180 protein-coding genes and 10 pseudogenes (1 of these 190 only partly in view) are annotated in these 230,686 nt (G+C 60.9%); 116 read left to right on the top strand and 74 right to left on the bottom strand.

The genetic code is table 11. The features are described from left to right. Positions 1 to 447: 447 nt before the first annotated feature. Positions 448 to 651 (bottom strand): DUF7660 family protein, encoded by a 204-nt coding sequence (locus M1D99_RS12775; protein ID WP_434575667.1) that lies wholly within the window; start codon positions 649 to 651, stop codon positions 448 to 450. Positions 652 to 907: 256 nt separating this feature from the next. Between M1D99_RS12775 and M1D99_RS12780 the strand changes: the two are divergent. Next, a pseudogene (locus tag M1D99_RS12780) lies at positions 908 to 1,233 on the top strand (transposase); the annotation flags it as partial. Between the two features lie 112 nt (positions 1,234 to 1,345). Further along, a pseudogene (locus M1D99_RS12785) lies at positions 1,346 to 1,567 on the top strand (hypothetical protein); the annotation flags it as partial. Between the two features lie 70 nt (positions 1,568 to 1,637). Here M1D99_RS12785 and M1D99_RS12790 read toward each other — a convergent pair. Then, positions 1,638 to 2,191, bottom strand: a pseudogene (locus M1D99_RS12790) (oxidoreductase). 197 nt (positions 2,192 to 2,388) lie between these two features. Here M1D99_RS12790 and M1D99_RS12795 point away from each other — a divergent pair. Together M1D99_RS12795 and M1D99_RS12800 are read left to right on the top strand one after the other, a co-directional pair. Beyond that, positions 2,389 to 2,508: pseudogene (locus tag M1D99_RS12795) on the top strand (transposase); the annotation flags it as partial. 127 nt (positions 2,509 to 2,635) lie between these two features. Beyond that, a complete protein-coding gene (locus tag M1D99_RS12800; RefSeq protein ID WP_434575669.1) occupies positions 2,636 to 2,938 on the top strand; it encodes a transposase in 303 nt (100 codons plus the stop codon). A gap of 40 nt (positions 2,939 to 2,978) precedes the next feature. Here the strand turns inward: M1D99_RS12800 and M1D99_RS12805 are convergent, their stop codons facing one another. Then, a complete protein-coding gene (locus M1D99_RS12805) occupies positions 2,979 to 3,596 on the bottom strand; it encodes a LysE family translocator (protein ID WP_186706180.1) in 618 nt (205 codons plus the stop codon). Positions 3,597 to 3,635: 39 nt separating this feature from the next. After that, on the bottom strand, positions 3,636 to 4,454 hold the full coding sequence (locus tag M1D99_RS12810) for an autoinducer binding domain-containing protein (protein WP_434575671.1): 819 nt from the start codon (positions 4,452 to 4,454) through the stop codon (positions 3,636 to 3,638). 159 nt (positions 4,455 to 4,613) lie between these two features. Here M1D99_RS12810 and trpC point away from each other — a divergent pair, with 159 nt between their 5' ends. From trpC to M1D99_RS12885, 15 genes and pseudogenes are all read left to right on the top strand, one after another. Further along, complete coding sequence (gene trpC, locus M1D99_RS12815) at positions 4,614 to 5,402, top strand: indole-3-glycerol phosphate synthase TrpC (protein WP_434575673.1); 789 nt, start codon at positions 4,614 to 4,616, stop codon at positions 5,400 to 5,402. After that, positions 5,399 to 6,454, top strand: coding sequence for a Gfo/Idh/MocA family oxidoreductase (locus M1D99_RS12820; RefSeq protein WP_434575675.1), 1,056 nt, complete (start codon positions 5,399 to 5,401; stop codon positions 6,452 to 6,454). Before trpC ends, M1D99_RS12820 begins: the two co-directional genes overlap by 4 nt. Next, on the top strand, positions 6,451 to 7,584 hold the full coding sequence (locus tag M1D99_RS12825; RefSeq protein ID WP_434575677.1) for a DegT/DnrJ/EryC1/StrS family aminotransferase: 1,134 nt from the start codon (positions 6,451 to 6,453) through the stop codon (positions 7,582 to 7,584). The genes M1D99_RS12820 and M1D99_RS12825 overlap by 4 nt, the downstream gene beginning before the upstream one ends. Further along, entirely contained in the window at positions 7,581 to 8,696 is a 1,116-nt protein-coding gene (locus tag M1D99_RS12830) for a DegT/DnrJ/EryC1/StrS family aminotransferase (protein WP_186706185.1), read from the top strand. The genes M1D99_RS12825 and M1D99_RS12830 overlap by 4 nt, the downstream gene beginning before the upstream one ends. Next, a complete protein-coding gene (locus M1D99_RS12835) occupies positions 8,680 to 9,549 on the top strand; it encodes a sugar phosphate isomerase/epimerase family protein (RefSeq protein ID WP_186706186.1) in 870 nt (289 codons plus the stop codon). The genes M1D99_RS12830 and M1D99_RS12835 overlap by 17 nt, the downstream gene beginning before the upstream one ends. Beyond that, positions 9,533 to 10,807 (top strand): M20/M25/M40 family metallo-hydrolase, encoded by a 1,275-nt coding sequence (locus M1D99_RS12840; protein ID WP_186706187.1) that lies wholly within the window; start codon positions 9,533 to 9,535, stop codon positions 10,805 to 10,807. Before M1D99_RS12835 ends, M1D99_RS12840 begins: the two co-directional genes overlap by 17 nt. A 6-nt stretch (positions 10,808 to 10,813) precedes the next feature. Then, positions 10,814 to 11,899 carry an Ldh family oxidoreductase gene (locus tag M1D99_RS12845; RefSeq protein WP_186729384.1) on the top strand — a complete coding sequence of 362 codons (1,086 nt, stop codon included), beginning with the start codon at positions 10,814 to 10,816 and terminating at the stop codon, positions 11,897 to 11,899. Further along, the gene (locus tag M1D99_RS12850) at positions 11,896 to 12,813 is read left to right on the top strand and encodes a Gfo/Idh/MocA family protein (RefSeq protein WP_458131974.1); all 918 of its coding nucleotides are present in this window, start codon (positions 11,896 to 11,898) and stop codon (positions 12,811 to 12,813) included. The genes M1D99_RS12845 and M1D99_RS12850 overlap by 4 nt, the downstream gene beginning before the upstream one ends. Continuing rightward, a complete protein-coding gene (locus tag M1D99_RS12855; RefSeq protein ID WP_434575682.1) occupies positions 12,803 to 13,219 on the top strand; it encodes a DUF6917 domain-containing protein in 417 nt (138 codons plus the stop codon). The genes M1D99_RS12850 and M1D99_RS12855 overlap by 11 nt, the downstream gene beginning before the upstream one ends. A gap of 68 nt (positions 13,220 to 13,287) precedes the next feature. Then, positions 13,288 to 13,788 (top strand): annotated as a pseudogene (locus tag M1D99_RS12860) (phenylalanine--tRNA ligase beta subunit-related protein); the annotation flags it as partial. An 84-nt stretch (positions 13,789 to 13,872) separates the two neighbouring features. Then, positions 13,873 to 15,084 carry a tryptophan synthase subunit beta gene (gene trpB, locus M1D99_RS12865; protein ID WP_434576432.1) on the top strand — a complete coding sequence of 404 codons (1,212 nt, stop codon included), beginning with the start codon at positions 13,873 to 13,875 and terminating at the stop codon, positions 15,082 to 15,084. Beyond that, positions 15,081 to 15,869, top strand: a complete 789-nt coding sequence (gene trpA / locus M1D99_RS12870; protein WP_434575683.1) for a tryptophan synthase subunit alpha — start codon at positions 15,081 to 15,083, stop codon at positions 15,867 to 15,869. Before trpB ends, trpA begins: the two co-directional genes overlap by 4 nt. Next, a complete protein-coding gene (locus tag M1D99_RS12875; protein ID WP_186706193.1) occupies positions 15,866 to 16,492 on the top strand; it encodes a phosphoribosylanthranilate isomerase in 627 nt (208 codons plus the stop codon). The genes trpA and M1D99_RS12875 overlap by 4 nt, the downstream gene beginning before the upstream one ends. A 64-nt stretch (positions 16,493 to 16,556) precedes the next feature. Continuing rightward, complete coding sequence (gene trpD / locus M1D99_RS12880; RefSeq protein ID WP_186706194.1) at positions 16,557 to 17,588, top strand: anthranilate phosphoribosyltransferase; 1,032 nt, start codon at positions 16,557 to 16,559, stop codon at positions 17,586 to 17,588. A gap of 29 nt (positions 17,589 to 17,617) precedes the next feature. Next, on the top strand, positions 17,618 to 18,910 hold the full coding sequence (locus tag M1D99_RS12885) for a nucleotide sugar dehydrogenase (RefSeq protein ID WP_186706195.1): 1,293 nt from the start codon (positions 17,618 to 17,620) through the stop codon (positions 18,908 to 18,910). On the opposite strand, the gene M1D99_RS12890 is transcribed toward M1D99_RS12885, so the two are convergent. From M1D99_RS12890 to M1D99_RS12900, 3 genes are all read right to left on the bottom strand, one after another. Next, positions 18,892 to 19,692, bottom strand: coding sequence for a helix-turn-helix transcriptional regulator (locus tag M1D99_RS12890; RefSeq protein ID WP_186706196.1), 801 nt, complete (start codon positions 19,690 to 19,692; stop codon positions 18,892 to 18,894). The two genes, M1D99_RS12885 and M1D99_RS12890, sit on opposite strands and share 19 nt — an antisense overlap. 79 nt (positions 19,693 to 19,771) lie before the next feature. Continuing rightward, the gene (locus M1D99_RS12895) at positions 19,772 to 20,356 is read right to left on the bottom strand and encodes an anthranilate synthase component II (RefSeq protein WP_186706197.1); all 585 of its coding nucleotides are present in this window, start codon (positions 20,354 to 20,356) and stop codon (positions 19,772 to 19,774) included. Next, positions 20,353 to 21,822: a chorismate-binding protein gene (locus M1D99_RS12900; RefSeq protein ID WP_186706198.1), complete on the bottom strand. Its 1,470-nt coding sequence runs from the start codon at positions 21,820 to 21,822 to the stop codon at positions 20,353 to 20,355. Before M1D99_RS12900 ends, M1D99_RS12895 begins: the two co-directional genes overlap by 4 nt. Before the next feature lie 658 nt (positions 21,823 to 22,480). Here M1D99_RS12900 and M1D99_RS12905 point away from each other — a divergent pair. Genes M1D99_RS12905 through M1D99_RS12935 form a run of 7 tightly spaced genes read left to right on the top strand, consistent with a single transcriptional unit; the run spans position 22,481 to position 28,092 of the window. Next, positions 22,481 to 23,833: a phenylacetate--CoA ligase family protein gene (locus M1D99_RS12905; protein ID WP_186706199.1), complete on the top strand. Its 1,353-nt coding sequence runs from the start codon at positions 22,481 to 22,483 to the stop codon at positions 23,831 to 23,833. 8 nt (positions 23,834 to 23,841) lie between these two features. Continuing rightward, positions 23,842 to 24,387, top strand: coding sequence for a GNAT family N-acetyltransferase (locus M1D99_RS12910; RefSeq protein WP_186706200.1), 546 nt, complete (start codon positions 23,842 to 23,844; stop codon positions 24,385 to 24,387). 1 nt (position 24,388) lies between these two features. Continuing rightward, positions 24,389 to 25,072, top strand: coding sequence for an iron-containing redox enzyme family protein (locus tag M1D99_RS12915; RefSeq protein ID WP_186706201.1), 684 nt, complete (start codon positions 24,389 to 24,391; stop codon positions 25,070 to 25,072). Positions 25,073 to 25,075: 3 nt separating this feature from the next. After that, positions 25,076 to 25,687, top strand: a complete 612-nt coding sequence (locus M1D99_RS12920; protein ID WP_135845913.1) for a flavodoxin family protein — start codon at positions 25,076 to 25,078, stop codon at positions 25,685 to 25,687. Positions 25,688 to 25,692: 5 nt separating this feature from the next. Next, positions 25,693 to 26,601: a DMT family transporter gene (locus tag M1D99_RS12925; RefSeq protein WP_186729382.1), complete on the top strand. Its 909-nt coding sequence runs from the start codon at positions 25,693 to 25,695 to the stop codon at positions 26,599 to 26,601. After that, entirely contained in the window at positions 26,588 to 27,496 is a 909-nt protein-coding gene (locus M1D99_RS12930; RefSeq protein WP_186706203.1) for an alpha/beta fold hydrolase, read from the top strand. Before M1D99_RS12925 ends, M1D99_RS12930 begins: the two co-directional genes overlap by 14 nt. Next, positions 27,484 to 28,092 (top strand): acyl-homoserine-lactone synthase, encoded by a 609-nt coding sequence (locus M1D99_RS12935; protein ID WP_186706204.1) that lies wholly within the window; start codon positions 27,484 to 27,486, stop codon positions 28,090 to 28,092. The genes M1D99_RS12930 and M1D99_RS12935 overlap by 13 nt, the downstream gene beginning before the upstream one ends. A gap of 47 nt (positions 28,093 to 28,139) precedes the next feature. Here M1D99_RS12935 and M1D99_RS12940 read toward each other — a convergent pair whose 3' ends face one another. Then, positions 28,140 to 28,502 (bottom strand): IclR family transcriptional regulator domain-containing protein, encoded by a 363-nt coding sequence (locus M1D99_RS12940; RefSeq protein ID WP_347709614.1) that lies wholly within the window; start codon positions 28,500 to 28,502, stop codon positions 28,140 to 28,142. Further along, positions 28,417 to 28,815, bottom strand: coding sequence for a hypothetical protein (locus M1D99_RS12945; RefSeq protein WP_458131975.1), 399 nt, complete (start codon positions 28,813 to 28,815; stop codon positions 28,417 to 28,419). Before M1D99_RS12945 ends, M1D99_RS12940 begins: the two co-directional genes overlap by 86 nt. A gap of 414 nt (positions 28,816 to 29,229) precedes the next feature. Here M1D99_RS12945 and M1D99_RS12950 point away from each other — a divergent pair. Continuing rightward, positions 29,230 to 29,427: pseudogene (locus M1D99_RS12950) on the top strand (amidase family protein); the annotation flags it as partial. 356 nt (positions 29,428 to 29,783) lie between these two features. Continuing rightward, positions 29,784 to 30,965: a hypothetical protein gene (locus M1D99_RS12955; RefSeq protein WP_434575696.1), complete on the top strand. Its 1,182-nt coding sequence runs from the start codon at positions 29,784 to 29,786 to the stop codon at positions 30,963 to 30,965. A gap of 116 nt (positions 30,966 to 31,081) precedes the next feature. On the opposite strand, the gene M1D99_RS12960 is transcribed toward M1D99_RS12955, so the two are convergent. Together M1D99_RS12960 and M1D99_RS12965 are read right to left on the bottom strand one after the other, a co-directional pair. Then, entirely contained in the window at positions 31,082 to 32,239 is a 1,158-nt protein-coding gene (locus M1D99_RS12960; protein WP_434575697.1) for an alpha/beta hydrolase family protein, read from the bottom strand. Positions 32,240 to 32,462: 223 nt separating this feature from the next. Further along, complete coding sequence (locus M1D99_RS12965; RefSeq protein ID WP_186706207.1) at positions 32,463 to 33,374, bottom strand: LysR family transcriptional regulator; 912 nt, start codon at positions 33,372 to 33,374, stop codon at positions 32,463 to 32,465. Between the two features lie 326 nt (positions 33,375 to 33,700). On the opposite strand from M1D99_RS12965, the gene M1D99_RS12970 reads away from it, so the two are divergent. The 21 genes from M1D99_RS12970 to M1D99_RS13070 all read left to right on the top strand — a co-directional run bounded on the left by M1D99_RS12970 (position 33,701) and on the right by M1D99_RS13070 (position 57,875). Then, positions 33,701 to 34,639 carry a VOC family protein gene (locus M1D99_RS12970; RefSeq protein ID WP_186729380.1) on the top strand — a complete coding sequence of 313 codons (939 nt, stop codon included), beginning with the start codon at positions 33,701 to 33,703 and terminating at the stop codon, positions 34,637 to 34,639. A gap of 15 nt (positions 34,640 to 34,654) precedes the next feature. Then, entirely contained in the window at positions 34,655 to 35,017 is a 363-nt protein-coding gene (locus M1D99_RS12975; protein WP_186729379.1) for a Rieske (2Fe-2S) protein, read from the top strand. Positions 35,018 to 35,195: 178 nt separating this feature from the next. Continuing rightward, positions 35,196 to 36,320: an FAD-dependent oxidoreductase gene (locus M1D99_RS12980; protein ID WP_434575701.1), complete on the top strand. Its 1,125-nt coding sequence runs from the start codon at positions 35,196 to 35,198 to the stop codon at positions 36,318 to 36,320. Between the two features lie 128 nt (positions 36,321 to 36,448). Next, the gene (locus M1D99_RS12985) at positions 36,449 to 38,128 is read left to right on the top strand and encodes a DUF1302 domain-containing protein (protein ID WP_458131976.1); all 1,680 of its coding nucleotides are present in this window, start codon (positions 36,449 to 36,451) and stop codon (positions 38,126 to 38,128) included. Positions 38,129 to 38,140: 12 nt separating this feature from the next. Further along, positions 38,141 to 39,505: a DUF1329 domain-containing protein gene (locus M1D99_RS12990; protein WP_186706212.1), complete on the top strand. Its 1,365-nt coding sequence runs from the start codon at positions 38,141 to 38,143 to the stop codon at positions 39,503 to 39,505. A gap of 71 nt (positions 39,506 to 39,576) precedes the next feature. Beyond that, positions 39,577 to 40,680: a WD40/YVTN/BNR-like repeat-containing protein gene (locus tag M1D99_RS12995; protein WP_434575706.1), complete on the top strand. Its 1,104-nt coding sequence runs from the start codon at positions 39,577 to 39,579 to the stop codon at positions 40,678 to 40,680. A 4-nt stretch (positions 40,681 to 40,684) separates the two neighbouring features. Then, entirely contained in the window at positions 40,685 to 43,216 is a 2,532-nt protein-coding gene (locus tag M1D99_RS13000) for an efflux RND transporter permease subunit (protein ID WP_434575708.1), read from the top strand. 125 nt (positions 43,217 to 43,341) lie between these two features. Then, positions 43,342 to 44,544, top strand: coding sequence for an MFS transporter (locus tag M1D99_RS13005; RefSeq protein WP_434575710.1), 1,203 nt, complete (start codon positions 43,342 to 43,344; stop codon positions 44,542 to 44,544). Positions 44,545 to 44,592: 48 nt separating this feature from the next. Next, positions 44,593 to 45,666, top strand: coding sequence for a Rieske 2Fe-2S domain-containing protein (locus tag M1D99_RS13010; protein WP_458131977.1), 1,074 nt, complete (start codon positions 44,593 to 44,595; stop codon positions 45,664 to 45,666). Beyond that, a complete protein-coding gene (locus M1D99_RS13015; protein ID WP_434575713.1) occupies positions 45,663 to 46,706 on the top strand; it encodes a Rieske 2Fe-2S domain-containing protein in 1,044 nt (347 codons plus the stop codon). The genes M1D99_RS13010 and M1D99_RS13015 overlap by 4 nt, the downstream gene beginning before the upstream one ends. Beyond that, positions 46,706 to 47,659 carry a PDR/VanB family oxidoreductase gene (locus M1D99_RS13020; RefSeq protein WP_458131978.1) on the top strand — a complete coding sequence of 318 codons (954 nt, stop codon included), beginning with the start codon at positions 46,706 to 46,708 and terminating at the stop codon, positions 47,657 to 47,659. The genes M1D99_RS13015 and M1D99_RS13020 overlap by 1 nt, the downstream gene beginning before the upstream one ends. Before the next feature lie 63 nt (positions 47,660 to 47,722). After that, a complete protein-coding gene (locus M1D99_RS13025) occupies positions 47,723 to 48,295 on the top strand; it encodes a cupin domain-containing protein (protein ID WP_434575716.1) in 573 nt (190 codons plus the stop codon). Beyond that, complete coding sequence (locus M1D99_RS13030) at positions 48,292 to 49,284, top strand: fumarylacetoacetate hydrolase family protein (protein WP_434575718.1); 993 nt, start codon at positions 48,292 to 48,294, stop codon at positions 49,282 to 49,284. The genes M1D99_RS13025 and M1D99_RS13030 overlap by 4 nt, the downstream gene beginning before the upstream one ends. Next, entirely contained in the window at positions 49,275 to 50,282 is a 1,008-nt protein-coding gene (locus M1D99_RS13035; RefSeq protein ID WP_434575720.1) for an NAD-dependent epimerase/dehydratase family protein, read from the top strand. The genes M1D99_RS13030 and M1D99_RS13035 overlap by 10 nt, the downstream gene beginning before the upstream one ends. Beyond that, positions 50,269 to 51,054, top strand: a complete 786-nt coding sequence (locus M1D99_RS13040) for a cyclase family protein (protein ID WP_434575722.1) — start codon at positions 50,269 to 50,271, stop codon at positions 51,052 to 51,054. Before M1D99_RS13035 ends, M1D99_RS13040 begins: the two co-directional genes overlap by 14 nt. After that, positions 51,051 to 51,782, top strand: coding sequence for a FadR/GntR family transcriptional regulator (locus M1D99_RS13045; RefSeq protein WP_434575724.1), 732 nt, complete (start codon positions 51,051 to 51,053; stop codon positions 51,780 to 51,782). Before M1D99_RS13040 ends, M1D99_RS13045 begins: the two co-directional genes overlap by 4 nt. Continuing rightward, on the top strand, positions 51,779 to 52,729 hold the full coding sequence (locus tag M1D99_RS13050; RefSeq protein ID WP_434575726.1) for a LysR family transcriptional regulator: 951 nt from the start codon (positions 51,779 to 51,781) through the stop codon (positions 52,727 to 52,729). The genes M1D99_RS13045 and M1D99_RS13050 overlap by 4 nt, the downstream gene beginning before the upstream one ends. 99 nt (positions 52,730 to 52,828) lie before the next feature. After that, positions 52,829 to 53,839, top strand: coding sequence for an ornithine cyclodeaminase family protein (locus tag M1D99_RS13055; RefSeq protein ID WP_434575728.1), 1,011 nt, complete (start codon positions 52,829 to 52,831; stop codon positions 53,837 to 53,839). A gap of 28 nt (positions 53,840 to 53,867) precedes the next feature. Continuing rightward, a complete protein-coding gene (locus tag M1D99_RS13060; protein WP_116642586.1) occupies positions 53,868 to 54,884 on the top strand; it encodes a dihydrodipicolinate synthase family protein in 1,017 nt (338 codons plus the stop codon). A 16-nt stretch (positions 54,885 to 54,900) separates the two neighbouring features. Further along, positions 54,901 to 56,370: an NAD-dependent succinate-semialdehyde dehydrogenase gene (locus tag M1D99_RS13065; protein WP_458131979.1), complete on the top strand. Its 1,470-nt coding sequence runs from the start codon at positions 54,901 to 54,903 to the stop codon at positions 56,368 to 56,370. 371 nt (positions 56,371 to 56,741) lie between these two features. Next, positions 56,742 to 57,875, top strand: a complete 1,134-nt coding sequence (locus tag M1D99_RS13070; RefSeq protein ID WP_458131980.1) for an FAD-dependent oxidoreductase — start codon at positions 56,742 to 56,744, stop codon at positions 57,873 to 57,875. A gap of 41 nt (positions 57,876 to 57,916) precedes the next feature. On the opposite strand, the gene M1D99_RS13075 is transcribed toward M1D99_RS13070, so the two are convergent. Further along, a complete protein-coding gene (locus tag M1D99_RS13075) occupies positions 57,917 to 58,651 on the bottom strand; it encodes an EthD domain-containing protein (protein ID WP_458131981.1) in 735 nt (244 codons plus the stop codon). A gap of 280 nt (positions 58,652 to 58,931) precedes the next feature. On the opposite strand from M1D99_RS13075, the gene M1D99_RS13080 reads away from it, so the two are divergent. Beyond that, the gene (locus M1D99_RS13080) at positions 58,932 to 59,702 is read left to right on the top strand and encodes an EAL domain-containing protein (RefSeq protein ID WP_434575736.1); all 771 of its coding nucleotides are present in this window, start codon (positions 58,932 to 58,934) and stop codon (positions 59,700 to 59,702) included. Here the strand turns inward: M1D99_RS13080 and M1D99_RS13085 are convergent. After that, positions 59,675 to 60,643, bottom strand: a complete 969-nt coding sequence (locus M1D99_RS13085) for an AraC family transcriptional regulator (protein ID WP_458131982.1) — start codon at positions 60,641 to 60,643, stop codon at positions 59,675 to 59,677. The genes M1D99_RS13080 and M1D99_RS13085 overlap by 28 nt on opposite strands. Positions 60,644 to 60,745: 102 nt before the next feature. Between M1D99_RS13085 and M1D99_RS13090 the strand changes: the two genes are divergently transcribed. Both M1D99_RS13090 and M1D99_RS13095 read left to right on the top strand, forming a co-directional pair. Next, the gene (locus M1D99_RS13090) at positions 60,746 to 61,996 is read left to right on the top strand and encodes an MFS transporter (RefSeq protein ID WP_458131983.1); all 1,251 of its coding nucleotides are present in this window, start codon (positions 60,746 to 60,748) and stop codon (positions 61,994 to 61,996) included. Positions 61,997 to 62,590: 594 nt separating this feature from the next. Beyond that, positions 62,591 to 63,862 carry an OmpP1/FadL family transporter gene (locus tag M1D99_RS13095; RefSeq protein ID WP_458131984.1) on the top strand — a complete coding sequence of 424 codons (1,272 nt, stop codon included), beginning with the start codon at positions 62,591 to 62,593 and terminating at the stop codon, positions 63,860 to 63,862. Between the two features lie 69 nt (positions 63,863 to 63,931). Here M1D99_RS13095 and M1D99_RS13100 read toward each other — a convergent pair whose 3' ends face one another. Further along, the gene (locus M1D99_RS13100) at positions 63,932 to 65,005 is read right to left on the bottom strand and encodes an AraC family transcriptional regulator (protein WP_434575742.1); all 1,074 of its coding nucleotides are present in this window, start codon (positions 65,003 to 65,005) and stop codon (positions 63,932 to 63,934) included. A gap of 93 nt (positions 65,006 to 65,098) precedes the next feature. Between M1D99_RS13100 and M1D99_RS13105 the strand changes: the two genes are divergently transcribed. The 5 genes and pseudogenes from M1D99_RS13105 to M1D99_RS13125 form a co-directional block, all read left to right on the top strand. Continuing rightward, the gene (locus M1D99_RS13105) at positions 65,099 to 65,998 is read left to right on the top strand and encodes a fatty acid desaturase family protein (RefSeq protein WP_434575744.1); all 900 of its coding nucleotides are present in this window, start codon (positions 65,099 to 65,101) and stop codon (positions 65,996 to 65,998) included. A gap of 279 nt (positions 65,999 to 66,277) precedes the next feature. Further along, positions 66,278 to 67,375: a substrate-binding domain-containing protein gene (locus tag M1D99_RS13110; protein ID WP_458131985.1), complete on the top strand. Its 1,098-nt coding sequence runs from the start codon at positions 66,278 to 66,280 to the stop codon at positions 67,373 to 67,375. A 1,289-nt stretch (positions 67,376 to 68,664) separates the two neighbouring features. Further along, positions 68,665 to 69,714: pseudogene (locus M1D99_RS13115) on the top strand (sensor histidine kinase); the annotation flags it as partial. Positions 69,715 to 69,927: 213 nt separating this feature from the next. Next, positions 69,928 to 70,263, top strand: a pseudogene (locus M1D99_RS13120) (response regulator transcription factor); the annotation flags it as partial. A gap of 519 nt (positions 70,264 to 70,782) precedes the next feature. After that, positions 70,783 to 71,175: pseudogene (locus tag M1D99_RS13125) on the top strand (ATP-binding protein); the annotation flags it as partial. A gap of 5 nt (positions 71,176 to 71,180) precedes the next feature. Here M1D99_RS13125 and M1D99_RS13130 read toward each other — a convergent pair. The 3 genes from M1D99_RS13130 to M1D99_RS13140 all read right to left on the bottom strand — a co-directional run bounded on the left by M1D99_RS13130 (position 71,181) and on the right by M1D99_RS13140 (position 73,966). Then, positions 71,181 to 72,248, bottom strand: coding sequence for a hypothetical protein (locus tag M1D99_RS13130; RefSeq protein WP_434575747.1), 1,068 nt, complete (start codon positions 72,246 to 72,248; stop codon positions 71,181 to 71,183). Continuing rightward, positions 72,238 to 73,257 carry an HlyD family secretion protein gene (locus tag M1D99_RS13135; RefSeq protein ID WP_231987749.1) on the bottom strand — a complete coding sequence of 340 codons (1,020 nt, stop codon included), beginning with the start codon at positions 73,255 to 73,257 and terminating at the stop codon, positions 72,238 to 72,240. The genes M1D99_RS13130 and M1D99_RS13135 overlap by 11 nt, the downstream gene beginning before the upstream one ends. 184 nt (positions 73,258 to 73,441) lie before the next feature. Beyond that, the gene (locus M1D99_RS13140) at positions 73,442 to 73,966 is read right to left on the bottom strand and encodes a transporter suffix domain-containing protein (RefSeq protein ID WP_186706237.1); all 525 of its coding nucleotides are present in this window, start codon (positions 73,964 to 73,966) and stop codon (positions 73,442 to 73,444) included. Between the two features lie 301 nt (positions 73,967 to 74,267). On the opposite strand from M1D99_RS13140, the gene M1D99_RS13145 reads away from it, so the two are divergent. Further along, a complete protein-coding gene (locus M1D99_RS13145) occupies positions 74,268 to 74,639 on the top strand; it encodes a carboxymuconolactone decarboxylase family protein (protein ID WP_434576438.1) in 372 nt (123 codons plus the stop codon). Positions 74,640 to 74,684: 45 nt separating this feature from the next. Next, positions 74,685 to 75,074 (top strand): MerR family transcriptional regulator, encoded by a 390-nt coding sequence (locus M1D99_RS13150; protein WP_186729354.1) that lies wholly within the window; start codon positions 74,685 to 74,687, stop codon positions 75,072 to 75,074. 12 nt (positions 75,075 to 75,086) lie between these two features. Here M1D99_RS13150 and M1D99_RS13155 read toward each other — a convergent pair whose 3' ends face one another. Beyond that, positions 75,087 to 75,980, bottom strand: a complete 894-nt coding sequence (locus M1D99_RS13155; protein ID WP_434575750.1) for a LysR family transcriptional regulator — start codon at positions 75,978 to 75,980, stop codon at positions 75,087 to 75,089. A 95-nt stretch (positions 75,981 to 76,075) separates the two neighbouring features. Here M1D99_RS13155 and M1D99_RS13160 point away from each other — a divergent pair, with 95 nt between their 5' ends. From M1D99_RS13160 to arsJ, 4 genes are all read left to right on the top strand, one after another. Beyond that, a complete protein-coding gene (locus tag M1D99_RS13160; protein WP_434575752.1) occupies positions 76,076 to 77,242 on the top strand; it encodes an MFS transporter in 1,167 nt (388 codons plus the stop codon). Between the two features lie 85 nt (positions 77,243 to 77,327). Beyond that, a complete protein-coding gene (locus M1D99_RS13165; protein ID WP_434575754.1) occupies positions 77,328 to 77,957 on the top strand; it encodes a LysE family translocator in 630 nt (209 codons plus the stop codon). A 370-nt stretch (positions 77,958 to 78,327) separates the two neighbouring features. Continuing rightward, complete coding sequence (locus M1D99_RS13170) at positions 78,328 to 79,332, top strand: ArsJ-associated glyceraldehyde-3-phosphate dehydrogenase (RefSeq protein WP_434575756.1); 1,005 nt, start codon at positions 78,328 to 78,330, stop codon at positions 79,330 to 79,332. 9 nt (positions 79,333 to 79,341) lie between these two features. Continuing rightward, a complete protein-coding gene (gene arsJ / locus M1D99_RS13175) occupies positions 79,342 to 80,562 on the top strand; it encodes an organoarsenical effux MFS transporter ArsJ (RefSeq protein WP_434575758.1) in 1,221 nt (406 codons plus the stop codon). A gap of 20 nt (positions 80,563 to 80,582) precedes the next feature. Here arsJ and glcF read toward each other — a convergent pair whose 3' ends face one another. The 3 genes from glcF to glcD are packed head-to-tail and all read right to left on the bottom strand — an operon-like array spanning position 80,583 to position 84,367. Continuing rightward, a complete protein-coding gene (gene glcF / locus M1D99_RS13180; RefSeq protein WP_434575760.1) occupies positions 80,583 to 81,800 on the bottom strand; it encodes a glycolate oxidase subunit GlcF in 1,218 nt (405 codons plus the stop codon). A gap of 3 nt (positions 81,801 to 81,803) precedes the next feature. After that, the gene (glcE, locus tag M1D99_RS13185) at positions 81,804 to 82,868 is read right to left on the bottom strand and encodes a glycolate oxidase subunit GlcE (RefSeq protein WP_458131986.1); all 1,065 of its coding nucleotides are present in this window, start codon (positions 82,866 to 82,868) and stop codon (positions 81,804 to 81,806) included. After that, the gene (gene glcD, locus M1D99_RS13190; protein WP_458131987.1) at positions 82,868 to 84,367 is read right to left on the bottom strand and encodes a glycolate oxidase subunit GlcD; all 1,500 of its coding nucleotides are present in this window, start codon (positions 84,365 to 84,367) and stop codon (positions 82,868 to 82,870) included. Before glcD ends, glcE begins: the two co-directional genes overlap by 1 nt. A gap of 232 nt (positions 84,368 to 84,599) precedes the next feature. Here glcD and glcC point away from each other — a divergent pair, with 232 nt between their 5' ends. Then, positions 84,600 to 85,367 carry a transcriptional regulator GlcC gene (gene glcC / locus M1D99_RS13195; protein WP_434575765.1) on the top strand — a complete coding sequence of 256 codons (768 nt, stop codon included), beginning with the start codon at positions 84,600 to 84,602 and terminating at the stop codon, positions 85,365 to 85,367. A gap of 21 nt (positions 85,368 to 85,388) precedes the next feature. On the opposite strand, the gene M1D99_RS13200 is transcribed toward glcC, so the two are convergent. From M1D99_RS13200 to M1D99_RS13210, 3 genes are all read right to left on the bottom strand, one after another. After that, complete coding sequence (locus M1D99_RS13200; RefSeq protein ID WP_434575767.1) at positions 85,389 to 85,799, bottom strand: ACT domain-containing protein; 411 nt, start codon at positions 85,797 to 85,799, stop codon at positions 85,389 to 85,391. A gap of 149 nt (positions 85,800 to 85,948) precedes the next feature. Next, the gene (locus M1D99_RS13205) at positions 85,949 to 87,205 is read right to left on the bottom strand and encodes an MFS transporter (RefSeq protein WP_434575768.1); all 1,257 of its coding nucleotides are present in this window, start codon (positions 87,203 to 87,205) and stop codon (positions 85,949 to 85,951) included. Positions 87,206 to 87,379: 174 nt separating this feature from the next. Beyond that, positions 87,380 to 87,772, bottom strand: a complete 393-nt coding sequence (locus M1D99_RS13210; RefSeq protein ID WP_434575770.1) for an ester cyclase — start codon at positions 87,770 to 87,772, stop codon at positions 87,380 to 87,382. A gap of 366 nt (positions 87,773 to 88,138) precedes the next feature. Between M1D99_RS13210 and M1D99_RS13215 the strand changes: the two genes are divergently transcribed. The 4 genes from M1D99_RS13215 (at position 88,139) to M1D99_RS13230 (ending at position 92,303) form a co-directional block, all read left to right on the top strand. Beyond that, positions 88,139 to 89,158, top strand: coding sequence for a substrate-binding domain-containing protein (locus M1D99_RS13215; protein WP_186706275.1), 1,020 nt, complete (start codon positions 88,139 to 88,141; stop codon positions 89,156 to 89,158). 128 nt (positions 89,159 to 89,286) lie between these two features. After that, the gene (locus tag M1D99_RS13220; protein ID WP_458131988.1) at positions 89,287 to 89,712 is read left to right on the top strand and encodes a YciI family protein; all 426 of its coding nucleotides are present in this window, start codon (positions 89,287 to 89,289) and stop codon (positions 89,710 to 89,712) included. A gap of 23 nt (positions 89,713 to 89,735) precedes the next feature. Then, the gene (locus M1D99_RS13225; protein ID WP_458131989.1) at positions 89,736 to 90,143 is read left to right on the top strand and encodes a VOC family protein; all 408 of its coding nucleotides are present in this window, start codon (positions 89,736 to 89,738) and stop codon (positions 90,141 to 90,143) included. A gap of 420 nt (positions 90,144 to 90,563) precedes the next feature. Next, complete coding sequence (locus tag M1D99_RS13230; protein WP_458131990.1) at positions 90,564 to 92,303, top strand: OPT family oligopeptide transporter; 1,740 nt, start codon at positions 90,564 to 90,566, stop codon at positions 92,301 to 92,303. 1,107 nt (positions 92,304 to 93,410) lie between these two features. Here the strand turns inward: M1D99_RS13230 and M1D99_RS13235 are convergent. Further along, positions 93,411 to 94,313, bottom strand: coding sequence for a LysR substrate-binding domain-containing protein (locus M1D99_RS13235; protein WP_434575777.1), 903 nt, complete (start codon positions 94,311 to 94,313; stop codon positions 93,411 to 93,413). A 157-nt stretch (positions 94,314 to 94,470) separates the two neighbouring features. Between M1D99_RS13235 and ydiJ the strand changes: the two genes are divergently transcribed. From ydiJ to leuD, 3 genes are all read left to right on the top strand, one after another. Then, a complete protein-coding gene (gene ydiJ, locus M1D99_RS13240) occupies positions 94,471 to 97,533 on the top strand; it encodes a D-2-hydroxyglutarate dehydrogenase YdiJ (RefSeq protein WP_434575778.1) in 3,063 nt (1,020 codons plus the stop codon). A 297-nt stretch (positions 97,534 to 97,830) separates the two neighbouring features. Beyond that, complete coding sequence (gene leuC, locus M1D99_RS13245) at positions 97,831 to 99,252, top strand: 3-isopropylmalate dehydratase large subunit (protein WP_434575780.1); 1,422 nt, start codon at positions 97,831 to 97,833, stop codon at positions 99,250 to 99,252. Positions 99,253 to 99,255: 3 nt separating this feature from the next. Continuing rightward, positions 99,256 to 99,864: a 3-isopropylmalate dehydratase small subunit gene (leuD, locus tag M1D99_RS13250; protein WP_434575782.1), complete on the top strand. Its 609-nt coding sequence runs from the start codon at positions 99,256 to 99,258 to the stop codon at positions 99,862 to 99,864. Between the two features lie 38 nt (positions 99,865 to 99,902). On the opposite strand, the gene M1D99_RS13255 is transcribed toward leuD, so the two are convergent. Then, positions 99,903 to 100,829: a LysR substrate-binding domain-containing protein gene (locus M1D99_RS13255; protein ID WP_434576440.1), complete on the bottom strand. Its 927-nt coding sequence runs from the start codon at positions 100,827 to 100,829 to the stop codon at positions 99,903 to 99,905. A gap of 291 nt (positions 100,830 to 101,120) precedes the next feature. On the opposite strand from M1D99_RS13255, the gene M1D99_RS13260 reads away from it, so the two are divergent. The 3 genes from M1D99_RS13260 (at position 101,121) to M1D99_RS13270 (ending at position 104,293) form a co-directional block, all read left to right on the top strand. Continuing rightward, on the top strand, positions 101,121 to 102,536 hold the full coding sequence (locus M1D99_RS13260) for an acyclic terpene utilization AtuA family protein (RefSeq protein ID WP_458131991.1): 1,416 nt from the start codon (positions 101,121 to 101,123) through the stop codon (positions 102,534 to 102,536). Further along, complete coding sequence (locus tag M1D99_RS13265; protein ID WP_458131992.1) at positions 102,533 to 102,841, top strand: DUF4387 domain-containing protein; 309 nt, start codon at positions 102,533 to 102,535, stop codon at positions 102,839 to 102,841. Before M1D99_RS13260 ends, M1D99_RS13265 begins: the two co-directional genes overlap by 4 nt. Positions 102,842 to 102,919: 78 nt before the next feature. Then, a complete protein-coding gene (locus tag M1D99_RS13270; RefSeq protein WP_186706263.1) occupies positions 102,920 to 104,293 on the top strand; it encodes an MmgE/PrpD family protein in 1,374 nt (457 codons plus the stop codon). Between the two features lie 50 nt (positions 104,294 to 104,343). Here M1D99_RS13270 and M1D99_RS13275 read toward each other — a convergent pair whose 3' ends face one another. After that, on the bottom strand, positions 104,344 to 105,549 hold the full coding sequence (locus tag M1D99_RS13275; RefSeq protein WP_434575786.1) for a citrate/2-methylcitrate synthase: 1,206 nt from the start codon (positions 105,547 to 105,549) through the stop codon (positions 104,344 to 104,346). A gap of 260 nt (positions 105,550 to 105,809) precedes the next feature. On the opposite strand from M1D99_RS13275, the gene M1D99_RS13280 reads away from it, so the two are divergent. The 7 genes from M1D99_RS13280 (at position 105,810) to M1D99_RS13310 (ending at position 113,572) form a co-directional block, all read left to right on the top strand. Then, complete coding sequence (locus M1D99_RS13280) at positions 105,810 to 107,099, top strand: CitMHS family transporter (protein ID WP_207965799.1); 1,290 nt, start codon at positions 105,810 to 105,812, stop codon at positions 107,097 to 107,099. An 84-nt stretch (positions 107,100 to 107,183) separates the two neighbouring features. Continuing rightward, positions 107,184 to 108,578 (top strand): OprD family outer membrane porin, encoded by a 1,395-nt coding sequence (locus M1D99_RS13285; RefSeq protein ID WP_434575788.1) that lies wholly within the window; start codon positions 107,184 to 107,186, stop codon positions 108,576 to 108,578. A gap of 28 nt (positions 108,579 to 108,606) precedes the next feature. Continuing rightward, positions 108,607 to 109,635 carry a phosphoglycerate dehydrogenase gene (locus M1D99_RS13290; protein ID WP_434575790.1) on the top strand — a complete coding sequence of 343 codons (1,029 nt, stop codon included), beginning with the start codon at positions 108,607 to 108,609 and terminating at the stop codon, positions 109,633 to 109,635. Then, entirely contained in the window at positions 109,632 to 110,999 is a 1,368-nt protein-coding gene (locus tag M1D99_RS13295) for an acyclic terpene utilization AtuA family protein (RefSeq protein WP_458131993.1), read from the top strand. The genes M1D99_RS13290 and M1D99_RS13295 overlap by 4 nt, the downstream gene beginning before the upstream one ends. A 1-nt stretch (position 111,000) precedes the next feature. Then, the gene (locus M1D99_RS13300) at positions 111,001 to 111,327 is read left to right on the top strand and encodes a DUF4387 family protein (protein WP_186729333.1); all 327 of its coding nucleotides are present in this window, start codon (positions 111,001 to 111,003) and stop codon (positions 111,325 to 111,327) included. Beyond that, positions 111,324 to 112,307 carry an alpha/beta hydrolase fold domain-containing protein gene (locus M1D99_RS13305; protein ID WP_458131994.1) on the top strand — a complete coding sequence of 328 codons (984 nt, stop codon included), beginning with the start codon at positions 111,324 to 111,326 and terminating at the stop codon, positions 112,305 to 112,307. Before M1D99_RS13300 ends, M1D99_RS13305 begins: the two co-directional genes overlap by 4 nt. 53 nt (positions 112,308 to 112,360) lie before the next feature. Then, the gene (locus M1D99_RS13310; RefSeq protein ID WP_458131995.1) at positions 112,361 to 113,572 is read left to right on the top strand and encodes a lipase family protein; all 1,212 of its coding nucleotides are present in this window, start codon (positions 112,361 to 112,363) and stop codon (positions 113,570 to 113,572) included. A 549-nt stretch (positions 113,573 to 114,121) separates the two neighbouring features. On the opposite strand, the gene M1D99_RS13315 is transcribed toward M1D99_RS13310, so the two are convergent. Beyond that, complete coding sequence (locus M1D99_RS13315) at positions 114,122 to 114,610, bottom strand: hypothetical protein (protein WP_434575797.1); 489 nt, start codon at positions 114,608 to 114,610, stop codon at positions 114,122 to 114,124. Between the two features lie 400 nt (positions 114,611 to 115,010). Between M1D99_RS13315 and M1D99_RS13320 the strand changes: the two genes are divergently transcribed. Then, a complete protein-coding gene (locus M1D99_RS13320; RefSeq protein WP_458132139.1) occupies positions 115,011 to 116,216 on the top strand; it encodes a DSD1 family PLP-dependent enzyme in 1,206 nt (401 codons plus the stop codon). Positions 116,217 to 116,244: 28 nt separating this feature from the next. Here M1D99_RS13320 and M1D99_RS13325 read toward each other — a convergent pair whose 3' ends face one another. The 4 genes from M1D99_RS13325 to M1D99_RS13340 form a co-directional block, all read right to left on the bottom strand. Beyond that, complete coding sequence (locus tag M1D99_RS13325; RefSeq protein WP_458131996.1) at positions 116,245 to 117,462, bottom strand: multidrug effflux MFS transporter; 1,218 nt, start codon at positions 117,460 to 117,462, stop codon at positions 116,245 to 116,247. A gap of 398 nt (positions 117,463 to 117,860) precedes the next feature. Continuing rightward, positions 117,861 to 118,787, bottom strand: a complete 927-nt coding sequence (locus tag M1D99_RS13330) for a sugar ABC transporter substrate-binding protein (protein WP_446533557.1) — start codon at positions 118,785 to 118,787, stop codon at positions 117,861 to 117,863. Between the two features lie 81 nt (positions 118,788 to 118,868). Next, positions 118,869 to 119,660 carry a TIM barrel protein gene (locus M1D99_RS13335; RefSeq protein WP_458131997.1) on the bottom strand — a complete coding sequence of 264 codons (792 nt, stop codon included), beginning with the start codon at positions 119,658 to 119,660 and terminating at the stop codon, positions 118,869 to 118,871. Continuing rightward, a complete protein-coding gene (locus M1D99_RS13340; protein WP_458131998.1) occupies positions 119,657 to 120,679 on the bottom strand; it encodes a Gfo/Idh/MocA family oxidoreductase in 1,023 nt (340 codons plus the stop codon). The genes M1D99_RS13335 and M1D99_RS13340 overlap by 4 nt, the downstream gene beginning before the upstream one ends. Positions 120,680 to 120,863: 184 nt before the next feature. On the opposite strand from M1D99_RS13340, the gene M1D99_RS13345 reads away from it, so the two are divergent. Together M1D99_RS13345 and M1D99_RS13350 are read left to right on the top strand one after the other, a co-directional pair. Further along, positions 120,864 to 122,864, top strand: a complete 2,001-nt coding sequence (locus M1D99_RS13345; protein ID WP_186704761.1) for a sigma-54 interaction domain-containing protein — start codon at positions 120,864 to 120,866, stop codon at positions 122,862 to 122,864. 97 nt (positions 122,865 to 122,961) lie between these two features. Further along, the gene (locus M1D99_RS13350) at positions 122,962 to 124,014 is read left to right on the top strand and encodes a M28 family peptidase (RefSeq protein WP_458131999.1); all 1,053 of its coding nucleotides are present in this window, start codon (positions 122,962 to 122,964) and stop codon (positions 124,012 to 124,014) included. Here the strand turns inward: M1D99_RS13350 and M1D99_RS13355 are convergent. The 3 genes from M1D99_RS13355 to M1D99_RS13365 all read right to left on the bottom strand — a co-directional run bounded on the left by M1D99_RS13355 (position 123,983) and on the right by M1D99_RS13365 (position 126,435). Continuing rightward, positions 123,983 to 124,246, bottom strand: coding sequence for a hypothetical protein (locus tag M1D99_RS13355; protein ID WP_458132000.1), 264 nt, complete (start codon positions 124,244 to 124,246; stop codon positions 123,983 to 123,985). The two genes, M1D99_RS13350 and M1D99_RS13355, sit on opposite strands and share 32 nt — an antisense overlap. 299 nt (positions 124,247 to 124,545) lie before the next feature. Beyond that, on the bottom strand, positions 124,546 to 125,427 hold the full coding sequence (locus M1D99_RS13360; protein ID WP_458132001.1) for an AraC family transcriptional regulator: 882 nt from the start codon (positions 125,425 to 125,427) through the stop codon (positions 124,546 to 124,548). Between the two features lie 63 nt (positions 125,428 to 125,490). Then, positions 125,491 to 126,435: a DMT family transporter gene (locus M1D99_RS13365; protein ID WP_186704764.1), complete on the bottom strand. Its 945-nt coding sequence runs from the start codon at positions 126,433 to 126,435 to the stop codon at positions 125,491 to 125,493. Positions 126,436 to 126,509: 74 nt separating this feature from the next. Between M1D99_RS13365 and M1D99_RS13370 the strand changes: the two genes are divergently transcribed. Beyond that, positions 126,510 to 127,364, top strand: a complete 855-nt coding sequence (locus M1D99_RS13370; RefSeq protein WP_458132002.1) for a LysR family transcriptional regulator — start codon at positions 126,510 to 126,512, stop codon at positions 127,362 to 127,364. A gap of 147 nt (positions 127,365 to 127,511) precedes the next feature. Here the strand turns inward: M1D99_RS13370 and M1D99_RS13375 are convergent, their stop codons facing one another. Further along, positions 127,512 to 129,218 (bottom strand): amidase, encoded by a 1,707-nt coding sequence (locus M1D99_RS13375; protein WP_458132003.1) that lies wholly within the window; start codon positions 129,216 to 129,218, stop codon positions 127,512 to 127,514. 386 nt (positions 129,219 to 129,604) lie between these two features. Between M1D99_RS13375 and M1D99_RS13380 the strand changes: the two genes are divergently transcribed. The 4 genes from M1D99_RS13380 to M1D99_RS13395 all read left to right on the top strand — a co-directional run bounded on the left by M1D99_RS13380 (position 129,605) and on the right by M1D99_RS13395 (position 133,848). Next, positions 129,605 to 130,279 carry a phosphoribosyltransferase gene (locus tag M1D99_RS13380; RefSeq protein WP_434575813.1) on the top strand — a complete coding sequence of 225 codons (675 nt, stop codon included), beginning with the start codon at positions 129,605 to 129,607 and terminating at the stop codon, positions 130,277 to 130,279. Between the two features lie 150 nt (positions 130,280 to 130,429). Then, positions 130,430 to 132,613, top strand: a complete 2,184-nt coding sequence (locus M1D99_RS13385; protein WP_458132004.1) for a PAS domain-containing sensor histidine kinase — start codon at positions 130,430 to 130,432, stop codon at positions 132,611 to 132,613. Beyond that, positions 132,610 to 133,011 carry a response regulator gene (locus M1D99_RS13390; protein WP_458132005.1) on the top strand — a complete coding sequence of 134 codons (402 nt, stop codon included), beginning with the start codon at positions 132,610 to 132,612 and terminating at the stop codon, positions 133,009 to 133,011. Before M1D99_RS13385 ends, M1D99_RS13390 begins: the two co-directional genes overlap by 4 nt. Positions 133,012 to 133,404: 393 nt before the next feature. Further along, positions 133,405 to 133,848, top strand: coding sequence for an HIT family protein (locus M1D99_RS13395; protein WP_186704770.1), 444 nt, complete (start codon positions 133,405 to 133,407; stop codon positions 133,846 to 133,848). A 66-nt stretch (positions 133,849 to 133,914) separates the two neighbouring features. Here M1D99_RS13395 and M1D99_RS13400 read toward each other — a convergent pair whose 3' ends face one another. Continuing rightward, on the bottom strand, positions 133,915 to 134,409 hold the full coding sequence (locus tag M1D99_RS13400; RefSeq protein ID WP_434575819.1) for a MarR family winged helix-turn-helix transcriptional regulator: 495 nt from the start codon (positions 134,407 to 134,409) through the stop codon (positions 133,915 to 133,917). A gap of 50 nt (positions 134,410 to 134,459) precedes the next feature. Between M1D99_RS13400 and M1D99_RS13405 the strand changes: the two genes are divergently transcribed. From M1D99_RS13405 to M1D99_RS13425, 5 genes are all read left to right on the top strand, one after another. Beyond that, positions 134,460 to 135,971, top strand: a complete 1,512-nt coding sequence (locus tag M1D99_RS13405) for an FAD-dependent oxidoreductase (protein WP_458132006.1) — start codon at positions 134,460 to 134,462, stop codon at positions 135,969 to 135,971. 326 nt (positions 135,972 to 136,297) lie between these two features. Next, positions 136,298 to 136,816: a hypothetical protein gene (locus M1D99_RS13410; RefSeq protein ID WP_434575823.1), complete on the top strand. Its 519-nt coding sequence runs from the start codon at positions 136,298 to 136,300 to the stop codon at positions 136,814 to 136,816. A gap of 448 nt (positions 136,817 to 137,264) precedes the next feature. Continuing rightward, positions 137,265 to 137,606, top strand: coding sequence for a DUF6124 family protein (locus M1D99_RS13415; protein ID WP_434575825.1), 342 nt, complete (start codon positions 137,265 to 137,267; stop codon positions 137,604 to 137,606). Between the two features lie 156 nt (positions 137,607 to 137,762). After that, a complete protein-coding gene (locus tag M1D99_RS13420) occupies positions 137,763 to 138,077 on the top strand; it encodes a hypothetical protein (protein WP_434575827.1) in 315 nt (104 codons plus the stop codon). Between the two features lie 231 nt (positions 138,078 to 138,308). Next, positions 138,309 to 138,779 (top strand): hypothetical protein, encoded by a 471-nt coding sequence (locus M1D99_RS13425; protein WP_434575829.1) that lies wholly within the window; start codon positions 138,309 to 138,311, stop codon positions 138,777 to 138,779. A gap of 108 nt (positions 138,780 to 138,887) precedes the next feature. Here the strand turns inward: M1D99_RS13425 and M1D99_RS13430 are convergent, their stop codons facing one another. After that, positions 138,888 to 139,784, bottom strand: coding sequence for a LysR family transcriptional regulator (locus M1D99_RS13430; RefSeq protein ID WP_434575831.1), 897 nt, complete (start codon positions 139,782 to 139,784; stop codon positions 138,888 to 138,890). A gap of 140 nt (positions 139,785 to 139,924) precedes the next feature. On the opposite strand from M1D99_RS13430, the gene M1D99_RS13435 reads away from it, so the two are divergent. Continuing rightward, the gene (locus M1D99_RS13435) at positions 139,925 to 140,914 is read left to right on the top strand and encodes a zinc-dependent alcohol dehydrogenase family protein (protein ID WP_434575832.1); all 990 of its coding nucleotides are present in this window, start codon (positions 139,925 to 139,927) and stop codon (positions 140,912 to 140,914) included. 143 nt (positions 140,915 to 141,057) lie between these two features. Here M1D99_RS13435 and M1D99_RS13440 read toward each other — a convergent pair whose 3' ends face one another. After that, complete coding sequence (locus M1D99_RS13440; RefSeq protein ID WP_446533577.1) at positions 141,058 to 142,917, bottom strand: ABC transporter ATP-binding protein; 1,860 nt, start codon at positions 142,915 to 142,917, stop codon at positions 141,058 to 141,060. 169 nt (positions 142,918 to 143,086) lie between these two features. On the opposite strand from M1D99_RS13440, the gene M1D99_RS13445 reads away from it, so the two are divergent. From M1D99_RS13445 to M1D99_RS13455, 3 genes are all read left to right on the top strand, one after another. Beyond that, positions 143,087 to 143,389 carry an ArsR/SmtB family transcription factor gene (locus M1D99_RS13445; RefSeq protein WP_122565734.1) on the top strand — a complete coding sequence of 101 codons (303 nt, stop codon included), beginning with the start codon at positions 143,087 to 143,089 and terminating at the stop codon, positions 143,387 to 143,389. 64 nt (positions 143,390 to 143,453) lie between these two features. Next, positions 143,454 to 144,428 carry a zinc-dependent alcohol dehydrogenase family protein gene (locus M1D99_RS13450; RefSeq protein WP_458132007.1) on the top strand — a complete coding sequence of 325 codons (975 nt, stop codon included), beginning with the start codon at positions 143,454 to 143,456 and terminating at the stop codon, positions 144,426 to 144,428. Positions 144,429 to 144,469: 41 nt separating this feature from the next. Continuing rightward, entirely contained in the window at positions 144,470 to 144,796 is a 327-nt protein-coding gene (locus M1D99_RS13455) for an antibiotic biosynthesis monooxygenase family protein (RefSeq protein WP_186728680.1), read from the top strand. 6 nt (positions 144,797 to 144,802) lie between these two features. Here the strand turns inward: M1D99_RS13455 and M1D99_RS13460 are convergent, their stop codons facing one another. Both M1D99_RS13460 and M1D99_RS13465 read right to left on the bottom strand, forming a co-directional pair. After that, a complete protein-coding gene (locus M1D99_RS13460; RefSeq protein ID WP_458132008.1) occupies positions 144,803 to 145,762 on the bottom strand; it encodes a hypothetical protein in 960 nt (319 codons plus the stop codon). 125 nt (positions 145,763 to 145,887) lie between these two features. Continuing rightward, a complete protein-coding gene (locus tag M1D99_RS13465) occupies positions 145,888 to 146,679 on the bottom strand; it encodes a response regulator transcription factor (protein ID WP_446533580.1) in 792 nt (263 codons plus the stop codon). Between the two features lie 137 nt (positions 146,680 to 146,816). Here M1D99_RS13465 and M1D99_RS13470 point away from each other — a divergent pair, with 137 nt between their 5' ends. Continuing rightward, on the top strand, positions 146,817 to 147,920 hold the full coding sequence (locus M1D99_RS13470) for a polyamine ABC transporter substrate-binding protein (RefSeq protein WP_434575839.1): 1,104 nt from the start codon (positions 146,817 to 146,819) through the stop codon (positions 147,918 to 147,920). 88 nt (positions 147,921 to 148,008) lie between these two features. Continuing rightward, positions 148,009 to 149,319, top strand: coding sequence for a type VI secretion system tip protein TssI/VgrG (gene tssI, locus M1D99_RS13475; protein ID WP_434575841.1), 1,311 nt, complete (start codon positions 148,009 to 148,011; stop codon positions 149,317 to 149,319). Positions 149,320 to 149,412: 93 nt separating this feature from the next. Here tssI and M1D99_RS13480 read toward each other — a convergent pair whose 3' ends face one another. Continuing rightward, the gene (locus M1D99_RS13480) at positions 149,413 to 150,210 is read right to left on the bottom strand and encodes an alpha/beta fold hydrolase (protein ID WP_458132009.1); all 798 of its coding nucleotides are present in this window, start codon (positions 150,208 to 150,210) and stop codon (positions 149,413 to 149,415) included. Positions 150,211 to 150,435: 225 nt separating this feature from the next. Between M1D99_RS13480 and M1D99_RS13485 the strand changes: the two genes are divergently transcribed. From M1D99_RS13485 to M1D99_RS13515, 7 genes and pseudogenes are all read left to right on the top strand, one after another. After that, positions 150,436 to 151,470, top strand: a complete 1,035-nt coding sequence (locus tag M1D99_RS13485; RefSeq protein WP_458132010.1) for an aldo/keto reductase — start codon at positions 150,436 to 150,438, stop codon at positions 151,468 to 151,470. Between the two features lie 35 nt (positions 151,471 to 151,505). Beyond that, positions 151,506 to 151,835, top strand: a pseudogene (locus tag M1D99_RS13490) (2,4-dienoyl-CoA reductase); the annotation flags it as partial. Between the two features lie 77 nt (positions 151,836 to 151,912). Continuing rightward, entirely contained in the window at positions 151,913 to 152,428 is a 516-nt protein-coding gene (locus M1D99_RS13495) for a sigma-70 family RNA polymerase sigma factor (protein ID WP_186728729.1), read from the top strand. Next, complete coding sequence (locus M1D99_RS13500) at positions 152,415 to 153,395, top strand: FecR domain-containing protein (protein WP_458132011.1); 981 nt, start codon at positions 152,415 to 152,417, stop codon at positions 153,393 to 153,395. The genes M1D99_RS13495 and M1D99_RS13500 overlap by 14 nt, the downstream gene beginning before the upstream one ends. A gap of 118 nt (positions 153,396 to 153,513) precedes the next feature. After that, entirely contained in the window at positions 153,514 to 155,904 is a 2,391-nt protein-coding gene (locus M1D99_RS13505; RefSeq protein WP_458132012.1) for a TonB-dependent siderophore receptor, read from the top strand. 527 nt (positions 155,905 to 156,431) lie between these two features. After that, positions 156,432 to 157,673, top strand: a complete 1,242-nt coding sequence (locus M1D99_RS13510; RefSeq protein WP_458132013.1) for a DUF1835 domain-containing protein — start codon at positions 156,432 to 156,434, stop codon at positions 157,671 to 157,673. Positions 157,674 to 157,729: 56 nt separating this feature from the next. Beyond that, positions 157,730 to 158,266 (top strand): dihydrofolate reductase family protein, encoded by a 537-nt coding sequence (locus tag M1D99_RS13515; RefSeq protein ID WP_186728672.1) that lies wholly within the window; start codon positions 157,730 to 157,732, stop codon positions 158,264 to 158,266. A 9-nt stretch (positions 158,267 to 158,275) separates the two neighbouring features. Here the strand turns inward: M1D99_RS13515 and M1D99_RS13520 are convergent, their stop codons facing one another. From M1D99_RS13520 to M1D99_RS13530, 3 genes are all read right to left on the bottom strand, one after another. Next, the gene (locus M1D99_RS13520; RefSeq protein WP_434575853.1) at positions 158,276 to 160,042 is read right to left on the bottom strand and encodes a S8/S53 family peptidase; all 1,767 of its coding nucleotides are present in this window, start codon (positions 160,040 to 160,042) and stop codon (positions 158,276 to 158,278) included. A gap of 98 nt (positions 160,043 to 160,140) precedes the next feature. Beyond that, entirely contained in the window at positions 160,141 to 160,707 is a 567-nt protein-coding gene (locus M1D99_RS13525; RefSeq protein ID WP_434576446.1) for a DUF6630 family protein, read from the bottom strand. A 43-nt stretch (positions 160,708 to 160,750) separates the two neighbouring features. Then, positions 160,751 to 161,044 (bottom strand): hypothetical protein, encoded by a 294-nt coding sequence (locus M1D99_RS13530; RefSeq protein ID WP_434575854.1) that lies wholly within the window; start codon positions 161,042 to 161,044, stop codon positions 160,751 to 160,753. A gap of 236 nt (positions 161,045 to 161,280) precedes the next feature. On the opposite strand from M1D99_RS13530, the gene M1D99_RS13535 reads away from it, so the two are divergent. Then, positions 161,281 to 161,928 (top strand): DUF998 domain-containing protein, encoded by a 648-nt coding sequence (locus tag M1D99_RS13535; RefSeq protein WP_458132014.1) that lies wholly within the window; start codon positions 161,281 to 161,283, stop codon positions 161,926 to 161,928. A gap of 18 nt (positions 161,929 to 161,946) precedes the next feature. Here M1D99_RS13535 and M1D99_RS13540 read toward each other — a convergent pair whose 3' ends face one another. The 6 genes from M1D99_RS13540 to M1D99_RS13565 all read right to left on the bottom strand — a co-directional run bounded on the left by M1D99_RS13540 (position 161,947) and on the right by M1D99_RS13565 (position 165,724). Further along, positions 161,947 to 162,762, bottom strand: a complete 816-nt coding sequence (locus tag M1D99_RS13540) for a hypothetical protein (protein WP_458132015.1) — start codon at positions 162,760 to 162,762, stop codon at positions 161,947 to 161,949. A 75-nt stretch (positions 162,763 to 162,837) separates the two neighbouring features. Beyond that, positions 162,838 to 162,999 carry a DUF2986 domain-containing protein gene (locus tag M1D99_RS13545; RefSeq protein ID WP_186704800.1) on the bottom strand — a complete coding sequence of 54 codons (162 nt, stop codon included), beginning with the start codon at positions 162,997 to 162,999 and terminating at the stop codon, positions 162,838 to 162,840. 170 nt (positions 163,000 to 163,169) lie between these two features. Continuing rightward, entirely contained in the window at positions 163,170 to 163,805 is a 636-nt protein-coding gene (locus M1D99_RS13550; protein ID WP_186704801.1) for a YopT-type cysteine protease domain-containing protein, read from the bottom strand. A 226-nt stretch (positions 163,806 to 164,031) separates the two neighbouring features. Then, the gene (locus M1D99_RS13555) at positions 164,032 to 164,199 is read right to left on the bottom strand and encodes a hypothetical protein (RefSeq protein WP_225917589.1); all 168 of its coding nucleotides are present in this window, start codon (positions 164,197 to 164,199) and stop codon (positions 164,032 to 164,034) included. A gap of 24 nt (positions 164,200 to 164,223) precedes the next feature. Further along, positions 164,224 to 165,252, bottom strand: a complete 1,029-nt coding sequence (locus tag M1D99_RS13560; protein ID WP_458132016.1) for an alpha/beta hydrolase — start codon at positions 165,250 to 165,252, stop codon at positions 164,224 to 164,226. 25 nt (positions 165,253 to 165,277) lie between these two features. Continuing rightward, a complete protein-coding gene (locus M1D99_RS13565) occupies positions 165,278 to 165,724 on the bottom strand; it encodes a cyclophilin-like fold protein (RefSeq protein ID WP_434576449.1) in 447 nt (148 codons plus the stop codon). A gap of 125 nt (positions 165,725 to 165,849) precedes the next feature. On the opposite strand from M1D99_RS13565, the gene M1D99_RS13570 reads away from it, so the two are divergent. Next, positions 165,850 to 166,743 (top strand): LysR family transcriptional regulator, encoded by an 894-nt coding sequence (locus M1D99_RS13570; RefSeq protein ID WP_434575866.1) that lies wholly within the window; start codon positions 165,850 to 165,852, stop codon positions 166,741 to 166,743. 122 nt (positions 166,744 to 166,865) lie between these two features. Here the strand turns inward: M1D99_RS13570 and M1D99_RS13575 are convergent, their stop codons facing one another. From M1D99_RS13575 to M1D99_RS13605, 7 genes are all read right to left on the bottom strand, one after another. Beyond that, positions 166,866 to 167,396: a hypothetical protein gene (locus M1D99_RS13575; RefSeq protein WP_434575868.1), complete on the bottom strand. Its 531-nt coding sequence runs from the start codon at positions 167,394 to 167,396 to the stop codon at positions 166,866 to 166,868. Between the two features lie 510 nt (positions 167,397 to 167,906). Beyond that, positions 167,907 to 168,098: a hypothetical protein gene (locus tag M1D99_RS13580; protein ID WP_434575870.1), complete on the bottom strand. Its 192-nt coding sequence runs from the start codon at positions 168,096 to 168,098 to the stop codon at positions 167,907 to 167,909. Between the two features lie 447 nt (positions 168,099 to 168,545). Next, on the bottom strand, positions 168,546 to 168,974 hold the full coding sequence (locus M1D99_RS13585; protein WP_458132017.1) for a hypothetical protein: 429 nt from the start codon (positions 168,972 to 168,974) through the stop codon (positions 168,546 to 168,548). A 529-nt stretch (positions 168,975 to 169,503) separates the two neighbouring features. Beyond that, complete coding sequence (locus M1D99_RS13590; RefSeq protein WP_434575874.1) at positions 169,504 to 169,941, bottom strand: hypothetical protein; 438 nt, start codon at positions 169,939 to 169,941, stop codon at positions 169,504 to 169,506. After that, positions 169,941 to 172,760: an RHS repeat-associated core domain-containing protein gene (locus M1D99_RS13595; RefSeq protein WP_458132018.1), complete on the bottom strand. Its 2,820-nt coding sequence runs from the start codon at positions 172,758 to 172,760 to the stop codon at positions 169,941 to 169,943. Before M1D99_RS13595 ends, M1D99_RS13590 begins: the two co-directional genes overlap by 1 nt. A 17-nt stretch (positions 172,761 to 172,777) precedes the next feature. Continuing rightward, complete coding sequence (locus tag M1D99_RS13600; RefSeq protein ID WP_458132019.1) at positions 172,778 to 173,710, bottom strand: RHS repeat domain-containing protein; 933 nt, start codon at positions 173,708 to 173,710, stop codon at positions 172,778 to 172,780. Beyond that, positions 173,707 to 174,261, bottom strand: a complete 555-nt coding sequence (locus M1D99_RS13605) for a DUF6531 domain-containing protein (protein ID WP_458132020.1) — start codon at positions 174,259 to 174,261, stop codon at positions 173,707 to 173,709. Before M1D99_RS13605 ends, M1D99_RS13600 begins: the two co-directional genes overlap by 4 nt. A gap of 451 nt (positions 174,262 to 174,712) precedes the next feature. Here M1D99_RS13605 and M1D99_RS13610 point away from each other — a divergent pair, with 451 nt between their 5' ends. Genes M1D99_RS13610 through M1D99_RS13625 form a run of 4 tightly spaced genes read left to right on the top strand, consistent with a single transcriptional unit; the run spans position 174,713 to position 179,839 of the window. Continuing rightward, positions 174,713 to 175,195 (top strand): formate dehydrogenase subunit gamma, encoded by a 483-nt coding sequence (locus tag M1D99_RS13610; protein ID WP_186704805.1) that lies wholly within the window; start codon positions 174,713 to 174,715, stop codon positions 175,193 to 175,195. Then, entirely contained in the window at positions 175,189 to 176,748 is a 1,560-nt protein-coding gene (locus M1D99_RS13615) for a formate dehydrogenase beta subunit (protein WP_434575878.1), read from the top strand. The genes M1D99_RS13610 and M1D99_RS13615 overlap by 7 nt, the downstream gene beginning before the upstream one ends. Continuing rightward, positions 176,745 to 179,621: a formate dehydrogenase subunit alpha gene (fdhF, locus tag M1D99_RS13620; RefSeq protein WP_458132021.1), complete on the top strand. Its 2,877-nt coding sequence runs from the start codon at positions 176,745 to 176,747 to the stop codon at positions 179,619 to 179,621. The genes M1D99_RS13615 and fdhF overlap by 4 nt, the downstream gene beginning before the upstream one ends. Then, a complete protein-coding gene (locus M1D99_RS13625; protein ID WP_186704808.1) occupies positions 179,618 to 179,839 on the top strand; it encodes a formate dehydrogenase subunit delta in 222 nt (73 codons plus the stop codon). The genes fdhF and M1D99_RS13625 overlap by 4 nt, the downstream gene beginning before the upstream one ends. 98 nt (positions 179,840 to 179,937) lie before the next feature. Here the strand turns inward: M1D99_RS13625 and M1D99_RS13630 are convergent, their stop codons facing one another. From M1D99_RS13630 to M1D99_RS13650, 5 genes are all read right to left on the bottom strand, one after another. After that, positions 179,938 to 180,258 (bottom strand): isochorismate lyase, encoded by a 321-nt coding sequence (locus M1D99_RS13630; RefSeq protein ID WP_434575880.1) that lies wholly within the window; start codon positions 180,256 to 180,258, stop codon positions 179,938 to 179,940. Positions 180,259 to 180,320: 62 nt separating this feature from the next. Then, positions 180,321 to 180,839, bottom strand: a complete 519-nt coding sequence (locus tag M1D99_RS13635; protein ID WP_434575882.1) for a cysteine hydrolase family protein — start codon at positions 180,837 to 180,839, stop codon at positions 180,321 to 180,323. Between the two features lie 775 nt (positions 180,840 to 181,614). Beyond that, positions 181,615 to 182,328 carry a FadR/GntR family transcriptional regulator gene (locus tag M1D99_RS13640; RefSeq protein WP_186728727.1) on the bottom strand — a complete coding sequence of 238 codons (714 nt, stop codon included), beginning with the start codon at positions 182,326 to 182,328 and terminating at the stop codon, positions 181,615 to 181,617. 163 nt (positions 182,329 to 182,491) lie between these two features. Then, a complete protein-coding gene (locus M1D99_RS13645) occupies positions 182,492 to 184,018 on the bottom strand; it encodes a UxaA family hydrolase (protein WP_458132022.1) in 1,527 nt (508 codons plus the stop codon). A 16-nt stretch (positions 184,019 to 184,034) separates the two neighbouring features. Then, the gene (locus tag M1D99_RS13650) at positions 184,035 to 185,045 is read right to left on the bottom strand and encodes a zinc-binding alcohol dehydrogenase family protein (RefSeq protein WP_458132023.1); all 1,011 of its coding nucleotides are present in this window, start codon (positions 185,043 to 185,045) and stop codon (positions 184,035 to 184,037) included. Positions 185,046 to 185,345: 300 nt separating this feature from the next. Between M1D99_RS13650 and treA the strand changes: the two genes are divergently transcribed. Beyond that, a complete protein-coding gene (gene treA / locus M1D99_RS13655) occupies positions 185,346 to 186,974 on the top strand; it encodes an alpha,alpha-trehalase TreA (RefSeq protein ID WP_458132024.1) in 1,629 nt (542 codons plus the stop codon). 384 nt (positions 186,975 to 187,358) lie between these two features. Here the strand turns inward: treA and M1D99_RS13660 are convergent, their stop codons facing one another. Both M1D99_RS13660 and M1D99_RS13665 read right to left on the bottom strand, forming a co-directional pair. Then, positions 187,359 to 188,312, bottom strand: a complete 954-nt coding sequence (locus M1D99_RS13660; protein ID WP_458132025.1) for a diguanylate cyclase — start codon at positions 188,310 to 188,312, stop codon at positions 187,359 to 187,361. 3 nt (positions 188,313 to 188,315) lie between these two features. Then, positions 188,316 to 189,326, bottom strand: a complete 1,011-nt coding sequence (locus M1D99_RS13665) for a response regulator (protein WP_186704815.1) — start codon at positions 189,324 to 189,326, stop codon at positions 188,316 to 188,318. A gap of 299 nt (positions 189,327 to 189,625) precedes the next feature. On the opposite strand from M1D99_RS13665, the gene M1D99_RS13670 reads away from it, so the two are divergent. Continuing rightward, positions 189,626 to 191,998 (top strand): bifunctional diguanylate cyclase/phosphodiesterase, encoded by a 2,373-nt coding sequence (locus M1D99_RS13670; RefSeq protein WP_458132026.1) that lies wholly within the window; start codon positions 189,626 to 189,628, stop codon positions 191,996 to 191,998. 11 nt (positions 191,999 to 192,009) lie between these two features. Here M1D99_RS13670 and M1D99_RS13675 read toward each other — a convergent pair whose 3' ends face one another. The 4 genes from M1D99_RS13675 to M1D99_RS13690 all read right to left on the bottom strand — a co-directional run bounded on the left by M1D99_RS13675 (position 192,010) and on the right by M1D99_RS13690 (position 197,774). Next, a complete protein-coding gene (locus M1D99_RS13675; protein ID WP_186704816.1) occupies positions 192,010 to 192,447 on the bottom strand; it encodes a type 2 periplasmic-binding domain-containing protein in 438 nt (145 codons plus the stop codon). A gap of 11 nt (positions 192,448 to 192,458) precedes the next feature. Next, positions 192,459 to 193,691 carry a porin gene (locus tag M1D99_RS13680; RefSeq protein WP_458132027.1) on the bottom strand — a complete coding sequence of 411 codons (1,233 nt, stop codon included), beginning with the start codon at positions 193,689 to 193,691 and terminating at the stop codon, positions 192,459 to 192,461. 92 nt (positions 193,692 to 193,783) lie between these two features. Then, complete coding sequence (locus M1D99_RS13685; protein WP_458132028.1) at positions 193,784 to 195,646, bottom strand: ATP-binding protein; 1,863 nt, start codon at positions 195,644 to 195,646, stop codon at positions 193,784 to 193,786. A 424-nt stretch (positions 195,647 to 196,070) separates the two neighbouring features. After that, positions 196,071 to 197,774, bottom strand: coding sequence for an ABC transporter ATP-binding protein/permease (locus tag M1D99_RS13690; protein WP_458132029.1), 1,704 nt, complete (start codon positions 197,772 to 197,774; stop codon positions 196,071 to 196,073). Positions 197,775 to 197,973: 199 nt separating this feature from the next. Here M1D99_RS13690 and fhuF point away from each other — a divergent pair, with 199 nt between their 5' ends. Then, positions 197,974 to 198,657: a siderophore-iron reductase FhuF gene (fhuF, locus tag M1D99_RS13695; RefSeq protein WP_186704820.1), complete on the top strand. Its 684-nt coding sequence runs from the start codon at positions 197,974 to 197,976 to the stop codon at positions 198,655 to 198,657. 767 nt (positions 198,658 to 199,424) lie between these two features. Here the strand turns inward: fhuF and M1D99_RS13700 are convergent. The 5 genes from M1D99_RS13700 to M1D99_RS13720 all read right to left on the bottom strand — a co-directional run. Beyond that, the gene (locus tag M1D99_RS13700; RefSeq protein ID WP_434575898.1) at positions 199,425 to 201,071 is read right to left on the bottom strand and encodes a cyclic peptide export ABC transporter; all 1,647 of its coding nucleotides are present in this window, start codon (positions 201,069 to 201,071) and stop codon (positions 199,425 to 199,427) included. Position 201,072: 1 nt separating this feature from the next. Continuing rightward, entirely contained in the window at positions 201,073 to 204,903 is a 3,831-nt protein-coding gene (locus M1D99_RS13705) for a non-ribosomal peptide synthetase (RefSeq protein WP_458132030.1), read from the bottom strand. Next, positions 204,900 to 215,099, bottom strand: coding sequence for an amino acid adenylation domain-containing protein (locus M1D99_RS13710; RefSeq protein WP_458132031.1), 10,200 nt, complete (start codon positions 215,097 to 215,099; stop codon positions 204,900 to 204,902). The genes M1D99_RS13705 and M1D99_RS13710 overlap by 4 nt, the downstream gene beginning before the upstream one ends. Before the next feature lie 93 nt (positions 215,100 to 215,192). Then, positions 215,193 to 229,139 (bottom strand): non-ribosomal peptide synthase/polyketide synthase, encoded by a 13,947-nt coding sequence (locus tag M1D99_RS13715; RefSeq protein ID WP_458132032.1) that lies wholly within the window; start codon positions 229,137 to 229,139, stop codon positions 215,193 to 215,195. Between the two features lie 58 nt (positions 229,140 to 229,197). Next, positions 229,198 to 230,686 carry the end of a non-ribosomal peptide synthetase gene (locus M1D99_RS13720; RefSeq protein WP_434575905.1) on the bottom strand. Its footprint extends 1,574 nt past the window's final position, so only the last 1,489 of its 3,063 coding nucleotides appear in the window; the start codon falls outside the window, past its right edge; its stop codon occupies positions 229,198 to 229,200.

Below are 230,686 nucleotides of genomic sequence, written 5' to 3' on the forward strand. Positions count from 1 at the left end.
AGCCGGATTTCGCCGATGGGTTCTGGATCATTTGACAGGATGATTGTCCAGAGCCAAGGCACCCGTCCTATTGGCTATGGGTCGCATGAGTTGGCGCAGCCCGGCATCACTCCTCTTGGCCTTGATACTCCCCAAAAACAAGTCCAGAATTGAGTCTTTTCCTGCTTCGGCAAGAAAGGAAACCCCTTAGATTTCAATGGGTCGGACATCAGATGCGAGTCTCGTTTCCCGCTCCAAGATTCAAAAAAAGCCACTCATCTGAGTGGCTTTTTTTGTGCCTAAAAAATGTCTGCACTCATGTCGACATGGCTACTTCGGGCCCAGCCTGTGTGAAAACACCGCCGAGCAGTTCAAGACCTGCGGTTTGAAGCAGTATGAGCCGATAGTGGATTTTCACGACCGGCAGCCTTTGTTCGGTCGTAGTCCTTCGAACAGCAATGGCTGGGCTCACTCATAAAATTTACCAGCCAGCAGAATGGCCGCACAGCGTTGCCATACGTTTGATCTACTGGCACTCACAGGGGAACTGCGTGAGCTGGCAGTCGCCCACGCTGCGGCAGCATCAAGAAAGGTATCAATAGAGCCGTTTTCCCATCCAACGCCCCGGTCCATAGGGAGACGACGGAGAGCTCTCTTCCAGCAAACGCTCATCGGCGAAATCCATACCTAGAGCTTCAATGAAGCCGATGAATGACTGTTCGTCGTCTACGGTTTTCAGTAGCTCATCAAGACTTATGGACATGGTGACCTTGGAAGTGCGGGATAGGTGATAGCGAAGGAGTAAATTCTCACTATGCTGCTATGCCACGAGATGAGGAGCAAGCTTACTTTCTCTTTGGGGGAGGCTGTGAGAAAGGGCAAGCAATCGTCTAACCTTTTCATCGTCGAGGTCGTAACAGGGGCGATCATGAAGCGATTCATTGAAGGCGAGGCCCGGACGCAAGTCACCTTGCTGCCGGAGTGTCTGGACGATTACGTAACCGAAGAAAATCCAGTGCGAGTGGTCGACGTTTTCGTCGATGAACTCGACTTGGGCGCACTTGGGTTTGAGGGCGTCGATCCTGCCGCAACCGGTCGGCCAGCCACCACCCAGCGGTCTTGCGGAAGATCTATATCTACGGCTACCTCAATTGGATTCAGTCCAGTCGCCGGCTTGAGCGTGAGGCCGAGCGCAACGTCGAGTTGATGTGGCTAACGGGGCGTTTGGCTCCGGAGTTCAAAAACATGGCCGACTCCGGCTGCCCCATGCGATTTGTCGTATGAACTGCATACGAATCAATCGAGACAATTCTCAGAGAGCATTTCGATAACCATGGCTTCAATTTCTCGCTCGGTTGGACGTGCGCCCGTAGTTCTGCCCAATATCGGTGGGTCTATCCCTAACGATATGTTTGCCCATTCCCTCGGGTTACCGACGCTGTGGATACCTCATTCCTACGCAGCCTGTGCTCAGCATGCGCCAGATGAGCATCTGTTGACCGATATTGTTCAAGAGGGGCTGGGGATAATGGCGGGGCTGTGGAGGGGCTTGGGAACACTGAATTCACATCGCGGACTCACGGAGTAGCCATGTGATGTTTCGCGGCTTCCTGAAGTGCCGCAATCCGTGATCATGTCAGCGTTGGCCTTCTGAGCGTTCACTCTGCGGCAACGATAAACAAAATTCTTGGTATTGGTTGGACGTTATACGGGCGACATACTCGGGGCAGGCTAGTGAGTCTGGCCTCCTGTAACGCTGGTATTTCCGAAAGATCCAGCTCACGGGGCACAGCATATCCTTTTGCAAATGGAATCGGGCTCGGCCCGACAGGCTCCCAGCCTCCTTGCTCCGCGAGCAATGGAAGGTCACCCTCCCAAGGCCTTAGACGACTGGCCTTACGACCCGCATGGGAAAGTTGAATGCCTGGAACACTCCCCTGCGCACTCAAGAATGAAGCAAGTTCCCTGAGTTTTGGCACTGCCGCGTCCGACCAGAGACCAAGATCCTGGGGTGTTACTCGTCCGTCCGCAGTCACAGAGGTGGCCTCGAGGATGATAAGACCTACCCCCCAATTGCCCGAGCACCCAGGTGAACTTTGTGCCAGTCATTCACCAGCGAGTCGTCGGACACGTATTGACACATGGGCGCCATACCAATTCGATTTCGAATAGTAGTTCCGCGCAATGTTAGCGGCGAGAATAGTCGGGACACTGTTTCCTCCTTTAAAAGTGTTGATTAGTCGTCCGGCTAATCAATTGGACTCAAACCATAACAAGGAGGACGGAAATTAGACCTGTCAGAACACACAGTGTTGCCGCTGACCGAAAACTGGTAATGTGAACTAGCCCCATGAAACACGTACTCGTCGGAAGTAGAATTTTCTCCTGATTGGATCAGGGAAATTGTGCGTGAAGACATCGCGTTTTTCCGACAGCCAAATCATTGCCATTCTTAAGTAAACTGAGGTCGGCAGCCCAGTCCCGGAGCTGTGCCGCGAGCACGGCATCAGCTTGGCGATCCTCTATAAGTAGCGCGCCAAGTTCGACGGTATGGACGCGTCGAGGTGATCAGCATGGAAATGATGGGCAAGATTCGGCGTATTCACTTTCGAGATAAGTTGTCGCTGCATGAGATAACCAAGCACGTCGGATTTCCATGCGCCAACGAAGCTCTTACCCGAAGCCCTTCAAAGCCCAGGTTGTTCAGGAATGCCTACAACCGGGGGCAACCCTATCCAGCGTTGCCATCAGCCGCGGCATCAACGCCAACGTTATCCGCAAGTGGATACCGCTTTACCGAGATCAGCCGCCAGCGGCGTTGCCGGCTTTCGTTCCGTTGAGACCTACGCCCAAACGGCAGGCGGAAACGTTGGCGATTATTGGCGAGCAATCGATCACCGTGAAATGGCCAACTTCCGATCCTGACGGCTGCGCCCGCTTTGTCCGTGAACTCCCTTAATGATCCGCATCGACGCCATCTGGCTCACCACCGAACGCAGTTATTTCTGGCTAAGAGCAGCGATGGAAAGTCCTGACACGATGAAGGTCAATCCCGCGCCGAGGTTGAGTCCGTTGGCAAGGCGCGGGCGTCGACAAATGTATTGCGACAGGCGCGTGGCGAAAATCCCCATCAGCGAAAATCCCACGGCCGTCAGCAGAGCGAACCAGAACCCGTAGACCAGCATCTGCACAGTGACCGAGCCGAGTGCAGGATTGATGAATTGAGGGATGAACGCCAGCACGAACAACCCTGGCTTGGGATTGAGCGCCGCGGAAAGGAAACCTGTGAGCAATATGTTTCGAAGGGGCTGCCGCGCGGCGGGTGCGAAGGTCACCAGGCTCCTGGAACGCAGCACCTTTATCCCGAGCCAGAGCAGGTAGGCTGCCCCCACCAACTTGACCACCCAGAAGGCGACGGTCGAGGTCTGGATCAACAACGTGAGCCCCAGCGACGCGGTGGTGACGTGAAACAGGATACCCAGGCCAGACGACAGGCCCGACACGAGGGCAGCCAGGCGACCCTGGCTGAGCCCGCGTCCTATCGCCAGCAAATTGTCAGGGCCTGGAGAGAGGACCAGCAGCACGCAAGCTGTGGTGTAGGTGAACCAGATGTCCATTGGAAACACGGTGACGCTCCCTGTGAGGTAGATGTGGGGTCAACTGATGATGCCCAGGACGGCTGCCCTGACCACCGCTGCGGTTTTGTTAGTGGCGCCGAGCTTGCCCACGGCGTTCTTCACATGGAATTTGACGGTGTCGAAGGAGATGGCCAGGATCTGCGCGATCTCTTCCTGCGTCTTGCCATCGGCCGTCCAACGTAGCACCTCGATTTCCCGTGCGGTCAGCCGGTAATGCTGGGCCTGATGGGACGGGGTGATCAGCAGCCTTTCCATCACTGGCGCGATAGTCTCGGCGAGCCAGCGCATCTTGAGTTCCTTGGCATTGAGTTCGGCCACATCCAGCGTAGAGCTGCCGCGGGCGAGGGTCAGCATGCTCTGGTGGCGCGAGGCATTGGTACGCGAGCAGGCCCAGCCGTATCTCAGGCCTGCGGCGCGAGCTTCTTCCCAGAACTGCGGCATCTTGCGCAGCAGTTCTCCCTGCCACAAAAAGGGTGTGGTGCAGGCGCGCGCGCGCTGTACCGAAGGGTCGACAAGCAGGAAATCGGCGTCGCTGTAGCGGCGCTGCCAGGTGCTCGAGAAATTGCAGCGCATCTGCATGATGGGGTTGGAAAAAGGCAGGGCTGTGCAGACACCGAACGAAAACCATTCGAAATCCAACTCCCAGGCAACACGTTGAACGCCGTTCACCAAGTCCTGCTCATCTTTGACCGAGCTTGTCCATGCCAGCAGGTTTGCGAGCCAAGTACGCATCGAATCTCCATTTCCGGATGCCGTTTCCCGACGTTTGTTATACCCCAGTGAAATCCCCATGGAAAGCCTGCAGGGCCAGTGCCATCGCATGTCGGTGCGGTCCATCGCCGATGGCATCCTGGCGCCTGCCTACCCCATTGGGTAGGTGGTTTTAAACCTTCACGGCCATTAGGTTTGCTCCTCGCCGGCTGACAGAGGAACAGCACTGTTTCTCTGCAGCCTTCTTACCGGCGCTATCCCAAACTCATTGATGGTGGTCGATCCATGCTCGAAGAGATTGTCAGATACAAAGTCCAGGAAACGGCTCAACGCAAGCAGGCGCATGGTATCGATGCCCTGCTCAAGCGGATTCGTGACGCACGAGCGCCCCGTCACTTTGCCGGTGCCTTGGCAGGCGAGGGAATCTCTCTCATTGCCGAAGCCAAGTACCGCTCGCCGTCCAAGGGCGTGCTGCGTGCTGACTATGATCCACTCCAGTTGGCGATGGCGTACCAGGCCGGGGGCGCCAGTGCCCTGTCGGTCATCGCCGACAGTCGGTTCTTTGGTAATGCGCCCCATGTCGTTGGCATGCTGGCCAACCATCCTCAAATCACCTTGCCGGTGATGTACAAGGACTTCATCGTTGATGAGTACCAAGTCTACGAGGCGCGGGCACTGGGCGCCGACGCGGTGTTGATGATCGTCCGCTGCCTGCCGCCCGGCAGCCTTGCGAGGTTGCATACCTTGGCGAACCAGCTGGGGCTGGATGTATTGGTGGAGACTTTTGACGAGGCGGACATCGACCAGGCGCTATCGGTCGACGCGTCGATAGTAGGTATCAACAATCGCGACCTCGATACCTTCAAGGTCGACTTCGACCGCTCCGCCCAATTGTTCGAGTGTCTGCCTGCTTCGGTTATCGCCGTGGCGGAAAGCGGTGTTGCCGGTCATCAGGACATGCAGTTGGTAGAACGCATCGGCTTTACCGCCGCGCTGGTGGGGGAACGTCTGCTAACAGCTGCTGACCCTTGCCTGGAGAGCCGTCGGCTGCTGGGCGCGGATGAGGCTGTATGACGATGCTGCGCTCAATCATCTTCGGCTTCGGTCACTGCGGGAGAAACCTGCATCTGGCCAGCCTGCGCTCATTGCATCGGCAGGGCTGCCTGCCCGATGTCGACACCACCATCACGGTCGTGGACCCTGAGCTGGGCGGTGGGTTGGTCGATGGCCTGGTGATGCTGCACTGTCTACCCGAGGCGTCGGCACTGCAGGGCAGGGTAGGTGTCGTGCACATCTGTACGCCACCGGCCCTGCACTTGCGTCATGTGCACGAGGCGCTTATGGCCGGTTTCCGATACATCATCATTGAGAAACCCATGGTGATGAACCTGGCCGAGGCCCAGGCACTGCGTTCCATGGAGCAACAATATGATGCGCAGATTCTGGTGGTTTCGGTGTGGGGCCACAGTCTGTTGATTCCACGGCTCACCCGGTGGCTGGAAGCCAGTGAACAGCCGCTTCGCAGTGTGCACGTCATCCATGACAAGCCTCGCTTTTCGCGCTCTTTCACCCGCCATGGCGAACACCTGTTCGACATTGAAATGCCGCATCAAGTCTGCCTGGCGTTGCTGTTCGCCGGTGCTCCGGCGTCCGGGTTTCACGCGCACACCGAAGATCTGCGCGTCGAAGGCAAGCTGCGCCAGGCCATGAAGGCGGGCAGCATCGGTTGGCACGATGAGCAAGGCATCGAGGTGCTGCTCGAATCGGATCTTGCCAGTCCGATCCGCCAACGCAGTGTGCGCCTGCAACTGGAAAGTGGCGAATGCTGCGAAGGTTTTTTCCCCGTAGGTGCCGACGACAGCTACGCACAGCTCAGATGCGACACCGAGCACAGTGGCAGTAGCACTCACCAGATCTTCGCTGACGAGCCCCTGACCACCTGTGTGGGCGAGTACTACCGCTATTTCCGGAACCACCTGCAGGGTCACGGCGGCGATATGCCTCGCAGCGGCACGGTGGCCTTCAACCAGCAGGTTGTCGAACTGCTGGAGCAGGCCCGCGGCGTTGCATCTGCCAGCGCATTGGCGTCGATCAATATGCATATGGCCAAGGAGGCCGTTCGATGAGTGTTCCGTTTTTCCAGATCACCGAAGGATTCACCCGCGCCTTGCCGCTGCTGGAGGAGGGGCTGGCGGAGTTTCATCGACAGTCCGGCTGGGTCAATGACCAACAGGTGCGGGCTTTTGAGCAGGCTATCGCCACTTATACCGGCGCGCCCCATGCTATCGCTACCGGCAACGCTACCGATTCGCTGATCATCTGTCTGATGGCGTTGGGCATCGGCCCGGGTGATGAAGTCATCGTGCCTTGCTACAGCTTCTTCGCTTCGGTCTCCTGCATCCTGCAAGTGGGGGCGACGCCGGTGTTCGTCGATATCGAACCTGGCAGCTATGCAATTGACTGCTCCCTGATCGAAGCCTGCATCACCCGGCGTACCCGAGCCATCATGCCAGTCCATCTGTTCAGGCAAATGGCCGAAATGGATGCGTTGATGGACATCGCCTGCCGACATGGGCTGAAGGTTGTCGAGGACAGCGCCGAAGGAATCGGAATGCGCTGGAACGACAGGCATGCCGGGCTGATCGGGGACCTTGGCGTACTGTCGTTCTTCCCCACCAAGACCCTGGGTGCGCTCGGCGATGCCGGAATGGTCCTGACCCGCGATGCGGACCTGGCCAGGCGGGTGCGACAGATCCTCGACAATGGCCGTGATGCCAGCGGCCTGGCGCAGTGCCTGGGCTACAACAGCCGAATGGACGACCTGCAGGCCCTATGGCTGAGGGCGCGCTTGCCCGAGCTGGACCAGGAGATCGAACGACGTGCCGCGCTTCGCGATACCTACGACTTGCACCTGGGGCCCTTGGGTGAATACCTGCAGGTGCCGGTCACGTTGCCTCGGGCAGCGCGCCAGCGATGCGTCGACTATGTCTACCTGATCGAGGCGCAGAACCGTGACGGCCTGGTCGAGCATCTCGCTGCGCGCGGGGTTGGCGTCGAGGCCTACTACCCGCTGCCGCTGCACCTGCAGCCGGTGTGCGCCGGGCCAACCCATGCCGAGGGTCGCTTTCCGGTCGCCGAGCGGGCCGCCACCCGGGCGTTGGGCCTTCCTCTCTATGCCGATCTGAGTGCGTCAGATGTTGCCAGCGTGTGCCAGGCGATCACCGAGTTCTATGCCGCTGCCGGAGCCCAGTCATGATCAAGTACCAGGATTTCCAACGCCGTTATCCCAATGCGCAGACACAGATACTCGAGATTCTCGCTGCCCGGGTCCAACAAGGCGATTTCATTCTCAAGCAGCAGGTTCAGGATTTCGAGCAAGCCCTGGCGGCCAAGGTCGGTGCGCGCCACGCTGTCTGTGTAAGTTCTGCGACCTCCGGCCTGACCCTGTCGCTGATTGCATCCGGTATCGGGCCGGGAGATGAGGTCATAACACCTGCTTTTTGCTACGTATCGGCCGCCTCATCCATTGTGCAGGCGGGTGCTACACCGATATTCGTGGACGTTGCCCCCCACAGCGGCGTGCTCGAAGCCGAGGCCGTCGTCCGCGCCTTGACCCCCCGGACGCGGGCGGTATTGGTCGCCCACCTGTTCAGCGGCCTGGCTGACATCGATGCGTTGCGTGAGGCATTGCCCGAGGATGTCCTGATTCTCGAGGACAGTGCTACCGCATTCGGGGCGCGCCTGCGCGGCCGTCATGCAGGCACACTCGGTGACATTGGCGTGTATTCATTCTTTGCGGCCAAACCCTTGGGCGGTATCGGCGATGGTGGTGCGGTGATTACTGACGACGACCAGGTGGCGGGAGCCCTCCGGATGCTGCGCAATCATGGGCAGGACGGCCGTCGGCGTTTCTACCACCAGCGCTTGGGATACAACAGCCGCATGGATGAGACCAATGCCGCCTGGCTGCAGGCCCGGTTGCGGGAAAACGACTTGCACCTGGCCCGCAAGCAGGCCATTGCAAAGGCCTACGACGAAGCCATCGAAGCCAGCGACGGCGTGTTGCTCGGCCAGCATCGCGGTACCCCGGATTTCTCCCCTCACGCCTATGTCGTGCGCAGTGCAGAGCGTGAGCGGCTAGCCAGGCATCTCACCGCGCGCGGTATCCAGACCCGCGTGCATTTTCCTGTGCCCTTGCCTGAGCAGCCGGCGTTTGTCCAATGGTCCGCAGGGCCGGCGCACTACCCCAATGCGCGTCTGCTGGGCAAGCAATGCCTGGCATTGCCCCTGTGCTCCGGCATGAGCGACGGGCAGGTATCGCGCGTCATCGAGGCGTTGAAGGAGTTCAGCCATGCCGAGGTCATTTAAGCTCACGGGAATCGCCGATGAAGGCTGCGCGTCCTTGGCCGAGCAGTTGGCGTGCCACGCTGAACTGGGCTGGCGACATCTCGAGCTGCGCAGTGTCGACAGCGTGCCGCTGGCCAACCTGTCGGAACGATCACGCGTATCGATGTGCGATTCGCTGCTCGCACAGTCCATGGACGTGGTGGTCCTGGCCTCACAGATCGGCAATTGGGGCAGCAGGATCGATACCGACTGGCAGACTGACCGGGCCGAATTGCAATGCCTGTTACAGATGGCCGGGCGTCTGGGGACGCGGATGATCCGTGTCATGTCCTACCCCAATTGTGGCTGGGACGAGGCCCGCTGGCGGCATGCGGTCATTGAGCGATTCAAGCGTCTGGTGGAAGTGGCCGAAGACGCCGACGTCGTGCTGATACACGAGAACTGTGCCGGGTGGGCCGGCCAGGGCGCCGAGCAGACCCTGCAGTTGCTCGATGCCGTTGGCTCGGATCACTTGAAGCTGCTGTTCGATATCGGCAATGGTCTGAGCTATGGCTATGACGCCCTGGGATTCCTGCGCCAAGTGCTTCCTCATGTGGCGCATGTGCATCTGAAGGATGGTTGCTGGGTATCGGACGAAGTGCACTACACCTTCCCCGGAGAAGGGCAAGTGGGTGCCAGGGACTGCATTGAGCTGTTGATGGGCGAGGGTTACGACGGTTGGTTTTCGATCGAGCCGCACCTGTGCCTGATCCCGCATCTCAAACAGACGGCTACGGACCCGCATCGACAAAGGCAGACCTATCAGGCCTATGCCGAGCATGCGCGGGACTTGCTGCAATCCTGCAGGGAGGCAAGACATGCTGTTCACGGATAAATATGTAGACCGGCTTGAGCAACTGCTGCGCATCGACACCGTGACCCCGATGGAGACCGGACAGCCCTCGTGCATTGCCCAGGCCAATACCCTGTTCGCCCAGTGGGCGCAGACAGTCGGCATGCGCGAGGTGTTCAGCGGTCCAGGCGTCCTGCCCGATGAGGCGCGGGTGCCGGTTTCGGTGCTACGCCGGATGAACGAGGCGCCCGAGTTCCTGGCTTGGCAGCCGCATAGCGTTCTGGAGATCGGCAACGGGCCGCGGGAACGTACGATCATGTTCAATTTCCACATGGACACTGTGTCACCTCATCTGCCGGTGCGGGTGCTCGACGGCGCCGTACAGGGTCGCGGCGCGGTGGATAATAAGGGGCCAGGCTTGGCGGTGCTGGCAGCCCTGGAGGCATTGCAGATGCAAGAGCCGCAGGTGCTGGACGATATCCGCGTGCTGATCCAGGTGGTGGCCGGTGAAGAAGGGGGCGCCATGGGCGTCTATGGCACCCACTACCTGTGCCAGCAGGGTCACCTGGGGTGTTTGAACATCTTTGTGGAACCGACGGGAGCCGGTTACTTCGATGCCTCTACCACCTCCATGACGTATGAAGTACGGATGGACGGCAGGGATTCGACCGACGACTTTCCGCACCAGGGCGACAATGCTTCGCTGGTTCTGGGTTTCATCGCCCAGGCCATGGCTGCCCAGTTGGCAGAGCCGTTGCACGCGCTGCAGGTGAAGATGACCCTGGCCGGTCTGCATACCGGCATGCACCACAACCGGGTTTACGGTAGCGGGCACTGTCTCTTCAATTTTGCCTATCGCAGCGCCGCTCAGGCGCGCGATGCCGAAGTGTTGGTGGAGCAAGCGTTCGACCAGGCGTTGCAGCAGTGCGGCTCACGTTTCGCCCAAAGCCCGCCATTCCTCATGACTGTCGAACGCCTGCGCACCACCTGCAGCGCTCGTTGGCTCAAGCGCGGCTTGCCGGTCCTGAACAACCACCATGTGGCCTTGCAGCGCCTGTTGGGCGAGGCCGGCATCGTGCCGAACCCGGATGCCGAACAGGCCTTCACCTGCGATGCGATGTGGGCTCAGGGCGACGGCGTCTACAGCGTCGTCTGGGGGCCGGGCTCACTGGCCGACAACGGTGCGCACACCTCCCGTGAATACGTTTCGATCAATGACCTGGACACCTTTGCAGTTGCTGTAAAGCGGCTGCTACGCCGCTTTGCCGAGCCGATCGCAAACACTCTCAAGCAAGGATAAAACGCTATGGATTTCTTCTGCATTGCAGCCAACGAGCTGCATGGGTTCACTGTGGCTGCCCTCAAGGCAGCCGGGTTCACCGCATCCCAGGCCCAGAAGGCGGCGCCCGTGTTATTGCATGCCGATCTGAACGGCCACGATACCCATGGCATCGCCAACCTGGTCAATGTCTATATCGCCGGTGCCCGGAGCGGTGAAATCAACCTGGCCGCCACCGGCCAGTGGATCAGCGATCAAGGGGCCTGCGCCACGCTTGATGCCGACGGCGGGCTGGGACTGTTGGCGGGACAGCAGGCCATGGAACGGGCCATCGACAAGGCCCGGGACTTTGGGATTGGCTGTGCGGTGGTGCGCAACAGTTCGCACTTCGGCGCGGCAGGTTTCTACGCCAGCATGGCACTGGAACACGGCATGATCGGCATGGCTATGACCAACCTGGGTCGTGAGCCCGTCGCTCATCCGCTGGGCAGTATGGCGCCCTTGATGGGGACGAACCCGATCAGCCTGGCGGCTCCGGTGGCTGCTATGCCAGCGCCATTTCTGTTGGACATGAGCACGACGGTCTGCGCCAGCGGCAAGATCAAACAGGCCATTCGACGCCAGCAAACCATTCCCACCGGCTGGCTTCACGATGCCGAAGGCCGCGAGGTTAGCGATCCTGGCGCGTACCTGGACGGCAGCGCGATGTTGCCGATGCTCGGCGGGGCTTACGCGGAGCAGGGCGGACACAAGGGCTTGGGCCTTGGGATGATGGTCGAGATCCTGTGTGGGGTGCTCAGTGGTGCCCAGACCGGTGCGGACCTTGGCAACCCGGGGCGCAATAGCATCGGCCACTTCTTCCTGGCCCTGTCCCCCGAAGCCTTTGGTGCTGGCGAAGGTTTCCGCTCGTCGATGGACCGATTGCTCCAGCACATCACGCAGGCGCCTGTGCATCCGGCGTTCGACCCGCTGAGCTATCCCGGCGCGCCTGACCTGAGGGTGCGTACCGAACGCCTGGCACAGGGCATTCCCGTCGATGCCGCACTGTTGGAGCAGCTCGATAGCATCGCGGGACAACTCGGTATTTCACAAATCACGAGGACAGCGGCATGACCATAAGGCTTGGCATCATCGGCATGGGAGTGATCTCCCACTACTACCTCAAGGCGCTGCAAGACAGCACCCTGTGCCAGCTGGTGGCGGTGTGCGACAAGGCGCCCGAACGGCTGGCGCCATTCGCGGCGACGGATGTGCGTTGCCATACCGATTACACCACCTTGCTCGCCGACCCGGACCTCGCCGCGGTGATCATCAACCTGCCCAACCATCTTCATTTCACCGCTTGCATGGCTGCCCTGGAGGCGGGCAAGCATGTGTGCTGCGAGAAGCCATTGACCCTCGAACTGGACCAGGCCGAGCAGTTGCGCGACATGGCCCGCCGCTTGAACTTGACGCTGCTCACGGCCTTTCACCGACGCTACAACACCCACCTGCTCAATGCCGTGAAGCAAGGCCTGTTCAATGGTGCGGTGCATGTTCGGGCGCGTTACCACGAGCGCATCGAGGATCATGCCGGCCATGACACCTGGTATTTGGACAGTGCCTCCTGTGGTGGCGGCTGCATTGCCGACAATGGCCCGAATGTCTACGACACGCTGAGCTTTGTGCTTGGCCGACTCGAGGTCACTGGGGCGCAGGTTCGTCGAAATGCGTTGGGGATCGACATGGGGGCATTGGTCACGCTGACCAACGCGGTCGGGCTTGAGGCGAGCGTTGAACTGAGCTGGGACTATGCCCACGGCGAACAGAAAGACCTGGTGATCGACTACGCCGACGGACGCCAAGTCATCGTCGACCTGCTCAAGGACAGCGTGGGTTTCAAGACGTCCCTCTATCACGAATACGAGGGCGTCATCGCCCATCTAGCCAGGAGCATCCAAGGCATGGTCGAAGACGGTTCGATTGGTGTCGATGCGGTGCGGCTGGTGCGCGCTACCTATGCCATGGAGGCCCGCGATGCTCGCTGAACAGCCCCGTCAGCCGTCCAAGGCCAGGCTCGAGACTAGGCTGGTGAAGCTGCTCTATCACACTCAGCAAGCACGTGGCATGACGTTGATCGAGCACCGCTCCCGTTGTGTGCGGCGCGGCGAGTTGCACGAAGTGGTGACGACCGACCAGTCAGGGGCTAAGCCGGGCGACCGGATTGAGCGGGTCGGCTTCATCGGCTTCGTCGAAATCCAGCAGGCCGGGGTCATCGAGCGCGGTGATCGGGTGTTGCTAGGCGACACCTGCATTGGTCAGGTCATTGGCTTTGACGAATGCCACTTTCCCAACCACTACAACATCCTGATAGCGGCGGACGACCTGCTGACCGGTGGCACCCTCCGGGATTGCGGCTTAGGCAGTTACCTGCACTTCGAGGAAGAGCAATGAACGAGATATTCGAGATCGATGTATCGGCAGCGGCGCGCGTGCAGTTTCCAGGCGCCAGGGTCCTGGCAATGCGCCTGCCTGGCGTGGGAAGCGTCGATGGGGCAGGGCTTGACTGGTCGGCCAACCGCGCAGCATGGACTGGCGTAGACAAGGATGCCTTGCTGACCCACCCATCGATTGCGCCGTATGCGAACTACTACCAACGTGCGGGCATTAATCCGCGCAAGCACCTGCCTTCGGTCGCCAACTTCATCCACCGTGCATTCGGCCGGGCCCAGGCGCGGTTGCCGCGCATAAATGAGGTGGTCGATACGGTCAATTGGGTGGCGGTCTCCACCATGACTTCGCTGGGGGCATTTGATGCCGCAGGAATCGAGGGACCGGTGCTGCTGGACCTCTCTGGTGAGGACGAGTCGTACGAGCCCGTTGGCGGCCAAGGACGCGAGCCGCTGCCGGCTGGCCTGCTGGTGCTGCGTGACTCAAAGAAAGTCTTGTCGCTGTTTTCCATTCGAGACACGGTCCATACCGCTACCCGCGACAGCACCTCTGACCTGCTGTTGCTAGGGTGCGTATTGCCGCCACTCGACAGCACCCCAGTCAGGGCAGCCCTGCAACTTGTCGCGCAACGCCTGGGAGATGGGCGTTCGCCAGCGCTGGAAACCCTGGCGGGGCAAGGTCCTTGGTTCGATGACCATGGTGGGTGTTTCATCGCTGAAACACTCTCGCCTCCGGTCAGCGAACTGACCGAGCGTTATCAGCAAATCATCGCCAGTGCAGCGTTCCAGCAACGTTATCGCAGCTTGCTCAAACACTATGTGGGGCGGGCTACTCCCTTGACGTTGGTGGAGAACTTCTCCCGGGAAATCGGGGTGAAAACCTACCTCAAACGCGAAGACCTGGCCCATACCGGCGCCCACAAGATCAACAATGCCCTGGGTCAGGCGCTGCTGGCGCAGATGATGGGTAAACGCCGCGTGGTCGCAGAAACAGGTGCAGGCCAACATGGCGTGGCGACTGCTGCGGCCTGTGCCTTGCTGGGGATCGAATGCGTGATCTATATGGGCTTGCGTGATATGCAACGCCAGGCGCTGAACGTACAACGCATACGGTTGATGGGCGCGCGGGTAGTGGCGGCCACTGGCGGCACCCAGACCCTCAAGGACGCGATCAACGACGCCCTGCGCGACTGGGTGGCCAATGCCGACACGACCTATTACCTGCTGGGATCGGCGTTGGGCCCGCACCCATACCCGGCCATCGTCCGCTATTTCCAGAGCGTCATCGGCGACGAGGCCAGGCAGCAGTTCGCCGCGCTTGAGGACGGAGCACTCCCGGATGCGCTGGTGGCATGTGTCGGAGGGGGATCGAACGCCATCGGGTTGTTTTCGGCCTTCATCGAGGAACCTGACGTGCAGTTGTTCGGTGTCGAGGCCGCCGGCCAGGGCGAAAGCACTGGCAATCATTCGATCCGTTTCGGCCAGGGCGGACAGAGCCGCTCCGGGGTCTTGCAAGGGTGTCGCTCCTACGTCCTGCAGGACGCCAATGGGCAGATAGGTGAAACCCACAGCATTGCGCCCGGACTGGATTACCCGATGGTCGGGCCTGAGCATGCCCAGTTGCGTGACAGCGGTCGCGCCAATTATCTCTGGGCCAGCGATGACGAGGCGCTGCAAGCACTCCAGCTGCTATCGCGCTGTGAAGGCATCATCCCGGCCCTGGAAAGCGCCCATGCGTTGGCCGGCGCCATCAAGGTCGCGCGGCAACTGCCCCAGGGAGCGCGAATCATCATCAACCTCAGCGGGCGTGGCGACAAGGACATGCAAACCATTGCCCAGCTCACGAGCGCGGAGGAAGTCCCCCAATGAACCGTATCGACAGCTGTTTCGCCGATCTCGCGCAAAGAGGCGAAAAGGCCCTGATGCCTTACCTGACGGTCGGCTATCCGGCACTGGACAGCCTGCCGGAGCTGGTACAGGCCGCACGTAATGCTGGTGCGGATGTCATCGAGCTGGGTGTGCCTTTCTCCGATCCGGTCGCCGATGGTCCGGTGATCCAACAGACCAGCCACGCAGCGATTGCCAATGGCATGACCATGACGTTGGCATTGAAGCAGATCGCCGGACTTCCCCAGGACGACCAGGCGCCCGCGCTGGTGGTGATGACCTATACGAATCTTCTGCTTAACCATGGTTACGAGCGGTTCGCCGCGCAGGCCGCCGAGGCGGGCATCAGTGCAGTGATTGTCCCGGACATGCCGGTCGAGGCCAGTGGTGAGTTGCGTGCCGCCCTGGAGGCCCACGGTTTGTATCAGATCTTTCTGATGACACCGAACCTCAGCGACGAGCGCCTGCGCACGATTGCCGAACACGCCAAGGGCTTCATCTATCTGGTGTCGGTGCTGGGCACGACCGGTGAGCGCGACCAATTGGCCGACATCGGTCCGTTAGTGGCGCGGGTACGGCGATTTACTGACTTGCCTTTGGCGGTTGGTTTCGGCATCGGCACCCCCGAACAGGCCCGAGTCATGTGGCAGCAGGCAGAGGGCGTGATCATTGGCAGCGCTTTGGCACGCCGGCTGGCCGACCCGGTCGAAGCCGCTACGCAGGCCCACCACTATCTCGCTGGTTTCAAGGCCGGGGGCCGGCGATGAATGGCTGGCAGCAGGGAACGATCAAGGTGTGCGGGGTACGGACACCGGAAGATATCCAGGCGTGCCTGCAAGCCCGTGTCGATTTGATCGGCCTGGTACTGGTGCCTGGTTCGAAGCGCGAACTGTCGCCCAAACAGGCAACGGTCTTGCGTGACCTGATCGGTGACCAGGCCAGGGTAGTGGGCGTGTTCATGAATCAGTCGTACAGCCAGGTCTACGAAACCACCCTGGCCCTGGACCTGGATCTGGTGCAGTTGCATGGCCAGGAGCAGGGGCGTTGTTGGGAGCAGCTGGGACGGCCTTTGATTCGTCGTGTGATGCCGTCGGATTACCGTCGCGATCGAAGGGCCTCGGCGCTGCCACTGGTCGATGCAGGGGCAGGCCATGGGGTTGCGCATCCTTGGCCGGCCGCGCGCTACCCGGAGGCGATGATCGCGGGCGGTTTGACGGTCAACAGTGTCGCAGCGTTGATCGAAGCACTCGAGCCCGCGGCCGTGGATGTGTCCTCGGGGGTGGAGTCGTCGCCGGGTTGCAAGTCACCCCGGGCTATTGAGGAGTTCTGTCGAAATGCCCGGCTCGCCTTCGAGCAGGTGCGACGCGTGCAACGCAGCATCAATCAGTAATGACGGCAGCCGCCGTGGCCTGCCAACAGGCGGGATCAGCCCAGCTAACAGGTGAGGGAGAACAATGCCGCAGAATGTGCGTGGAGTGGTTGCACGGTACAGCCAGGGGGAGCCGGTCGAGGCGCATCAGTTGCAAAGCGCCTTTCGAGCATTGATGCAGGGACAGCTGCCGGACTCGTTGATCGCTGCGCTGCTGGTGGCTTTGCAAGTGAAGGGCTTGGAGTTCCAGGCGATCGAGTGTGTCGCCCGCGTGGTACGTGAATTTCTGATTCCGGTCCGGCATTCGGTGGCGGGGCCGCTGGTGGACCTGTGCGGAACAGGAGGGGATGCGCGGGCCACGTTCAACGTGTCGACCACCGCCAGCTTTGTGGTGGCCGCGGCGGGTGTGCGGGTGGCTAAACATGGCAACCGCAGTGTCAGCTCGACCTGTGGCAGCGCCGATGTACTGGAAGCGCTGGGCCTGGATTTGCAATTGACGCCCGCACAGATCGCTACGTGCCTGGAACGAGTGGGGATTGGCTTCATGTTCTCGCCAGTCCATCGACCGGCTCTGCCGGGCTTGACGCGGGTCCGCAGTGAACTGGCCATCCGCACGATTTTCAATGTCATCGGCCCGCTGACCAACCCCGCTGCGGCGAGCAGGCAATTGCTGGGTGTGTTCAGCGCCGAGCTGGTGCCGATCATGGCGCAGGTACTCAGGGCACTGGGCAGCGAGCGCGCGCTGGTGGTCCACGGCGAGGATGGCTTGGACGAGATTTCCCTATCCGGTAGCACGCTGGTCGCTGAGCTCTGGGATGGCGACATACGCCAGTACCACCTCCACCCCAGCGATTTCGGAATGAAGGTGTGTGATCTGGCAAGCCTGCAGGTCAGCAGCATCGACCAGGCCCGGGCGTTATGCCTGGAAGTGCTCGCGGGTCGGGAAGGTGCTCCACGCGACATTGTCCTGCTCAACAGTGCTGCGGCGCTCTACCTGGGCGACAGGGTCGAGAGTATCGCCCAGGGGCTGGAGCTGGCGACCGGCATTCTGGACAGCGGAAAGGCCATGCAAACCTATGAATCGTTGTTGTCATTTACCCGTGGATTGCGAAATTGAAGGCACAGCCGGGTTTCAAGGAGCGAAGGATGGAACAGATTTTTGGGACTGTCGCGGTGGTGGGGCTGGGCTATGTCGGGCTTCCTCTGGCGGTTGAGTTCGGCAAGCGCTTGCCGACCATAGGCTTCGATATCTGCCAGCACAGTATCGATCAATTAGGCGATGCCATAGATCCATCCGGGGAGCTTGGCGAGGAGCAGATGCAGCAGGCGCACTTGCTCACCTATACGAGCGATCCGGCGGCGCTGCGCGGCGCGGACATTATCATCGTCGCGGTCCCCACACCTGTGGATGCGGCGAATCAACCTGATTTGTCACCCTTGATACGAGCCAGTGAAACGGTGGGGCGGAACATGAAGCCCGGGGCATTGGTCATCTACGAGTCGACCGTTTACCCGGGCGCGACCGAGGAACGGTGCATTCCCGCCTTGCAGGAGGCTTCGGGGCTGGTGTGGAAAGAGGGCTTCACTGTCGGCTACTCGCCTGAGCGAATCAATCCCGGCGATCGTACCCACACGCTTTGCGATATTGTCAAAGTCGTGTCCGGCGACAGTCCGCAGAGCTTGCAGACTGTGGCCGCGTTGTACGAGCTGATTGTCCGGCCGGGGGTGCATCGTGCTCCTTCGATCAAGGTGGCCGAAGCGGCCAAGGTCATTGAGAACACCCAGCGCGACCTGAACATCGCCCTGATGAATGAGTTATCGCTGATCTTCTCGGAACTGAAGATCGACACCTGCCAGGTGCTGGAAGCGGCGAACACCAAGTGGAACTTCCTTGATTTCAAGCCAGGGCTGGTAGGCGGTCACTGCATTGGCGTCGATCCCTATTACCTCACCTACAAGGCCGAGTCCCATGGCTACCATCCCCAAGTGATCCTTGCCGGGCGACGGATCAACGATGGCATGGGCAAGTGGATCGTCGAGAAAACCATCAAGCTGCTGATCGCCGCCAACCGTGTGGTGAAGGGCTCGACGATCAATGTGCTGGGAATCACGTTCAAGGAAAATTGCGCAGATGTGCGCAATTCGAAGGTTCACGACATCATCGTCGAATTGCGAGCCTATGGCGTCAACGTCCATGTGCATGACCCACTGGCCGACCCGGCGACGGTCATGCGTCAGTACGACTGCGCATTGAGCAGTTGGGAACAGCTGCCCGCAGGCGATGCGCTGATCGTGGCTGTGCCGCATGAGGCCTATCGGCGCACCTCATTGCAGCAAATGCGCACCAAGTTATTGCCCGGGGCGTGTGTGATTGATGTCAAGGCTGTCCTGGATCGGGAGTCCTACGAGGCCGAGGGTTATCATTTCTGGCGTCTGTAAACCGGTGGGGCAACCGTCGGCATGACCAGCCCGCAGGCCGCTGCAGCACTGACGGCCTGTTGGCGACTCACCGAACCCAGCTTGCGTCGGGCATTGAGCAGGTGGAAGTCGATGGTGCGCTCGGAACAGGTCAGGATGTGGCTAATCTCCCAAGTGGTCTTGCCGACGCTGGCCCAATACAGGCAGTCCAACTCCTTGGGCGTGAGGTCCTGGCAGGGTTGGGCAGGAACCTGCAACTGATGGCGCATTCCGGCGAGCAGGTAGGGGATGAGCATGAACAGTTGATAAACGGCAGGGTTGGAAAAGCCCTCCTGTTCGGTGATCTGGGTGTCATCGAAAGCCACACTCAGTGTTCCCCTGAGCAGCTCGTAGCGCAGCGGGATGCTCAGGCCGCTGCGCAGGCCGTGTTGCTCGCGTTGTTGCCAGAAGTGCCGGGAACGTCCACGGGCGCGCCTGCGCTCGCTGTCCCAGAAAAAAGGTAGCAGTTCGCGTCGACAGTGCCTGAGTATCGGGTCGATCTCGATCAACCCGTCACCGCGATAGTGTTCCAGCCAGCGTTTGGGAAAGGTGGTGATGAGGCCGGCGAGAGGGTCGGTATCCCTCGGTGCTGCCGGTCCCAGGCTGATGAGGTAGCTGCCGAAGCCGAGCTGACGCAGCACTTTGTTCAGCAGGCGCTCCCAATCGCAACGGTTGGCATCTTTGGCGAGACTCATGAAGGCGGTCAGCGGTGCGGTACGCCCGGCCTGGTTCCGGCTGCAGACGGGGGAGTTGTGTTTGTCCATAAACGAGTCGCTCTTGTTATAGCGGGAATGAAACAGCTGGAGCACGGAAAAAGAAGGGGAGTGCGCCCCTTCTGGCGGATCACTGGTGCACGTAACACTTGATGAAACTGCGAAACAGGTCCAGGCCGTTTTCGGTCAGGATGCTCTCAGGGTGAAACTGCACTCCTTCCACTGGCAGGTGGCGATGACGCACACCCATCACATAGCCGTCATCGGTGGATCTCGAGGTGACTTCCAGGCTGTCGGGTAGCTGCTGGTCGCTGACCATCAACGAGTGGTAGCGGGTGGCCTGTATGGCGCGTGCCTGCGTGTGGTCATAGACGCCCTTGCCATCGTTCTCGATCGTGCTCACTTTGCCGTGCATCACGTGCGGGGCGCGGCAAACCTGAGCGCCGAAGGCCAGGCCGATGGCTTGATGACCCAGGCATACGCCCAGTAGCGGCAAACGCCCCTGCAAGTGCCTGATCACTTCGATGTAGCCAACGTCGGCCGGATGCCCAGGCCCAGGGCCCAGCACGCAGAAGTCCGGCGAAAAATCCTCGATGCGTTGGAGGAGGTCTGGCACGTCGTGACGCTCGACGCGGGTTTCCAGCCCCAGTTGTTCCAGGTACTGGCTGATGATAAAGACGAAGCTGTCGTAGGCGTCGATCAGGAATACTTTCACAGTGCGATCTCCTTGCCGGTCACTGCCCGGTATACAGAACCCATCTTGTACAGCGTCTCTTTCCACTCCATCTCGGGAACGGAGTCGGCGACCACCCCGGCGGATGCACGCAAGTGGTAGGTCCCCTCGTCGAAGACGGTCGAGCGAATGCACAGGGCGGTATTTACACTGCCATCAAAACCCACCAGGCCAAGGGCTCCGGCGTAGATGCCCCGGCGGTTGCTCTCCATTCCCTCGATCAGTTCCATTGCCCTGACCTTGGGCGCGCCGGACATGGTTCCTGCGGGGAATGAGGCCTTGATCACGTCGTAGGCATCCAGGCTTGGGCGCAGCAGACCGCGAACGTTCGACACCATGTGGTAGAGGTGCGAGTACTCCTCTACCAGCATGAATTCGTCGACTTCCAGCGAGCCGGCCTGGCAGACGCGACCGATATCATTGCGACACAGATCGATGAGCATCAGGTGCTCGGCGCGTTCCTTCTCCGAGCGGGTCAGCTCCAGCACCAGTTGGGTCGGATCGACGCCAGGCTTCTTGCCGACAGTACCGGCGATCGGACGCATCTCAATCAAATCGTCCTTGATCCTGACGAACAGCTCCGGACTGGCACCGATCAGGTCGATACCGCCCACATGGGCCAGGTACATGTAAGGAGAGGGGTTGCGCAGGCGCAGGTTCTGGTACACATCGAACGGCGCAACCTGCGAGCGAATGCGGATCTCATGGCCGAGTTGGATCTGGTAGACGTCGCCGGCGCGGATGTGCTCCATTGCGACTTCGACACGTTCGCAAAATTGCTCCGGGGTGACCGTGCGGATTTCCTCGAATGTCTCTGGATACGGTGGCAGATCCACTGCCTCGCACGCCGGGGTTGCGCTCAGGAAGGGGTAATCCTCCACTGTACGGGGCGCCCACAGAGGGTGGTTGTTGATCAGGGTTTCGACAATGCCGTTGCTGTGGAAATAAACCAGTGTCTGATAGACCGACAGGGCGATGAGCGGGTAGCTGTAGGTCTGTTCGGCGAGATCGGGAAGACGCTCGATCAGGCGAACGCAGTCGTAGGAGAAATAGCCGAAGAACGCCAGGCTGGACGGGGCATTGGGTGCAGGCTGGAACGTAGCCTGGATGGTCCGGAGCAGGTTCCACCCTGACTCGCTGTCCGGTAGGTGGATCTTGTGCTCGGGATCGACCTGCACCCCCCCTTGTTGCAGGCTGGCGGACAAGTGTTCACACAGCGCAGGACAGCCTCGCAGTTGTGCCTGGCCCTCATCGATACACACTTCGAAAAGGGGATCGAGCCCGACGATCGTCGCCCGGCGATCGCGGCTTGGACCGGACAGTGATTCAAGAATGAAGACAGACTCGCGACCCAGTTGCTCCAGTGCATTTGCATATATGCCAAGTGCATCTGTAGATCGACGTTCTTCGCGGCGAAGAACATTGACGTCAATTAAATGTTTATTCACGGTTATACCATTTTCAAGGTGCAACGATTCAGGCACTCCATTAAGAGAGCACCACGGGAATATAAAGTGCGCAGGCACTTTAAATAGGTGTTGACGGATATCCTGAATGTTCGGGGCGGACGCTGTTCATGTCGCGCGCAATACCAGGCTTGCAACGGATTGCAGCCATCGATGCGCAGGGCACAAGGCGCGAGCACCTTCGAATTTCATTGTGGAGAGAGCAGGACGTTGCTGGCAGGCAGCAGACAGACGCTGGTCTTCGCTAGATTATTAGCGACGCCAGATATTGCTTTTGAAGATGGCCAGAATGGCCCGGGAACAGCTGTCGGGGTAGCTGTGGGAAGAACTGATAGCAGAAAGGTGATAGTACATTTTAGACATCCCAGTCTTGGCTAGGCACTACGGGAACGAGCGGCAGTGCAGCGAAATTACCAGTGTGCCCCGGGGCTGTCAACTGCTGGACGGATATTGATATCTCATTCATTTCTTAGTGTCGACAGGCACAAAAACTATTCCTGCGCATATGTAATCGCGCGTGCTTTTAACAAGAAACTCGTACGCGCACAACTGCGGGATAACGCAGCTGGGTATTTGTAACTTCTGTCACTAACGTAGTGGCCGTTGAGTTCCAGTAACCCATCAAACCTGAGCGGCTGAAATGAAAGAGCATTTAGACACATTCAAGAAGCGGTACGATCCGATTCATCATGCCTATTGGACCGACGTCCTCAGCGACACCGCGTTGGCGGCATGGCATCAGGAACAGTTGCGGGAAGTGATCGGCCACGTGAAGCGTTCTTCGCCGTTCTATGCCAGGCACCTTGCCCAGGTCGACGAGCGTTCGCTGACCTTGGATGAGCTCGTCACCTTGCCATTCACGACCAAGGATGATTTGCGCGAGGCAGGCTTCGACATTCTGTCCGGCCCGCTGGAAGACAGCATCTTCTATTACGAGACGACGGGCACCACCGGGCCTGCTACGCCATGCCCACGGGATCGCAAGGAAAGCTACGCGAGCAATCGCCAACTGGCCATGGCCTACCAGGCGGTGATCGAAAAGCACTTTGCGGGTGAAAAGACCGTGGTCGGCATCATGGGGCCCACCGAGGTCCATTCCTTCGGTGACACCCTGGGCGATGTCTGCACCCAACTCGACCTGTGCAATGCCAAGATCTGGCCGCACTCACCGGTGATCGGTTGGCTCAAGGCGCTGCAACTGCTCAAGGATCTGCGGATCGGCGTGCTCGCGTCGGCGCCGGGGCTCTTGCTGGCCATGGCCAAGGAAGCCGAGCGGCAGGGCTTGAACCCACGCGAGGACTTCGCCCTGCGCGCGTTCATGATGAGCGGCGAGCTGTGCACGCCAGCGTTGAAGAACAACCTCTACAGCCTGTGGGGCGCGCAGGCCTACAACAGCCTGTATGGCTCCCAGGAAGCGATGATCATCGCGGCCTGCAACGCCAATGACCAGTTGGTGCCTCATCGCCTCAACTACATCATCGAGGTGCTCGATCCCAAGTCCGGGGAAAGCCTCGGCTGCACCGGCGACGGTGAGTTGTGCGTGACCATGCTGATCCCTGGCAGCAAGCCGTTGATCCGCTACCGCACGGGTGACCTGGTCTCGATCCAGTCGCGCCCCGGCTATCCGCAATCGATGCGCCAGACCGTCAAGGTTGTCGGTCGGGTGAAGGATGCCGTGCAACTGAACGGTCGCGCCTTCTCGGCTGCGCAGATCGAGCAGGCGTTGCTTGAAGGCGTCGAACAATGCCTTGGTTACCAGATCATCCTCAGTCGCGCCAATGATCGCGACACCGTCATCGCCAAGCTGGAAATGTCGCGCTTCTTCGAGGGTGATCGTGGGCGTCTGGTGCTGCTGATCAAGGAGCGCCTGCGCGAACGGCTGGGGGTCGATGCCACGGTCATGGTGGTGGGCGATCTTGCTGAACATGTGAACCTTGGAAGTTGGTTCAGCTGGAAAGAAGCGCGCATCGTCGATCAGCGTCAAGGCCAGTGAGGTCACCGATGAGCCTGTCTGTTCGCGTGATCGACAACGCAAATGAGCTGTTCGAGTCCGTCAGGCACCTCAGGAGTCGCTATCTGGGGACCAACCCGGCACGGGAGGATGACTTCGAGCGAAGGGAGCAGGTGCGCGACGCCTTGTCCTATCACCTGGTCTACCTGGACAAGGACGAAGTGGTCGGGACGTTGCGCGTCACCCCGCTGGGCCATGGCCTGAGTTTCGTCGAGCGGGCAGTCAATGTGCACGCCTATTTCGAACAATCGACGGACGCCTTCGATGCCAATCGCTTGGTGCTGGACGAGCGATACCGCGGCGGGCGGCACCTGCGCATGTTTCTCCTGCAGGCGGCCATCTGGCTGAAAGCCAACACCCACCTGCGATTCATCTCGGCCCTGTGCCGCGGCCAACTGGCGGCGTTGTATGTCGGCTTGGGAGGGCGCGTGCTGGTGGATGACGTTACCTGGACCGGGGAACAGGTCGAGCGGCGCTACAGCCTCGTGTACCTGGAACTCGAAAGTGTTTACCACAATGTTAAAGGAGCCTATTGAAATGCAAGCATTCTTCAAGGAACTCGACGCTATCGTCGAAGCGGGCTGGGCCCAGATCAAGCAGGGCGCCTACTGGAAGTTCAGCCTGGACAATCACACGCCGCCAGCCCTCTACCAACAGCTCATGCTGCAGGTGTACCACTACACCCGCTACAACTCGGTCAACCAGGCCGCCTGCGCCTTCAGTGCCGATCCGGAAGAGACGACACTGCTGCGCTTCGTCTATAAGCACGCCCTGGAAGAGCTGGGCCACGAGCGCATGGTACTGCGCGATCTCGAGTCGGTCGGGCTGCTGCCACAGGAAATGCCAGCCCCCCTGGCGCCGACCCAGGCGCTGATCGCCTTCCTCAACGATGTGGCTATCCGCAAGGGACCGATCGCACGACTGGGCTACAGCTATTGGGCCGAGGACGTCTACGAGCACATCCAGCCGATCCTGGAAAGGTTCCGCGCAGACCTGGGTTTGAAGGACGAGCAAATGACGTTCTTCGTCGCCCACTCGACCATAGATGAGAAGCACGCCGAAGAAGTGCGCGTGGCCATGCAGCGTGCGGTGAAGACCGAAGACGATCGTCGCCAGATCAAGGAAGTCGCACGCGTCACGTTGTGGCTAACCGGACAGTTGATGGAGGAAGCGCTGCGAGCCTATCTGGCTGGCGAAGAAGGGCTGCGAGAGGCGTCCTGAATCATGAATCTGACCATCATAGTCGGTTCCAGCCGACCTTGTGGTGTCAGTGCACGGGTGGTGGCGCTGGTGCGCCGCCACTTGGGCGAGGAGATCGAGATCGATGACATCTGGCTCAAGGACTACCGGATCGATTACTGCGACGCCGATAACGCCTGTTCAGACCAGGACTGCGCGGTGCAGGACGACGTCGGGCAGTTGGTGGCGCGGCTGGATCGCGCCGATGCGGTGCTCTATCTCCCCGTCATGCACGCCTACGGCACCAACAGTCGCTTCCAGGCGTTTCTGGAGCGGGTCGGCTACGGCTTCATGCGTCCACGCCAACGCCCGCTGCGCGACAAGCTCGCGGCGATTGCGGTCGTCGGCCGGCGCTACGGGCACACGGCCGTTTTCTCCCAGGTCGCGCTGAACGTACTGCTCAACAAAATGATTTTGGTCGGCTCGGGGTTCCCGCCGTGCTTCCAGACACAGCTGGCCCACGATCCTGAAGCGGAACAGGCCTTGTGCGAGACGCTGGACCGGCTCTGTGAGCACTACCGTCGACTTAATCCCACAGGGGTTGCCACGGGCAAGCCGGAAAGAATCCTGCGGCCCATTCAATTTCAGAAGGGATAACTATCATGCCATTGAAAGATTCATTGCTGGCGCTGCTGGTCGCGTTTCTCTGGGGCGCGCAGGTCACCGCCGTGAAGATTGGCGGCGCCGAGCTGCCGCCTATCCTCATGGTCGCCATGCGCTACGCGATCATGGCGCTGTTCCTCATGCCATTGCTCAAGCGTGTCAAACGCGAGCAGTTCGGGCCCATGGTCTTGATCGCTACGATTACCGGCACCTTGCATTTTGGTTTGCTGTATTGCGGTATCGCCCGGGTAGACGCTTCTACCTCGGCAATCATCTATCAGCTGGTGGCACCTTTCACCCTCGTTCTGGCGTTCGCGTTATTGGGTGAAGTCCTGAAAGTGCGCGCGCTGGTGGGCATCCTGCTGGCGTTCGCCGGTATTCTGGTGCTGCTGGCCAAACCGCCGGCGAGCGGGACTTTTGTCGGCATGCTGCTGGTGGCGCTGGCGGCCTTGGCATTCGCGGTCGGATCGGTGTTGGCCAAGCGTCTCGGGCCGCTGGATCCGCTGGCCTTGAGTGCCTGGACGGCTGTCATCGCCGCGCCACAACTGTTGTTGTGGTCCTTCATCCAGGAGGGCGGGCAATGGGCAAGCGTCCACACGGCCAGCGCTCAGGCGTGGTGGGCGGTCATCTATACAGCGCTCAGTGGCGGTCTTCTGGGATTCGGCCTTTGGTTCTGGTTGCTCGGACGCAATTCGATGCAGCAACTGAGCCCGTATCTGCTCCTGGTGCCGCTGTTCGCGATCGCCGTCAGCAAGATCATGCTCGCCGAGGGCATCAGCCAGCGCCTAGTGATCGGCGCCGCGTTGACGCTGTCAGGTGTGGCGCTATGCCAACTGCGCCTGCCCGGGAAATTTTTTCTCAAGGCTGGCGGCAGCAAAGGGCAAGGAGTGGCGGATGAACAGCGTTGATCGACTGTTGCTCGGCACCTTGCGCCTGGTCCACCGATGGCAGTTCGGTTTGAAGCTGCGCTGGCACGCCAGTGCGCAAGGGCGATTGGCCTATCTGGAAAGCACTGCACGTCAGAAGGGGCCGACACTGGTCATCCTTCATGGCTTGGGCGCCAGCAAGGACCAGTGGGGACCTGCGATCCTGGGCATGGCGCGCCATCACCGTTGTGTTTTCGTCGATTTACCGGGGCATGGCCAATCCTTGTACGAGTCGCGTGCAGGCTTCGGACCGCTGGCATTGCTGGCAGAGCTGGAGGGCTTGTTGGAAACGGTAGTCGAGGGCCCCTTCGTTCTGGTCGGCAGTTCTTTGGGCGGTTGCGTGGCCGGACTGTATGCCGCGAAATACCCCCAGCGTGTCAGTCACCTGGTCTTGCTGGCACCTGCAGGTCTTGGCCCGGCGGTACTAGGGCCAGCATTGCAAGCCAGCCTGCAAGGGCAAGGCACAGTCTTCGGCTATCGTACGGTCGAGGAGATGAAGCGCTTCTGGAGCCTGGTGTTCAAGGAGCCACCCCAGGTGCGAGGACGCCTGGCGCAGGCCATGGCCGCAAGCGGCAGGTCGAGGTTTGCTGCTGTGCAGCGGGTGATCGAGGATTTTCGCCGCGAAGGCCTGGACGTGCTTCTCGAACGGCTTCCGCAGATCGCTTCGAGGACGCTGGTGATCTGGGGGCGGCATGACCAGGTGTTCCTGCCTGCTGCCCTGGAGAACCTGCTCCAGCAACTGCCCGACGCCCGTGGCCAGGTCATCGAGGATTCCGGGCATGTGCCCTATCTTGAACGGGGGGGCGAGGTCGCCGCGGCCATCACAGGGTTCATATCAACGTTCTGTGCCGGGGAGGCTGGATCATGCTCGAAGTGATTGCCAGCACCCGCAGTGATATGTCCCCGGCCCTGTTCAAGGCACTGGCTCGCTACCGGTATGAAGTGTTCGTCAAGGGCCTCGGCTGGGCGTTGCCCTGCGCCGAGGGCTTAGAGGTGGATGCCTTCGATCGACCGGATACGGTGTATGTCCTGGCCCGCGACAGCAAGCAGGAAATCGTCGGATGTGCGCGCTTGATTCCTACCGATCGTCCCTTTTTGTTGGGGGAGGTGTTCCCCCAGTTGATGGGCGACACTCCGTTGCCGTCCTCAAGTACCGTCTGGGAGCTATCCCGGTTCGCCAGTCGGCGTCTTTTGTCGCGACGCGCAAAGGTCATTCGGGCCTGGCACGACACAACATGGCTGATGAGCAAGGTCATTGACATCGCGCAGACCCTTGGCGCTCGTCGGTTGATTGCATTCAGCGCGCCGGGAAACGAGCGCCTGCTCAAGCGCATGGGGGTCAGCACTCACAGGATTGCGGGGCCGCAGATGGTCGATGACTTACCAGTGGTGCCTTTCTGGATCAATGTGGCGGGCTACAGTAACCATATAGCGGCAGCGCCGAGAAAGAGCGAAGTGTCCGCCCGAGCCTAGGTCGCGATCCGGTGTTCATGCGCTCTGCGGCGGGACTTGGGAACGACTCAACGCAGGTGCCAGCCCAACTGAGCTGAAATCTGCTGCGTGGCCTCCATCAGGTGCTTGACGTAGTCCTGCTTCAATTCTTCCCTGAAGCCAAAACAGTGGAATGAAACGCTCATGCCGCCGATCACGTGCCCAAAGCGGTCTCGAATCGGCGCCGCCAGGCAGCGCATGTTGTCTTCGAACTCTTCATGGTCTTCTGCATAGCCTTGTCGGCGAACGGTTTGCAGTTCTTCCAGATACGCTTCGACGCTGGTCAGGGTGTTGGCCGTGCGCGCATCAACAAAGTGCTTCAGACTTTGCCGGAACGTACCGGAAATCTGCGAGTCGGTGACCGGACAGAAACGCCTCGATTTCCAGAGCAGTACTTATTGCCGTCCCGGTAACATCGATCAAGGTGGCCGAGGCTGAACCTGCCCAGTCACCATAACCGACCAGCCATAGCTTTCGCTCGGTCATCGAGTGAGTACCTGCGACGTCGATTCGACTCTCCGTATTAAGAGCCTTCAGTGAGCTTAGATGATGGACTGCTGGACGAAATCCGGTGCGCCAGAACGCGATAGCTTGCTTTGGAATTTCTTTTTTTGCTCTTGATAGACCCAAAGAACAAGTCCAGAATTGAGTCTTTTCTTGCTTTCGCAAGAAAAGAAACCCCATAGATTTCAGTGAGTCGGACACCAGATACGAGTCTCGTTTCCCGCTCCAAGATTCAGAAAAAAGCCACTCAGATGAGTGGCTTTTTTTTGTGCCTGAATTTTGTATGCAGAGGCGCGAGTTCGTTGGCCCCTCAAATGGTTCTGGCCGGTGGACGCTCCTGATCAGGCTGAGTTTCCGATACAGAGCTAACACCTTTGGTAACGTGTGGGGGCAACGCCCTGTGCGCTGTTCCGACGGCTACATTCTTGTCGGCGAGATCCGGATCGGCACCGAGAAGCTGCCGGGGATCTTCAGACGATTGATATCGCTGACCCGCACATTGATTATGCGGGTTCAGCTCCGCCGACACCGGACCGAGTAGCTTCCTCGCACCCTGAACCGGCCCAGTTGCTCACCGTCTTCACGCATGATCGACACGATGCTGCGGCTGCCTGCAGCACTGCGTCAGCGATTGCGGTTCAACGGGGCATCGTGTGCGTTGCCATCGGCACTGATACGGCGGGCTCCATTCGCGTGCCCGCGGCGTTCAATGGCCTGACTGGGTTCAAAGGCTCCAGTCATCGATACGACATGAGCGGGATTCATCCGCTGGCAGTCACGTTCGACAGCTTGGGCTGCCTACAGCAATCAGTGCTGGGTATTGGACAGTGAACAGGGCACTTACTCGGCGCGCGGAGTATTTGGCCAGAGTATCTATTGGGATCCGGCTGCTGAAGTGGCGATCGTAAAACTTTCCAGTTGGCCAGACTTTATCAATCCAGAGTGGACGCTGGATGCCTTCCGCGCTTGTGCCGCTGTGGTTGAAGAACTGCAACACCACTGACGCCGAAATTTAAACAACTGCGGCTTCTCAAACACCGTTTAGCCCGCTAGCACCTGGACGCTGTTCCAGCTTCAGTCTCGGCGGGCCATACCTATTTCATCCAGACCGCGCTTTGCCGTGGCCGGGATGGTTGTTGCCAAAAATAAAACCTAAAGATGGAGCGACCATGAACTTGAACACCATCCGGGCCTTGGGCTCGTTGATTCCGCTGGCGCTGTTCGGCGCACTTTCCACACACGCGCAGGCGGTCCAGGTCACCGACAATCTCGATCTCGGCGGCGCCGTCCGGGCGCGTTGGGACTATGACCCGGATCGCGATATCCAGAAGTTCAACTTCGATACCGTGATCCTCTCCGCCAAGTACAACTCCGACACTTGGATCGGCCACGCCAAGTACCGTTTCTACGGCCGAGCCTACCCTTACCAGTACACGGAAAACGTCGGGGACGTCCAGTTCGCCGAGTTCGCCTGGATCGGCTACAAGTTCAACCCTGACCAGCAAATCCAGGTCGGTCTGAACCAGGTGCCGTTCGGTTTGCAGCCGTACTTTGGCAGCACGTTCTATCAAACCCTGGGGAACGTCGTGGGGCTGGAAGACGTGGAAGAACTTGGCGCCAAGTACATCCACCAAAGTGGCGACTGGAACATCCAGGCCGGTTACTACCTTCGCCCGGCCTCGCAGGGAAAAGGCACCAGTAAGGGGGAAACCTACTCCAGCGTTGTCTCCGAAGCGGACAGCTATGTCATCGATGGCAGCAACAACCAGGAGCGCGACACCGTGGTGCTGCGGGTGGCCAAGGCGCTGGACCTGGGGCCATGGAAGTCCGAAGTCGGGATTTCTGACCTGACCTCATCCCTGGAGAACCGCGACACCAACAACGACGGCCGGCGCAATGCCGTGGCGGTGCACTACATCGGTAAAAACGGACCATGGGGCGTGCAACTGCAAGCTGCGCGACAGCAGATGTCCCCGCGCAACCCCGGCACCGATGAACTGGTGACTTTCGGCGGTTACGACGCCACTTACAACGTTGCCAGTCGCGGCAATTTGTACGTGGCCGATGTGAGCTACGACGTTGGCGGCAAGTACCTGTTCGATCAGATCAGCGGCGTGCAGCTATACGCCAACTACAGCGCCTTCGATAAATCCGCAGACGACTTCAAGACCTCGCAACGGATGATTGTCGGCACCTCGTTCTCACTTAGTAAGCTGTGGATCGCCACGGAATGGTTGTACGGCAAGAATGATCCGGTGATCGGTGGCAGCAGCCTCACGCAAAGTCTGGGGGCTGGGGGTAGTGATCAGTGGGAAAACCAGCTGTACATGAATATTGGGTATTACTTCTGATCCGGATTTTTGGGCAACAGCCCTAAAGTTTTGTCGCGAGCATGCTCGCTCCCACAGGCCTGGCGCATAAACTGCGGGAGCGAGCCCAATCGCCAATATCTCCAACTTCACGCCCGTTATGCAGTACGCCCGCCAAGTACCTCAGCCACCCAGTCGGCAATGTATTGACCGGCATTGATACTGTTATCGAAGCTCGAATGCTGCACGCCGCCCTCACGTTCGGTGAAGATTTTCAGTTCGCGTTTTGGGCTGTTGACCAACTGTTCGTAAGTGCGGTGGGCCCACTTCAAGGGAATCTGCGAATCCTTTTCGCCATGGGTGACCAGGAAGGGGACTTTGATGCGGTCGAGGATGCCGTCCAGATGAACATTCTCGGCGATGGCCATGAACGCCTTCGTGTCCTTGGCGCCCCAGACCCATGACACATGCGACCAGTAATGCGGCACCGGAAAACTGCCTTCCTTTTCCATTCGACGTTTCTGCACTTCGCGCCAGTCATGGTTGGCACCCCACACGACGCCGCACGCGAAGCGCGGCTCGAAGGCTACCGCGCGCGGGCAGTAGTAGCCGCCAAGCGAGACGCCTTCCAGGCCAATGCGTTTGGCGTCGACATCGTCGCGGGTTTCCAGCCAGTCCACCACGCGGCTGGCCCAATGTTCGCTGTCGAAGCGCGCGGTCAGGTGGTGCAGGCGAAGTGCTTCGCCGGTGCCGGGTTGGTCGATGATTAAAGAAGAAACGCCACGTTTGGCCAGCCAGGCGGGCAGGCCGACGCGGTATTTCATTTCTTTGGTGGAATCCAGTCCATTGACCTGCACCAGGATCGGCGCTGGGCCGCTGACGCCTTCGGCACGCACCAGCAGACCGGAAAGGTGTTTGCCTTCGTAAGGGATTTCGACGCGCTCGCAATTTTCCCGTGCCAGTTCGATACCGCGTTGGAACGTGTGCAGAAAGCGCTGGTACAGCTCCGTGCGGCCAGGTGCACCGTGGGCCTGTAGGCGTTCGCAGCTCAGGTAATAGGTCGCGGCGCGGTTGTATTTTTCACCGGCGGACAACAGCCGACCCTTGCCTTCGTCTTCTTCCGCCAGGCCGCACAGCTTGTCGGCCATGTTCGCCCAGGTTTCACGGAAGGCCTTGCTGCCGGCGGCGTCCGGTTGCTTGGCGGCTTCTTGCAGCGGCGCGCACATTTCTTCGATTTCGCCGATGCGGGCGCCCATTTCAATGGCCAGGTCGACGGAAAGATTCCACACGTAGTTGGTCGGGAAGTAGCGAAACATGAGGGTTATTGTCCTTGTGCAAGCAAAGGCAGGCGGTCAAATCCGCAGCGGGGAGCGCCAGACCTGACGGTTCGCAGCAGGCTAAGGGGCGGCTGATGGTTTGGCCAATCGCGAGTCGGGATGGGAGGTATTGCGAATGGCGATGGAGCTTCGTGTGCCCCATCGGCAGGAAGCTTGAGGGCGCACTACAAGATCCTGATCCGCCTCAGGGCAGCGGAAGCGATTATTGCTCCAACTCGTTGATGATCTGACTGATTTTCGCCCGCAGCCAACGGTGCATCGGATCCCCCTCCATGGTCCGATGCCAGAGCATGAACTCACGCATCACCGGGATTTTCACCGGTGGTTGCACGATGCGCAGCGGCAGGTAGTTGGCGTAGAGCCTGGCCATGCGCTGGAGCATGGTGGCGATGCGTTGGGTGCCGACGATCAACTGCGGCAGGGTGTTGAAGTCGTGGGTCACCACTTCCATGCGACGGGTGAAACCATACTGGCTCATCAGCCATTCCTCGACGCTCAGTTGCCGGTTGCGGCCAAAAATCACCGAGACGTGGCCCATCTCGATGTACTGATCGAGGGTGATGCTGTCGCCTACCAACGTGTTGCCGTCCCATACGACGCAAACATGCTCCTCTTCAAACAGGAGCTGGGAGGGGTGCCCTTCGATGAGGTAGTGCTCGGGCACGATCATCATGTCGGCCTCGCCGCGCATCAGCATCTCGGTGGACGTATCGCCGGGGCCGAGCAGTTCGAAGGTGATGTGCGGGGCTTCCAGGGAGATCTTCTGGATCACCCGGGCAAACAGGACGCTGATCAGATAGTCCGACGTGATCAGGCGAAAATGACGCTTGCTGGTGGCGGGGTCGAACACCGGTTTGGCGGTGATCGAGGACTGGATCGTCAGCAGCACCTGGCGCACCGGCGCCGCCAGTTCACGGGCATAGGGCGTGGGCTGCATCTTGCGCCCGACCTGTGCCAGCAGTTCATCTTCGAAGTAGAGGCGCAGCCTGCCCAGTACGCCGCTGGTGGCGGATTGAGTCATGTGCAGGCGTTCGGCGGCGCGGGTGATGTTCTGCTCTTCCAGTAACACATCCAGCGCCACCAGGAGATTGAGATCCAGGTGGTTAAAGCGCATGGCGGTCTCGATTCTTGTATTTATTTTGTAAATACCTTCCGGCCTTCCTATCGCGGCGTCAAGTCCCGTGAATGGGGGAATCGAACGATGCCTGTTCGATTTTCCATGCAACTTGCGCTGCGCAGCCAGGTATCGCATTTGCCGATAGGTCGCATCCCGACAAGCGATTAGTCAGCGAGTTTTTGCCCCTTCAGTATCGGCCCACAGTCGGTTGGCCGTGACGCTTGATCGACTCCAAGTCCAGCCTCGGCAGCGCTTCGCCTGGCACGGTTCCCGTAAGTGGGGTGCTGGCCTGCGCTGAATAATTACAATGGAGCGGTAACTCAATGAACATCATTGGCCTTGATGCCTTGATTTTTGGCGTCGACGATATTCAAGCCTGTACCCATTGCCTGCGTGACTACGGCCTGCTTCCTGTCGATGTCGACAGTGAGGGCGGTCGTTTTGAAGCCCTCGACGGCACCGCGGTGATTATCCGACGGGCAGACGATGCCAGTCTGCCGGCGGCCATCGGGCCTGCGCCCTCGATTCGTGAAACCGTCTATGGCGTGGCCAGCGTGGCTGACCTCGAGGCTATCGCCGATGAGTTGGGGCGCGACCGCCCGGTGACCCGCGGTGCCGATGGCTCCGTGCACAGCGTGGACGATATGGGCTTTGCCATTGGTTTCCAGATCAGCGTGCGGCGTGCGTACAGCGCGCCCGCCGACCTGACCAATGCGCCGGGCCATGCGCCTCAACGCCCGGTCAATCAGCCTGGCATCAGTCCCGACATGCAGGCCTTGCCGCGGACCCTGTCCCACGTGGTGTATTTCGTTCCGGATGCAGCCAAGGCCGAAGCTTTCTACAAACGCCTGGGCTTCGTGACCACTGACACCTTTGTCGGTGCGGGCCCGTTCATGCGGCCGGCCGGTTCCGATGACCATCATTGCCTGTTCATGATCCAGACGCCGCCACACATGAAGGGTTGCGAGCACTTCACCTTTCACATGGGCAGCGGCACGGAAGTACTGCTGGCCGGACGTCGCTTCGAACAGCAAGGCTGGACCAGCTTCTGGGGGCCGGGCCGCCACCTCTTCGGTTCCAACTGGTTCTGGTACTTCAACAGCCCGTTGGGTTGCCACATTGAATACGACGCCGACATGGACAAACACGATGACGCCTGGCAAGCGCGCCAAGCGCCGTTGTCTGCGGACAACTCGCAGTTGTTCCTGTTCACCTCCCGGGAAAAATGGTTTCCGAGCGGCCCGCCGCCCAAGCAGGCCTGAATGCGGATTTCGTCCATGAGCCACGACGCAATTGTTCTCTGTCGACTGGATGAATTGGTCGAAGGGCAGGCCCGCGGGTTCGATCCCCTGGGTACGGGCAAGGACAGTGTGTTTGCCCTGCGCCATGACGGCGAGGTGCGTGTCTATCGCAACAGTTGTCCGCACCTGGAGGTGCGGCTGGAGTACCGCAAGGATCGTTTCCTCAGTGTCGATGGCAGCCAGATCGTCTGTTACGCCCATGGTGCCCGGTTCCTTCCCAGCACGGGGCTGTGCGTCTACGGGCCGTGCCTGGGGGAAAGCCTGAGTGCGCTGGGATGGCGAGCCGAGGCCGATTGGCTGGTGCTCGAAGCGGGTCAGTTGGAGGCGTGTGGACCCTAATTAAGGTATCGCGGTAGCTGATACATCGTATCCCTACATGCGATTAGTCAAACGCCTGCTTTGCCGAGAAAGTGGACACAAAGCGGTACCGAATGCGTGCAAACACAGCGAGTTCTGAAGCCTGGGATCGCCCCGGCAGAACGCTCGCGTGCATAACAAGAATAAGAGTGAGACGAGCATGAACGCAGTGAAAAAGGTGCTTATCGTCGGTGGTGGTATCGCTGGTCTATGTGCGGCAATCGCTTTGCGTCGCAAAGGCATTGTCGTCGACCTTGTCGAGCTCAAGACGCAGTGGACAGTCTACGGCGTTGGCATCATCCAGCAGAGCAACGTCGTGCGCGAGATGGCCAAGTTGGGTGTGTTGGACGGCTACCTGGATGCTGCCTACGCGTTCGAGGATGTGACCATCAATACCACCGCCGGTGAACAGCTGGCGCGGATCCCTGGTCAGCGCCTGGCCGGCCCCGACTACCCAGCCAACGTCGGCATCTCGCGCCTGGCCCTGCATCAAGTCCTCAGCGAAACCGTTGCTGCCCTTGGCGTCTCGGTCCGTCTGGGCTTGAGTGTCGAGTCGCTGGAGCAGGTAGGCGAGGGCGTTGATGTGCTGTTCACCGATGCCAGTCGCGGTCGCTACGACCTGGTCGTCGGCGCCGATGGCCTGTATTCCCACCTGCGCGGTCTGCTGTTCGGCGAGCAGTACCTGCCGCGCTTCACCGGCCAAGCGGTGTGGCGCTACACCTTTCCACGCGCCGCCGGGATCGATCATCTGGCTACCTTCCAGGGGCCCGCCGGCAATGCCGGACTGGTGCCGCTGGGGCAGGATCAGATGTACCTGTTCATGACCTCCCACGAGCCCGCCAACCAAAGGCTAGAGCCTGCCACGCTGGCGTCCCAAATGCGCCGGCGCCTGAGTGGTTTCACCGGGCTGATCGGCGAGCTGCGCGAGCAAATTATCGACAGTGACCGAGTCGTCTATAAGCCGCTGGAGGTGGTGTTCGTCAGCGAGCCCTGGTATCGCGGCCGGGTCGTGCTGATTGGCGACGCGGTGCACGCTACGACGCCGCATTTGGGCCAGGGCGCCGGTATGGCCATCGAAGATGCCGTCGTGCTTGGCGAAGAGTTGGTCGCCGGCGGCGGCCTTGAACAGCAGCTCCAACGCTTTATGGAACGCCGTTATGAGCGCTGCAAATTCATCAGCGACAGCTCGGTGTTGGCCGGTGACAAGGAAATGGCCCACGACAGCAGCTTCGACCGGATCGGCCTGGTCAGGCAGATGCTCGAGGTCACGGCAGCGCCTATCTGAGGCACCGGCAAAACCGAATTCGCTTTCCCCTGGATGTTTCATGCCTGTGCAGGCTTGGCCCGGCTCGACTGCGGGCGCCGTTTCACCAGAAGAACTGACATACAACAACAATAAAGAGGGTTACTTCGATGGCTACTCGCAAGATCGCTGCGTCGCGGCGCGTCCCTTTCACCCTGACCCTTGCGGCCAGCCTGGGGCTTGGTGCGTCGGCTGCCCAGGCCTTCCAGATCGACACCGGCAATCCCGATCTCAGCTTGCGCTGGGACAACACGCTGAAGTACAGCGCGGCCTGGCGCCTGAAGGACCCCAGCAGCAAGCTCAGCGAGGGGCAGACGGCGCTGAACCAGAATGACGGCGATCACAACTTCGGCAAGGGGTTGATCTCCAATCGGCTGGATATTCTTTCCGAGCTGGACATCGGCTTTCACAACTTCGGTGCGCGTCTGAGCGGTGCCGCCTGGTACGACACTGTCTACCAGGACCGCAACGACAACAACGACGCGGCCAGTGCCAACCAGCGTTCGGTGGGCTTCGACGAGTTCACAAGCGACACCCGTCAACTGCATGGAGGTGACGGTGAACTGCTGGATGCCTTTGTCTACTGGAACGGTGAGCTGGCCGACCGTACCTTGTCGGTTCGCGCAGGGCGCCACGGCCTGATCTGGGGCGAGAGCCTGTTCTTCGGCGCCAACGGCATTGCCGGGGCCATGGCACCGGTGGACGTGGTCAAGGCGCAGTCGGTGCCCAACACGCAGTTCAAGGAAATCACCCGGCCGGTCAACCAGCTCTCGACCGCCTACCAACTGACCGACGACGTGTCATTAGGCGCCTTCTACCAACTGGAGTGGGAAGCTACCCGCTTGCCGGGCGCCGGTAGCTATTTCTCCACCAGCGATACTATCGGCGACGGCAATGAAAGGCTGATCACCGGCGGGCCGTTCCCGGATTTCCTGGGCGGTAATGCCAACAGCCCGGCCGCGTTTTTCCATGGCAAGGACAAGAAAGCCAGGAGTTCCGGCCAAGGCGGCCTGCAGCTCAAGTACAACACCGGGACGACGGATTACGGCCTGTATGCGCTGCAGTATCACGAGAAGACGCCCTCGTTGTATTTGAAACCGAATGCCACCGGGCCGAACTTCAGTACCGGGCAAGTCGGTGAATACTCCTGGGTCTACCCGGAAGACATCCGTGTCCTGGGCGCCAGCTTCGCGACCTCCGTGGACGAGTACAGCTTTGCCGGCGAGGCATCGATGCGCTGGAACATGCCGCTGGTGTCCAACGCCCAGACCGTCCTGCCGGGCGTCGACGCGGACAACAACGATGACGCCCTCTACGCGGTTGGCCGCACGGCCCACGTCAACCTCAACGTCCTGGCTTCGCTGGGCCCTTCTTTCGTCGCCAATGAAGCCAGCCTGGTAGGTGAGATCGCCTGGAACCGCCTGCTGGCCGTGACCAGGAATCGCGCCGCCCTGGACCCTAACGCCACCGATGACGGCCTGGGCTTGAAGCTGGTGTACACGCCCACCTATCGCCAGTTTTTCCCTGGCGTCGATATCAGCGTGCCGGTGGGCATCAGCTACTTCCCCATGGGCAAGTCGGCGGTGATCGGCGGGTTCGGCCCCGACAGAGGAGGGGACATGAACATCGGCGTCTCCGCCACCTACCTGGACCAAGTGACCGTGGGGCTGACCTACACCCACTTCTACGGTCCCGAGGACACCAGCCTCAACGCCGCCAACCAGTTCAATTACAAGCAGTCGTTGAAGGACCGGGACTACCTGGCTTTCTCCGTCAAGACCACGTTCTAAGAGGATTTGCGCATGACCATTCAGTTCACTCTAAAGGCCTTGTGCTTAACCCTGCTGGCCGCCGCCGCGCCGATGGCCCTGGCCGCCAGCGCCGAACAAGCGGCCGAGCTGGGCAAGACCCTGACGCCCTTCGGTGCCGAGAAGGCTGGTAATGCCGATGGCAGTATTCCGGCCTGGGATGGCGGCTACACCAAGGTCGATCCGGCCTATGTTCCGGGCGGCAAACGTGGCGATCCGTTTGCCGCGGACAAACCCTTGTACAGCATCACTGCCCAGAACCTGGCCAAGTACGCCGACAAGCTCAGCGACGGCACCAAGGAGCTGTTCAAGCGCTTTCCGGAGACCTATCGCATCGATGTCTACCCGACCCGGCGCACGGCGGCCGCGCCGCAATGGGTCTATGACAACACATTCAAGAATGCCACCCGCGCCAAACTGATCAACAGCAGCGCCGGCCTGATTCCCGACGGTGCCTATGGCGGGATCCCGTTTCCGATTCCACGGAACGGCACCGAAGCCATCTGGAACCACGTGCTGAACTGGCGCGGCACCTCGGTGGCGGGGCATTTCCGCCACTATCTGATGACGGCCGACGGCAACCAGGTGATGACGAGCGACGGCCTGTTGACCCAGGAAATGCCCTACTACTTCCAGGAGGGCGGCCCTGAAAACTACTCGGGCGACTACTGGCAGGTGCACTTTGTCAATCTCGGCCCGGCGATTCGTGCCGGCGAGCAGATCCTCGGGCGTGAAAACATCAACGGCGACAAATCCCAGGCCCATGTCTACCTGAGCGGCCAGCGCCGGGTGCGCACGCTGCCCAACGCTTGTTGCGACACGCCGACGCCGTCTACCGCCGGGGTCATGTCCTTCGATGAGTTGAGCGTGTGGGGCGGGCGTACGGACCGGTTCGACTGGAAATTGGTAGGCAAGCAGGAGATCTACGTCCCCTACAACACCAACAAGGTGCAAAACGCTGCCCAACCGCAGGACCTGCTGGGCAAGCACCATCTGAACCCGGATTACGTGCGCTGGGAGTTGCACCGCGTCTGGGTGGTCGAGTCCACGGTGGCCGCCGGTAAGCGCCACCAGTTGCCCAAGGGCCGTTACTACCTCGACGAGGACACCTGGCAAGCCCTGCTCGGCGACCGTTGGGATGCCAGCGGCCAACTGGCCAAGACCCTCTGGTCGCTGCCTTCGGTGCTGCCCGACCTGCCAGGCCTGGTGCAACTGTCTTCCGGTTTCTACGACCTGACCTCCGGTGCGTGGTTTATCCAGAACCTCTATGCCGGGTTGCCGGACCAGTATCGCGCGGTCGATCGCTACAAGGCCTCGGAGTTCTCGCCAGCGGCGATGGCGGGGCGCGGCGTGCGTTGAGTCTGAGCTGAGCGTGAAGGGCAGGCCTGTGGGGCTGCCCTTGGGATACGAGTGTTTGTCCGAGGTAGGTTATGAACAGAATCAGTCAGGCGAGCGCGTTGCTCTTGGCCCTGTATTTGTCCTTCGCCACGAGTAAGTGCCTGGCCGGGTCGGCTGCGGTGGGCGTGCCGCTCAATACCCCGGCCATGGGGGTACCGGCTGCGCAGAACGGCGTATTGATCGATCTGGCGCGGGCTGGCACACGTCTGGTGGCAGTGGGTGAACGCGGCCTGGTGGTCTTTTCCGACGATAACGGGCAGAGCTGGCGCCAGGCTTCGGTGCCGGTATCGGTCAGCCTGACGGCGGTGCAGTTTGTCGATGCGCAACAGGGCTGGGCGGTCGGCCACGCAGGCGTGGTGCTGACGACGCATGATGGCGGCGAGCATTGGACGCTGCAGCTTGACGGCGTACGCGTGGCGCAGCTCGAACTGGATACCGCCAGGGCCGAGCAGGCCACCGCTGCCGACCCGGATGCCGCCCTGATCCGGATACAAAATGCCGAGCGTCTTGCCGCCGATGGTCCAGACAAACCTTTCCTGGCGCTGGAATTCGTCGATGCGCACCGCGGGTTGATCGTCGGTGCCTATGGTTTGGCCCTGCAGACCACCGACGGCGGTGCCACCTGGCACTCGATGATGGGGCATATCGCCAACCCGAACGGCTTGCACTTGTACGCGATCAGTCGCCAGGGCCCGCGTTGGTTCCTGGCGGGCGAGCAGGGTTACCTGGCGCGGTCGGACGACGACGCGACGTCGTTCAGCCAGTTGGACAGTCCTTACGAAGGCAGTTTCTTCACCCTGCAGAGTCGTGCCGATGGCGCGTTGCTCGTCGCCGGCCTGAAGGGCAACGCCTTTGTTTCCAGCGATGCTGGCGCAAGCTTCCAGCGCCTGTCCGTTCCCGTGCCGATTTCCTTCAACGATGCCACTCGCCTGGACGATGGCCAACTGCTGCTGGTCAACCAGGGCGGCATGCTGTTCCGCAACAGCGAGCAGACCGGAGCGGCGCTGCTGCCACTGGGCAAACCCTTGGGCAAGCCTGTTTCAAGTGTGATCGAGGCCGCCGATGGCAGCCTGATCGTTGCCGGTTTCACCGGGCTGCAGCGTCTCGCGCAGCCAGCCACTGCCGCTTCGGAGTGAGGTTATGACGTCCCCTGGTAAGTTTTTCCAGTCCCCTGCGAATACGTTCGATGACTTTGATCCGCGTTCCGGCTCGGTGCTCGAACGTGCATTGTTCAACCATCGTCTGTGGGTGTTGCTACTGTGCCTGGCAACCACGCTGGTGCTGGGTTGGCAGTCCAGTCGTGTCGAGCTCAATGCCAGTTTCGAAAAAATGATCCCCACCCATCACCCCTATATCGCCCACTACCTTGAGCACCAGCAGGAGTTGAGCGGGCTGGGTAATGCGGTGCGCATTGCCGTGGTCAACAAGCAGGGCGATATCTACGACAGCGCTTACCTCAAGACGCTGCAGGCATTGAGCGACACGATCTACCTGCTGCCCGGTGTCGACCGTGCGTACATGAAGTCACTCTGGACGCCGGCCACACGCTGGGTGGCGGTGACAGAAGCGGGCCTGGAGGGTGGGCCGGTCATTCCGGATAACTACGATGGCGGCGCTGCGAGCCTGGCGGCATTGCGGCGCAATGTGCAGCTGTCCAACGAAATCGGTCAGTTGGTGGCGTTCGACCAGGCTTCGAGCATCATCCAGGTACCGCTGCTGCAGCGCACCCCCGATGGCCGACCATTGGACTACACCCAGCTGTCGCAACAACTGGAGTCGTTGCGCAGCCAATACCAGAGCGACAACATCGACATCCGTATCACCGGTTTCGCCAAGAAAGTCGGTGACCTGATTGCCGGCCTGCGGCAGATCCTGATTTTCTTCGCCGTGGCGATCCTGATCACCACGGTGGTGCTTTATTGGTACACCCGCTGCATTCGCAGCACTCTGTTGGTGGTGTTCTGCTCATTGGTGGCGGTGGTCTGGCAGCTCGGCTTGCTGCCGCTGCTGAATTACCAACTGGATCCCTATTCGGTGCTGGTGCCGTTCCTGGTGTTTGCCATTGGCATGAGCCATGGGGCGCAGAAGATGAACGGCATCATGCAGGACATCGGGCGCGGCATGCACCGGGTGGTCGCCGCACGCTTTACCTTCCGCCGCCTGTTCCTTGCCGGTCTCACCGCGCTGCTCTGTGATGCGGTGGGTTTCGCGGTGCTGATGATCATCAAGATCCAGGTGATCCAGGACCTGGCGATGATCGCCAGTATCGGCGTAGCCGTGCTGATCTTCACCAATCTGATCCTGCTGCCGATATTGCTTTCCTATGTCGGGGTCAGCGGTCGCGCGGCGCGACTGAGCCTGAAAAGCGAGCACGCCGAACAAGCGGGCCAGCATCGTCATGGGTTCTGGCGCTTCCTCGACCTGTTCACCCAGCGCCGGTGGGCGGCGTTGTGCATCGCTTTGAGCCTAGTGCTGGCGACTCTCGGCTTCGTGGTCAGCCTGCAATTGAAAGTCGGTGACTTGGATGCGGGCGCGCCCGAGCTGCGGGCCGACTCGCGCTACAACCAGGATGATGCATTCCTGACCCGGCATTACGGCGCCAGCAGCGATCTGTTCGCGGTCATGATCAAGACCCCCGCCAGCGCCTGTTCGCGCTATGACATCCTGAACAAGGTCGATGCCCTCGACTGGCAGTTGCGTACCTTGCCAGGGGTGGATTCGACCAATTCCCTGGCCTTGCTCAATCGCCGGATGCTGGTGGGCCTGAGCGAAGGCAGCCCGAAGTGGTACGAGCTGCAGAACAACCAGGCGATGCTCAACATGGTCACCGCCGGCGCGCCGCGTGGGTTGTACAACGAAGACTGCAGCCTGCTGACCCTGTACACCTACCTTTCCGACCACAAGGCGCAAACCCTCAGCGGCCTGGTGGATCACGTCGAACAATTTGCCGCCGCGAACAATACCGACGAGGTCCAGTTTCTGCTGGCGGCGGGCAATGCCGGGATCGAGGCAGCGACCAACATTGTGGTCAAGCAGGCCAACCGCGAAATGCTGTTCTGGGTCTACGGTGCGGTGATCCTGCTCTGCCTGATCACCTTCCGCTCCTGGCGCGCCACGGTGTGCGCGGTGATTCCGCTGATGCTCACCTCGATCCTCTGTGAAGCGCTGATGGTCTGGCTGAATATCGGCGTCAAGGTCGCGACCCTGCCGGTGATCGCCCTCGGCGTGGGCATCGGCGTCGACTATGCGCTGTACGTGATGAGCATTCTGCTCGGTCACATGCGCCAGGGCACCAGCCTGTCGGAGTCGTATTACCGGGCGCTGCTGTCCACCGGCAAGGTGGTGATGCTGACCGGTGTGACCCTGGCGATCGGCGTGGCCACCTGGATGTTTTCGCCGATCAAGTTCCAGGCCGACATGGGCGTGCTGCTGGCGTTCATGTTCGTCTGGAACATGGTCGGCGCGCTGGTTTTGTTGCCAGCCCTGGCTCACTTCCTGTTGCCGAGCAAGCGTGTGAGCACGGGACCGGCCGAGGCCGAACCCAGCCATCCGACCAGCTTGCCGCTGACGCCTGCCTTAATCGAGGAGGGGGCGTGCGTGAAACATTCGCTGCGCCTGGCTCCGGGGCTCGATCAGACGGCAACGGCGGCCGCTCATCCCGTCGCGTCATAACAACAAGAAAGGACTTCCCATGTCTCGTGTGCATCTGTTCCAGCAGTCTCTATGGCTTGACCTCATCGCCGGCCTGAGCGCCTTCGGCATGGCATTTTGCGCGGCGCAACCTGCGGAGGTGCGCGATGAACGTTGAACGCCAGGCGCGGCTGCCGCAGTCCCTGTTGCTCTTGCTTGGCAGTTGCCTGCCGGTGCTCGGTGCGGTGCTGCTGGCTCCCATCCTGCCGCGCATGCAGGAACACTTCGCCGGCACACCGGGCGTCGCGGTGCTGGTTCCCATCGCCCTGACGCTACCGGCGCTGATGATTGCCCTGTTGGCACCCTTCGCCGGAATCATTGCCGACCGACTCGGGCGCAAGCCGTTGCTGATCGGTGCGATGTGCCTCTACACCGTCTGTGGCGTGCTGCCGTTCTGGCTGGATTCGTTGCAGGCGATCGTTGTCAGCCGCGCCGGCATCGGCGTGGCCGAGGCGGCGATCATGACCTGCTGCACCACGATGATGGGTGATTACTACAGCGGCGCACGACGTGAACGCATGTTCGCCCTGCAAATGGTCGCGACGTCGTTGTCGGCGGCGATCTTCATTGCCGTCGGTGGCGTGCTCGGCGAGCACGGCTGGCGTACCCCGTTTGCCCTGTATGGGCTGGGGCTGGTGTTCCTGCCGCTGATGGCCTGGTTGCTCTGGGAGCCGCGTGGGCATGCGGCCATCGAGAAGAAGCCGATGAGCGGGGCATTCCCCTGGCGCACCTTGGCACCGTTGTATGGCTTGTCTTTCCTGGCAGGCTTGAGCCTATTCATCGTGCCGGTACAAGTGGGTTATCTGCTCAACCTGTTGCATGTCGAAGGCTCGCAACAGATCGGCTTGACCATGGGCGCCAGTCAATTCGGCGTGCTGGTCGGCGCCCTGAGTTTTCGTCTGTTCAGCGGTGTGCCGGCGCACCGGCAGATGCTCCTGGCCTTCGTCGCGGCCGGGATGGGTGGCGGGCTGCTGGCGGTAGCCAACAGTCACGGGCTGGTGGTGATCGCCGTCCTGATCAACGGACTGGGCATCGGCCTGATGATGCCGACCTTGCTCACCTGGATCATGGCCCAGGTCGATTTCCAGCAGCGCGGCCGCGCCGCCGGCGGTTTCACGGCGATGTTCTTTGCCGGTGAGTTCGCCAGCCCGCTGGTGGTGCTGGCGATCACCGGTGGGGTAATCGGTGCCTTGCCCGCTGCACTGGGAATTGTCGCGGGCGTTCAACTCGTAGTGGCCCTGGCCTGTCTTCGGTTGCGGGTCAGCGGGGCTGCTTTTCCCACTGCGGTTACCGCAGACCCTGAGCACTGACTTGCCCATTCGACGTTTCATAACAATAAAAACAATGAGGAGAACACCATGAGTTATTTGCTCAACACCTGGTACATCGCTGGGTGGGCGGACGAGCTGGCGCAAGGTGGCATGCTTGGCAGAACCATCGTCGAGCAACCGATCGTGTTCTTTCGCAATAGCCAGGGTGTCATCCAGGCGCTCGCCGATCGTTGCCCGCACCGTTTTGCCCCGCTGCACATGGGCAAGATTGTCGGCGACAGCGTCCAGTGCCCGTACCACGGTTTGCGTTTCGATGGCAGCGGCCAATGTACGCACAATCCCCATGGCGATGGGAGCATCCCCAAGGCCGCCTGTGTTCGCGCGTTCGCGGTCGTCGAGCGCCATGGGGCGATCTGGGTCTGGCCTGGCGATTCAAGCCTGGCCAACGATGCGCTGATTCCTGATTTTTCCTTTCTCGACGAGGCGCCAACCCACGCCAAGGGGCATGGGTATTTGCCTACGCGCGCGCACTACGAACTGCTGTCCGACAACATCATGGACCTGAGCCACGTTGATTTCCTGCACCCCGATACGCTCGGTGGTGGGGCGTTGTCACGCACCCGCGCCACCATCGAGGAGCTGCCCCATGATCGCGTCCGCATCAGTTGGTGGGCACCGGATGATGTGCCTCCACCGGCGTTCGGCGCTCACCTTGAAGATCCAAGCCGGGCTGACGTCTGGGCCGAAGTCATCTGGCACGCACCTGGCCTGATGCTGCTCGGCAGTGGCGCCACGGCGCCAGGGCGCCCCAGGGACGAGGGACCAGTGACATGGAACCTGCATCTGATGACGCCGCAGGACGTGGCCAACACCCATTATTTCTTTGCCAACACGCGCAGTTTCGAGCAAGACAATGCGCAGTTGAATGCCTTCGTCCAGGAGATGTTGATCGGCATTTTTGCCGGCGAAGACAAACCCATGGTCGAGGCTCAACAGCGCCAGATTGGTGAGGTTGAACTGCTTGGCCTCAGCCCTGTGTTGCTGCCAGTCGATGCAGGGGCCGTGCGCTGTCGACGTCTTCTGCGTCGATTGATTGAAGCCGAACGCGCGCAGACGCAAGCCAGTCCGTCATCAAGTTATGGAAAAGAGGAATCGCGATGAGCTTTCTACGCAACGTCTGGTACGCGGCCGCCTGGGGTAACGAGGTCAAGGCTGGCGAGCTGTTCCAACGAACCTTGCTTAATGAGCCCGTGGTTTTTTTCCGCGACATCCAAGGTAACGCCCAAGCCATTGCCGATCGCTGCCCCCACCGTTTCGCGCCCCTGGGCATGGGAATCCTCAAGGGCGATGCGGTGCGTTGTCCGTACCACGGCCTGGAATTCGATGGCAGTGGCACCTGTGTGCATAACCCCCACGGCGATGGTGCAATTCCCAAGGCGGCAAAGGTCAAGGCCTACCCGCTGGTTGAACGCTACAGCCTGCTGTGGATCTGGATGGGTGATCCACGCTTGGCCGATGCGACGCTGATTCCGGATTTCAGTTGCATGGATGAAGACCACTGGTATGTCGGCAAGCGCTACCTGCACGCGCGGGCCAACTACGTGCTGGAAACCGACAACATCATGGACCTGAGTCATATCGAGTTTCTGCATCCGTCTACGTTGGGTGGCGATGGCGTCAAGAGCGCGTTGACCAGCGTGCAAGAGAAGGGCAACACCGTTTGGTCCAACCGCCAGACGGTTGCGGAAATCATGCCGGAGTTTCTTTACGCCGCCTGGAACATTCCTCAGGGCACACCGGTGGACCGTTGGATCGATGTGCGTTGGGATGCTCCGGCGAATATGTTGCTGTTTTCCGGCGCCGTGGCGACCGGGCTCCCCAGGGATCAGGGCGTTTCCACACCGATTCCGCATCTGTTCACTCCAGAGACCGAGACCACGACTCACTACTGGTTCTCAGTCTGTTTCCCCAAGGCGATGGGCGAATTTGCCGAGAGATTCGCTGATGAGCAGGCGGCCGCCATCAGCCGGCCCTTTGCCGATGAAGACTTGCCAATGCTCGAGGCGCAGCAGCGCATGATGGGCGCTGCATCGTTCTGGGACTTGAAGCCGGTCCTGCTGATCGGTGACGCAGGAGCGGTTCGCGCGCGGCGTGTACTCGATCGCATGATTGCCGCTGAGCAGCCTGCGGGTGCCAAGTGATGATTGAAGTCATCGTCACTGGCAAGCGCCTCGAAGCCGAAGGCATCTACAGCTTCGAACTGGCCCCAGCGGAAAATTCCATGTTGCCTGCCTTCAGCGCCGGCTCGCATATCGACGTGCACCTGCCCAATGGCCTGGTGCGCCAGTACTCGCTGTGCAATCACCCCGAAGAACGCCACCGCTACCTGTTGGGCGTGTTGCTCGACCCGGCGTCTCGCGGCGGTTCGCAGGCCATGCACCAACAGGTGCACGAAGGTAGTCGGCTGCGCATCAGCGAGCCACGCAACCTGTTCCCGCTTGAGCATGGGGCGGGGTACAGCGTGCTGTTCGCCGGCGGTATCGGCATCACGCCGATCCTCTGCATGGCCGAGCGCCTGGCGCGGATCGGCGCGCCTTTCGAACTGCACTATTGCGGTCGCTCGGCCGGGCGCATGGCCTTTATCGAGTACATCCGCCGTTCGACATTCGCCGCTTGCGTGCAGGTTCATATGGACGATGGCGAGGAGGTCCAGCGTCTCGACGCCGGTCGGGTTCTGTCCGGGCCAGCCGCCGACCGTCACCTGTATGTCTGTGGCCCCAACGGTTTCATGGAACACGTTCTCGGCACGGCGCGCGCGCAGGGCTGGGCCGAAGCGCAACTGCACCGTGAGTACTTTACCGCCGCCGCTGCGCCGGCCAGCGAGGCGGGCGGTTTCGAGGTGCAACTGGCCAGCACCGGACAGTGTTTCCAAGTGCCGGCCACGCTCAGCGTCGCCCAGGTGCTGCTGGAGGCCGGCATCGACATCCCGTTGTCTTGCGAACAGGGCATCTGCGGCACCTGCATCACGCGCGTGCTGGAAGGCGAGCCGGAGCATCGCGACATGTTCCTGACCGATGCCGAGCGGGCCCGCAACGACCAGTTCACGCCTTGCTGCTCGCGCGCGAGGAGCGCGCGGCTGGTGCTCGATCTTTAAGGTTTTCTCATGAATTCATCGATACCCGCTGGCGCGTTTCGCCAACTGATTGAGGACTCGAACATGCAACAGCTTCCTGGTTTCAAACGCGTGGTCACCGGGCACGATGCCCAGGGCCAGGCGGTGGTCGCGTTCAGCGGACCAACGCCCAACAGCTTTCCCCTCAAGGCCGTGCCCGGTACGGTCTTCCATGAGATCTGGAACAGTGGTGCCAGCCCGGCCGTGCTGGATAACGGCGACGACCCCACCAACAAGCCGCTTCAACTGAGCCCTGCACCATTGGGCAGCGTCATTCGCGTGGTGGATATCCCGCCCGACAGCGTGCAGAACCAAGTCAGCGCCGAGGAGGCCGCGGCCGCCTTCGCCGAAATTGGCCAGGCTCATGCCGGCACAGGGCAGGCGGACTCCAAGCACAAACTGATGCATCGCACCGAAACGCTGGACTACGGCGTGGTCACCGAGGGCGAGGTCTGGCTGGTGCTCGATGGCGAGGAAGTGCATCTCAAACGTGGTGACATCGTCGTGCAGCGCGGCACCAACCACGCCTGGAGCAATCGCACCGAGCAGATGGCGCGCATGCTGTTTGTGCTGCTCGATGGTCGCTTCGCCCCCGAGCTGCAAGGAGAACCGGCATGAAGCTCAGCACCCTGAACGATCACAGCCGTGACGGTCGCCTGCTGGTGGTGTCGCGGGACCTGGCCTGGGCGGTGGAGGCCAGTGACATCGCCGGGACACTGCAGGAGGCCATCGAGCGTTGGCCGCGCGTTGAAGCCGCTTTGCGCACTCGCTATGACGCCCTGAACGAAGGCTCGCTGGCCGGGGCCTTCGCCTTTGATCCGCAACAAGCCGCCGCACCCTTGCCGCGTGCCTGGCAATGGCTGGATGCCTCATCGTTTCTCAGCCATGGCGAGCGGATGCAGAAAGCGTTTTCGCTGGACCCGATTGAAGGTGTCGAGCACACGCCGCTGATGTACCAGGGCTGCGGCGATGACTTCCTCGGTGCTCGCGATGACATCGTGCTGCCCAGTGAAACCCATGGCATCGACTTCGAAGGTGAATTCGCCGTGGTGGTCGATGAGGTTCCCATGGGTTGCTCGGCACAAGACGCCATCGACCATATTCGGCTCATTGTGCAAGTCAACGACATCAGCTTGCGCGCACTTGCACCCCGAGAGATGAAGACGGGCTTCGGGTTTATCCAGGCCAAATCCTCGTCAAGTTTCGCCCCGGTGGCAATCACCCCCGACGAGTTGGGCGAAGGCTGGCGCGACGGGCGGGTGCACCTGCCGCTGAGGGTCGAGTGGAACGGCCAGTGGTTCGGTCATGCACACGGTGGTGCCATGCATTTCGGCTTTCATCAATTGATTGCCCACGCAGCGCTGACCCGACGTCTCAGGGCTGGCTGCGTGATCGGTTCCGGCACGGTTTCCAATGCCGACCCCACGGTGGGCGCGGCCTGCATCGCCGAACGTCGTGCCGTTGAGATGATCGAGCACGGTGCGCCACGGACGTCCTTCATGCGCTTTGGCGACCGCGTGCGCATGGAGGTCTTCGATCTGCAAGGGCAGTCGGTGTTCGGGGCGATAGACCAGTGTGTCGTGCGCGGAGGCCTCCCATGCGCGTGATGATTACCGGAGCCAATGGTTTTGTTGGCCGGGCGCTGGTGAAACGATTGCTCCAGACCAATGAGTTGCGCGGCCGGCCGATCAGCGCGTTGATCTTGCTGGACAAGGAATTGGTGGGGTTTGCTGAGGATAAACGCCTGCGCCAGCATTGCGGCAGTGTCACCGACGCCGCGCTATTGCGCCGCGCCTTGGCCGATGGCATCGATGTGGTTTTTCACTTGGTCAGCATTCCAGGTGGCGCGGCCGAGCAGCATTATTCACTGGGCTATCAGATCAACCTGTTGGCAAGCCTGGAGTTGCTTGACCAGTTGCGCCAACAGCCTGGCGTGCCGGTGCTGGTGTATGCCAGCAGCGTGGCGGTGTACGGCGGCGACCTGCCGGCCCGCATGGATGAGCGAGCCGTGCCGCACCCGCAGTTGAGTTACGGGGCGCACAAGGCGATGGTGGAAATGGCGATCAACGACCTTGCCCGACGGGGCGAGGTGGACGGTCGGGCCGTACGCCTGCCCGGCATTGTCGCCCGTCCACGTGAACCCAACGGCCTGCGCTCGGCGTTCATGAGCGACCTGCTGCACGCCTTTGCTCAAGGTGAACCGTATTGCTGCCCGGTGTCGCCCCAGGCGCAGGCGTGGTGGATGTCCGTGCGGTGTTGCGTGGATAACCTGCTGCGGGCCGCCGAACTGCCCGCCGTTGAGCTTGGCGAGTCACGTGTCTGGCAATTACCGCTGTTGCACCTGTCCATTGCCCAGGTCATGGATGCCCTGGCCGCCGCCTACGGGCAGGAACGCCGCGGGCTGATCAGCTTCGCACCGGACGCTGGACTGCAAGCATTGTTCGGCAACTTCCCCGCAATGAAAACCCCTCTGGCCCGCGCCCTTGGCTTTCGCCATGACGGCTCGGCTGGCGCCTTGATACGTAACAGTTTGAACGCTGCCACCCCGACGCGTCGTGCGCGTGGGCGGGTGGGACTTGGAGTGAGTGAAAATGCAATCAACTAAACGCCGCCTGGTGGACCTGTCCGTGACCCTGGACAACAATCCCTACACCGATCCGCCGCCATTGCTGCCGAGAATCGACTACATGGACCATCAGCAAGGTTGGCCGGAGATGGCCGCGATGTTTCCCGGCCTGTCCAAGGCGCAACTGCCCGGTGACGAATCCTGGGCGGCCGAGCGCCTGCAGATCACCACGCACAGCGGTACGCACATGGACGCCCCTTGGCACTACGCCTCGACCACGGACGGTGGCAAGCCGGCGTTTGGCATCGACGAGTTGCCGTTGGACTGGTGCCTGCAACCGGGCGTGAAGCTGGACTTTCGTCATTTGCCAGATGGTCATGTGGTCAACGCTGCCCAAGTGCAAGCCGAGTTGGAGCGTATTGGCCATGTTCTACGGCCGCTGGACATTGTCCTGGTCAACACCCGTGCCGGTGCGCTGTTCGGCCAGCCAGGGTACCTGGACGCCGGGGTCGGCATCGGCCGTGAGGCCACGTTGTACTTGTTGGAACGCGGCGTGCGGGTGGTCGGCACCGATGCCTGGAGCTGGGACGCGCCGTTCAAGTACACACGCGAACGCTTCGCCGTCACGGGCGATGCCTCGATCATCTGGGAAGGCCATAAGGCCGGACGCGACATCGGCTACGGCCAGATGGAAAAACTGGCCAACCTGGAATGCCTACCGGCCCATGGTTTCCAGGTGTCCTGCTTTCCCTACAAGATCAGGCACGCTTCGGCCGGCTTCGTCCGCGCCGTCGCGATTTTCGAGGAATGAGCGCGCCAGCGGCCGGTGAAAAAAAGCGCGGTAGCCTGTCCCAGGGGCTTGAGGCGCTGCTGTCGGAGCACATTGTCGAGGGACGGCTGCGTGGCGGTGAACAGTTGCCCACCGAATCGGCCCTCATGCTGGCGCATGGGGTCAGCAGGACCGTGGTGCGCGAGGCCATGTCGCGTCTACAGGCTGCCGGAATGGTTGAGACACGCCACGGTATCGGGACCTTTGTACGCGGTAGCGCCCTGTCGTTGGGGGCCTTCATCGACCCGTCGACGATCGGTCTCATCACCGATTCGCTGGCGATCATGGAGTTTCGGATCGGTCTTGAGGTAGAAGCCGCCGGGCTGGCGGCCCAGCGACGCAACCCGGATCAGTTGACGGGGTTACGGGCTCTTCTCGATCAGCTCGGGCAGCCGGATGTCAGCGTCAATGATCGGGCGGCGTTGGATTTTCAATTCCATTTGGGCATTGCCCAGGCGACCGGCAACCCCTACATCGCCAGCACACTGCTCAACCTGGGCGAGGTCATCATCCCGCGCAGCCGGCTGGATTCCGCGCGTCTGTTTCACGATGAGCCTTTGCATTACGAACAGCGCATGCAAAGCGAGCACGAACAGATTTACCAGGCGATCTTCCATCAGGACGCTGAATGCGCGCGTGCTGCGATGCGCCTGCATCTCCAGGACAGTCGCGAATACTTGCACCAGGCCCGCCAAGAGTTGATGACATGACGGATAACCAGAGCTACCCGGTGCCTAACACGGCCACGCAGCCTACTGCCACGGCGCTCACCATCATCGATCCCCGCTGGACTTTGTTCGTCCGGGTCGTGGCGGCTGGCAGTCTCAGCAAAGCAGCCGTGCTGCTGGACATGCCGCAGTCCATGGTGAGTCGCAATATTGCCCTGCTCGAATCGCAATGTGGCGAACGCCTGTTCCATCGCACCGGGCGCGGGGTGGTGCTGACCGAGTTTGGCGAGCAGCTGCTGCCCTGTATATCGGATCTTCTGGCGAACGCTGAAAGCCTTGCCGATGACATTCGCAACCTGCGTGGCAAACCAGTGGGGGAGGTGGTCGTGGGCATGTTGCCCTCCGCGGTGCGTCGGTTTGCGGGGACGCTTTTTGCGGCGGTGCGCGCCCAGATGCCCGGTGTGAGATTGCACTTGATCGAGGGCGCGAGCGCTCAACTCGAAGAGCAGTTGCACGATGGTCGTCTGGATATGGCGCTGGTGCTGCGTGAGAGCGAGGCCAGCATCGGCCAAGCCCATCTGCTGGCCAGGCTACCGCTGCACCTGGTAGGACCTGCCGCTGATCCTCTGTTCGGAAGTCGAGATATTGCGCTGGAAAATCTATCGGGGCTGCCATTGGTCGTGCCAGGGCGACCGCATTTGCTGAGGGCCAGGCTCGATCATTTGGCCGCCGAGCAAGGCGTGGAGCTGTGCGTGGCCGTGGAAGCCGACTCGGTCCAGCTCCAGTGCGAGGTCGTCGCGGCAGGCGGAGGCTATGCGATTGCCTCTGTGCTGCCGGGCTCGCTGGATCAACGGCTGGTTTCATCGCGCATTATCGAGCCTGTGTTGGAGCGCTTTGTCGTGCTGGTCGAATCGCCCCGGCGCCCCTTGACCCGTGCTTCCCGTGAAGTGCGACGGCTGATTTGCAATCTGTCCATGCCATCGATTTAAGCGATAGCTGCTTTGCATCCCCAGCAGTATTCGGTGGGGGGCGCGCCTCGTAGGGTGTCAGTCAACCAACGACTGATCCCCGATTGCGAGGTTTGCGCCATGCATCACGCCCAAGAACTCCAAGTCATTGCCCCGACGCTTTTTCTCAGTGACGCCGATGTGGCCTCGCTCGCCGACTGGAGCACCGCCGTCGCCGCGCTCGCCGAGGCGTATGCACGCCCTGCATCGGATGCCATGGTGCCGCCTCGCTCCATGGCGCGGGGCGATGGCATCTGGCTGCGCAGCCTGACCGCTGTCCCACCCGCTGGCGGCCACATGGGCTGCAAGTTGATCGCGGCCTCCATGCGGGCGCGCTGTGCCAGCTACCTGATCGCGTTGTTCAATCAGCAAACCATGGCGCTCACTGCCCTGATCGACGGCAATCGGGTCACGGGTTTGCGCACCGCGGCAACCGCTGCGCTGGCAGTCGATTTACTGGCGCCCAAGCGCGCGCTGCGGGTGGGGGTGATTGGCTCGGGGTTTGAGGCCCGTGGCGCATTGGACTGCCTCAAGTCCGTGCGCGATGTGGCGCATGTCCGGGTATTCAGTCCAACGCCCGCTAGCCGCGAGCGCTTTGCCGAAAGCTTCAGGCCTGGGCTGGATATCCAAGCGGTGAACAGCGCGCAAGAGGCCGTGCAGGATTGTGATGTGGTGATTTGTGCCGCCCGCAGCCGTGACGAGTCGCCGGTGTTGCAAGGCGCGTGGCTTTGCCCCGGCACTACGGTCGTGTCGTTGGGTTCCACCTTGCCTGAGCAACGGGAAGTTGACCCGGTCACGATGGAGCGAGCCGTCTGCATTGTCGCCGATATGCCGCAAGAGGTGCTCCACGATACCGGCGATGCCATTGCGGCGATCAGTGCCGGCGTGTATGTCGCCGACAAATTGGTCGCGCTGTCGGACCTCGTCGCGGGTCGTGTCACCCCACGGCAAAACGAAAGCGACATCGTTCTCTACAAGTCTGTTGGCTCGGCGCTGCAGGACGTCGTCATCGCCCAAGCGCTGTACGAGCGCGCCCGGCAACAAGGCCTCGGCATCGAATTGCCCGCCAGCATTGTCCCTGTCTCGAAATAACCCCTCCACTGTTCGAAGGAAAATCATCATGGCCACATACAAGAAAGCAGATGCCCGTGCCTGGGCGCGGGAAAACCTGGTGGGCTGCTCGGCGGTCACCATTCCAAGTTTCAGCGCCGATCTGAAGCGACTCAACGAACGTGGCATTCGCCACGACATTGAACATACGGTCGGCCTGGGCTACAGCGCCACGTTGCTGTGCAGCGAGCTGGCGATCTCTCCCCAGGAGAACGCGCAGTTCACCGCCTGGGCCCGTGAGTCGGGGAAAAACCTGCTCCTGTTCTTCCACGCGGCTTTTGGCACGCTTGCCGAGAACATCGAGGCGGTGAAGCTTGCCGAGAATGCCGGCGCAGACATCGTCCTGCTCTCCTATCCGCCGCAGTTCTGGCCGACCAGCGAGCAGGAAATCTACGACTACACCAAGTCGTTCTGCGATGCCACGGACCTTGCCGTCATGCTCTTCCCGATCCCGCTATGGGGCTTCGAGCGCGTGCATCCAGCGGGGATGTCGTTGGAGTTGGTTCGTCGGCTGTTGGCCGATTGCCCGAATATCGCCGCCATCAAGTCCGAGCAAGGGTTCCCGCTGCCAGCGGGCATTTGTGAGATGTATCACCACTTCCGCGATCAGGTGGTGATCAGTTGCCCGATCGAAGGCGACGCTATCCCCTTGATGAGCCTGATGAAACTGCAATTTTCCGGCACCAGCAACACCGCCTGGATGAGTGACTACTACCCGAAAGCCTTCGAACTGGCCCGCACGGGCCGATTTGAAGAGGCGATGGAACTGTATTGGAAGGTCAATCCGGCCCGCAGTGCCAACGGCGCTGCTGCGCAAAGCTACGCCGGCGGTACCGGTGTGCTCAACCGCACGATGTGGAAATACCAGGACTGGCTCGCCGGCTTCAACGGCGGACCACTGCGTGCCCCGGCGATGCGCGTGCCGGATCGTTTCATGAAGTCGCTGCGCCAAGGCTTGGTCGCGTCGGGGTTGCCGGTGACTTCGGATCCTGACAGCGCCTTCATGATCGGGCGTCATCCGTGCTGATCGGGAGGGTTGCACAATGAAGCATTTACTCAAGGATCCTACGCTGTGGCGCGACGGTGCCTATATCGCCGGTGAGTGGCTGGCCGAGACGCCGCACGGTCACTACACGCTGCGTAATCCGGTGGATCAAACGGTACTGGCCGAGTTGCCGCGCTGCCGTGAAACTGAAGTCCGGCACGCCATCGACGCGGCGCATGAGGCCTTTGGCCCATGGCGGCGCCTGACGGCCAAACGCCGTGGCGAGGTATTGCGCCGCTGGTATGAGTTGATGGTCGAACATCGCGAGGACCTTGCCACGCTGATTACCCTGGAGGAGGGCAAGCCCCTGGAGGAGGCGCGGGGTGAGGTCGATTACGCGGCGTCTTTTGTGCGCTGGTTTGGCGAGGAAGCCACACGGGTGCGCGGTGATCTGATTCCGGGCGTAAAGGACACTCAGCGCATTGTGGTACTGCGCGAACCCATCGGCGTCTGCGCCGCGATCACGCCCTGGAATTTCCCCGCTGCGATGATTACACGCAAGGCCGCTCCAGCCCTCGCGGCCGGTTGCACGATGGTGGTGAAACCGGCCAGCCAGACGCCCCTGACCGCGCTGGCACTCGCCGAACTGGCGCAGCGCGCTGGCGTGCCCGCCGGCGTTTTCAGTGTGATAACGGGTAATGACACGCGCGACATTGCCGGTGAACTCACGGCCAACCCGTTGGTGCGCAAACTCACCTTCACCGGCTCCACCGAAGTGGGCCGGCTGCTGCTGGCGCAAGCGGCACAGACGGTCAAGAAATGCTCCATGGAACTGGGTGGCAACGCCCCGTTCATTGTCTTCGACGATGCTGATCTGGATGCAGCCGCTGACGGGGTGATGTTGGCCAAGTTTCGCAACGGTGGGCAGTCCTGTATCGGCGCGAACCGGGTGCTGGTGCAGTCAGGGGTTTATGACGCATTGGCGGAGCGCATCGTCGAGCGCATGGCACGCTTGAAGGTCGGCAATGGCCTGGAGCCGGGTGTACAGGTCGGGCCGTTGATTGACGAGGCGGCGGTAGGAAAATCCCAGGCCCTTGTCGATGATGCGCTGGCGCAGGGTGCCCGACTGCTGTCCGGCGGCAAGCCCCATGCGCTGGGCGGGTGTTTCTTCGAGCCCACCTTGTTGGCGGATGTGACCCACGGGATGCGGGTCGCTCGTGAAGAGATCTTCGGCCCGGTCATGCCACTGGTGCGTTTCGACACCGATGACGAAGCCATTGCCATGGCCAACGACAGCGAGTTTGGCTTGGCGGCGTATCTGTTCAGCCGTGACGCGGCGCGTATCTGGCGCAACGCCGCGCGCATCGAATCGGGCATGGTGGGCATCAACTGTGGCTTGATTTCAAATGAGGTCGCACCCTTCGGCGGGGTGAAGCAGAGCGGACTCGGGCGAGAGGGATCCCACCTGGGAATCGACGAATTCCTTGAGGTGAAATACCTGTGCTGGGATGGCTTGGAAAGCGTGTGACGTATGGACGCGAGCTTGCTCGCGAAAGTGTTGGCACATCCAACGTCACTGCCAACTGAGCCACCGCTATCGCGAGCAAGCTCGCTCCCACAGGAGAATGGTGGTGTACCTGGATCTCCTATCCAACCCAAAAACCGTGTGGGTGTTCAGCCATCGGACAGGCTGATCCCCCACACCCATCACCTCCTGCGATACCTCTGATTGTGCAAAGCGATTTCAGCGCGGATAGCCAATTCGATAGTCTCGACGTTGATCCGGCATTGTCAGTCGGAACTTCATGAGCCTGTGGCATTGAGTCGATAGCGCTGCAGAACTCGTCGGTGCGCCATGCAATGTCAGCCCGAATGAATAAGTATAATTAGGAGAGCGTGATGATTGCAGCAGTCAGTAAGGTCCTGGTGATCGGGGGAGGATTCTCCGGTATGACCGCGGCTATCCAGCTCGCCCGCCAGGGCGTCGAAGTGGACCTCGTCGAAATCGATCCGTTGTGGTGTCCCTTGGGAGCGGGGATTACGCTCAGTGGGCCCACGCTGCGAGCGCTTGATACGGTTGGGATTCTGGAACGGGTCGCCGGGGAAGGGTATTTGTCGACCAATTTCGATGTGTTTTCACCGGCCGGCGACCTGATCGTGCAATTGGCGCTTCGACCGCCGGTCAGCGATAAACCTATACCCTGTGGTGGCGGCATCCTGCGCCCGGTACTGGCTCGGATATTTGCCGACAGGACGCGGGAAGTGGGGACCCGTGTGCGCCTGGGCATCACCTACGACAGCGTCATCGAGCATGACGATGGCATTGACGTGTCTTTCACCGACGGGACTACTGAACGCTATGACCTGGTCGTCGCCGCTGACGGCGTGCATTCGCGCACGCGAAAGGACTTTTTCCCGCAAGCGCCTTCGCCAAAACCCATTCATCAGAGCGTCTGGCGCGCGGTGCTGAAGCGTCCGCCGGAAATCGTGCGCCCCACTCATTGGCTGGGTCGCACCAAGGTTGGCGTCAATCCAATCTCCGAAACGCACATGTACATGTTCCTCATGGAAAACCGCGCGTTTTCCGAGTGGATCGATCCAGCCAGTTGGCCGGGTGAAATGGCGCGCCTGCTGAGTGAGTTTCCAGCCCCGATCCTGCAAGCGCTGGTGCCACAACTGCACGAGGTGGGCGCCAATATCGACTATCGTCCGCTGTCCAATCTGTTGGTGCCGCTGCCCTGGCACAAGGGCCGTATCGTGCTGATCGGCGACACGGTGCACGCCACCACGCCGCACCTGGCTTCCGGAGCCGGCATCGGTATTGAGAGCGCCATCGTGCTTGCCGAAGAGTTGCTCGCCAGTAGCAATCTACAGACGGCCCTGAGCCGGTTCGAAACGCGGCGCTGGGAGCGTTGCCAACTCGTAGTCGAGAACTCCGCGCGGCTGTGCGAGATAGAGAAAAGTGGTGGGGACAAGGAAGAGCATGCGCAGATCATGCGCGAGTCCACTGCGACGCTGGCTGAGCCTATTTGAGGGATCGCGACCCTTCAGTTGGAGGGTCGCGATGCAGGCCTCTACGAGCAGTGATCGAAAATGACGACCTCTTTGACGTAGGCGAAAAAAGACGCCGACGTCAGCGCCACGCCGTCCTCGGCAAGTTTTTGAAACAGCGCTCGCTGATACTGCCGAAAGGTCGAAAAATCCGCTTCATTTTCAAACCACAGGCTAGAGGCACCTTCGTATACGGCGATGTTTGGCCCGAAATAGGCCGTCACCTTGTCGCCCTCGGGTAGGTACCGGGAGCGAACATACCGGCGTAGGGCGTTCTGGAAGTCGGGCTGTTCCCGGGTAATGCTCTCGTGAGCTGCGTCCCAAGCTTCGAAAAAACGATCGAGCGCCATGGCTGGGTTCTTCTTCAGCAGGATCATCACTTTCCATGGGAGAGGCGCTGTAGCGGTGCTAGCCGTCTCCACTTCATCCGTCAGTTGAGCGAGCTGCTCGGAAAGGTCCGCGAAGTTCTTTGCATCAGGGCCGACGGTTTGCTGGGTATAGGGATCGCTGAAGGTGCGAATCAAACCCGGCACGTCTTCAAAAAACAGCTCTGTAATGGAGTCTTTGTGAAAGGACTGGATGTAGGAACTGTCGGAGTCGATCCCGAAAGCGGCGTCGATGATATGGTTCTGCACGTACCGTTTGACGCCTAACGGTTTGGCTTTAGCGATTGCTCCGTGGGTGTGCTCTACATAGTTTAGAAACTCGGCATGCGTCATTCCGGGTTTTCTGCGTACAGCGGCTAGGATCTTAATCATGAGCGCGTTCTCGTTTTTGGCAGGGCGACAGGTCTTGGACCTTAATTGCAATGTGCGCGGGTGTTATTCATCTAGTTGTTTTCCAACACCAAAATATACGGCCAGGTTTATTCCGCGAACCAATCGGTATTCGTGCTGGTAGGTATCGTGCAATAACATGCTTGAGCAGCCTTGAGTCCGATAGTGCGCCACACACTTCGGCCCGCGCCGACTCAGGTGGTGTCGGCTACAGTTCCTGGTAACCGCAGGAATGTATCTTGACCGCCACGGAATATTGCTCATGACGAAAAGCCTTCCATTCCAATCGCTCGGCTGCGCCGAATGCCGCAACCATGAGGCGCTGGGGTTCGATTTCACCATGGCCTTCCAGCCTATTTTCAACGTCCGGACACACGCTGCGTTTGCTTATGAAGCGTTGGTCAGAGGCGTCAATGGTGAATCGGCTGGCTACATCCTGGGGCTCGTGAACGACAGCAACCGCTACCGATTCGACCAGGCTTGCCGGGTGAAAGCCATCGAGGAATCCGCAAGGCTGGGCCTGCTGGACATTCCCGATTGCTTGCTGAGCATTAACTTCCTCCCGAACGCCGTATACCGGCCGGAGACGTGCATCCGGGCTACCCTGGAAGCGGCGCGCCTGGCCCATTTCCCGCCAGAAAGGCTTATGTTCGAAGTGACCGAAGGCGAGAAGGTGGTCGATCCTGAGCACCTCAAAGCGATTTTCGTGGAGTACGAGCGCCAGGGTTTCACTACCGCCATCGACGATTTTGGCGCGGGGTATTCGGGCCTTAACCTGCTGGCCATGTTCCAGCCGCAGGTGCTGAAGATTGACATGGCACTGACCCGAAGCATTGATCGAGACTTGGCCAAGCAAGCGATCGTCGAAGGCATCATCCTGGTCGCCAGGCGCTTGGATATCCTGGTCATCGCCGAAGGTGTCGAGACCCGTGAAGAAAGCTCGACGCTTCTAGGCATGGGGATCGAGCTGATGCAGGGATATTTGTATGCAAGACCCCAGGTTGGTCATCTTCCGGCGGGATGCTTTGACTGACGACTCAATCCAGGCGTCTTGCCCGTAATGCGCTTGAATGCGCGACTGAAAGCGGCCTGGGAGGTATAGCCCAAGCGCTGCGCCACCTCTTCAATCGGCAGCCTTTCGAGCGTCAGCCACTGGCTTGCCAGCCGCATTCGCAGTTCGGTCACGTAGCGCAACGGGGCCATGCCAATCGTCATCTGGAAACGGTCAGCGAAGACTGAGCGAGAGGTGTTGCATTGCTCCGCCAGCTGCGCAACGGTCCAGTCGCGCCCCGGTTGTTGATGGAGCGCGAGCAGTGCATTGGCCAAGCGTGGATCGCGCAATGCGGCGACCAGGCCAGAGGCATTACCGCAGGCGCACTCCACCCAACCGCGAACGACCATGGCGGCCACCACGTCGGCCAATCGCGCAAGTATGCCCGCGAAGCCGATACGTGCGGCGCTGACCTCGCGTTCCATGGTGGTCAGGATAGGCACCAGCCCGGGGTAACGCTGGCCGCCGGCATCGATCAGCATCAGGCCCGGCATTAGCCTGCCAAGGCCATGGATGCTGCCCAGTTCAAATTCCATGCAGCCACTGAACAAAACGGTGGGCGGCGTGGGGCTGGCATCGGTTCCGGCATCTACCGCGCTCACGGTATCGCCGAGGGGGGCGCCGTCCAGACGGTCGATGTCTTGAACAGGAACATCCGGATGGGAAAGCAATTGGTGGGCCGCACCTTGGGAGATGAATACGGCGTTTCCAGCAGACAGCGCATAGGTTGCCCCGTCTTCCATCCGCAGCACCGCATTGCCGACCGCCAGGAAGTGGAACCAGGCATGCCCGGGTTTGGCAGCGAAGCCCAGGCCGAAGGTTGGACCGGCTTGAATACGCCGGTATTCGACGCCACGCAGGCGCATGCCGCGCAACAGCTCATTGATGAGTTCCGAGGAGAGGGCAAACTGATCGGTAGGCATTATTCAGGTGTTTCAGTCAAAAAATAGAGGTTCTTGATCATAGATCATCCAGATTTGCACGCCTAGACTGCGGGTCGCAATGAGAATTGGGAGACCCGAGCAATGACTGACTGTGTTTGTAATGCCGTATCCGACAGCCATCGCGGCGCCGGGGCGGATGCAGAACCTGTGACACCCGCGTGGATGGCCGTGTTTTCGTTGGCAATGGGCGTGTTTGGATTGCTGACCGCCGAGTACCTTCCGGCCAGCCTGTTGACGCCCATGGCGACCGACCTGGGGGTGTCCGAAGCGTTGGCTGGCCAGGCGGTAACGGTCACTGCCGTGGTCGCACTGTTCGCTGGCCTGCTGGTGCCAGGCCTTACCCAGGGTATCGACCGCCGCTGGGTGCTGCTGGGTTTTTCCACGTTGATGATCGCCTCCAATCTACTGGTCGCCGTTTCCTCCAGTCTCGCGGTGCTGCTGGTCATGCGTATCTTGCTGGGTATCGCCCTTGGCGGGTTCTGGAGCATGGCGGCAGCGGTGGCGATGCGCTTGGTGCCGGGTGCTTTGTTGCCCCGGGCGCTCTCGATCATTTTCAGCGGCATTGCCGTCGGGACGGTGGTTGCGGTCCCATTGGGCAGCTACCTGGGCGGGCTATATGGCTGGCGTAGCGCGTTCTTTGCAGCGGCGGCAGTCGGCGTGGTGACCCTGGCTTTCCAGTCGTTCACGCTGCCACGCCTTGCGCCGCGCCGGCCGGCACGCCTGCGCACTGTACTGCAAGTGCTGCAGCGCCCGGGCATCGCCATGGGCATGTTCGGTTGTGTGCTGGTGCACAGCGGCCACTTCGCGATGTTCACCTATGTCCGGCCGTTCCTCGAAGGGACCACTGGCATCGGCCCCCAAGGGTTGTCGCTGATGCTGCTGGGTTTCGGTGTGGCGAACTTTGGCGGCACGTTGTTAACCGGATGGCTGCTTGAGCGCCGCCCGCTGGCCACCCTGGTGTTGATGCCGACGTTGGTGGGCGTTGCAGCACTGGCGTTGGTTCTGTTGCCGGCCTCGGTGCCGGGGCAGGCGGTGCTGCTGGCGATCTGGGGCTTGGCCTTTGGTGGTGTGCCGGTGGCATGGTCGAACTGGGTCGCGAGCGCGGTACCTGACCAGGCGGAAAGCGCCGGGGGCATGGTGGTGGCATCCGTGCAGTCGGCCATCGCAACAGGCGCCGCTGCTGGCGGTGCGATGTTCAGCCTCGGTGGCAGCACCGGCGTATTCGTGGCGGCGGCTGTGCTGATGCTGTTGGCCGCGTTGCTGATTGCGTTGCGGGTCCGGGTTCCTTCTGCCCATGGCAATGCCCAGGCCAGGCCCGCGCTGCACCTCTGATCCTGCTTCTCAGCCGCGCCGGTTTCTGAGAAGCGGTGTTATAACGGCGACCTAGTTATCCAAGAAATCCGTGAGTATGTCTGTGGATAACCGCGCTGATGCCAGGCAGGCAGCGCGTTTTAACGGGCGTTCAAAAAATGTACAGGCAGTTTGATGTCACCTTCCGCCGTGGGCGATTGAGTTTAAACAGGGCGCTGAAAACCGGGACCACCTTGCATGCATGTTCAAGGGAGCCGCCTTCGCTTTCAGTGCTGTCTTGAGTCGGCAACGCTTCTGAATTGCCTCCGAACCCCTTCTGCGCAGCCTATTCCGAGAAACGCGTACCCTGCCGGCGCGATGCCGCAACAAGCCCTTTATTTGTTCGGGTTGTGACTATTGACACAAATGGTCACATGAATAAATATGACGCGTCTGTCTCGAGGGATCGCCATGAATCAGCGCCGCGGCAGGCCTCCGGTTTTTTCCAGGGCAGGTCTCTACGGGGATCACTGTCAGCCCGTTCAGAGAGCGCTGATATGCCCAGCTTTGCCCAGTTGCTGCAGCAATTCGTCACGAGCTCCATCCACCTCAGCTGCTGTTTCAAGAGTTCAAATAATGAAAAAAATAACGCTCAAGACCCCACTGGGCTTCGCCGCTCTGCTCGCAACTTCTCATGTGCTTGCAAGCGGATTCGCTCTTAATGAACAAAGCATCAGCGGGATGGGTTCGGGGTTTGCCGGTCGTTCGTCCTCTGCTGAAGATGCGAGCACCGTTTTCGGCAATCCGGCAGGCATGTCTCGATTGAAGAGAGAGGAGGTGAGTGTCGGCGCGGCGATGCTTTTCGCGAAGTCCGACATAAGCCAAACCAGCAGCACCTTCGGTGGCCAGGAGGACGGCGATATGGTGCCAGTGACCACTGTGCCAATGGGTTACTACGTCAAGCCCATTGATGAACACTGGGCGTTCGGTGTTGGTTTTTATGTTCCTTTCGGTCTGATGACCGATTACGGCAGCGGTTTTGCCGGGCGTTATTACGCCAACAAAAGCGAGGTCACGACCCTTACGTTCCAGCCCACTGTCAGCTATGCCTTTAACGACAAAGTCTCGATTGGGTTCGGTCCCACCCTCAACCGAATCAGCGGTGAAATATCGGGAATGGTGCCCAATCCCCTGAGCCCTGGTCGCAACGATGGAAAACTCAAAAGCACTGGCGACGACACGGCCCTCGGTTTCAACGCCGGGATCCTGGTACAGGCTACCGACCGAACCCGTTTGGGGATGACCTACCATTCCAAGGTCAGTTACCACTTGGACGCCAAGACCAAGGTCACCGATGGGATTTTCAGCTTGCTGGGCGTCAGTGGCGAGAGCTATGACGCTTCGCTGGATGTGGATACCCCGGAATCGGTGGACTTCTCGGTGACTCATCAGCTCAACGCTGATTGGACCCTGTATGCGGGCAGCACCTGGACGCGTTGGAGTCGCTTCAAGGAACTGACCATCGAGAACTCGGGATTGCCTCCTTTGCTCAGCGGCTCGCTCGGCACCATTACCGAAGAGCAGAATTGGCACGATACCTGGGCTCACGCCATCGGTGCGGCGTATCGGTTGAACAACCAATGGGTGCTTCGCGCAGGTTTGTCGGTCGACCAGTCGCCCGCCAATAACACCAATCGCGGACCGCGTATTCCCACGGGTGACCGCTCGGTGATCAGCTTCGGTGCTGGTTGGACACCGGTGGAAGATGTCACGGTCGACGTCGCTTATTCTTATCTGCAGGAGGAGAGCGTGCAGGTCAACCACACCTCAGCGACCCGGGGTGCCTACCGTTCCAAGTATCAGAACAGCGCCAATGGCCTGGGTGCTTCGGTCAGCTACCGCTTCTGATGGGACTGCCGCGTTACGGGAACTGAACGACTGGGTGGCACCTGTTGCCTCCCGGTCTTTTAGGCGCGCTCACCGCGTTGAGACTTTCCGATACGCGTTCGGCGACTGTCCAAACCAGCGCCGGAACGCGCGCGCGAAGGCTGTAGCATCAGCGTAGCCAAGCTGAAACGCTAGGTCCTCGAGCTTCATCTCGGTATTTCCCAACAGTTGCCCGGCGAGTTGCTTACGCTCCGCCTCGACGAGTTTGCGCAAAGTAGTGCCTTCCTCTGTCAGCCTGCGATGCAGGCTGCGCGGCGCCATCGCCAGCTGATTGGCAACCTCTTCAAGGGACGCTGCCAGTCCCGTTGCCCCCAACAGAAGTTGTCGGACCTGGCCGGTGACGCCGCCGACTTGCCGTCTCTCCAGTTGCGCGCGGCACTGCTCTTCCAATAACCGGACCAGATGTGCGTTGTACATCGGCAGCGGCAACTCCGCATCTTGCCGACGCAGCACGATGGCGTTGCGCGAACAGCCATAGTGCGGCGCAATGCCGCTCAGTGCTTCGATTCGGTCCGCGTGCGCCGGCGGGCGGCCTTGAAATTCGAGCCGTAGCAGGCGCAATCCCGACAACGCGAGCTCGTCGAACAGGCGAATGCTGGTCGCCATGTCTCGTTCCAGCAGAAATTGCCGCAGGTGGTGCGGGATCGCTGAGGCGTCGACGCTCGTGCCGTATTCATGCTGATCGCAGAATATCTCCAACCGGCAATACGCCGTGCTCAGCGGCAGGTAGCGCAGGGCGCACTGAACGGCCTCGCGCACATTGCGGCTGGTTCGCAGCGCAAACCCCCAAAGGCCGAAAGTCGCCACGTTGTACCGCAGGCCAAGCTCGAAGCCCAACGCGGGAACGTCCGGCAAAGCCAGCATCAGGTTTTCGATCAGGCGCATCTCCTGCTCACGTGCGATCAGGGCGTCCGCGTCCCGCAGCTGCGCTTCGATGATGCCGGTGCCCAGCAGGCAGGTCTGCGCATCGACGCCATAGCGCGCAGCGAAATTCACCATCACCTGACTGATGGCCACGGGGTGCTTGAAGATCGCGTGCTTTGGTATGCCCATGCCGAAAACTTCTAAAAACAACGGTGTGATACGGCCTGGCCAGAAATGCATGGCAATAGGCGTCCCAGGTCCTACTGAGGGTACATGACTACCGACTAAGGTTGCGCAACCCACCAACAATAAGAACGTCCCGGGAGGACGACCATGGATCAGGATCTCGACGCGCTGAATAAAAAAGCCGTTGCCACGGCACGCGAATACACCACTGAACTGGCCTGGCCGACGATGGCACTGGTGCTACTGGTGTGGACATCGCTTATGGGCGATTTTTATCTGTTCGCGACAGGTCAGTTGTCCCTGCCAACGGCGACACTGATCTATGCCGTTGTCACCTACATGTCCTATACACCCCTGCATGAGGCTGTGCACGGCAATATTCACGGTGCTCATCATCGACTGCAGTGGCTCAATGATCTTTGTGGGTACCTGGTCGCGCCTTTGATGATGGTGCCGTTCTCTACTCACAAGGTCGAGCATTTCACCCATCATCGTTTCACCAACCAGCCGGACAAGGATCCGGACTACGTCGTTAATGGCATGAGCGGTGGATTTCTCGCTTTCCTGGCGTGCGGATTTCGTTTCCTGTGGGTCCAGAACACCTTCTTGTTCCGCGATTATTGGCCGACCGCTCCACGGCGGGTGAAGGCAGCCTACATTGCAGAGGTGCTGTTCGCGATCGGCTGGCGTGCCGCGCTCATTGCGCTCATTGAGCGAGAACATACCTGGGTGCTACTGGTGTTCGGCTACTTGGCCGGTGGGTACTTCGTCGCGTACTGGTTCGCCTATCGCCCCCACGTGCCCTACCAGGAGTCCACGCGTTACCGGAACACCAACAGCCTGATCATGCCCGGATGGATCAAACCGTTGGAGTGGTTCTGGCTCGGCCAGAACCTGCACTCCGTGCACCACCTGTTCCCACGGGTGCCGTTCTATCGCTACCACGCATTGCACCGCCGTATCGAGCCGATCATGCGTGCTCACGGTACACCGATGATCGGCGCCTTCAATCGACGCAATGTCGAAGCTGCTCGACGTCCTGAATGACAAGGGGTGCGACATCTTCTTCGCCACTGGGTGGCGGGCTGCTGGTAAAGCAATTGCTCCGCGTGGAGCCGGTTGAGATGGAGACCTCCCGGTGCCGTAGCCACTGTGAGCGATGGATCGCTCAGTTGGCTGAAATTCTCCATGGCCGCGCGGAGCGGGCATGTTGAGACTATGCTCATTGCCACTGCAGCAATGTACTGGTTTCAATTATCGGCCGCCCAAGAAAGGAGTCTGTATGTGCCTGTTTTTTCCTGCTCGGTTCTATTCAGGAGTGGCCGAATGAGCGGCTTGGTATCCCATATCGTGTGGCGCCTCGCCGGCTGCGTGGCCGGGCTGGCGATGGTTGCCACCCCTCCAGCCCAAGCGGCCGAGGGCGGTATCGCCGGCGGCCCGACCGCAAGCTATAGCATTGCCTTCAGCAACTCCTACGCGGGAAGCGATTTCCGCAAAGTCATGGTGCGCAACTGGCAGGAGATCGCGGCCCAGGCGCAAAAGGATGGCTTGATCCGGGAGGCTCCGGTGGTCAGCGCCAATAACTCCGCATCGGAACAAGCGGCCCATATCCAGGACTTGATCGTCAAGGGCACCAACGCCATCGTTATCCTGGCCGCGTCCGACACGGCCCTCAATGGGGTGATCCGCGACGCTTGCAACGCCGGCATCGTGGTGGTCGTGATGGCCAGCCTGGTCACCGAAAGCTGTGTCTATACCGTGGACTACAACTGGTCCGCCATGGGCCGCGTGGAAATCGATTACATCGCCGAGCGCCTCAAGGGGAACGGAACGCTGTTGGAGATTCGCGGCATTGCCGGCGATGCCACCGATAAGAATATCAGCGACGGTATTCGCAAGGCCGCTGGCGATTACCCAGGCCTGAAATTCGCCAAGACGGTGTACGGGAACTGGACGGCTTCCGTGGCACGCAAGGAGGTGGCGCTGGCGCTGCCGTCGCTGCCGGGCATTGATGCCGTCGCGACTCAAGGGGGCGACGGTTATGGCGCGGCCATGGCGTTCAAGGCGGCGGGGCGCCCCTTGCCGATCATCGTGATGGGGAACCGCCAGGATGAACTCGCCCTATGGAAACAGGAACGCGATGCCAATGGTTACGAGACCGTCTCTGTCTCCGCTTCTCCGAGCGTCTCCCAGGTGGGTTTCTGGGTGGCCCAGCAGATCCTGGCGGGCAAGCAGGTGCCTAAGTTCGTCGAGGTGCCGTTGGTGCGTATCGATGGGAAAGACCTGGACGCCTGGCTCGCCACGATGCCGGTGGGCGGTGCCGCCAATCCTTTCTACAGCCAGGCTTCCGTCGCGGCGATGATCGACGCGGCCATCGACAATAAGGCCTCGCCCACGCCTTTGCCGGAAATTACCAAACAGTAGTGGCGCGCGGGAAGCGGGGAGGGGCCATGGTGACATTCCAACTCGCCACAGACAGGCCCATTGCCGTCAGGATTGGCCTGGCGGTCGCCGCGCTGGTGTTCCTGATGCTGGCGGTGTCGCTGGTGAACCTCTACGGCCTGCGCGGCATGGTACGTGCGGTGGATTCCGCCAGCCATTCCGCGGAAATCCTGGCCTCGGTCAACGGGGCCACCGGACGGGTGGAAAATTTCATTGCCACCCGCGACCAGGAAAGCCTGTCCCAGGCCGAAGGCATGGTGGCGGCGGCTATCGCCGGTCTTTCCGCCATTCCGGTGGCCGAGGCGCAATCGCTCAAGGGCAGTCTGGAACGGCTCGCCGCGGCGATCGCCGCCTTGCGGGCGGCGAGCCTGGCCATGGAGGGCGAAACGGAAAACATGACAGCCCACTACGGCCGGATGCGAGAGGCGACCCTCCTGGTCGAACAGGGCATCGCCGATGGGTTGAAGGGGGTTGAGTCCCGCGCCGTTGAGCACGCGGCGCGGGCGGGCAATATCGAAAGTGCCCATCGCATCCTGGACACCCTGCGCAACGGCGAACGGATCATCACCGCCAATGTGGCCAGGGTGCTGGTGACCGGTGACGGGGCGGCCGGCACTGCGGCGCGCAGTGCCGGCGCGGCACTCCAGCCCGTGGTCGAACAACTGCGTGAAATGATGGGGGCGCCACAGGAGCGAGAGGCCCTGGGCCAGTTGGCGACGGCACTCGCTGCTGCCAGCCGGGCGGTCGAGCATCTTGGCGAAGCGCCCAAGCTCCGGGGGGACGAGGCTTTGCGGCATCTCGCTGTCGTCGGGGATGTGGTTGAGCGCCTCGAGACAATGCTCGCTGACGTGGAGGGGCAGGTCGCCCATGACGCAAGCGACATTCAGGCAGCCACCGGTTTGCTGCACAATGCCGCCGCATTGTCCAAGCGTTTCGCCGAGCGTGTCGCCACCCTGGAGGCGCAGACCTTGTCGTTTCGCCTGTCACCGTCGACCGAGATCGCCAGTTCGGTCGGTGCCATCCTGGACGAACTTTCCCGCCTCTCTCGGGTGCTCCCTTCGTCCGTGGGGCTGCAAGCCAAGGCTACGCCCTTGACGGTCAGCGATCAGATTGCCGGTTACCGGGCGGCATTCGCCAGGTTCCATCAGGCGAGCAATGCCCTGGGCGGCGCGCGCGATCAGGTTCGCAACGAGGCACGGGGCGCCGGCCTGTTGGTGGCGCGCTTCGCTGGCCAAGCGCGCTCCGACGCCTTGATCCACAATGATCGCAGCATGCTTGCGACGATACTTGCGGGCACCGTTGCCATTCTGCTGGCCGGCGCCATCGCCTGGAGCACGTCGCGATTTGTCGCGCAGCCCATCGTGGCCCTGGCCTCGGTCATGCGCCGGCTTGCCGCCGGTGACCTGAACGCCGAGATCGCCAGCGCCGGACGCGGCGACGAGATTGGCATCATGACCCGCGCCGTACGGGTGTTCCAGGAGAATGCCCTGCGCATCCGCGTGCTGGAGGCCGAGGCCGAGGCCGAACGACAGCAAGTCCAGGCCTCTTTGGAAAGAATGGTCGCCGAACGGACCGACACGCTGCACCAACAAACCGAAGTGCTGGAGGCGCAAGCCGTCGAACTCATTCAGGCGCGCAACCAGGCCGAGACCGCTAACCAGGCAAAGAGTGATTTCGTCGCCACGGTCAGCCACGAACTGCGCACTCCGCTGACCCTCATTCTCGCCCCGCTGGAGCAGCTTTCGGCAGCGACCACCCCGCCAGTGGACTGGCGGGTGCAAATCGAACGCGCCCAACGCAATGCGCTGCGCTTGATGAACCGGGTGAATGACATCCTCGATTTCTCCAAGGCCGAAGCGGGCAAGTTTGAACTGTGCCCAACGCCCATTGACTTGAACACGGTGGTGGGGGTGCTGGCCGAGGATGCCGCCATGGTGGCTGAGGGCAAGGGCTGCACCTTGACCTGCAGCATCGATCCCGCGCTCGGCACGGTGTTCCTGGATCCCCGACACTTCGAGAAAATTCTGCTCAACCTGATCAGCAATGCCATCAAGTTCACGCCCGCTGGCGGCACCGTGCACCTGGCCGTGACGCCAATGGATGGCGAGCGATTCGAACTCGCGGTGCAAGACTCGGGGATTGGCATTGCGCCGGACAAACTGCCGCTGCTGTTCCAGCGGTTTTCCCAGATCGACAATTCCGCCACGCGCCATTACAGCGGCACAGGCATTGGCCTGGCCCTGGTCAAGGACCTGGCCGAACTGATGGGGGGCGAAGTCGGCGTCAACAGCGAGCCCGGACGAGGTTCGTGTTTTTTTGTCCGGCTGCCGCTGGGGGCTGAGCAACACACTGTGCCGACCGAAGCCAGCCCTATGCACGAGCGATCGTCGCCAAGCACAACCAGCACAATAGAGCAGCGCCACCTGCGTTTTGACGACGGCCGCCAGGGCAGTCGCAACGACCGGGCATCGACGCCAGGCACAGACGACGAGCAGCCCCCGGAACATGCCTTGCGATCCAAAGTACTGGTGGTCGACGACAGCCCGGAAATGCTCAGCTATCTCAGCGAACTGTTGCACGACGACTATACGGTCGCCACCGCAACGGATGGAGAGCAGGCCTGGGCACTGCTGCAGCTTCGAGCCATCGATGTCGTGGTTTCGGACGTGATGATGCCGAAGCTTGACGGCTTTGGCCTGACCGCACGGATCAAGGCCAGCGCCGGTTTTGCCCATTTGCCCGTGATCCTGGTGACCGCCCGCGGTGGTAGCGAGGCGTGCGTCTCCGGGCTGGAGAGTGGCGCCGATGACTACATCGCCAAACCCTTTTCGCCGCTGGAGCTCAAGGCCCGAGTGCGCGCGGCGCTACGCATGAGCCAGGTGCAAACCGAACTGCATGCAAAATCCCGCCAGGCGGGCATGGCCGAAATCGCCACGACTGTGCTGCACAACGTCGGCAATGTCCTCAACAGCGTGAACGTATCGGCAGAACTGGTCAGCAGTCAGATGCGTTCCTCCAAGGCCCAGGGGCTGGGCAAGGTGGCTCAACTGATGAGCGAACACGTCCACGACCTGAGCGATTTTCTCACCAACGACCACAAGGGAAAGATGCTGCCCGATTACCTGCTCAAGCTGGCGAAGGTGGTGACGGAAGAGCAAGAGGGCATCATCGAAGAACTCGGGCAACTCACCAAGGGCATTGACCACATCAAAACCATTGTCGCGGCCCAGCAGTCCTATGCCGTCGCCGTCAGTATTGTCGAGACAGTGCCAGTCGCAGCGCTGATCGACGATGCCTTGCGCATGAGTGCGGGATTACTGGCGCGCCGGGAGGTGACGGTGGTCAAGGACCTTGCCGACTTGCCCCTGCTGCCGTTGGACCGGCATCGGGTGCTGCTGATTCTGGTCAACCTGATCAACAATGCCAGGCAGGCGTTGGACAGCGTGGTCGATCGCAGCCCATGCGTCACGTTCAGCGCGTTCCTCGCTGACGGAGCATTGCGCATCACGGTGGCCGACAACGGCAATGGGATTGCGCCTGAGCACCTCAAGCGTATTTTTTCCCATGGCTTCACGACTCGCAAAGACGGTCACGGTTTCGGCCTGCACAGCTGCGCGCTGGCCGCGCAGGAAATGGGTGGCAGCTTGACCGTGCACAGCGACGGGGCGGGACAGGGCGCAACCTTTACCCTCGATATTCCTCTTGATGCTTCGCTGAGCCAGCGAAGCACACCGAACCGGCACATCCAGCCGGTCGACGATATGCCCGCGACCCATGAGTGAAGGTTTTACCCGCCCGACCTGGTGGCTGCGATGGGCTGCTGCACGCGCGCGCTTGGCCACAGCAGCGCGGCCAGGCCAACGGCATAGACAACCGCAAACAGCACGTAGGCGATACGGGTGGAAAACAGCTGGGGCGTTTCTGTCGGCAACGGTGATACACCGAGCCCGAACAAGATGAGGAACGTCATGAGCCCTCCGCCGAATACCTTGCCAGCGGTGTTACCCATGGCGGCGTTGCCGGCAAACAGCAGGCTGACCAGCAGCAGGATCAGCGCCACCAGCCACAAGGTCGGCCGCAGTTCGAACAGCGTAAAGGCCAAGGAAGCCACGACCCCACCCAGCAGATTGACCATCACTAGCCCGAAGGCGCTGCGGCTGCTCATGTCCAGAGAGAGCTGGCTAAGCAACGAGGCCACCGTGATGGGCACGACCATCGCTGTGGCCAATCGTGGATCGCTCAGGCACAGCGCAATCATGGCCAGCAAAATCGCCGCGCTGGCCATGGCCTGGCGAATCACCAGCGTCAGCTCGCGCGGCTGAGCGCGTTGCGGGTCGGCCTGTTCACCCGCAGGGTCGGGCAGCAGCGCATGGGCGCCCCAGGTCAGTAGCAAACCCAGGCTGACCGCCTTGACCAGAACGAGCACGATGGACTCGCCCAGATCGCGCTGCACGGTATCGAGCATCGGCACCACAATGGCAATCACCAGCATCAGCGCCGGTCCCGCGCCGCCCAGTTGTCGGCCTTGGGCGGTAAAGCAGGCGAAATAAAACAGCCACAGCGACGGCAGGAGCACCCAAGGCCGCTCACCGAACATGCCGGTCATACCCACCAGCAGCGCGCCGGTCAGCAGACTCACCAGCAGCGTGATCAACCCCTGGGATAACGCTGGCGCGCGGCGGCTGGCCAAGAGGAACTGGGTGGCAAACAAGGGCGCGAGAAAGGGCAGGATGTCACCCAGGACCAGACCCGTGCACAAGCCTACGGTCACGGCCAGGGCGACGCGCAATCCCTGGCGTTTGATCCGCAGCAGTTCCAGCGCCGCTTGCCCATCGATTGACCCATCAATTGACATAATTCAGCCAGGCGCCCAGGCGTGTCATCAATGCCCCCAGCGCGTTCGTCATGGGGTTGTCATCGGTATAGATCACCACGGTTACCTGCGAGCCGTAACGTGGGCCGATCGGGTGCGGTTCCTCCACAATCAGGCGTACGGGAAAGCGTTGCGGGTCGCGCACCCAACCACTCTGATTGCGCACGGAGGGCAGTGCGGCGTTGCTGCTATCTTGTTGTGCGACACCCCAGCCAACGCTTTCGACATGGCCCTTGAATACCCGGCCCGGCAAGACATCGAACACCAGTTCCGCCGGGTCGTCAGCCTGCACATGCTCCAGGCTGTTTTCCTTGAAGGCCGCAGACACCCATACCGTGCCCCTGTCGATGAAGGTCAGTGCCGGTTGGCCAGCGCTGATGACTTGGCCAATGGCGAGTTGCAGGTTAGTGATCACGCCATCGGCGGGTGCAATGACTTCGGTACGCACCAGATCCAGCCGGGCTTTTTCCAGCGCGGCCAGGGCTTGCTTGAATTGCGGGTTGTCGTTGCCTTTGGGCCCCAGTTGCTGGCGGGCCCGTTCCAGGTCGGCTTGGGCTTTGCTCACGGCCGCTTCGGCGGAGCTCAGCGAGGCTTTGGATTCATCCTGGCGGGCGGGGGCGAACACACCGCGCTCCACCAGTTGATTCACCCGCCGGGCTTGCTCGCGTATGTTGTCGCGCTGCGCCCGCGCCGATACCAGCTGTGCCTGGGCGGCATCCACCGAGGCAGTACTGGCACCCAAGGTTTGGCCGGTTTCCTCCAGTCGCGCTTCAGCCTCGTTGACGACAAGCTTGTAGGGTTGCGGGTCGATACGAAACAGCACCTGGCCGGCCTTCACCCGGGCATTGTCGAGCACCGCGATTTCTGTCACACGGCCCCCCACCTCGGCAGCCATTTCGACCACATAAGCTTGCACCACGGCTTGTGACGTCGAGGGCGTGCGTCGCTCCATGAAAATGGAGAGGGTGAACAGCACGGCAATCAATATCACAACGCCTAGCGCAATGCGTCGCAGAGGATTGGCTGGCGCAGGCTTTTCAGGCGGCGGTTCAGTTTGGCGCTCTGGCTCGAAGGAAACGGGCGGATTCTGTGTTCCGGGCATATCGGCACCTGCAACTCATGGCATTTCAAGAACAACTGACAGCGCGCCGGGGGGAGGCGGTCCGGGCGTTGGCTCAGAGCGGGTCAGCGCTAGTGACCCGTGCGGTGCGGATAAACAGCGCGCGCAATTTCTCCCAGAAATTGCCACCCAGGACGAAGAAGCTGCTCACCAACAGTGCATCGCCAAGCAGTTGCAATGCCCAGCTATTGGGACGCAGGCCGGGTGCGAAAGCGTCGACATAGGGTTCGAGAAAGGAGCACACCAAGGGCAAGCAGAACATCACCAAGCCAATACGGTGGCGGGTAACGCTGACCTCCAGCTCGGCGCTGGGCACAAGGCCCGACACGTAGCCGAACACATGTTGCTTGAGCTCCTGGAAACCCGCCTTGCCCATCACTGCGATGACTAGCAGCAACAGCACCTTGTTGATAATGAACAGTGCGCCGGTGATCGCCGCGATGGTGGAGCGGGGCACATCCGCAGCCGCTGCCAGCGGCACCAACAACCACAGCGAGAGCATCAGACAAAGGATGGCGATGCCTAGCTTGAAGCGCCATTTCGCGGACTTTGACGTTGCCGGGGGCTGAGCCGTGGTCATGCTGCCTTACCTTCGTTTAGAAATTATTGTGGGTATGGTCTGGAGCAAAACTGAGCTTAGCAGCTGGACTGTCGCCGCGTTTTTTTAACAACAGTCCCCTGGCACCAGGCGCTTGACTTAGAGCGCGCTCTAACCAATAGCCTTCTTGTTGCACCGCCAAAACGGCCAGTTCCGTTGTGCGGCTTAAACAAGGAGATAGGCCATGACATTTAAAAAACTTAGCGTTGCAACCGGGCTCGTGCTTTCAGCGTGCGTAACTGTAGCGCCGGCAACTGAGCCGGATAGTCGACGAGCGAAGGGCATGGAGACCCTGGAAAAAATCACCGGAGCCACCGGCAACACCGTGGTGAACTCGCTGAGCGATATTTCGCCCGAGCTGGGTGAGTGGATAGTCGATTTCGCCTACGGTGATGTGTTTTCCAGGTCTGGCGTCGCGCTTTGCACACGCGAGCTGGCAACCATCTCGGCCCTCACCGCGTTGGGGAACGCGCAACCGCAACTCAAGGTGCACATAGAGGGAGCCTTGAATGTCGGTTGTCAACCTGAGGAAATCGTTGAAATCATCATCCAGATGGCGGTGTATGCTGGCTTTCCAAGCGCGTTGAATGGCATTAGCGCAGCGCGGGAAGTGTTCGCCAAACGAGGCATCAAGATCGCCGCGCGTCCCCAGTGAATGGGGCCTCTGCATGACCAACACCGATGGCCAAGGACAGTGCTTATGAACGCCTACCAGACGATTAATCAGGTCGCCAAGCGTACCGGCCTCACGGCGTATACCCTGCGCTATTACGAACGCATCGGTCTGTTGGCACCGGTCGCCCGAGCGGCCGGCGGGCAACGCCTTTATGCACCGACTGATATGGCGTGGCTTGATTTTCTGCTGCGTCTACGCACCACTCACATGACCATCGGCAAAATGCAGATGTTCGCCAAGCTGCGCAGCGCCGGGGATTCCACCGTCGCCCAACGCCGCCAGATGCTGGAGAGCCATTTACAGGAGGTACAAGCCGAAGTGGTTGCCATGCAAAACGCCGTGGCTGCATTGCAAGTCAAGATTGATTATTACCGTGGGCTTGAAACGGGGGAGGATGTTTCGCACCTGTTCTAGGAGGGCGGCTGTTCACATCCGATGATGCTCCAGCAGAAAGTCCACGAACACGCGTACCCGCGCCGGCATCGCCGAGCCACCGACGAACACCGCATGGATCGGCTCCCGGTCTCCGGGGTTCCATTCTTCCAGCAGCGGTATCAGGTCGCCGCGCTGCAGGTCCTCGCTCACGGTGAAATCGCCGATACGCGCGATGCCAGCACCTACCCGTGCGAGTTGTGCCAGTGCCTCACCACTGCTGCATTCGATGTTGCCGCTGACCTTCAAGGAAAACGCTCTGCCGTCGCGGGTGAACGGCCAGTTGGGTTCGGCACGCCGGAAGTTGAAGCGCAGGCAGTTGTGCCGGAGCAACTCTTCCGGTTCCCGGGGTGTGCCATGGCGTTCTAGATACTCGGGCGAAGCCACGACCACCTGACCGGTGTCGCCGATCTTGCGCGCGGTCAGCGGGCTGTCGGGCAAATGGCCAAAGCGTACCGCCACGTCGGCCTGGCCGCCGAGGATGTCGACCACTTCATCGCCGAGGGTGAGGTCGACAACGATATTCGGGTAACGGGCGCTGAAGGCTGCCACCAGAGGAACGATGGTCTGCCGCCCATGACCCAGGGCGGCGCTGACCCGCAAACGGCCCTTGGGCACGCCCTGGTCGGCGACGGCTTCTTCGACCTCGGCCATGTCGGCCAGGATTCGCCGAGCGCCGCGCAGGTAAGCCTCGCCCTCGGCGGTGAAGGTGATCGCTCGCGTGGTGCGCAACAGCAGGCGAGTGCCAAGGCGTTGTTCGGTACGGGCGATGACGCGACTGACCGCCGACGGGGTCAGCCCCAATGCACGTGCGGCGGCCGACAAGCTGCCTTCCTGCGCCACCGTGACGAACATGGCCATTTCACCTGAGCGACCGTTGAAGTCCATTTGTGCTCCTTAAGCAAAGGTGATTGCCAAAAATGCCATCTACCGCCTGGAAAGGCTGGATCGTAGCATTTGCGGCATAGATGAGGAGCCTTCCAATGCGTATCAATCCACCACTTATCGCACTCGCCATGGGTGCCTTTGGCATCGGCGTAACCGAGTTCGCCCCCATGGGCATGTTGCCGGGCATCGCTGCCGATCTCGGCGTTTCCATTCCCGCCGCGGGCCTGTTGGTCAGTGCTTACGCCCTTGGCGTACTGCTCGGCGCGCCGCTGATGACCCTGACCACCGGGCGGATTCCCCGGCGCTATCTGCTCATCGGACTCATGGCGATTTTCACCCTGGGTAACCTGATGTCAGCGCTGGCGACCGATTACTACAGCCTGATGGTCGCCAGGGTGGTGACCTCACTGAACCATGGCGCGTTCTTTGGCGTGGGTTCCATCGTCGCCGCCAGCGTGGTCGCCCCGGACAAGCGTGCCGGCGCGGTCGCGGCCATGTTCATGGGCCTGACCCTGGCGACTATCGGCGGCGTGCCGCTGGCCGCCTGGTTTGGCGAACTGTTCGGCTGGCGCAGCGCATTCTGGGGGATTACTGGCCTGGGTGTAGTGGCGATGGCCGCGTTGAGGTTCGCCCTGCCCAATGTGCCGGCGCCGAAAAGCAACGGTGTGCTAGCCGAAATCCGAGTATTGAGTCGTGGTCCGGTGCTGGGGGCGTTGGCCCTGACCGTCGTTGGCTCAGGTGCGATGTTCACCGTCTTCACTTACATCGCTGCGATCCTGAGCAGCGAGACTCATGCATCCACCCCTTTCATCACCGCCATGCTGGTGCTGTTCGGTGTGGGGCTGACGTTGGGCAATATGTGGGGCGGCAAGGCCGCGGATCGCTCGATAGACCGCACCTTGATCGTTTCGCTGAGCGTGCTGATCCTCGTCTTGCTGGCCTTCACCGTATTGATGCGTTGGCCGCTGCCTGCTGCGGTTGCCATCTTGATCTGGGGTATCGCCAGTTTTGCCCTGGTGCCGCCACTGCAAATGCGCGTGATGGAAGCCGCCAAGGACGCGCCTAACCTGGCCTCGGCCGTGAATATCGGTGCCTTCAACTTCGGCAACGCGATTGGCGCGGCGCTGGGCGGCGCGGTGATCAATGCGGGGTTGGGTTATCCCGCGATTTCCCTGGCCGGAGCGGCAGTGGCCGGCCTGGGGCTGTTGATGGTGTTGGCTTTTGCCTGGCGTTCAAGGGTTGGTGCGGCTGCGGCGGTGTGATGGATACACGGACCGTTTGACCAGACTCCAAGTGGCTCATTAGAGTGGGTAGCCGGACCGGCTGCCGACTGCCATGGACATCCAAATGAGCGACCTACCCCTGCTGCTTGCCTTCATCGCCGCTGCGTCAGTGCTCACGGTGACCCCCGGCGTGGACACCGCCATGGTGCTTCGCGCTACCGCAACTGGCGGTCGACGTTCGGCGGCGATGGCTTCCCTCGGTATCGTGCTCGGCTGCCTGGTGTGGGGCGCCGCGGTGTCACTGGGGCTCGGCGCCCTGTTGCACGCTTCGGAGTGGGCTTACCTTGCGCTGAAAATTGTCGGCGCAGCTTATCTCGTCTGGTTGGGCGTCAAACTGCTGCTGCGGCCCAGGACAACGCTGCAAGGGCAGGGGAGCGAGAGCGTGGCTGCCTCTGCGCGTGACGCCTTTATCCGCGGTTTATTGACGAACCTGCTGAACCCCAAGATAGGTGTGTTCTACATCACGTTCCTGCCTCAGTTTGTCCCGAGTGGCGCGAGCGTGGCCAGTTACTCCTTCTTCCTTGCGGCGTTACATGTGCTGTTGACGTTGGCCTGGTTCGGCATTCTGGTGGCGGCGACGGTGCCACTGAGCAATTTCCTGAAACGCCCGGCGGCCCTGAAGGCCCTTGATCGGCTCACGGGCGGTGTTTTTGTCGCGTTTGGGCTCAAGCTGGCTGTCTCCAATCCGGCTTGAGCCGAATGCCGTACTGACAGTAGATGTCGCTCGGCTGCACTGTAGGAGCTGTCGAGCGAAGCGAGGCTGCGATCTTTCCCCAGACATTTGAATCTCAAGCGAAAGATCAAAAGATCGCAGCCTTCGGCAGCTCCTACAGTGCAACCCAGCGGGAGCAAGCTCCCTCGCCACAGGGCCTACCCCGAGCTCTTCGAGGCGGTGCAGCGCGGGCAGGCGTTCACCGACCCGAAGCATTTCGTGGACGCACAGCCATGTGCTCTGCAAACTAGGTCGCTTGGTATCGCCTCCGAACGATAGGCCGAAAGTGGCAATGGCCACGCCAACCCGAGCCAGGCACCCCCCGCGGACAACAGAGACAGAGCACAACAACATGACTATCAAAGTAGGCATCAATGGTTTTGGTCGGATCGGTCGCCTCGCTCTGCGAGCAGCGTGGAGCTGGCCAGAGTTTGAATTTGTGCAGATCAACGATCCAGCGGGCGACGCGGCGACCCATGCGCACCTGATCAACTTCGATTCGGTGCATGGCCGTTGGAACAATGAAGCCAGCGCCGAAGACGACAGCGTCGTTATCGACAATAAGCGGATCAAGGTAACGGCCAACAAAGCGATCGCCGACACCGATTGGTCAGGCTGCGACCTGGTGATCGAGGCCAGCGGCAAGATGAAAACCGTGGCCGTGTTGCAGGCTTACCTGGATCAGGGCGTCAAGCGGGTGGTGGTCTGCGCTCCAGTGAAAGAGCGGGGCGCCTTGAACGTCGTCATGGGCGTCAACCAACACCTGTTCGATCCTGCGTTGCACCGCATCGTCACCGCAGCTTCGTGCACCACCAACTGTTTGGCGCCGGTGGTGAAAGTTATCCACGAAAAACTCGGCATTCGCCACGGCTCGATTACCACCATCCATGACCTGACCAACACCCAAAGCATCCTCGATCAGCCGCACAAGGATCTGCGTCGTGCCCGTGCTTCGGGGATGAGCCTGATTCCCACCAGCACCGGCTCGGCCACGGCCATCGCCGAGATATTCCCGGAGCTGCGTGGACGCCTGAACGGTCACGCGGTGCGCGTGCCGCTGGCCAATGCTTCGCTGACGGACTGCGTCTTTGAAGTCGAGCGGGCCACGACCGTCGAAGAGGTGAATCAACTGCTCAAGGATGCCTCCCTGAACGAACTGAAAGACATCCTCGGTTTCGAGGAGCGCCCGCTGGTGTCCATCGACTACCGCACCGACCCACGCTCATCGATCATCGATGCGCTGTCGACCATGGTCATCAATGGCACCCAGGTCAAACTCTATGCCTGGTATGACAATGAATGGGGTTATGCCAACCGCACCGTCGAGCTGGCCAGGCTGGTCGGTCTGGCCGTCTGAGGAGCGGCCATGAAAGCCTTCTCAGCCCTCGCTCCGGAAGTGCGGCAGTACCTGCTCGTGACGGGCAACTACTGGGCCTTCACCCTCACCGACGGCGCCCTGCGCATGTTGGTGGTGCTGCATTTTCACGCGTTGGGCTACAGCCCGCTGCAAATCGCCGCGTTGTTTCTGTTCTACGAAATCTTTGGCGTGATCACCAACCTGGTGGGTGGTTATCTGGGCGCTCGATTGGGGCTGAACCGGACCATGAACATCGGGCTGGGCCTCCAGGTCGCGGCGCTGTTGATGCTCACGGTTCCGCTGGCCTGGCTGACCATCCCTTGGGTGATGGGGGCCCAGGCGCTGTCGGGGATCGCCAAGGACCTGAACAAGATGAGTGCCAAGAGCTCGATCAAGCTACTGGTCCCCGATGGGCAGCAGGGCAAGCTCTACAAGTGGGTGGCGATCCTCACCGGCTCGAAGAATGCCCTCAAGGGCGTCGGCTTCTTTCTTGGCGGCGCCTTGCTGGCCTTGGTCGGTTTCAAAGGTGCGTTGCTGGCCATGGCGGCTGTCCTGGCGCTGATCTGGGCCGGTAGTTTGATGTTGTTGAAGAAGGACCTGGGCAAGGCCAAAGCCAAGCCCAGGTTTCGGGATCTGTTGTCCAAAAGCCGGGCAATCAACATTCTTTCGGCGGCGCGGATGTTCCTGTTCGGTGCCCGCGATGTCTGGTTCGTGGTGGCCTTGCCGGTGTACTTGAGCAGCGTCTTTGGGTGGGATTTCTGGAAGGTCGGTGGCTTCCTGGCGGCCTGGGTGATGGGCTACGGCATCGTGCAATCCTTCGCCCCCCACATCACCGGCAAGAAAAGCGGGCATGTGCCGGATGGTCGTGCAGCCTTTGGGTGGGCCTTTGCCCTGGCGGGCCTGCCAGCCTTGATTGCCCTTGGGCTCGGCACCGGGTGGTCGCCACAGACGGTACTGCTCGGCGGCCTCATGGTCTTTGGCGTGCTGTTCGCGGTGAATTCGTCCTTGCACAGCTACCTGATCGTGTCCTATGCCAAGGAAGACGGCGTGTCGCTGGACGTGGGTTTCTACTACATGTCCAACGCCCTGGGACGACTGATGGGCACCGTACTCTCCGGCTGGGTCTATCAGATGTACGGTCTGGAAACGTGCTTGTGGATCTCAAGCGCCTTCGTATTGCTGGCTGCGCTGATTTCCATTGCATTACCCAGGCATGCCAAGGCGATTTGAAGCCCCTCCGATTTTTTCGGTCAAGGCAGCGCGGCTTCGACCAGTTCGATCCAGTGCCTGACAGGGGTTCGTCCAGCACCGTCGAGGTGGGACTGGCAGCCGATATTGGCGGTGACGATGACGTCGGGGCGTCCGCTTTCCAGGGCATTGAGCTTGTTGTCCCGCAGTTGCCGAGCCAGTTCGGGTTGGGTCAGTGAATAAGTGCCCGCCGAGCCGCAGCACAGGTGGCTGTCGGGCACCGGCGTCAGGTTGAATCCGAGCGTCTCCAGGATCGCTTCGACCGCGCCCCCGAGTCTTTGCCCATGCTGCAATGTGCAGGGGCAGTGAACGGCCAGGCGCTGGTCGCCGTGTACACCGAGCTTATCCAGCGGTTCGCCGCGCAGTACCTCAACCAGGTCCTTGGCCAGGGCGCTGACTTTTGCGGCCTTGTCGGCATACGCCGGATCGCTGCTGAGCAGATGACCATAATCCTTGATGAAGGCACCGCAGCCGCTGGCAGTTTGCACGATGGCCTCGGCACCGCCTTCAATGCGCGGCCACCAGGCGTCGATGTTGCGGCGGGCACGGTCGAGGCCGGTGGCCTGGGCGTTCAGGTGATAGTCCAGCGCACCGCAACAACCGGCCTCGTCAATCGCGGTGACGCTGATCCCCAACCGATCCAGTACCCGTGCAGCCGCCGCATTGGTATTGGGCGACAGGCTCGGTTGCACGCAGCCTTCGAGCATGAGCACTTGCCGGGCATGACGGGTGGTTGGTCGTGGCTTCGCCGGATGCACGTTGCGCGGCAACTTGACTTGCAGCGTGCTGGGCAGCACCGCGCGGAACACCTGGCCACTGCGCACCAGCGCTTTGAACAGCCCGGGATTGGGCAGCACGCCGCGCAACCCCTCGCGCAACAGACGCTGGCCGAGCGGGCGCGGCACTGCCGCATCGACCACCGCCCGGCCGATGTCCAGCAAGTTGTGGTAGTCGACGCCGGAAGGACAGGTGGTTTCGCAATTGCGGCAGGACAGGCAACGATCCAGATGTTGCTGGGTTTTGTGCGTGACCTCGTTGCCTTCCAGCACCTGCTTGATCAGGTAGATGCGGCCCCTCGGGCCATCCAGTTCATCACCCAGCAGTTGATAGGTCGGGCAGGTGGCATTGCAGAAACCGCAGTGCACGCAACTGCGCAGAATGCGCTCGGCTTCTTCGGCGCGGGGTAGCTGGCGGGCGTCGTCACTCAAAGTGGTCTGCATGGTTCAAAGCTCCGCGTACAGGCGCCCTGGGTTGAACAGGCCCCGTGGATCGAGTTGACGCTTCAAGTTCCGGTGATAGCGCATCAGGGCGTCGGGCAGCGGTTGGAAGGGGCTGTCGATCAGGCCAGGGGTGTAGCAGGTCGCATGCCCGCCGACTTTCTCCACGACCGAGCGAATGAAGGTCGCTTCGGCCGCGGATTTGAGCCAACGCTGGGCGCCGCCCCAATCGATCAATTGCACGCCCGGCAGGGGCAGCCGAGGCGTGTCATGGGGCAGGGCGAGGCGCCAAAGAGGCAGGTCCTCATCGAAGAAACTCAACCGATGTTCGTTGAGGTCTTGCCAGTACGCAGAGTCCAGCCGTTCGCCGCCCAAACGGTCATGGGCCGCCGCCACCGAGCCTTCGCCGCCTTCGAGCCTGAGGTGCAGGCGTTGGCCATCGTGACACGCGGCGCTGATCGGCAGCGGTTGCTGGCCCCATTCCGCCAGGCGCAACAAGGCCCGGGCGGCGTCCATCTCCAGGCTGATGCTCAAGGTCTGTCGCGGTTTTGGCAGGACCTTGAGGGACACCTCGGTCACCACGCCAAGCGAGCCATAGCTGCCGGCCATCAGGCGCGACAGATCGTAGCCGGCGACGTTCTTCATGACCTCGCCGCCGAAGCGCAAGTGCTTGCCTTGTCCCGTGATGACCCGTGTGCCGAGGATGAAGTCGCGCACCGAGCCTGACCAGGGACGCCGTGGCCCTGAGAGGCCGCAGGCAATCATGCCGCCGACGGTGGCGTTTTCACCGAAGGCGGGCGGTTCGCAAGGCAGCATCTGCTGCGACGCGTCGAGCACTTCGGACAATTCTGCCAATGGCGTGCCACAGCGAGCGGTGATCACCAATTCAGTCGGGTCGTAGCTGACAATGCCCCGGTGCGAGCGGGTGTCGAGTATTTCACCTGTCACGCTATGGCCAAGAAATGCCTTGCTGTTGGCGCCCTGGATACGCAGCGGGGTGGCGTTCTCCAGCGCCTGGTTGACCTGTTCCAGCAGCGCTGCGCTGTCGTCGAAATCCTGTGCGCTGCCCATCAGAAACGCTCCAGGTCGGGGAAGGGCAACTGCCCCATATGAACGTGCATGGCGCCAAACTCGGCGCAGCGGTGCAGCGTCGGAATGTTCTTGCCGGGGTTTAGCAGCCCGCTCGGATCGAACGCGGCTTTGACGGCATGGAACACGGTCAGCTCATCGCTGTTGAATTGCGCGCACATCTGGTTGATTTTCTCGCGGCCGACACCGTGCTCACCGGTGATGCTGCCGCCAACCTCCACGCACAACTCAAGAATCTTGCCGCCCAAGGCTTCGGCGCGATCGAGCTCGCCCGGTTGATTGGCATCGAACAGGATCAGCGGATGCATGTTGCCGTCGCCGGCGTGGAAAACGTTGGCGACCCGCAGGCCATACTCGGCCGATAACGCCGCAATGGCGCGCAGCACACCGGGCAGCTCCCGGCGCGGGATCGTCCCGTCCATGCAGTAGTAATCCGGCGAGAGGCGGCCCACCGCCGGAAACGCATTCTTGCGTCCGGCCCAGAAACGCACGCGCTCGGCCTCGTCGCGAGCCTGGCGTACTTCGGTGGCGCCGGCCTGTTCCAATACCTGGCGCACGCGGTTGCAGTCGTCGTGGACGTCGGCCTCCACGCCGTCGAGTTCACACAACAGAATGGCTTCGGCGTCCACTGGGTAGCCGGCATGGATGAAGTCTTCGGCGGCGCGAATGGCCAGGTTGTCCATCATTTCCAGGCCGCCCGGGATGATGCCGGCGGCAATGATGTCACCCACGGCGCGACCGGCCTTTTCAACGGAATCAAAGGCCGCCAGCAGCACTTTGGCCGTTTGCGGTTTAGGCAACAGCTTGACCGTGACCTCGGTGATCACCCCGAGCATGCCTTCGGAACCGGTGAACAATGCCAGCAGATCGAACCCGGGCGAGTCGAGGGCCTGGGAACCCAGCGTCAAGTGTTCGCCGTCGACGGTGAGGATGTCGACCTTGAGCAGGTTATGCACGGTCAGCCCGTACTTGAGGCAATGCACGCCACCGGCGTTCTCCGCGACATTGCCGCCGATGGAACAGGCGATCTGCGAGGAAGGGTCCGGCGCGTAGTACAAGCCGAACGGCGCGGCCGCCTGGGAAATCGCCAGGTTGCGCACGCCCGGTTGAACCCGCGCGGTACGGGCGGCGGGGTCGATGTGCAGGATGTTGTTGAAGCGCGCCATTACCAGCAACACGCCTTTCTCCAACGGCAGCGCACCGCCGGACAATCCGGTGCCCGCGCCACGGGCGACGACAGGCACTTTGCGCTCATGGCAGAGCCGCAGCACGCCCTGGACCTCGTCGACGTGGCGCGGCAGCACCACCAGCATGGGCGTGGTGCGGTAAGCAGAGAGCCCGTCGCATTCGTACGGCTTGAGTGCTTCGCGCTGATGCAGGATTTCCAGGTCCGGCAGCTGGGCTTGCAGGGCCTGTAGCAGCGCGTTTTTATCGACGTCAGGCAGGGCGCCGTCGACACGTTCATCGTAGAGAATGTTCATGGTACGTGGCCGACACTCAGTTGTTTTTATGAGAGGTCTGTTCCGATACGGCTGACTTGCATCATTGGCCCGGGGCGTTCTACTGTCTATGGGCTGTTGGGCTGGTCGAACCAGTTTATTCATCAGGTTGTTTTTGTCGGTCGAATAAATTATTTAATAAACAATGATTTATTGAGTGGGTTTGATGGGCGTAGACCCTGTTCCGAAGCTGGTCATACCAGTTGGAGATTCAATGGACAGCGCAGAAACCAGCCGTAACCCGCAGGTCGCCGACGTGGTCTGTGAACGCATTGAGCGCCTGATTGTCGACGGTGTGCTCAAGACCGGGCAGTTGTTGCCTTCGGAGCGGCGGCTGACGGAAAAACTTGGCGTCTCGCGCACCGCCCTTCGCGAGGGACTGAAGCTGCTACGCGCGCGCGGGATCATCAAGACCGAGCAAGGCAAGGGCTCATTCGTGGCAGACCTGTCCGGGCACGGCTTGGCCTCGCCGCTGATGCATCTGTTCAGCTCACAGCCACGCACGCTTTATGACTTGTTCGAGGTCCGCAGCCTGCTGGAGGGCGAGTCCGCGCGTCTGGCGGCGTTGCGCGGGACCGAGGCGGATTTCGTCCTTATCACCCGCAGCTACGAGGCCTTGCTCGATGCCCACGACCGGTCCCTGGAAGCCAGCGCCCAGGCCCGGCTCGACCATGCGTTTCACTTGGCGATCTGCGAGGCTTCACACAATCCGGTGCTGGTGCAAACCTTGCGTTCGCTGACGGACTTGTTGCTCACTTCAGTGTTTGCCTCGGTCAACAACCTCTACCACCGAGAACCGCAGAAGCGTCAGATCGACCGCCAACACGCCCGGCTCTACAACGCCGTGACCGGTCGCCTGCCGGAGCAGGCGCGCAAGGCCGCCATCGCCCACATCCAGAGCATCTGCGAACACCTCAAGGAAATCGAAAACGAAGAACAACGCCTGGTGCGGGCGACGTTGCGGCTTGAGGGGTGGGCGTAGGTTCAGTCTCTGGAATCACCGTCAACTGTCGCAGCCTCCCGATCGAGCCAGCGCTTCCAACACCTCAATCGCCCGCTGCGCATCTTCCCGCCCCACGAAGATATGGTCGTGGTAGTAAGCCGCGATGACGTTGCAACTGATGCCGGCATTTCCGAGGGCCGTTGCGAAGGCTGCGGTCAAGCCCACGGCATCCAGGGCCGAATGGACGGTCAAGGTGATCCAGGCGGCGACGTAGTCGAAGTGCAGGCCCAAGGCCAAGGCCCTGCTGCGTTCGATGATCACCGTCAGGCCTTCTTTTTCGCGGAAGCTGCCAAGCACCTCTTCGCCTTTGACCAAGTTCGGGTCAGCGACGCAGCAGAAAACGTAATCGCCTTCATTGAGTGAGGGGCGCATGCCGCTGAGCAGTTTCGCTATCGATTTTTCGCCTGACATGTCGATTCACCTGATTGATGGATAAGCGGGCATTCTCAAGGAGTTTTTCGGCAGGTGCTGTTCATAGTGCTGATGATGGATAAGCAAAAGTAATACGAGACGGGTTTCGATGCCGGTGTACAGGTCTCCAACGCCCCGGGGGAATAGGGTCAGCAAACGGCTTTCTTGAAGGGGCGAGCGGATACGCCCCGATAGAATGACACGATGGCGAGCACCTGCACGGTGACGGCTGCTGCCACGACGGCGACGATGGCGTGATTCGGATCGATGGAGATGGTGCGCAACAGGCCGAATAAGGCTGGGGCGAAGGCATAGGTGGCCTGGCTGATCGCAACCATCAGGGCGATCACCCTGGCGGTGTGTTCACGGCTGAATTCGACCTGGGCAATGAGGGGCGGCAAGGACGTCGCATTGCCAATGCCCGAACCGATCAGCACCACGGCTATCCAGGCCACCGTCGGGTGCAGGTCCAGGCCCAGAAGCATCAGTGTGCCCAGCATCTGGATGGCATACCCGAGACAGGCCAGCTGCCGGCGGTTCATACCCTGGGTCATCAGGCGTGCGGCGACGTATCGCCCGCCCATCGCACTGGCGGTGGCCAGGCCCATGGCGAACGAGGCGTCATGGGCGCCCATGCGTCCCACCAGCATCGAATACAGGTGCGCGATCAAGCCGATCTGGGCGAACAGGCCCAGGGACATGCCGGCCGCCAGGCTACGGAAACTGGCCGACCTGAGCGTCTGCAGGGCGGTCCATGGCGCGGCGCTGGCGCTGGCGCTGGCCGGCACCGGTTCCGGCTGGTCTGCGTGGTCGGGATGCTGTCCCAAGCCTTGTGGGCTTTTGTTGAAGACCAGGAAGGCGAAGGCGCCGATGAGCAGCACGGCGACGACACTGATCGCCAGCGCCGCCGCGGCAAAGCCGAAGCGCTCGATCAGCCACACCCACAGCGGCGAAAAGATCACGCCCCCCAGGCTGGCGCCGTTGTAGGCCTTGCCCAAAGCCTTGGGTCTTTCCTTGACGTACCACGGGGCGATCAGGGTGTTAACGGCTGCGGCCCCCAATGTCACCCAACCGATACCCGAGCAGACGGCGCCGGCATACAACACCCAGAGCTGGTTGGCTTGAGCCCAGGTGTTCACACCGATGCCCAGGACGATGCTGCCCAGCAGGGTGATGGTGGGCATGCCGAAGCGTGCATAAAGACGTGGCAGGTTGGCGATGACTAGCGTGCCGCTGAGAAAGTGCACGGTCACGGCGGTCGAGACCTCGGCGATCGGCCAACCCGTGCGCTCCATGACCGCTTGCATGTAGATCGGCGGCCCGTAGAAGCCGATCCCCCAACCGATCATCGCCAGGATGAACGTGCAGGCCAATACGGTTTTTCCAAAAAAACGGGTGCGTGTCATCGCCATCTCCTCCAGAGTGGCTCACAGGCTATGCGCCCGACAGGTCCCTCACTTCGGGGTGCGTCGAATAATGGATGTCGAGCGCGATTGCTTCTTGGATTTGGTTTTCCGCGATGCCGTTGCCTACGGGTACGATGCGCGGGGCGTTGCAACTGGCAGCGCTGGAGCACTCCTCTATATGGATGGGAGCTGAGCCTCGATCGCTTGCTTATCGATAATCGACCAGACCTCGCGGATCCTGCCGTCCTCGAACGCGTAGAAGACGTTTTCCGTGAAGGCGACCCGTGCGCCATTGACCGCAAGCCCCAGGAACTCCCCAGCCGGCGTGCAATTGAATACCAGGCGAGCCGCCAACCGGGGTGGGTCGACCACCAGGCATTCGATTTCAAAGCGCAAGTCGGGGATGTCCCGATAATCCGCTTCCAGCATGCTTCGATAGCCATGCAACCCTAATGGTCTCGCGTTGTGAATCACTTGCTGATGCACAAAAAGGCCCAGGTTGTCCCAATCCTGCGCATTCAGGCAGGCGATGTAATCGGTATAAATATCGGCCAGATTTGAAGTCATGGGGACTGACGCTCCGTTACGTGACTGTCTCCAGAGCATAGTCATGCTGCAGCGTCGGGCTGCTCTTCGCGAGGCCCGGGGCTGGGGGGATGTTACAAACTTGCCGTTTCCCTTTCGGGCCGATGCCAACAGAAGCGACTATCCTTGCGGACATTGAATCTGAACACTGCCTCCACAAAAAAAAGAGACGCCATGACCCATTATGATCGCGCCATCGGCTCCAGACCCGGCACCACACGCGGTGATCGAACCTGTTTGACCAGGTCCCGGTTGCTCAAGACAGTTTCAATGACGGTTTTCTGCCTTTTCACGGCAACGCCCGGATACGGCCAGAACCTGCCAGCGGCAACGGATGCCACGGTGACAGTGGCTCAAGCGCAGGAAATGGTTGCCAAGGCCACCCTCGGCGCCGTGCCCTGGAGCGGTCCTGAAACCGGCCCGCGCGCCCAGCGCGGCAAGAGCATTGCCATTGTCGCAGAAGATATGCGCAACGGCGGTATTGTCGGTGTTGCCCAAGGTGCTCGCGAGGCCGCCAAGGCGATGGGGTGGACGCTGAGGGTATTCGATGGCGCCGGGTCCCCGGACGGGCGTGCAAAGGCCTTTGCCGATGCGCTGGCGGCGAACCCCGATGGCCTCATTCTGTGCGGTGCCGATGCCCTTGAAAACAAGGCGGCGCTGGCCGTCTTCGCCGACAAGGGCGTGCCGGTGGTGGGCTGGCACGCCGGGGAAAAGCCCGGGGCGATTGACGGTACGCCGATGGCCATGAACGTCACCACCGATCCGCTCGAAGTGGCTCGCATCACGGCCATGGCGGCAGTGGCGCAGTCGAACGGAAAAGCCGGCGTGGTCATCCTGACCGACTCCAGGTACAGCATTGCCATGGCGAAAGCCAAGGCCATGGAAAACGTGATTCGGGCCTGTCGGGACTGCTCGTTGCTAGAAGTGCGCGATGTCGCAATCTCCGAAAGTCGCGAGAAAATGCCGGCGATCACCACGCAGCTGCTGCAGCGCCATGGCAAGCGCTGGACCCACACGCTGGCCATCAACGATATCTATTTCGATTACGCGGTGGCGACCTTGGCCAGCGCCGCGATCCCCCGCGATGGCATCAGCCTGTTGTCGGCCGGTGACGGCAGCGCTTCGGCGTTCTTGCGCATCCAGGAAAAGAACTACCAGACCGTCACCGTGGCCGAACCGCTGAACGTGCATGGCTGGCAGGTGATCGATGAATTGAACCGACTGATGGCCGGCCAGCCGGTGAGTGGCTTCGTGGCACCGGTTCACTTGGTCAATGCCGACAATATCGCTTTCGACGGCGGGAAGAAGTTGTTGTACGACCCAAGCAATGGTTATCGAGACATCTATCGATTCCAATGGAATCCCTGAGCGGACGTAACTTCACGGCGTATCGAAAAAAATGGCGTCGACCTGTCGATTTCGGCCATTGCCATTCGATTAGTCCGTAGAGCCGCCACACCGACGGCTTGATCCATCCATTCTCAGGAGATACGAGCATGCGATTTATGGTGATCGTCAAGGCCAGTCCGGAGTCGGAAGCCGGAGAAATGCCCAGTGAAGAACTGCTGGCCGCCATGGGCGCCTACAACGAAGAACTGGTCAAGGCCGGGGTGATGCTCGCCGGTGAAGGCCTGCATCCCAGCGTCGAGGGCGTACGCGTGCAGTTTTCCGGCAAGGACCGGACGGTTGTCGACGGACCCTTTGCCGAAACCCAGGAGCTGATCGCCGGCTTCTGGATCTTCAAGGTCCAGTCGTTGCAGGAGGCCATCGACTGGGTCAAGCGCTGCCCGAACCCGATGGTCAGCGACAGTGAAATCGAAATCCGCCAGATCTTCGAACTTGAGGAATTCGGCGAAACCTTCACCCCCGAGTTGCGCGAGCAGGAAGCACGCTTGCGGGCGCAGCTGTCCAGTCAATCGTGAAGCCGCCTACAGGAGGACCCACCATGAGAATCATCCCTTACCTGACTTTCAACGGTCGCTGCAAGGAAGCCTTTGCGTTGTACAAGGACGTGCTTGGCGGCGAGCTGTTTTCCATGTCCTTTGCCGAGGCGCCTGAGGATGTCGGCATGCCCAAGGACCCGGACTTGATCATGCACGCCTGCCTGACCGTGGGCCATTTCAGCCTGATGGCCTCCGATTGCCCGCCGGGCCAGCCGTATAACAAGCCGCAAGGGGTGTCGGTTTCCCTCAACGTCGACAGTGTGGAGGAGGCCGAGCGGCTGTTCAAAGGCCTGAGCGCGGGCGGCCAAGTGGAGATGCCCTTGGCGACGACCTTCTGGGCGGAACGCTTTGGCATGTTCGAAGACCGTTTCGGGATTGCCTGGATGATCAACTGCGAGGGCCGGCAATAAGTCGAACACTGCTTTGGCTGCGATGCGTTGCCTGGCCGTTGGCAGCGCCCGCGACACGCCTCACTTCCCGCCCTTGGATGGACGATCCTGGCGAGCACGCTCGCCAGGGTTTGCCTCCGTCGTGTGAACCTTGCGCCGATCCTGCGTTCACTTATTAAGCTGCCGCTTCAAGTGATCCTGGCTGTGCCCGTTTGCTGAAGCGATCCGTATGGGCTGTTCAATTAAGGCTGTAGACAAACCGTGGCGAGGGAGCTTGCTCCCGCTGGGCTGCGCAGCGGCCCTTTTTTTTGTGAGCGCTTCGCACTCAAGCGGGAGCAAGCTCCCTCGCCACAGGTTCATCGTTTTCCCTAAGTAAAACCGCATCACTCAGGGAATCAGCCTGAATCTGGTGGCTGCCCCCAGTGCCGACAAGGACCTCGCATGCACTCAACCTCATCCACCTTCCCCTTAAACGCCGTCCTCGAACGCGAGCTCAGTCTGCGTGCGGTCAGTACGGGGATTGTCCTCGGTATCCTGCTGACACCGTCCAATGTCTACGCCGGGTTGAAGATCGGTTGGTCGTTCAACATGTCGATCATTGCCTTGCTGATCGGCTATGGCATCTGGCAGGGCTTGGCCAGCCGATCGGTGGGGCGTTTGCCCTGGACGCTGCACGAAAGCAACATCAACCAGACCGTGGCCTCTGCCGCCGCGTCGATCATTTCCGGTGGGCTGGTCGCGCCCATCCCGGCCTACACCTTGCTGACGGGCCAGCAGTTGGAGGCCATTCCCATGGTGGCCTGGGTCTTTTCGGTGAGTTTCCTCGGGATCTGGATTGCCTGGTACCTGCGTCCCTCGCTGCTCAATGACAAGGCTTTGAAATTTCCCGAAGGCATGGCGACCCTGGAAACGTTGCTGCACATCTACAACCACGGCCACGAAGCCGCGACGCGTTTGAAAGTGCTGCTCAGCGCCGCGATGCTGTCCGGGCTGGTCAAGGCGGTCGATACGTTCATATGGGCTATCCCGCGCTGGTCTCCGACCGCTCAACTGGAACGCCTGACGTTCACCGCGGACCCTTCGCTACTGTTGGTGGGGTTTGGCGGGATCATCGGTATTCGCGTGGGCCTGACCCTGCTGCTCGGCGCCTTGCTGGCGTGGGGCGGGTTGGCGCCGTGGTTGCTGGAGCAAGGCCTGGTGCAGCTGCCGAGCGGTAGCAGCGGCCCGCAATTCGCGGCGCTGGTTGAGTGGTTGTTATGGCCGGGAGTGAGCCTGATGGTCTGCTCGACCCTGGCCTCACTGGCGATTCGCTTGTGGGCATTGCACCGCTCGACCAAGGCGGGCGGCGGGGCGATCTGGACGATCCCCAAGCCTGGGCCGGCGGCCGGTTTCGCCCTGTCGATCATCCTGGTGGTCAGCCTGCAAGTGCTGTTGTTCGGCATTAACGCCTGGATGGCCTTGTTGACCATTCCCTTGGCAATCTGCCTGGCGGCGGTGGCAGCCCGGGTGGTCGGTGCCACGGGCATTCCGCCGATCGGGGCCATTGGGCAGTTGTCCCAGTTGAGCTTCGGCATCGTCGCCCCGGGCCAGGTACCGATCAACCTGATGAGCGCCAATACCGCCGGTGGTTCGGCCGGGCAGTGCACCGATTTGATGAACGACTTCAAGGTCGGCCGGGCGATTGGCGCCACGCCGCGCAAGCAGGTGGTCGCCCAGATCCTGGGGATTTTCATCGGCAGCATCGTCGGCGTGTTGGCCTACCTGGCGCTGATCCCGGACCCGCAGACCATGCTGCTCACCGAAGAGTGGCCGGCCCCGGCGGTCGCCACCTGGAAGGCCGTGGCGCAGACCCTGACCCTGGGCCTGGATTCATTGTCAGCGAGCATTCGCTGGGCGATTTTCATCGGCGGTCTGGTCGGTGTGTCGTTGGGGATTCTCGATAGCTTGTTGCCGGCGCATCGGGCCCGCTACCTGCCAAGCACGGCGGCCCTGGGCCTGGCCTTCGTCCTGCCGGCCTCGGTGTCCTTGATGATGGCCCTCGGCGCGGTGCTGACATGGCTGGTGAGCTGTCGCTGGCCGAGCCTCACCGAACGCTTCGCCATCACTGCGGCGGCGGGGTTGATTGCCGGGGAGAGCATTACCGGGGTGGGGGCGTCGTTGTGGCAGATGCTTGGGACCTGATGGGGGTTGTCGGCGAGAAAAGTCGTAATGCTAAGGTTGGCCTAGGCTCTTGGTGGTGACAACTTTGTCGTAACCTTCTACTGGCCGTGCCCCATCGGCCACCCATGTACGTTCTTTGCGACACTTGAACTTCACCCCTTTGCGCGGCGCCATGACTCTGGCCGTCTCCATGCACATTGCCTTGGAAGCAAAGGTTGGCCCTGGTTGTCGTTCATCGACACAGCCTTCGTAGCCACTGCAGATCGTCATCACAACAAAATAGACAGTCATCATCTCGGTGTTGCTCCATTGCGTGATGCGAGTGATACATCCTGTAGCCCAGGTCGGCGGCCCAAACGTTTAGCGGTGATTGCCTGCGGATGATGAGCTTCGGTTCAAGTCCCCAGCAATGGCACATCAGTACCGCGCGTCGGGAATCTGTCACTGTATTAATATATTTTTAGTTGGTTGGGTTTTGTGCCAATAAGTTGGCGTCATCCGGGGTGGGATGGGTACGGCGGGAGAGACATGTCGGCGGTCAGGCCGTCTTCGCGAGCAGGCTCGCTCCCACAGTTGGATCGGGGTATGGCCGGAGAGATAGGTCGGCTGTCAGGCCGCCTTCGCGAGCAGGCTCGCTCCCACAGTTGGATCGGGGGGTATGGCCGGAGCAATAGGTCGGCTGTCAGGCCGCCTCGCGAGCAAGCTTTGCTCCCACAGATCTGACGGGTGTACGACCGTGAGAGCTAGGTCGGCTATAAGGCCGCCTCGTGGGGATGTTGATCTCGGGCGCCCCGTTAACCACGCTGGCCGAACGCAGGCATTGTGGAGTGGGTAACCCGGCATGGATGCCGGGTTAGCCGCGCTGGGCCATGGATGGCCCTTCGCGGCGGCCCACGGAGCAATGCCGGAGTGAGGGCACACCGAGCCTTAGCGAGGGGCCGAGTGGTGGGGCAAAAGCGTTTTGGTTACTTTTGCGCTTCTCAAAAGTGACCCGCCGTCAGGGCGGAACCCTAAGTGGTCGTTACACAAATAATGGATATGTACCCCCCAGTCAGCAAAACCCTGAGACGGCTATCGCGAGCAGGCTCGCTCCCACAGGGGATCAGCCTGAACCCTGAAGGGCCGAACTCAGTTATCGGGAAACGGCAACGAGAGCAGCCAGGCACTGAAGGCCTTCAAGGCCGGCAAGTGCTGGTATCGGGTCGCGTAGACCAGGTAATAGCTGCGCCCACTTTCCATCGGTTCGAACAACGCCACCAGATCGCCGCTTTTCAGTTCATCCTGCACCAGGATTTGCGGAACCAGCCCAATCCCGATCCCCGCCGACACGGCCTGGATAAGGTGGGCGGTGAGTTCGAAGCTCGGGCCGGAGCGCATGGTGCGGTGATCGACGTTGTGCTGGTCAAACCAATCCGACCAGACACCGGGCCTCGATACGACGTTCAACAAGGCATGCTCGGCAACATTGGCCGGCGACATGGCCCGGTACTCGGGCAATGCGGTCGGGCTGGCAATCACCACCAGTTTTTCCCTGAGCAACTGATGTGAAACGTAGCCGGGCCACTCTCCCGAACCTGCGCAGATGATTGCGTTCATGTCGTGGGTGGAAGATTGGACGTCCTCGCGGAGGATCCGCGAATGTATGTGCACCAGCAGGTCCGGGTGCTTGGCATAGAACTCATGCATCCGCGGCAGCAGCCATTTGGAACCGAGGGTCGGCAGGACGGCCAGGTTCAAGGGGCCGCTGTCGTTCTTGTACGAGATGGCCTGCAACGTTGCGCTTCGAATCCGTCCCAGCGCGGCCGCCAGTTCGTGCTGATACAGCGCGCCAGCGGCGGTCAATTCAATCTTTCGGCCTTCGCGGCGGAAGAGTTCGATCTCAAGTTGCGCCTCCAGGGTTTGTACCTGCCGGCTGACGGCGCTTTGGGTCAATGCCAGTTCTTCCGCTGCCTTGGTGAAACTGCAATGGCGCGCGGCGGCCTCAAAGGCAACCAGCAGCGACATCGAAGGCGTCAGGCGTCTAGGGTTCATTCATAAAGCTCATGCAAAGCCAACAGGAATTACGTTTGCTCCAACCGTACAGGAAGGCAAGAATCATGAAAACCTTGTGCAGCTGCTCGATACGTCTCGTGCCGAGCATACGTAATGTGAATGCATAGATTAGCTTTTCAGCCTGTAGGAAAACATCATGATTGCCCGGTTATCGTCTCTTGATCCCCAGAAAGCGACCTATGACGCTTTTCTGAATGCGCTCAAAGTGGCGGGGTTTCAAGGCGAGATTGCCCGCGACCATGGCGACCGGACGGTCTTGGCCACCGACAACTCCATCTACCAGCGCCTGCCCCAAGCGGCGGTCTTTCCCCTGGATGAACAGGACGTGATGATCCTGTCCCGCTTGGCCGCCGAGCCCGCCCACCGCGCGGTGGTGCTTACGCCGCGTGGTGGCGGCACTGGCACCAACGGCCAATCGCTCACCGATGGCGTGGTGGTCGACCTTTCCCGTCATCTGAATAACATCCTGGAGATCAACGTCGAGGAGCGTTGGGCCAGGGTCCAAAGTGGCGTGGTCAAGGATCAGTTGAACGCAGCCCTCAAACCCTACGGCCTGTTCTTCGCGCCAGAACTCTCGACCTCGAATCGCGCCACTATCGGCGGCATGATCAACACGGATGCGAGTGGCCAGGGCAGTTGCACCTATGGCAAGACCCGTGATCACGTTCTCGAACTCTCGACGGTTCTGCTTGGCGGTCATCGTCTCGACAGTTCAGCTATCGACGCGGCGCTTTTGCCGGCCCTGGTCGAACGCCAGGATCGAGTGGGGGACGTCTACAAATGCGCGGTGGATATCGCCGATACCCACGCCGAGCTGATCAGGGACACCTTTCCGAAACTCAACCGCTGCCTGACCGGTTATGACCTGGCCCATCTGCGCGAATCCGATGGGCGCTTCAATCTGAACAGCGTGCTTTGCGGCTCTGAAGGGTCCCTGGGCTTCATCGTCGAGGCCAAGCTGAACGTCCTGCCCATCCCCCAATACTCCATTCTGGTGAATGTGCGTTACGCCGGGTTCATGGATGCCTTGCGTGATGCCAAGGCGTTGATGGCCATGAAACCGCTGTCGATCGAGACCGTGGATTCGAAAGTGCTGATGCTGGCGATGAAGGACATTGTCTGGCACGGCGTCGCCGAGTATTTCCCTGAAGACCCCGATACACCGACGCTGGGGATCAATCTCATTGAGTTCAGTGGCGACGACGAAGCGGCGGTCCAGCAGCAGGTCCATGAATTCGTCCTGCACCTGCAGCGCGATACTTCGGTTGTCCGCTTGGGCCACACCCTGGCGATTGGCGCCGATGCGCTCAAGCGTGTCTATGCGATGCGCAAGCGTGCCGTGGGCTTATTGGGTAACGTCAAGGGCGAGGCCAGGCCCCAGCCCTTTGTCGAAGACACCGCGGTTCCGCCTGAAAACCTGGCGGACTTCATCCAGGCGTTCCGCGCGCTGCTCGATAGCCATGACTTGCAGTACGGCATGTTCGGTCACGTCGACGCCGGCGTCCTGCATGTGCGCCCGATCCTCGACATGAAGGATCCCGCCCAGGCCGCCTTGATCCGGCCGATTTCCGATGCGGTCGCGGCCTTGACACAACAGTATGGCGGGCTGTTGTGGGGCGAACATGGCAAGGGCTTGAGGTCGCAATACGTGCCCGATTACTTCGGCGATTTGTACCCGGCGCTGCAAGCGCTGAAGGCGGCTTTCGATCCCTTCAACCAACTCAACCCAGGCAAGATCGCCACCCCGGGCACGGTTCCAGACGCTCGACTGACCCGTGTCGACGAAGTGGAGCTGCGCGGTGCCCTGGATCGCACCATTGATGAACGTGTCTGGCAAAGCTATGACACGGCGGTGCATTGCAATGGCAATGGCGCGTGCTACAACTTCGATCCGGATGACGCCATGTGCCCGTCCTGGAAAGCCACACGCAATCGCATTCACTCGCCCAAGGGACGCGCCTCGCTGATCCGGGAATGGCTGAGGTTGCAGGGCGAGCAGGGTGTCGATGTGCTGGCGGCCAGCGATCGGGTTCGAGGGGCTGGCAGGAGCCAGGGTGTTGCGCGTCGGGCCGTGAATAGCCTGGCCCGGAAGATGGGCCAGGCGGATTTTTCCCATGAAGTCTACGAAGCGATGACCGGTTGCCTGGCCTGCAAATCCTGCGCGGGCCAATGCCCTGTCAAAGTGAATGTGCCGGAGTTCCGCTCGCGTTTTCTGGAGCTTTATCACAGCCGCTACCTGCGTCCCCTCAAGGATTACCTGATTGGCTCGTTGGAATACACGGTTCCCTATCTCGCCAGGATGCCGCGCCTGTACAACTTCGTGATGAGCGCCCGGCCGATCCGCTGGGGGCTCGAACGCGTGGCCGGGATGGTCGATAGCCCGCTGCTCAGCCTGGTGGATTTTGCCGCCGTATGCCGGCGCTGGGACGTGGAGGTGGCAACACCTGAACGCCTGGAAGCGCTTTGCGGCGAGCAGAGGGAGAAAAGCGTCATCCTCGTCCAGGACGCCTTTACCCGGTTTTTTGAAACGCCTTTGCTCGTGGACTGGGTGGAGCTGATATCGAGGCTGGGCTACAAAGTCTTGCTGGCGCCGTACGCGCCCAACGGCAAACCGCTTCAGGTGCAGGGTTTCTTGAAGGCGTTCGAGAAGGCCGCCAGCTTCAATGGCCAGACCTTGCTCAGCCTCCAGCAGTATGGCGTTCCATTGGTGGGGCTCGATCCGGCGATGACCCTGGTCTATCGACAGGAGTACGCCAAGACACTGACCACCGGCAACGCTCCCCAGGTGATGCTTGCGCAGGAATGGCTGATCGATGCGCTGCCGAACGATCAAACTGTGAAGGCGGACGAGCCTTACCACTTCCTGCCGCACTGCACGGAAAAAACCAATGAGCCGGGCAGCGTCGGGCAATGGCAAAAAATCTTCCAGCGCATGGGCCTGGCGCTGAACGTGCAAGCCAGCGGCTGCTGCGGGATGTCGGGCACCTACGGGCATGAAGCGCGAAACGCAGGAACGTCCGACACGATCTACGGGCAATCCTGGAAGCCGCTCCTGCAAAAACTCAATCAGTCGGGCCGGGTGGTTGCCGACGGGTATTCCTGCCGCAGCCAGGTGAAGCGCCAAGAGGGTATTACCGTGCTGCATCCTCTGCAGGTTCTGTTGGCGCGCGTGAAAGAGGTGTCGGTCGAGCGCGGATAAGAGGCGATACCGCTCACTCAAAGGCTGGCGACAAACCCGTGGCGAGGGAGCTTGCTCCCGCTGGCGTGCGTAGCGCGCCCAAAAAGGCTCGACCTGACACTATGGCGGCGGACGTTATGGGGCTGCTACGCAGCCCAGCGGGAGCAAGCTCCCTCGCCACAGGCCGGAATGCACGTCGTTGAATACGTCCATTGTTCACGAATCGTGTTCCATACCATCACCTAAAGGCCATTGATGGGTTTTTCATTGCGAATATGCTCTGTGCATCCGTGACCCGGCACCACAGAGCGCATCGCAATGAACAGCCCTCGTACCCTCTACCAGAAGCACATCGACAGTCACACCGTCGCGACCCTGGACGATCAAGGGCATGTATTGCTCTACATCGACCGCCAGGTGGCCAACGAATACACCAGCCCTCAAGCCTTCAGCGGGCTTCGCGAGGCGAAGCGGGGCGTCTGGCGTCCTCGCGCGACGCTGGCGGTCGTCGACCATGTCAACCCGACCAGCCCGACCCGTATCGCGGCCATGCCTGACGCCGGTGGGGCCTTGCAGGTCTCGTACTTCGAGGAGAACTGCCGGGACTTTGGTATCGAGCTTTTCGATGTGCTGGACAAGCGTCAGGGGATCGAGCATGTGGTCGCGCCGGAGCAGGGCTTTATCTTGCCGGGTATGGTGGTGGCCGCGGGCGACAGCCATACCACGACCTACGGGGCCCTGGGTGCGTTTGGTTTTGGTATTGGCACTTCTGAAATCGAGCATCTGTTGGCCACGCAGACATTGGTCTACAAGCGGCTGAAAACCATGCGGGTCACGGTCACCGGCACGCTGGGCATGGGCGTCACCTCGAAGGACATCATCATGGCGCTGATCGAGAGGATTGGCGCGTCAGGCGCGACCGGGTACGCCATCGAATTCACCGGTCCGGCCATCAGTGCATTGAGCGTCGAGGCGCGCATGACGATCTGCAACATGGCGGTGGAGGCCGGGGCCCGGGGAGCCTTCATGGCGCCCGATGAAAAAGTGTATGGCTACCTCAAGTCCAAGCCCCGTGCGCCTCAAGGCGAGCACTGGAATGCCGCGGAAAAAAAGTGGCGCGAGCTCTTCACCGATGAAGGTGCGGTGTTCGACAGCGAAGTGCGGGTGGACGTGGATGGGTTGGCGCCGATGGTGACCTGGGGAACCAGCCCGGACCAGGCGTCGCCCGTCAGTGGCAGGGTTCCGGACCCGGCGACCATTGCCGATCCGATCCTGCGCCAGGGCATGCAGCGCGCCTTGACCTACATGGGGCTGGAAGCCGGCATGGCGTTGAGTGACGTGCCGATCAGCCATGCGTTCATCGGCTCATGCACCAACGCGCGCATCGAAGACTTGCGTGACGTAGCACGGGTGGTGGAAGGCAGGAAAGTCGCCTCGACCGTACGGGCGATGATCGTTCCCGGATCAACCCAGGTGCGTGCCCAGGCTGAAGAGGAAGGCTTGGCCAGGATCTTCCTCGAAGCCGGTTTTGAATGGCGTCAGTCCGGATGCTCGATGTGCCTGGCCATGAACGACGACGTGCTTGCCGCGGGCGATCGTTGCGCGTCCAGCACCAACCGAAACTTTGAAGGTCGTCAGGGGGCGGGCGCCCGGACCCACCTGATGAGCCCGGCGATGGTTGCCGCAGCGGCCATCCGTGGTCGCCTGACCGACGTACGCCTATTGGCCGAGGAGATTTGAACCATGCAACCTTTTGAAACCGTGACTGGAAAAGCCGCGCCTTTGCTCGCTTCCAACATCGATACCGACGTCATCATGCCCAAGCAGTTCTTGAAAGGGATCGATCGAAGCGGGTTGGATAAAGGCGTGTTTTTTGACCTGCGTTTCCTTGAGTCCGGCGAACCCAATCCAGATTTCATCCTCAACCAACCGGCCTGGAGCGGGGCCAGTTTCCTGGTGGCCGGGCCCAACTTTGGCTGTGGCTCCAGCCGCGAGCATGCGGTATGGGGGCTCAAGCAACTGGGGATTCGAGCACTGATCGGGACAAGCTTTGCCGGTATTTTCTATGACAACTGTCAGCGTAACGGCGTGCTTGCGATACAGCTGTGCGAATCGCAGTTACAGAGACTGGCTCGCGTCGTGAGCCATGGGGCTACCGCGACGATCAGCGTCGACCTGCCGAATCAGCGGATCTGGCTGAGTGAGGGCTCGGTCATCGAGTTCACCATCGATGCGCTACGCAAGCAATCGTTGCTGTCGGGGTTGGACGCCATCGGCGCGACCTTGCAGCGGGCGGCACAGATTCGTGATTTCGAAGCGCGTCACTACGCAGACAATCCGTGGCTGGACTGAGTGCCCAGGCGCACCTGCCCGCCACCGCTGCCGGGCGCTCAAGCGAGGGCGAGGGCCTTGAAATGCGCTTCGAAGAATTCGATGCAGGCCCTTAGCTTGGCGGACTGGCTGAGCCGTGTCGGGTAGACGGCCCAGACATCGGCACTCTGGGCATGATCGGGCAGCACATGAACCAGTTGTCCACTTTCAAGCAGGGGCTTCACGTCCCACAACGAGCGCAGGATGATGCCTGCGCCACTCAAGGCCCAGCGCAACACAATCTCGCCATTGTTCGATGAAAGTGGGCCGGTGACGCGGATGGATTCTTCAATGCCGTCTTTTGTCAGGTTCCAGATGCCAAAGGCGTTGTTATGCTCCTTGAGCACCAGGCAATCATGCCGGGCCAGATCCTCCAGGGAGGTCGGGATGCCGCGCTTTTCCAGGTACCCGGGGGTTGCACAGAGCACCCTGCGGTTACTCACGAGTTTTTTTCCCAGAAGTTGTTGGGGAAGGTCGTAGCCCACCCTGATTTCGAGATCGAAGCCTTCATTGACGATATCGACCATGCGATCAAATACGTCCAGGCGAATCTCCAGTCGAGGGTACCGCTGCGAAAGCGCGGCAATCGCGGGTGCGACGTGGTTACGACCAAAACCGAAAGAGCTGCAGATATGCAAACTCCCCTGCAATTGCTGGCGGGAGTCGGTCAACTCGCTGATGAAGTCATCCATATCCCCCAGCAGTCGCGTTGCGAAGACGCGGACACGTTCGCCGTCGTCGGTCAACGCGACACGCCGGGTCGTGCGATGCAACAGCTTCGCGCCCAACGCGGCCTCAAGGACGGAGATCCGCTTGCTGACATAGGCCGGGGAAAACCCCAAGGCCTCGGCAGCATTGCCAAAGCCATTTTTCCGGATCACGGCGAGGAATACACGGAGGTCCTCCGGCAACAGGGATTGTTCTCGAGGGTGAGGCTTGCGTCTCATGGTCTGGACTATTCCAATCATAATTGTCGGAGTCAGTTTGCGATGTAGGCGCCAAACGTTCATGCGCTGCAATGAAAATGCCCATCGATGGCGCCCCTCAGGCAAGTTTTTAACACACCCGCTTGAAAATAAAAAATGGGTCTGGCGCTCTGGCGCGATATTAATCGGGTTATGCCTGGAGTGCCAAAGTTACAGTGTGTTTGTTAATGATATATGGATAAATTCTGTCCACTTGTCAGCGCAATTGCAGCCATTATTATTGGCGCACTGAGTGATCTGAAAGAGGTTGTCATGGCGCAGTTATTTGAAGGTTGCGTAAAAGTGATCGTTCCCTGTGGTTCTTTGGGGGCGGGTGTTCGAGAAGAAGAAATTGTTTATGGATTGGCTGCTGGCGCGCAAGTAATCGCCACGGACGCAGGTTCAACGGATAGCGGCGCGGCCTATCTTGCACTTGGAAAGTCCAAGAACAACCGAGGCGCAGTAAAGCGTGACCTGACGATATTAATGAAAGCGCAGGCGCGATCCGGCGTACCGATCATTGTGGGGACCGCTGGGCAGGCGGGCGGTGACCTCAATCTGGACTGGACCCGTGATATCGCCTTGGAAATCGCCAAGGAGTTGGGCGTATCGCCGAAAATCGCACTTATCTACTGTGAGCAAGACAAGGACATCATCAAGAAGCTCAATGCCGAAGGTCGTATCAAGCCGCTCCCGCCTCATGCCGAGCTGGAAGATACAACGGTGGACAGCTGTGAGCACATTGTCGCGGCATTGGGAGTAGAACCCTTTATCGCCGCCCTGGATGGCGGTGCCGATATCATATTGGCCGGCCGCGCGACCGACACCGCCGTCATCGCCTGTTATCCCATCTGGAAAGGCGCGCCGTGGGGGCCGTCCTGGCATGCCGGCAAGACGGGCGAATGCGGCGTGCAGTGCGCCGTCAACCCCACGCTTGGATCGGGGATCTTGCTGAGTATTGATGCCAATGGCTTCGAAGTGGAGCCGTTGAGCCAGGACAACCAGTGCACGCCCCATAGCGTCTCGGCCCATATGCTGTATGAGAACAGCGACCCGTTCCGGTTGGTGGAGCCTGGCGGTATCTTGAATGTTGCCCAGGCGCGTTATGCCGATTTGAATGGGCGTGCCGTTCGGGTAGAAGGCTCGCGCTGGGAAACGATGCCCTACACGATGAAGTTGGAAGGGGCCGCCGCCGGTTTATATCAAACGATCATGTTGGTGGGCATCCAGGACCCGGATGTGCTCAACGATGTCGATGGGTTTCACGATCGGCTGCTGGAAGCGCTTTACACAAGAACCCGTCAGTCCATTCCAGCCGAAGAGTTGGGTGAGTTTCATATTTCCTTGCGGATGTATGGATGGAATGGTGTCACCGGGGTAAAACCGCCTGTCGGAACATTACCGCCAACTGAGATAGGCATGTTGTTTGTTGCCACTGCCGCGACTCAGGAAATAGCCAATACCATTGCCCATGCGTGCAATCCTTACTTCTTTCATTACCCCAGTGTCATGGGCAAGGAATTACCTTCGTATGGATTCGCCTTTACACCGGCGGATATACCCCGAGGCCAGATTTATGAGTTCAAGTTGAACCATGTGGTGCAACTTGAGAATCCCATGGCGTTGGTACGTCTTGAATGGATCGATTTGTCGGACACGCCAATGGCGATGAAGGAGCTTGCACAATGATCAAGTTGCGTGATGTTTGCCGGCATGTCCGTTCCAAACAAGCGGGGCCGTTCTGGATTACGTTCGATGTCTTTTTCAGTGGCCGCGAAAATTTCGAGCGTTATGCCGATTGCGCCGCACTTTCCCCGGCGCAATTTGCCAGGCTCTACGGCACCGATCCCGAACGGGTCAAGCGCATTGCAGTGCCGGACCTGGAAATGGTCAAGATTTCTTATCCCCGTGCAACGCCACAAGGCGGCATGGTCGAGCGTGACATGCATGCCGGCCAGCAATACGTCCGCTTGCTTGACGTGGTCATCGACTGAGACGGCGGCACCGCGTCGCGCCTTGATCTGTTCGCCTCATGGACGAGGCCCGGTCCACCTATTCAACCCGAGGTACTTATGACGGACTCGACCGTAGCGATGCGGCTTGCACGCTATGCTCATGCATTCAGAAAACAGCACCTGCCCGAAGCGATCATCCACCTCGTACGCCAGCGCTTTATCGACAGCCTGGCGTGCGTGCTGGGTGCCTACGGAGCTGACCCGGTAAAGGCCGCGGTGTGTTACGCCGCCGCCAATCGCGCCAAATCATCCAGCGTATTCGGCACGCACCTGCAAACGACCCCGGAAATCGCGGCGTTCACCAATGGCCTGATGGTTCGTTTCCTGGACTATAACGACGGTTATATGGGCCTGGAGCCCGGCCATCCCAGTGACAACATCCCAGCCTGCCTCGCCCTGGCGCAAGCTGAAAACGCAACCGGGGCGGAGCTGATTTCGGCCATCGTCCTGGCCTATGAAATCCAGATGCGTTTGCAGGATGCGGCCAGCTTGAACAAGCGGGGCTGGGACCACGTCAATTACATCAACGTCGCAATGGCTGCGGCGGCTGCCAACCTGATGAAGCTGGACGTGGCGCAGACGGAGCAGGCGATCAACATTGCCGTGAGTGGTCACTTGGCCATGCGCCAGGTGCGCAGTGGAGCATTGTCCGACTGGAAGGGCTGCTCCGCCGCCAACGCCGCGCGCAACGCCATTTTCGCCGCCCAATTGGCGCGCCATGGCATGACGGGACCGTCGCCGGTGTTTGAAGGTGAGATGGGGTTCTTCAAGCTGGTTTCGGGTTCGTTCGATCTGGATACCCGTCGTTTCGGTACGCCGGACAATGGCGACTACGCCATACGACGCTCGTTGACCAAGACATTTCCCACCAATGGCGAGCTGCACACCGCCGTCTGGGCTGCGCTGGATATCCGCAAGCGCATCGATGGCGTGGAAGATATCGCTGCCATTACGATCGCAACGTCTGAATTCAACCGGCGGGTGTTGGCCGATACGCCTGAAAAATGGTTGCCGAAGACCCGGGAAACAGCAGATCACAGCCTGCCCTACAACGTGGCTCGGGCCTTGCTCGATGGCGACATCACGGTGGATTCGTATCGCCCTGAAAAGATTGCCGACCCGGCGGCGATTGCCTTGATGGACAAGGTCAGTGTTGTCGAGGATCCGGCGTTGACCGCACTGTTCCCACGGCATCTGGCCAACCGTGTCTGCGTGACCCTGGTGTCCGGCGAGCAAGTCGTGAGTGAGATGATCACCGGGCCCGGGTCAGTCGAAACGCCGATGACCGATGGCGATTTCGAACGTAAATTCCGGCGCATGGCCATGCCGCATATCGACGCATCGGCACAAGCTGAAGTGCTCGGCTTCGTTGCTGGTCTCGAAAAGCAGACCGAATTCACCTCGCTGTTTGCGGCGATGGCCGTTTCATAGCCAGTCTGTCGCTCCAATGGGCGCTTCCCAGAGGCGCGACCGAGCGGGGATTAACGGCGGGCGGTCTCGCTCGCCGTAGGCAACGTCCCTACGTAACGAGCGCGAGGACGGGCGTCGTGGTGCTGGTTGTATTGCTCGCTGGCATGGGCTATCCAGCCGATCAGGCGACCGATCCCCGCCAATGAAATTTCCTGTCCATGCAGCCCTAACTTCTGGCCGATGAAGCTCACCAGCAGGATGAATTCCGGTGGGTACGCCACGAGTTCCGAGGCCACCGCAAACGCTTTTTGCAGTTTTGCGAATTCGCTGTCGCCCTCGAAGACGACCGTCAACGCCGCCATGAGATTGCTGGCGCGCGGATCGTTGATGGCATGCACATTGGGGCCAAAGCCGACGATGTGTCCGTCCTGGCTGTAGCGCTGCAATATAGGTCGCGCAGGGTCTACAGCGGTGCAGATTTCCTCGATCATCCTGCTGGCGGCTTCATTTCTTCCAAAAGCGATTCTGTGGCCCCGGGCTGCGGCAAGCCCGGCAATGACCGCGTAGTAGGGGGTGGCGCCGGTCGTGGCGGCGACACGCACGCTATGGGCGGTGTGGTCCAATTCATGGTCGATACTGAGGATCAGCAGGCGGCGGATCAGGTCGGCGTACGCCGGTGGGGCGCCGCAGGCCTGGGTGATGAATTCATGCAAGGGTTGCGTGCTCGGACCGGTCGCGCCCACCACCAAGGCGGCAAACCATCGGACGACATCGGCGCCAGTACGCGCGTAGCTGTCCGTGGAAAGGTCGAAGGCCTTGGGGTTTTCTCTTTGGACCAATGGGAAAAGCGCGATGGCTTTTTCCTGGGCGGACATGTGTTCGTAGATGTTCAGCAGCTTGACACTGTCCCTCGGCACACGGGGCAGTGACGTGCCGAACGCAGACGGCACTTGCCAGATCAGCTCGGCGACGTCTTCAACCGTTGCGCGGTCAGCAAGCTCGACGACGTCATGGCCCCGGTAAAACAGGCCATCATCGGTGATCAGCGTAATGGCGCTGTCCGACGGCGACGAGCGCTTGGGCGCGTGCTTCTCTCCCGCCGGACGCTTGACCAGGCGCTGGATGTCTTCGGCCCAATAACGGCGCTTGGGCGTACCCGGGATCTTGAGGGAGCGGATATTTTTGCGGCTGACGTAGGCGTACAGCGTCGGCAGGCTGATTCCGAGTAGGGCTGCCGCCTCTTCTGCCGAAAGGTAGAGGTCTTCTTGTTCTGGCATGACGAATCCGGGCAGGTTGATTGGAAAGGCGTACATATTTATTAAGTATACGGTCATTTCGTCAATGTCTACAAAGCAGCATTTTTTTCTCTGTTGCGTCTTGAGTCATTTGTCCAAACCGACGCGGTCGATGGCGAATATTGACGAAAAAAATCAAGATTTACAGGCTTTCACCCCCTATGTAGATTTCGAGTGCGCAAAAGTTGTTCACATTGATTTTTGATGGCGTCGATAACAATAAAAACGAAAAGGTGAAACGCATGGCTTGGTTAGGTTTCGCAATGGTCGTCACGTTTATGGCATTGATCATAAGCAAGCGACTGTCCGCTGTGACGGCACTCATCCTCATTCCGGTTGCTTTCGGGCTGGCCAGTGGGGCAGGGCCGGAACTGGGTGGGATGGTGATGGGCGGCGTCAAGCAAGTAGCGCCCACCGCACTGATGTTGATGTTTGCAATCCTGTATTTCGCAATCATGTTTGACGCCGGGCTCTTCGAGCCGGCGGTACGGCGGATTCTGCGGTTTGTCGGCAATGATCCTCTTCGCGTTGTGTTGGGCACCGCACTGTTGGCCACTGTGATCTCGTTCGATGGGGATGGCGCGACGACGGTCTTGATCGTCACCACAGCATTCCTGCCGCTCTATCTGCGCCTTGGGATGAACCCGCTCATTCTGGCGTTGATGCTCCTGCTGACCAATACGGTGGTGAACCTGATTCCCTGGGGAGGGCCGGTCGCCCGCGCCGCCAGTGCCCTCCATCTCGATGTGGCGGACATGTTCCTGGGCCTGGTACCGGCCATGTTCGCGGGGCTTGCCTATGCATTCGTCGTCGCGTTCTGGATCGGCCGCAAGGAACGGCGCCGCTTGGGCTGGACGCCCGGTCACCAAGACGTTGCACCGCAGGAGGTCGCCTTGCCGACCGTGCAATCCGAAACGCAGCGGCCGAAGCTGTTCTGGGTCAACCTGGCGCTCACCGCCGGGCTCATGTACGCAATGGCGACAGGGCTGGCACCTTTGCCCATGTTGATGATGGTGGGCTTTTCCCTGGCGCTGTTGATCAACTATCCACGCCTGTCGGAGCAGAAGGCGCGGGTGGCGGCTCATTCTGAAAGTGTCCTGATGGTCATCGCCCTGATCTTCGCTTCAGGTGCGTTCACCGGGATTTTGTCAGGCACCGGAATGGTCGACGGCATGTCGGGGAAAATCGTCCAGCTGATTCCCGACGGCGGCGGACAATACTTCGGCATCATTACCGCACTGGTGGCCTTGCCGCTGAACTTCCTGTTGTCCAACGACGCGTTCTTCTTCGGCATCTTGCCGGTACTGGGGGCGGCGGGGGCCGAGTATGGTATCGACCCGATGCATATAGCCCGTGCGTCAGTATTGGGGCAGCCCGTCCATGCACTCAGCCCATTGGTCGCCGCGGTGTATCTCATCAGCGGGATCATCAAGCGCGACATGGGTGATATGCAACGCTATTGCCTGCTGTGGGCCATAGGCAGCAGCCTTGTCCTGATTGTCACGGCGGTAATTACCCGGGCGATTATCTGATCTGTTAGTTCTCTGTGCCGAAGTTTCAAGGACGCCAGCTCGCGTCTGCTCACGTCAAAATAAAAATAATAGATGAGGTGGTCGATGAAATCGATTAACGCCGTCGCTATGACGTTGCTGTCGACATTGTTTGTGTCTGATGTTTGTCTTGCGGCAACCATCAGTAACCCCGACAGGTTCCAGCATGAAGGCAAGTTGAATGCTTATCTTCGCTCGATGTATATCAATACGCGGATATCCAACGATTTGATCGAAGATCGTTTTGGTGGTTTTCCGGACGGCGCTGAGTTGGGCGGGACAGGGGTTGGCGCGATCCTCGACTATAACTCCAGTTACTGGGCCGGCGTTGTAGGGTTTGATGCCTCGTTGTATGGCGTGGCGATGATCGACTCCAAAGACAATGGGCGGGATTTATTTGACGACAGCGATGGCACTAACGGTGGCTTTGCAAAAGTCGGCCAGGGTTATTTCAAGTTGCGTTACGAGGGCGACGGCTGGAACGCCGATTCGCAAATAGGCCGGGGCCGGTTCGATGCGGGGACGTTGGTCACGCTCGACACCCGGATTGTGCCGGGATCCTATCAAGGAGGCCGGGCCCACCTGAACTTCACCGAGATGGGCATCGGCCCGCTGCCCGGTACGTTGGGGTTTGAAACCGCCTACATCAACCGCACGTCTCCTCGGGACCGGGAAGACTTCGAACACCTGCTGAGCCAGTCGGGAGAGGAAATAAAGGACCTCTACACCTACGGCATTAAATACGATTTGAAGGCCATCGAACTGGGTTACGACCATGGTGTATCGCGGGACTTCAATGAGAACACCCGTTATGGTCTGACCCTGAAAGCACCCCTCGGCGATAAAGCCGGCATTGTATTGGATACTCAATATTATGAGTTTGAAAAAGCCGGGCGAATCTGGGAACGCGACTGGCAGGCCGGCGAGGCCGCTTATGACGATGACGCGACGTGGCTGAACATCAATGTAGGTTTATTACTCGATAAGCTTCGCTTGGGCGTTTCATTTTCCGAGACCAAAGCCGAGTTGACCAGCGGACTGGGCTACGCCTATTTCGATCATGGTGATAACGTCGACGGCAAGATGGACGCCTGGACACGTTCCGGAAACGACTTTAATAACGACGGCGAACGCACCTGGCAAATAGGCGCCGAATATGACTTGAGCGGACATTCGTTATTAGGCGCTTCGCTGGACGGTTTTAAAGTCATGACCATTTACAAGCAAGGTGAGTTTGACGCCACGGACCCTTTCAGTGGCCGACGCACCGACGTGCGCGAACGGCAGAACGAATACCGTCTTTATTATCGCTTCGACGAAAAGGAGTATTCCGGACTTTCCGTGGGTTTGATTTACATCGATTACCGAATCGACCAGGACTTTGTCGCCTTGGTGTCCGCTCAACCCGACAACGTGGTCACTGGCTCGGAAGCCCGGGTGTATCTGGATTACGCATTTTGATTGCCGGACATATATCGAGAGGCCAGTGATGTCTAAACCTCGCCACACCCTAGTGGTTACACAGCGGTTTTTCGATGCAGAAACCGTGCACTTCCTGAAGAGCCACGGCTGTAACGTTGTTATTGCGCAACTGGCTCAGGGGCAAGCGGATGGCGACCTGAGCGAACGCCAGTTGCTCGATCTCCTGGAAGACGCCGACGGTTGGATCGTCGGCCACGCGAACGTCACGTCGAGCCTGCTGAGTAGGCTCCCGCGCCTGCAAGTCATCGCCCGTCGTGGCGTGGGCTACGAGCGGGTCGATACGGCGGCGGTGGCGGCGGCAGGGAAGGTGGCGACCATCGCCATCGGCGGCAACGACGCCAGCGTCGCAGACCACACCGTGGCGTTGATGCTCGCCGTGTGCCGCCAGCTCAAACGCTGCCAGTTGGGGTTGTCGGCCAATGACTGGTCGATTCCCTTGGGAGGCGATTTGTACCGCAAGACCGTTGGCGTCGTCGGCTTGGGCCGGATTGGCCGGGGTGTACTGCAGCGCTTGTCCGGGTTCGAAGTCAAGCCGCTGATCTACACCCCTCATCCAGACAACGCAGAGGTCGAAGGTATCCCCCGAAGCTGTTTTGTCGACCTGGAAACGCTGCTTGAGGAAAGCGATTTCATCACCCTCCATGCACCGCTCAACCGCCATACCCATGGGTTGATCGATAGCCGTGCGCTGAAGCGGATGAAACCTTCCGCGGTGTTGATCAATACCGCGAGGGGTGGGCTGGTGCGGGATGCGGATCTGCTGTGGGCCCTGCGGGAAAACCGGTTGGCCGGGGCAGGGCTCGACGTATTCGAAAGCGAGTCGGAGCCGGTGCTTTCGGCGGTGACCGAACAACTCATCCAACTCCCCAACGTGATCGTGACGCCCCATGTCGGCGCCTCCACGGTCGAGGGGCTCAATCGTACCAATCTGATAGCCGCGCAATGTGCGGTGGCTGTACTGGAGGGGCGTAGCCCGCCTGGCCATTGCGTCATCGCTGACGGACGTCGCTCTACAGACTTGAAGGAGAATCCATGAATACCCCGATTAAAGTGCTGACGCCAACGGGCGCCATTGGCACCGGTTTCCCACGGGCGGCGTTTGACCAGGCGCTGCTGGAACGACCGGACGTGATTGCAATGGACGCGGGGTCTACCGACTCTGGTCCCCATTACCTCGGCACCGGCACGACCAAGGCTTCGGCCTCGATACTGCGGGCCGAGTTGCGTGTGTTCATGCAGGCGCGGGCGGAACTGGGCATCCCGCTGATTATCGGCAGTTGCGGCACCTGTGGTTCCGACGCAGGGGTCGACCTGATGCGCGGTCTGTGCGAGGAAATCGCCGCCGAACTCGGTCAGGCCGTGCGCATCGCGAGCGTCTACAGCGAGCAACCGGCAAGCGTCGTGAAACAAGCGTTGGCGCAGGGACGCATCAGACCCTTGCAACTCGATCACATCGACGATGCCCTGGTCGAACGCTGCTCGCGCATTGTCGCGCTGATGGGCGTGGAGCCTTTCATGCATGCGCTCGAAGACGGCGCGGACATCATCCTGGCAGGACGTTCCACCGACACGGCGGTGATGGCTTCGCTGCCCATCCTGCGCGGGGCCCATCAGGGCGCCGCCTGGCATGCCGGAAAGATCCTGGAGTGCGGCGCGTCCTGCACGACCACGCCCGCCAACGCGGTGGTAATGGCCGCGATCGACGACACGGGATTCACCATCAAGGCCATTGGTGAGGGCGCCCGGCTCACCCCGCGTTCGGTCATGGCCCACATGCTGTATGAAAACAGCAACCCCTACGTACTCGTCGAGCCCGGCGGCGTACTGCACGTGGAGGGGGCGGTCTACACCGCGTTGGACGAACAGACCGTGCGAGTCGAAGGTTCGGTCTGGACGCCAAGCGAAGACTACACCGTCAAGTTGGAGGGGGCGGCGCCGTGCGGCTTCCAATCGGTGGTCATGAGCATTGTCCGGGATCCGGAATACGTCGAGCGCTTCGATGAGTGGCTGGCCTATCTGGATTCGGTCATGCGTCAGCGGGTCGAAAAGCACCTGGGCATCGGCGCCGATGACTATGACTTGCAGTTCCGCGCCATTGGCAAGGATTCAGCCTTGGGAGCGCTTGAGTCACGGGTGGGCACGCCCGTGGAAATCGGCGTCATGGCCATCGCGACGTCGGCGACCGCCGAGCGCACCCAGGACATGGTCGCGTTGCTCAATCCTTACCTGCTGCACTTTCCGTTGCCTGGCGACAAAGACCTGCCCACCCACGCGTTTCCTTTCTCTCCGGCCTCGATGGACCGGGGTGTGGTGCATGAGTTCGTGCTCAGTCATGTGATGGTCGTGGCGGATCCGTTGGCACCTTTCCGGTTTGCTATCAAGACAGTCGAGGGCGCGTGAGATGAACACACTTCAAACATTGGGTTATGAGATCCGCTCCAAGAACGCCGGGCCGTTTTCCCTGACCATCGATGTGTTCTGCAAGGACGCGGACACCTTCGCGCAACTGGCCGCGGAGCCAAAGTTGCAAGCCCCCGCGATTGCCGAGCTGTTCCGCAGGCCTGCACAGTCGATCAGCGTTTTTCCCATCGAGGCGTTGAGCGTGATCAAGATCAGCCTGCCGCGTCCAGTGGTTCAGGGCGCCTTGCAGGACCGGGACATGCACGGGGCTCAATGGGCGTTCATCCTGCTGGACGCACTTGGAGTCGGCGAGGACCCCCGGCCATGAGTTGCGTTGCAAGCGGGGCGGCGGGTTCACCGCCGCCGGTTCACCCTGACCTGGTGGCCGTGGCCACGACGCTGCGCGAACAAGGGCTGCTACCGGTTGTCCAGGGGGACGTGCAACGTGTCCGGGCGCAACTGGAGCGGATCGATGCCTGGGCGGCGCGCCGCAGCGTGCCGCTGTCCTATGAGCGCACCTTGGGTTTTGCTGTCGATGGCCGAACGGTGCCCTGTAAGCTCTATTGGCCGGAGGGCGATGAGACGCCTTGCTTGATGTTCTACTGCCATGGCGGAGGATTCCGTCACGGTTCGCTCGCCGGCTGGGATGCACCGCTGCGCCAACTGGTGCGTGACAGTGGCCTGGCGGTGCTGTCCATCGATTATGCGTTGTCGCCGGAATATCGTTTTCCGGTGGCGTTCAACGAAGTGGTGTCGATCGTCAGCCGGGTGATCAAGCTCGGGGCTATCACCGATTGCCCGGTGCGCGGTTATGCCTTGGGCGGGGATTCGGCAGGCGCCAACCTGGCCTTGGGCGCTGCACTTGCGCTACGGGATGCAGGGTTTGATGGGCTGCGGCAGTTGCTGCTGTTCTATGGCAGTTACTCCCGCGACATGGGCTCCGATTCCTGGCGAAGGCTGGGTGGGTATGGGGGGCAGAATCTGTCGGTCGAGACCATGAGCGCCTACTGGGCGAGTTACCTGGTCGATGATGAGGATGACTGGCGGGTACAGCCGATCATCGCTGACTTGGCCGGCCTGCCACCCGTGCGATTGGTGGTGGGCGAACTGGACCCGTTGCTGGATGAAAACCGGGAGCTGGCGGATCGGTTGGAACGCGCGGGCGTGGCGACCCACCTGCAAGTGCTTGCGAACATGACCCACGGGTTTGTCCGATTCAATGAGGTGGCGCCGGTCGTGCGCGATGTGATCGGTGCGCAGGGCAGCGCTGTGCGCAGGGCACTTTGCGCTCAGGCGAACTTCCCATGAACCTGTTCCGTATCGCGAATTTTGCGCGGATCTGCCTCGGGATATTCAGCGTCATGACGGCCAACGCCTCGGCGGCAGGCACGCTCCCCGTCGGCCCTGACGCGGGAGACAGGGAGCTGTCGGCGTTTTATCGCTGGCCTGAAGCAATGCCCGCGCTGCCCGGTGTGCTGCTGCGAAGCGAGACGCTGGCGGTGCCGCCGCAGATGCCCGCCGCCGGGCAGGCTTTGCGCCTGCTCTATAGCTCCACCGACGAGCGCTGGCACTCCGGACTCGTTCCGGTCAGCGGGGCGTTGTACCTGCCGGTTGGACAGCCACCGCCGCAAGGCTGGCCGTTGCTGGCCTGGGCCCACGGAACGCTGGGGATTGCCGACGCCTGCGCACCGTCCTGGGCTGGATGGCGCGAGCGTGATGGGGCGTATATCAATCGTTGGCTGGCGCGCGGGTTCGCGGTGGTCGCCACCGATTACCAGGGCCTGGGAGGGCCAGGGCCGCATCCCTACACGTTCTGGCAGGCCGAGGGGCGCTCTGTCCTGGATGCGATTCGCGCTGCGCGTACCATCAGGCCAGGCCTGATTGCCAATCGCATGTTTTTGGCCGGGCAATCCCAGGGAGGAGGGGCGGCGTTGGGTGCGGCGATCCTGGCCGGTGGTTATGCGCCGGAGCTGCCTATCCGCGGCGCAGTAGTCACGGCCCCGAACAGCACATTTCCCCATGGTCCCATTGCGTTGCCGCCGCGCCAGTCCAATACGCTGTTCCTGGCATTGGCGTCCGGCGGCTTGCGCGAGGACGGGCCACGGGTCGAGGACATCCTTACGACCAGAGGCCTTGAACTGCTAAGTGTTGCCCGGGAGGGCTGCAGTCGCGACATTGCCCGCAAATCCAAAGCGTTGCAGATCGATTCGTTTGCCGAGCTTTTGACCATTTCCCCCGAGGCATTGATGGCGGTGCGCATCCCCTCGACCGACATGCCACAGGCATCGATTGGATTCCCGTTATTCATCGCCACCGGCCTGGCTGATCAAACGATCACGCCCGTGCGCCAATATGCGGTCGCCACGGCGTTGTGTGCCGCTGGCAACCCCGTCACCTGGCGGACGTATGAGGGCCTGGGGCATGACGGGGTGCTGCATGGTTCATTGGACGATGCATTTGCCTTCGTCGAGGCCCAACTCGACGGACCGGGCCATGGCTCGAACTGTTCCACACTGCAAAGGCCCGGTCCGCCGGGTGAAAGGGATGCTGCAGCGTCGTTTAACGACGACTGAATTTCCCCTGTGGGAGCGAGCCTGCTCGCGATGGCGGAGGGTCAGTTTGCAGTGATGTTGGATGTGCTGACACCTTCGCGAGCAAGCCCGCTCCCACAATGGTCCTGAGCTGCATGCAAAGCTAAGGAACACTCAATATCCCCTGTGGGAGCGGGCTTGCTCGCGATGGCGGAGGGTCAGTTTGCAGTGATGTTGGATGTGCTGACGCCTTCGCGAGCAAGCCCGCTCCCACAATGGTCCTGAGCTGCATGCAAAGCTCAGGAACACTCAATATCCCCTGTAGGAGCGGGCTTGCTCGCGAAAGCGGAGGGTCAGTTTGCAGCGATGTTTGATGTGCTGACGCCTTCGCGAGCAAGCCCGCTCCCACAATGGTACTGAGCTGCATGCAAAGCTAAGGAACACTCAATATCCCCTGTGGGAGCGGGCTTGCTCGCGAAAGCGGTGGGGCAGTTTGCAGCGATGTTGGATGTGCTGACACCTCGCGAGCAGGCTCGCTCCCACATTAGATCCGGGTTACGACAGGGAAGGCTTTGCCGAGGCCGCTTGGTCTCAGGAAGCGTCCTGCTGATAGGTGCAACCCACATAAAGGTCGCTGTCCTTGTTTTCGGTGGAGACCACCCGTAGGGTCGCGCCGTTGTCGAGGTTGCGCTGGTAGTCCACGTAGCCGTCGGTATCCAGGGTCTTTTCCAGTTTCAGGGCGCTGGCGAGTTTTTCCGCATCGGCCTTCGGGTTGCTGCTCTTGGTCTGGAGGAAGAAGCTGAAGCGGTCGGTCATCACCAAGGTGGTCGACGACACGCCGTGCACTGACAGCGCCGCAGTGGCCTGCCAGGCGCCACCGCCCCACGGGGTATGGGCTTCATCCTTGGCGAGTGACACTTGCTCGGCGTCCACCAGGCCGTTGAATTCGCTGACCTGCTGCGCACTGGCCTGGCACTGTGCCAGGGCCTTGAACAGGTCGCTGTGGCTCGGGGTGGCAGCCAAGGCAGGGGCGGTGGACAGGCACCCGGCCAGGGCGACGAGACCAAGAGAAATTTTCATGAAGACATCCTTGCTCAGTTGAATAAAAGTCGATGGGTACCCGAGGTGAATGGCAACGGGCATCAGCCATGAACGGCGGCATGGGCGGCTGGGCTGCGGTCGCAAGCTTGCCATTGCGCAGGTGAATAAGCCATCGGGGTGTCTTTGGAAAAAACTCAGGGGGGCTCATAAACGCGTCGCGCCAGTCGTAGCCGCTCTCCAAGGAGGGCACCGCTTTTGGGCATCGGCAAAGCGTGGCCGCTAAAGCCCCCTTTCTGGCCCCGCATAACCTCAACGATGGCGCAGCGCTGCCGTAACGTGCACCTGATTGCGCATGTGGAGGGGCGTCCTGATGAACCGTAGAACCTTTATGCTCGGTACCGCGGGAGTGGGGGCCTTGATGGCAGGGGCGGGGGCGCTGTTGCGGCCGGGCGACCGGGGCGGTCCCTACAACGATTACTTCCGCGCGTTGAATCAGGAACTGAAGACCCATGGGCCGATGCGGCCCGTGATGCTGATTGACCTCGACCTGCTCGATCACAACATCAATGTGGTCATGCAATCGGTCAAACGTGCCGGCAAACACTTGCGCCTGGTGGAAAAATCCCTGCCGTCACCGGGGTTGCTGGCGTATATCGCCAAACGCACCGATACCCGGCGGCTGATGTCGTTTCACCAGCCGTTCCTCAACCACGATGCGCTGACTTTCCCGGAATCTGACATCTTGCTCGGCAAACCCCTGCCGGTACGCTCGGCTGAGTTGTTCTATCAAACCCACAAAGGCACCTTCGACCCTGCCAGGCAACTCCAATGGCTGCTCGACACGCCGCAGCGGCTGATGGATTACCGGGCATTGGCCCAGGGCCTGGGCATTCGGTTGCGGGTCAATATCGAGCTGGATGTCGGCCTGCACCGCGGCGGAGTGTTTGATCAAGCAGTGCTCGGCGAGATGCTGACGCTGATCAGCGCCCATGCGCAGCATCTCGAATTTGCAGGCTTCATGGGGTACGACCCGTTTGTCGGCATGGGCGTGCCCCGGGTGCTCGGTTCGTCCCAGGCCTTGTTCGACCAGGTGATGGTCATTTACAACGGTCATGTGAAGTACGTGCGGGAACACTTCCCGGCGCTTTGGCATGAGGGGCTCACGCTTAATACCGCCGGCAGCCCCAGCTACCGCATGCATGAACAGGAACGCTTGAGCAGCGAAGTCTCGGTGGGGACGGCGTTCCTCAAGCCGACTCACTACGACCTGCCATCCCTGGCCGAGCATGTGCCGGCGGCCTTTATCGCAACGCCCGTGTTGAAGAGCACCGGCCCGGTGAATTTCCCCGCCCTGGATGGCAAGTCCCGATTGTTCTCCTGGTGGGACCCGAATCAGCGCGGGACATTCTTCATCTACGGCGGCAACTGGATGGCCGAGTTCGAGTCTCCCTCGGGGCTGCAAAGTAACGAGCTCTACGGTCGCAGTTCCAATCAGGAAATGGTCAACGGCTCGCCGACGGTGGGGCTGAATGTCGAAGACCAGGTATTTTTAAGGCCAACCCAGACCGAATCCGTACTGCTGCAATTTGGCGATTTGCTGGCCGTGCGCGGGGGGAAGATTGTCGAAACCTGGCCCGTGTATTGATCGTTGCCTGTGACGTGTTTGGCCGTGATCAAATCTTGCCCCGCAGCAGGAACAACACCAGCGCGACCAGGCAGGCCGTCGCCTGAATCCCACCCAGTGTGGTCATCGGCGCGAAGCTCAAGACCGAGGCCAGCCAGGTGGCCAGCGCAGCCGCCCCCATGGAAAGAAACCCCAGCAGGGCGGAGGCCATCCCGGCTTCCTTGCCGAAAGGGCCCATGGCAATGGCCGTGCCCAGTGGATTGGCCAGGCCCATGCCCCAAAGGAACGTGATCATCGAAAGGGCATACCACCACAGCCCGGGCTCGGTCGGACCGACCAGAAGCAGGCCGCCTCCCATCATGGCGCAGGTTATGCCCAGCAGCGTGACGATCCGGGCGCCAAGACGATGGGCCAGGCGCGGCGCCGCCATGCCGGCGGCGAACACCACAAAGACTGTCGAGGCGAAGTACAAGCCGGTCTGCACCGATGTCAGGCCGAAGCCTTGCATCAGGATGGCGGGCGCCGCCGCGAACGAGGCGAACAGGCCGCTCAGCAGCAGGCCCATGGACAGGGCCGGGAGGATGAAGCGCTTATCCACTGCCAGTCGGCAATAGGCGAGTACCACGCTCCTGGCCGAGTGGGGTGCGCGGCGATCGGCGGGATGGGTTTCCCCCAGGTCGCGCACGTAGAAAAACGCCAGTGCAACAGCGGCCAGTCCCACCAGGATGAAGATGGCACGCCAGCCGAGCGTGACGGCCAGGACACTGCCGGCCAGCGGCGAAAAGCCCGGTGCCGCGGCCGTGGCGATCATTGTCAGCGACAGGGCGCGGGCGAGTGTCTCGCCTTCGAACAGATCCCGGGCAATGGCCCGCGACAGCACCGAGGCTGCGCACACGCCCAGTGCTTGCACGACGCGTCCGGCGATCAGGACGTCGAGGGTGCTGGCAAAGCCGGCGATGACGGTGCCGACAACGAACACCGACAGCCCGCCCAGCACCAGCTTCTGGCGTCCGTAGCGGTCGGCCAGTGGACCGACCACCAGTTGGCCCAAGGCGAAAGTGATGAAGAAGCTGGACAGCGTCAGGCCGAGCTCGCGAGCGGTCACGCCCAGGTCTTCACCGATCGCCGCAAACGCCGGGAGAATGATGTTGGTGGAGAGCATGCTGATCGCCGCCAGGCCGGCGAGCAGCGCGACGATTCTGCCGGTCAACGGTTGGCTGGAGGTGTGTTGCGTACCGGCAATCGCCAATGAAGTTCGGGCTTCCATACGTCATTTCCTGCGCGTGTGATTGACGTGGACAAAACGTTGATGCCCAACGCGCCGACTTCAGTTCGCGAAGCCGCCGTCGAGTTGATATCCACATGATGATCGTAATATTTTGCCTAAATATGATGATCGTCATCTCAGTCGTCAAGCTAAATATCGGGAATGCGCAGGTGGGACTGATGAGGGGCAGTGTGTTGCCCCCCTTTGCCAGCTTCATGGCGATGTATCTAGTGGCCTGTGTGGCTAATTCGTGCACTCAACTTCGGCGCCAGAACTTGCCAGTCTGCGTTGCCATTCCTCGCCGTAGCGGGCTACGACTCGTCATGGCGCCTTGCCTGGCAAGCCCTGGCACTCGAATTTGAGTACTCGAATTAACCGTACAGGCCACTAGTCGCAGGTTATTTGTAATGTTGCTCGAACACTGCCAACTGCTCAGGCTTGATCAACTGGAAGGGCACCCAGACGTCCGTTTCCACTGGCTCGCCCTTGATCATCTTGAGGGCTGCCTGTACCGCGCTGGTCGCCTGGGCCTTGGGGTCCTGGAATACCGAGGCGACCAACATCCCGCGCTTGATCGCCGCCAGGCCGTCCGGCAAGCCGTCGATGCCAACAATCGCAACCTCGCCCTTGGTTTTGCCGGCCTGCTGCAAGGCCATCGCTGCACCGATGGCCATTTCATCGTTGTTGGCGACGATGGCATCGAAACGACTCCCGGCCAATAACCAGTTGCTGGTCAAATCCATCCCTTTGTTGCGCTGCCACTCGGCACTTTGCTGCTCGACGATCTTGATCCCGGGATAATCCTTGAGCACCTGTTTGACGCCTTCGGTGCGGTCGTGGGTAGCGTTTTGCGCCAGGTCGCCCATGATGATCGCCAGGTTGCCCTTGCCGCCGAGTTTTTCGGCCAGGTAGCGCATTTGCAGTTGTCCGGCCTCGATGTCATTGGAGGCCACGGTGACGACGCCTTTGGGCAAGGTGCGCTCGTCCGGATGGCGGTTGACGTAGACCAGCGGCGTCTTCGCATCGACCGCGGCACGGGTGATGTTGGCGGTGGCGGAGGTGTCCACCGGCAGGACAATGACCGCGTCCACTTGCTGGTTGATGAACCCCTGGACCTGGTTGAGTTGGCGCACCACATCGCCTTGGGCGTCTTCGAACTGGATTTGCACGTTTTCCTTTTTCGCGGCCTCGTCCAGGCCGTTACGTACGTAGGTCATGAAGTTGTCGTCAACCCTGGCGATGCTGACGCCGATGCGATAGTCGGCGGCGGCCCATTGGCTGAACAGCAACAGCAGGGTGGCGAAAAGCAGTGTGCAACGACGCATGATGGTTATCCTTTTGTTGTTATGGATTGAAGCGTCACCAAGAGCTGAAAATCTGCCGCACGTGTTGAGTGCGTCGGGGCTTTATCCATCAAGCGTAAAGGCCTGCCGGAAACGCTCGAGCGCGACCTCGCTGTCACCGCTGGCCCAGCCTTCCAGGCCGACGACACCGCTGTATCCCATGCCGAACAAGGCCTTGGCAATCGCGGGGTAGTGGATTTCACCGGTGCCGGGCTCCCTGCGCCCCGGGACGTCGGCCACTTGGATTTCGCCGATGGCGCTGCCGGCGCGCTGGATCAGTTCGATCAGGTTTCCTTCGCCGATCTGGGCATGATAGAGGTCCAGGTTCATCTTCAAGTGCGGGCTGCCCACGGCCTCGATCAGCGCCAGGGTATCGTCAGCGCGGGCGAAAGGCGTGCCCGGGTGGTCGACCTCGGTGTTGAGGTTTTCCAGCAGGAACACCCGGCCCGCGTCTTCCCCCAGGCGAGCGATTTTTTCCAGCGTCTTGCAGGCGCTCAACCACATGCGGCCGGTGGTCTGGGACACGGGTTTGACCGGCAAGCCCTGATCACCCAGGCCGGTGCCGTGCAGATTCAAGCTAGGGCAACCCAATTGAGCGGCGACGGCCAGGGATTCCTGGGCGCTGTCGAGCAACTGTCGGATATCGTCGGGGTCAGTCAGGTTGCCCGACAGGTAGCCGGTCATGGAGGTGAAGTCCGCGCCCGTCGCCGCGAGGGCCTGGATGTCCTTGGTCGCCCAGTTCCATATCTCGACGCTGAAGCCCAGCGCGTGGATGCGTCTGACCCGTTCGGTAAAAGGCAGGTCGAGGAAGACCATCTCGGCGCTGATCGCCAGTTTGAATGGGATGAAACTCATGACAACGCTCCTTGCACGCGCACCGTCTTGCCCTGTTGGAAGGACTCGATACAGGCGCGGGCAATGGCCAGTGCTGCCCGGGCATCTTCACCGCTGGCCAGCGGTTTTTCGCCGCTGCGCATACAACTGGCGAAGTGATTGAGTTCGGCCACGTAGGCATCACGCAGCAAGTCGGTGTCCATGCGCTGGGTGTCGGCCTGGACCCCATTGGCCAGGTACCGCAGCAAGTCGGAGTCGTTGACGTTGCCCATGGTCAGCATGCCGGCGCTGCCGAACACTTCGCCGCGGACATCGTAGCCATACACGGCCTGGAAATTGGCCTCGGCGGTGGCGATGGCGCCATTGTCGAAGCGGATCGTGACCACTGCGGTGTCGAGAAAACCTTTGTCCTTGTAGGCGGGGGCGATCAGGGCATCGGCCATCACAAAGACTTCAACCGCCTCGGCGCCCGGGTTCAGGTAGCGCAGGGTATCGAAATCATGGATCAGGGTTTCGAGGAAGATCACCCATTGCGGCGACGCGGCCGGGTTGTTCAGGGCCGGGTCTCGGGTCAGTGAGCGCAGCAGTTGCGGCGTACCGATCCGGCCGGCCATCACATCCAGATGAGCGGTGCGAAAGCTTTTGGCAAAGCGTCGGTTGAAGCCGACTTGTAGCGTCACTCGTGCATCGGCAGCGGCGGCGATGGCGCGGTCCGCTTCGTCCAGGGTGATGGCCATCGGTTTTTCACAGAACACACTTTTGCCGGCCCGGGCCGCGCTGATCACCAGCTCGGCATGGCTACGCGCCGGCGCGGCAATCAGCACCGCGTCGATGTCCGGGTCATCCAGCAACTGCTGTGGGGCGGTATAGATCTTCTGCACGTCCAGTTCTGCCGCCAGGCGTGCGGCTTGGCCGGGGGTAGGGTCGGCGATGGCGGCGAGGCACGCGCCAGGGATGTGCCGGGCGGCGGTCAGGCCGTGAAAACTGCCCATGCGGCCGGCACCGATGAGGCCCAGGCGGAGGGTCTTGGATGTGCTCATGAATATGACTCCCTTTATTGTTTTTACGACTCGGCGGCAAGAATGTCCTCGTCTGTTCATGCAGGGAGCAAGGGCTGTGCCAATAGTTAACTTATTGATATTTAACGTTTTTTATTTGGATCAGTGTTCATGTCGATGACATGTCTATACTGACATGTCGAAAATATGAACATATGGCCGAACCATGGATCAGCAACCCATAGCATTGAGCGACGAAGACCGCGATTACCTCACCACGCTTGGCCCAGCGTCGTTGAACGACGGGCCGGGCACGGCGCTGGAGGAGGCCTGGCGAGCGTGCTGGCAAGGGCAGACCGAGCGCCCAGTCGGGATCCGCCGGGTGATCTGGGAATCCTGGTTGCGCAGCGTCAGTGCCGGCCTCGATCCGGAAGACGGCGCGTACCGTTTTGTCGCGCCCGCCGACCTGACCGCGACACTGGCTGCCAACCGGGAGCTGATCGCTGCGGCGGCGCAAGTCATGCGCGGTTTGCTCGCCTATAACCCCAGGGGCCATATCAACCTGACCGATGCCGAAGGCACCACGTTGTATTTCTGCGGCCTGGACCTCACCCCCATCGGCAGTCGACTGCTGGAGTCGGTGCAGGGCACCAATTGCACCGGGCTGGCAATCGTCGAAGATCGCTTGGTGTATGTGCTGGCCGAGGAGAATTTCGGGCTTGGCCTGCGCCAGCGCCGCATGCATTGCGCCGCCGCGCCCATCCGCGATGCCCAGGGCCGGACCCTGGGCATGTTGACCTTGACGGCCGAGCCAGGCTGGTTTCACTTTCATACGCTGGGCACCGTCCAGGCCGCGGCCGAGGCTGTCTCCAGGCAGATGACCCTGCAGGCCTTGCTGGAAGAACAACAGACCGTGCTTGAGGTGCTCAACGAGGGCTTGGTGGTATTGGATGAGCGCGGCTGCATCAAGGCCCTCAACCATTACGCCCGGCAGTTGTTTCGCGTCGGCCATGACCTGCTCGGGAGTCCGTTCCAGAGCCTGGGGCAGAGCGAATTGACCGATGCGGTCCTGCTCGGGGGCGGCGACGGGGTGCGTGACTTGGACTGCACCTTTGAACTGCACGATCGCAGCCATCTGGCTTGCCTGGTGTCGGTCTGCCCGTTGGCGCAAGGCGGGCGGATCGTTTCGTTGCGCGAGAACCGACGCATCCGGGAAATCACCCGGCGGATCATCGGCACCCAGGCCAGCTACACCTTTGAAACCATCCTGGGCCGCTCGCAGGCGATCCAGGATGCAATGCACTTGGCGCGGATTGCCAGTCGCAGTGATTCGACCACGCTGATCCTCGGCGAGAGTGGCACGGGCAAGGAGCTGTTCGCCCAGGCTATCCATAACGCCAGCGATCGTCGTGGCGGGCCTTTCGTGGCGGTCAATTGCGGCGCGATTCCGCGAGACCTGGTGCAAAGCGAGCTGTTCGGTCATGTCGAAGGCGCTTTCACCGGGTCGGCTCGCGGTGGGTCGGCCGGCAAGTTCGAACTGGCCGATGGTGGGACGATCTTCCTCGACGAAATCGGTGACATGTCCTTCGATGCGCAGGTCAGCCTGCTGCGTGTCCTGCAGGAGGGTGAGGTGACACGGGTGGGTGCGAAAAAATCGCTGCGGGTCAACGTGCGCATCATCGCCGCCACCCACCGCAACCTGAGCCAGGCGGTGGCCGAGGGGGCTTTTCGCGAGGACCTTTACTACCGGCTCAACGTGCTGAACCTGACGGTGCCGCCATTGCGGATGCGTCGCGAGGATGTGCCGTTGCTGGCGCGGCATTTTCTCGCGCGTTGTGCCCGGTCGCTGCGCAAGACGATGCAGGACGTTTCGCCAGCGGCGCTGGATTTGCTGGGCGCCTATCACTGGCCGGGCAATGTCCGTGAGCTGGAAAACGTCATTGAACGGGCGACGAACCTGGCAATGACCGAACTGATCCAGCCGAGTGACCTTGCGCTGGAAATCAGGCAGCGAGGGCGACCCTCGATCTGGGCAAATGTGCCAGAACCGCGGACGGCGCCGGACCTGGGCACCCATGAAATGAACGCGATCATTGCCGCCCTCAAGGAGACGCGCGGAAACATCCGCCTGGCTGCCCAACGGTTGAACGTGTCGCGCGGTGGCTTGTACAACAAGATGAATCGATTCGGACTCAAGATCGAAACGTTCCGTTCGGGGCTGGATTGACCGGTCATGACCGAGCGAATACCGATTTGAACGGACGGGAAACAGGTGGGGTCTACGCTGTTCAAGGGTCGTGACGGGAACCTATCTGATGCCTCCAATGAGTATCCAGCCTTTGCTCGAAGAATTGCTTCTGGCCCGCGGCCCCGGCGGGCAGGAAGATGAAGTCCGGGAAATATGTCTCAGGGAACTGGGCAAGCACTGTGATGAGGTCGTTGTCGACGAGGCCGGCAACATCCGGGGGCTGATCAAGGCGTCGGATGAGTCTTCGCAAGCACAGCCCATCAGGGTCATGGCGCACCTCGATGAAATTGCCATGATCGTGAAGAAGACAAGGCCCGACGGTAACTTGGAAGTCGTGGCGTTGGGCGGTGCCCAGCCCATTTGTTTTGGCGTTTGTCCGGTCGACATACTCGGCGATAACCAATGCCTGCCCGGCGTACTGTCTTATGGTTCCATGCACAACACTGGTGGCTCCGCCCAAGGGCGGGATGTGCTGTCAGGGGCGGTGCAGTGGAGCGACGTCCATGTCATCACCCGCTGTTCCCAGGAGGAGCTGACCGCCGCCGGTATCCGGCCCGGCGTGCGCGTGGTGCTCAGTCGGCACTGGCGCCGGCCGTTCCAGGTGAAAGACACGGTCGCCGCCCACTTCCTCGATGACCGGGCGCCCTTGGCGGCAGTGATCACCACCGCGCAGCAGCTGAAAAACAAAAGGCACGCGCTCAAGCAAGACGTCTGGTTCGTCTGCACGACACTTGAGGAAGAGTCCAACGCCGGTGCGCTTTATGCCGCTGCCCGCGTGCCGGGTGACACCACCATCGCGGTCGAGGTAGGCCCGGTCCTGGAGGAGTACGGAACGGTTTTATCGGCAGACCCGATTATCAACACCGGGGATCAAAAGGGTTATTACACCCGCTCTGTCGTGGATGCCCTGGTCAAGGCTGCACAGCGCTCGGGCTATCACCCACAAGTTGCGCTCCTGGTCGATTTTGCCTCCGATGCGAGTGCGATCATGAGTGCGGGAGTGGCCGCGCGAGCGGGGTGCATCGCCATTCCAACGGAAAATACCCATGGCTTTGAAATGGTGCTTCATGAAGGCATCGTTGCGTGTGCGTCGACACTCACCGAATACCTGATCCATCCCATGGCGTGAAGACGCGCGCCTGGCCGGCCATGCCTACTTCGAACTGGCCAGCCTGCCGCGGCCCTTGCCGGACAGCCCCGAGCCGGCCCTGCTGACCCAGCGTCCGCTGCTTGGCGACCATTACCTCAACGGCGCTGCGTTGGCCGATGGGCAAGGTATTGGTTTGGGCGGGTGAAGGTCCATGTTCGGCGGCGGAGGCAATGCTGTTCGCTTGAGGCTTGAGGCTTGAGGCTTGAGTCATGAGTCATGAATCATGAGCCTTAAGGTACGAGCCATTGTGGATGAGTCATTGTGGCGAGGGAGCTTGCTCCCGCTGGGCTCCGTAGGAGCTGGCGAAGCCTGCGATCTTTTGATCTTGATTTTTCGCTCTCGACTCAATTGTCAGTAGAAAGATCGCAGCCTCGTTGCACTCGACAGCTCCTACACCCCAGCGGGAGCGAGCTCCCTCGCCATAGATGTATTCAGTAAGGGGGGGTCGACATCAAGGTGGGGCTGGTGAATGACCACCAGGCTCGTCTCGTTGTAGGCGTGGGACTATGATCACCTGAGCGGCAGAAAGAGCTCGGTAACGGCTTCGTTCTCAGCAACGTCCGGAAATAACGTAATGCGCTGGCAATAGAGCGGGAAATCTCCCGGCTCCTCACCGCTGGCCGGCAGCCAATCCCTGTACAGGTACAGCGCGGCAGGCTCAAGGTTATCGGCGCCACCTTCGACCCGCAGCACGGCACAACGCCCGGCAGGGATACTGCCGGCCTTGATCGCTTCGCCGTTTGGCGTGATGGGTTGGTCCGTCCCTGCGCATAGATCCAATCGATAGTGTTGCGGTGCAGTCGCCCGCAGGTCGGTGTGGAAGACATTGAACGTCGGACTGATCGGCGGGATCAGGCCGACACTGCGTCGCCAGGCAATGAAGCGTTGGATCGTCGCACCGATCGTCGCGGGATCGCCTCGGTGTTCCATGATGGCGACGGGTGTCGCGGGAACACTCCGGATCCGTACATCGCTGGGCTGATAAGTCGTGGGCATGAAACGGTTCCTCGCGTTGTGCAATGGCGTGAAAGTAATGCCCCAATGCTGCCAGTCGGGCGATTTGCGGAAATTCGAGGGTTGTTGGCCCACGCGCTGTCGAAAGGCACGGGCAAAGGCATCAGGCGCACCGTAACCGGCACCCATGGCGATCTCTGTGATCGTTTCATGTTCGCGAAACGCCAGTTTGTAGGAGGCGCGTTTCATTCGAGCGAGTTGGACATAGCGGTGCAAGGGCAGGTTGAACGTCGCCATGAACTGCCGGTGGAAATGGTATTTCGAAAAGGCCGCGACGCTGCTCAATGTATCCAGGTCCAGGCAGTCATCCAGATGCAGGTCGATGTAATCGAGCACCTTCTGCATCCGGGATTGGTAGCGCTTTTGTGTGTCGGTCATGGTCTTTCCCTGTAGAGGACACCAGCATGAGGCCAACCAGCCCGATGCGCTCGACCGATCTTGCTATCTTGAGCTCGAAACCGCCTGCCGCGCTTCGGTACCCACGACCAGCCAGATGCCGACCCCGGACACGGCCATCCCCACCGCCATCTGCCAGGAAAGTGGTTCGTTGAACATCGCCCAGGCCCAGAGCATGGTAATGGGCGGGCTGAGGTACAGGACGCTGGCGACGCGGGTGGCGGTCGTGCGGCGCAGGCACAGCCAGTAGAGCCCGTAGCCGCCCATTGTCGAAATGCCCGCTGTCCACAAGACGCTCAGTGCAAAGCCGGTGCTGGGTAGCGGGGCCAGGCTGCCATGGACGCCTTCCACCAGGGCGAAGGCCAGGCCCGACACGCAACACTGCAGCCATAGGTTGGGCAGCAGGCCCAGCGATTGTTCGGCGGGCAGGTATTTCTGCCACAGGGTCGCGACGGCGAGCGAGAGCATGCCAAGCAGCGGCAGGCCATAGGCCCACAAGGGGGCGTTGCCCCACGCCAATGCGCCTTGGGTCACCAGCATGACGCCGACCAGGCCGATGAGCAGGCCCGCCCAGACCTGCCAGGCCAGCCGTTGTCGGAGTACGCCGGCGGCCAGCAGCGCCAGGCCCAGCGGCAGCAGGTCGGCGACCAGTGCGGCCAGGCCCGCCGGTACACCCAGGGCAATGCCTTGGGTGATACCGCCCAGGTAGCCCGCCATCGCCAAGAGGCCGATGCCGGCGTTTTTCAACAGCGCGACGGGTGAGGTTCGGCGTAGTTGCCCGGCGACGAAGGGCAGCAGGACGAGCGTGACCACGACGCACCGCCAGAACACCACCAGCAATGCCGGCGCGTAGTCGATGGAAAAGCGCGCGCCAATAAAGCCGGAGCTCCACGACACCAGCAAAGCCGCTTCGAGCAAGGGCAGTGGGATCAGCCAATGCCAGGCGGGCCGGGACCGGGACGTGCAGGTCATCGCTTTATTCGGGTTCATGACCACAGGCTACGGAACCCGGCTAATCTAATAAATCAAAATGAAATGCATTAGTCATTTACGAAGATTGAATCATGACGGCCATACTCGATATCGATTTGATACGTACTTTTCATGCGGTGGCGCGGATCGGGAAATTCAGTGGGGCGGCGGAACAACTGCACAAAAGCCCGGCGGCGGTCAGCGTGCATATCCAGCGGTTGGAGGCGGTGGCGGGCGGGCGGTTGCTCAACCGGGACAATCAATCGGTATCCCTCACCGCGTTGGGCAAGCGTTTGCTCCTGGCGACGACGGAGCTGCTCAATACCCACGACCGGGTGCTGGCCGACCTGCACGGCACCCGCCTGGCGGGACGTATCACCCTGGGGGTGCCGGATGAATATGCCGACCATGTCATCCGCGACATCCTCCCGACCTTCGCCGCCGCGTGGCCCAACGTCGTGCTGGAACTCAAGACCGCGCCAAGTTACGCGCTGCGTGACCAGGTGCAGCGCGGCAAGCTTCAGGCAGCGGTGGTTACCCAGCCGAAGGGCCAAGCGGACACAGAAACGCAAGTGCTGGTGTCCACCACGCCGGTCTGGGTCGGGCCAATCCACGGGACGGCGGCCTCGCTGGAGCCGTTGCCGCTGGCGGTGCATGCGGCGCAATGCCCTTATCGGCAAGCGATGATCGAAGCCCTCAGGCAAAGCGGGCGCAGGACGCGCATTGTCCTGGAAAGCCCCTCCAACCAGGCCGTCAAGGCCTGCGTGGAGGCCGGATTGGCGATCAGCCTGATCGACCGTGGGCGGGTGACGGATGCGATGCGGATCCTTGAAGGCCTGCCGGTGATCGAGGAGCATGAGGTGGTGTTTATGCGATCGCAGGCGGCACAGGGTGATGAGGCCGTGGGCCTGCTTGCTCGTGCCATGCAACAGTGTTTCCGGCTGTAGAACCGGTCTAGGGACTGCTGCGCAGTCCAGCGGGAGCAAGCTCCCTCGCCACGGGGTTGCGCCCGTACTCAAAAATGAAGTCGTACGCAGCTTTTGTGGCGAGGGCGCTTGCTCCCGCTGGGTTGCGCAGCAACCCCAATGACCGACTCAAGCCGACAGCGGCGGGGTTCGAGGCGGGACCAGGCGCTTGGAGCCGATCGACTCGAACGCCGATGCCAGTCGCAACAGTTTCGAATCATCATAGGCGCGCCCGGCAAATGTCAGCCCGACGGGCATGCCGATGTCCGCCATGACGCCCATCGGCACGGTGACCGTGGGCACGCCCAGGTGACGAATGGCGAGGTTGCCGTTGGCGACCCAGACCCCGTTGCTCCAGGCGATATCGGCAGAGGCCGGATTGATATCCGCGTCCGCCGGCCCGACATCGGCGACGGTCGGGAAGATCACCGCGTCCAGGCCCAGCCGTTCCATCCAGTCTTCCAGGTCGATCCGGCGTGTTTCTTCGAGCCCCCGCAACCCGTCGGGCAGTGTCGGGATCTGGTCCCAAGGCGTGATGCCGCGTTGGGCCATCTTCACGTACTCATCCATGCCGGCGGCCAGGTCGTCCTCGCGGTTGGGCAGGGTGCCCGGGTCGTGGGGGAAGATCTTCGGTCCGTCGACGTCGGCCAGGCGATTCAACTGCGGATCACCATTGGCCCGCAGGAAATCATCGAATGCCCAGGCCGACAGGTCCCACAATTCGTGGTGCAGGAATTCCTTGGAAACCAGGCCGCGGGTGAACACCGTCGGCGCGCCGGGACGATCGCCTTCGCAATTGGACACCAGCGGGAAATCCACCTCGACCACTTCGGCGCCACAGGCCTCCAGGGCCTTGCGGGCTTGCTCCCAAAGGTCGATCACCGAGGCACGGGTGACGATGCGCTGCCCCGTCGGGCCGCCGATGCCGGGGGCCTCGGCCGTACCGGCTTCAGGATCGGCGTTGATGTACATCCGTGGCACGCCGAATCGAACGCCGGCCAGCGCCCCGGGTTTGCTGGCAAGGCTCGGATACGAGGCGGGACGAACCGAGTCGACGCTTGGAATCGGCACCCAAGGTTGCAGGCGCCACAGGTCGCCACGGGTTTCCGGATCCTCGGCGACCACCACGTCCAGCACTTCGAGCAGGTCGGCCATGGTCCTGGCGAAGGGCACGACGACGTCCATGGTCGGCGTCAACGGCCAGTTGCCTCGCACCGAAATCACCCCACGGGACGGCGTGTAGGCGCACAGGCCGTTGTTCGACGCCGGGCCGCGTCCGCTCGACCAGGTTTCTTCAGCCAGGCCGAATGCCGCGAAACTCGCGGCGGTCGCAGTGCCCGCACCGTTCGAGGAACCGGAGGCAAAGGGGGCGGTGAGGTAGTCGCCGTTGTACGGGCTTTCCGCCCGGCCATATACCCCGCGCTGCATCCCGCCGTTGGCCATGGGCGGCATGTTGGTCTTGCCCAGGCAGATAGCCCCGGCGGCGCGCAGCCGTTCGATGGTGAACGCATCGCGATAAGCCACCAGGTCCTTGAACGCCGGGCTGCCGGACGCGGCGGTGAGGCCCTTGACCAGATAACTGTCCTTGGCCGTATAGGGAATGCCGTCGAGTGGACCGAGGGTCTGGCCGTTGGCCCGGCGGGCATCGGAGGCCTGCGCTTCCTTCAGCGCATCCGGGTTGCGCACCACCACCGCGTTGAGGGCGGTGGGCGTGTCGGGGCCGTCGTAGGCATCGATCCTGGCGAGGTAGGCCTGGACAAGCGCTACCGCCGTGGTCTGGCCCGATTCCAGCGCGGCGCGCAGTTGGGCAATGGAAACTTCGGTGATGTCGATCATGCAGTTACCGCCGCGGCAGAAGGATGACGGGGTGTGCGGTCCATTGACGTTGGGGCCTGGCACTTCAGGTCATCTCAAGGTGGATATTTATCGGGTTTTGACTACTGTACTACGGAAGATCGAACAAGGGCAGCCCAGGTTTGACGGGATTTTTCTCGGGCGTGCCAAAATTTCTCCTCCGTCAGACCTCGTTAAGAAACGGCTTCGGCAGGCGTAATGACTCGAGATTCCCAAGTCGCTGGCGCCGACGATGCGGTCACGCCCGCCGATTGGCGTGACGACGCAGGCAGTTTGGATCACTCAGCCGTTGCTGGACACCCCGTGCCGGGTATCCTGACAGGGTGACTGTGCGGACGACGTGTCTGTTTTTGCAAGGAGACCCGACTATGAATCCCCTGTCTTTTGCATCGCCTCCTTATGCTGATCGAGCCGCGGCCGGCCAGCGTTTGATGGAATCCTTGGCCCAGTATCGTGGACGGAGCAATGCGATCGTCCTGGCGTTGCCCCGGGGTGGCGTGCCCGTCGCCTGGGAGGTGGCCGACGCCCTGGGGCTGCCCCTCGACCTGATACTGGTGCGCAAGCTCGGTGTGCCGTCTCATCCGGAAGTGGCGATGGGCGCGATTGCCAGCGGCGCCATCCAGATTCGCAACGACGATGCGTTGCGTGCCCATCACGTCGACCAGGCTGCCTTCGATGCGGTGCTCCAGCGGGAAAGGCAGGAGCTGGCGCGCCGTGAAGCGCTTTATCGCGGCAGCCGCCCACCTGTCGACCTGAAACAGCAGGTGGTCCTGCTTGTGGATGATGGCCTGGCCACCGGTGCGTCAATGATGGCGGCGGTCCATGCGGTACGCCTGCAAAACCCTCTTGCCATCGTGGTTGCCGTTCCAGTGGCGCCGGTCGAAACCGCCGAAGCCTTGCGCAGTGAGGTCGATGAGTTTGTGTGTCCGTTGATGCCCGAGTGGATGCGCTCGGTCGGCGATTGGTACGAAGACTTCAGCCAGACCCCGGACGAAACAGTGGTCGCGCTATTGGACAGGGCCTGGAGCAGGCCTCGTTCATAACCGCTGCGCGAGCCTGTCGGTTATCGCCAGGGCTGACGTACGGCACAGGCGCCGCTGTCCTTGAAGAGTTTCCTGAACTCGCGCGCTCAATAGCGATCTAGAGTCCATTGAGACCCTGAGCGTTGCAGCCAGGGGGTTTGAGGATGACTGATGTCGAACATTGAAGAGCTCCCCTTGGAAGCCTGTACGCCAAGCGAATACGAAAGCCTGATCGCGATGGGGACGAATACGCTGGATGCCATTCCCGGTGCGGTGTACCTCTGCGATCGCCAGGGGTGGCTCGTGCGGTATAACAGCGAGGCGGCCGAGCTGTGGGGAAGGGCGCCGGCGCTTGGAGAGAACGGCGACCGCTTCTGCGGCGCCCATCGATTGTTCCTGGCCGACGGAACGCCGCTGGCATTCGAGCACAGTCCGACGGCCTCGGCGCTCGATACCGGCATTGCGCCGCGCAATCAGGAAGTGATCATCCAACGCCCGGATGGCTCGCGGTTCGTGGCGCTTATGAACATCCGCGCCCTCAGGGATCGGCGGGGCGTCATTCAAGGGGTGATCAATTGTTTCCAGGACGTTTCGGCGCACCACGCCATGGCCGAAGAGCTTCGGCGCAAAAGTGCCGACCTGGAAGACTTTTTTGAAAACAGCGCGGTGGGCCTGCATATCGTCAGTGGCGATGGCACCATCCTGCGCGCCAACAAGGCGGAGCTGGCGCTGCTGGGTTATTCGGCGCAAGAATACATCGGCCGCCACATCACCGAATTTCATGTCGACGAGCCGGTTATTGGCGACATTCTCACCAAGCTGGGCAGTGGCGATCGCCTGGAGAGCTATCCGGCGCGCCTGAGGGCCAAGGACGGCTCGATCAAGCATGTCACGATCACCTCGAACGGCCGGTTCGAGAACGGAAAACTCTTCAATACCCGCTGCTTCACCATCGACAGGAGCAGCGTCCATGCGGCCGAGGCGGCGCGCCAGGACAGCGATGACCGGCTTTCGGCGACCTACGAAGCGGCGACCATCGGCATTGCCGAGGCCGGCATCGACGGCCGCTTGCTCCGGGTGAACGATGCCCTGTGCAACATGCTGGGCCGGTCGCGGGACGAACTCCTGGCGATGACCTTCCTGGATTACACCCACCCGGACTGTATTACGCAGGATGCCGGGTTGTACGCCCGTCAAGTGGCCGGTGAATTGGATAATTACGTGCTGCGCAAGCGCGCGGTGAAGCCTGATGGCGAGGTGGTTTACCTCGACATCCACAGCTCATCGGTGAGAGACGCCAACGGTACGTTTCGGTATGGCGTGCGGGTGCTGCAGGACGTGACATTGGCGCGGCGCATGGAAAACCAGGTCCGCGAAAGCGAACGGCACATGCGCAATCTCCTTGAAGCGTTGCCGGCCGCGGTGTACACCACCGACGCCGAGGGGCGTATCACGTTCTTCAACCGCGCCGCTATCGAGTTGTCGGGGCGCACGCCGCAATTGGGCGAGATGTGGTGTGTGACCTGGAAGCTGTTCAATACCGACGGAACCGCGCTGCCCCACGATCAATGCCCGATGGCGGTGGCGCTGAAGGAAAACCGGCCGATACGCGGCGTCGAGGCGATTGCGGAGCGGCCGGATGGCAGCCGTGTACCGTTCACGCCGTTTCCCACGCCTTTGCATGACGCCGATGGAAACCTGGTGGGCGCCATCAACATGCTGGTGGACATTTCCGAGCGAAAGCAGGCGGAAAACCGGCAGAAGACATTGATCGATGAGCTCAATCACCGGGTCAAGAACACCCTGGCCACGGTGCAATCCCTGGCGGCCCAGACCGCGCGCAATGCCGAGGATGCGAAGGACGGCTACCGGCGTTTCGAGGCAAGGCTGTTGGCCTTGTCGCGAGCACACGATCTCTTGACCAAACGGCATTGGGGCCAGACGCCGCTCGACACCCTGGCCCATGAAGTGCTGATGCCGGTCTTCGGGCATGAGCCTGGCCGTGTGGCGATCGAGGGGGCTGCCGTGGACGTCGGCACCCGCGTCGCGCTCAACCTGACGATGACCCTCAATGAATTGGCGATCAACGCGCTTAAATACGGGGCCATGTCGGTCGAGACGGGCACGCTCGCCGTCACCTGGCACTTGCAAGCCCAAGGGGACGGAACGCTGTTGACCCTTGACTGGCAAGAGCGAGGAGGGCCAGCGGTCGCCCCGCCGGAGCGGGAAGGGCTGGGTTCGCGCCTGATGAAGCGTTGCATCGAGCGCGACTTGGGTGGCACCTTTGAGCTCACCTTTGCTTCACAGGGCGTTTGCTGTCGCTTTTCGTTCCTGATTGGGGTGGCTGGGGCATGACCCCATTGGTTGGAAACAGGGTGCTGGTCGTCGAGGACGAAGGCGCCATTGCCCTATTGATCGAAGAGATGCTGGAGGAATTCGGATGCGAGGTCGTGGCGTCGGTCGCCCGGCTCGCTAAGGCCTGTGAAATCGCTCGCGCGGTGCAAGTTGACCTGGCGATCCTGGACGTCAACCTGGCTGGCGAGCGCGTGTTCCCGGTGGCCGAGATTCTTCGTGGTCGCCACATTCCCTTCCTGTTCAGCACCGGCTACGGCGCGAGCGGGCTGCCGGCCGAATACGCCGGGTGCCCGGTGCTGCACAAGCCGTTTTCGCAAAGCGAGTTGCAGCAGAAAATGGCCGTAACGCTGAAGGAGGCCCGCGCAGGCGGCGTTACATCCAGCATTGATGGCAACTGATCCACCGCTATCGCGAGCAGGCTCGCTCCCACAATGGATTTAGGGTGTGCCCACGATCTGAATCAAACCAGAACTCCCCTGTGGGAGCGGGCTTGCTCGCGAAAGCGGTAGTTCAGCCAACCACGATGTCGACAGGTACGCCGCCTTCGCGAGCAAGCCCGCTCCCACAGAGATTTGGGCCAGACACGACCTTTACGAATCGCTCGAAAAACTGTGGGAGCGAGCCTGCTCGCGATGACGCTGGCACAGGCAATTCATCGCTGACTGACCCACCGCCATCGCCAGCAAGCCCAACCCTCGGCTTTCAAGCAGACCTCTACGAGACGTCGCCGCTGGACTGTGCTAAATCTCTTACCGGCAACCCACCGCCCTAACCCCATTCAAGGAGTGAACATGAGTCTCCACGGTCATTACGATCCAAAGAACATCTTTGCGCTGATCCTTCGCGGCGATGCGCCGTGCTACAAGATTTACGAAGACGCCGATGTGCTGGCCTTCCTGGATCTCTTTCCACAATCGCGCGGCCATGTCCTGGTCATCCCCAAGAATTCCCAGGCGCGCAACATCCTCGAAGTCGAGCCCACAGTCCTCGGCGCAATGATGTCGGCCGTGCAGCGCCTGACGCGGATCATCGTGGACGAGCTGCAGCCGGACGGCGTCCAGATCGCGCAGTTCAACGGCGCGGTGGCCGGGCAGACGGTCTACCACATTCACATGCACATCATCCCTCGCTGGGAAGGTGAGGAAGCGGGTGCGCATGGCCGGGGCAAGGCCGATCCCGAGGAACTGGAAAAACTCCAGGCTCGCTTGGTCGCGCGCATCGGCTCAGAGGCCTGACGCTGAGAAAAATCCTCTCGGGGCACAGGGCGTGCCCCACGCATCAGAACGGGCGATCACCCTGCGTCACGCCTGCTCCTGCGCACCGGTCAGCGTGTCATCCTTGATGTCGTTGGCAAACTTGCACATGAGCCGTACCAGGTTCTCTACATCCGCTTCGTCCCACGTGGCGAAAATGGCTCGCCCGATCCGCGCACGTGCCTCGTCGATGCGATCGGTCATCGCCTTGCCTTTTGCGGTAATGACCGACTTGCGTACCCGACGGTCGGCGGTATTTTCCCGAGCGATCAACTCCAGGCTTTCGAGTTTCGTCACCTGCCGACTGACCGTGGTGTAGTCGCGCCCGACGCGATCGGCCAGTTCACCAACGCCGATAGGACCAAGCCGCTCCACGGAGACCAGCAACGGAAACAGCGCGCGATCCAGGGATATTCCGGCCGCCTGCACCATGGCTTCGTCCCGCTGAGGTCGGTTCATCACCCCGACGATCTCCATCAGGGCGCCGTGAAGCTCGCGCAATTGGGCATTAATATGTGCGTTCTGCACATTTTCGATTGACACTGTTCCGGCTCCGTCTAAATATGTGCTTTCTGCACATATGTGGGGTCGTCATGAAAGAGCAATTCGAAATCCAGGTATTGATTTGCGGCGCGGGCGCGGCCGGTCTGGCGATGGCTATCGAGTTGGCGAGAAGGGGAGTTCCCTTTCGCCTGATCGAAAAGGCAGGCCAGCCGTTCAACGGCTCGCGCGGCAAGGGCATACAGCCCAGGACCCAGGAAATATTCGAGGACATGGGGATCCTCGACCGAATCGTCGCAGTGGGTGGAGTCTACCCGACTGAACGTCGATATCGCGACGATGGCAGTTTCACCGACGCTGTCAGCATCGAGCAAAACGAGCCCACGCCAGCGGAACCTCATCAATCGCCGTTGATGGTGCCGCAATGGCTGACGGAACAGGTCATGCGCGAACGCCTGCTTGAACTGGGCCATCGGCCGGAGTTTGGTTGCGAACTGGTGGGGTTCGAGCAGGATGCCGAGGGCGTCAGCGTTCAGTTGGTCGGTAAGGCCGGCGAAGAAACGCTCCGGGTGCGCTGGCTTGTCGGGGCCGATGGCGGCCGCAGTTTTATCCGGCATGCGCTGGGTATCGGCTTCCCAGGCAAGACGCTGGGCATTCGCGCCATTGTGGCCGATGTCTCGGCTACGGGCCTGTCGCGGGACCGCTGGCATCGTTTTGGCGACGGCGACATGCAGCACCAGATATTCCTGTGCCCGTTGGCCGGGACCCAGCTCTTCCAGATCCAGGCGCCGATAGCCCCCGACGCGGACATTGACCTGGATGCGCAAACATTGATGGACCTGGTAGCACAGCGCACGGGGCGCGATGATATCCATATCCATTCGGTGTCCTGGGCATCGGCCTACACTATGAACGCGCGGTTGGCCGATCATTACCGCGTCGGTCGAACGTTTCTCATCGGCGATGCCGCACACATCCACCCACCCACGGGTGGCCAGGGTCTCAATACCAGCGTGCAGGATGCCTACAACCTGGGTTGGAAACTGGAGGCGGTCATCAACGGCGCGCCGGCGGCACTGCTCGACAGCTACGAGCAAGAACGCCGCCCGGTCGCTGCGACGATGCTGGGCCTTGCCACCAAGCTGCTGGACGCGCACCAGCGCGGCGACATGCGCCGTGGGCGCGAAGTGCACCAACTCGACATCGGCTATCGCGAATCCACGCTCGCCCTTGAACGATCCAACCGTACCAGCGGCCCATTGGCAGGCGATCGTGCGCCGGATGCACCGATGCGCGGGGCGGCCGGTAAACTGCAACGGCTGTTCGACCTGTTCCGGGGGGCGCACTGGACACTGCTCGGTTATGGCGCGGAACGCGATGCCGTAGCACCTCGCCCCGGGCTGCACATCCATGTCATCGGCCCAGGCGGTGATATCCAGGATGACCAAGGACATTTTCGTGACGCTTACCAACCTGCGATGGGCGATTGGGTTCTCGTCCGTCCCGACGGGTACATCAGTGCCTTCGTATCAGCCGGAGCGGGGGAGGCGCTGGAAGACTACCTCGCACGGGTAGGGCTGGACGCTGCAGAGTTGGAGGATTGATCAAGGGCTACGGCACGCCGCGTTAATCAATGGCCGTTCGGGCAGGCGCGCAGCGATACATTCAGCATCGATGCACGCAGGCCCACCGCCATCGCGAGCAGGGGATGTCGGGTTGATGGAAAATGGCGGCTGTCCCGGGTCCAAGTGTGGGAGCGAGCCTGCTCGCGATGGGGGCAATACATTCAACAACAATGCACACAGACCCACCGCTTTCGCGAACAAGGTTGTGCATCCCACCACAAACTCCACCAACAATTCCCTACCCAATCCCTTGCCAACCGCTACCATTGCACGCTGACCTCCCGACACCCCCGGACTCCACCTCCATGAAATTGCGCCTGCTGACCGCTGCCTTGTTTTTCACTTGTACCCTAGTTCACGCCGCTGAATCGAAACCTGTTCCCAAAGCCCTGGAAGAACAGATCGGCCGCCTGGTCGCGCTGATCAAGGACAGCTACGCCACCGGCTATCCCGAAGCGACACTGGTGCAGACCCTGGACACCGGCGAGGACAGCCAGGTCACCCTCGCGGTTTTCACCATCGAGGGTTTCGGCATGGGCAACAACTACAGCCAATACCTGGCCGCCTTCACGGCCGAAGAGAACGAAGAGGGCGTGCCGCACTACAGCCTGTTGGACGTGATGCGCATCGGTGGCGACAGCTGGCGGGCCATCGACAACCTCGATGCCAAGTTGGTCAGCGACCCGACGGGTGAACAGACCCTGATCGACATTCCCGTGATGGAGAATACCGACGAGGATGCGCCGAATTTCCCAAGCCGAGCCGCCGTGATTCACCTGTCCCTGGACGGGTCACAGGCCGTGCGATTGGTTGAGATCAAGTAAAGCGGTACGCCTGATCGGATTTATGCGATTGCGATAGGCGTTGTGATCTCTCTGGAAAGAGCGTTAGCGCTGGACAAGCGTTGCAACCTGTTTCGGTGGTGGAACGGTTAAACGAGTTTGTAGGAATCGACGGAGCGAATATTGCCCATTGACTTGCAGGACATTTCCTAGAAAATTCCAGTCCCTTGCGCCTGCTGAATTCGGTGCCTAGTCTTTGTCCACCGCTGCCAATTCAGCGGTCGGGTTTAGTCGCTCGGTATCTCGTTAGGCGCAAGGTCTCCTTGAAGTCAGGCTACGTTTTTCTCGCTGATTTTATGGTGGCTGTGCGCAGGGCACTTTCGGGTGCGCCGGTTTCCTAACGTCCCGGTCGACTAACCTGCGCACAGCCGCCACCCCACTTCGTTTAGTCGCGAACAGTGGCGGATCCGACTGACGTTAGGAGGTCCATATGGACAAACTCATCCCAGACCCACCCGTTCCACCGCTGCACCTGGACATCGCGGCCGACGCCAACGCCGAACGTGTCATCGATTCCTATCTGAACCCCAAACCCGCCCAGCCTGACAAGAAGCCACCTCCGGACCAGTTATTCACTGTCGTGGAGGGCGTCGATGTTGAAAGCCTGTTGGCCAATCTCAGCGAAACGTTAGCCTCCGCCAATGCCATGGCCAACGATTTGGCGTTTGACCTGAAGGATTCTCGACGGCATGTTGCACTAGGGCTGCAACAGTTGATTGAACTAGGTCAGCTATTGGCAAACCGGGCACTGGATGTCCTCGACCCTAGGTAAGCGTCCGGTGGAATAGACTCCATTTTTAGCAAGATGGATCGGGTCGGAAGCGAAGGGCAGCTTCCGACCCGAAGCTGCTTTTCAGCCCAAACGAAGAGCCGAAAAAGCCATAATGACCCAGGGTCTGATTTTTCTCGCTGGATGTCAGGAGTGCACATGGCTGAACGGTTTCGCATACGGTTGATGTTTGAGTGGGGCGGCGGTGCATTGTGGTGCGGGAATCAGGTCGCTTTAGCAAGATTCTCGGTGGGATCAATCGAAGAGAAACTGCCATTGAGCGCCACTACTCTCGAGAGGCTGAGTGTAATGACACGCTGGCACGACACCGCCTTGAACTGGGAGTATCCACCAGATCCAGGTCCTTGGAATGCGACCGAATATACGGAATTTGACGACGCTGCCGAGGCTCTGCTTGCGGTTATCCAAGAGGAGCTAGGTGTCGAGTTTGAAGTAGTCTATGAAAGGCTCTAGATGTTTATTCTCGGCACGCGCAAGGCTGGCCGAGTGTACGAGGCGTCTTCGTATGCTTCGCCCTCAACGAAATTTCTTGCGATCAGAGCGTGCGGATCCATGTTAAGCATTTCCATATCGGATAAGGTCGACAGCGTACCGAGGTGCCCGCTCTCGGACAATCTACAGCACAAGTTCCGCACCCTACACAGCGGAGCGGTTGGCTAGCCTTTCACCCATGGAGCCCAGGAAATGCAGGTTTTTGAAATTTTACCGCTCGAGGCTATTGGTCCTGTTCGTCTTGGCGCAGCACGCGCTACAGCGAGGCAAAAGATGGCTGCCATCGGATTCCCTCTCGAGCATTCCCAAGACCGCATCGATTATTTTTGCGAATCCTGCGTGCAGGTTTCCCACGGGCCGAACGATGAAGTCAGCTTCATTGGTGTCTGCGGAAACCCGAACGTCACGTTCATGTTCAAGGGAGTCGATGTCTTTGCGCACTCTGCCACACATGTGTTTTCAGTGATGGCTGCTTCGGACAATTCCGGCCAGCACGAATTCTCATCCTATGAATACCTGTTTCCAAACCAAATCCTGGCGCTATGGGATGCGGATGAACAATATGACCGTCAAGGAGGAGAAAGCCGTGAAGTCTGGGGTCAAGTCGGCATCGGAACCAGCGCTTACATGGCGGCCATTTGCGCCATCAAGACAGGCATGTGAATGGATCCCGATTGAATGAGAGATGGTTTACAGGGCCATCTTCGAGCAAAACGCGACCCGTTGGGAACGGCAGGTTTCGGCCAAGAGCGGACATTGATTCTCCTGTAGTTAGAGAGGCCCCCGTTGCCCAAACGACTCACGTGCGAACTCCAAGAAGCTGCGCAGCTTTGGGGTCATTCTTCGGTCAGGGGCGTAAAGCATATGCATTGAGGTGGTCGGCACTGGGTACTGCGGTAATAGACGCACCAACGTCCCATCACGCAATGCATCGCTAACCAGCTCTATCGGCTGTAGAACCACACCCAGACCCGCTACAGCTGCTGCCAGCAGGGGATCACCCTGATTAATCGTCAATTTGCTTGTAATTGGAACATCGATACGCCCCTCTTGGCTATCGAAGCTCCAGTGCGAACGACCGTCAGAATAGGTAAAACCCAGACACTCCTGCTGCTGTAGATCCCATGGATTCGTGATGGGAGGGCGACGTGCAAGGTAGGACGGTGCAGCGCACAAAACCATTTGATAGGGCTCTAGCGGCATCGCCTTCAGCCCACTGCTCACCAGCTCGCCGATGCGAAAGACCACGTCGTAACCATGATCGACGATATCGACCAGCTCGTTCGATAGAGTTAGGTCAATAGACACCTGTGGATATCGAACCATGTATTCCAGCAGGCGTGGCGAAAGCGCGCGAATTCCGAACGTGACCGGTGCGTTGATACGAAGGCGACCGACTGGTGTGCCACGAGTAAGGGCAGCCAGGCTTTCGGCAGACTGCATGTCTGCAAGGATTAGTTTCGCGCGCTGGTAAAACGTCCTGCCGAAGTCAGTAAGGCTTTGCCTGCGCGTAGTTCGTAGCAGAAGGGAGACACCGAGATGTTGTTCGAGCATTTTCACCTGCTTCCCTACCAACTGAGGGGACAAGTTCAGATCGTCCGCAGCGGCGCTGAATGAACCCAGCTCAACCGTTTTAACGAACGTAGCCATCTGCGTTAGGCGATCCATTATAAACACCATGTTTCTAGTAATGAGCCATCGTAGGCCTTTATCCCCTCCTTACCAATGTCTAAATTCTCGTCACCCTTGAGTGGCCGGAGAACATTCCGGATTTACATCGAGGCCCATTAATAAACGAGGTATCCAAGATGGCACGCATTGTCAGAATCCACGAATACGGTGATGCCAGCGTTCTGAAGCTGGAAGATTTGGAAGTTTCGGCACCGGCACCAAACGAGGTGCAGATTGGTGTTAAAGCTATTGGCTTGAACCGGGCCGAAGTGATGTTTCGCAATCACGCCTATCTACAGGATGCCGAGTTCCCCAGCCGCTTAGGCTATGAGGCCGCAGGCATCGTGGTTTCAGTTGGTAGCGACGTAACGGAGATCAAGATTGGTGACGAAGTCGCTGTGATCCCGCCTTTGGATATCGCTCGATGGGGCACTTACGGCGAGCTGGCCAATGTACCGGCTCACTTGGTGGTGAAGAGTCCTGAGAACTTATCCTTTGAAGAGGCTGCTGCGTCTTGGATGCAGTACGTCACTGCTTGGGGGGCATTGATCGAACAAGCGAAGCTGCGGCAGGACGACTTTGTCATCATCACCGCTGCATCAAGCAGTGTTGGCCTGGCCGCCTTCCAACTTGCTCGTATGGTCGGAGCCATATCGATTGCGATCACTCGAACCAGCGCGAAGAAGCAAGCCCTACTTGATGCTGGCGCTGCGCACGTCATCGTCAGCGATGAAGAGAACATCGTCGAACGTGTTATGGCGATAACTGCCGGTCAAGGCGCCCGTGTTGTGTTCGATCCTGTAGGCGGGCCGTCCTTTGACCCCCTCACGCAGAGCATGGCGCGAGGCGGAATCTTGCTGGAATACGGCGCACTCAGCTCTGAGCCGACGCCATTCCCACTGTTTGCCGTGCTGGGCAAAAGCTTGACCTTGAAGGGCTATCTCTATGCAGAGATTGTGGCCGACATTGAAGCCTTGGAAAGAGCGAAGGCTTTTATTCTGCAAGGACTGAAGTCTGGTGCGTTGCGCCCGATCATCGCCAAGACATTCGCGCTTAGCGACATCCAGAATGCCCACCGTTTCCTTGAAGGCAATCAACAAATCGGTAAAGTCGTAGTAACTGTCTGACCGGCATTTATGGGGCTGAGAGCGTAATTCTGGCCCCGCTTCAATTCGATCCAGATGACCGCTTTGGGCCGAAAGCTGCCCGTTGAAAAGGGCCGCTGACGACCCAAAGCACCCACTTGCAGATCACCCCAGGCCATTCACCCTCATACCTGATCCATCGCCTCCGTCACCCACCGATCCTCCCCCAGGAACCCGCCACTCTGGTGGTGCCACAGCCGCGCATAGATGCCGTTCTTGGCGAGCAATTGTGCGTGGGTACCCTGTTCAATGATCCGCCCGTCATCCATGACAATCAGCCGATCCATCGCCGCAATCGTCGACAGCCGATGAGCAATGGCGATGACCGTTTTACCCTGCATCATTTCATCGAGGCTTTCCTGGATGGCCACTTCGACTTCCGAGTCCAGGGCGCTGGTCGCCTCGTCAAGGAGCAGGATTGGCGCGTTCTTGAGCATCACTCGGGCAATCGCGATGCGCTGGCGCTGGCCGCCCGACAGCTTGATGCCGCGCTCGCCCACCAAGGTGTCGTAGCCGGAGTGACCTTGGCGGTCGCTCAGCTGGCTGATGAACTCATCGGCCTGGGCATTGGCCGCCGCGCGGCGGATTTGTGCGTCAGTTGCATCGGGTCGGCCGTAGGCGATGTTGTCACGAATGGAGCGGTGCAGCAGGGACGTATCCTGGGTGACCATGCCGATGGCGCTGCGCAGGCTGTCTTGCGTCACGCGGGATATGTCTTGCCCGTCGATACGGATCTGCCCGCTGTCGACATCATAAAAGCGCAGCAGCAAGTTGATGAGCGTGGATTTTCCTGCGCCGGAGCGGCCCACCAGGCCGATTTTCTCGCCCGGGCGGATGTCCAGGCTCAGGCCATCGAGCACCTGGCGTTCACCGTTGTAGTTGAAGCTCACGTTGTCGAAGGTGACCGCGCCGCCGGAGGTCACCAGCACGCCCGCGTCCGGCGCGTCCTGCACCTTGGGGCCGCGGGTCAGGGTTGCCATGCCATCCTGCACGGTGCCGATGCTCTCGAACAGCGAGGTCATTTGCCACATGATCCAGTGCGACATGCCATTGATGCGCAACGCCATGGCGGTGATCGCCGCCACCGCGCCGGCGCCGACGTCGCCCTGGTGCCACAACCAAAGCGCATAGCCGCCTGCGGCCATGATCAGCCCCACCACCAGCGCTTGGTTGACGATCTCGAACTGGCTGACCAGGCGCATCTGGCGAAAGCCGGTCTGCTTGAAATCCTCCATGGCCGCGCGCGCGAAATGCGCTTCACGGTTGGAATGGGAGAACAGCTTCACGGTGGTGATGTTGGTGTAGGCGTCCGAGATCCGTCCGGTCATCGACGAGCGGGCATTGGCCTGTTCCTGTCCGACTTTGCCCAAGCGGGGCACGAAGTAGAGCATGGCCAGCCCGAACAGCACGATCCAGGCCACGAACGGCAGCATCAGTTTCAGGGCGAAGCCGCCGGCCAAGGCGATGATCGCGATGAAATACACGCCGATTCCCGGGGCGATCTCGATCAGGGTGAACAGCACGTCGCGCACGGCCAGGGCCGTCTGCATCACCTTGGTGGTGACCCGGCCGGAAAATTCATCGGAAAAAAACGAAAGGCTTTGCCGCAGCATCAGGCGGTGGAAGTCCCAACGCAGCCGCAACGGCAAGTTGATCGCCAATATCTGGTGCTGCACCATCGTACGCAGCGCCACCAGCCCGACGCTGGCCACCATGACGATACCCATGCCCCACAGCACGCGACTTTCCTGCGCTGCCGCGTCACCCCCGGCTTGCCAGGTCGAGAGCAGATCCACCACCTGGCCGAGGAACGAAAACAGCCAGGCTTCGTAGATCGACACGCCGGCGCTGAGCAGCGCAAACGCCAGGATGTAACCGCGGGCGCCCCGGGTGCAGGCCCAAAGGAACCGAGCCAGGCCGTTGGGTGGCGGGGGGACTTCGTCGGGTGGGAAGGGGTCGAGTCTTTGTTCAAATACGCGAAGCATGGTGGTCTCCGAAACGATCAATGACGGAGATTCTGCCATTTAAAGACTGCTTTGAGGGTTATGTGAAGTGGTGGGTATGGCTCTATTGGCGTGTCGCCCAGGATGTTGGGGGCAGGGAGGGGGCTAAACAGCGTATTGACATATCGAAAAATCTCGATATTCTCGGGGCATGGAATTGATCGAAATATTCAAAGCGCTCTCGAACCCTACACGCCTGGAAATCTTGAAAGGCTTGAAGGATCCCGCAAAGAACTTCCCTCCGCAGGATGAAGGTGACGTTCTCACGGTGGGCGTCTGCGTCAGCAGTATTCAAGAAGGTATCGGACTGTCGCAGTCAACGGTGTCTGGTTACCTTGCAACGCTGCAACGAGTGGGCTTGGTCGAAGTCCGGCGTATCGGTCAGTGGACCTACTACAAGCGCAATGAAGCAACCATCAGCGCGCTTGCCGAGGTCATCGGGAAAGAGTTGTAGCTTTTTTTTACCGTAACATATCGAGATATCTCGATATTCCTTTTTATAGATGTGAGGAATTACGATGAAAGCAATGGTACTTAAATCATTCGGCGGCTCGGGATCGTTCGAACTGCGCGAGGTGCCCAAGCCTGTACCGCGCACCGGACAAGTCTTGGTCCGAGTGCACGCAACCTCCATCAATCCGTTGGATTACCAGGTTCGTCGCGGCGACTATCCCGACTTGGTGCAACTGCCGGCCATTACCGGACACGATGTATCGGGCGTTGTCGAAGAGGTTGGGCCGGGAGTGACCGCCTTCGCTCCAGGGGACGAAGTCTGGTACACCCCGCAAATATTTGACGGGCCAGGCAGCTATGCCGAGTACCACGTTGCCGCCGAAAGCATCATCGGGAAGAAGCCAGCCTCGCTGAGCCATCTCGAGGCGGCAAGCCTGAGCCTGGTTGGCGGGACGGTGTGGGAAGCATTGATCGTGCGTGCGGCGCTCAGGGTGGGGGAAAGCATTCTGATCCACGGCGGCGCGGGGGGCGTCGGGCATGTAGCGATCCAGGTGGCCAAAGCCATGGGCGCAAGGGTGTTCACGACCGTGCGTGAGGCAAACGCCGGGTTCGTGCGAAGCCTGGGAGCCGATGTGGTCATCGACTATGAAAAGGAGGACTACGTCGACGCCATCATGGGGCAAACGGGTGGTCGCGGAGTGGATGTGGTGTTCGACACCATCGGCGGCAATACCTTGTCGCGCAGCCCCGACGCGCTGGCACAGCTTGGCCGCGTTGTCTCGATCGTGGACATTGCGCAGCCACAAAACCTTGTCCAGGCCTGGGGCAAGAATGCGAGTTACCACTTCGTGTTCACCAGGCAGAACCGCGGCAAGCTCGATGACTTGAGCGCATTGGTCGCGCGAGGTCAGCTGCGGCCACACGTTGGCGCCGTCTATTCGCTTGCCGACATTGGGCTGGCCCATGCACGGCTGGAGAGCCCCAACAACGGTGTTCAAGGAAAAATCGCGATAGCGGTCGAGCCTTCGCTGATCCCGTAATTGCGTACGTTTAACCGTTCAAGCCATTTTCGAGGAATACCATGATTTATGAGATCGCTCTGCTCCCTGTTCACAAAGAACGTATTGAAACGTTCAGGCGTGCATTTGCCGAGGTCGCTCCTTTGCTCACCCGGGCAAAGGGTTACGGCGGTCACTTGCTGGCGCAAGGGATCGAGACCCCCGAGCAATTCAACCTGATCGTGCGATGGCAATCACTTGAGGATCACACGCCGGGTTTCGAAGCGAGTGAAGACCATCGGGTGTTCATGATGGGCCTAGAGGAATATTTTTCGGAGGAGCCGAGGGTCTACCACATCGAAGGGGCCGCTTCCTGTTCACCGTTTCTGACCGAGCAGTGGCCGAATTGACCACCTTCAGGGATTGGAACTCATCCGGCCCTGGATCGCCGTGCGCAGACAACCCCAGGCGATGAATCCGAGGATCAACACCTCGGCCATGCCCACCAGCATGTGGAATGAAAACGTCAGCGGTTGTTCGGCCCAGTAGAAAGTTGTCATGCCGGTTCGACCGCCGCCGACGCGCAGCCGCCCGCTAAATAGCGCTGGGACCCATGTGATGACGTGACTCAGCTCCAGGACGGCCAGGAAAACACCCAATAGAAGGAGCAGGGCGCGTGCGGGCGTGCCGAGTTTTTCGGTGGGCTCATGGCCCGGCTTGAGTTCCTGGGTTCTGCGCCGCCTGGCTTCCCTCACAGCCTTGCCGCTGGTTGGGGCTGGAGCAGGTCTGTAGGCGGGCTTCACAGCCACCGTCGAACCCACGACCACTTCAGTAGGCACTGCCACGTTCAGATAGTCGGCCAGCTCACGCAGCCACACGTCGGTGGGTTTACTGCCCGGCACCACCGGAACGTTATCGGTGGTCAGGCGGTGCTCGGTGCCATCGCGCATCACCAGCCACAGCTGGGTGTAGGCGGGCTCGGCCTCTTGGCGACGACGAAGTTCGAGGCATTTGGGGGTGTCGATTCTAAAGACCGAATGCACACGCTCTCGGCGTCCAAAAAAGTTTCGGGTGCGGCGCTTGCCTTCACCCTCGCGTCGCGATAACAGCAAGGTCTCGCGGACGCCGGTGTACACCATCAAGAGGAGGCCGAGGGCAGGGATCAGCAACAGTCCCAGCACAATCAGCAATGCGAACAATGGATCGACGTCAGTCTGAGGGAGGCCTCCGTCAGCGATCACAAACACGGCGAACGCCACCGGTGCAATGAAGGCAAGCGCGCCTGTCAGCAGCACGAATGCGCTTTGTACGAGGTTACGGGAGTGGATGTGCAGGTCATCCTGCGCGGTGCGCTCGAACCGATGTCCAATCAACATGCAGAACTCCTGGTGCGTCGCCTTCAGAACGATCAAAGGGTCGTGACAAGCAGTGGCACGCCGCAGGCCTGGATCGTGTAACTACGCCGCGCAGAATACCTCATGCCCAGACGTACCCACTGACTTCAATGCGTAGCAGGAACGTTCTGTCTTGGCATGAAAAATCGTGCAAACAGCTCGGATTGGGACTTGATATTCAGTTTTGCGTAAATATTGCGGCGGTGCACCTTTATGGTTTCCGCCGACAGGGATAGCTTTCCGGCTATTTCTTTGTTGGAGAAGCCGCTGAGTAATAAACGGAGGACATCACTTTCACGTGCTGTTATCTGCGTACCCAGCTGGTTGACCGTTTCTGGCCATAGAGGCGGCTCAGCCAGCGTTTTCTCCACGTCAATTTCAAACCCCATGCGCTGATGCATCAATGCAGTCACCCACGGTTTGATAATGTCGAGCAAGGTTATTTGTTCTTGGCTGAAACGGGCTTTGCTGCCAATAGATAGGCACAACGTTCTGTCGGGGTCGAGCTGGACATTGTATTGTGCTTCGTCCATGGAAATGTATTGGGCGAAATACTTGTGGTAATACTCGGTTTCAAGGAAGTATTCCGGTGCAATATCCAGTAAGTGGAAGAAACCGCTCTGTGGGTTTTCCCGATTGGCTATATAAAATGGATCCAGTAAATAAAGACCTTTCACGTAGCGATGAATGAAAGCGTCAACTTCTTCCGCATCGGCCACTTCGGGAAGACTGACGACCTGTACCTGTTGGTGGCTGAAAATCAATACCACCCAATTATCGATCTGCACGTATTCATTTAATGTGCGAACCAGTGAACTCCAGAACTCTGGACGGTTCAGTTGCATGATCAGCTTCCCGATCGATCGATGCCAGGCCAGGCTGTGAAGGTCAAACGGCATTTTCTACCCCTTTAGGGTTAGGGCGTCGCAGGTCAAAGGTAAGTATTCGTAGGTATTTACTATTCGGTGGCAGCCGGTATATTCGCTGCCAGGTTTACGATAGCCATGAGGGCATGTCGTCTTGACAAGGATGTTGCATGAGAAAGTCACATTTGCGAACCCTTTTTTCGGCCTCGCTTCTCTGTGTCGGGATAAGCACATCCGTGGCGGCTGTAGAGCCCGGGATGTATCTCTATAACTGGTTCGGGTTGCTGGCGCCGGAGACGCCAAAGGAGTTTGAGCAGGAAACTGGCACGCGAATGCACATGGATGCGTTCGACAGCGCTGAGATCATGCAGAGCAAGGTCATGGCCGGGCGCACCGGGTATGACGTGGTGGTGGCGACCTCCAACGTGTTGCCAGGCCTGATCCAGGCGGGCGTCCTTCAGCCTCTGGATCGTGATCAGCTGAGTAACTTTTCACATATTGACCCTGACATCCTCGCTCAGCTCGCAGTCAATGATCCAGGTAACCGCTACGCCGTGCCTTATTTGTGGGGCACCACTGGCATTGGTTATGACGTGGACAAAGTCAAAGCGGCATTGGGCAATGATGCGCCGGTCAATAGCTGGGATCTGATCTTCAAAGAAGAAAACATCAGCAAACTCCAATCGTGTGGGGTGGCAATGCTCGACTCTCCCAGTGAGATCATCTCGATTGCCTTGAATTACCTTGGACTCCCTAGCAACAGCAAGAACCCGGATGATTACCAGAAAGCTCAGGCCTTGCTGTTGAAAATCCGCCCCTACGTCCTTTATTTCGATTCGTCCAGAATCGATGCCGACCTGGCAGACGGCAATATCTGTGCTGTTGTGGGGTGGGCCAATGGTGCCCTGGCTGCACAGGCCATCAACGAAAAGGCTAACACCGGACGCAAGATTTCCTACAGTCTTCCTCGCGAAGGCGCGCTGTCCTGGTCGGAGAATCTGGTGCTGCTGAAAGATGCGCCCCATCCCAAGGAAGGCATGGCGTTCATCAATTATATGTTGCGACCAGAAATTATCGCCAAGACCTCAAATCACACGCTGTACCCTAACGCAAACAAAGATGCCGCTGAGTTTGTCGAGCAGAAGTTGCGAGACAACCCTTGGATCTATCCCGACAAAAAGACGGTCGCGACACTTATTCCCCTTGAGCCACTGCCATTGAAACTGGAGCGAATCCGCACGCGGATATGGACCAAAGTGAAGAGTGGTGTGTGACCTGACTTGATTGTCGCCTGTTGCTCGTTGCGTGCCTTGGTTATAGGCGGGCGTCGGACGAGCAGCAGGTTTAAAAAGAGAACAGCGGATGTTCAACCCAGCCAATCAAACGCACTTCAGTTTGACCATCGACGGTTTTGCCAACGACTTTCAAGTGCTCGCCTTCACGGGAGAAGAGGCGCTCAGCAGGCCTTACCTGTTCAGCGTGGATTTTGTTAGCGAACGGTCTGACCTGGCGCTTGAAGGCCTCTTCGACCGAGAGGCTTTCCTGACCTTGGACGCGAAGGGCAACGGCATTCATGGACGGGTCTATCACATCGTTCATAGCGCTCATGGTCAGCACTTGATGCGCTACAGCCTGGCCCTTGTCCCGCAGTTGTCCTACTTGCGTCACCGCATCAACCGAAGGATCTATCAACAGTTCTCGGTACCGAAAATCGTGGCCTTGATATTGGAAGAACACGGTGTTGTGGGCGACGCTTATCGGTTTCATCTGGGGGCGACCTACCCAGAGCGTGAATACTGTACTCAGTACAACGAAACGGACTTGCACTTTGTTCAGCGCTTGTGTGAAGAGGAGGGTATTCACTTTCACTTCCAACACAGTGCTCAAGGCCATGTGCTGGTCTTTGGTGACGATCAGGCGGTTTTCCCCAGGATTGGACAGCCCACTGCTTATGGACAAGTGCGCGACAGGGTGGCCAACGAGCCACTGATCAAGCGCATCAACCTGCGTCTGGGACAGCTCCCCCGTCGTATCTCGCACCAACCGCTGGACATTGAAACGGATGACAGGCTGGAGCGTTTCACCGGTCATGAGCACGGCAAGCAGATACGTCTTCGGACCATGGAACGCCGCCACGCGGCTTATCGACAAGCCGAAGGGCAGAGTGACCAGACTCGGTTAGTCAGCGGCCAAGTACTGGACATCTCAGGCCATCCGCGCCAGGAGTGGAATGCCCCATGGCTACTGACCCAGGTCGTCCACGAAGGCCGGCAACCACAGGTCATGAGTGAGCACGTCGTCAGTGGCAACACGGGGAACGAAGATGACTTCCGTCAAGGGTACCGCAACCGCTTTATCGTGCTGCCATGGAATGTGTCCTATCGTCCGCCGTTGGCTCACAAGAAACCGCAGGTACTACGCAAGCAGACCGCTGTAGTCATCGCCCTGGAGGACGAAGAAATCCAGGGTGATCGGCGCTTCGCAAGGATCAAGGTCGAGTTTCCCTGGGACCGTGAAGATCGATTTGACGACAAGAGTCGTTGTTGGCTGAAGAGGGCGTCCGATTGGCGTTGTGAGATGGGGCCGCCGCGGACGGGCATGGAAGTAGTGGTTACATTTCTTGAGAACGATCCTGATCAGCCGGTGATCAGTGGTTGTTTGTGTTGTCGTTAAGGACATCCAAAAAACTATGTCTTGAGCCGTTGCGGACAATCCAGCCCAGGGGCTCGATGATGTCCGCACGCAGCCTGATTTACTCCATTCAGGTCAACCGGTATTGCGTTTCAGGAAACCCTCGATAACAGTTGCGAAATAAGGCGGGCACTCCTGCATCGGGTAATGACCGCAGTTCGGGATAACGTGCAGTTCTGCGTTCGGATGCCACGCCAGAAAGGTTCTGGCCATAGCCGCGGCATCAAGTCCGGGGTCCTTGTCGCCGACAATAATCAAATACGGTGTTTCAAGGCCTTGAATGTCATCGACGAAATTTGCTGTGACCATCATTTCGAGGTACCTCGCCCGGCAGGCAGGTGAGACTGTGTCGCGGCTTTGTTGGACCTTGAGATCAACCCATCCATCGCAAAGACCTCCGGTCACGAATTTGAACAGCCGTCGAAGGGCCTCGTCGTCTTCTGTCGTGCTGGCAAAGAACGCCAGAGCTTCTGGGCTCAACCGATTGCCAGCGGCAGAAACGGGGCACACCGCTATCGCGCTTGCGACGCGAGACGGGGCATCCGCAGCGATACGTTGCGTGATCATCCCGGTCATCGAGTGGCCTACTACGTGGAAGCGCGTCCAACCGAACTGGTCGGCGAGCATGAGGCAATCGGAGGAAATCTCCTCCACTGTAAATTCGCCAGCCAATTCAATGGATTGTCCGTAGCCACGCACATCAACGAAAACATAGGTAACCGCGCGACCGTCAAGACAGGGCATGACGGCATCGTAGCTGGAGTGGTCGCCCAGCCAGTCATGCATGACCAGTACGTGAATGGGGCCATTGCCGTACCGCACATACCCTAAGGTGGTGTCAGCTCCGAAGCTGATTTCAACGGATGCTTTCATTTCATGGTTCCTTTGTGGTTGGGGAACCAAAACGAAAACGCCCTCCCGGCGAACCGGGAGGGCGTTTTGAAAGAGAGGCAACCCTATCAATCTCTTGAGTCAGGTTCAATAGGCGAGCCAACCCATCGCAGCAAGCCCGCAATAACCCGTCTAGACTCCATGCGCACTCATTCACTCTCAACCCAGCGCAGGTCGCCGAAGCCTCTTGCCCTGAAGGAGTCCGTCATGCGTTATCGCATTTTCGGCAATACCGGCCTGCGGGTCTCTTCCCTCGCGCTGGGCACTGGCAACTTTGGTAAAGGCTGGGGCTACGGAGCCGACTTGGACGAGGCCCGTAGAATCTACGACGGTTACCGGGAAGCAGGGGGCAATTTCATCGATACGGCCGATCAATATCAATTTGGCCAATCGGAATCCATGCTCGGCGATTTCATGGCGACCGAGCGCGATGACGTCGTGTTGGCGACCAAGTTCTCGCTGGGTGATTCACCTGGTGCCGGCGTCCTGCGCTCCGGCAACAGCCGCAAAGCCATGCGCAGCTCGGTGGAGGCCAGCCTCAAGCGCCTCAAGACGGATCACATTGATCTTTTGTGGGTGCACATGCCCGATGGAGTAACGCCTATCGACGAAATTGTGCGGGGGCTGGATGACCTGATCCGCTCTGGCAAAGTGCTCTATAGCGGGCTGTCGAACTTCCCGGCTTGGCGTGTGGCAACGGCCGCCACCCTGGCGGAGCTTCGGGGTTGGTCGGCGATATCGGCGGTGCAATTGGAGCACAGCCTGGTGGAGCGCTCGGCCGAACGCGAACTCCTGCCGATGGCCGCTGCCTTCAATCTGGGAACCGTCGGATGGTCACCGCTCGGCGGTGGTTTGCTGACCGGTAAATACCGCAAAGGGGAAACCGGTCGTGCGCAGGGTTTGGGGGCGGTGATCCACGATGAGGACAGCGAGCGCAAGACCTCGACGGTGGACGCGGTGTTAGCGATCGCCGAAGAGACCGGCCACACGCCGGGCCAGATCGCAATCGCCTGGGTGCTGGCCAAGGGAACACTCCCGATCATCGGTCCACGCACGCCGGAGCAGATGGCCGATAACCTGGCGTCAGTCGAGGTTCAGCTGACGGCGGATCAACTGGCACAGCTGGACGCTGCCAGCGCCATGCCCCTTGGGTTCCCACACGATAAGGTGGCTGCTTCAGCACCTTCGCTTGCCGGCGGCAAGGCAGACCTCATTGATGCAATGAACCGGGCCGTTCGATGAATCGAGTTTCCAGGCAGTTCGCCCATTGAATCAATCCGATGGCCGAAAGCGTCGTGCAAAGCGGTGTGGACATGGTGGGCATCGGAACGGCGTTGGCCATCGATCCTTATCTGCCGCATGACTGGCTGCTGGGCAAAGACAACGCCACGCAACTGCCGCCCATTACTTGGAAAAACAAGACCCTTGCGGCCTTGGCGAACATGGCGGTCGTGAAGTTTCAATTGCACAAACTGAGTCGGGCTAAGAAGCCCGATCCGAGGGTGTCGCCGTTGCGCGCGCTGATCCTGCAACAGCTCGCCCTGGCATTTCGCACCCGCCAGTATCGGCTTTGGGTGGAGAAGCGTTCGCCCAGAAGCGGACACTAAGCGCCACGTATTTGCCTAAGGCCTATCGCCTGAGTAGAATGCGATTAATTATCAATCATGTACTTGCCGGGATTCCGATGCGCAGCGATGAAACACTAGGTACTGCAGATCTAGGGCTGCTCTATCGAACCCACCACTCGTGGTTATACGGCTGGCTAATCCGACGCATTGGATGTCGCGATAACGCAGCAGATTTGGCGCAGGACACCTTCGTACGCCTGCTCAAGTCCCGTCAGTCCAGCCCCTTGCGTGAACCACGCGCCTATTTGAGCAGTATCGCCCGCGGACTGATGATTGATCAGTATCGTCGTCGCGAACTCGAACGTGCCTACTTGGAAAGCATCATGTTGCTGCCTCAACACGAGGTGCCCTCGGAAGAAAGCCGACTGATGATTCTTGATGCGCTCGAGCGCATAGATCGCATGCTCGGTATGCTTAAACCGAGAGTTCGCCAGGCATTTTTATTTGCCCGACTCGACGGCCTGACGTGCGCGCAAATAGCCGAAAAGCTGGGCGTTTCCCGCGCGACGGTGGAACGCGACCTGGCCACGGCCCTGCAACACTGCTATCGCTTGCGTTATGTCGAGTCGTGAGCCGCAGGCGCTGGATCCGGCCATTGTCGAGCAGGCGATCCAATGGCTGGTGCGCCTTCGCTTCAATCAAGCCGATGAACAAACACAGCGCACTTTTGAGCACTGGCTCCAGCAGCGCCCGGAGCATGTGTTGGCGTGGCAGCGTGTGGAAACGCTTGGGGATGAATTCACCGGCGTGCCTGCTCAACTGGCGCGACAAACCCTTAATGGCACCCATCATGGAATGCGGCGGCGCGAAAGCCTGAAGCTACTGGGCCTGTTGGCGACTGTCAGCACGGCAGCCTGGCTCGGCCGGGACTACACACCCGTACCCGCCATGCTTGCGCAGCAGCGCAGCAACACCGGCGAGCAACGACGCTTCCAACTCGATGATGGCAGCCTTATCCAGCTCAATAGCGATAGCGCCGTCGACAGCGATTTCGACGCCCAGCGACGCCTGATCATCCTGCGACGGGGTGAAATCATCGTGAATGTCGGTGCGGATCAATACTCGCCTCGAGCGCGACCGTTCTGGGTGCAATCCCGTGACGGGATCATGCGCGCCCAGAGTTCCCGCTTTCTGGCACGCGAGCTGGACGATGGCACTCTGGTCGCGGCTCAGGAAGGATCGGTCACGGTTTTCCCCGGCTCCAGTCAAACGGCTGCGAGCCGTAGCGTCCAGGCAGGCAATCAGCTGCTGTTCACATCAAGTGGCGCCCGAACGTTCAAAGGCAATGGCCTTGATCTATGGAGCTGGGGTGACGGGGTGATCAGTGCACGCAATATGCGCCTCAATGATTTCATCGTGGAGCTGTCGCGTTATCGCCCCGGGGTACTGCGCTGCGCCGAAGAGGTCGCTGATCGTCGCGTTTCCGGCACCTTCCAGCTCGCCGACAACGATCAGGTCCTGGCATTGATCGCGCAATCACTGCGCTTGCACATTGATTATCGGACCCGCTATTGGGTGACCGTGACCGCTGCCACCTGAGCCCATCGGAACTTTGCGCTACCTGAAAAAGAATGAGGTGCTTTCTCATTCTCGTTCGACCTCTAAGGAAGGCCGGAATACAGGCCAGTCTGCCGATGTCCTTTCTTGGAGCGAGAAAATGAGTTCGTCCCCGGTTTCACAGCGCCATCCATTAAATCGTGCCTTGCACGGTGCGATTTTGGGTTTGATCGTGAGCAGCTACGCATTGCCATCGCTGGCGCAAACCTCGAGCGCTGACCACAGCAACCAAGTCAAGCAGTGGAACATCGCTGCCGGCCCACTGGCGCCGGCGCTTGACCGTTTTGCGCGGGAGGCTGGCATCAGTCTTTCCTTCGACGCGTCGAGTGTAGTGAACCGCACCACGGCTGGCGTGAATGGCACGCTCGATACAGCGGCAGCGCTGTCATCGTTGCTGCAGGGGAGCGAATTGCAAATCGAACAGCAAGGCCCGAATGCCTATCTACTGTCCCCTCAACCAAAGCCCGCCGGCCCGCTGGAGCTCGGCGCAACGGACGTCGAGGACTACCGCCTTGCACCCCTCATCATCAATGCCAAGGTCAGGGTCAGTGCCGACGACGACGCCAACTCGGTGGTCGCCCAGGAGCTCTGGGTTGGCGGCAAGGTGGCAACCAGCATTCTCAATACACCGGCATCGGTGTCGGTGGTTACCAACAAGGAAATGGAGCAACGCAGCGTCAGCACCACGGAAGAGGCGCTGCAATACACGCCGGGCGTGGTCAGTGACTTCTATGGTACGGATGACCGCAACGACTATTTCCAGATCCGGGGCTTCCAGGCCACTACCTACCGTGACGGCTTGACCCTGAGTTCGATGCGCGGCGTACGCGAAGATCCATTCGCTTATGAACGCATCGAGATTTTGCGTGGCGCCAACTCCACGCTGTTTGGCCCCGCGGACCCGGGTGGTTCGGTGAACTTCGTGACCAAACAACCGCGCTTCGAGCAGTTTGGCCAAGGCTATGTGACCTACGGGTCGTTTGACCATGTCGAGACAGGCATCGATGTGGGGGATGCGCTGAACGACGAGAAAACCTTGGCTGGCCGCTTTACTGCCAAAGGCCAAAACAGCGACCGCGAGTACGATCACTCACAGGACGACAACCGGTTGGTGATGGGTGGCCTCACCTGGGCACCCACGGATTACACGTCAGCCACCGTGATTCTGGACTATCTGAAAACTGAAAGTTCGCCCAACAGTGGCGGCTATCCGCTGGACAAGGAATACGACCGCAGCAAGTTCTATGGTGAGCCCAGTTACAACTTCCACGATGTCGAGCGCACCAGCCTCAGCGGTAACGTCACCCATGACTTCGACAACGGCTTTGTATTGCGCAGCAATCTGCGTTACAGCAAGTTGACCGATGATTTTGGCTACGTTTATCTCAGCGACAGCGCCGCACGTGTCGGTACTACCGTTGACCGGTATCTGTTTGGAACGGACAGTGAGGCCGACCAGTTCAACGGCAATCTGATGCTGCAATACGATGCCCGCTTCGAGAACATCGACAGCAGCAGCCTGGTGGGCGTGGAGTACCTCGATTCGACCACCAAGGAAAGCTCGGTCTACGCCCTGACCACTCCGATTGACATTGCAAATCCCGTGTTTACTGGCGTTCCACGCTCAATCACGCCGTATGCCGTCAACAAGCGAGACGCGACCACCAAGGCCGTGTTCCTTCAGCAGAACCTATCGTTCTACGAGCGTTTCATCGTCACCGCGGGTATGCGCAACGACTCGATGGACCTTACCAGCAAAGGCTTGATATCCACGGAAAAAGACAACTTCTCCGAAACCTCCTACCGAGGTGCGTTGACCTATATCGTCAACGATGAGGTGTCCACCTATGTGAGCATGGTGGAATCCGTCTCGCCGCCTCAGGTTGGCGTAACACCGCAGACGGGCACGCAATACGAAGTGGGCGTGAAGTATGCGCCGATGGGGATGGACGCACTGTTCTCCGCAGCCGTTTATGACCTGACCCAGGAAAACGTCACCATCGCCGTGGTGCTGCCGAGCGGCATCATTGAGCAACAGACGGTGGGTGAATCGCGGGCCCGTGGCCTCGACCTGGAGGCCAAGGCGCAGGTGACGCAGAACCTCAGCCTGATTGGTGGCTACTCCTATATGGAGTCCGAGGTACTGCGCGGTTCGTTGTACGACGGCAGCTCCCTGAAGGGTAATGAGTTCTCCACGGCACCCAAGCATTCCGCTTCGCTCTGGAGTTATTACGACGTGCCCGGCACGGATGTCAGCGTTGGCTTGGGGGCACGCTACGTAGGCTCTTATTACTTCGATGCAGCCAACTCCGGCAAAAGCGATGGCACCACGCTGTTCGACGCCGCCTTCAACTACGAGATCGCCAAGGGCACCGACCTTGCGGTGAACGTCAGCAACCTGCTGGATGAGCAGCACGTGGTCGGTTCCGGCACGGCGAACTTCTACAACCCGGGTCGCGAGATTACCGCCAAAGTGAGTTACAACTGGTAGGCAGGCGTGTAAGCCCAATGCTGTTCACTTAAGGCAATCGACAAACCCGTGGCGAGGGAGCTTGCTCCCGCTGGGCCGCGAAGCGGCCCCAAAACCTGCCAAGTGCGGCGTATTAGACACACACACCGCACCCGCCGGTTTACGACTGCTTCGCAGCCGAGCGGGAGCAAGCTCCCTCGCCACAGGGCCATCATTTTTCTTAAGTGAACGGCATGGGGTGTAAGCCTTTTTTCCATAGTCGTGCGCTGTCCAGCGTCCGTTTCTGGGCCGAAAGCTGCCTGTTGCGGCACAGTCCATGGCCAGATTTCTAGATGTTCACAGCAACCCAGAGGGGATGCACCTCCCCAGCACTCCGAAATCTGCCCACCGCCAAGCTTTGCTTTCATCAGTCCTTCCCGCTAAAGTCGGTCCCCGGGCGTTTGCTGCGCCTGCGGTCCGCGCGAAGGGGTCATCCCCAAGGCAGGTTTTTCGAGTTTTTCATTCCAACTCCCGGCTTGTCGGCGGACCGAGCCCTGTAAGGAGTTGGCATGCCCGCCACCAACGCTTCCCGTCATCACGGTCTCCTCGATTTACCCTTCCTGCGTAAGCGCGCCAAGCGTCTTTTGAAGGCACTGAAAAACCATGAAGCCGACAATGTGCGTGAGCAGCTGCGCGCAATGGGCTTGTCTGGCCCGGACTATCGACTGGCCGACACACAATGGCTGGTCGCCCGTGAGGCTGGTTTCGCCAGTTGGCCCAAGCTGGTTGCCCACACCGATGGCGTGACGTTCGCCGCACGTCATCCGGGGTTCGTTGCGACTAGCGAAGCGGCGGTCCAGCATTGGCGATGCGGTAACGACATCGAGCACAGCCTGCGGGTGGCTGGTTTTTCAGGTTCGTTTCATATGTTTGATGATCCGATGGTGATGGGCCCGGTCCCCGCATTACCTGACGATGATTACTGGTCAGTGCGAGCCAGTTTCTTGGAACAGGCATTTGGGCTCTCTCACCGTGATATTCAACAGCGCCAGGCCATGCAGCGTGACGCGCTGGCAAAACTGGACGCGGACAGTGAACTGGTACTGTGGTGCGAGGGCGATGCCTACGATCAATTGTTTCTGGTCCGGTTACTGGCGAGTTTACCGGCCTTGCCGCGCAGGCTCGAATTGATTGAAATCAGCCGGGTACCCGGCGTGGAGCGCTTTATTGGCATTGGTCAGCTTGCCCCGGATTTGCTCCCCTGGCTCTGGTCGCAACGGCGCTCGCTCGGTGAGGACGCGTTGGCACTGGCGCGCGAAGCATGGGCCGCCTACACCGCAGCGGACCCAGGCGACTGGGCAGGCCTTGCAGCACACTTGCATCCCGCGCTGCCGCTGCTCGGGCCTGCTTTGGCGAGACAACTGCAGGAGCTTCCCGGGGCAGGCGACGGCTTGAGTCTGACTCAGCGGCTGGTGCTGCGTGTGCTCGCCGATCATGGCGAGCTGCCTGCTGGTAAGGTGTTCAGCCATCTAATGATGAGCTATGAGCCTCTGCCTTATTTGGGCGATCTGATGTTCCACGCGCTGCTGCGACTGTTGATCGATGCACCACACCCCTTGGTGCATGAACAGCCGGGACGTGAATGGCGGAGGCGCCTTGTTCGTCTCACGGCCTTGGGCGAGCAAATGCTGCTCGGGCATATCAACTGGCTCGATTACGCGCCAGCAGAGCGTTGGGCCGGCGGGGTGCGTATCGTTGCTGATCGGTCACCTTGGGTAGTGAATAGCGACGGGCGGGTGTGGCGTCGCTGAACAAGTCTTCAACTCACGGCCACACTTCAATATCCACCACAACAAAGGAGCCTCAAATGCCTACCGCTCACGTCTTCATCGCCACCAGCCTGGATGGTTTCATTTCTCGGCCCGACGGTGACATCGACTGGCTCTTGCAACGCGACGACCCATCCGAGGACCACGGCTATCAAGACTTCATCACCGACAAGGACGTCATCGTGATGGGGCGCGGGAGCTATGAAAAGGTACGGACCTTCGACACCTGGTTCTACGACCGGCCCGTGGTGGTGCTGTCCAGACAGTTGGCCGATTCGCCGGTGCCCGAGGCGTTGAAGAATAAGCTGCGTTTCTCCAACCTGGCACCGAAGGCGTTGATGACGGAGCTGGCAAGCCAAGGCGTGCAGCGCGTCTATGTGGATGGCGGGCGGGTGGTGCAGTCGTTCCTGCGCGAGGGCTTGGTGACCGATATGGTGATTACCACCGTTCCGGTGTTGATTGGCTCGGGGAGGCCGTTGTTTGGCGGGCTTGAGCAGGATGTGGATTTGAAACTCGTATCCAGCCGCAGCTTTGCGTCGGGCTTGGTGCAATCCACTTACCGATTGCTCCCATGACCCGCCGGTTCACCGCACACGATCACGGCTTTGCGCCGCCAAATCCAGGGCCTTTTGCATGTCCAGCCGTGCCGAGCGGCCGACGTCCTTGTCGTTGAGTTGGTAGCGGCGTTCCGACGGCAGGATGGGCGCGGTGAGGTCTTCGCCGTCCATCTGTTCGAAGTCGTGGTTTTCGCCGATGGTCATGGCGCTGCGGCGTAACAGCATGCGCAATTGCTCGGGTTGCAGTTGCGGGTTGATGGACAGCATCGCCGCCAGCAGGCCCGCGACCATGGGCGTGGCGTAGGACGTGCCGCAATGCACGGCGCTGTCCTGGCCGGCGCGGGTCGTCGAGGCGTGGGCGCAAGCGGCGGCGGTGATGTCGACGCGCATGTCGATGTTCGAGGAGCTGCGTTTGACCGCATAGGCCGGGTCGTCGACGGCAACGCCAGTATGCTCGCTGCGCTGGTGCCCGCCGACCACGAGCAATTGCTCTGTGATGAAGGAGGAGGGCAGGCGATATTCGTCGCTGCCCGAGAAGGAAGAACCATTGCCGGCGGAGTTCACCACGATCACGTCGGGATGCGCCTTGCGCAGCCAAAGGAAAAACTCTTCCAGCAGTTCTTCGTAGCCACCCATGGCGAGGCCCGAGCGCAGCAGCGAGTCGACGTCATCGCCCTTGATGTCTTTGGCGCCGACGCGGTGGATGCCCCAGCTCCAATTGAGCACACGCACGCCGTCTTCCACGAGGTTGACCGAGGCGGCGATGTTGGCGGTGATGCCGGCATCGGAGTTACGTTCGACGATGACCTCGAAGCCACCGCTGGCCTTGTCCAGGCCACGGAGGAAACCGGTGTTGCCGCTGTCATCCCAACGTGCGGCGAGGATGCCGGCGACGGTCGTGCCGTGATTGTCCGGTTTGTCTGCATCGCGGGCGTACACGCAAGTGCGCGGCGGCGAGCAGGCGCCGAGGTCGTCCGCGAAATCCGTCGTGTCGAAGTCCACATCGCGCTCGATCAGGCCAATGCGCACCGGTTGCGGCTGGATGGGTGGCTGACGGCCGGGGATTCGCCGTTGGTAATAGTTCACTGCGTCGAGAAAGCGATTCGCGGCCCATTCGTCGGAGTCCAGGGCGGGTTTTTTCGGTTCTTCAGGGTGGGCTGGGGCCTGCTCGGTTTCTTCAGCCGAGGACTCCTCGATCACCACGGCATCCACGCTGGTCTCGCTGCCCAGGCGTAGCACCAGTGCATCGCGCTGCACCAGGTCCTTGGCGGGCAAGCGAAGTTGGTACAGGTTCAGCGGCGCGATGCTGCCGACCACCTTCGCGCCGTACTTGTGGGCCAGGCGCTCGGCTTCCTGGCGACCATCGCGGTCTTCCTCGATCAGCACGCTGACCAGATCGACATAAGTGGTCAGGCCGTCCATGTTCTTTGCTACTTTGTCCGGCCCGGCGGCCAGCACGTGACTGTTGCGCAAAGTCAGCCAGGCGGCATTGCTGGTGCGTGAGCCGTCTTCCAGCCAGAGCGGGCCGCTCTGGTAGTCGGCGGCGTCCAGGCGCACGCGCAGGTTGTTCCCTTCGCGTTGGACCGTGTCTGCGGGTATTGCCTTTGCCGCCAGTTGCAGTTGCGGCGTTGCATCACCCAGCCCGCGCGCTGTCAGACACCAGTCCTGGTGTTGGCTTTGCAACAGGTCGCCGCAGCGTTTCAGGCTTTCCAGGCGCAGCGGTTCCGGCGCAGCGGTCGCCGTGCAGGTAGCCAAGGTGAACAGTGCAGCGAGAGCAGTGGATCTTAGGAGCATGGGGCCAGGTTTCTTTGTCGAGGGTCTTGTTGCTCCGACTGTTATGCGGTGTGCTTCGTTCAGCGGGATAACGAGATTCAGCAAATACCCATTCCGGTTCAAAAGCTCTCGAGGCGCACTGCAACACCTGCTTGCCGTGCGAGTTCGATCATGGCTGCGACCTGGTCGGCATCGGCAATGAACCCGACATATTCGTCGCCACCAGCGTCCAGGTGCAGGTAGCGTTTGTCGAACGCCATGAGCCATCGGTCGAAATTGGCCAGCGTCTCCGACATCGGCAGCGTGCCCTCATAGCGGTAGGGGTAAGTTTCTTTTACCCCGCTGGCGCTGACCAGATAGGGCACCAGATACTCGAAACCATCAAAGCCTCTCCAGTCGACGCCTAGCAACGCCAAGTGTTCGAGCTTCTGGCCTCTGTCTGCATCCAGCAAGCCTTCCACCAGCGCGGTGGCCGGCTCCTGGCCCGAGCCGTAAATGCGCAGCACACGCCTGACCAGCCTGGCACGTTCGGCGTCTGGTATACGGGCCAGTAGGGCTTGGGTAAACGCCTTCAGTTCGGCGCGATAAGGATGCAGCTCCCGCATGATCGCCGCGTCGCTGAGCGTCGTTTCCTCCGGTGGCGGCAGGGTAAAGCGGCCGCCGAACAAGCGATCAAGAATGCCCATTTTCTTTCCGTTCCTTGGGTTGCCGATCTTTTCCAGTCTACTGTTATACGCATCCCACATGAACGCGATACCGGATATCCCGATCAAAAGGGTCCTCCGGGTTTTCGTAGGCTTCTAGTGTTTCCAAGAAGCCCGTTCGCTCTAGGCTCACCAGATCTTCGAGGGTCCAATCAAAAGGGAAGTCGCTGGAAAAGCTTTCGCCCTGGTGTTCAATCCAATGAAAAACCGGGAAGGGCAGGTAACCGAGCCATTCCGATCGGTAGGTGATCTCGTCAGATTCGCCACCGATCACCATGGCGCGGATCTGGTTCTTGATGATTGTTTGGCGTTCATCCATGGTGTTTCGATCCCGATTAATGATTGACTGCGTATTCTGTGTAGAATCCGTTTTCTCCAGAATTCAAAGGATTGAGCCTGTTAATCACTTGCCATGTCCGGTACGTTATTGACCCCTCGCAGTTTCCTGCACCCGGTTCTTGATTGAGCGGTTGGACGCTTGAATCAATGCAATATTTCACATCACATCACATCACCTCACAAAACAGACATCACAACGACAAGGAATGTCACCTCATGAAAACCATCGATCGTGCTTTGCTAGGCTTCGGAATATTGATTCCATTCTGGCTGCTTTTGGGTGTCGCACTGACTGCCCGGGCCTACCCAGGCTATAGCCATCTGGATCAAGCCATGAGCCAACTAGGCGCCGTTGGATCGCCAACCCACGGCTTCTCTGCCTGGGTGAACAACTTTCCGCTGGGTGTGATGTTCGTGCTTTTCGCGGTAGGCGTGGCGAGACGGTTCAAGGCATCGCGGATGGCCTTGCTGAGTGCCGCACTGATTTTCGTCCATGGTTTGGCAAGTTTCGTGGCCGGCTATTTTTCCTGTGACCAAGGTTGTGCGCCGGTTCAGCCGTCGGTTTCGCAACAGAACCACAACCTTGCGGGATTGGTGATGTTTATCTCGCTTACCCTGGCGGGGGCGTTGTGGGCGTTCCTTGGCAAGTCGCAGCTTTTGTCGTCCAGGTTCGCCATGTTTTCGGCGATCTGCGTAATCCTCGCCATCGTAACGGTGATGCTGATGGCGACGGCATTGGCCGACGGGCACTTGTTTGGCCTGTACCAGCGGCTCAACTATGGGGTTTCGGTGGTCTGGGTTGCGTCGTTGGCCGCTGTTGCCCTAAAGGGTGATGCCGATATGAAGGTTGCGTACGCCCGTTAAAGGCAGCAAAGAAATCTCCTAGTGCTGGCCTACGTGATTTTTCCACGGCAGATAATCCACCCGGACCACGCGCTTCGCAGTGCCGTCAGCTTTCACTTGAAAGTCAGGCATCTTTGCGACGTTCAACTCTAGGCATTGCTGGGTGAGTGTCTGCCGTAACTCAGGATTGGGTTGAAAGTATTCCGGGCGCAGGCTGTGTTTTTCAAGTTCTACGTCGCACCGAATGACCTCACCCTTCGCGTTCGCCGTGAAGTCGAAGCGGGCGGTGCCGAAAGCGCTCAGGGACTGCTTTGCAACGACGTTGTCCCAAAAGAAACGACTTTCAACGGCATCCCGTTGGCGTAGACGTTCGTGATCAGCCATTGACGGCGTCTCCCCTGATGCGATCAAGGGCGCGATGATTTCGAGGCCGCCATCCTTTGGACTCTGGAGATTTTCCGGGAGGGGGCCCCACGCTCTACTCCAGCAAACGTCGGCCATGAGGTTCACCAAACGGGAGGGGGTGCCGGCTTCAGCAGACTTAGCCTCGCAAAGCCGCACATCTCCCTGGCGATCCAGCTTCATCGTTAACTTGACACTTCCCCGCAGACCTTGGGGATTGGCGTAGAGCGCGTCGCGAACCAAGGTGGCACGCAGAACCCTGATGTAACGTCTTTCTTCCAGCCGTTTGATTTCTTCCGAAGTAAGGAATGTCGGCATGGACTTCCCGCCGCTGTCGACCCAGGCGTCCATTTTCTGTTCATAGGTCGCCTGATGGCAGCCAGGAAGAACGGCCAAGGCTGCCGCCCCTATCAGGATGGGGATTGTGCGACGGCGGTAGGTAAGGGGGCTCATTCATGCGCTCCTTGCGGTTAAGGGGCGTATCTTGCCTTGAATGAGCAGCGCTTCAAAGAAGGGGCGCGACGTGGCTCAGCTTTCCGGGGACGTAATGGGCGCGTCATTGGCTTCAGCTGCCAATTTCAGGCGGTCGGCTTTGCTGATGTATTGATTCTTGTTTTTGGGCGCCAGCTTGGCACTGGCTTTCTTGGCGTTAGCCTTCAATAACTGGTTTATTTTCTTGCGGCGATTCATGTTGTTCTGCTCAGCGTGTCAATGTCCGGATGGTATCAGTTTTCCGTTTTCTCAGGATTGTTCCTGACGTTGGCAACAGGCCTTGTGGGAAATGACCGTTGCTCAATAAATAACTGACGATGCACGTGCCGCCAATCAGTCATCCGATTCGACGTCGACATGAAGCTGCCTCAGGTCACGCTGACCGCGATCCAATTCGTTATAAAGCCGTAGCTGTCGCAGCCTTTCTTGACATCGGCGTAGTACTGCATCAGCTCCCATGGCGCGTAATTATCGACTGAATACTGGCCATAAATGGGATCAAAAAATACCAGCTCCCTACCTTTATTCGACGCCGCTACAGCGTGCGCTCCTCCACCGGAGAAGATAAAGGCTATTACATAGTGCCCTTCTGACTTGGTGACCAAGTCGAGCCAGCCGTTGTGGTCGCTCAAAATAGATCCAACATCTTTGCCAACCTCCGCTGCGCTAACGCAGAATGCAGCCGCCATCGCTTGGTAATAGGCCTCGCCCAGCATGCCCTCTGCTCCGTAGGCGCCCTTTTTGTTCTGCCGCACCTGCTGCGACTGCATCGCTTGCGCTGCGACCATGAGTGGCATGTGCGTGATTAACTCATTCTTGCTCTGAAGCTTGCGGTTCAACTTTATGCTTTGACGGCACCAGAGCATCGAGTAAGCGAAGCAGTTGCCGTTTTTCTTTTGATCCTTCAGTGCTTTTTGAAGAAAAGGATTGGCGCTGGCGCCAAACTTGGTTCCAAAAGAGTGTTCTACGTTATTCAAGCCCAACGCTGGCCAGTCTAGGTTCATGCTTACTCTCCTTGTAACGCTATGAATTTTTGAAGGTTAACGTTGAAACATACCTTTCCTGCCTATCGACAGGGATGCTCTGACTGGCTGTTGGTTTACGCCAGAAACGATTCCAACCTCGAAGAGGGTATGCGTTGAGAAATGGTAGCCAAGCAAGCAGCATTCTGCCATCAACGCCAGGCGAACATTTTCCATCTGCCATGAGCGCTGGCGAGGCACGATCACGCTACCCGTATTCTTGCAACGCGTAGGTGCTGTTTCGGGTAGCAATCGGTCCGAGGGAGGCGACGTCCCTGCTGGCCTCGTAATTGCGGCGTACCACCGGGTGGCCGAGGTAGCGCAATGGATCGACCACATCCTTGCGAATCAACGGGCCGCCGGGGAGTCTGGCCACGCCCCACATCGACTGGGCCAGATATTACTTCAGATTGCTCTGGAAGAACGTCGTCAGCTTATCGAACGGAATGAGGTCGACCCGATCATAAAGATCGACATGGCCAGCCCCAGGAATGATGACAAGCTCCTTGGGCTGACCGGCGAGCTTATAAGCCTCCTCGCTGAATTCCCGGGAGTGCGCATCGGCCGCTGCAATGAACAACATCGGATGCGGTGAAATGGTCTCGATGTCATTGAGCGGGTAGAAGTTCATGAACTTGATGTTGCTGGTCAGCGTCGGGTGGGTGGTCAGGTCTTTCGACGAGCCGGATGGCGTGAACTCGCCGCGCGGGGTGCGGTAAAAATCAAAGAATTCACGTTGGATAGGATGAGTGTTGGCGTCCAACTGGTGCACCGTACCGCTGGTATAAAGCGTTTCACCGCCGGCAAACTCGACGTTACGCTGCTGGGTGGCTTGGGCAATGATCGACCGGCGCTGTTCGAGCGTTTGGGAATGTTTCAACCCGTTGCGATTGACGCCGCCCATGTCGTACATGCTCACCGTAGCAATGGCTTTCATGCGTGGGTCGATCTTGGCTGCGCTGATCACGAAGCTGCCACTGCCACAGATGCCGATCGCGCCAATCCGCTCCTTGTCGACGAAAGGCTGGGCGCTGAGAAAGTCCACCGCGGCGCTGAAGTCCTCGGCATAGATATCCGGCGAGACGGCATTACGCGGCCGCCCCTCGCTTTCGCCCCAGAACGACAAGTCCAGGGAAAGGGTCACGAAGCCTTTTTCCGCCATTTTCGTGGCATAGAGGTTGGCGCTCTGCTCCTTGACCGCGCCCATCGGGTGGCCGACGACAATCGCCGGGCTTCTGGTCTTGCCATTGAGTTTTTTCGGAATGAACAGGTTACCTGCCACGTTCATTTGATATTGGTTCTTGAAATTGACCTTCTGTACGGTTACGTCATCGCTGGTATAAAAGTTATCTGCGCCGTTGGACATATCGGCTCCTATGGCTGTGAGCGAAGTGACAAGAAGGGTGAGTAAAACGATGATCTTTTTCATTGGGGATCCTGTCGATGGGGCGTCATCAGTGTTGGGAAAAGCTCACTTGCACATCTCGCCGGCCCAGCGCTTGAGCCAACTTCTCGGTGTCGTCCACTTGCCCAAGGCGGGTGTAGGCGTAGGTCGAGTTGAAGTTCGTATAAAAGACGACCAAGGTGTCCGTGCCATACAGCATCAAGTTGCCGTTGCGGATCGTTCCCGGCTTGCTGGCTTCGGCTGGTAGCACCTGGGGAAGGGTGGCGTATTTCTCGTTACGGTTGAGATCGCTCATCGCCACCGTCAGCGGCAACAACGTGACAAACGCGCGGGTGGCCGCGTTGTCGGCCAAGGTGATGGCGAAGCGGTGTTCGCCGACGGTCATCCACATCACCCTGTTCTCCGTTTTCGAGGGCGCCGACGCGGCACCACTCATCGTTGCGTAGCCGCCAAACACGAGCATTACCGCCAGCAAACCACGCCCGGCCGATCGCATCGCAGTTGTGCATGGGTGTCTGTTCATAGGGTTCATGGTGACTTGCGAACAGTGATGCGACTAGCTAATGAATGCTTAACAAGGCTATAAGCATGGCTAATCAATCTGCTTGAAGTGCTGCTGCCATGGTCAAAAGAAACCTCAACGATTTGCTGTCTTTCGTCACGGTGGCGCGCGAAGGCAGCTTCACGCGAGCTGCCGGGGCGCTGGGCGTCACCCAATCGGCGCTGAGCCAGGCAATCAGTGGGTTGGAAGCACGCTTGCAGATCCGCTTGCTGACGCGGACCACCCGCAGCGTTTCGCCGACCCTTGCGGGCGAACGGCTGTTGCACGCCATCGGTAATCGCTTCGATGAAATAGAAGCCGAGCTGGATAGGCTCACGGAAATGCGCGACAAGCCCGCGGGCACCGTGCGCATCACCTGCGGCGATCATGTCCTGCGCACGACCTTGCTGCCCAAACTGACCGGGCTGCTGCACGATTACCCGGATATCAATGTCGAGTTCGACGTCTGCTACGAATTTCGGGACATCGTGGCGGATCGTTTTGATGCGGGCGTGCGCCTGGGCGATACCATCGACAAGGACATGATCGCGGTCCCGATCGGCCCTGCGTTGCGAATGGCTGCCGTGGCTTCGCCAGCGTACTTTGCCAATCGTGCCATTCCCGGGCATCCGCGCGACCTGGTGAACCATCGTTGTATCAACCAGCGCATGCCGACATCGGGCGGGCTCTATGTGTGGGATTTCGAGCGACGGGGCAAGCAGGTGAACGTGCGAGTAGATGGCCAACTCATTTTCAACACGTCGACTCATATCGTGCAGGCGGCAGTCGCTGGGCTGGGCATTGCCTATCTGCCAGAAGAGGAGTTTGAACCCCACCTTCAAGAGGGGCGGTTGGTGCGCGTGCTGGAAGACTGGTGTCCGCCGTTTTCAGGCTACTATTTGTACTACCCCAGCCGGCGGCAACCTTCGCCTGCGTTTACATTGGTTGCCAATGCGTTGCGTCAAGCCGATTAAGGGCGAGCGATGCTTCAAATAAGGGGGGCGGCGCATGTCTACTAGTTCATGCAAACGTCGATTCGTGGATACGATTTTCAAGTAGTCATAGTCGTAACACTTAGTAATTCATATGCTAGCCCTTATGAGAATCTCGATATCCACCAAGTGATATAGGTTTCAAGGTAATTATTTGACCATGATATGTATTTCAAATCTTGGTGGCTGCTCAGGTGTTTTACAGTCAGTGTCCCGGATTTATTTGCTGGGTGTTTTTCGAGTACGGTGTCTGATGCTTTCGGAAAGTAGGATATGGAAAATAATCGTCCATTTATAAAGCCGAATTGCGCAGTGCCGGTGTTGCTGTCTATCTTGTAGTAGGGTACTTCAAATATTTTTAAGGAGAATTTTTTCCGCAGAAGGCCACTGTTTTTTTCTAAGCTTTCTAGAGTTGTAGGCTTGTAGCCTTGCGCCTCAAGGGAGCTCAAGGCCAGATCAATATGGCTGCAGCTGTAGAAATTATTTATTAGCAGGGGTGGCGACTCCTCGCAAATACGTTCAATACTCACAGGTTCTTGGTATCTGAGCACGATGGCAGCAGAAGCCACAGGCACCATGGTAATTAGTGTTGCTGTTGTTTTCGACAGTTTAAGAATAGTATTGATAGTATGCATCTTCAGAGCTCGCCTCTGTCCTTAAGGTTGAAATTCCACTTCTTTTCCCGCATTGCGTTCGTTGCGCTGCGCGGTGTAATGAGATGGTCGCCATGGAGTTTTCGGAAAAAGCGCCGCCGATACTGTGGCAATCGCGAGTGTGCTGTCAGTGGTTTATCTTCTGAAGACCGCCCCTTGACGAGGCGGTGACGCAGAGACCGTTTTGATATCGCTATAAATAAATATAAGCAAGAAGGATTAGGTCGAGTCCTAGGATGATTCTGCCAAAATTGCAGAGATTTCCAACGCTTTCTTTATAGCTATTCTTATAGAGGCACCACCATGGTCCGGCCACTACAATACTTTGGCCCTTTTTTGCATGTGGATACGCCATTATCATCAGACTTATATAAAATAGCCCCAGTATTAAAAAACATATTTGATCATTGTTTGTCCTGTTCAGAGCCGTTAAGCCGGACTTGCACAGCTTGTTCAATCCGCCTCTAGGCGATCAATGTCGGCATTTCAAACTCAGTGTCTATTTTTCATCTGGTGCATAGGTGAAAAAACCTCATCTTTGGTTTCCGAGAATCCAGTTTTAAGGCTTGCTCTTTTTACGGCTTCTTCTGCTGATGCATGATCCGCATAGACTCCTATAAATTTTATATCGTCATTTCTATCTGGCATTTGATGTGTGTGTATGACTATGTAAACAAAATTCATCACGGGATCTCTATAGTTGTCGGGTTCGAACGCACGATCACTCTATTTCCTTGTTTTATTATGCTCCGATGCGAGTCCTTTGTTGTATCCATTTTCTCCGTATTTTTTGCCCAAAAGACGATCAGCAAAATATTTTGCAGATTCGCCTTTGAATGATCTTTCTCCGTTAGCCCAGTTTGGGATGCCCTTGGCTCCATTTTTTCCGGACAGGTCAGCTATTGGTTTTTTTTCTTCTGCGTCAGGTTCGGATTCGCTTAGTAGCTTGTCGATAAGATACCAATTCAGTCCTACGCGTAGACCGGCACCAATAGCCCTCCAATAATAGTTTCAGCGTCAGGGCGGTGAGAGATTGAGGCGGTCGACAATGTTTTCAATAGTGGAACGCTACGTTCTGTGCGAATGAGTGGATCGTAGCGCTCTAGGCATTACATGTTTTGTGTCGGTGAGTCACCACCAAGATGGCGCATGCAGTGATGCATTGAAATCTAAGGACTTTAAATAACTAAGTAGAGCCAAATCTCTAACCAATATCATTCCTTCGTGACCTATTGTACATGCTTGCCATTCAGGGTTTTCGGGGCTGTAGATACATAGGCTGTCACAATTTTTTACTATGATGTTTTTTTCTTGGGTGATGTTATTTATTAATGCGTCGGTCATCCGAAGTCGCTGAGTGCAGCTGGCAATAACGTCATTTGTGTAAGTGGTAACTGGCGCTGCATTAACTGTGATTGATTTATAAACGCTGGCGCCTAATATGGTATCGATGGTGGAGTCCGGATGCAACCAGGCAACTAAGTCAAAAGGTGCCTGATTTGCAAGTGCAGAAATCAAGTCCATTTGCCTCTCAAAGTTGTTTTCTTCAATGTAGATCATTTTGAGTGCCTCTGAGGTATTGTTTGTTTTCAGTGTGGTTTGGATGGTTTGTGGTCATCGAAGAAAGTCGTTTGTAAATCATTATAGGCGTAGCTAATGTTTACGTTGTCCGCTGTGACGGTAAGAGGTTGCTTGTTTGCGTCATAGTGACTTTTAATGTGTTGCCAAAGTCATCAGTGATAGTTGTAATGGTGTTTAGGTTTCACTAAATAAACGTTACGGCTTGGTGCAAGCCGTAACGCTAGGAAACTGATAGGTGGGTCATCAAGTTTAAATTGTTAATTCCAATTTTTCCTCGTGCTCACACTGGCTTTTTCATGGTTTCAACGGTTCCCACTATCCAAGCATTTATCTATTCCAATCTGCTCGCGATCTGCTCGAGTAGCTAGTGTGAGAAGTAATGTTTTTTCATTTGTTTAATAACTGTCGTTTAGTCCGCTTTGCTTGAAGGGGGAGCGCAAGGCTGTTTCGATGCAATGAGCATCGCAAAGCTAAATTCTTGTCGCAGGTTGCTGGTTTTTACATTAAATTAAGTGCCGCATTTGGCAGCAATCCGCTGCCGCCAAGTTATAGAAAATGTGTAGAAGCCTATGTTTGGGTTGAACTCAACCCCTGCACGCAATACCCCCTTGCAGTACTCACTGATGAGACCACTATCATTTATACGGCTCCATCCAGTTGACTCGAGACCTGATTTGTAATAATCGAAAATTTGGCTTTGGGTCAGTGCGGTCTTATATCGTTTTGAAACTATCGCTGTGCTCATCTTGTGATTGCTCGATTCGTTTATGAGTACAGCACCACCAGGAGGGCGGACTTTCTCAGCTTCACTAATAAGGACTGAAATCCCCACGTAGCTATTTTTTTTCTCTCTTTGACTTGTAGTCCAGTAAAAAATAGTGGATAGGACAATCAAGGCAAGAATGGCCTTGGCCGACAGGATGAGGTGGTTTGTTTTGTGCTTCATTATTTGTTTGTCTGGCTGTTAACTGACCCAGGAGTTGCCGCACCACCACCAATCCCAACTCCGACATTTATTGCTGCGCCGGCAGCGTTTCCAGCAAAAGCACCGCCAAAACCGTAGTAATAGTTGGCCGATGCTCCATGGTCAGTCAAATAGTCATTCAACTGAAGTTTTGATGGCATGAGCGGGGATAGAAGAAAACCAGCTGATGCATTTATGCCAAACCCACTGCTCGGGTATCCGCGTGTAACACCGCAGCCACAAAATCCGTCACCATATCTGGTGTAAGTCACGCTGCATGTCATCATATAAACACTTGCCTCGGCAGAGACATAATCTGGTGCATAAAGATTCTGCCATGTTGAGGCTCCCCTTGCTTGTGCAGCCTGAACTGCAGGTGAACTCATAGTAGATTGCGCTTTCCCGTAGTTAGAAAGTTGATCCGCACTCATGCCGCCGACTCCTGGGAATGCTGATTGCTGCCCCCAGAAATCGAACTTGGAAATTGGGTTCCCCTCTACGTACCCATAGGTATTAAGGCCACCATTGAGCCCAATCGGATCACTCTGCACATAGCGTCCAGTCTTCGGGTCGTAATCACGAAAATAGTTATAGTGGAGTCCAGTCTCGACATCGTAATACTGACCGGGAAATCGCAGGTTGATTTCCAGTTGTCCGCTGGCTTGCTTTGTACCAAATGCATCGGAAACCCACTCCCATACCTTGGTTCGCGCCGCGTTCGTTGCGATTCGCGGTGTGTTGAGGTGGTCGCTATGGAGGTAGAACTCGGCGCTGTTTGCTGGCGCGCCCGTTGCACCGTAGCTCACACTGATGCCGCCTAAGGGCACCCCGTCGAGCCAGATATAAAACTGACTTCTCAGCTTCTTGCCTTGGTTATCGAATACATGCTCGACAAGAAGTTCGCCACTCAACCCGTAGATAAATACCGTAGTGCCTTGAGAGGTGATTTTTTTGGTTCGTTGGCCGAAAGCGTTGTAGCGGAACCGAGCCTTGACAGCACCCTTGATTTTCACTGTGCTCAGGCGATTCTGCTCGTCGTAGGAAAACTGACGATTGGCGCGGTCTGCGGTCAGGTTGCCTGCCGCGTCGAAGTCTACCGAGTGGGTGCCTGCCTGCGTCAACCGATTGTTGCTCGCGCCATACTGATAAGACGTGCCAGCGGTGACACGCAACTCGCCGTCAATCAACGTGCTGAGCGCCTTTCGGGTGCGGTTACCCGCGGGATCATAAACGTAAGTCATCTGGTTGAAAGCAGTAGATTCTCCTACCAGGCGATCCAGCGGGTCATAACTGTAGCCATGGTTGTCGACTGAGTCGCGTTGCATTTGAGTCATGTTTCCCTGGCCGTCGTAGGTATAGGCGTTGCTCTGGCCGGCAACGGCTTGAGCGGTCAGCCGATAGTCCAGATCATAGGTACGTTGAAGCGTAGTACCGTTGGCCCAGGTCAGGCTTTTAAGCGGACCGAAAGGTTGATACGTGATATTGCTGGCGAACGCGGTCGGCTGCCCCGTGCCGCGCCGGACCTGCACATGGCTGATTTGTCCTGTGGTGTTGCGCGAGTAGACGACGCTGAAACCTGTTGGATAATCGATCCTGCTCAACCGATTGGCGACATCGTATCCATAGCCGATTTGTTCTGGCTGAGTCGTTGTGTTTGCGGGCGCTGTTTGCCGCTGGGCTGTAACGTTGCCTTGGGCGTCGTAGGTGTAATTCAACACCCCGTTGACGTCCTCCACGGCTGTCAGTCGGCCGATGCCTTTGTTACCGGCGGCAATCGAATCGTAGTGGAACTGAACGTCCAGTGCCGGATTCGTCGGATAGCGGCGGGCGGTCAGGCGATTGAGCGCATCGTAGGTAAAAGTCGTGACCACACCACGCGCGTCCACTTGTTGCGTTACGTTGCCTGCGGCATCGTACTGATAGTCAGTGGCGCCGCTGTCAGGGCTGTTCAACCGCGTCAGGTTCCCCAGGCCGTCGTATTGATATTGAGTGGTTACACCCCGTGGGTCGCGGACGTGCGTGAGGTTATCTTGAGCGTCGTACTCAAGTTGAGTGATGCCATTAAGCGGGTCAGTATGCGTCACCCATCGGTTCAGTGAATCAAAGGCCCGTTGGTGACTGTGATTGCGGGGATTGGTCAGCGCGATCGGATTATCGTTGAGGTCGTACTGTGTCTGGCTTGTCTGGCCGGCCGCACCCACTGAGCGCAGCAAACGACCCAGTTCGTCATACACCCATTGATGTTGTTTGGTCAGCTTACCGGTCTTGTCCTTGATCCGTACCGCGGTCCGGTTCCCCATCGGGTCGAGATCAAATTCGATCTGTTCCCCTGCGTTATTGGTCACTCGGATGAGCCGCCTTGCGTCGTCCCATGTGTAAGTCGACCAGCTATTGTCTGCACGAATGATCTTGGTGATGTCGCCCACGGCATTGTGCTCAAGGCGAACAGTGTCGGTTGCGGTACTCAACGACTTCACCCAGCCTTGTGGTGCATAAGTCAGGTTTGTAATAACACCATTGGAATCGACAACTGTCTTAGGGTTGCCGGCGGCGTCAAAGTTGGAGAGTGTGGTGGTGTGCTCGAGCGCGTTGATAATGCGCGCCAGATGTCCTTTGGCATCGTAAGCGTAGCGGGTAATGTCGCTGACATCTGTTCGGGGCCCATCTGACGACTCCAGCTGCCCCTGGGTATTGTAGGTGAGCGACCAGCCACGTTCGGCGGCTTGGCAAAGAGGAAGGGTGGTAATGGTTCCGCCCAAAGCGAGGGCGAGCAGAGCAACCTTGCATGTCAATGTGTTCATATTCAGATCCTTCTGAATTAACGTGAAATTGTTGTTTTACTGAGTTGGCGCCCTTGAGTGTCGTAGGTGTAGTGAATGGAGCGATCCGGTTCGTTTATGCGCACTGGGGAATACAGCGTCGGGTGCCATTCGGTGGTGGTTGTTCTCGCTTGAGAAGTGCCGCTCGCTTCCGTGCGAGAGGTTTCCAGGCCTCGGTCGTTGTAGAGATAAGTGGTTATATTGCCGTTGTTGTCTGTTTTTGTTGTCAGCAGACCGCGGGTGTCGTAGGTGAAAGTTGAGTTGCTGTCGGGACAATTGGCTGATGGAAGGCCCGCAATGGACTTGATGCGTTTGACGCCTTGAATCAATTCAAATTGATATCGAATTTTCTTACCCAGTGCGTTGATTACCGTTGATGACCCATCAGGGTTGTAGTCGACTGAGATTTTTTCCATACCGGCTGCGTGTTCACTCGTAATGGCGCGCCCTTGATCATCATAAGTCCATGTGGCATAACGTACCCCGCGCTCATCTATAATGCCGGTCAGCAGTCTGCTACCTTTCGGGTCTTCGTAGAGATATTGTTTATTCTCCGTATGGGTCGGATAGGTTTTGGTCATGGAGGTTAGCTGTTTGTAATTGTTGAAGGTATAGCTAATGCTTACGTCGCCCGCAGTAACGGTAAGAGGTTGTTTTAACGTGTCCTCGGTAAATTTTAAGGTGTTACCAAAACCATCAGTAACGGTCGCAACGTTGTCTAAATAGGCGATGCTCAGCGCGCTACCTGATTTAATAAGCGCAATTAACCTTCCGTTGCTATCAAATTCAAGTGAGCGATTATTGCTGGCGTGATAGCTCCAACGGTCCGACTGATAAACGAGTGTTCCTGTTTCGGGTGGCCTCGCCTCATAAGATGTCCCATTTTTTTCAAAAAAGGATCGACTTCCATCAAGGTGAAAAAGCGTGGTCAAGTTTTCTTCGAGGCTGAGCCTGGATGAATAACTGTGCGCCATACGCCATCAACGCTTCTGTAGAATCTTGAGAAGTTAAGTGGATTTGCACTTGGGTGTGAATGCGCAGTTGAGTAATCGTTCTCCGTTTGTATTTTGTAGCCTGTCGCGAAATTTATTGGGTTTCCCGCCAGGCTCAAGGGGCAGCCACTGTCGAGGCCTTGAGTCTCGCATTGGCCTGATGACTTATTGAATTGTTGGTTTTCGCTGCATGTGTTGCCGCTGCGGAGAATGGCTACAGCGCCAAAAGAGTCGTTTAACGGATCCTTGCCATATATCATGTGGCAATACCAGATGTGATCTTCCTCCGTTGCCACCGCTGGCGTGTAATTCCAGGTTTCTTCATATTCTTCATGTAACCATCTACAGGCCAATTCGGGTGAGGGTTGTCGCTCTTGAAGGTGTTTCGGGAATTGTTGAATCGTCCAGTAATACTCTTCTGCCAGCGTAAGAAAGCTTGCTGTAAGTGATAAGAGCAATAGAGAGTGCGTAAAAAGCTGTTTGTGTAGCATTTCAGGATTCCTTCTGATGTCAGATTGTTGCTCCCCTAAATGATGTCGAAATTGATCGCTGTAAAACGATACATATATATTGTGTTTGTAACCTTGTGTTGTGATCCAGCAAAGCAATCGCCACGCTGGCAGTCAGGGAAACGGCCAGTAGCCACCGATCGCCGTGCGTCGCCTACAATCACTTGTGTATCTGACCTCCCGCGGGCGTAGGACAACTTTTCCCGCCTAGTCGCTTTCAGAACACGTTTCGTCGTCCATGTGCAATCGCCAACCCCCGGGAGTGGCAAGCTGTGAGAATGCCTCGGACCAGGTGCGCCAAAGACACCTGGCCGGAGAGCGAGAATGGCGATCGGATGTGCCACGCTACCGTGACGTGGGCCGGACGCCGCAGCCAAGACTCCGGACGGCTGCCGCTATGCGGCGGTGTCGTTCGAGATGCCGAGGTACGTTTATGCCCGATGAGACGCTTCACCTGCCCATGATCCACAGCGTGCTTGCGCGCGAAAAGGACACCCCCGGTGCCTTGCTGCCCATTCTCCATGCCATCCAGGCAGGCTGCGGGTATGTCCCCGACAGCGCCGTCCCGGAGATCGCCCACGCCCTCAATCTCAGCCTGGCTGAAGTGCGCGGGGTCATCAGTTTCTACCACGATTTCCGTACCACGCCGCCGGCGCGCCATACCCTGCGCCTGTGCCGGGCCGAGTCCTGCAAGAGCATGGGCGCCGAAGCCCTGGCTGCGCAGTTGCGCGAGCAACTGGCGCTGGACGATCACGGCACCAGCGCCGACGGCAGTATCAGCCTGCGGCCGGTCTATTGCCTGGGCGCCTGCGTCTGCTCGCCGGCCCTGGAACTGGACGGGGAGTTGCATGCGCGGATCACGCCCGAGCGCCTGCGTCAGTTGGTGAATGACTGCAGGGAGGAGGGCGCATGCTGACGCTCTGTATCCCCCGCGATTCGGTGGCCCGTGCCGTGGGCGCGGACAAGGTCGCGGCTGCGTTGGCCGTTGAGGCTGAACGTCGACAGTTGCCGTTGCAGGTGTTGCGGACCAGTTCCCGTGGCCTCTATTGGCTGGAGCCACTGGTTGAGTTGGAGACGCCTGAAGGGCGCTTGGGTTTTGGCCCGGTCACGGCCCAAGACGTGCCGGCCCTGCTCGATGCGCTGGCCCATGATCCGGGCGGCCATCCTGCTGCCCTGGGACTGGTGGAGAACATTCCTTATCTGAAAAGCCAGCAGCGCCTGTTGTTTGCCCGTGCTGGCATCACCCGGCCCTTGTCCCTTGATGACTATCGTGCCCAAGGCGGGTTTCTCGGCCTGGCCCGGGCGATCCAGATGGATGGCGCCGAGGTGGTCGCCAGTGTGCTGGAGTCCGGCCTGCGCGGCCGCGGCGGCGCGGCGTTCCCGGCGGGCATCAAGTGGCGCACTGTGCGTGACGCGCAGGGGCCGCAGAAGTACGTGGTCTGCAATGCCGACGAAGGAGACTCCGGCACGTTTGCCGACCGCATGCTGATGGAAGGCGACCCCTTCCTGCTGATCGAAGGCATGATCATCGCCGGCATCGCCGTGGGCGCGACCATGGGCTACATCTACGTGCGTTCGGAATACCCGGACGCCGTCAGTACGTTGAACGACGCGCTGCACATCGCTCGCGAGGCCGGTTACCTGGGCACGAACGTGAGCGGCAGCGGTCGCGCCTTTGAGCTGGAAGTGCGAGTCGGCGCCGGCGCCTATATCTGTGGCGAGGAAACCGCGCTGCTGGAATCCCTCGAGGGCAAGCGCGGCACGGTGCGCGCCAAGCCGCCGCTGCCGGCGCTGCAAGGCCTGTTCGGCTTGCCGACGCTGGTGCATAACGTACTGACCCTGACCTCGGTGCCGATCATCTTGGAGAAAGGCGCGCAGTTCTATCGCGACTTCGGCATGGGCCGCTCCCTGGGTACGATGCCGTTCCAACTGGCCGGCAACGTCCGTCATGGCGGCTTGGTGGAGCGCGCTTTCGGCCTGAGCCTGCGGGAGTTGGTGGAAGGTTATGGCGGCGGTACCGCCAGCGGTCGTCCGCTGAAGGCCGCGCAAGTGGGCGGGCCGTTGGGCGCCTGGGTGCCGCCTTCGCAATTCGATACGCCGCTGGACTACGAAGCGTTCGCCGCCATGGGCGCGATGCTCGGCCACGGTGGTGTGGTGGTCGCCGACGACAGCCTGGACATGGCCCAGATGGCCCGGTTCGCCTTGCAGTTCTGCGCCGAGGAATCCTGCGGCAAGTGCACGCCGTGCCGGATCGGTTCCACCCGTGGGGTGGAAGTGGTGGACCGCTTGATCGCCAGCACCGAAGCCGGTGACCGCCAGGAACAGGCCCTGCTGTTGCAGGACCTGTGCGACACGCTGCAATACGGTTCGCTCTGTGCCCTCGGTGGGATGACGTCCTACCCTGTCGCCAGCGCCCTCAAGCATTTCCCCGCCGACTTCGGTCTGGCGACCACGGAGGCTGACCAATGATCACCATCTTCGATCCCAGCACCGATATCGACCTGGGCACCCCGGCGCGTGACAGCGACGTGCAGGTCAGCCTGACCATCGACGGGCGCGAAATCAGCGTCGCCGCCGGCACCTCGGTCATGCGCGCCGCGGCCATGCTCGGCACCACCATTCCCAAGCTCTGCGCCACCGACAGCCTGGAAGCCTTCGGCTCCTGCCGCATGTGCCTGGTAGAAATCGACGGCATGCGCGGCTATCCCGCGTCCTGCACCACGCCGGTAACGGAGGGCATGGTGGTGCGCACGCAAACCTCCAAGCTCGCCACGCTGCGGCGCAACGTGATGGAGCTGTACATTTCCGACCACCCGCTGGATTGCCTGACCTGTTCGGCCAATGGCAACTGCGAGTTGCAGACCGTGGCGGGGCAGGTGGGCCTGCGCGAAGTGCGCTACGGCTACGAGGGCGCCAACCACTTGGCCGAGGCCAAGGACGTTTCCAACCCGTATTTCGACTACGACCCGAGCAAGTGCATCGTCTGCAGCCGCTGCGTACGCGCCTGTGAGGAAATCCAGGGCACCTTCGCCCTGACGATCACTGGGCGCGGTTTCGATTCCCGGGTGGAAGCGGCCGGCGGTGACAACTTCCTCGATTCCGAATGCGTGTCCTGCGGTGCCTGCGTGCAGGCGTGTCCGACGGCGACCCTGATCGACAAGAGCGTCGTGGAGATCGGCCAGCCGGAGCGCAGCGTCATCACCACCTGCGCCTATTGCGGCGTGGGCTGTTCGTTCCGCGCCGAGATGAAAGGCGAACAACTGGTGCGCATGGTCCCGGACAAGAACGGCCAGGCCAACCACGGCCATTCCTGCGTCAAGGGCCGCTTCGCCTGGGGCTACGCCACGCACCCGGATCGCATCACCAAACCGATGATCCGCAAGCACATCAACGACCCGTGGCAGGAAGTCAGCTGGGACGAGGCGGTCACCTATGCCGCCAGCGAACTGCGCCGGATCCAGCTCAAGTACGGGCGCGATTCCATCGGCGGCATCACCTCCAGCCGCTGCACCAACGAAGAAACCTACCTGGTGCAGAAACTGGTGCGTACCGCGTTCGGCAACAACAACGTCGACACCTGCGCCCGTGTCTGCCACTCGCCTACCGGTTACGGTCTCAAGCAGACCCTGGGCGAGTCCGCCGGCACGCAGAACTTCGACTCGGTGATGAAGGCCGACGTGATCATGGTGATGGGCGCCAATCCCACCGACGCGCACCCGGTGTTCGGCTCCCAGCTCAAGCGCCGCTTGCGCCAGGGCGCACGACTGATCGTCATCGACCCACGGCGCATCGACCTGGTGGATTCGCCCCACGCCCGCGCCGAGCTGCACTTGCAACTGCGTCCGGGTACCAACGTGGCGATGCTCAACGCGCTGGCCCATGTGATTGCCACCGAAGGTTTGATAGACCAGCCTTTTGTCGAGGCTCGCTGCGAGGCGGCGGACTTCGCCCGCTGGCGCGATTTCGTCAGCCAGCCGGAAAACTCGCCCGAAGTCCTCGGCCCGGTGTGTGGCGTGCCTGCCGAGCAGATCCGCGCCGCCGCACGGCTCTACGCCACTGGCGGCAACGCGGCCATCTACTACGGCCTCGGCGTTACCGAGCACAGCCAGGGCAGTACTTCGGTCATGGGCATTGCCAACCTGGCCATGGCCACTGGCAACATCGGTCGCGAAGGTGTCGGGGTGAACCCGCTGCGTGGGCAGAACAACGTCCAGGGCTCCTGCGACATGGGCTCGTTCCCCCACGAACTGCCCGGCTATCGGCACATCTCCAACGAAGCGGTGCGCGCCGAGTTCGAGCAAGCCTGGAACGTGACCTTGCAACCCGACCCGGGCCTGCGTATCCCGAACATGTTCGAGGCGGCGCTGGACGGCACCTTCAAGGCGCTTTATTGCCAAGGTGAAGACATCGCCCAGAGCGACCCCAACACCCAGCATGTGACGGCCGCGCTGTCCGCGCTGGAATGCGTGATCGTCCAGGACATCTTCCTCAACGAGACGGCCAAGTTCGCCCACGTGTTCCTGCCGGGCAGCTCGTTCCTCGAGAAGGATGGCACCTTTACCAACGCCGAACGCCGCATCTCCCGCGTTCGCAAGGTGATGGACCCGTTGGCCGGCAAGGCCGATTGGGAAGCCACCATCGCCTTGGCCGACGCCCTGGGCTACAAGATGCACTACAACCATCCTTCGGAAATCATGGATGAAATCGCCCGCCTGACGCCGACGTTCACCCGCGTCAGCTACGCCGAACTGGAGCGCCACGGCAGCCTGCAATGGCCGTGCAACGATGCCGCGCCGGACGGCACGCCGACCATGCACATCGAGCAGTTCGTGCGCGGCAAGGGCCGCTTCATGCTCACCGGCTACGTGCCCACCGAGGAGAAGGTCAACAACCGTTATCCGCTGCTGCTGACCACCGGCCGCATCCTCAGCCAATACAACGTCGGCGCCCAGACCCGGCGCACCGAAAACGTCGCCTGGCACGAGGAGGACCGTCTGGAAATCCATCCGACCGATGCCGAGAACCGCGGGATCGTCGACGAAGACTGGGTCGGCATCGGCAGCCGTGCCGGGCAAACGGTACTGCGCGCGAGGGTGACCGAGCGAGTGGCACCGGGCGTGGTCTACACCACGTTCCACTTCCCGGAATCGGGCGCCAACGTGATCACCACCGACAACTCCGACTGGGCCACCAACTGCCCGGAATACAAGGTCACGGCGGTGGAGATCGTGCGGGTCAGCCAGCCTTCGGAATGGCAGAAGCGTTACCAGGCGTTCAGTGATGAACAAGGGCGCCTGCTGAGGGAGCGTCGCCATGCCGAGAAAGCGGAGGTGCGTCGATGAGCTCTGAAAGTCTGATCAAGATGGCCAACCAGATCGGTCAGTATTTTGCCAGTGAGCCGGACCACGCGGTGGCGGTGCGTGGTGTATACCAGCACATCAAGAGCTTCTGGACGCCGACCATGTGCCGCGACTTGATGGCCTGGCAAACGAAACATCCCGACGCTGTCCTGCACCCGTTGGTATTGGCGGCGTTGATGGAGTTTGCAGAAGCGGCTTAGGAAGGAATGCTGTAGAACCTGCACACAGCCCCGGCCGGCGCCCTCGTCAACGACGAAGGGAACCGACCGGGGCTGTGTGTATTTCAGTTATTGAAAAATCAGTTCCGGGATGGATGAGCCGCCCAGTGTTTCATTTCTTCGGCAATGAAGTGGCTCACCAGGTCGCTGTACATTTTTTCGATGGCATCCGGGCTCAGGCCCTCGGCCTCGGCCCATTCCCGCCGTGTCGCCAGCATCGCCTTGAAACGCTCCGGCGCCCGTACCGATGTCGCCAACGTCTTGAACTTCGAGGCCGCGAGTACGTATTGAAAACGTTTGCCCAGCAGTTTGATGACGGCCTGATCGAGGGCATCGATTTCGCCTCGGATGTCCTCCATGTTGACGCATTCCGAGGGTTGTAGCCGATTGCAGACTTCCATGTGGATCACTCCTTTGGTTTGAGCAGGATCGGCCCGGCCTGGGCCGATGTTCTGATGTGGGGTTAAAAATCCCAGTCCTCGGCGCTGATGACCCGGCAAAAGGGCCCGGCCAGCGTTGTGTTGTGATGGGCGATGATCACGGGCGCCTTCACGTCCAGCGTGTCGGCACACGTGTGACCATTGGCGATCAGCACGGCATCGAAGCCCAGGTCCCGGGCGGCACGGCACGTGCTGTCGACACAATACTGGGTTTTCATGCCTGCAATCACCACACCTTCGGCGCCACAGGCCTTCAACTGCTCGGCCAGACCGGTCATGGCAAAGGCATTGGGACGGGTTTTTTCGAAGATCACCTCGTTGCCTGCCAGCCGCAATTGCGGGAGCAGTTGCGTCAGTGGACTTCCCGGCTCGATAGGCGAGCCAGGCGGACCGACATGGCGAGCCAGGAAGACAGGGGCACCGGCGCTGTGAGCCTTGGTCAACAGGGCATTTAACGTATCCAGCAGCGCTTCACCTGCCCAAGGTTTATCCGGGCCGTGAAACAACCCAACTTGCATATCGAGAATCAACAGTGCGTGCATCGTGCTTTCCTTGCGTTTGGGCCAGCGACGCAAGGGCAAAAGAAAAGGCCCTTACCATCGACTGGCGGGCCTTTGAGATACGTGTGTTATTCGCTCACGACACCTCACGACCCGCCTGGGCGGTCGTGGTCGTGGTGGTCGAGGTGATCTTTGGGGCATTCATGGTGCTGACAATATCGGCACGCCGTTGGGTTTGGCAAGCGGGGGTGTGAACTTGCTTGTGAACGCGGTGGCGACTGTGCCGCCGCCATCGCGAGCAGGCTCGCTCCCACAGGTGGCTTGGACTGGTCGCAATCGAGGTACATCACCGATCAACTGTGGGAGCAAACCTTCGAGAATGCGTTGCTTGATGACGCCGAACACACCTGTGGCGAGGGATGCGCAGCAGTCGTAAACACCGGGCGCTGCGCTGTGCCTGACGAAACACTGTGGCTGGGTTGGGGCCGCTTCGCAGCCCAGCGCGAGCAAGCTCCCTCGCCACGGGAAGTAAATTCCCAGGAGATTTTCAGACCGCCGTTGGTCCCGCTACAAAGCATCCAAAAGGCGCTCAGCCTCTCAGGCAGATTGCCAAACCTGAATGTCCCAGGCCAATGCGATTCCCCTGTGGGAGCAACTGTCTTGGATGGTTTATTTAGCCACCGCCATCGCGAGCAGGCTCGCTCCCACAGGTGGCTTGGACTGGTCGCAACATCGAGGTACACCACCGATCAACTGTGGGAGCGAGCTTGCTCGCGATGGCATTTGACCCGTCAACCACGATCCCAAAACCGCCGGACTAGTCGCCCGAGTCTTCCGGTTCCAGCGCTTTCAGCCAGCGGTTCTCCGAACGGCTCAGATGCTGGCGCATCGAGGTTTGGGCACCGAGTACATCTTTGTGGGCCACGGCGCGCAGGATCGCTTCATGCTCGATGACCGCAGCTTCCCATGTCAGGGCATTCTCCGCATGCTTGCTCAGGTGCGCCGAAATCGGATTGTGTCGTTCATCGAACAGGGCCGTGATGATCCGCACCAGGGCAGAGTTGCCGCTCATCTTGGCCAGGCGCTGATGGAATTTACGGTCATCCTCCAACGGCGGCAGGCCGCTGGCGATGCTTGCGCGCATGGCGTCGATGCAGTCCTGCAGATAGCGGTAGTCACTTTTCTTGCCATGCAGACACGCCAGGATCACTGACTCACCTTCGATCAACGCCCGCGCCTGCATCAGTTCCGAAGGGCTCTCGCCCAAGGTCATGCTCGGGTGCCTTGCATCCTTGGAGATGGCGCGCACGTACACGCCGGAGCCCATCTTGATTTCGATGTCGCCGTCTATTTCCAGGGCGATCAGGGCCTCGCGAAGCGACGGCCTGGAGACTCCCAACAGTTGGGTCAAATCACGCTCGGGAGGAAGCCGAGCGCCTGGTTTGAAATCCCCCTGGGCGATGTAGCTGCGCAGTTGATCGGCGATTTTCTGATACGGCTTGCGTTCGGCGGCGTTGATCGGCGAGACCATGGGGTGAGCGTCCATCGGAGAGTCCGCAAAGGCTACCATAGCGGCTGAGGTGGGAGCGGGCTTGCTCGCGAAAGCGGCGGTACATTCAGCATTGATGCAAGCTGACCCGCTGCCTTCGCGAGCAAGCCCGCTCCCACAGAGAAGGGTGCAGTGACGGCCTCAATCACATCACCGCACCGATCTGCCAGGGCAGAAACTCGTTATCGCCCAAGCCATTTTCCTCGCTGCAGGTGCGGTGCCCGGACGCGGTCGCCAACATCAGTCGGAACAACCGCTCGCCCGCCTGTGCAACCGATTCCAGGCCATCGACGATGCCGCCGGCGTTGAAGTCCATGTCCAGCTCCATGCGCTGGAACAGCTGGGTGTTGGTGGCGATTTTCAAGGAGGGCGTGGGCTTGCACCCATAGGTCGAGCCGCGGCCCGTGGTGAAGCAGATCAGGTTCGCGCCGCCCGCCACCTGGCCGGTCGCCGACACCGGGTCGTAGCCGGGTGTGTCCATGAACACCAGGCCACGGGCATCGATCGTTTCAGCGTATGGGTAGACGCCCATCAGCCCGCTCGCACCGGCTTTCGCCACGGCGCCCAGGGATTTCTCCAGGATGGTGGTGATGCCCCCGGCCTTGTTGCCCGGCGAAGGATTGTTGTTCATGTCACCGTCGTTGTGGCGGACGTAGGCTTCCCACCAATGGATCCGCGCCATCAATTTTTCGGCAATGTCGGCCGACGCGGCGCGGGCCGTCAGCAAGTGTTCGGCCCCATAGATTTCCGGTGTCTCCGAAAGGATCGCCGTGCCGCCCTGTTGCACCAGCAGGTCCACGGCCGCGCCGAGTGCCGGATTGGCCGTGATGCCGGAGTAGCCGTCCGAACCGCCGCATTGCAAGCCGACGCATAAGTGGCTGGCGGCAACGGTCGTCCGCTGGCATTGGTCGATGAGGGGCAGCATCGCTTCAATGAGGGCGATGCCACGTCGCACGGCGTCGCGAGTACCGCCTTCGTCCTGGATGACCAGGCTGGCCTTGAGCGCCGCGGGGCGATCCCCCAGTTCATTCATCAACGGGGTAAGTTGATTGACCTCGCAACCCAGGCCGATCAACAGCACACCGGCGAAATTGGCGTGATCGGCATAGCCGCGCAAGGTTCGCTTGAGAATATCGATGCCTTCGCCCTTGGCACCCATGCCACAGCCGCTGCCATGGGTGATCGCAACGACGCCGTCGACGTTGGCGAAGTCTTTCAAGCGCTCGGCAGAAAAGGCGTTGGCAATCTGCTTGCAGACGGTTGCCGAGCAGTTGACGCTGGAAATGACCCCGATGTAATTGCGCGTGCCGACGCGTCCATCCTCGCGGACGTAACCTTCGAAGGTCGCGGGGTTGTCGCTCAACGACGTGGGGACATAAACATTCCGTACGCTGTGTTCGGCAGTGGCGGCGGGCATGTCCAGGTTGTGCACGTGGACGTGATCGCCGGGCTCGATGGCCTGGGTGGCCTGGCCGATGGTCTGCCCGTACTTGAGCACCCGCTGGCCGACCAGCACCTTGCGCAAGGCGATCTTGTGGCCGGACGGAACCGTCTGCCGGGCGATCAGGGTGAGGCCGTCGGCACTCACCGGCTGGCCCTCGAGGATATCGCCTCGGGCCACCGCGACATCATCACCCGGTGTCAAAACAAGCAAAGCATTAGGCGGGTTCATGGGCGTCCTCCGATTCCTAGCACTCGATGATTGCCTTGACGACACCTTGCTTGGGGTCGAGCAAGGTAGCGAACGATTGGGGCACATCGTCCAGCGTCAATCGGTGGGTGTTCAGGGCCGCATCCGGAATCAAGCCGTCGCGCAGGCATTGCTCGACGTACCGGAAGTCTTCCTGGGTGGCGTTGCGGCTGCCCATCAGCGTGGCTTCGCGCTTGTGGAATTCAGGGTCGGAGAAAGTGATCGAGTCCCGAACCACCGAGATCATCACGTAGGTGCCGCCGTGGGCGATGAATTCGAACCCGCGCTCCATGGCCCGTGCATTGCCGGTGGCGTCGAAGACCACGTCAAAAAAATCGCCCTCGGTCAGATCGGCCAGGGCCTGCTTGTCGCCGTCTCCGATGTGCACGGCGGCGTGGATATTCAGGTGTTGCCTGCAGAACGACAGGCGATCCTCACGCGTATCCAGGACGGTGACTTTCGCACCGCGCAGGCTGGCGAAGATCGCCGCCGCCATGCCGATCGGGCCGGTACCGACCACCAGGGCGTGTTTCTGCGCCTGGATGTTCGAGCGACGCACGGCGTGGGCGCCGATCGAGAGGAATTCGATCATCGCGGCCTGGTCCAGGGAAATCCCCGCCGCCTTGTGAACGAACGCATGGGGAACGCTCAGGTATTGGGTGAACGCGCCGTCGCAGTGGACCCCCAGCACCTGGATCTGGGTGCAGCAGTTGGTCTTGCCCTGGCGGCAGGCGATGCAAGTCCCGCAGGACAGGTACGGCATCACATAGACGACGTCACCCACAGCCAGGCCGCTAGCCTCGTCGGTACCTTCCACGATCCCCGAGAACTCGTGGCCCATGACCCGCGGATATTCGAGGTACGGTTGGTTACCGGTGAAGATGTGCAGGTCCGTGCCGCAGACCCCGACGCGCTTGACCCGGATGAGCACCTCCCCGGGTTTCCTGAGGGGGCGCTCACGCTCGATGGCGGTGAGCGAGCCGGGTTCGTTACAGATGATCGTCAGCATGTCGATGCTCCTTGGCTGGCACACAGGCAATGGGTTGCCTGCAGGCGGGAGGAGGGTTGTGAGCGCGCGGCTGCCGGGACCGGGGCTCTCTTTTTTGTTGTAGGCGAGCGGTGTCCTGCACCGAAGACCTGGGTCCGAAACTACAGGCCGAAAAAAATATTGGCAAGACCAATTAATAAAGAAATAAATTGGACTGACCAGTGGGGCGGGGCTCGTCTGACATTGCATCATTGACTGAACCCAGGTCCATTTCGACAGGTCACTGGTTTGTCAGGAATGAAAAACAGGATGGACCCTCTGATGCGACCTATTGCCCTCACCAGCCTCTCCTTCGTCGCGCTGATGTGCGTGGCCTGTTCAAGCCAACCGCCTGCCACCTGGAGCTACGCCGACGCCCAGGGACGAGCCAATCTCCCCCCCGACCAGGCCTACCCCGAGCTTTTTGAAGCGGTGCAGCGTGGGCAGGTATTCACCGACCAGAAGCATTTCGTGGACGCATTGCCCAACCGTGATCCGGCCCGGATCCGCGCCGATTACCTGGCCCAACGGGGCCGCGACGGCTTCGATATCAAGGCCTTCGTGAAAGACAACTTCATCGAGTCCGGCGCAGCCGAAAGCCCGGCCCCCAGGCCCGGCGCTCCGATCAAGGAACACATCGACAACCTCTGGCCGGTGCTGAGCCGCTCCTACAGCCAGGTGCCGGCCTATAGCAGTTTGTTGCCATTGCCGCAGCCGTATGTGGTGCCCGGCGGACGCTTTCGCGAGATGTACTACTGGGATTCGTATTTCACCATGCTCGGGCTTGAGCAAAGCGGCGATAAGGCCCAGGTCCGCCAGATGACCGATAACTTCGCCTACATGATCGACACCTACGGTCACATCCCCAACGGCAATCGCACCTACTACCTGAGCCGGTCGCAGCCGCCATTCTTTGCCTACATGGTGGAGTTGCAGGCGCGTATCGAAGGTGACCAGGCCTATGGGCGATACCTGCCGCAGTTGCAGAAGGAGTATGCCTATTGGATGGAGGGCGCCCAGGCGCTCAAGCCCGGTGACGCTGCCCGACACGTGGTCAAGCTCGCTGATGGCAGTGTGCTCAACCGCTACTGGGATGCCAGCCCGACACCTCGACAGGAGTCCTGGTTGCAAGATGTCAGCACCGCCGAACAGGTGCCGGAGCGGCCCAAGGAGGAGGTTTGGCGTGATCTGCGCGCCGGCGCCGAAAGCGGCTGGGACTTCAGTTCGCGCTGGTTGGACGACGGCCAGAACCTGGCGAGCATTCGCACCACGGCCATCGTGCCCGTGGACCTCAATAGCCTGATCTATCATCTGGAGCACACCATCGCCAAAGCCTGCGAGACGGTGCAAAACATGGCCTGTGTCCAGGCTTATGGCCGGCGCGCCGAACTGCGCCAGCGGGCCATCGAGAAGCATTTGTGGAATGCCGACAAAGGCTTCTACGTGGACTATGACTGGCAACGCAACCAGCAACGCCAAGGCCTCACGGCCGCGACGCTGTTCCCGCTGTACACGGGCCTGGCCGCTGTCGAGCATGCCAATCGCACCGCCGATGCGGTGCGTGACGGCCTGTTGCGCCCCGGGGGTATCGCCACTACCCAGGCCAGCAATGGCCAGCAATGGGACGAACCCAATGGCTGGGCACCGCTGCAATGGGTCGCGGTGGAAGGACTGGAGCGCTACCAGCACACCGCGCTGGCGCAACAGATCGGCAGTCGTTTCTTGCAGCAAGTCGAGAACCTCTACGGCAAGGAAAACAAGCTGGTGGAAAAATACGACCTGTCCGGTCGCGGCGATGGCGGGGGAGGCGGCGAGTATGAATTGCAGGATGGTTTCGGCTGGACCAACGGTGTGACGCTCAAGTTGCTGGGCAAATATGGCGAGACGTCTCAAAGCCTGGTGGGTAAGTAAATGCCACACACACATCCCCTGTGGGAGCGGGCTTGCTCGCGAAAGGGGTGGTTCAGCCACATTGAAGGTTGCTGACGCGCCGTCTTCGCGAGCAAGCCCGCTCCCACAGGGGATGTGGGGTGTGTCTCAAGCCTCACCGTCGCCTCGGAAAAAACTGTGGAGGGCACAAATCTCCTCTACCCGAATCGAGACGTACTTGTGGCGAGGGAGCTTGCTCCCGCTCGGCTGCGCAGCAGTCGCAAAAGCGGTGTGCGCGGTGTGCCTGGCGAAACGGTGTGGCTGATTTGGGGTTGCTGCGCAACCCAGCGGGAGCAAGCTCCCTCGCCACAAGTGCCGGTGTTGGATGGGCTGGATGTGATCGGGTACTGAGCCGTTGCGGGCTCGCTACTCATGCACCGTAACCCGGTTGCGCCCGGTCTTCTTCGAGGTATACAGCGCCTGGTCCGCCCTGGCGATCAGGTCGGCGTGGTCGTTCGCGGGCTGGCTCAGGTCGGCCACGCCCAGGCTGATGGTGAAACGGATGGCCTGGTCGTTGTACTGCACCTCCAGCGCTTCGACGGCCTGGCGCATACGCTCGGCAAAGATCTGTGCGCCGGCCTTGTCGGTGTCTGACAGCACCACGCCGAACTCTTCACCACCATAACGTCCCGCCACGTCGGATTCGCGTACATGCTCGCGCAGCAGCCTGGCGACATGTTCGATGACCTTGTCGCCCGCCTGGTGGCCGTAGGTGTCGTTGACCCGCTTGAAGTGATCGATATCGAGCATCACCAGGCTCAACGCATTGCCGTAGCGCTGGTGCCGGGCGTAGGCGGCTTTGAGGTTGCTTTCCCAATGACCGCGGTTGTACAACCCCGTCAGCCGATCGGTGCTGGAGAGGAGTTGCAGCTGTGCGTTGGCGGCTTGGAGCTGATGCCGGTTGGTGGCGACGTCGGTGACGTCATAGATCACCAGGCAGATGTGCTTGATGGTGTTGTCCGGCGAGCGCAACGGCAACAGGGTGGTGTTCTGGTACATGAACGCTTCCTGGCCGGTGATCGGCTGGTAGCTCTTGAAGCGCATCAGGTAAGGACGCTGCTCCCAGACCGTGAACGCCGGCGTGCCCAGGGTCGCGACGCTTTCCACCTTGCGGCTGAACCATTGGCGATCGATTTCAGGGAACAGGCTGAAAAAATGCTGGTTGTGGGCGTCCTTGGGCTGCACCCCGGAGCGGTTCTCCATGAAGGTGTTCCAGACTTGCACGCGGTACTCGCGGTCGAGCACCACCACCCCGACGTCGATGCTCTGAACGATCGCCAGCAACCAGTGGAACTCGTTCAGATCGATGGATTCGCTCATGGCTCAGTTCATCAGGTAGGCAAGTTTATGGGTCAACCGTTCGATGGAGTCCTCCGTGAACAGCAGCAACAGGTCGAAACGAATATCGTGCCCCTCCAGGCTGTAGCTGATTTCCACCGCCAGGGTCTTTTTCCAGTGCTTGCTGTTGTCCCGGATCAATTCCTCGATGGCGGCGTGCTGGCCGAGAATCTGCGGGTGGCCCTGGGAAAACACCACGTCGATCTGTTCGGCAATGCTGCTCAGGCACGCGCCGATCAGGACGCTGGAAAGGTCCAGAAGCATTTCCAGGTCCGAATAGTCGGCGCTCTGGCGCTGCATCAATTGCGCGATATCGGCGATTTCCGAATCGTGGAAGATCAGCAAGGCTTCGCCGGCGATGCCGCTGCCGATAAACCCCTGGCAAATGGCGGTGAGTTGCTGGGAGCTGCCGACGTCGTTCAAGGCCATGTGCAGTTCCCCGACCTCAAGGAGGTTGACGTTCGGCACCGGCAATTGCACGAAGACCCCCAACACCTTGGCGATCAGCGCCGCCGCCCGGCCGATGGCCACGTTGACGGTCTCGCGGAACGCATCGTGGAAACCGATGGCCACGTTCGTGGCCGAACGATTCTGCGGCGGCACCTGCCCGGGTTGGGCGAGTAGCCCCAGCCGCGCCAGCGTCTGGCGCAGGTCGTTTTCGTCGAACGGTTTTTTCAGGAACGCCAGGGCGCCCAACTCCAGCACGCGGCGCACCGCCTCATCCTGGACGTCACCGGAAATCACGATCACCTGCGCCTTCAAGCCCTCGTCGCGCAAGGCGCTCAACACTTGGTAGCCATCCATCTCCGGCATGGTCAGGTCGAGCAACACCACGTGGCCCAGGCCTTGGCGTATGGCGTCCATGGCCTGGCGCCCGTTGACCGCCTCGGTGACCGAAACCGGCCAGTCCGCCGGCAGGGCACGCAACACCTGTTTGCGCGCCATGTTGGAGTCGTCACACACCACCAGAGGGATCAACGACACAAGGACATCCATCGAATTTCAATGGCAGGAGAGGAGGTGTTGCGTACGTCATTCATAGGCTTGCAAAGACCCTTTTGATTAACGAATCGGGTTTATCAAGCGTGGTGTCCAGCACCAGACACTGCTGGACACGGTTGTATTGAAACTGGACCAATAAGTCAGGGACGTCAACTGCACTTCGTCATCGAATCCTGGGCAAAGCCACGGTCGGCGCGCGATTGGGCGTGGCAGGCGCGGTTTGTGGTCTATAGTTTTCAGCAGGCGGTCGGTGACCCGCAGTCCGTCAGTGGGAACAATGCAGGGAGCACACCATGGCGATCCAACGGGCGAGTGTCATGACGTCGGCCCCGAGTGTCGTCCATCGAGAAAACGCCCAGGCCGATGTGACGAACAATCTGTTTCGGCGCGGTTTCGACCAGGCCAGGGAAGCCTATATCCTGTTCCCGTTGCTGGCGGTCCTGCTGCTGTTGCTCATCTGGGCCGGCACCCTGTACCTCATCAAGGTCGAACACGCTCGTGCGCAGCAGGGAATTGCCGAAGCGAGCCTGGAGATCGGCGCAACCTACGAAGCGCAGATCCTGCGGGCGGTGCGTGAAATCGACCAGACCCTCAAGCTGGTCAAGTACACCTACGAGTCCGAGCGGGAGCCCAACCCGTTGCCCAAGCTCAAGGCACGCGGCTTGCTGCCTTCTCCCTACTTGTTTGACGTCAGCGTTGTCGATGCCAGTGGCCGGGTCGTGGCCAGTACCCAGCCGAGCGAGGCCGGAAGCAGGATGGCCAAGGACGCGCTGCAAACACCAGGGCCGGACACGGCGCTGTCGATTGGCCGCCCGCGGAAAAGCCCGGCGACGGGGGAGTGGACATTGCGTTTCAGTCGGCGGCTCGATGAAGGAAATGGCGGGTTCGCCGGGATCGCCATGATCGAGGTCGACGCGGCCTATTTCGTCAGCAGTTATGACCCCTCGAAACTGGGCGACCACGGCTTGCTCGGCCTGCTGGGCATCGACGGTATCTTCCGGGCACGGCGCAGCGGGGAAACGATCTCGGCCGGTGACCCGATCGATTACGCCAGCGTGGTGCCGGATACGGAAAACACCGAGGCCGTACGCGCGATCAACCCATGGGACGGTGTGCGGCGCTATACCAGCGCCCGCCAGCTCTACGACTTTCCGCTGGCGGTGATCGTCGGTTTGTCCGAGGAAGAACAACTGGCTGCGGTGACCCGGCAGGCGCAGCGCTATCTCTGGCGCGCGGCGGGCGCCAGCCTGCTACTGGTGTTGTTGGCGGGACTTCTCGCGCGGATGAGCTGGCAACTGGCGCAAAGCCGCTTGCGTGCGGGCGAAGCGAAAATTGCCTACGCGGAAAGTGTCGAGTACCTGGCCTATCACGACGGCCTCACGGCATTGCCCAATCGCAGCCTGTTCAGCAAGTTGTTGAGCCAGAGCATCCGTGAGGCCGACCGTTACGATCGGCAATTGGCCGTGTTGTTCCTTGACCTCGACCGTTTCAAGCAAGTCAATGACACGCTGGGACACGATGCCGGCGATCAACTGCTCATGGAGGTGGCGCAGCGCCTCGAGGCGTGTCTGCGCAGCAGCGATACGGTGGCCCGGTTGGGCGGCGACGAATTCGTGATCCTGCTGCCGGAGCTGTCGCAGGACAACGACGTGGCGAGCGCCGCGCAGAAAGTCCTTGGTGCGATTGCCCGGCCTTTCAACCTTCAGGGCCAGGAGTTTCGGGTGACTGCCAGCGTCGGGATCAGCGTGTTTCCACAGGATGGCCTGGACGAGCAGACCCTCACGAAAAACGCCGATATCGCGATGTACCAGGCCAAGCAACGTGGCAAGAACAACTTCCAGTTCTACTCCGCGAAACTGAACGCCGATTCCCTGGAACGGCTGACCCTGGAGCTGAGCCTGCGCCACGCGCTGGAGCGCCAGGAGTTCCAACTGCATTACCAGGCCAAGCGGGACATTCGCAGCGGCCAGATCACCGGCATGGAAGCACTGCTGCGCTGGAATCATCCCGACCTGGGGATCGTGGCGCCCATGCAATTCATCCCCATTGCGGAAGAGACCGGTTTGATCGTGCCGATCGGCAAGTGGGTGCTCAAGACCGCTTGCCAGCAAAACGTCGCCTGGCAACGACAAGGCCTGCCGCACCTGGGCGTCGCCGTGAACCTCACGGCACGGCAGTTTGCCGATGAGGACCTGCTGGCGGATTTGGCCGAGATATTGGCCGAAACCGGTATGGATGCGCGCCTGCTGGAACTGGAAATCGCCGAGCGCCTGCTCATGCAGGACGTCAAGAGGGCGCTGAGTGTGTTGACCGGGCTCAAGCGCCTGCAGGTCCGTATCGCCATCGATGATTTCGGTATCGGCTATTCGTCGCTCTCTGCCCTCGAACAGTTTCCGTTGGATGTCATCAAGATCGACCGCTCGTGTATCTGCGACACCAGCAGCGTGTCGGAAGACAAAGCCCTGACCGAGGCCATCATCGCGATGGGCCGCACCCTCAGCCTGACCGTGGTGGCCCAGGGCGTGGAAACCAAGGAGCAGGCCGATTTCCTGCGGGACAATGCGTGCGATGAGTTTCAGGGTTTCTACTTCAACAGGCCGATTCCCGCCGATCAGTTCAAGTTATTGCTGCAGGCCCAGGCAACTGATCCAAACCTCGATCCGTAAGGGCTCGCCATTCATTGCGGCTCGAGCGGCAGTGCCCGGACGCTGTCATCCAGCTCCCGCGCGTCGATATAGCCGATGGTGTCGGGGTTCTCGGCAATACGTTTCTTGACTTCCGTGCCGCTTGAAACCGCCAGTGGCGGCTGGCCCCTGCCGGTGAAGATGATTTTTGACCAGTGCGCCTTGAGCTGGGCTGCGGACTTGCTGGTGATCGTTGTGTAGAACTCATCGCGGGTCGGGGAGTCTTCTGTCTGGTCAATGGGAATCGCCTGGCCACCACCGGGAAAACGACTGGCCTTGCCCAGGAAAATATCCGCCACCTGATTGCGCGCGAGTGTCTTCACCGGGCTGGACGTGGCGACGACCACCACCACGTCGGCCTTGACGGCAGCGCTGGCGGCGCCCAGGGCGAGCCCCGCCACAGCGAATCCGATGAATCTCACAACCCACATGGCCTGCTCCATCAGAAGACAAAATCCACAGCCAGGCTGATGACGTTGAGCGAGCCCCCCGACGTGAAGTCCGGTTGGGGATTGATCAGCGGACCGACCGAGTTGCCCTTGAAACGCGTGTGATCGAATTGCACTTTGGCATCCATGTTCCTGGTGAAATCCCAGCGCACGCCCAGAGAGAGGGTCTGCTGGCCTTCGTTCGAGCCCAGGACGCTGTTGAGCGCACCGTTGAGCTCGGCGGCCGTGCCCGCCAAGGCGGGTGGCAACGCCGCTATCGTCAGGCCCGGGCTGGAAACTTCGGTTTCGGTCCGGGAGCGTGCGTAGGTGACGTAAGGCGTGAACGCTTCGATGCGGTACCCGCCGCTGATGTACCAGGCACTGGTGCGGCCCAGGCCGGAGCGGCTATCGAGACGCCCCCATTCACTCATGACGAACCAGTCGCCCGGATCGTAGCTGGCGCCCACGCCGAGAAATTCGACGGGGGTGTCATCGGAGTCGTAGCGATCGGCGATGGCGATGCCTTCTGGACCGAACGCCCTGAACGTATCGAAGAGTGAATTGAACTGCTCCAGGGTCAGGTCGGCTTTCATGTAGGTGATGCGCGTGGTGAGCACGTCGAATTCGGTGGTATCGGTGATTCCCCAGAAGTTTCTCGTCAGTGCCTTGCCGGCCCCGTCGGGCTGCCGGCTGTCGGTCTGGCCGTAGTGAGCCTGCACGGTATTGATGATTGCATCGACATGAAACCGGTAGCTGCCATCGATGCCGTCGCTGCTGGAGATCGGCATCAGGCTGTAGACCTCCATGGGCGCGCGTACCCAGGGCAGGGTATAGCCCACCTTACGGGTGTCGGACACCAGGAAGGTCGGCAACACAGTACGGCCAAAGCGTGCGTTGAAATCCGGCGTGAATTGGTACTTGATGTTGGCCCACTCGACGAAGGGCCGGTAGCTGTTGTCGTAGCGCTGCTCGGAAATGACCTGCACCACGGCCGAAAGTTGCGGGGTGAAGGTGGCGGTCAGTTGGGCGCCTATCAGGCTGTCGACATCGGCGCTCCAGTTGCGCGAATGCCCGGCGCCGTTGGGCTTGAAGATGCTGGACGTGAAGTCGGCTTTTTTCTCGCTGGAATGGACGATCCCCACCGTGCCGAAACTGCTCAGCGAGAACATCTCGGTAGCGTCGGCACTGGCGCCGCCGGCATACAGCGTCACGACGACCAAGGCCAAGGTATTGGGTTTTTTCGCCATGGGCTCAAGGTGACCTCGTTGCGTGGATCGCCATTCGTCTGTTCCTTGTACGTCGGCTGAAACTGCGCGCCATTTACCCACCGAAGCCTAGTCTAGATGGCCAATTTGAGCGTAAAGGTCGCCCCTGTTCCCGGCCCATCGCTATGGGCCTCCAGCGAACCGCCCATCTCCATGGCCGCCAGGACGCAACTGTGCAGGCCAAAGCCATGGCCATCCTTGCGTGTGGTAAAGCCGTGGGCAAAGATCCGCGTCAGATTCTCGGGCACGATGCCTTCGCCGTTGTCGATGACTTTGATGACCAGGGTGTCGTCCTGGGGAATCTCGCTCTGAAGGATGATTTGAGGGGCCGGCTCCAACCGGTCGCCCATTGCCCTGCTGGCGTTTTTTATCAGGTTGATCAGGATCAGCAGCACCCGGTGCTTGTCCAGTTGCAGCAAGGGCGTATCGGCCAGGTTTCTCACCACGGTGATCCGATGCGCCGCGATGATGCCGGCGTTCATGCGCAGGGCATCCTCGATCAGTTCCTTGACCTGCACGGTTTCGGCGAGGCTGGATGGACCTGCATAGGATTGCTGGGCGGCGACGATTTCCTTGATGTGGTCGACGCTTTTGCTCAGTTGGCCGAGTTCTTCGGTCATGCTCTGTTGCTCGATCGCCAGTGCGTCCACCAACTGGTTCAGGTAGCCGGGCAACAGCTTGCCTTTGTCGTCATGGGAGATGAAATCGCCGAGGTCTTCGGCGTGCTCGTTCATCATTTGCACCGCCTTGCCAAGCCCCAAGGCCTTGCTGGTGCGCAGTTTGCGGGTGACCAGGTCGGCGGAGATATTCACGCTGTTAAGCACGTTACCGACGTTGTGCAGCACATTGGTGGCGATTTCCGCCATGCCAGCCTGGCGTGCGGCCGCGGCCAGTTGGACCTGGGCTTCGGCGGCACGCAAGCGGCTCTGCGCCAGCTGCCAGCTCATCCGGGCGAGCAGGCCCACCAGCAACACCAGTACCAGGCTACCGCCCGCGGCACGCCACAGATAGGTACGCGCTTGCTGGTTCACCGCGGCCAGCTGTTCTTCCTCGGACAAGCCGACGATCACCGCCAGCGGAAAATCGTAGAGCTGGCGGGCACTGGTGTAGCGCCGCACGCCGTCCCAACCGTTGATCGAGAGCTTCGCCTCGGTGTTTTCGGCGTCCGGCACCACCGCCGTGTAATTGACCGCATCGCCGGCCGATAGCGTTTCCCCGGTGCGCCGTACGCGAAAGATGCCGTCCGTGCCCAGCAGCCCGAGCGCACCCTGGTCGCCGAGTTTCGAGGCGTCGTAGCTGCTGACGAAATAGGCAGCATCCACTTCGACCCTGGCGATCCCGGAAAGCCTGCCATCCGCGGCATCGAGTCGCCGGCTGAAGCGCAAGCGCCATTCTCCAGTGATTGGGCTTTTCCATGGGTGGCTGATGGACAACGAATCGCTGTGTCGCAGTGTTTGCTGTTCATCCGGGTCAGCGATGTTTTCCCGGTCGTTGACCCGCGTGCTCGCCACGAACCGGCCGTCCGGATTGACCACGCTGACGTCGAACACCAAGGCCGGCGGCAACAAGGCCCGCTCCTGGAGGCGGCGCAGGGGATTGGGCTCGTCCTCGGTCTCAAAGGTGTATTTGACCAGCTTGAGGGTCTGATCGATTTCATGGATGGCGCGCAACATTTGCGCTTCGTAGGTAGCACCCATCTCCAGGCTGGCCGTCGCGGCGCTCTGCTGCGCGCGAAGATGTTCAACCTTGATCAGGTAGAGGGTGGCGCTCCAGACAACCAGCAACAGCAGGGCGGCCAGCAGCGGGAACAGGATGTAGGCTTCCTTGGCCTGGTCGAAGAAGCGCCGAAGCGTGCTGGCTTCGGTACCGCCATCGGCTTCTGCACAATGAGCGGTGCCAGGGGCCAACCTCAGTGTCTCGGGCCGCTGGATCGGCATGGCTTGCTCCCTGCATTGTCCGACCGAAGGCTGGTGAGCATCCGACACGGTTACGGCTCGAAGGGGTGTTGCTCCTGAAGGCCCGAGCGAAAGAGCCTGGATGTGTCTGACTATAGACCACAAACTCTGCATGCCAATTATGCGAAGAGGGATGGAGTGTCGCGCAGGTCATTTGCGCTTTTTCAGGGATCTGATTGCGCGGGAAGAGGGCACATTGTGAATTGAACCCTGTGGCCCAAGTGCATCCTGTGGCGAGGGAGCTTGCTCCCGCTGGGCCGCGCAGCGGCCCCAAATCAGCCACACCGTTTCGCCAGGCACACCGCAGACACCGCTTTTGCGACTGCTGCGCAGCCGAGCGGGAGCAAGCTCCCTCGCCACAGATCTATCTTTCCCATGCTCTATTTCATAGGCACAGGATGCGGGTTCACACCGCTTGCTTGACCTTGCGATGCACCCACTGCGCCTCGTCCTTCAGCTCCAGGACGTGCCAATGGAAGTGCTCCAGGGAAGCGCTGTGCCCGACGCTGATCAAGATCGTGTCCGGCAGTGTCTGCCTGAGCAGCTGATAGCAACGCGCTTCGTTTGCCGCGTCCAGCGCCGAACTGCTTTCGTCGAGGAACAGCACCGTGGGCCGGGCCAGCAGGGCTCTGACGAACGCGCAGCGTTGCTGTTCGCCGATGCTGAGGGTCTGTGACCAGTCCCGCTCCTCTTCCAACTGATCGGCCAGGTGTTGCAGGCCGACTTGCTCCATGACCTGGCGTAGCGCGGCATCCTCTTCGCGATGGGGTGGGTTGGGGTACCAGAGCGCTTCGCGCAGGCTGCCCAGCGGCAGGTAGGGTTTTTGCGACAGGGTCAGGGCGCGCTCGCGGTCATAGCCACTCGAGCCGCGAGCGTGATGCCACAGCCCGGTGATCGTGCGGATCAGCGTCGATTTGCCGTAGCCGGACGGCGCGCTGATCATCAGGCTGTCGCCGGGTTTGAGTGACAGGTTGAAACCTTTGAACAACGGCCGGCCATTGGGCAGCCAGATGTCCAAGTCCTTGATATCAAGACCGCTGGCCTGCTGTTCGTGCCTGACCTGGGACTTGACCTCGACGTTATCCAGGCGCTCCTGGAAGCCGACCAAGCGGTCGACCACCGATTTCCATTCCGACAGTTCCGGGAACACGCTCACCAGGTAGGCGATGGCCGCGTGCACTTCGCCGAAGGCCGCGCTTATCTGCGTCAGGCGGCCGAGGGGAAAGGCGCCGGCGAAGAACTGTGGCGCCATGATGAACATCGGGATGACCGTCGCGCTGCGCAAATAGAAGGTCGAGTAGCCCATGATCAGCTTCTGTTTCTTGACCAGCGCCCAGAAGTTTTCCAGCGCCGCGTCCAGGCGGCGGTTGAAGCGTTCGTTCTCCACGACTTCGCCGCGGTATTGCGCCACCGAGTCAGCGTTCTCCCGCAGGCGGATGAGCGAGAAACGAAAGTCCGCTTCACGCCGCTGTTGCATGAAATTGAGGCTGGGCAGGGCGCGGCCCAGCCAAAAGGCCAGGCCGGTGCCCAGGAACGCATACACCAGGGCGATCCACACCAGCAGCCCCGGAATGACGAACGACTGATCGTTGAATGGCACGCTGACGAGGCTGGAGGCTTGCCAGAGGATATGCAGGAAGGAAAACAGCGACACCACCGCCGTCAATAGGCCCAGGCTCAACTTGAGTGACTTGACGATGAACAGGTCAATGTCTTCGGCGATCCGCTGGTCGGGGTTGTCGACATCGGTTTCGGTCAATTTCAGCTTCTGGTAGCGCTGGCTGCCCAGCCACTGATCGAGCATGTTGCGGGTCGCCCAGCGCCGCCAGCGGATGGTCAGCTTTTGCTGAAAGTGAAACGCGCCCACGGTAAAGGCCGCCGTGCCGATCTGCAGCAGGATGAATTGCAGGCTGCCGATCAGGAAGCCGTGGTAATCCAAGGCCTGCAAGGCGTTATAGAAATGCAGGTTCCAGAAGTTGGTGAGGATGTTGACACCGACCAGGCACAGGGTCATCAGCACGGTGGCCAACAGTAGCCACAGGGCCGGGTACTTTTCCTCGGAAGCCCAGAAAGGCCGCGCGAGACGCCAGAAGTTGCGGAGTGTGTGCATGGAGTCTTGATGAGCCTGGTCGCTAACGACGTTGAGTTTGCAGGGGAGGGAGGATAGGATCAGCCAATGCTAATCGTTTGCATTAATTAGGGAAAGCCACGGGAGCCCCGTTATCGAATTTCCAGAATGGCTTAACCAGGCCTGGCCGCCGATACAGCGGGTCATCCGGCAGGCACCTGGCGATCAGTCTTCCGTCGCGTTGAGCCAGCTTGCCGATCCTGCCGTGCTGCAACCCTTGCTGACTCGATTCGCCCTGCGTTACCCGGGGGTGAACCGTGCCGCCGTGGTGTCGCAGTGGTCGATGAACTACATGAGCATTGTCTTGCCCGCCACCCTGGCCTGTGTGCTGACGCGTCACTGCGCCATCGAGTTCTGGGGCGAGGACGCGCTGCTGTGGCACGACGACGGCCAACCGGCGGCGCTGGGCCTGGCTGCCGGGGTGTCGGACTTGGCCGCGGATGACCGGGCGGCCTACTGGTCGCGGTTGGTCCATGAGCACCTGGCGCCACTGTTCGGCACATTGGCCGCCGCCGGTGGCCTGGCCCCGAAAATATTGTGGGGCAACTTCGTCGCCATCTGGGACGGCGCCTTCGCCAGGATGGACCCGGAGCTGTCCAGGGATGGTTTCGCCGAGGCGCACCAGTGGCTGGAGCCCGTCACGGTGAACAATGGCCGCTTGAAGCTGCGGGGTCTGCAACGCATGGTCGAGTCACCGGCGCCGCAGATTTGCCCCAGCTTGCCCTTGCGCCGGCATTGCTGCCTGCATTACCAACTGCACGAGCCGGTCGAAGGCCAGCCGCCCGTGCTCTGCGAATCCTGCCCCAAGCTGCACCGCCTGCCGGTGGCGGAGCAGGTGAGCTACCTGCATTACATCTATGAGTAGGAATGAGCGCAGGTTTTGAACAGCCTTCGGGGTACTTGCCGGCATTCCATGTGGCTGAGCCACCGCTTTCGCGAGCAGGCTCGCTCCCACACTGGATCTGCGGTTGAACAACAAAATTCATGTCCGACACAGAACCACTGTGGGAGCGGGCTTGCTCGCGATGAGGCCGGCACATCCAACATCACCGCAAACTGAGCCACCGCTTTCGCGAGCAGGCTCGCTCCCATACTGGATCTGTGGTGAACACAAAATTCATGTCCGACACAGGACCACTGTGGGAGCGAGCTTGCTCGCGATAGCGGTGGCACATCCAACATCACCGCAAACTGAGCCACCGCTTTCGCGAGCAGGCTCGCTCCCACACTGGATCTGTGGTGAACACAAAATTCATGTCCGACACAGAACCACTGTGGGAGCGGGCTTGCTCGCGATGAGGCCGGCACATCCAACATCACCGCAAACTGAGCCACCGCTTTCGCGAGCAGGCTCGCTCCCATACTGGATCTGTGGTGAACACAAAATTCATGTCCGACACAGAACCACTGTGGGAGCGGGCTTGCTCGCGATGAGGCCGGCACATCCAACATCACCGCAAACTGAGCCACCGCTTTCGCGAGCAGGCCCGCTCCCACAGGGGAAACGCGGACTCACCAAGCCCGTCTGGAAAAAGGCGCGTAGATTTTTCAAAAAAAACGGCGCTTTTCATTTCTGAAACAAGCGCCGTTTTTCCTGAGTGAACAGCATTACCTACAGTATTCAGGGTTTGCTCAAGACAGCATTTCGGCCAAGGGCGCGGCATCAGACTGTGGGGTAACTTCGCTGAGCTTACCGTGTTCGATGCGGATCAACCGGTCGGCCAGGCCGAAGTAGGCGTCGTCATGGGAAATGACAATCAGCAGTTTGCCGCGCTCGCGCAGGTCCGGCAGGATCCGGGTGTAGAAAAAGTGCTTGAACACCGGGTCCTGGTCGGCGGCCCATTCGTCGAACAGATAGCAAGGGCGGTCGTCCAGATAGGCGCTGAGCAGCGCCAGGCGCTTGCGTTGCCCGGTGGACAGCGCCAGCGTGGTCAGCTTGCCTTCCTCGATTTGCACCTTATGGTCCAGTTGCAGGTGGACCAGGTAGTCCTGCGCCTGTTTCACCAAGTGCGGATCGTCGCCATCGAACAGGTTCTCGAACAGGCAGAAGTCGGTGAAGATCGCCGAGAAGTGCTGCCGGTAATGGTGGTTGTCATTGCTCGAGGACACTTGCTCGTCGAGCATGATCTCACCGCTTTCCGGTCGGTACAGCCCGGTCAGCAACAAGGCCAGGGTGGTCTTGCCGCTGCCGTTGCCGCCGGTGATGAACACCACTTCGCCGGCATTGAGGGTGAGGTCGATGGGGCCCAGGGTGAAGTGCCCGTCCTCGCGCTCGCGGTAGTAGGTGTGGGTGACCTGGCGGCACACCAGGCTGCGGACCTGGGTCGGCGAGATCGTGTCGAGGGTCTCGTCGGCGGTTTGCATCTCGCCTTCCAGGGCGCGGATCTTGTTCAGGGCCACGCTGGCCCGGCCGAGGGTCGGCAAGGCATGCATCAGTTCCGACAATGGCGTGATCATGTAGAGGATCGCCAGGATATAGCCAGTGACCAGGCTCGCGCTCAGGTCGATGAAATGCGGCGCGGCGAACAACACCACGCCGATCAGCAGGTAGAACACGGCATTGCCCCAGTTCAGGACCAGGGCATAGATGCTCATGCCCCGGACAAAATCGCGGCGGTATTGCTGGCTCACCGGTATCAGCAGCCGGGTGAAGAAGTGCTGCCGGCGCGGATGGTTGAGTTGCAGTTCCTTGCTGCCATCGGTGAGCAGGCGGTATTGATTGAACAACTGGTCCTTGAGCTCACGAGCACGGGAGATCGAGGTCAGGGCCCGGCGTTGCGGCCAGTGAAAGCTCAGGCTGCCCAAGGCGATCAGCAGCAGTGTCAGGCCGAGCAGCGGCATGCTGAGCCAGCCCAGGTAGGCGAGGCACGCGGCGATGATCCCGACGTTGACCAGCAGGATCGGCACCAGCTCCACGGCCTGGCTGATGGTTTGCGTATCGTCGGTGAGCATCGCCAGCAGGCGATGCTTGCCCAGGCGCTGCAATTGCGCGTAGGGCGTGTCGATCAGCTTGGCGCTCAGGTGCAGGCGCATGTCGTTGACCGCCGCCTGGCCCAGGCGCAGCAGGCTGATGTCGGAGATGATCCGCGACACCGCGACCAACACCACCAGGCCGGCGAAGAGCAGGCCATCCACCGGGCGCAGCGTATCGAACACCTCCAGGCTGTGGTTGATGTTGGCGATCAGGCCGGCTGCCGCGAGGCCGCAGGTCAGACCCGTGAGGGTCGCCACCAGCAGTGCGCGCCAGGAGCGTTTAGCCATGAGTAACAACAGATCCATTTCAAACCGCTCCGTGTGTAGCAATGGCCGTGAGGTGCGCCGCCAATTGTTCGTGCAGGGCGCGTTGCTCAAGGATGGTCAGGTGTTGCGCTGCGATGACCTCGCGGGTCAACGGCCCACTGCTGAGGTTTTCCCAGTGCGGGTCGGCGAACTCAGCCTGGGCCAGGGTATCGCTGGCCCACCAGACATGCACCGGGCAGCTCAACCGTACGGGCTTGAACGTGGCCAGCAGGTGCTGCGTATGCTGCTGGTAGTTTAGACGCGTCTGCAGGTGCTCCCAACTGTCGCCATCGAGTTGCAGGCCTTGTTGCCGTGCCCACTGGACCAGTTCCGGCAAGCGTGCCGCTGGGGGCAGGGCGTCCAGTTGCGCCAGCAACGCGGTCATGATCGGCGTTGGCAACTGGCGTAACACGGCCTGGCTGTCCAGCGTCAGCGCTTGGGAAGCTGATTCCAGCAGCGCTTCGACACTGTCTTCCGGCGCTTGATGCTGGTATTGGGAGTCGATGATACCGAGAAACGCCACTTCTTCGCCCTGGCTTTCCAGGCGCGCGGCCGCGGCAATCGCCAGCAGGCCGCCGAGGGAGAACCCCAGCAGGTGATAAGGCCCCTGGGGTTGCTGTTGGCGCAGGTGCTCGACGTAGCACGCGGCGAGGCTTTCGATATCGCCGCCCAGCGTCGTGCTGTCGTCGGTCAGGTACGCCGCCTGCAAGCCCCACAGGTGCCAGGCCGCCAGCGGCGTCAGCAGCGTGCGGTAATCCTGCACGTGGCCGGTGGAGGGGTGGAAGCAGAACAGATTGGCGGCTTCAACGGCGTTGGGCGCCGACAACCGCACCAGCGGCGAAAGCTTGAGTTCGGCCTGCACCAGTGCGGCAAATGCCGAGACGCTCGGGGCGTTGAACACCGCATTGACCGTCACCGGTGCCGACAGCGCGGTCTGCAAGCGGCTGGCAAGCGTCACCGCCGCCAGGGAGTGGCCGCCCAGCTCGAAGAAGTCGTCGTCGATGCCCACCCGTTCCAGGCCCAGCACCTGTGCCCAGACCTCGGCGAGCAGGGCTTCCAGCGGTGTGCGCGGCAAGGCGCTGCCGACGGTGTCCAGCACTTTGTCGGCCCATTGCTGCAAGGTCTTGCGGTCGAGCTTGCCGTTGCCCATCAGCGGTAATGCCTCGACGATCCGCAGGGTCGGCAGCATGTAGTCCGGCAAGCAATCCTGGGCCTGGCCATGCAGCCGCGCGACCGTGGTCGAATGCCCAGGTGTCAGGGTCATGAAGGCGAACAGTTGCTGGCCGAGCTCGCCCCGGGGGATGCATTCGACCGCGGCCTGGGCCACGCCGGGAAGGCCGGCCAGTTGTGCCTGGATCTCATCGAGCTCCACGCGGAAACCACGGATTTTCACTTGGCGGTCGGCGCGCCCGGTGATCTCCAGGCTGCCGTCATGGCGATAGCGGGCCATGTCGCCGGTGCGATAGAGGCGTTCACCTGGCCGTTGGGCCAGTTCGATGAAACGTCCGGCATTTTGTTGTGCGTCCAAGTACCCGCGAGCCAGTTGCGGGCCGGCGATATACAGCTCGGCGCTCTGCCCGGGAGCGGCCGGCGCTTGCTGCTCGTCGAGCAGGTACAGGCGCATGCCGTCGAGGCGGTCGCTCAGGGGCAGGCGGCGATAGTCCATGGCCGGTTCGGCTTTGTGCATCACCACCCCCACGGTGGTTTCGGTCGGGCCGTAATGGTTCAAGACTGTCAGCGCCGGCGCGAGGCTGCGAATGCTTTGCAGCAGGCGCCGCGAGCAGCTTTCGCCACCGAGAATCAATTGCTTGCGCGGCAACACCGCAGCGCTCTGAGCGTGAATCAACCAGGCGTCGAGCAACGACGGCACGACCTTCAGGTGGTCGATCGGGTACTGCGCCTGCCAGGCTGCCCAGGCTTGGGCGTCCATCGCCGTTTCCTTGTCCAGCAGGTGCAATTCGCCGCCGCTGAGCAGCGCCGGAAACAGCAACGTGTAGCCCAGGTCGGCGGCCAGGGAAGTGACCACCGCACTGCGTTCGCCCACTCCCAGGGCCAGGCGCCGGGACACGCTGGCGACATAGCTGGCGAGCTGCCGATGCTCGACGATCACGCCTTTGGGCGTGCCGGTGCTGCCGGAAGTGAACAGCACATAGGCCGCGTCCTGGCCTTGGACTCCGGCGTTGATTGCCGTGGCAGGCGCTTGCTGCCAAGTCGCTTCATCACTCAGGTCGAGGCTGCCGATGCCGGGCAACGCGGGGGCGCTGCCGGCCGAACCGCTAAGGACGAAGACCGGCTGGGCCTGTTGCAGGATCGCCAGGGAGCGTTGCGCCGGCTGATGCACATCCAGGGGAACGAATGCCGCGCCGCTCTTGAGCACGGCGAGCATGGCCAGGACCATCTGCGTCGAGCGGTCCAGGTACAACGCCACGCGATCTTCGCGCCCCACGCCCTGGGCGCGCAGGTAATGGGCCAGTTGGTTGCTGCGCGCCTGCAATTGGGCGTAGCTCAGTGGCCCGTTGTGGTCGCGCAGGGCCAAGTGTTCGGGGAACTGCGCGGCACAGGCATCGAAATCGGCCGGCACGCTGGTAAACGGCAACGTTGCGACATCGTCCTGCAGGGCGGCCAGCGTCGCGGTGAAGCTCGGCGCCTGCAAGGACAGCTCGGCCAAGGGTTTGTCGGGGTGGGCGAGGGCATCGAGCAGCAGCGATTGGAACTGCTCCAGCAGGACCCGTGCGGCTTGTTCGCTGTAGCGGCCCGGCAGGTGGCAGAGGTTCAGGCGATAGCCGCCGGCGCTGGTCTCGGCCACCAGCAACAGTTCTATGCCCGCGGGGATAGCTTGGGCGTCCAGCACCGTGAGTGTCGATGCCAGGCTGCCCAAGGTGTCGAGTCGATCGGGCAACTGACCACCCCACTGGAAGCCGTACTGCGAAGCCTCGGCCGGCAGTGCAGCGCTGACGCCGCAATATTCCTGCCATTCCGTCGCGTGTTCGCAAAGCGCTTGCAGTTCTGCCAGCGCCTGGGCAAACGGGCTAGCCGCCGCCGGTTGCCAGCGCAGGGGCAGGGGCTTGGCGAACAAGCCCCAGCAGTCGGCGAGTTCTTCATAGTCGTCGCGGCAATCGTGGACCCAGTTCAAGATCAGTGCCGGGTTGTCACCGGTGCTCAGGCGTTGCAACAGCACGCCCCAGGCGGTCATCAGGACCTGCTCGGGCGAGGCGTCGTGACGTTGGCAAAAACCGTCGAGGGCCACGTTCAACTGTGGATCGGCGCTCAGGCGAGTGGTCACCGGGGCGCCAGGGCGGTCGCTGCGTACCTGGCGGTAGAGCAACTCGCCGGCGGCCGGCTCGTCCAGGGCCTGGCTGGCCCAGAAACGCCGGCCAGGCTCGGCGTCTTCATCGGCCTGCAATTCGTAGAGCCAGGCGCTGTACTGGGTATACGTCATGGCCTCGTCATCCACCGTCGGCGCATCCGTCGAGGCCAATGCCTGCACCAGGCGCAGCAGGGTCCCGCGATCCGCGCTCAGCGCCGGCAGTTGCAGCGTCACCCGGTGGCGATCGTCGCCGACCGCGTGCGCCTCGACGCTGATGGCGTCCGCGGCCATGACGGTGGATTCCACCACTTGCAACGGCATCAGCAAGCCCGGCTCAGGCCGCAGCCGCAGGCGCAGGGCCTCATGGCAGTCGCTCAGGGCGACGAGCCGTTGGCGCAGGCGCTCAAGGGCCAACGGGCCGGTTATTTCCAGTTCCAGGCGCACTGCGGGCAACCCCGCCAACCACTGGCTGCGTTGCTGGGGCGAGAGGGCGAAGGCTTCTTCACGTTTCTCGAAGGCGCTCATGCCTGCACCTCCGCAGTCGGCTGTGCTTCGGGCAGGCCGCCGGTCAATTGTTCACGACGCATCATCTGGCCCATGGCGACGCAGATCTTGCGCTCGCCCTCGAAGGGATCCCGAGCGTGGGCCACCAGCATGTTGTCCAGCATCACCATGTCACCCTTTTGCCAACTGAAACGTACCGCGCAGTCTTCATAGGCCGCGCCGATTACCTGCATCACCGCGTCTTCGATCACGCTGCCGTCACCGTAGTAGACGTTGCGGGGCAGGTGCCCGGGACCGAACAGGCTGATCAGGTTGCTGCGCACTTCCGGCTCCAGGCAGGCGGTGTGGTGCAGTTGCACTTGGTTGAAGAACGACAGCTCCCCGGTCTCGGGATGCGCGACGATGGCCGGGCAATGCTGGGCGATCCGCAGGTTGTCGGCCCCCAGCCACTCCCAGCGCATGCCCGATGCCAGGCATTGGCGCTCGACCTCCTCGCGCTGTTCGGTCTTGAAGAAGTCCTGCCAGCGCACATCCAGCTTGTCGGTGAAGTGCCGCACGTACAGCAGGCCCAGGGCCTTGAAGCGAGCGACAATGTCTTCGGGCAGGCGCGCCAGCACCTGCCGGCAATCGACGATGGGCGTGCAGCCGCCACGTGGTGCCGGTGTCTCGCAGTAGAACCATTGCTTGCGTGGCCACTGCGGCAGATGGGAACTCTCGTTGTGGAAGAGAATCATGTGCTGTTCCGGGTACGGCGTGGAGTGGTAGATGTTCTTGCCGGAAGTGTTCTTCGGCAGGTCGCCGTAGGTCCCGTAGAGGTCGGGTTCGATGGCCTGGGCGAACTGCTCGAAAGCGGCGGCATCCGGCAGGTTGAAACCGCGGAACAACAGGCCACCGTGGGTCAACAACTGGGCATTGATCCATTCCCGGGCTTGCAGCGCCCAGTGCACCGGGTCCAGGTCGCCGAGCAACGGCTCGATCACCAACGGCAAGGCTTGCCCGGCGTCGAGGGTGCGGGTACGGACCTGCTCGTGGGCCACCTGGCTCACGGCGGTTGCGCGGGTCTGCTTGAGCTTGCTCAGTTTCGACTGCTTGCGCGCGCTGCGGGCCGAGGCCTCGTCGAGCGACGGTTCAGACTGGGACGGTGCGCTGGCATTGCCGCCCTCAAGGCGCCACGACCATTGGTCCAGCGCTTGCGCCGGGGCCACGACGAGCTGCTCCAACAGGTGCTCGAAACCTTGTTCGAGGCGCTGGATGGTCTGCTCTTGCAACACGCTGGTGCGATACACCCAGCGCACGTTCAGCCCTTGTTCCTCGTCTTCTTCGACAAACACGGCGAGGTCGAACTTGCTGCTCTCCTGGGGCGATACCAGGTGTTCCACCTCAAGGTCCGGCAGGCTGGCATTGCCGCTGGGCGTGTTCTGCATGACGAACAACACCTGGACCAGCGGATTGATCCCTGGCGTACGCGGCGGCTGCAGTTCCTCGACCAGTTTGTCGAACGGCACTTGCTGGTGCTGGAACGCCGACAGGCAATCTTCGCGCAAGCGCTGCAGGCGGGCGTCAAAGGTTTCGCCTTCGCTCAGGCGGGCACGGATCGGCAACACGTTGACGAAGAACCCGATGAGGTGTTCCAGGGCCGGATGTTCGCGGTTGGCCAGGTCGGTGCCGACGATAAAGTCATTGGCCCCGGTGGCCCGCTGCAACAGGCTGTTGAAGGCGTTGAGCAGGACCATGAACAGCGTCGCCCGTTGATCCTGCGCATAGGCCTTGAGCACCTGCGTCTGGGCTGCGGTGAAGCGTTGCTCCAGGGCCGCGCCCTGATAGTCGGGGCGTGCCGGGCGTGGCTGGTCAAGCGGCAGCGGGATCACCGTGGGCGCGCCGTCGAGCTGGCGACGCCAGTAATCGATGGCCCGGCCCAGCAGGCGCTGTTGCGTTTCGCTGCGTTGCCAGTAGGCATAGTCGGCGAACTGGATCGGCAACACTGGCAGCACCGGCGTCGAGCCGCTGGTGCGGGCCTGGTAGCCGACGATCAACTCCTGCATCAGGATGCCCATGGACCAGGCGTCCGTGGCGATGTGATGCAGCACCAGTTGCAGCACGTGATCGTCGCTTCCCAAGTGCAGCAGGTTGGCGCGCAGCATCGGCGCCTGTTGCAGATCGAACGGACGCCCGGCCTGTTCATCGATCAGGCGTTGCAGGGTTTGCGCCTGTTCCTCGCTGGCGAGGTGACTCAGCTCGGTGGGTGTCAAGTCGACCATCGGCGCCGGGCTGATGACCTGGCAAGGCTGGTCGCCGTGGAGGTGGAACGCGGTGCGCAAGGACTCATGGCGTTCGAATACCGCTTGCAAGGCTCCTTGCAGGGCCGTGATGTCCAGCGCGCCACGCAGCCTGACGGCGGTGGTCATGTTGTAGGCGGCGCTAGGGCCTTCGAAGCGATCCAGGAACCACAACCGTTGCTGGCTGTAGGACAGCGGCAACGGCTGGTTACGCGGCGCCAGGGCAATTTCGCTGTCGCCGTCGGCCTCGCTCTGGGCGTCGCGCTGTCGATCCACCGCGTCGGCCAGTTGCTCGAGGGTGCCACGCTCGAACAGCGTGCGCAGCGGCAGGTTCACGTTCAACCGTCGACGAATCCGCGACAACACCTGGGTGGCCAGCAATGAGTGACCGCCGATGGCGAAGAAGTCGTCGTGCACACCCACGTTGTCGAGGCCGAGAATCTCTTGCCAGAGTTCGGCCAGGACCTGTTCGGTCGGCGTGCGCGGTGCCATGGATTGCCCCTGCGCCGTTTCGTCCTGGGGTACGCCCAGGGCGGCGAGGGCTCGACGGTCGACCTTGCCATTGGCGTTCAGTGGCAATTGCTCAAGGGCCAGCCAACGAGCCGGGACCATGTAGCTTGCCAGTTGCTGGCCCAGGTAAGCGCTCAAGGCCTGTTGCGTGGACTCGCCGCCCAGGTCGGCCGCTTCGTCGAGCACGTACCAGGCCACCAGTTGCAACGCGCCACGGGCATCGGGCAGCGCCAGCACCGCCGCGCTGTCCACTGCCGGGTGCTGCATCAGGCGGTTTTCGATTTCGCCCAGTTCGATGCGGTGGCCACGGATCTTCACTTGCTGGTCGCGACGGCCGAGGTATTCGATCACGCCATCGGCGCGCATCCGGCCGATATCACCACTGCGATACAGGCGCGCATCGGCCTGGAAGGGGTGCGGGACAAAGGCTTCGCGGGTGCGTTGCGGATCGCGCAGGTAGCCGCGACCGACGCCGACACCGCCGATGCACAACTCACCCGGCACGCCGATGGGAACCATGCGCAGGTCTGAATCGAGGACGAACACCTGGTTATTGGCGGTCGGCTTGCCGATGGGCATGTGCAGGCAGTCGTCGGCTGGCGCTTCGGTGATGGGGTAGAAGGCGACGTCGTCCGAGCACTCGGCGGGACCGTAGGCGTTCATCAACGCAATCGCCGGGAAGCGGGCGAACCAGTCCCGCGCCAGGGCCGGTGGCAATGCCTCTCCGGTGGGCAGGAGCCAGCGCAGGCTCGCCAGGGCGTGGTGTGCCTGGCTTTCCTGGAGCATGCCGCGAATCAGCGCCGGCACGGTTTCCAGCAGGGTCAGCTGATGTTCTTCAACAGCATCGAGCAGGGCCACGGGGTCGTGGGCCTGGGCATCGGGCAGGATGTGCACGGTGGCGCCGAACAGCGGCGCGGCGAGGAACTGCCACACGCTGATATCGAACGCCGCCGAAGCGGTCTGGGCAATCCGGTCGTGCTCACCCAGGCCCAGGCTCGGGACCTTGCCGAACATGTTGTTGAGCATGCCTCGCTGTTCGACCATCACGCCTTTTGGCGTACCGGTGGAACCCGAAGTGAAAATCACGTAGGCCAGTTGCTCGGGGGTGTGGGCGTAGGTGACCGGTGGCCGCTCGTTGCCTTGCCAGAGCGCCTGGGCGATCAGGCAGGTGGGTTGCTTGCGCATTTGCGGCAGGACATTGTCCAGTGTCGAGGCTGCGTGCTCGCACACCAGCAACAGCGGCGCTTCACCCAGGTCCAGCAGTTCCGCCAGGCGGGCGTGGGGCTGTTGGATATCCAGCGATTGGAACGCCGCGCCGACCTTGAGCGTGGCGATCATCATCGTCAGCAGCGCCAGGCCGCGCTCGGCGAACAGCGCCACCAGGGTTTCCGGGCCGGCACCGGCGGCTTGCAGCGCATGGGCGATGGCGTTGGCGCGACGGTCGAGTTCGGTGTAGGTCAGCGATTGCCCCTGGCAGATGGCGGCCAGGTGTTGCGGGCGACTGCGCACTTGCTCGGCGAACAGCGCCGCATAGCCGCGCTCCAGGGGGAAGTCGACGTCGCTGCGGTTGCAGTCGATCTGCAACTGCCGACGTTCGGCCTCGGGCAGCATGTGCAAGCTGCCCAGGGGCGCCTGCGGTGTCTCGAGCATGCCCGAAAGCAACTGCACCAAGTGCCCGAGCATGCGTTGCACGGTGTCCGTGGTGAAACGCTGGCTGTCGTAGGACAGGCGAATGCCCAGGCGGTCGCCGGGGTACAACACCACCGTCATCGGGAAGTTGGTGTGCACGCGGTCTTCATAGATGTCGATGCTGAAGGCATCCAGTTGCACGCTGCTGATGTCCAACGGCGCGTTCTCGAACACCACCAGGCTGTCGAACAACTGCTGGCCGCGCGGCACTTGGCTGCAACGCTGGATGTCCACCAACGATGCGCTTTCGTGTTCGCGCAATTGCGCGTTGTGGGACAGCAGCGCTTGCAGCCAGTCGGCCACGGGCGCATCCGGGTCGACATCGATGCGCAGTGGCAGGCTGTTGATGAACAGCCCGACCATTTCTTCTACACCGGCGAGGTCGGTCGGGCGGCCGGCGACGGTCACGCCGAACAGCACGTCGCGGTTGCCACTGTAGCGCGACAACAACAGCGCCCAGGCGCCCTGGATCCAAGTGTTGGGTGTCAGTTGGTATTGCTGGCACAGCTGCTGCAGACGCTGGGTCTGGGCGATGCTCAGGGTCTGGTCGAAGTCGCCGACCTGTTCCGGTGCCTGCTCCGGGCGGGCCACCGGACTGTCCACATGCAGTGGCGTTGGTTCGCTGAAACCGGCCATTTCGGCTTGCCAGAACGCGTGGGCGGCAGCCATGTCATGGCGTTCCAACCAGCTCATGTAGCCGCGGAACGAGCGCAGGCGTGGGCGGGCCACCGGCTCCTGGCGCACGATGGCCTGGTAGATCGCCAGCAGATCTTCCATCAGCAGGCCGAAGCACCAGGCGTCGGTCAGGATGTGGTGGAAGCTGCGCACCACGGCGAAGCGTCGCTCATCGAGTTGGAACACCCGCAGGTGGGTCAACGGCGCACAGGCCATGTCGAAACCTTGCAGGCGTTGTGCTTCGAGGGCCTGGTCCATCGCCAGGCGCTGTTGCTCTTCGTCGAGGTGGCGCAAGTCCTGCCAGTCGAACGCCCGGTGGGTTTGGCGATATACACATTGCAGTGGCTCATGGTCGTCCTGCCACCAGAACGCGGTGCGCATCATCGGATGGCGCTCGAGGAACAGTTGCCACGCGGCTTCCATCGCCGGGCGCTGCAAGGCCCCGTCCCAGCTGTAGCGTTGCTGCATCAGGTAGATGCCGCTGTGGGGTTGCAGCAGGGTGTGCAGGAGCATGCCTTGTTGCATCGACGACAGCGGGTAGACGTCCTCGATGTTCAGCCAGTCCAGCGGTTCGGCCGCCAGGGTCGCCGCTTGCTTGTGGCACAGCGGGAACGCTTGGCTGGCAGGACGCAGGTCGGCTGCGCTGGCCAGCCCGGCGAGTTCGCCCAGGCGTTGTGCAAGGCGTGGTGCCCAGTCGGCGGCGAGGGTGCCTTGGCTGCGTACGTGCAGGCAGTCATCCTGCCACCAGGCGTCCAGGGCCAGCGGGCAAGTCGGCGTCGTCAATGGGCTTGCGGCTTCGACCTGGGCCAGGATGCCGCATTCTTCGCGGTGGCTGTCGAGGTTGCCCAGCCAGCGGATGGCGACCGATGCCGCGGGCAGGTCGCGCAGCGGTTCTTGCAGGTAGGTGTTGTCCGACAGGTAGCGCAAGGCGCCATAGTCGACGCCGTGTTGCGGGTAGGCGCGGATCTGCGCGGCCAGTGCCTGCAAGCGTTGCAGCAGGCTGTCGCCTTCGGTCTGGAGGAAGTAAGGCACGGCCAGGGCCAACGGGCCCATGATGCGTGCCGGATCGAGGTCGGCCACGGCAATCGGCGCATCGACCGGCAGGCGCTCGGCACTCGGCCGCGCAGCGTGCACGCTCAGGGCGACCAGGCCATCGCCGCACGACTCGCGGCACTGTTCGGCCACGGCAGCGGCCAACAGGCTGTTCCAGTCCAGTTGCAGCACTTCGCCCAGGCGCTTGAGTTCGCCTGAGGTGACGGCTGGCAGGGTTTGTTCGTTCACGCTGGCCGGCTGTTGGCTGTCAGGCAGTTGCAGCGGTTCCACGCCGGCGTATTGCAGCCAATGTTCCCAGGCCTCGTCCAAGGCATCGCCCTGGGCATGGGCCAGTTGGTGCCGCGTCCACTGGGTGAAGTCGCCACCGGCGTAGGACAGGCGCACTGGCCGCTGATAACGCAGTTGCGCCAAGGCCAGGTTGAGGTCGGTCAACAGCAGCGACCAGGACGCTTCGTCCAGGCACAGCGGATGTGCTGCCAGTAGCAGCGAATGTTTGCCGTCCACTTCCAGCAGACTGGCATGCAGGCTTTGGCCAGCCTCCAGTTCCAGCGCGTCGACACCGGCCTGGGCCAGGGCTTGCAGGTGTGCCGGGGCGCAGGTCACCAGTTTCTCGGTGGCGATCACCGGGGCCTTGGCTGCGACCAGGACCCGTTGCTGCCACTCGCCCTCCGGCAGGGCCTTGAGCGCCAGGCGCAGGGCCTGGTGATGTTGCTGCAAAGCGCTGATGGCCTGGGTCAGCAGCTCGCTGTCGATGGCCTGGGTCAACGACACGCAACGCCAGGTAGCGTGCAGTGGCCCTTGTTGCAGGCGCGCGAGTTGTCCGGCGGCCAACGGCAGTTCATAGCCATCGGCACTCTCGTGCGCCACGCCCTGGCTGGCATCGGCGCCCAGCACGCGGGCGATGTCGGCGATGGTGCGGTTCTCGAAGAGCTGGCGGGGCGTGAGTTTCAGCCCTTGCTGGTTGGCGCGGGCAATGATCTGCAAGTTGATGATCGAGTCGCCGCCCAGGGCGAAGAAGTTGTCGTGCACGCCGACACGTTCCAGCTTCAGGACGTCTTGCCAGATGGCGGCCAGTTGCGCTTCGACTTCATTGCGCGGGGCAACGTGGGTGGCGCTGTCGTCCGTGGGTTTGTGCGGGAGCGGCAAGCGCTGCACATCGACCTTGCCGTTACGGGTGAGGGGCAGTTCGTCGAGGGTGATGAAGTGCGTCGGCACCATGTAGTCCGGCACCCGCGCACCCAGGTCGTTGCGCAGTTTCGTGGCGGACAGCGACTGGCTGGCGACGAGGTAAGCCACCAGGCGCAGGCTGCCGTCCAGTTCCACGGCGCGGACCAGCGCCTGTTCGATCAGCGGCGACAGGCGCTTGATCTGCACTTCGACTTCGCCCAGCTCCAGGCGATTGCCACGGATCTTGACCTGGCTGTCGACCCGGCCGAGGAACGCCAGTTGGCCGTCCACTTGCCAGCGCACGCGGTCGCCGGTGCGGTACCAGCGTTGCTGGTCCGCGTCGAGGTGGAAGCGTTCGGCGGTCAGGTCCGGGCGGTGCAGGTAACCCCGGGCCAGGGCGCCGTTGATCAGCAGCTCACCGGACACCCCGGTGGGCACCAGGCGACCGTTGGCGTCCACGACTTGCAATTGACGATTTGGCAATGGCCGGCCGAGGGCGATGCTGCGCAGGCCCGCAGGCAGTTCGGTGGCAATCGCCCCGACTGTCGCTTCGCTCGGCCCATAGTGGTTGAACACCCGCAGCCCTGGCGCCAGGCGGTTGACCTGCTCCAGCAGCGCCGGGCTGAGGGCGTCGCCACCGAAGACCAGCAGGGCGCGCGGCAACAGGCGCGCATCGGGTAGCGCCTGCAACAGGCCGGCCAGATGGCTCGGGGTGATCTTCAGCACATCCACCGGGTGTTGGGCGAAGAGTTCGGCCAGTGCCAGGGGGCTGAAACCGCTGTCTTCATCCACCAGCAACAGGCTGGCGCCGCTGCACAGGGCGCCGAACAGTTGGGTGTGGCCCAGGTCGGCGGCGATGCTCGACAGCAAGCCGTAGCGGGCCGCCGGCGGCGGGTTGAGTACCGCGTGCACCGCCGTCAGGTAATCGACGATGGACTGGTGCTCGACCACCACACCCTTGGGGGTGCCGGTGGAGCCCGAGGTGTAGATCACGTACGCGGCATCAGTCGGACTGTGGGGCACGGTTGGTGGTGTGTCTGGCTGGGCGGCGATGGCGTCGGCCTGTTCCGCCAGCCACAGCGTCGGCGTGTGCTCGGCCAGGCCGTTGAGCAGGGGCGAGGCGGCAGCGCCGACCAGCAGCGCGGCGCGGCTGTCCACCAGCACGTCGGCCAGGCGCCCGGCGGGCTGCTTGAGGTCCAGCGGCAGATAGGCGGCGCCAGCCTTGAGGGTGGCCAGCAGGGCGATCACGAATTCGGCGCTGCGTTCCAGGGCCAGTGCCACGACGCTGTCCTGGCCGATGCCCTGGGTGCGCAAGTATTGGCTGAGGCGGTTGGCCTGCTGGTCCAGTTCACGGTAGGTCAGGGCGACCTGACGGTCGCGGACCGCCAAGTGTTCCGGGTAGGCGGCCACTTGTTGTTCGAAGCGCTGGTGCAGGCATGCGGAAGGCACCGGCAGTTGCACGCCGCGCCCCTGCGCGAGCAGTTGCTGGCGTTCTTCAGGGCTCAGCCACTCCAGCTCGCTGACCCGGCGCTGCGCTTGCGCCGTCATCGCCAACAGGATGGCGCGCAACTGTGCCGACAACACCGCGACCTCGGCATCGCTGAAGCGATTGCGGTCGTAGCTGATCAGGTAGTGCAGTTGCTTGTCTGGTACCACGATCAGCGACAACGGGAAGTGGTTGCGGCCTTGGGTAAGGGTGATGCCGTCGACCTGCTGGTCGTTGCTCGGGGCACTGAAGCTCAAGCCGCCGGTGTCCTGGTTAAGCGCGTCGGTGACCGGGAAATTCTCGAACACCAGGATCGAGTCGAACAGCGCCTGTTCGGCGGCGATGCGCGTCATCGACTTGAGCTTGCCCAGCGGCAGGTAGGCGTGGTGGCGCAGGTCGCTGTTGGCTTGCTGCAAATGTTGCAACCAGGTCACCAGCGTCGGCGCGTCGGCCCATTGCACGCGCAGCGGCAGGGTATTGATGAACAGCCCGACGGTGCTTTCCACCGCCGCCAGGTTCTCCGGACGACCGGCGACGGTGACGCCATAGACCACGTCGTCACGCCCGGCGTGTTGGCCCAGCAGCAATGCCCAGGCGCCCTGGATCAAGGTGTTGATGGTCAGGTCGTGCTGGCGGGCGAAGCTTGCCAACTGCTCGGTTTCGCTGGCCGTTAGCAGGCTTTCCCGCTCGGCGAAGGGTGCCCCTGCCGGTGCCGGCTGGCGTACGGCGAAGGTGGGCAGCGGCGTTGGTTCGCTCACGTCTTGCAACTGCTCGCGCCAGAAGCCTTCGGTGGCGGCCATGTCCTGTTCCGCCAGCCAGGCGATGTAGTCCCGGTAAGGGCGGGTCGGCGCCAGGTCGGCGGGGCGGCCATGGGCGTGTTCGTAGTACAGCGCCAGCCATTCCTGGACGGCAATGCCGACGCTCCAGCCGTCCATGAGGATGTGATGGAAGGTCCAGATCAGATGCCAGCGTTCGGGGGCCAGGCGCACCAGGCATACGCGCATCAGTGGCGAGTCGTTCAGCTCCAGCGGTTGTGCCCGCTGTTCCAGCGCCAACTGTTCCAGCGCGGCCTGGGGCTCGGCGCGGTCTTGCCAGTCCAGTTCGGTCAGGGGCAATGGCACGTCCTGTTGCACCACCTGATAGGCATCGTCCAGTTCTTCCCAGAGAAATGCACTGCGCAGCACGGCGTGGCGCTGCATCAGCGCCTGCCAGGCGCCGCGAAACGCGCTCAGTTGCAGCGGGCCGTTCATGTCCAGGCTCAATTGCTGGTAATAGACCCGCGAATCCGGTTCATAGACGCTGTGGAACAACAGGCCGTGCTGGGTCGGCGAAAGGGAGTAGATGTCTTCGATGTTGTTCATGCTTGCTTGGTCCATTTCAAAGTCTTGAAAACTCAAGTGAGTCGATCCAGGCGCCGCGCAGGTCTCAGACCTGCGCAGGCGCGGCGGCGCTCGCTAGCTTTGGGAATCGGGTTTGGTCTTGAGCTTGCCCAGCAGTTTGTCCAGGGATTTCTGGTTCAGCGCCTTGGCCAGCGGGAAGTCCGCCGGCATCAGCGAACCGGCCTGCGGGTCGAGGCAGTGTTCGACCAGCGCCTGCAAGCGTTCCAGCAGGCGAGCGGGCAAATGGCTGTCGGCGTTCGGCGTGACGCTGTGCCATTCGACACGCAACACGCCGTCCTCCAGCCAGGCCACCACTTCCCGGGCATGGGTCACTCGGTTCACCGGGGCCACGTCCGGCGGCGGGGTCAGGGCGCTGGCGCGTAACCAGCCCGCGGGCGTTTGCTCATGCCCCAGGTAGTTGAACAGCACGTCGCCGTGGCTGGCCGGCAACTCACCGCGCTGGCGCAGCAAGCCGTAGCCCAGGCCCAGGCCGGGGACGTCACGCAAGGCTTGCTTGGCGTTGCGCACCTGATCGCCCGCGGCACCGCTGGCGCTCACGCGCAGCGGGTAAAGGGTGGTGAACCAGCCGACGGTGCGGCCGACGTCCAACCCGGCAAACGGTGCGTCACGCCCGTGGCGCTCCAGATCCACGACGATGTCACTGCGCTGTTCGACCTCGGCCAGGGTCGCGGCGAGGGCGGCGATCAGCAGTTCTTCCGGTTGCGTGCGGTAAGCCGCGTGGGATTCGGTCAGCCATTGGTGCGTGCGGCTGGCGTCCCAGCGGGCCGACAGGGTCTGGCGCTCGGCGACCGTGGCCATGGGTGGCCGGTTCGCAGAGGCCTGGGCACTCCAGTAGCGATGCTCGCCGGCAGCCTTCGTGGCATGGGCTTGCAGGTGCTCGGCCCATTGACGATACGAGGTGGTTTTCGCCGGCAACGTCGGCTGCTCGCCGCGCTCCAGGGCCGCGTACAGCTGTTGGAAGTCTTCCAGCAGCGGCGTCCAGGACACCGCATCGACCACCAGGTGATGGGCCACCAGGTACAGGCGCTGCGGCGTGCCTTCCAGCAGGGCTGCGGCAAACAGTGGGCCGTGCTGCAGGTCCAGGCTTTGCGCGACCTGCAGCAGTTGTTCCGGCTGCTGGCAGCAGGTCAGTTGGGCCGGCGCCACTGGCGCGATGTGCGCCTGCCATTGGCCGTCGACCTCGGTGAAGCGCAGGCGCAGGGCGTCGTGGTGGGCCACCAGCCGGTCCAGCGTGGCTTGGACGATGGCCGGTTCCAGGCGACGGTCGCTGTCGGCCAGCACCGATTGGTTCCAGTGCGCGGCCTGGACCTGTTGCTGGTCGAAGAACCACTGGTGCAACGGCATCAGCGGCATCGGTCCGGTCACGTCGCCTTGTTCGGCCTGGGTCAGCAGGGCCGTGGTCACGTGGGCCAGGGCCGCCGGGGTCGGCGAACGGAACAGGTCCCGTGGCGTGAGCGAATAGCCCTGTTCACGCAAGCGTGAGATCAGTTTCAGGCCGAGGATCGAGTCACCGCCCAAGGCGAAGAAACTGTCCGAGGTGCCGACTTCACGGCCGCCGGTCAAGGTTTCGCCGAGCAGTTCGCCGAACAACAGGCAAAGCAGGCGCTCCAGGTCGTTGCGCGGTGCCGCGTAGTCTTTCTGGGTGTTGGGCAAGGGCAGGGCGGCCAGGACCTTGCGGTCGATCTTGCCGTTGGTGCTCAGGGGCAGGGCCGGGATGTGCACCCACACCGCTGGCACCATGTAGGCCGGCAGCTCGGCCGCCAGTTGTGTGTCGAGGTCCGACTGCGTGGTGGCACTGCTGTAGAACGCCACCAGGCGGTTGTCGATGACCAGGGTGCAGGCACCAGTAATGGCCGGCAGGTTCAACAGGGCTGAGTCGATTTCCCCCAGCTCGATGCGCTGGCCGCGCAGCTTCACCTGGTGGTCGAGACGCCCCAGGTATTCGATGTTGCCATCGGCCAGGAAGCGGCAACGGTCGCCGGTGCGGTACAAGCGATCACCGGCCACGAATGGGCTGGCGAGGAAGCGTTCTTCGGTCAGGTCCGGGCGTTTCAAGTAGCCACGGGCGACACCGACGCCACCGATGTACAGCTCGCCAATGCTGCCAATCGGCAACGGTTGCAGGGCTTCGTCGAGGATGTACAAGCGCAGGTTGGCGATGGGCTTGCCGATCGGCACGATCGTATCGTCCGCCGAGCAGCGCCAGACCGAGACGTCGATGGCCGCTTCGGTCGGGCCGTACAGGTTGACCAGCGCCGCCGGGTGTTGGCCCATGAAGCGCCGCACCAGGTCCACCGGCAAGGCTTCGCCACTGGCGAAGACCTGGCGCAGGCTGTGGCAATCGACCAGGCTCGGCTCCTCGACAAACGCACGCAGCATGGAAGGTACGAAGTGCAGCGTCGTGACCCGTTCCTGCTGGATCAACTGGCTGAGGTAGGCCGGGTCGCGATGACCGTCCGGGCGGGCAACCACCAGGGTCGCGCCAGTGATCAGCGGCCAGAAGAACTCCCACACCGACACGTCGAAGCTGTACGGGGTTTTCTGCAAGACGCGGTCGTTCGGGCCAATCGGGAAGGCGTCCTGCATCCAGTGCAGGCGGTTCATCAAGGCGCCGTGTTGGTTCATCACGCCTTTGGGTTGGCCGGTGGAACCAGAGGTGTAGAGCACGTAGGCCAGGTGGTTGGCTTCGACGCTGATCGGTTCGAAGGCTTCAGCGTTTGGCAACGCATCCAGCGTCCAGGCCTGATGCCCGGCTGGCAGGCGCGACAGCCATTGCGCTTGGGTCAAGGTGACCTTGGCATCGGCGTCTTCGATCAGGAACGCTAGGCGCGCGGCAGGTAGTTCGGGATCCAGCGGCAGCCATGCGGCGCCGGCATGGACGATGCCGAGCAAGGCCACGACCATCTCCACCGAACGCTCCATGCACAGCGGCACGATGTTGTCGGTGCCTATACCAGCGGCGCGCAGGGCCCGGGCGACGGTTTGCGCCCGTTGGTCCAGTTCGGCATAGCTCAAACGCTGGCCTTCGAACACCAGCGCCGGGGCGTTGGGGCTCAGGGCCGCTTGCTGGCTCAGGGCGGTGTGCAGGTTGCTCGGGCCGCTGTAGTGACGTTCGGTGGCGTTCCAGCGGTCGAGTTGCTGCTGGTCTTGCTGTTGCGGGAACAGCTCGACCAGGTTGCGCCCAGGAGCGGCCACCAGGGCGTCGAGCAGCGCGCACCATTGCGCGCTCCAGCGTTGCATCGTCGCTTCGTCGTACAAGGCCGATTGGTATTCCAGCGCCAGCGTCATGTCGCTGCCGTCGTCCTGGACTTCCCAGCTCTGTTCGAATTTGGCGTCGATCACCGGCAGCATCTGCTCTTCGACGTTCAGCCCCGGCCACTGGCTGCTGTCGACCCGGCCGTAGTTGAGGGAGAACAGCACCTGGAACAGCGGCGTACGGTTCAAGTCGCGATTCTGCGCAATGGCGCCGACCAAGGTGGCGAAGGGCAGGTCGGCGTGGGCCTGGGCGGCGCGCAGGTCGGCCTCGAGGCTGGCGAGCAGTTGCTCGGCCGGGGCCCGTTGGTCGACGTCGCTGCGGATCACCAGGGTGTTGACCAGGCACGCCAGCAAGGTCTGGGTCTGGGCGTGGTCACGCTGGTCCGCCGGGGTGCCAAGGCGAATCTCCCGCTGGCCGCTGTAGCGGGCCAGCAGTGCGCTCAGGGCCGTGGCCAACACCACATAGGTGGTTGTGCCACGCTGGCGGGCGAACTGTCGGATGGCTTCGGCGCGCTGGCTGCCGAGGCGGACAGTCAGTTGCCGGGCGCGACGATCGGCTTCGGCGCCACGTGGATGGTCGATGGGCAGGTCGAGCTGATAGTTGTCCTGGCCCAGGTGGTTTTTCCAGTAGTCGAGGCTGGCACTGCGCCGGGCCTGGGTGTCCGGGTGCTGTTGCCACAGGGCGAAATCGACATAGTCGATCTCCAGCGGGGTCCAGGTGGGCGAGTGCCCGTTCAGGCCGGCGGCGTAGGCCTGGGTCAGCTCGTCGATGAGCAACTGCATGGCCCAACCGTCGGTGGCGCTGTGGTGCAGGCACACCAGCAACAGGTGTTCGTCGCTGCCCTGGCGTTGCAGCAGATGCGCACGCCAAGGCGCGGCGGCGGCCAGGTCGAACGGTGTCATCAGTTCGTCTTGGGCGTTGGCGCAGGTCGCGGCCCAGTCCTGGCTTGCAACGCCAGTGACCGTAAGCGCCGGGCCGTGGTTGTCGATCAGCAATTGCGGCTCGCCGTCGACCTCGACAATCCGGCTGCGCAGCACCAGGTGGCGTTGGCTGACCTGCTCAAAAGCTTCACGCAAGACCTGGACCTGCAGCTCGCCGCGCAAGCTCAGGGCGAATGGCATGTGGTACTCGCGGGACTCCGGAACCAGGCGGCTGAGCATCCAGAAGCGGCGCTGGGCCAGGCCCAGGGGCAAGTGCGCCGGGCGCGGTTGCGCGGTGATCGACTCACCGGGCATGGCCGTGCGCAGGTGCTCGGCCAAGGCCGCGACCGTCGGTTGGGCGAACACCAGCGGCAAGGGCAGGGAGACCCCCAGGCGCTCACGCACCCGACTGACCAGGCGGGTGGCCAGCAAGGAGTGGCCGCCGAGTTGGAAAAAGTTGTCCTCGATGCCGACTTCCGAACCACCCAGCACTTCGCTGAACAGTTCGCAAAGCACGGTTTCAGTCCCGTCCCGTGGCGCGGTGCGTGGCTGGTCGCTTTGGCTGTGTGGCAGCGGCGTGGCGGCCAGGGCCTTGCGGTCGAGCTTGCCGTTGCTGTTGAGTGGCAGGCAGTCGAGCTGCACGAACAGGCTGGGTTGCATGTGCACGGGCAGGCTGTCGCCGAAGTCGGCACGCAGGGTCGCCTCATCGGCGTCACCGCACCAGAAACTCACCAGGCGTTGGTCGAGCAACAAGGTGGCGGCGTCGCGAACACCGGCCTGGGCCAGCAGCGCCGCGTCGATTTCACCCAATTCGATGCGTTGACCGCGCAGCTTCACCTGATGGTCGAGACGCCCCAGGTACTCGATGTTGCCATCGGCCAGGAAGCGGCAACGGTCGCCGGTGCGGTACAGTCGATCACCGGCCACGAATGGGCTGGCGAGGAAGCGTTCTTCGGTCAGGTCCGGGCGTTTCAAGTAGCCACGGGCCACGCCGACGCCGCCGATGTACAGCTCGCCGATGCTGCCAATCGGCAACGGTTGCAGGGCTTCGTCGAGGATGTACAAGCGCAGGTTGGCGATGGGCTTGCCGATCGGCACGATCACATCGTCCGCCGAGCAACGCCAGACCGAGACGTCGATGGCCGCTTCGGTCGGGCCGTACAGGTTGACCAGCGCCGCCGGGTGTTGGCCCATGAAGCGCCGCACCAGGTCCACCGGCAAGGCTTCGCCACTGGCGAAGACCTGGCGCAGGCTGTGGCAATCGACCAGGCTCGGCTCCTCGACAAACGCACGGAGCATGGACGGTACGAAGTGCAGCGTCGTGACCCGTTCCTGCTGGATCAACTGGCTGAGGTAGGCCGGGTCGCGATGACCGTCCGGACGGGCAACCACCAAGGTCGCGCCGGTGATCAATGGCCAGAAGAACTCCCACACCGAGACGTCGAAGCTGTACGGGGTCTTTTGCAGCACGCGGTCGTTCGGGCCAATCGGGAAGGCGTCCTGCATCCAGTGCAGGCGGTTCATCAAGGCGCCGTGTTCGTTCATCACGCCTTTGGGTTGGCCGGTGGAGCCGGAGGTGTAGAGCACGTAGGCCAAGTCGTTGGCTTCGACGCTGATCGGTTCGAAGGCTTCAGCGTCTGGCAACGCATCCAGCGTCCAGGCCTGATGCCCGGCTGGCAGGCGCTGCATCCACTGGGCTTGGGTCAAGGTGACCTTGGCGTCGGCGTCCTCAATCAGGAAGGCCAGGCGCGTGGCCGGCAACTCCGGATCCAGCGGCAGCCATGCGGCGCCGGCATGGACGATGCCGAGCAAGGCCACGACCATCTCCACCGAGCGATCCATGCACAGCGGCACGATGCTGTCGCTGCCCACGCCGGCGGCGCGCAGGGCCCGGGCGACGGTGTGCGCCCGCTGGTCCAGTTCGGCATAGCTCAAACGCTGGCCTTCGAACACCAATGCCGGGGCGTTGGGGCTCAGGGCTGCTTGCTGGCTCAGGGCGGTGTGCAGGTTGGTTGGGCCGCTGTAGTGACGTTCGGTGGCGTTCCACTCGATCAGTTGGCGCTGACGCTCGGCCGCTGGCAACGGCGTCCAATCACCGAGGCGGGTGTGTGGCGCGTCGAGCATGGTTTCCAGCAGTTGTTGCCACTGTTCCAGCCAACGCCGGGCCGTGGTGTCGCTGAACAGCGCGGCGCGGTATTCCAGCAACACCGACAGCACCTCGCCGTCGTGTACTTCCCAGTTCAGGTCGTACTTGGTGGCCTGGGCGGTCACGGCGCGTTCGCTGACTTGCAAGCGGGGCCATGGTTGACTCGATACGTCGGCGTTCTGCATGGCGAACAGTACTTGGAACAGCGGCGTCTGGCCGAGGCTGCGCGACGGTTTCAAATGCTCGACGACCTGGTCGAACGGCACGTCCTGATGCTGTTGGGCATCCAGCACACGGTTGCGCACCTGGTCGAGCAAGCCTGCGAAGTCCAGCGCCGGATCCAAGTCGGCACGCATGACCACGGTGTTGACGAAGCAGCCGATCAACGGCTGCAGCTCGGCGAATGGGCGCTGGGCCACCGGGCTACCGACCCGCACGTCGCGTTGGTTGGCATAGCGGCCCAGGAGCAATTGCGCGGCACTGAGCATGAGCATGTACAGCGTGGCCCCGCGTTGCTGGGCGAACTGCCGCAGGCGTTCCACCAGGGCGGGCGGCAATTGCAATTGCACCGCGCCGGCCGTCGGGTCGAGCTGGTTTGGACGGCCCTGTGCGGTCGGCAGGTCCAGCAGGTAGTCGCCGTCTTCCAGTTGGTTGCGCCAGTAGTCCAGTTGGCTGCTGAACGCGGTCTGTTGACCGGGTTCGCGCTGCCAGAGGGCGTAATCGGGGTATTGCAACGCCAGCGCCGGCAGTGTCGCCAGGGAGCCTTGGCACTGTGCGGTATAGAACTGACGCAGTTCCTCCAGCAGGTTCTGGCTGGAGGCGTCATCGGTGGCGCAGTGGTGCACGCTGAGCAACAGCAACGACTGGGCGCCGCCGCTGCGTTGCAGCAACGTGGCCCGGATCAGTACTTCGGCGGCGAGGTCGAAACGGCGGCCGGTTTCTGCGTGAATCGCCGCGTCGGTCAGTGCCTGCCATTGCTCGTCACTGGCGGCCTGCAGGGTCTTCACCTGCACGGTGATGTCAACCTGCGCGTCGATCGCCAACTGCAATTCGCCGTCGCTATCGCGCACGATGCGACTGCGCAGGATCTCGTGGCGTTGGACCACGCTGTTCAAGGCCGTTTGCAGGGCCTGGGCATTGAGTTCGCCGTCCAGTTGCACGGCGCTGACCACGTTGTACTCGCCACCGCCGGCGCTCAGTTGTTCCAGGAACCACAAGCGTTGCTGTTCGAACGACAGCGGCAGGCGCGCCGGACGAACCGCCGGGACGAAGGTCGCCGCCGGGGCTTGCAGGGGATCGCCCAGCAGCGCGGCCAAGGCCTCGAGGGTCGGGTGCTCGAACACCGCCCGCAACGGCGGCACGCTGGCGAAGCGTTGGCGCAGGCGGGCGAACAGCGCCGCCGCCAGCAGCGAGTGGCCACCGAGGTAGAAGAAGTGGCTGTCACGGCCGATCTGCGTCGTCGGCACGTTCAGCAACTCGGCCCACAGGGCCGCCAGTTGTTGTTCGGCGGCGCTGCGCGGCGGGTCCAGGGCGTCTGGCGCGGCTTGGATATCCGGGGCCGGCAAGGCCTTGCGGTTGAGTTTGCCGTTGTCCGTCAACGGCAGCTCATCGAGCACCACGAACGCCGAGGGCACCATGTAGTCGGGCAGGGCGGCGCCAATGGTTTTGCGCCAGGCGTGGATGTCGGCCTGCTGGTCGCACGTCACGTAGGCCACCAGGCGCTTGTCGCCAGGCACGTCTTCACGGGCCAGCACCACGGCCTGGCGCACGCCCGGTTGGGCGCCGATCAGGGTTTCGATTTCCCCCAGTTCGACGCGGAAGCCACGGATCTTCACTTGATGATCCATGCGTCCCAGGTATTCGAGCTGGCCGTCGGGCAACCAGCGCACCAGGTCGCCGGACTTGTACATCCGCGCGCCTGGCTGCGATGAGAACGGGTCTTCGATGAACACCTTCGCCGTCTGCTCGGCGCGGTTGAGGTAGCCCAGGGTGACGCCGGCACCGCCGATGTGCAGTTCTCCCGGGACGCCCACCGGCATCGGATTGAGGAAGGCATCCAGCACATAGGTGCGCACGTTGGCGATGGGCCGGCCGATGATCGGCCGCTGCGGGAAGTCATCCACCGCGCAGCCGGTGGCATCCACGGTGCATTCGGTCGGGCCATAGGTGTTGAAGAAGCGGCTGCCGGCAATCGACGGCAGGCGTTGCCACAACTGTGCGTCCACCGCGTCGCCACCGAACAGTACGAAGCGCGGCAGGTACACCTCGCCCCGGCGAACGCCGTCGCTTTCCAACAGCGCCTTGAGCTGTGCCGGGGTGCACTCGAAGGCCTCCAGGCGGGTGTCGCGGAAGAAACCGGCCAGGGCCTCGGGGTCGTAGCGCACGTCTTCCGGCGTCAGGTACAGGCTGTGGCCGTCGAGCAACAGGATCAGTTCGGCCACCGAGCTGTCGAAGGCGAACGAGTAGTTGAAGCTGGTGCGCATCGGCTGGTCGGTGTAGCGGCGATACAAGCCATGGATACGTGCCCAGGCCAGGTTGACCACCGAGCCGTTGGTCACCAGGGTGCCCTTGGGTTTACCGGTCGAACCGGAGGTGTACATGATGTAGGCCAGGTCTTGCGGGCCGGCGAGCGGGGCGGGGTTGCTGTCCGGCTGGTCGGCGAACAGCGCCGCGTCGCTGTCCAGGCGCAAGCGTGGCAGTTCGGCCCCCAGCTGTTCCAGCAGGCCCTGCTGGCCGAGGAACAGCGCCGGTCGGGCGTCTTCGAGCATGTACGCCAGGCGATCCACCGGGTAGGTCGGGTCCAGCGGCACATAGGCGCCACCGGACTTGAGGATGCCCAGCAGGCCGACCAGCAGCTCCAGCGAACGCTCGACACACAGTGCCACCGGGCTGTTCGCCCCGACGCCGCGGCTGCGCAGGTAATGCGCCACTTGGTTGGCGCGACGGTTCAATTCGCCGTAGCTCAGGCTGCGGCCTTCGAAACACAGCGCGTCTCGCTCCGGGGTGCGCTCGGCCTGTTGTTCGAACAACTGGGCGAAGGTCAGGTGCGTCGGCACCGCCATTTCGGTACGGTTCCACTCGACCACGGTGCGTTGCCATTCCGTGTCCATCAGCAGCGGCAAGGCGGCGACCGGACGCTGGGGTTCGGCGAGCATGTGTTCGAGCAGGTGTTCCAGGCGGGCGAGGGTCTGGCGAGCACTGTCTACGACGAACAGATCGAGTGCGAACATCAGTTCCAGTTGGATCGGCGCATTGGCCGGGCACAGCACGTGCAGGTCCAAGTCGCATTCGGAGTGTCGCAGCGGTGTGTCCAGCGCTTCGAATTCCAGGCCGGGGAAGCGCAACCGCGACTCCATGGCCAGTTGCTGGGCGACCATTACCTGGTACAGCGGCGCATGGCTGAGGCTGCGTGGCAATTGCAGGCTGTCCACCAATTGCTCGAACGGCAGGTCCTGATGCTGAAGGCCACTGCGCAGGCGTTCGGCCACTTGTTTGACCAAGGCGCTGAAGTCCGCTTGCGGCTCGAAGTCCGCGCGGATCGCCAGGTTGTTCAACAGGATGCCCAGCAAGCCTTCGGTGCCCGGCTGTTCACGGTGGGTGACCGGGGTGCCGACCAGCACCGTGGCGTCGCCGCTCAAGCGGTGCATCAGCACGGCAAAACCGGCGAAGAGGACGGTGAACGGCGTGGTGCCGAGGCCACTGGCGAAAGCTTGCACCCGGCCACTGAGGTCGGCGCTGAGTTCACGCTGGACAATCCCGGCGCGGTAGCTTTGCACCGAGGGCCGTGGATGATCGGTGGGCAGTGCCAGCAATGGGCTGGCATCGCTGTCGCGTCGGTCGAGGGCGGTGGTCCAGTAATCGAGCTGGCGCTTGAGTTCGGCGCCTTGCAGGTGCTCGCGCTGCCACAGGGCGAAGTCGGCGTATTGCAGTGGCAAGGCCGGCAGTTCGGCGGGGGCGCCGTTGCAACGGGCTTCATAACCCAGGGCCAGTTCGCGCAGGGCGATGGTGGCCGACCACGCGTCCGAGACCAGGTGATGCAGGGCGATGCCGAGCACGTGCTCGCCCGGCGCCAGGCGCAGCAAGCGTGCCCGTAGCAGCGGAGGGCAGGTCAGGTCGAACGGTTGCTCGAAGGTGTCTTGCAGGGCATTGAACTGCGCGCCTTCGCGCGCGGTGGCGGTCAGGCCCGACAAGTCTTCGAAGGGCAGCGCGATGTCCAGCGCCGGGCTGATGCGTTGGCAGGGTACGCCGTCGTTGCTGTGGATGCCCGTGCGCAGGATTTCGTGGCGCGCCAGCAGATCGTTGAGGCTGGCGTGCAGCGCCTCGACATTGAGTTCACCCTTGAGGTGCAGGGCGAACGGGATGTTGAACAGGGTGGTGCCGGGTGTCAGTTGTTCGATGAACCACAGGCGCTGTTGGGAGAACGATAGCGGCAGCAACGGCGGGCGTGGTTGGGCCTTGAGCAGGCTCAGCGCGTTGGTTTGCGGTGCGTCGGCCTCGGCCTGGCGGGCGCCGATGGCCTCGGCCAGCAAGGCCACGGTTGGCTGTTCGAACAACACCCGCAACGGCAGGTCGAGCTTGAACTGAGTGCGCAGGCGGGCAACGATCTGGGTCGCCAGCAGCGAGTGTCCGCCGAGGGTGAAGAAGTTATCTTCCACGCCCACCGTGTCACGCCCCAGGACCTCGGCCCAGATGGATGCCACGGCGGTTTCCAGCGCGTTGCGCGGGGCGATGCTCTGCTGGGTGTCGGCCTGCCAGTCCAGCTCGCGGGCGGCGAGGGCCTTGCGATCGACCTTGCCGTTATTGTTCAGGGGCAGTTTGTCCAGGCAGACGAAGGCCGCCGGCACCATGTACGGCGGCAGTTGCGCTCGCAAGTGTTCGCTCAGGCCATCACTGCCCACGTTCTGGCCATGGGCCGACCAGTACGCCACCAGCCAGGCTTCGCCGACGGTGTTTTCCCGCAGCAGGACGGCGGCTTCGCGCACGTTCGAATGCTGGGCGAGACGGTGTTCGATTTCCGTCAGCTCGATCCGGTGCCCACGCAGTTTCACCTGTTGGTCGCGGCGGCCGAGGTACTCGATCACGCCGTCTGCTCGCCAGCGTCCCAGGTCGCCGGTGCGGTACAGGCGACCTTCGAGTCGAGGATGGTTGATGAAGGCCTCAGCGGTGCGCTGCGGGTCGTGCAGGTAGCCGCGGCCAACGCCGACGCCACCGACGCAGATTTCCCCGGCCACGCCCACCGGCACCGGGCGCAGGGCTTCGTCCAGCACATACAGGCGGTTGTTGGCGGTCGGTTGGCCGATGGGCATGTGGCTGACCTCGGCCCCCGGTGCTGCGAAGATCGGCTGGAAGGCCACGTCGTCGGCGCATTCGGCCGGCCCGTAGGCGTTCATCAAGGCGATGTCGGGGAAGCGCGCGAACCAGTCCCGGGCCACGGTTGGCGGCAGGGCTTCACCGGTGGGCAATACCCAGCGCAGGTCCGGCAATTGCAAATCGCACGGGCACAGCGCGAGCAGGGTGCGCATCAGGCTCGGGACGATTTCCAACACGTTCAGGCGCTCGCTGGCGAGCACCTGCAACAGGCGTTGCGGGTCGTGGGCGACTTCATCCGGAAGAATGTGCACGGTGGCACCGAGCACCGGCGCGGCGAGGAACTGCCACACCGAAATGTCGAACGCCACCGACGCGGTCTGGGGAATCCGGTCGGCGGCGCTGAGCCCCAGGGCCGGTACTTTGCCAAAGATGTTGTTGAGCATGCCGCGCTGTTCGATCATCACGCCCTTCGGTGTGCCGGTCGAACCCGAGGTGAACAGCACGTAGGCCAAGCTGTCGGGGCGGGCGAGCGCCGGCAATGGCGCGTCGTTGCCGCCGGTCCAGCAGGCCTCGGCGAACAGTGCCTTGGGCGCCGGGTCGAGGCCGCTGAGCAGTTGATCGAGCAGGCCGCTGCACCCTTCGCTGGCAACCAGCAACGGTGCGCGGGACAGCCCGAGGATTTCCCGCAGGCGCTCGGGCGGATGATTGACCTCGAGGGGCAGCATCGCCGCGCCGGCCTTGAACACCGCCAGCATCATGGTCAACAGCGCCAGGCCACGGGGGGCGACCAGCGCGACCAGTTGGTCCTCACCGGCGCCGGCCTCGCGCAGGGCATGGGCCAAGCGCGTGGAGCGCAGGTCCAGCTCGGCGTAGTTCAGCGACTCGCCGGCACAGATCGCGGCGACCTGATCACCGCGCTGGGCGACCTGGGCGGCAAACAGCTCGGCGTAGCTTTGATCCAGCGGAAAATCGTGAGGGTTGAGCGCCCACTCGCCGAGCAACTGTTGACGCTCGTCGGCGGCCAGCAGTTCGAAGCTGGCCAACGGCGCGTCTGGGGCGGCGAGCATGCTGCGCACGAGGCTGGCGATGTGGCCCAGCAGGCGCTGCACGGTGGCGGCGTCGAAACGTTCGCGGTCATAGGACACGCGGATGCCCAGTTGTTCGCCCGGCAGGATCACCACGGTCAAGCCGTAGTGGGTGTGCACGCTGTGGTCCATGCCTTCGAGGCTGAACTGGAAGCCGCCTTCGAGGATCTGTTCGTCGATGGGCGCGTTCTCGAACACCAGGATGCTGTCGAACAGGGTCTCGCCCCGGGGGAAATCGCTCCAACCCTGGATGTCGGTCAACGGCGTGTGCTCGAAGTCGCGCATGTCGACGTTGAGTTTTTGCAGGTCGCCCAGCCAGTTGCCGAGCGCGGCGTTCGGGTCCACCGAAACCCGCAGCGGCAGGGTATTGATGAACAGGCCGATCATTTCCGCGACGCCTGTCAGGTCGGCCGGACGCCCGGCCACGGTGACGCCGAAGACCACGTCCTGTTGCCCGCTGTAGCGCGACAGCAGCAACGACCACACACCCTGGAAAAACGTGTTCGGGGTGATCCGGCGACTGCGGCAGAACGCTGCCAGCGCCTGGGTTTCCTGTTCGTCGAGGTGAATCAGTTGGTCGTCCACCAGCACCGCATCGGTGTAGCGGTCGCGGGTCACGCCGTTGTCCACGGTCAGTGGCGTGGGCGCGTTGAGGCCTTGCAACTGGCCGCGCCAGAATTGCTCGGCCTTGCCCGCGTCCTGGCGCTGCAGCCATTGGATGTAGTCGCGAAACGGCCGAGGGCTTTTCAGCTCGGGCGTGCGGTCGTTGCACAGCGCTTCGTAGACTTTGAGGAAGTCCACGGTCACCAGGGAAATGCACCAGGCGTCCATCAGGATGTGGTGGAAGCTGCGAATGAATTCGTAGGACTCGTCGGCCAGGCGCACCAGCCGGAAGCGAATCAGCGGTGGCTTGGACAGGTTGAAGCCGACTTTCTGCTCGTCTTCCAGCAGCGTGCGAATCCGCGCTTCCTGTTCATGGGGGGCGAGCCCGCGCAGATCGAGGGTGTCCAGCGGCACCTTGACCTGGCGATGGATGACCTGCACCGGTTGCTTCTGGCTTTTCCACTGGAAACTGGCGCGCAGGGAAGGGTGCAGCGCCACCACCTGGCGCCACGATTCGAGGAACGCCCCTTCATCGATGGCCCCGCCGATGCGGTAGCGATCCTGCATCAGGTACACCCCGGAGTCTTCGTGCAACAGGGAGTGGAACAGCATCCCTTGTTGCAGCGGCGACAGCGGGTAAATGTCTTCGATCGGGTTGCCGGTGGTTTTTTCGGTGGTCATTGAAAGCGTCCTGCGTAAAAAGGGGCAACGGTGATGGCTTGGCGAGGTGAAGAGCCGTTCACAGGTCGGCCTCGTCCAGTTCGGCCATCAACGCTTGCATTTCGTCATCGGACAGGCCCGAGGCGCTGAATTCGGTGCTGTCGGCGTCCGGCTCGGCGGCGCTCGGGTCCAGCGCTTGCGCGACCTCGGCCATGGCGGCGATGGTCTGGCGTTCGAAAACTTGCTTGGCCGACAGCGCGATGCCTTGCTCGTGGGCTTGGGCCACCACTTGCAGGCTCAGGATCGAGTCGCCGCCGATGGCGAAGAAGTTGTCGGTGACGCTCACCGTCGAGAGCTTCAAGACCTTGGCGACGATGGCTTGCAAAGTGGTTTCCATGGCGTTGCGCGGCGCCACGTGGGCGCTTTCGTCGAACTGCTCCGGGTCGGGCAACTGGCGTGTGTCGAGCTTGCCGTTGGGTGTGCGCGGAAAGCTCGGCAGGGTCAGCACCAGGGCCGGCACCATGTACGACGGCAGGCGTTCGCCGAGGAAGCGCTTGATCGCCTCCGAGTCCGGTGCGTAGCCGTGGGCGGCGAGGATGTAGGCGAGCAGGCGCTTGCCAGCGGCCTGTTCCTGGACGATCACCGCGGCTTCGCGCACGTCGCTGTGGCTGCACAACTGGCGTTCGATTTCCCCCAGCTCGATGCGGTAGCCGCGCACCTTGACCTGATGGTCCTTGCGCCCGAGGAAGGCCAGGCGCCCGTCGGCCAACCAGCACGCCAAGTCACCCGTGCGATAGGCTCGGGTGCCGTCGGCCAGGGTGACGAAGGCCTTGGCGGTTTCTTCGGGCTTGTTGCGGTAGCCGCGGGCCAGGGTTGGGCCGGCGAGGACGATTTCTCCCGGCTCGCCGATGCCGCAGGCGCTGTCGAATTCGTTCAGCAGGCGCAGGTCCATGCCGGCGATGGGGCGGCCGATGCTGACGTTCCGGCCTGGCTCCAACACCTCATAGGTGGCCCAGACGGTGGCTTCGGTGGGGCCGTATTCGTTCACCAGCCGTGCATGGGGCAGGGTCTTGCTGTGTTGCGCGATCAGCGACGGCGGGCAGGCCTCTCCGGCGACGATCCAGCAGGCGAGGCTGTCGGTTGCGCCGCTGCGTTGCAATTGATCGAGCAGGGCCTGGTACAGCGATGGCAATGACAGGCCGTGGCTGACCTGATGCTGGGCAATCAATTGCGCCAGGCGGGCCATTTCCAGCTCTTCACCCGGGGCGGGCAATACCAGGCGCCCGCCTTGGGCCAGGGTCCAGAAAATCCCGGCGACCGAACTGTCGAAGGCAAACGACGACAGCAGCAGGTAGGCGCGTACCGGCGTCTCATAGGCCGCCATGCGCACCTGGGTCGAGAAGCTCAGTGCGCCGTGACTGATTTCCACGGCTTTCGGCGCACCGGTGGAGCCGGAGGTGTAGATCAAGTAGGCGAGGTCGTTCGCGCCCGGCAACGGTAGCGCCGGCAAATCGCCGAGGTCGGGTGTTGCCAGGTCATCCAGCACGAAGCGTTGCAGGTCGGTCGGC

The sequence above is a fragment of the Pseudomonas sp. R3-41 genome (assembly GCF_054161485.1).

Coding starts and splice junctions, on each gene's coding strand:
- M1D99_RS12775 (WP_434575667.1), bottom strand. CDS start 651: ATGAGCGTTTGCTGGAAGAGAGCTCTCCGTCGTCTCCCTATGGACCGG.
- M1D99_RS12800 (WP_434575669.1), top strand. CDS start 2,636: ATGCGCCAACGAAGCTCTTACCCGAAGCCCTTCAAAGCCCAGGTTGTT.
- M1D99_RS12805 (WP_186706180.1), bottom strand. CDS start 3,596: ATGGACATCTGGTTCACCTACACCACAGCTTGCGTGCTGCTGGTCCTC.
- M1D99_RS12810 (WP_434575671.1), bottom strand. CDS start 4,454: ATGGACCGCACCGACATGCGATGGCACTGGCCCTGCAGGCTTTCCATG.
- trpC (WP_434575673.1), top strand. CDS start 4,614: ATGCTCGAAGAGATTGTCAGATACAAAGTCCAGGAAACGGCTCAACGC.
- M1D99_RS12820 (WP_434575675.1), top strand. CDS start 5,399: ATGACGATGCTGCGCTCAATCATCTTCGGCTTCGGTCACTGCGGGAGA.
- M1D99_RS12825 (WP_434575677.1), top strand. CDS start 6,451: ATGAGTGTTCCGTTTTTCCAGATCACCGAAGGATTCACCCGCGCCTTG.
- M1D99_RS12830 (WP_186706185.1), top strand. CDS start 7,581: ATGATCAAGTACCAGGATTTCCAACGCCGTTATCCCAATGCGCAGACA.
- M1D99_RS12835 (WP_186706186.1), top strand. CDS start 8,680: ATGCCGAGGTCATTTAAGCTCACGGGAATCGCCGATGAAGGCTGCGCG.
- M1D99_RS12840 (WP_186706187.1), top strand. CDS start 9,533: ATGCTGTTCACGGATAAATATGTAGACCGGCTTGAGCAACTGCTGCGC.
- M1D99_RS12845 (WP_186729384.1), top strand. CDS start 10,814: ATGGATTTCTTCTGCATTGCAGCCAACGAGCTGCATGGGTTCACTGTG.
- M1D99_RS12850 (WP_458131974.1), top strand. CDS start 11,896: ATGACCATAAGGCTTGGCATCATCGGCATGGGAGTGATCTCCCACTAC.
- M1D99_RS12855 (WP_434575682.1), top strand. CDS start 12,803: ATGCTCGCTGAACAGCCCCGTCAGCCGTCCAAGGCCAGGCTCGAGACT.
- trpA (WP_434575683.1), top strand. CDS start 15,081: ATGAACCGTATCGACAGCTGTTTCGCCGATCTCGCGCAAAGAGGCGAA.
- M1D99_RS12875 (WP_186706193.1), top strand. CDS start 15,866: ATGAATGGCTGGCAGCAGGGAACGATCAAGGTGTGCGGGGTACGGACA.
- trpD (WP_186706194.1), top strand. CDS start 16,557: ATGCCGCAGAATGTGCGTGGAGTGGTTGCACGGTACAGCCAGGGGGAG.
- M1D99_RS12885 (WP_186706195.1), top strand. CDS start 17,618: ATGGAACAGATTTTTGGGACTGTCGCGGTGGTGGGGCTGGGCTATGTC.
- M1D99_RS12890 (WP_186706196.1), bottom strand. CDS start 19,692: ATGGACAAACACAACTCCCCCGTCTGCAGCCGGAACCAGGCCGGGCGT.
- M1D99_RS12905 (WP_186706199.1), top strand. CDS start 22,481: ATGAAAGAGCATTTAGACACATTCAAGAAGCGGTACGATCCGATTCAT.
- M1D99_RS12910 (WP_186706200.1), top strand. CDS start 23,842: ATGAGCCTGTCTGTTCGCGTGATCGACAACGCAAATGAGCTGTTCGAG.
- M1D99_RS12915 (WP_186706201.1), top strand. CDS start 24,389: ATGCAAGCATTCTTCAAGGAACTCGACGCTATCGTCGAAGCGGGCTGG.
- M1D99_RS12920 (WP_135845913.1), top strand. CDS start 25,076: ATGAATCTGACCATCATAGTCGGTTCCAGCCGACCTTGTGGTGTCAGT.
- M1D99_RS12925 (WP_186729382.1), top strand. CDS start 25,693: ATGCCATTGAAAGATTCATTGCTGGCGCTGCTGGTCGCGTTTCTCTGG.
- M1D99_RS12930 (WP_186706203.1), top strand. CDS start 26,588: ATGAACAGCGTTGATCGACTGTTGCTCGGCACCTTGCGCCTGGTCCAC.
- M1D99_RS12935 (WP_186706204.1), top strand. CDS start 27,484: ATGCTCGAAGTGATTGCCAGCACCCGCAGTGATATGTCCCCGGCCCTG.
- M1D99_RS12955 (WP_434575696.1), top strand. CDS start 29,784: ATGAACTTGAACACCATCCGGGCCTTGGGCTCGTTGATTCCGCTGGCG.
- M1D99_RS12960 (WP_434575697.1), bottom strand. CDS start 32,239: ATGTTTCGCTACTTCCCGACCAACTACGTGTGGAATCTTTCCGTCGAC.
- M1D99_RS12965 (WP_186706207.1), bottom strand. CDS start 33,374: ATGCGCTTTAACCACCTGGATCTCAATCTCCTGGTGGCGCTGGATGTG.
- M1D99_RS12970 (WP_186729380.1), top strand. CDS start 33,701: ATGAACATCATTGGCCTTGATGCCTTGATTTTTGGCGTCGACGATATT.
- M1D99_RS12975 (WP_186729379.1), top strand. CDS start 34,655: ATGAGCCACGACGCAATTGTTCTCTGTCGACTGGATGAATTGGTCGAA.
- M1D99_RS12980 (WP_434575701.1), top strand. CDS start 35,196: ATGAACGCAGTGAAAAAGGTGCTTATCGTCGGTGGTGGTATCGCTGGT.
- M1D99_RS12985 (WP_458131976.1), top strand. CDS start 36,449: ATGGCTACTCGCAAGATCGCTGCGTCGCGGCGCGTCCCTTTCACCCTG.
- M1D99_RS12990 (WP_186706212.1), top strand. CDS start 38,141: ATGACCATTCAGTTCACTCTAAAGGCCTTGTGCTTAACCCTGCTGGCC.
- M1D99_RS12995 (WP_434575706.1), top strand. CDS start 39,577: ATGAACAGAATCAGTCAGGCGAGCGCGTTGCTCTTGGCCCTGTATTTG.
- M1D99_RS13000 (WP_434575708.1), top strand. CDS start 40,685: ATGACGTCCCCTGGTAAGTTTTTCCAGTCCCCTGCGAATACGTTCGAT.
- M1D99_RS13005 (WP_434575710.1), top strand. CDS start 43,342: ATGAACGTTGAACGCCAGGCGCGGCTGCCGCAGTCCCTGTTGCTCTTG.
- M1D99_RS13010 (WP_458131977.1), top strand. CDS start 44,593: ATGAGTTATTTGCTCAACACCTGGTACATCGCTGGGTGGGCGGACGAG.
- M1D99_RS13015 (WP_434575713.1), top strand. CDS start 45,663: ATGAGCTTTCTACGCAACGTCTGGTACGCGGCCGCCTGGGGTAACGAG.
- M1D99_RS13020 (WP_458131978.1), top strand. CDS start 46,706: ATGATTGAAGTCATCGTCACTGGCAAGCGCCTCGAAGCCGAAGGCATC.
- M1D99_RS13025 (WP_434575716.1), top strand. CDS start 47,723: ATGCAACAGCTTCCTGGTTTCAAACGCGTGGTCACCGGGCACGATGCC.
- M1D99_RS13030 (WP_434575718.1), top strand. CDS start 48,292: ATGAAGCTCAGCACCCTGAACGATCACAGCCGTGACGGTCGCCTGCTG.
- M1D99_RS13035 (WP_434575720.1), top strand. CDS start 49,275: ATGCGCGTGATGATTACCGGAGCCAATGGTTTTGTTGGCCGGGCGCTG.
- M1D99_RS13040 (WP_434575722.1), top strand. CDS start 50,269: ATGCAATCAACTAAACGCCGCCTGGTGGACCTGTCCGTGACCCTGGAC.
- M1D99_RS13045 (WP_434575724.1), top strand. CDS start 51,051: ATGAGCGCGCCAGCGGCCGGTGAAAAAAAGCGCGGTAGCCTGTCCCAG.
- M1D99_RS13050 (WP_434575726.1), top strand. CDS start 51,779: ATGACGGATAACCAGAGCTACCCGGTGCCTAACACGGCCACGCAGCCT.
- M1D99_RS13055 (WP_434575728.1), top strand. CDS start 52,829: ATGCATCACGCCCAAGAACTCCAAGTCATTGCCCCGACGCTTTTTCTC.
- M1D99_RS13060 (WP_116642586.1), top strand. CDS start 53,868: ATGGCCACATACAAGAAAGCAGATGCCCGTGCCTGGGCGCGGGAAAAC.
- M1D99_RS13065 (WP_458131979.1), top strand. CDS start 54,901: ATGAAGCATTTACTCAAGGATCCTACGCTGTGGCGCGACGGTGCCTAT.
- M1D99_RS13070 (WP_458131980.1), top strand. CDS start 56,742: ATGATTGCAGCAGTCAGTAAGGTCCTGGTGATCGGGGGAGGATTCTCC.
- M1D99_RS13075 (WP_458131981.1), bottom strand. CDS start 58,651: ATGATTAAGATCCTAGCCGCTGTACGCAGAAAACCCGGAATGACGCAT.
- M1D99_RS13080 (WP_434575736.1), top strand. CDS start 58,932: ATGACGAAAAGCCTTCCATTCCAATCGCTCGGCTGCGCCGAATGCCGC.
- M1D99_RS13085 (WP_458131982.1), bottom strand. CDS start 60,643: ATGCCTACCGATCAGTTTGCCCTCTCCTCGGAACTCATCAATGAGCTG.
- M1D99_RS13090 (WP_458131983.1), top strand. CDS start 60,746: ATGACTGACTGTGTTTGTAATGCCGTATCCGACAGCCATCGCGGCGCC.
- M1D99_RS13095 (WP_458131984.1), top strand. CDS start 62,591: ATGAAAAAAATAACGCTCAAGACCCCACTGGGCTTCGCCGCTCTGCTC.
- M1D99_RS13100 (WP_434575742.1), bottom strand. CDS start 65,005: ATGCATTTCTGGCCAGGCCGTATCACACCGTTGTTTTTAGAAGTTTTC.
- M1D99_RS13105 (WP_434575744.1), top strand. CDS start 65,099: ATGGATCAGGATCTCGACGCGCTGAATAAAAAAGCCGTTGCCACGGCA.
- M1D99_RS13110 (WP_458131985.1), top strand. CDS start 66,278: ATGAGCGGCTTGGTATCCCATATCGTGTGGCGCCTCGCCGGCTGCGTG.
- M1D99_RS13130 (WP_434575747.1), bottom strand. CDS start 72,248: ATGTCAATTGATGGGTCAATCGATGGGCAAGCGGCGCTGGAACTGCTG.
- M1D99_RS13140 (WP_186706237.1), bottom strand. CDS start 73,966: ATGACCACGGCTCAGCCCCCGGCAACGTCAAAGTCCGCGAAATGGCGC.
- M1D99_RS13145 (WP_434576438.1), top strand. CDS start 74,268: ATGGAGACCCTGGAAAAAATCACCGGAGCCACCGGCAACACCGTGGTG.
- M1D99_RS13150 (WP_186729354.1), top strand. CDS start 74,685: ATGAACGCCTACCAGACGATTAATCAGGTCGCCAAGCGTACCGGCCTC.
- M1D99_RS13155 (WP_434575750.1), bottom strand. CDS start 75,980: ATGGACTTCAACGGTCGCTCAGGTGAAATGGCCATGTTCGTCACGGTG.
- M1D99_RS13160 (WP_434575752.1), top strand. CDS start 76,076: ATGCGTATCAATCCACCACTTATCGCACTCGCCATGGGTGCCTTTGGC.
- M1D99_RS13165 (WP_434575754.1), top strand. CDS start 77,328: ATGAGCGACCTACCCCTGCTGCTTGCCTTCATCGCCGCTGCGTCAGTG.
- M1D99_RS13170 (WP_434575756.1), top strand. CDS start 78,328: ATGACTATCAAAGTAGGCATCAATGGTTTTGGTCGGATCGGTCGCCTC.
- arsJ (WP_434575758.1), top strand. CDS start 79,342: ATGAAAGCCTTCTCAGCCCTCGCTCCGGAAGTGCGGCAGTACCTGCTC.
- glcF (WP_434575760.1), bottom strand. CDS start 81,800: ATGCAGACCACTTTGAGTGACGACGCCCGCCAGCTACCCCGCGCCGAA.
- glcE (WP_458131986.1), bottom strand. CDS start 82,868: ATGGGCAGCGCACAGGATTTCGACGACAGCGCAGCGCTGCTGGAACAG.
- glcD (WP_458131987.1), bottom strand. CDS start 84,367: ATGAACATTCTCTACGATGAACGTGTCGACGGCGCCCTGCCTGACGTC.
- glcC (WP_434575765.1), top strand. CDS start 84,600: ATGGACAGCGCAGAAACCAGCCGTAACCCGCAGGTCGCCGACGTGGTC.
- M1D99_RS13200 (WP_434575767.1), bottom strand. CDS start 85,799: ATGTCAGGCGAAAAATCGATAGCGAAACTGCTCAGCGGCATGCGCCCC.
- M1D99_RS13205 (WP_434575768.1), bottom strand. CDS start 87,205: ATGACACGCACCCGTTTTTTTGGAAAAACCGTATTGGCCTGCACGTTC.
- M1D99_RS13210 (WP_434575770.1), bottom strand. CDS start 87,772: ATGACTTCAAATCTGGCCGATATTTATACCGATTACATCGCCTGCCTG.
- M1D99_RS13220 (WP_458131988.1), top strand. CDS start 89,287: ATGCGATTTATGGTGATCGTCAAGGCCAGTCCGGAGTCGGAAGCCGGA.
- M1D99_RS13225 (WP_458131989.1), top strand. CDS start 89,736: ATGAGAATCATCCCTTACCTGACTTTCAACGGTCGCTGCAAGGAAGCC.
- M1D99_RS13230 (WP_458131990.1), top strand. CDS start 90,564: ATGCACTCAACCTCATCCACCTTCCCCTTAAACGCCGTCCTCGAACGC.
- M1D99_RS13235 (WP_434575777.1), bottom strand. CDS start 94,313: ATGAACCCTAGACGCCTGACGCCTTCGATGTCGCTGCTGGTTGCCTTT.
- ydiJ (WP_434575778.1), top strand. CDS start 94,471: ATGATTGCCCGGTTATCGTCTCTTGATCCCCAGAAAGCGACCTATGAC.
- leuC (WP_434575780.1), top strand. CDS start 97,831: ATGAACAGCCCTCGTACCCTCTACCAGAAGCACATCGACAGTCACACC.
- leuD (WP_434575782.1), top strand. CDS start 99,256: ATGCAACCTTTTGAAACCGTGACTGGAAAAGCCGCGCCTTTGCTCGCT.
- M1D99_RS13255 (WP_434576440.1), bottom strand. CDS start 100,829: ATGAGACGCAAGCCTCACCCTCGAGAACAATCCCTGTTGCCGGAGGAC.
- M1D99_RS13260 (WP_458131991.1), top strand. CDS start 101,121: ATGGCGCAGTTATTTGAAGGTTGCGTAAAAGTGATCGTTCCCTGTGGT.
- M1D99_RS13265 (WP_458131992.1), top strand. CDS start 102,533: ATGATCAAGTTGCGTGATGTTTGCCGGCATGTCCGTTCCAAACAAGCG.
- M1D99_RS13270 (WP_186706263.1), top strand. CDS start 102,920: ATGACGGACTCGACCGTAGCGATGCGGCTTGCACGCTATGCTCATGCA.
- M1D99_RS13275 (WP_434575786.1), bottom strand. CDS start 105,549: ATGCCAGAACAAGAAGACCTCTACCTTTCGGCAGAAGAGGCGGCAGCC.
- M1D99_RS13280 (WP_207965799.1), top strand. CDS start 105,810: ATGGCTTGGTTAGGTTTCGCAATGGTCGTCACGTTTATGGCATTGATC.
- M1D99_RS13285 (WP_434575788.1), top strand. CDS start 107,184: ATGAAATCGATTAACGCCGTCGCTATGACGTTGCTGTCGACATTGTTT.
- M1D99_RS13290 (WP_434575790.1), top strand. CDS start 108,607: ATGTCTAAACCTCGCCACACCCTAGTGGTTACACAGCGGTTTTTCGAT.
- M1D99_RS13295 (WP_458131993.1), top strand. CDS start 109,632: ATGAATACCCCGATTAAAGTGCTGACGCCAACGGGCGCCATTGGCACC.
- M1D99_RS13300 (WP_186729333.1), top strand. CDS start 111,001: ATGAACACACTTCAAACATTGGGTTATGAGATCCGCTCCAAGAACGCC.
- M1D99_RS13305 (WP_458131994.1), top strand. CDS start 111,324: ATGAGTTGCGTTGCAAGCGGGGCGGCGGGTTCACCGCCGCCGGTTCAC.
- M1D99_RS13310 (WP_458131995.1), top strand. CDS start 112,361: ATGACGGCCAACGCCTCGGCGGCAGGCACGCTCCCCGTCGGCCCTGAC.
- M1D99_RS13315 (WP_434575797.1), bottom strand. CDS start 114,610: ATGAAAATTTCTCTTGGTCTCGTCGCCCTGGCCGGGTGCCTGTCCACC.
- M1D99_RS13325 (WP_458131996.1), bottom strand. CDS start 117,462: ATGGAAGCCCGAACTTCATTGGCGATTGCCGGTACGCAACACACCTCC.
- M1D99_RS13330 (WP_446533557.1), bottom strand. CDS start 118,787: ATGCGTCGTTGCACACTGCTTTTCGCCACCCTGCTGTTGCTGTTCAGC.
- M1D99_RS13335 (WP_458131997.1), bottom strand. CDS start 119,660: ATGAGTTTCATCCCATTCAAACTGGCGATCAGCGCCGAGATGGTCTTC.
- M1D99_RS13340 (WP_458131998.1), bottom strand. CDS start 120,679: ATGAGCACATCCAAGACCCTCCGCCTGGGCCTCATCGGTGCCGGCCGC.
- M1D99_RS13345 (WP_186704761.1), top strand. CDS start 120,864: ATGGATCAGCAACCCATAGCATTGAGCGACGAAGACCGCGATTACCTC.
- M1D99_RS13350 (WP_458131999.1), top strand. CDS start 122,962: ATGAGTATCCAGCCTTTGCTCGAAGAATTGCTTCTGGCCCGCGGCCCC.
- M1D99_RS13355 (WP_458132000.1), bottom strand. CDS start 124,246: ATGACTCAAGCCTCAAGCCTCAAGCCTCAAGCGAACAGCATTGCCTCC.
- M1D99_RS13360 (WP_458132001.1), bottom strand. CDS start 125,427: ATGACCGACACACAAAAGCGCTACCAATCCCGGATGCAGAAGGTGCTC.
- M1D99_RS13365 (WP_186704764.1), bottom strand. CDS start 126,435: ATGAACCCGAATAAAGCGATGACCTGCACGTCCCGGTCCCGGCCCGCC.
- M1D99_RS13370 (WP_458132002.1), top strand. CDS start 126,510: ATGACGGCCATACTCGATATCGATTTGATACGTACTTTTCATGCGGTG.
- M1D99_RS13375 (WP_458132003.1), bottom strand. CDS start 129,218: ATGATCGACATCACCGAAGTTTCCATTGCCCAACTGCGCGCCGCGCTG.
- M1D99_RS13380 (WP_434575813.1), top strand. CDS start 129,605: ATGAATCCCCTGTCTTTTGCATCGCCTCCTTATGCTGATCGAGCCGCG.
- M1D99_RS13385 (WP_458132004.1), top strand. CDS start 130,430: ATGTCGAACATTGAAGAGCTCCCCTTGGAAGCCTGTACGCCAAGCGAA.
- M1D99_RS13390 (WP_458132005.1), top strand. CDS start 132,610: ATGACCCCATTGGTTGGAAACAGGGTGCTGGTCGTCGAGGACGAAGGC.
- M1D99_RS13395 (WP_186704770.1), top strand. CDS start 133,405: ATGAGTCTCCACGGTCATTACGATCCAAAGAACATCTTTGCGCTGATC.
- M1D99_RS13405 (WP_458132006.1), top strand. CDS start 134,460: ATGAAAGAGCAATTCGAAATCCAGGTATTGATTTGCGGCGCGGGCGCG.
- M1D99_RS13410 (WP_434575823.1), top strand. CDS start 136,298: ATGAAATTGCGCCTGCTGACCGCTGCCTTGTTTTTCACTTGTACCCTA.
- M1D99_RS13415 (WP_434575825.1), top strand. CDS start 137,265: ATGGACAAACTCATCCCAGACCCACCCGTTCCACCGCTGCACCTGGAC.
- M1D99_RS13420 (WP_434575827.1), top strand. CDS start 137,763: ATGGCTGAACGGTTTCGCATACGGTTGATGTTTGAGTGGGGCGGCGGT.
- M1D99_RS13425 (WP_434575829.1), top strand. CDS start 138,309: ATGCAGGTTTTTGAAATTTTACCGCTCGAGGCTATTGGTCCTGTTCGT.
- M1D99_RS13430 (WP_434575831.1), bottom strand. CDS start 139,784: ATGGATCGCCTAACGCAGATGGCTACGTTCGTTAAAACGGTTGAGCTG.
- M1D99_RS13435 (WP_434575832.1), top strand. CDS start 139,925: ATGGCACGCATTGTCAGAATCCACGAATACGGTGATGCCAGCGTTCTG.
- M1D99_RS13440 (WP_446533577.1), bottom strand. CDS start 142,917: ATGCTTCGCGTATTTGAACAAAGACTCGACCCCTTCCCACCCGACGAA.
- M1D99_RS13445 (WP_122565734.1), top strand. CDS start 143,087: ATGGAATTGATCGAAATATTCAAAGCGCTCTCGAACCCTACACGCCTG.
- M1D99_RS13450 (WP_458132007.1), top strand. CDS start 143,454: ATGAAAGCAATGGTACTTAAATCATTCGGCGGCTCGGGATCGTTCGAA.
- M1D99_RS13455 (WP_186728680.1), top strand. CDS start 144,470: ATGATTTATGAGATCGCTCTGCTCCCTGTTCACAAAGAACGTATTGAA.
- M1D99_RS13460 (WP_458132008.1), bottom strand. CDS start 145,762: ATGTTGATTGGACATCGGTTCGAGCGCACCGCGCAGGATGACCTGCAC.
- M1D99_RS13465 (WP_446533580.1), bottom strand. CDS start 146,679: ATGCCGTTTGACCTTCACAGCCTGGCCTGGCATCGATCGATCGGGAAG.
- M1D99_RS13470 (WP_434575839.1), top strand. CDS start 146,817: ATGAGAAAGTCACATTTGCGAACCCTTTTTTCGGCCTCGCTTCTCTGT.
- tssI (WP_434575841.1), top strand. CDS start 148,009: ATGTTCAACCCAGCCAATCAAACGCACTTCAGTTTGACCATCGACGGT.
- M1D99_RS13480 (WP_458132009.1), bottom strand. CDS start 150,210: ATGAAAGCATCCGTTGAAATCAGCTTCGGAGCTGACACCACCTTAGGG.
- M1D99_RS13485 (WP_458132010.1), top strand. CDS start 150,436: ATGCGTTATCGCATTTTCGGCAATACCGGCCTGCGGGTCTCTTCCCTC.
- M1D99_RS13495 (WP_186728729.1), top strand. CDS start 151,913: ATGCGCAGCGATGAAACACTAGGTACTGCAGATCTAGGGCTGCTCTAT.
- M1D99_RS13500 (WP_458132011.1), top strand. CDS start 152,415: ATGTCGAGTCGTGAGCCGCAGGCGCTGGATCCGGCCATTGTCGAGCAG.
- M1D99_RS13505 (WP_458132012.1), top strand. CDS start 153,514: ATGAGTTCGTCCCCGGTTTCACAGCGCCATCCATTAAATCGTGCCTTG.
- M1D99_RS13510 (WP_458132013.1), top strand. CDS start 156,432: ATGCCCGCCACCAACGCTTCCCGTCATCACGGTCTCCTCGATTTACCC.
- M1D99_RS13515 (WP_186728672.1), top strand. CDS start 157,730: ATGCCTACCGCTCACGTCTTCATCGCCACCAGCCTGGATGGTTTCATT.
- M1D99_RS13520 (WP_434575853.1), bottom strand. CDS start 160,042: ATGCTCCTAAGATCCACTGCTCTCGCTGCACTGTTCACCTTGGCTACC.
- M1D99_RS13525 (WP_434576446.1), bottom strand. CDS start 160,707: ATGGGCATTCTTGATCGCTTGTTCGGCGGCCGCTTTACCCTGCCGCCA.
- M1D99_RS13530 (WP_434575854.1), bottom strand. CDS start 161,044: ATGGATGAACGCCAAACAATCATCAAGAACCAGATCCGCGCCATGGTG.
- M1D99_RS13535 (WP_458132014.1), top strand. CDS start 161,281: ATGAAAACCATCGATCGTGCTTTGCTAGGCTTCGGAATATTGATTCCA.
- M1D99_RS13540 (WP_458132015.1), bottom strand. CDS start 162,762: ATGAGCCCCCTTACCTACCGCCGTCGCACAATCCCCATCCTGATAGGG.
- M1D99_RS13545 (WP_186704800.1), bottom strand. CDS start 162,999: ATGAATCGCCGCAAGAAAATAAACCAGTTATTGAAGGCTAACGCCAAG.
- M1D99_RS13550 (WP_186704801.1), bottom strand. CDS start 163,805: ATGAACCTAGACTGGCCAGCGTTGGGCTTGAATAACGTAGAACACTCT.
- M1D99_RS13560 (WP_458132016.1), bottom strand. CDS start 165,252: ATGAAAAAGATCATCGTTTTACTCACCCTTCTTGTCACTTCGCTCACA.
- M1D99_RS13565 (WP_434576449.1), bottom strand. CDS start 165,724: ATGCGATCGGCCGGGCGTGGTTTGCTGGCGGTAATGCTCGTGTTTGGC.
- M1D99_RS13570 (WP_434575866.1), top strand. CDS start 165,850: ATGGTCAAAAGAAACCTCAACGATTTGCTGTCTTTCGTCACGGTGGCG.
- M1D99_RS13575 (WP_434575868.1), bottom strand. CDS start 167,396: ATGCATACTATCAATACTATTCTTAAACTGTCGAAAACAACAGCAACA.
- M1D99_RS13580 (WP_434575870.1), bottom strand. CDS start 168,098: ATGAATTTTGTTTACATAGTCATACACACACATCAAATGCCAGATAGA.
- M1D99_RS13585 (WP_458132017.1), bottom strand. CDS start 168,974: ATGATCTACATTGAAGAAAACAACTTTGAGAGGCAAATGGACTTGATT.
- M1D99_RS13590 (WP_434575874.1), bottom strand. CDS start 169,941: ATGAAGCACAAAACAAACCACCTCATCCTGTCGGCCAAGGCCATTCTT.
- M1D99_RS13595 (WP_458132018.1), bottom strand. CDS start 172,760: ATGAACACATTGACATGCAAGGTTGCTCTGCTCGCCCTCGCTTTGGGC.
- M1D99_RS13605 (WP_458132020.1), bottom strand. CDS start 174,261: ATGCTACACAAACAGCTTTTTACGCACTCTCTATTGCTCTTATCACTT.
- M1D99_RS13610 (WP_186704805.1), top strand. CDS start 174,713: ATGCCCGATGAGACGCTTCACCTGCCCATGATCCACAGCGTGCTTGCG.
- M1D99_RS13615 (WP_434575878.1), top strand. CDS start 175,189: ATGCTGACGCTCTGTATCCCCCGCGATTCGGTGGCCCGTGCCGTGGGC.
- fdhF (WP_458132021.1), top strand. CDS start 176,745: ATGATCACCATCTTCGATCCCAGCACCGATATCGACCTGGGCACCCCG.
- M1D99_RS13625 (WP_186704808.1), top strand. CDS start 179,618: ATGAGCTCTGAAAGTCTGATCAAGATGGCCAACCAGATCGGTCAGTAT.
- M1D99_RS13630 (WP_434575880.1), bottom strand. CDS start 180,258: ATGGAAGTCTGCAATCGGCTACAACCCTCGGAATGCGTCAACATGGAG.
- M1D99_RS13635 (WP_434575882.1), bottom strand. CDS start 180,839: ATGCACGCACTGTTGATTCTCGATATGCAAGTTGGGTTGTTTCACGGC.
- M1D99_RS13640 (WP_186728727.1), bottom strand. CDS start 182,328: ATGGTCTCGCCGATCAACGCCGCCGAACGCAAGCCGTATCAGAAAATC.
- M1D99_RS13645 (WP_458132022.1), bottom strand. CDS start 184,018: ATGAACCCGCCTAATGCTTTGCTTGTTTTGACACCGGGTGATGATGTC.
- M1D99_RS13650 (WP_458132023.1), bottom strand. CDS start 185,045: ATGCTGACGATCATCTGTAACGAACCCGGCTCGCTCACCGCCATCGAG.
- treA (WP_458132024.1), top strand. CDS start 185,346: ATGCGACCTATTGCCCTCACCAGCCTCTCCTTCGTCGCGCTGATGTGC.
- M1D99_RS13660 (WP_458132025.1), bottom strand. CDS start 188,312: ATGAGCGAATCCATCGATCTGAACGAGTTCCACTGGTTGCTGGCGATC.
- M1D99_RS13665 (WP_186704815.1), bottom strand. CDS start 189,326: ATGGATGTCCTTGTGTCGTTGATCCCTCTGGTGGTGTGTGACGACTCC.
- M1D99_RS13670 (WP_458132026.1), top strand. CDS start 189,626: ATGGCGATCCAACGGGCGAGTGTCATGACGTCGGCCCCGAGTGTCGTC.
- M1D99_RS13675 (WP_186704816.1), bottom strand. CDS start 192,447: ATGTGGGTTGTGAGATTCATCGGATTCGCTGTGGCGGGGCTCGCCCTG.
- M1D99_RS13680 (WP_458132027.1), bottom strand. CDS start 193,691: ATGGCGAAAAAACCCAATACCTTGGCCTTGGTCGTCGTGACGCTGTAT.
- M1D99_RS13685 (WP_458132028.1), bottom strand. CDS start 195,646: ATGCCGATCCAGCGGCCCGAGACACTGAGGTTGGCCCCTGGCACCGCT.
- M1D99_RS13690 (WP_458132029.1), bottom strand. CDS start 197,774: ATGCACACACTCCGCAACTTCTGGCGTCTCGCGCGGCCTTTCTGGGCT.
- M1D99_RS13700 (WP_434575898.1), bottom strand. CDS start 201,071: ATGGATCTGTTGTTACTCATGGCTAAACGCTCCTGGCGCGCACTGCTG.
- M1D99_RS13705 (WP_458132030.1), bottom strand. CDS start 204,903: ATGAGCGCCTTCGAGAAACGTGAAGAAGCCTTCGCCCTCTCGCCCCAG.
- M1D99_RS13710 (WP_458132031.1), bottom strand. CDS start 215,099: ATGAACAACATCGAAGACATCTACTCCCTTTCGCCGACCCAGCACGGC.
- M1D99_RS13715 (WP_458132032.1), bottom strand. CDS start 229,139: ATGACCACCGAAAAAACCACCGGCAACCCGATCGAAGACATTTACCCG.